The following is a 230686-nucleotide window of genomic DNA, read 5'->3' as shown; positions in this document are numbered from 1 at the left end:
AGGACCGACCGTCCTGCGCTTCGACCTCGAACGCCAGAAGCTGTTCGACGTCGTCGACGGCCGGGAGGCCGAGCGGCCCGTTCCCGGCGATTCGATGCTCACCGGGAAGACGGTGACCCGGGACGCCCCGGCCTACGTCACCGTCGACGTCCGCTCCTGCACCGCGTCGTACACCTGGAACCTGACCGTCGTCTACCTCGTCGGCGGCAAGGAGAAGCGGAAGGAGCTGGGGCCGTTCCGCTCGGCGGGCGGGGTGGCGGGCGTCCCCGTCTACGACATCCGGCCGGACACCACCGGGACGGGCCGCGAACTCGTGGACACCGGGGAGAAGACGAAGAGGACGGAGCGGACGGGGAAGACGGGGAAGACAGGGAAGACGGGGAAGACGGCCGGGACCGCCTGCGCGAAGGGGAAGGGGAACGCGCGATGACCCGGCGTCCGTCCCGTCGGACCGCCGTCGCGCTCGCCGTGAGGCTCGTCGTGGCGCTCGCGCTGATCGCGGCGGGAACGTGGTGGTTCACCGGGCGGGACGACGGCACCCGCCCCGCCACGGTGGCGACGACCTGGTCGTACACCCAGGCGCGGGAGGTGAGGGCCACGGGCGGCGGGTTCCACGCGCAGGCCGTCGCCGAGGGCGACGGGCTCCTGGTCGCGGCGGGCGACGTACCGGCGTCGTTCGACGAAGGGGACGACCCCGACGTCTGGTACGACCTCGACGCCTGGTACTCCACCGACGCCACCACCTGGACCAGGAGCGATCTGCGGTCGGTCAGCCGTGGCGCCGGGTGGTACACCGAGTTCGCCGGGCTGACGTCCTGGAACGGCGGCTTCCTGGTGACGGGCAAGGGCATCGACACCGGGGGCCTCCCCGCCACGATGTCGGCCCCCGCCTTCTTCTCCGCCGACGGCCGCACCTGGCGGCTCCTCGAACCGCCCTTCGAAGCCGGGAGCGGCCACCCCCTCTACCTCACCGACGGCGCGCACGCCTACCTCTCGCGGGACAGGAGGTCCCTGTGGCGCCTGAACGGGAAGGCGACGCGATGGACGCGGACGGACGCACGGGCGCCCAAGGGCTGCCACTTCCGTGGGCCGGGCGCCGCGTCCGGGGCCGGGGACGCCCTGATCGTCGGGTCCTGCGACCCGCACGACTCCGCCCCCGTCGCCCTCTACCGGCTGACCGACGACGGCGAGCGCCTGCGTGACCTGACCGACTCGCTCCCGGACGACCTGTTCACCGTCGAGGGCGTGGCCCTGCGCGGGGACACCCTGCTGTTGAGCACCATGCGCGAGAAGGAACCCGCGACGGAGGGAACATCCCCGTCGGCCGGTGGCGGAACCCCCGGGGGAACCCCCAACGGAGCCCTCGACGGTCCCGAGGGGCCGCTGCCCACCGCGCGGCCGGTGTTCCTCCGGTCCACGGACGGCGGCGAGCACTGGACCGAGGCCACCCTGCCCGTACGGAAGGGCGTCAAGCCGGGGTCCGGTTCCGTGACCGGCCTCTTCCGCTCCGGCGACACCTTCGTGGCCCTGGGCGGCGCGGTCCTCAACGAACTGACGCAACCGGCGGCCTGGGTCTCTCCGGACGGCGAGCGCTGGACCCCGGTGCGGCTGCGGCCCTTCGCCGAGGAGGGGTACCTGGGCCAGGGCGCGGCCCTGGACGGGCGGGTGGTCGTCCCCGCGCTCTCCGGCGGCGGCCCCGTCCGCACGGTGGGCCTCCTCACCTCCGGCCGGAAGACGACCGCCGCCCCGCCCGGGACGACCACGCCCCCGTCCCGAACGGCTCCGGCCCCGTCCGGGACCGGGTCGCCTCCCACGACCCCGGCGGCCCCGTCGTCGGCCCCGGCGCCCCCGTCGTCCGTCCCGGCACTCCCGTCGGCTCCGGCCTCCGCCACCGCCCCGGCGTCCTCTCCCACCGCCCCGGCGTCCTCTCCCGCCGGGCCGACGGGCTGGACCGGGGACGTGTGGGACCTGACGTCGCCCTTCAGCGGGGAGATCTCCGGCGGTTCGGGTCCCGCCGCCCGCTACGAGGTCCTGGTCACGCTCTCACCGGGCCGGGCCGATCCGCCCACCGTGCGGGACCTCGCCGGGCGGCTCCACATCAAGGGGGACAGCGGGTGCACGGCGAGGCTCTCGTACTCCGGGACGCGCGCCGACGGAAAGCTGGTGTTCGGTACGAGCGAGCGGCAGGGGCCGCTGCCCGGCATGGTCCTGGGCGGCTTCTACTGCCCGGACCTCGTGGAACTGCGCCTCAAGAAGCCGGGGGAGCTGGAGTGGAAGAGCGAGGGCGGCTACACGGGCACGCTCACGGCGGGGTCCGTCGACTGACCGTCCGGCCCCGGTGCGCGGCGGGCTCCCGCACATGAAGCGTCTGCGTTGCTGATCAGCGCAGGGCTGCCACTGCGTCCGCGATGAGGGAGCGGGCAGCCGCTCCCCGTACGGCCTGCTGCGAGAGGCGTTCAAAGGCGCGGGTGTACAGCTCGACCTGGCTGGGCCGCGTGAGCGTGGAGGCAGCGTCCAGGGTGTCCGCGTGCACTCTCCGTTCGTCGAAGATCGTGAAGGTCGGCATGGGCCACACGACCCGCTGCTCTGCGAACGGGACGATGCCCACGGCGACGTTCTGAGAGTCCATGACACCGAGCAAGTGACCAAGCTGCGCGGCCATGGTTTCAGCGGTGCACAGTCGATAGCGCAGCACAGACTCTTCCAGCACGAAGGAGAAGCGCCGCCCGCCCTTGTTCAAGACCTCGTTACGCCGTATCCGAGCCGCGACAGCCTCGCTCACATCGTCCGGTGTTCCTCGGAAGTCCGCGATGGAGGACAGCAGGGCGGCGGCATAACCGGCTGTCTGAAGGAAGCCAGGGATCACGTCGGATACGTAGACGCGGAAGGTCTTGGTCTGTTGGTACAGGTCGCCGGTGCTCTCCTGGAGCCTCCGCAGGCCAGTCCGTTGGAGTCGCTTCCACTCCACATGCGCTTCTGCGGACTGCCGGTTGGCCGCGATCAGGTCCGGTGCCTGATCCTCAGCGGCACAGGCCCGGCACCACGCGCGGATATCGGCATCGGACGGAGGCGTCCTGGCGTTCTCGATCCGGGACGACTTCGACTCGGACCAACGGCACCTGACGGCCAGCTCCCGCCCGCTGATCCCCGCGTCCTGCCGGATCTCACGCAGACGGCCGGCCAGGACTTCGCGGGCCTTCTGAACGCGCGAGGAGGAGTGCGAGGGCATGGAGCCGGCTTTCGTCAGACCTTGTACCGGTGGTGCGGGATCGCTCGCTCCCAGACCGCTTCGAATGCGGCGGAGCACAGCTTCACGGCTTCCGGGTCCTCCGTGATCTCGTCTTCCACCACCACTCCATCACCTGAGAAGTGGTGCACCCGGAGCAGGGTGCCATCGAAGAGCCAGAAGTCATTGCCGGGCAGGGCGATACTCGTAGCCCGTGGGCGTGGCAACCACCGTACTTCCTCGCCCGCCGTGACGTTGGCGCGCGTGACGTAGTGCTCCCAACGTACGTAGTCCGATACCGGCTCGGAGACCACCCGCGCCCTTCGGATCACCACGCCCCTGGCCACGGTGTCAGCGATCAACTGGTCATAGGGATGCCACCAGGACTCGCGAGCCTCCCAGTTGATCCGTTCACCGCGCTTCCACGCCTCGAAACGGTCCGTGGCGGCGTACGAGTCGCGCAATTCCAGGTGGACGGCGGATCGCTCGCACCGGCCAAGCAGCTCAGCGAAGCTGGGCACGCTCGACGGCATCGCATGCCTCCCTGATGATCGAAATCATCCGGGCCGGAACCCTGACGATGGCCTCACCGTCGGGCACCGGACCGTTCGCGGGACTGCTTCCCTCACAATCCGCCTGAGTCTCCGGGGTCGGCTTCCACCCCTGGAACAAGATCTCCTGTGCGTCCGTGTCCGCCCAGACAGTAGGGCAGTGGTCCCGGTCGGTGTCGGGGTCGATCCCAACGAACTCTACGGCCATGGCAGGCTCCCTGTTCTAGGTACTTGCTCGGGCTTGCACCAGCATCTTTGAACAGTGCGGAGAGCGTCAATATCGCAATGAGCCATGCAAATTGGTGTGCAAGCTCGTGCAAGTTCGTGGAGCTCGACACCCCTCACTTCCTACGGTCAGGAATCGATCCGGAGGGCGGGCACGGCGACCGGGCAACGGCTTGAAGTGGCCGAGGTGCCCACACGGTAGCCCGAAGTACCCGGACTGCCAGGCCCCACCCATGCGGCCGACCGAAGGACTCGCCGCCAGGGTCGCCGAGGTCAACGAACGGAGCCGTAGGGGTGGGCTGTGGAGTGCCGCAACAGGGAGGAACACCCATGCACGACGTACGCGCGTTACTCACCCCTGCCGCGTTCGGGGGTGTCGTCGCAACCGTCATCGACAACAACCCCGGCATGGAGGAGGCTACGGCCGAGCGGATCGTGGTGGAAGCGCTCAAGTTCATGGATGCCGCCGCGCAGTTCCCCCGCGTCAAGATCACGCCGTCGAACGTGGTCGATGAGGGATGGCACGCACTGATCCTTCACACGAACCTGTACGAGAAGCTGTGTGAGCGTCTGGGGCGGTTCGTGCACCACTGGCCCGAGCGTCCCGACGCCGAGCGGTACCACGAACGCGCGCTCACGCGGACGGTGGCCGTCATCGAGCAGGCAGGGCACACCGTGGACAGTGAACTGTGGACGGGACCGACCAAAGCCCTGGTGTCCGTGGCGGCCAACTGCTCCCACACCCCCAAGCCCGGCGGATGCGGCCCGATCAATCCGGGCAAGTGCGCTTCGCACTGCTCGGGCGGTGGCGGCGGGCTAGGCTGAGTGCGAGCAGGCGGAAGGCGGAAGTGTGGACGCTGAGCGGGCTCGGCAAGTGGACGCTTTGCTGAGGCGGTTGGGCATTCCCGGAGTGGTTGCGCCGGAAGACCCGGAGAACACGGCAGGGCCTTGGCGCGTGTACGACACAGCCGACCCGGCCAACCGCCGGGACGTGACCACTGAGGCACTGGCATCCGTGGCCGCCAAGTTCCCTGAGGAGCCTTCGGGTTCGGGGCCGATGCGAGGATTCGTGATCCCGCCCAAGGTCCAGTAACCGCCTGGGACGCGGGCCAGTGAACGAAGGCCCCCGCCGCGAACGGCAGCCCACGGAGACATCGGAGGCCGCCTGATCCGTGCACGACAACAGTCCCCCGGCGTCAAGCCGGGGGCTGTGTTGTCCGGGCAGGTCGGTGGCTGATTCAACCCGGCATCTCCCAGGATTCCCCAGCGTGACGCCGAGGAACGGCCCTGATCGGGCCGCACCGGGCATAAACCCTGCTAGGGAAGGTTCCGCGCCATCACGATCCGCTGGATCTGGTTCGTGCCCTCGTAGATCTGGGTGATCTTCGCGTCCCGCATCATCCGCTCCAGCGGGTAGTCGCGGGTGTAGCCGTAGCCGCCGAGGAGCTGCACCGCGTCCGTCGTGATCTCCATGGCGGCGTCGGAGGCGTAGCACTTGGCCGCCGCGCCGAAGAAGGTCAGCTGGTCCTCGGTGGCGCCGCCGGAGGCCCGTTCGGACTTGGCGGCGGCCGCGTAGGTGAGCTGACGGGCCGCCTCCAGCTTCATCGCCATGTCGGCCAGCATGAACTGGACGCCCTGGAAGTCGCCGATCGGCTTGCCGAACTGCTTGCGCTCCCTGACGTAACCCTTGGCGTAGTCGAGGGCGCCCTGCGCCACCCCGAGGGCCTGCGCCGCGATCGTGATGCGGGTGTGGTCCAGGGTCTTCATCGCGGTGGCGAAGCCGGTGCCCTCCTCGCCGATCATGCGGTCGGCCGGGACGCGGACCTGGTCCAGATAGACCTCGCGGGTGGGGGAGCCCTTGATGCCGAGCTTCTTCTCGGGGGCGCCGAAGGAGACCCCCTCGTCGGACTTCTCGACGACGAACGCCGAGATGCCGCGCGTCCGCCGCTCCGGGTCGGTCACCGCCATCACCGTGTAGTACTCGGACACGCCCGCGTTGGTGATCCAGCGCTTGACCCCGTTCAGCACCCAGGAGTCGCCGTCGCGCACCGCGCGGGTCTTCATCCCGGCCGCGTCCGAACCGGCGTCCGGCTCCGACAGGCAGTACGAGAACATCGCCTCGCCCCGGGCCAGCGGCGCCAGGTACTTCCGCTTCAGCTCCTCGGAGCCGGAGAGGATCACCGGCAGCGAGCCCAGCTTGTTGACGGCCGGGATCAGCGAGGACGACATGCAGGCGCGGGCCACCTCCTCGATCACGATCACCGTGGCCAGCGCGTCCGCCCCGGCGCCGCCGTACTCCTCCGGGACGTGCACCGCGTGCAGATCGGCGGCGACCAGCGCGTCCAGGGCCTCCTGGGGGAAGCGGGCCTCCTCGTCCACCGCCGCCGCGAACGGGGCGACCTTCGCCTCGGTGAGGGCGCGGACCGACTCCCGGAGCATGTCGTGCTCCTCGGCGGGACGGTAGAGGTCGAATGCCGGGTTGTCTGCCGAGCCAGCCACGGTCCCACGCTCCCAGATAGCTAATTACCGTTAAGTAACCCAATGAGTACCCCGAATCCTAGGGCTCCAGTGATGCCGGGACCAGGTGACCTGGACGACACGTCCCCCGGTGTCGCCCCGCCCCCGCCCGCCGTCCTCCCGGCCCCGCCCGTCGCCCGCCCGGCCCGTCCCTGCGTCCGCCCGCCGCCCCCGGTACCGTCCGCCCGCCGTCCTCCCGGCGGTCGCCACTGCCCGCCCGACTATGCTCGACCGGGCGTGACCAGCACCCCCGGGAGACCTCGGGGACCTCCCGGAAACCCCGGGACCGGCCGCAGACCACGACCTTCGCTACGTACCGGAGCACTCATGGCCCCCCTCAAGATCACCGTGATCGGCACCGGGTACCTCGGCGCCACCCACGCCGCCGCCATGGCGGAGCTGGGCTTCGAGGTGCTGGGGCTGGACGTCGTCCCCGAGAAGATCGCCCTGCTCGGCGAGGGCAAGGTGCCGATGTACGAGCCGGGCCTGGAGGAGCTGCTGCGCAAGCACGTCGCCGGGATCGAGGGGTCCACCGGACGGCTGCGCTTCACCCTGGACTTCGCCGAGGCCGCCGCCTTCGGCGACGTCCACTTCGTCTGCGTCAACACCCCGCAGAAGCACGGCGAGTACGCCTGCGACATGTCCTACGTCGACGCCGCCGTCGAATCGCTCGCCCGCCATCTGGAGCGCCCCTGCCTGGTCGTCGGCAAGTCGACCGTGCCGGTGGGCAGCGCGGAACGGCTCGCCGCCCGCCTGGTGGAGCTGGCGCCCGCCGGGGACGGGGTCGAACTGGCCTGGAACCCCGAGTTCCTGCGCGAGGGCTTCGCCGTCCAGGACACCCTGCGTCCGGACCGGATCGTCGTCGGCGTGAACGGGCCGAGTGCCGAGAAGCTGCTGCGCGAGGTGTACGCGACGCCCGTCGCGCAGGGGGCGCCGTTCGTGGTGACGGACTTCCCCACCGCCGAACTGGTCAAGACGGCCGCCAACTCGTTCCTCGCCACCAAGATCTCGTTCATCAACGCCATGGCCGAGGTCTGCGAGGCCGCCGGGGGCGACGTGGTCCGGCTCGCCGAGGCCATCGGGCACGACGAGCGCATCGGCAACAAGTACCTGCGGGCCGGGGTCGGGTTCGGCGGGGGCTGTCTGCCCAAGGACATCCGGGCGTTCATGGCCCGTGCCGGGGAACTCGGCGCCGACCAGGCGCTCACCTTCCTCCGCGAGATCGACTCCATCAACATGCGCCGCCGGGGCCAGATGGTGGAGATGGCCCGCGAGGCGCTCGGCGGCGGCCCGTTCCTCGGCCGCCGGATCGCGGTGCTGGGCGCCACGTTCAAGCCCGACTCGGACGACGTCCGGGACTCGCCCGCGCTGAACGTCGCCGGGCAGATCCACCTCCAGGGCGGCCAGGTCACCGTCTACGACCCCAAGGGCATGGACAACGCCCGCCGGATGTTCCCCACCCTCGGGTACGCGGACTCCGCGCTGGACGCGGTGCGCGGCGCCGACGTGGTGCTGCACCTCACCGAGTGGCGGGAGTTCCGGGAGCTGGACCCGGCGGAGCTGGGTGCGGTCGCCGGGCGGCGGGTGCTGCTGGACGGCCGCAACGCGCTGGACCCCGCCCGCTGGCGGGACGCCGACTGGAGCTTCCGGGCGATGGGCCGCCCGACCGCCTGACGGCGGCACACCGGTTCCGACGGGACGGAAACGCGCGGCGGGGGCGGGCCTTCGGAAGGCCCGCCCCCGCCGCGTCCGCGTCACGGGACCGGAGGTCACCCGGCGACGGGGCCCTCCAGGTCACCGGACGGCCCGTCCAGGGACTCCAGGGTCGCGTTCGACGGGCCCCGGCGGGACGCGACGTCCCGGGCGACGGCCTCGCCGTCCGCCAGCACCCGCACCGCGTTGGACCAGGTCAGCTTGGCCAGGTCGGCCCTGGACCAGCCCCGCGTCCGCAGCTCGACCAGCAGGTTCGGATAGCCGGAGACGTCCGACAGCCCCTCCGGGGTGAAGGCGGTCCCGTCGTAGTCCCCGCCGATGCCCAGGTGGTCGACGCCCGCGACCTCGCGCATGTGGTCCAGGTGGTCCGCCACGTCGGAGACCGTCGCCACCGGGCGCGGCCGCTCCGCCTCGAAGGCCCGGTGCGCCCGCATCGCCGCCGGGGTGGTGTCCAGCGGGTGGAAGCCGTGCGCCCGCAGGTTCTCGTCGGCCGCCGCCGTCCACGCGACGGCCGCCGGGAGGACGAACTTCGGGACGAAGGTCACCATCGCGACGCCCCCGTTGGCGGGCAGCCGCTCCAGCACGTCGTCGGGGACGTTGCGGGGGTGGTCGCAGACCGCCCGCGCCGAGGAGTGGGAGAAGATCACCGGCGCCTCGCTGGTGTCCAGCGCGTCCCGCATGGTCGTCGCGGCCACGTGCGAGAGGTCCACCAGCATGCCCAGCCGGTTCATCTCCCGGACCACCTCGTGCCCGAACGGGGTGAGGCCGCCCGCCACGGGCGCGTCCGTCGCCGAGTCCGCCCAGGGCACGTTGTCGTTGTGGGTGAGCGTCAGATAGCGCACGCCGAGCGCGTACAGCGCCCGCAGGGTGGCCAGCGAGCTGTTGATCGAGTGCCCGCCCTCCGCCCCCATCAGCGAGGCGATCCGGCCCTCCCGGCGGGCCCGCTCCAGGTCCGCCGCCGACGCCGCCGGGGCCAGGTCGGCCGGGTGGCGGTCCAGCAGCTGGCGCACGCAGTCGATCTGCTCCAGCGTGGCGCTGACCGCCTCGTCACCGGACATCCCGGTGCGGACGTACACCGACCAGTACTGGGCGCCGACCCCGCCCGCGCGCAGCCGGGCGAGGTCGGTGTGCAGCCGTCCGCTCTGGTCCTGGGCGAGGTCCCGCGCGTCGAGGTCGTAGCGGACCTGTTCGCGCAGCGCCCACGGGAGGTCGTTGTGCCCGTCCGCCACCGGGTACTCGGCGAGCAGCGCGCGCACCTCCCGGCGGGCGGCGGCCCGGGCGGCCTCGGGGTCGCTCAGCGGCGCGATCACGCGCCCCCCGCGAACCCGAACCCGCCGGTGGCGCCGCCCTCGACCTTGGCCCGCAGCCGCTTGCCCTTCTCGGTGGCCTGGTCGTTGAGGTCCCGCTGGAACTCCCGCATCCGGGCCAGCAGCTCCGGGTCGTGCGCGGCGAGGATGCGCGCCGCCAGCAGCCCGGCGTTGCGGGCGCCGCCGACGGACACCGTGGCGACCGGCACCCCGGCCGGCATCTGGACGATGGACAGCAGGCTGTCCATGCCGTCCAGGTACTTCAGCGGCACCGGGACGCCGATGACGGGCAGCGGGGTCACGGACGCCAGCATGCCCGGCAGGTGCGCCGCGCCGCCCGCGCCCGCGATGACCGCCTTCAGTCCGCGCTCCGCCGCCTGCTCGCCGTACGCGATCATCTCGTGCGGCATCCGGTGCGCGGAGACCACACCGACCTCGTAGGGGACCTCGAACTCGTCGAGGGCCTGGGCGGCGGCCTCCATGACCGGCCAGTCCGAGTCGGAGCCCATCACGATGCCCACCAGCGGGGGCGCGGACGGACGGCTGAGGGTGGCGGTGGGCGACGGGCTCATTCGGTGATCGTTCCTCTGAGGTAGCCGGCTGCGTGACGGGCGCGCTCCAGGACCTCGTCCAGGTCGTCGCCGTAGGTGTTGACGTGGCCGACCTTGCGTCCGGGCTTCACGTCCTTGCCGTACATGTGGATCTTCAGCCCGGGGTCGCGGGCCATGCAGTGCAGATACGCCGAGTACATGTCCGGGTAGTCGCCGCCGAGGACGTTGCACATGACCGTCCAGGGCGCGCGCGGACGGGGGTCGCCCAGCGGCAGGTCGAGGACCGCGCGGACGTGGTTGGCGAACTGGGAGGTGACCGCGCCGTCCTGGGTCCAGTGCCCGGAGTTGTGCGGACGCATCGCCAGCTCGTTGACGAGGACCCGGCCGTCGGCGGTCTCGAACAGCTCCACCGCGAGGTGCCCGACCACCTCCAGCTCCTTGGCGATCCGCAGCGCCATCTGCTCGGCGCGCAGGGCGAGCGCCGGGTCCAGCCCGGGGGCGGGCGCGATGACCGTGTCGCAGACGCCGTCCACCTGCCGGGACTCCACCACCGGGTAGGCGACGGCCTGGCCGTGCGGGGAGCGGACCACGTTCGCGGCCAGCTCCCGGACGAAGTCGACCTTCTCCTCGGCGAGCACCGGCACCCCGGCGCGGAACGGCTCCGCCGCCCCGGCGGCGTCGCGGACCACCCACACGCCCTTGCCGTCGTAGCCGCCGCGCACCGTCTTGAGGACCACCGGGAACCCGTCGGGGGAGTCCGCGGTGGCGCCCTCGGCGGCGAAGGCGACCACGTCCGCCGGGTCCGTCACCAGGCGGTGCCGGGGGCAGTCCACGCCGATCTCGGTGAGCCTGGCCCGCATCACCCCCTTGTCCTGGGCGTGCACCAGCGCGTCCGGACCGGGGCGCACCGGGACGCCGTCCGCCTCCAGGGCGCGCAGGTGCTCGGTGGGGACGTGCTCGTGGTCGAAGGTGATCACGTCACAGCCGCGTGCGAACTCCCGCAGGGTGTCCAGGTCGCGGTAGTCGCCGATGACGACGTCGCCGACGACCTGGGCCGCGGAGTCCTGCGGGGTGTCGCTGAGGAGTTTGAACCTGATGCCGAGTGGGATGCCCGCCTCGTGCGTCATACGCGCGAGCTGACCCCCGCCGACCATGCCGACTACCGGGAATGTCACGCCCCCAGGGTATCGGCGCGACCGCGACCGCCGTCCAGGGCGGTGCGCGGGCCCGGTCCCGGGCCGTTCCCGGACCCGGCGGCGGGCCCGGGAAACGGCGTCCGGGGGCGGTGCGCGGGGGGCCTGGTTAGCATGGTGGGGTTGACGACTTCCATCGGTTCCGTGGTCCGCCACGGCCCCCATGGCTCCCCGGCCCCGGCCCCTGCGGCCTCGCGGACCGCCGCCCATGGCCATCCGATGCCGACCGACTGAGCGGGGACCGGGCCCACCATGACCAAGGACGCTGGGCGCACCATGACCGAGAACGGCGGTACGCGCGGGTCCCGGACCGGGGCCCTGGGCGCGCTGCGACGGCAGGTGGAGCAGCTGTGGCGGGAGGTGCTGAAGTTCGGCGCGGTGGGCGGCGCGGGCATCGTCGTCAATCTGCTGGTCTTCAACCTGGTGCGCGCGGTGTCCGAGCTGCCCGTGGTGCGCGCGAGCATCATCGCGACGGTCGTCGCCATCGCCTTCAACTACGTCGGGTTCCGGTACTTCACCTACCGTGACCGCGACAAGAGTGGACGCACCCGGGAGATGGGACTGTTCCTGCTGTTCAGCGCGGTGGGACTGGTCATCGAGAACGGGGTGCTGTACACCGCCACCTACGGGTTCGGCTGGGACACCCCGCTGCAGAGCAACGTCTTCAAGTTCGTCGGGATCGGCGTCGCCACCCTGTTCCGCTTCTGGTCGTACCGCACCTGGGTGTTCCGCGCGCTGCCCGCCGGTCCTCCGGTGGACCTGACGGACCCGGTGGCGGTGGCGTCGGGAACCGTCCCCGCCACCCGTGAGACGCCGGGCGTCCGGGGCGCGGGCGCCACCTCGCTCTCCGGCTCCGGCCGCCGGACGCCCTGACCCGAGGTCCCTCGGACGCCGTGTCTCACCGCACCTGCTTGTCGCCGCCCCGGTGGGTGCGCGGCGGCGGGTTGCGGGACAGGAACAGCCCGAACACCGGCGGTCTGAGCTGCAGCATCTCCAGCCGTCCGCCGTCCGCCTCGGCGAGGTCCCGGGCGACCGCCAGCCCGATGCCGGTGGAGTTCCGTCCGCTGATGGTCCGCTCGAAGATCCGCGAACCCAGCTCGGCGGGGACGCCCGGCCCCTCGTCCGTCACCTCGATGACCGCCTGGTTGCCGGTGACCCGGGTGCGCAGGGCGACGGTGCCCTCCCCGTGCACCAGCGAGTTCTCGATCAGCGCGGCGAGCACCTGGGCCACCGCGCCCGGGGTGCCGACCGCCCGCAGATGCCGTTTGCCGGAGCTGACGACCGCCCGCCCCTCGCTCCGGTAGGCGGGCCGCCACTCCGCGAGCTGCTGGGTGATCACCTCGTCCAGGTCGAAGGAGACGGCGGAGCCGGTCCGGGGGTCCCGGGAGTTGGTGAGCAGCCGCTCCACCACGTCGGTCAGCCGTTCCACCTGCGCCAGCGCGATGGACGCCTCCTCCCGCGCGGTGGTCAGGTCGTCGGTGACGGTGATCTCCTCCAGCCGCATCGACAGCGCCGTCAACGGGGTGCGCAACTGATGGGAGGCGTCGGCGGCGAGCCTGCGCTCGGCGGTGAGCATCCGGGCGATGCGCTCCGCGCTGGCGTCCAGCACATCGGCCACCCGGTCCAGCTCGGGGACGCCGTAGCGGCGGTGCCGGGGGCGCGGGTCGCCCGAGCCGAGGCGTTCGGCGGTCTCCGCGAGGTCGGTGAAGGGCGAGGTCAGACGGTTCGCCTGGCGCACCGCGAGCAGCACCGCCGCGACGATCGCGAGCAGCGCCACCAGGGCGATGATCACCAGGGTGCGCCCCACCTCCTCGGTCACCGCGGAACGGGACTCCTCGACGGTGACCGTCTCGCCCTGCTCCCCGTGCGCGGTCGAGTGGATCACCTCCCCGCCGGGCCGCCGTCCGACCTCCACGACCCCCTGACCGGGGATGTCGACCCGGGCGTAGCTGCCCGAGCGGACCTGGGGGGCCAGCGTGGCGCTGGTGATGTTCTGGGCGTCGAGGATGCGGCTGTCCACGATGCTGGCGAGCCGGACCGCCTCCGACTCGACGCGCTCCTGGGCGCCCTCGCTGATGGTGCGGGTCTCCACGATGACCAGGGACACCCCGAACACCGCGATCACCACGAGGACCACCGCGAGGGTGGAGTGGATCAGCCGTCTGCGCATACCCCTAAACGTAGCCCCGCCGCCCCCGCAACCTAGGGCGCGCCCCAAAGGGGCGCGAGGAACAGCGCGAGCAACCCACCACAACAGAGAGCCGAACAAGAAACCAGCGGAAGCGAACGCCCCCGGAACCGAGCAGAACAGCTCACGCCACCCGGAACGCACCCGAAAGGGGCGCGGGGAACGGCGCGAGCAACCCACCGCGACGGAGAGCCGAACAAGAAACCAGCGGAAGCGAACGCCCCCGGAACCGAGCAGAACAACTCACGCCACCCGGAACGCACCCGAAAGGGGCGCGGGGAACGGCGCGAGCAACCCACCGCGACGGAGAGCCGAACAAGGAACAGGCGGAAGCGAACGCCCCCGGGTGCCGCCCGAAGGGAACGGCACCGCCCCCCGCAGGGGCCTCAGCTCTTCTCGAAGCGGAACCCAACCCCCCGAACCGTAGCGATGTACCGCGGGTTGGCCGCGTCATCGCCCAGCTTCTTGCGCAGCCAGGAGATGTGCATGTCCAGCGTCTTGGTGGACGACCACCACGTCGTGTCCCAGACCTCCCGCATCAACTGGTCCCGGGTGACGACCCGCCCCGCGTCCCGGACCAGCACCCGCAGCAGGTCGAACTCCTTGGCCGTGAGCTGGAGCTCCTCCTCGCCCATCCAGGCCCGGTGCGACTCCACGTCGATCCGGACCCCGTGGGTCGCGGGCGGCTGCTGGGGCTCCGCCGCCCCGCGCCGCAGCAGCGCCCGGACCCGGGCGAGCAACTCGGCGAGGCGGAACGGCTTGGTGACGTAGTCGTCGGCGCCCGCGTCCAGCCCGACCACGGTGTCGACCTCGTCGGCGCGGGCGGTGAGGATCAGGATCGGCACGGTGTGGCCCTCGGCCCGCAGCCGTCGGGCGACCTCCAGGCCGTCCATCCCGGGGAGCCCGAGGTCCAGCACCACGAGGTCCACGCCGCCCTGCATGCCCGCGTCCAGCGCGGTCGGGCCGTCCTCGCGCACTTCGACCTCGTACCCTTCGCGGCGCAGGGCGCGGGCCAGCGGCTCAGAGATGGACGCGTCGTCCTCGGCGAGCAGTACACGGGTCATGACCCGATGGTAGTCCGGCGGGGGCCCGCCCAGGGAGACGGCGGGAGCCCCGGACACCCGGTGATTTCGGGCCTGTGGGTATGTGGTGACATCCTGGGTCCGACCTTTGAATGCGTGTCGACAAGGCCAATGAACCTGTGTTCCATCTCTCAGGGTCGGACATACGTTTCCCATCTCCCGCATGTCGTGTCGTATGGTGTGAGAACGCCTGTAGCACGTACCGAGGACCCCGTGGCCGCTCCGGCGCGACCGGGGTCCTCCGTCGTGCGGGCCGACCGCCCGTCGGCCTTGAAAGGAATGACCTGTGGCCGGGCCCCGCCGCGACGACGTGCGCGGGGCGTGGCTCCCGGTGTCCCCCGCCCCTCGTGGCCGCGCGTCCCCGACGCCGGAACGGGTCCCCCCTCAGGCGTAAGGGGTGGGCGGCGCGGCGCCGGTGCCGGCCAGCCCCCCACCGGGCGCGCTCACGTTCCACGCCGCGCGTCCCGAACAACAAGGATCGACCCATGGCGTCCAGCCTGACGAAGGAATCGCCCGGCACCTCCGGCGAGAAGACCTTCTTCGGCCACCCCCGCGGCCTGGCCACCCTCTTCATGACCGAGATGTGGGAGCGCTTCAGCTTCTACGGCATGAGGGCCCTGCTCCCGCTCTACCTGGTGGCCCCCGGCGGTCTGCAGCTCAGCGCGACCACCGCGACCGCGATCTACTCGATCTACCTGGCGATGGTGTACCTCCTCGCCATGCCCGGCGGCTGGTTCGGCGACCGCGTCTGGGGTCCCCGCAAGACCGTCGCCATCGCCGCCACGGTGATCATGGCGGGTCACGTCACCCTGGCGCTGCCGGGGCAGGCCCCGTTCTTCGCGGGCCTCGCGCTCGTCGCGATCGGCTCCGGTCTGCTGAAGGCCAACATCTCGACGATGGTCGGCCATCTGTACCAGGGCCCGGACGACCCGCGCCGGGACGGCGGCTTCACGATCTTCTACATGGGCATCAACCTGGGTGCCTTCGCCGCTCCGCTGATCATCGGCACCGTCGGCGAGAGCGTGAACTGGCACCTGGGCTTCGCGCTCGCGGCGGTCGGCATGGCGCTGGGCCTGATCCAGTTCCTGCTCGGCACCCGTCACCTCAGCGAGCGCTCCAGCGTGGTCCCGACCCCGCTGTCGGACGACGAGCGCCGCTCGACGCTCCGCAAGGGCCTGATCTTCCTGGCCATCGGCGTCGTCTTCTACGGCGTCGTGGGCGGCGCGGGCCTGTTCACCCTGAACTGGGCGCTGGTCCCGATCACCCTCGCCGGTCTGATCATCCCGGTGCTGGTCCTCACCCGGATCAAGCGGGACAAGGACCTGACCGCGACCGAGCAGTCCCGGATGACCGGCTTCATCTGGTTCTTCGCCGCCGCCGCAGTGTTCTGGATGATCTACGACCAGGGCGGTTCGACGCTGGCGCTCTTCGCGAGCGAGTCCACCAACACGGTGGTCTTCGGCTTCGACTTCCCCGTCTCCTGGTTCCAGTCGATCAACCCGGTCCTGGTGATGGCGCTCGCCCCGGTCCTCGCGTGGCTGTGGCTGGCGCTGAACCGGCGGGGCAAGGAGCCGAGCACGGTCGTCAAGTTCTCGTCCGCGCTGCTGCTGATCGGCGCCTCGTTCCTGGTCTTCCTGATCCCGCTGACGATGGCGGGCGACGGGACCCAGGTCGCCGTCTGGTGGATGGTCGCGATCTACTTCGCGCAGACGCTGGGCGAGCTGTGCCTGTCGCCGGTGGGTCTGTCGGTGACGACGAAGATGGCGCCCGAGAAGTACGGCTCCCAGATGATGGGCGTCTGGTTCCTCGCGGTGACGGCGGGCGACTGCACCACCGGTCTGCTCTCCATCGCCGGGGTGAACCTCAACAAGTCCGGCGTCGTCGCCCTGGAGGCGACGCTCGCGATCCTCGCGGGCGTGGGCTTCTTCCTCTACCGCAGGCAGGTCAAGAGCCTGCTGGGCGGAGTGCGCTAGCACGGAGCGAGCGCGCTGACCGCACAGGTCCGCCGCGTCCCCCGGGGGCGCGACCGGGACGGGACCCCTCGGGTTCCCGTCGACGGTCGCGCCCCCGGGGCGTTTCCGGGGGACGCGGTCCGGGGCGGGTCCCGGGGGCGATCGGCGATCGGCGATCGGCTGTCGGTGGCGGGGCGGGCCGGTGGTGTCCCGATGGTCAGGCGGGGGCGGCCAGTTCGGCCCAGACGGTCTTGCCGGGGACGCCGGGGGTGCGGACCACGCCCCAGTCCAGGCAGAGCCGCTGCACGATGAACATCCCGTGGCCGCCGGGGCGTCCGGCGCGGTGCGGGGTGCGCGGCGCGGGCGCCCCGGCGCCCCGGTCGGTGACCTCGACCCGCAGCACCTTGCCCGCGCACCCGATGGTCATCTCCTCGGGGCCCTCGGCGTGCAGACAGGCGTTGGTGACCAGTTCGGAGACGACCAGCAGCACGTCCTCGGCGGCGGCCCGCCGGTCGGCGCCGGACGCGGGCAGCCAGCCCCAGTCGTAGAGGGCCTGCCGGGCGAAGTCCCGGGCGAGCGGCACCACTCCGGGGGCGTCCCGCAGGGACACCCGGCGCGGCGCGGGGGCGGACGCCACCGGTGCCGACGGGGCGACGGGGCCGGGGCCCGCGCTGGACGAGGGTGCCTGGGCGGACGACGGGGCCGCGCCGGTGGGCGGGGCCGGGGCGGGCGAGGGGTCCCGGGCGGTGCCGGGCGCGGGCCCGACGTGCACGGCGTTCCGCGGTTCGGGACCGCGATCGCCCGGCGGACGGGGCCGGGTGGTGCTCATCAGGGCTTCACCTCACCGATTCACCGGTTGACCAGTTGCAGCATGCGTCAAGTTCCCAAGTTCCCACATGATCCGGCACGCGCGGCGGGCTGCCGCGCGATCGCCGGTCCCGGCGGGCGGACCGTGCGGAGCCGGTGCGGGCGGACGCCCCGGTTCCGTTCCGGTCCGCGGGTGCTTCCCGGCGCCGTTCCCGGTGTTCCCCGGTCCCGTCGCGGTTCCCTCCCGGTCCGTTCCCGGCCCCTTCCGGCACCGTGCGGCGCCGGGGGTCTCCTGCCCGGACCATCGGTGGGAACACCCATTCTCGCCGTGACACGGTCATCCCGCATGTGACTCCGGCGACTTCGTCGTCCGGGAGGGGGGCGGAAGTCCGGCCGGGAGCGGCCCGGGGCCAACCGGGTCCGGGGGTCCGGGGGGTGACGCCGGGTCACTCCCGGACGGCGGCCCGATCGCCCGGAGTGCCGTCCGCGGTGCCGTCCGCGCCGGTGCCCGGGTCGTCGCCCGAGACGGTGTCCAGGGCGTCGTCCAGGGTGGCGTGCACCGTGAACACGGCTTCGGCCCCGGTGATCTCGAACACCCGGGCCACCGTGGGGAGCATGCCCGCGAGATGGACCCCGCCCCCTGCGGCCTCGGCCCTCAACCGGGCGCCGAGCAGCACGTTCAGCCCCGTCGAGTCGCAGAACTCCAGCCGGGAGCAGTCCACGACGACCCGGGCCGCGCCCTCGTCGAAGAAGGTGTCCAGGGGTTCCTGGAGCAGTTCGGCGGTGTGGTGGTCCAGCTCACCCGCCGGGGTCACGACGGCGCTGGTCCCGTGGCGCCGCACGTCCACCCGTAGGCGGTCGCGATAGGCGCTGCCGACCGTCCCGCGGTCCATGGCGTCTCTCACTTTCGGGCCCGTCCGCCGTGACGGCCGCGCCCCGGTGGATGGAGGGGATGTGGGGGTGACGCCTTCGAACCCTACGCGGTCCGCGCTCCCCGGGGTACCGAACAACCTCAACAAAGCGGACATTTGACTCTGTGGGGAATTTGCAAGGGATTCAACAAAGCGGGTAGGGGTAGGAGGGACCGCACTCGACACGGCCGGCATTCGGAGGCGCCGCGAACCGCAGGATCGCAAGGCACCGGCAGCCTGATGCCTGGACACGATGGAGGACGACATGTCACCCCGGCTCGACGCATCGCGGACCCTCGAAGCGACGTCGGCATCCCGTCCCGCAGCACCCGACGACACCGCTCCGCCCCGCACCACCGCACCGTCCGGCACCGCCCCCGCCGCCCCGACGGGCACCGTCAGGGAGGCCGTCGCCCCTGCGGCCGCCGCCCGGGGAGCCGCCGTCGCGGAGGCCGAGCGCCCCGCCGACGTCCGGCCCGGGAGCCTGGCGGACCTGCCGGAGATCCCCCCGTTCGACGAGGTCGCCCCGGCCGACGCGCGGGCCCTCTCCAAGGTGCTGTTCGCCCGGCTGGAGATCCTGGAAGAGGGCACCCACGAACACGCCTACGTCCGCAACACCCTGGTCGAGCTGAACCTCGCCCTGGTGAAGTTCGCCGCCTCGCGCTTCCGCACCCGCAGCGAGCCGATGGAGGACATCGTCCAGGTCGGCACCATCGGCCTGATCAAGGCGATCGACCGCTTCGAGCTGAGCCGGGGCGTGGAGTTCCCCACCTTCGCGATGCCGACCATCGTCGGCGAGATCAAGCGGTTCTTCCGTGACACCAGCTGGTCGGTCCGGGTGCCGCGCAGGCTCCAGGAACTCCGCATCGACCTGGCCAAGGCCGGTGACGAGCTGGCGCAGCGCCTCGACCGCGCGCCCACCGTCGCCGAACTGGCCGAGCACCTCGGGCTCTCCCGGGAGGAGGTCGTCGAGGGCATGGCCGCCGCCAACGCCTACACGGCCAGTTCGCTGGACGCCCAGCCCGAGGAGGACGACTCCGAGGGCGCGCTCGCGGACCGCATCGGGTACGAGGACCACGGGCTGGAGGGCATCGAGTACGTCGAGTCCCTGAAGCCGCTGATCGCCGGGCTTCCGGCGCGGGACCGGAGGATCCTGTCGCTGCGGTTCGTGGCGAACATGACCCAGTCCGAGATCGGTGAGGAGCTGGGCATCTCCCAGATGCACGTGTCGCGGTTGCTCTCCCGCACCCTCGGCAGGTTGCGGCGGGGCCTCACCGCGGAGACGTGACCCCCGGCCCCGCCGGGCCCGCGGGCCCGGCGGCCGCCCGCCGTCCCCTGCGGGCGCGCGGTGGTTGTTCGCGCAGTTCCCCGCGCCCCTTGCGGGACCGCTGTCCGTGGTCCCGCGCGGGTGCGTTGTGGGTCACTCGCGCAGTTCCCCGCGCCCCTTGGGCGGGTTGCCGCCCGTGGTCGCCTGCGGGTGCGTGGTGGCTGTTCGCGCAGTTCCCCGCGCCCCCGGCTGGGTTCCTGTCGTCGGTCCGGCGCTGGTCCGTCGTGGCTGTTCGCGCAGTTCCTCGCGCCCCTGAGCGGGGCCCCGACGTGGTTTTCCGGCCTCTGGCGCGGGCCGGGACTTGGCGAACGGACGCTCCAGAGCGCCCCGTCAGGGGGGCGCGGGGAACGGCGCGACGAACCACGACGCACCCGCACCAGAGCACGGCAGCGGCCCGTCAGGGGCGCGGGGAACTGCGCGAATGACCACGACGCACCCGCACGGGGCCACGGCAGTAACCCACCGAGGGGCGCGGGGAACTGCGCGAACGACCACGACGTACCGCACGGGGGCATGGGTGGCGACCCGTCCAGAGGGGGGAACCGTGACGGCTCGGGTCGGGGCACGGGTGGTGGGCCCGGCAGGGGGCGTCCCGTAAGGGCGGGGGGTTCAGGTGCGGACTCCGCGCCGCCACACCGCGGTGACCAGCGGGACCCCGGGCCGGTACGCCAGGTGGACATGGCTCGGCGCGTCCAGGAGCAGCAGATCGGCGTACGCCCCCGGCACGACCCGTCCCACGTCCGCCCGCCGCAGCGCCGCCGCGCCGCCCGCCGTCGCGGACCACACCGCCTCGTCCGGGGTCATCCCCATGTCCCGGACGGCCAGCGCGACGCAGAACGGCACGGAGGTGGTGAACGACGAGCCGGGGTTGCAGTCGGTGGAGAGCGCGACGGTGACCCCCGCGTCCAGCAGCCGCCGCGCGTCGGGCCACGCCGCCCGGGTGGAGAACTCCGCGCCCGGCAGCAGGGTCGCCACCGTGTCCCCGTCCGCGAGGGCTGTCACGTCCTCGTCCGTCAGATGGGTGCAGTGGTCCGCGCTGGCCGCCCCCAGCTCCACCGCCAACCGCACCCCCGGCCCGTACGACAGCTGGTTGGCGTGCACCCGGGGCACCAGCCCCCGGGCCGCGCCCGCCGTCAGCACGGCCCGCGCCTGGTCCCCGTCGAAGGCGCCCGTCTCGCAGAACGCGTCCACCCAACGCGCGTGCGGGGCGCACGCGTCCAGCATCGGACCGGTGACCAGGTCGACGTAGCCCGCCGGATCGTCCGCGAACTCCGGGGCGACGACGTGCGCGCCGAGGTAGGTGACCTCGTCGGTGTGCCGGGCGGCGATCCGCAGCGCCCGTTCCTCGTCGGTGACGGTCAGTCCGTACCCCGACTTGGTCTCGAAGGTGGTGGTGCCCTGGCGCAGCGCCTCGTCCAGGTAGCGGACGAGGTTCGCCTCCAGTTCGTCGTCGGTGGCCGCCCGGGTCGCCGCGACCGTGGTGCGGATGCCCCCGGCCGCGTACGGGCGGCCCGCCATCCGGGCCCCGAACTCGGCGGTGCGGTCCCCGGCGAACACCAGGTGCGCGTGGGAGTCCACGAACCCGGGCAGCGCGGCCCGGCCCCCCGCGTCGACCACCGTGTCGGCGTCCGGCGCCCGTCCGGCCGGACCCACCCAGGCGATCCGTTCGCCCTCGAACACCACGGCCGCGTCCTCGACCAGTCCGAGCGGGGAACCGTCGCCGGTGGCCGGGTCGTTGGTGACCAGGGAGCCGATGCGGGTGACGAGGGTACTGGCGCTGGCGCTCATGGGTCCTGGGTCCTCCGGGGTGCGCTCCGGCCCCGTCCGGGCCGGGCCCGCCGGTCGGACGGACCCGGGCGCGGCCCGGGGGACGCGCGGTGGACCGGGGCGCGCCCCGGGGTGGGGGACGCGTCACCAGACTCCCACGCGCCGGGCTCCCGCCACGGGAACACCTCGCACCCCACCCGGAACACCCGCCCTGGCACGGTCACTCCGTCCGGCCCGCCCGGCGGGCCGGACGGCCCCGTCGTCCGCCCGTCCGGGACGTCCCGCCGGTCAGGCACGTGCCTGACCGGCGGGTGTCCGGCCCGTCCGCGTGGTCAGCGCAGACGGGACGCCAGGTCGGTCAGCCCGGCGGTGCTCCGGTGCAGCAGTCCGGGCCCGAAGGTGATCCGGGTGGCGCCCAGCCGTCCCAGCGTCCGGAAGGAGTCCCGGGGCCGCGCGTCCGCCGGACCGGGGACCGTCGCGATCGCGTTCAACGGCCCCCCGATCCGGGCCCGCAGCACCGGCAGCGCCTCGTGCGGCGCCCCGATCGGATAGACGCAGTCCGCGCCCGCCGCCGTGTACAGCAGCGCCCGTTCGACCGCCGCCGCCGGATCGGACACCCCGCGCACGAAGGTGTCCACCCGGGCGTTGAGGAACAGCAGGCCGCCCGCCGCCGCCCGGACCTCCGCCAGCCGGTCGGCGTGCCGCCGGGGGTCCTCCAGGGTGCCGTCCGGGCCGGTGTCCTCCAGGTTGCAGCCCACCGCCCCGGCCTCCAGCAGCCGTTCCACGAGTTCGGCGGGCGGCAGCCCGTAACCGCCCTCGACGTCGGCGGAGACGGGCGGCGCGCCGAGCGGCTCCACCGCGCGGACGATCCGGGCCACCGCCGCGAACATCTCGGCGGCCGGGGTGCTGCCGTCCCGGTACCCGAGGCTCGCCGCGATCCCGGCGCTGGGGGTGGCCAGCGCCGGGAAGCCCGCCTCCACCAGCGCCCGGGCGCTGGCCGCGTCCCAGGGGCCGGGGAGGACCAGCGGATCGTCGGCGGCGCGGCCGTGGTGCAGCGAGCGGAACCGGTCCACGGGGCGCCGCGTTCCCCCCGCGGCGTCCCGGGCGGATCCGGCGGCCCCGGCCTCTTCGCGGGGCGCGCCCGTGGGTCCCGTCGCTGCCTGACCGGTGGTCACAGGCCCTTGAACTGGCCGGGCGTGTAGTGGCCGGGTGCCAGCCGGACCGCCACGTTCAGCCGGTTCCAGGTGTTGATCACGGCGATGGAGGCGAGGAGCTGGGACAGCTCGGCCTCGTCGAAGTGGGCCGCCGCCCGCGCGAACACCTCGTCGGGGACGAAGCCGTCCTGGAGGTTGGTGACCGCCTCGGTCAGCTCCAGCGCCGCCAGTTCCCGCTCGGTGTAGAAGTGGCGCGACTCCCGCCAGGCGCTGAGCTGGACGATCCGCTCCACGCTCTCCCCGGCGGCCACCGCGTCCTTGGCGTGCATGTCGAGGCAGAAGGCGCACTGGTTGAGCTGCGAGGCCCGGATGCGGACCAGTTCGCCCAGCACCGGGTCGAGTCCCTGCCCGGCGGCGGCGGACACCTTCATCATCGCCTTGAAGAACTCGGGGGCGTGCTTGCTCCACTGGAGCCGGACGGGCTCCTCGGGGGCGTAACCGTCAGTGGTCGTGGTCGGGTTGGCGATGTTCTGGGTCGTCGTCATGTGCACCACCCTAGGAGCGGAACAGCCCGGCGATAGGGTCCATTCACGGCCCCAGATCTTGGGCCACTTGGACTCCCCGGGGGGTTCCGCCGCCCGGTTGCCCGGCCACTCGGCGGTCCGGACGCCGGGGCGGAGGGGAGCGGACGGATGGCGACGGGGGCGACGGGGGCGACGGAGAACGGGAGCGGCCCGGACGACGGGGCCGGTGCGGCGGGTCCGCGCGGCGGACCGGCCGGTCCGCGTCGCGAACGGACGGGTCCGCGCGGCGGGCTCGGCATCGATCTGCACATCGACCCCGCCGGACCGGGCGGACTGCGCAAGGGGCTGACGCACGCCCTGCGGGAGGCCGTCCGGGGCGGACGGCTCGCCCCCGGCACCCGGCTGCCCTCCTCCCGGACCCTCGCCGCCGACCTCGGCGTCGCCCGCAACACCGTCGCCGACGCCTACGGCGACCTCGTCGCCGAGGGCTGGCTCACCGCCCGGCAGGGCTCGGGCACCCGGGTCGCGGCCCGCGCCGTCCCCCGGCCCGCGCCCGTCCGCGCCCCCCGGGTCCCCGGTCCGCCCCAGTACAGCCTCCAGCCCGGCACCCCCGACCTCTCCGCCTTCCCGCGCGCCGAGTGGCTGCGGGCCGCCCGCCGCGCCCTCGCCGCCGCCCCCGACGACGCCCTCGGCTACGGCGACCCGCGGGGCCGCCCCGAACTCCGGCACGCCCTCGCCGGGTACCTCGCCCGGGCCCGGGGGGTGCGCGCCGAACCGGAGAACGTCGTCGTCACCGCCGGGTTCGCGCAGGGGCTGCTGCTCCTCGGCCGCACCCTGGCCCGCCGGGGCGCGCGGAGCGTGGCCGTCGAGTCGTACGGCCTGTACTTCCACCGCGAACTGCTGACCGACTCGGGGTTGCGGACCCCCGCCCTGCCGTGGACCGGCGGCGACACCGGCACCGGGGCGCTGGACGCCCTCGCCCCGGACGCGGTGCTGCTGACCCCCGCCCACCAGTCCCCGCTGGGGTACGCGCTCAGTCCCGCCGGGCGGGCCTCCGCCGTCGACTGGGCGCGCCGCACCGGGGGACTGGTCCTGGAGGACGACTTCGACGGCGAGTTCCGCTACGACCGCCAGCCCGTCGGCGCCCTCCAGGGCCTCGACCCGGACCGGGCCGTCTACCTGGGCACCGCCAGCAAGTCGCTCGCCCCCGGGCTGCGGCTCGGCTGGATGGTGCTGCCCTCCCGGCTGGTCCCGGAGGTCCTCCGGGACAAGGGGCCCGGCTGGGCGTGCGGGGTGCTGGACCAGCTCACCCTCGCCGAGTTCATCGCCTCCGGCGCCTACGACCGGCACATCCGGGCGATGCGGTTGCGCTACCGCCGTCGCCGGGACGAACTGGTGGCCGCCGTCGCCGAGCGGGCGCCCGGGGTCCGGGTCACCGGGATCGCGGCCGGACTGACCGCCGTCCTCCAGCTCCCGCCGGGCACCGAGCGGTCCGTGCTGCGGGCCGCCGCCCGGCAGGGGCTCGTCCTGTCCGGGCTGGCCGAGCACCGCCATCCGGAGGCCGTCACCGACCGGGACCCCGACGCCCTCGTCATCGGCTACGGCATCCCCTCGGACAGCGCCTGGCCCGGCACCCTGGACGCGCTGTGCCGGGTGCTGCCCTGAGCCCCCTGGGCGGGTTGCCGCCCGTGGTCACCTGCGGGTGCGCGGTGGTTGTTCGCGCAGTTCCCCGCGCCCCTGACGGGGCGCTTTGGCAGTCCGCTCGCGAAGGCCCGGCCCGTGCCGGACGCCAGGGGACCATGGCAGGGCCCCGTAGGGGCGCGGGGAACTGCGCGAGCGACCCACGACGGCCCGCACGGGGGCACGGGCAGCGGCCCGGCCCAGGGGCGCGGGGAACTGCGCGAACGGCCACGACGCACCTGCGGCGGACCGACGGCGGCAACTCGCCCAGGGGCGCGGGAACCGCGCCGGGGCCCTACGCCACGACCTCCCGCAGTCGCTCCAGCCCCCAGTCCAGGTCCGCCTCCTCGACGACCAGCGGCGGGGCGATCCGGATCGTCGAGCCGTGGGTGTCCTTGACCAGCACGCCCTTGGCCAGCAGCCGTTCGGAGACCTCCCGCCCGGTGCCCAGCGCCGGATCGACGTCCACCCCCGCCCACAGCCCCCGGCCGCGCACCCGCAGCACCCCGCCGTCCCCCGCGTCCACCAGTTCCCCCAGCGCGCGGTGCAGCCGCTCGCCCAGCTCGGCGGCGCGCGCCTGGTGCTCACCGGTCCGCAGCATCGCGATGACCTCCAGCGCCACCGCGCAGGCCAGCGGGTTCCCCCCGAAGGTGGAGCCGTGTTCGCCCGGCCGGAACACGCCGAGCACCTCCGGGCCGGACACCACCGCCGACACCGGCACCACCCCGCCGCCCAGCGCCTTGCCCAGCACGTACACGTCCGGGACCACGCCCTCGTGCTCACAGGCGAACGTCCGCCCGGTGCGGCCGAGGCCCGACTGGATCTCGTCCGCGATCAGCAGCACGTTCCGCTCCCGGGTCAGCTCCCGCACCGCCGCCAGGTACCCGGCGGGCGGCACCAGCACCCCGGCCTCGCCCTGGATCGGCTCGATCAGCACGGCCACCGCGTTCTCGGTGAGCGCCGCGCGCATCGCCGTCACGTCCCCGTACGGCACGATCTCGAACCCCGGGGTGTAGGGCCCGAAGTCCGCCCGGGCCTCCGGATCGGTGGAGAAGCTGACGATCGTGGTGGTCCGGCCGTGGAAGTTGTCGGCGGCCACCACGATCTTCGCCCGGTTGGCGGGCACCCCCTTCACCCGGTACCCCCACTTGCGGGCCGTCTTCACCGCCGTCTCCACCGCCTCCGCCCCGGTGTTCATCGGCAGCACCGTCTCCATGCCGCACAGCTCCGCCAGCTCCGCGCAGAACCGTCCGAACAGATCGTGGTGGAACGCCCGCGAGGTGAGCGTCACCCGGTCCAGCTGGGCCTTGGCGGCGGCGGTCAGCCGGGGGTTGCGGTGCCCGAAGTTCAACGCCGAGTACCCGGCGAGCAGATCGAGGTAGCGGCGCCCCTCGACGTCGGTGAGCCAGGCGCCCTCGCCGGTGGCGATCACCACGGGCAGCGGGTGGTAGTTGTGCGCGCTGTGCGCGTCGGCGGCCTCGATGAACTCCTGGGTGCGGCGGCTCTCGGTGCTGGACACGGGTTCTCCGTTCATCCTGCGGCGGACGGGCGGGGTGCCGCCCCGGACCGCCGTGATCCTCGTCGACCGGACGTCCTTCTATCGTCGCTCCGATCCCCCGTCCCGAAACCTCCGCCCCGGACGGCCGCCCGCCACCCGTCGCCCGCCACGCCGTCATCCGTCCGCCGCCCGGCACCCGTCGCGCCGCCATCCGCCCGCCTGGCGTCCGGCACCTGGCACCCGGCATCCGGCGCCCGGCCCCGGGTCGCGGTGCCCGCCGTCCGCCACCCGTTACGCTGGCCGTGGGCACGTCGACTGGCGCGCGGGGAACCGACCCCGGGGGAGCCGTGCCCGGCCGGGACGCGGTGACCGCCGTCGTCCCGCCGCACGAGGTGTCGTCCGCCTGGGCACCCCGGGACCACGACCGGATTCCGACCGATCGCCCCGGAGGCCACGATGCCCCTGCCGCTGCCCCATCCCGCCCTCGCCGCCACCGACCCCGAACTCGCCGGGCTGGTCGCCGCCGAGGAACTGCTCCAGGCCGAGACCCTGCGGCTGATCCCCAGTGAGAACTACGTCTCCACCGCCGTCCTGGAGGCGTCCGGGACGGTGCTCCAGAACAAGTACAGCGAGGGCTACCCCGGCCGTCGCTACTACGAGGGCCAGCAGGTCATCGACCAGGTCGAACGGCTGGCGGCCGCCCGGGCCACCGCCCTCTTCGGGATGGACCACGCCAACGTCCAGCCCTACTCCGGGTCCCCCGCCAACCTCGCCGTCTACCTGGCGTTCGCCCGCCCCGGCGACCCGGTGATGGGCATGGCCCTGCCGATGGGCGGCCACCTCACCCACGGCTGGGGCGTCTCCGCCACCGGCACCTGGTTCCGGGGCGTCCAGTACGGGGTGCGCCGGGACACCGGCCGCGTCGACCTCGACGAGGTCCGCGACCTGGCCCTGCGGGAACGGCCCAAGGTGATCTTCTGCGGGGGCACCGCGCTGCCCCGGACCATCGACTTCGCCGCGTTCGCGGAGATCGCCCGGGAGAGCGGCGCCCTGCTCGTCGCCGACATCGCCCACATCGCCGGGCTCGTCGCCGGGGGCGCCCACCCCTCGCCCGCGCCCCACGCGGACGTCGTCTCCACCACCACCCACAAGACCCTGCGCGGACCCCGGGGCGCGATGCTGCTCTCCCGGGCCGAGCACGCCAGGGCCCTGGACCGGGCGGTCTTCCCCGGTCTCCAGGGCGGCCCCCACAACCAGACCACCGCCGCGATCGCCGTCGCCCTGCGCGAGGCCGCCGAACCCGGCTTCCGCGACTACGCCCACGCCGTCGTCGCCAACGCCCGGGCGCTCGCCGACGCCCTGCTGGCCCTCGGCCACGACCTGGTCTCCGGCGGCACCGACAACCATCTGATCCTGATCGACCTCACCGCCCGGGAGGTGCCCGGCAAGGTCGCCGCCAAGGCCCTCGACCGGGCCGGGATCGTCGTCAACCACAACACCGTCCCCTTCGACCCCCGCACCCCCTTCGACCCCTCCGGCATCCGGATCGGCACCCCCGCGCTCACCTCCCGGGGCCTCACCCCCGCGCACATGCCCCGGGTGGCCGGGTGGATCGACCGCGCGGTCACCGCCGCCCGCGCCGCCGACGAACCGGCGCTCACCCGGATCCGCGCCGAGGTGGCGGAGCTGATGGCCGCCCACCCGGCGCCCGGACTGCCCACCGGCGACTGACGGTCCCCACCGGCGACTGACGGTCCCCGCCGGTCCGACGGCCGCCGACAACCACCGACGGCCTGTGACCGGCGCACCGGCGACCGCTGCCCTGGCGACCGGTGACCCAGGGGCCCGGTGACCCAGGGGCCCGGTGACCCGGGGACCCCGACCGACGGCCGCCGGTCGGGGTCCCCGGGTCCGCCGCGCCCGTCCCCGCTCCGCCCGCCTGTGGCGTTCGTCTCACCGGTCGCGGCGCGGGGTCCGGGGCGCGGACCGGCGGGCGGACCCGCGCGGGCGGCGGGGCGGGGGCCCTCGGACGGGGTCCGGTCTCCCGGATCGGTTCCCACGGGGCGCCGGACACCTGAGAGAATGGTGGGCATGGCTTCTGATCGTCCTCGCGTGCTCTCGGGAATCCAGCCCACGGCGGGCTCGTTCCACCTCGGCAACTACCTCGGCGCCGTGCGCCAGTGGGTGGCCCTCCAGGAGTCCCACGACGCGTTCTACATGGTCGTCGACCTGCACGCGATCACGATCCCGCAGGCCCCCGGGGACCTGCGGAACCACACCCGGCTCGCGGTCGCCCAGCTGCTCGCCGCCGGAGTGGACCCGGACCGCTGCACCCTCTTCGTGCAGAGCCACGTGCCGGAGCACGCCCAGCTCGCCTGGGTGATGAACTGCCTCACCGGCTTCGGCGAGGCGTCCCGGATGACCCAGTTCAAGGACAAGTCCGCCAAGCAGGGCGCCGACCGCACCACCGTCGGGCTCTTCACCTACCCGGTGCTCCAGGTCGCGGACATCCTGCTCTACCAGGCGAACGAGGTGCCGGTCGGCGAGGACCAGCGGCAGCACATCGAGCTGACACGTGATCTCGCGGAGCGGTTCAACGGACGCTACGGCGACACCTTCCGGGTCCCGGCGCCGTACATCCTCAAGGAGACCGCGAAGATCTACGACCTCCAGGACCCGGCGGTCAAGATGAGCAAGTCGGCCTCCACGCCCAAGGGCCTCGTCAACCTCCTCGACGACCCGAAGGCCACCGCCAAGAAGATCCGCAGCGCGGTCACCGACACCGACACGGTGATCCGCTACGACCCGGTGGCCAAGCCCGGGGTGAGCAACCTGCTGACGATCCTGTCGACCCTCACCGGTACCGCCGTCGCGGAACTGGAGCAGGGGTACGAGGGCAAGGGGTACGGTGCGCTCAAGACGGACCTCGCGGAGGTCGTGGTCGACTTCGTGACCCCGTTCCGCGAGCGCACCCAGAACTACCTCGACGACCCCGAGACGCTGGACTCGATCCTGGCCAAGGGAGCGGAGAAGGCGCGCGCCGTCGCGGCGGAGACCCTGTCGCGGGCGTACGACAAGGTGGGCTTCCTGCCCGCCAAGCACTGAACGGCACGGTCCGCCCGGGTCCGGCGAGTCCCGGGCCGGGCGGAACGCGCCGTCCGTGCCGGACGCACCAGTGACCAGCCGTGCCCAAGCCACGACGACGACGGGAGACTGACGTGGGGACCGTGACGATCGGTGTGTCGATCGAGGTCCCGGAGCCCCATGGCAGCCTGCTCCAGGAGCGGCGCGCGGGCTTCGGGGACCCCGCGGCGCACGCCATCCCGACCCATGTGACCCTGCTCCCGCCGACCGAGGTCGAGTCCTCGGCGCTGGGCGCGATCCAGGCGCACCTGGGGGGCGTGGCGGCGTCGGCCCGGCCGTTCCCGATGCGGCTGTCGGGGACGGGGACCTTCCGTCCGCTGTCGCCGGTCGTCTTCGTCCAGGTGGTCGAGGGCGCTCCGGCCTGCGCCGCGCTCCAGGAGCGGGTGCGGGACGCCTCGGGGCCGCTCGTCCGCGAGCTGCTGTTCCCGTACCACCCGCACGTCACCGTGGCGCACGGGATCGACGAGGCCGCGATGGACCGGGCCTTCGCGGAGCTCGCCGAGTACGAGGCCGCGTGGCCGGTGACCGGGTTCGCGCTCTACGAGCAGGGTGCGGACCAGGTGTGGCGCAAGCTCCACGACTTCGCCTTCGGCGGACCGACCGTCCCCCACCAGGCCCCCGCCCCCTCGGCCCGGGGCACGCTCCCGGCCCGCTGACCTTCCGGGTCGCGCCGGGCCGGTGCCCTCCCGGGGGCCGCGTCGTCGCCCCCGGGCCGTGGCCGGTCGCTCGCGCAGTTCCCCGCGCCCCTTCGGGGGTGTCTTCCGTGGGTTTTCGTCTGCGGGCACGTGGTGGTTGTTCGCGCAGTTCCCCGCGCCCCTCGGCCGGGTCGCTGCCCGTGGCCCCGTGCGGGCCGTGGCCGGTCGCTCGCGCGGTTCCCCGCGCCCCTTCGGGGGTGTCTTCCGTGGGTTTTCGTCTGCGGGCACGTGGTGGTTGTTCGCGCAGTTCCCCGCGCCCCTCGATCGGGTCGCTGCCCGTGGCCCTGTGCGGGTACGTCGGGGTTCCCGGTGCCTGGCTGCCCGTGACTCCGTGTGGGCACGTCGGGGGTTCCCGGTGCCTGGCTGTTCGTGATCCCGTGCGGGCCGTCGTGGGTCGCTCGCGCCGTTCCCCGCGCCCCTTGTGGGGCCCCATGGCCCTCTGGGCGTCCGGCGCGGGCCGGGCCTACGCGACCGGACCACCACAGTGCCCCGTCAGGGGCGCGGGGAACGGCGCGAGCAACCACAACGCACCCGCAGCCGACCACGGACAGCAACCCGGAGGGGGCGCGGGGAACGGCGCGAACGGCCACGACGGGCCAGCGGCGGACCGACGGCAGTGACCCACCCAGGGGCGCGGGGAACGGCGCGAGCAACCCACGACGTACCCGCACGGGACTATGGACAGCGGCCCTGCCGAGGGGCGCGGGGAACTGCGCGAACGGCCACCGCGTACCGGCGGGTGACGGCGGACGGCAGCCCGAACGAGGGGCCGCGGGGAACCCGTGGGGTCAGAGGGCCAGGCGGCGGAAGACCGTGCGGGGGAGGTGCCGCAGCGCGGACATCACCACCCGCAGGGCCCCCGGCACCCACACCGCCTCCGCGCCCCGCCGCAACCCCGCCTCGATCGCCGTGGCGACGGCCTCCGGAGTGGTCACCGGGAACAGCGGGTGCTCCTCCGGCGCCCGGACGCCCGCGCCCGGCCGGGCGCGGACCGGCCCGGGACGCACCAGCATCACGTGCACGCCCGTCCCGTGGAGGGCGTCGCCCAGCCCCTGGGTGAAGGCGTCCAGCCCGGCCTTGCTGGAGCCGTAGATGAAGTCGGTGCGGCGGGCCCGCTCGGCGGCGACCGAGGAGAGCACCACCAGCGAGCCGTGCCCCTGGTTCTGGAGCCCCTGGGCGCAGACCAGCCCGGCGGAGACCGCGCCGGTGTAGTTGGTCGCCGCGACGGTGGCCGCGGCGACCGGGTCGCTCTCGTCGCGGGCCTGGTCACCGGGGAGCGCGAAGGCGAGCAGCACCATGCCGACGGCGCCCTCCGCGAAGACCTTCCCCAGCGCGGTCTCGTGACCGGCCGGGTCGAGCGCGTCGAAGGCGACGGTCCGGGCGTCGGCGCCGAGCCGCCGCAACTGCTCGGCGGCGTCCTCCAGCGCGGGCGAGGGGCGGCCCGCCAGCCACACGGTCTGCGCGCCACGGGTCACCAGCCGCCGGGCCGTGGCGAGGGCGATCCCGGACGTGCCGCCGAGGATCAACAGGGACTGGGGGATGCCGGGGGCGTCCTTCACGGGACCACGCTCCGATGCTTGGCGGGACGGGACGGTTGCTTGGCGGGGACGGACGGGTTCCACGGCGACCGAAACGGCTCGAACGCCCTTCCGGAACGGCGAACCCGCGCGGCCGGGCGGCACGGTGACGGGGAGGGGTGTTCCGGACGGAGAGAAAAACCCATGGGTGTGACGGACCGTGAAGTGGGGAAGACTCAGAAAGCGCGGGGAGAAGTAGGGGAATTACGGGGAAAAGAGTGGGGAAATGGACGGCCGTCGGCGGTCGTTCGAGGGGTTCGGGGTGCGGAGTCAGGTCGTTGTGGGGGTGCGGGGCCCGGCGGGGGAGCGGTGAACGGCGGTGGCGGGGGCGGGAGAATGGCCGGGCACGAATGGGACCGTACCGGTACGTAATGTGAGTTTTGCGGATCTTTCGAGCGCATCTCACTGGAATGGGCGACTGGTGGAGTGTCTTCCAATAGGGGCGCCCTCTTTGCCTGTTGCGTAGGGGAGTCAGACGTAGGAACAAAGCTGGGGACCCTGTGCAAGAGTTGGATCAGCGGTTGTTGTCGGCACTGCGTGATTGCGGGCAGTTCCCGCCAGTGCTCACGGCCGCGCGGTTGTTGTCCTGGAGTGGCGAGCACGGCGCGCTGTGGCTCGCCGCCGGGCTGGTGGGAGCCGCGGTGGACAAGGAGCGGAAGGGAGCCTGGCTGCGGGGGACCACGGTCACGTTCGCGGCCCACGCGGTGAGCATGGGAATCAAGCTCGTGGTGCGCAGGCCGCGTCCCGGGGAGGCCGCGCCGCTGGTGTGGACCTCCGGACGCCACTCCTTTCCCAGTTCGCACGCGACCGCCGCGGCGGCCGCGGCGGTCGCCTTCGGGGCGTTCTCCCCGACGGGCGCGAGGGTGCTGCCGCCGCTCGCGGCGGCCATGTGCGTGTCCCGGATGGTGGTCGGGGTGCACTATCCGACGGACGTGGTGGCGGGTGCCGCGCTCGGCGCCGTCACGGCCAAGCTGGGCGCGCCCTGGATGTTCCGGGCACTGGTGACGCCCGCGACGGAGGAGGCCGGGGCGCGGCCGTCCGGGACGGTCGCCACGGGGACGCCCGGCGCGTCCGGGAAGCCCGGTGCGCCCGAGGCGCTGGACGCGCTGGAGACGGCCCCGGAGCCGTCCTTCCGGGGCCTTCCCGCCCTGGTCGGCCCGAGGACCGCCCTGCTGACGGAGACCGCCCGGAAACTGGCGCGCGCGGCACGGCTGCTGGAGGCGGCCCGCGAGGTCGCCCAGGCGGTCACGGCGCCGCGCCCGCCCGGCGCCGGGTCCCCGTCGGGGACGCCGTGGACCGCCTCGGGGGTCCCGTCCCCCCGGTCCTGTCCGGGCATCCCGTCCGCCCCCCGCTCCGGCACCGCCTGGACCACCGGTACGGCCGGGCCCGCGCCCACGGCGTCCGGACCGTCCGGGCCGGGCGGGGTCCGGGTCCGGACCGCCGCCACGGGACGGCCCGTGCCCAGGTCCCGGACGACCGGCGCGGCGCCCCGGCGTCGGCGCCCGGTGCGCGGGTCCGCGCCCCGGCTCCTCGCGGGCGCGGTGCTGGGCCCCGTCCTCGGCGCGCTGCTGGGCGCCGTGGCGGGTCCGGTCACCGGGGCGTGCATGGCGCGGACGCGCTGAACCGTTCCGACGGCGGCCCGTGAACCGTTCCGGTCGCCGTCCGCGTCCGGTGCGGCGGGGCTGCTCGCCGTCCGGTGGTGAGGGCCCGGGGCCGGGTGGCTGGGGACATCCGGACCGGCCCGCCGTCCGACCCTTCGGCGAGGGAGGGCACCTCCGCCGGGAAGGGGCCGGACGGGTGTGGAACTCCGGCGATCCGGGGTACGCGACCGACGCGCGGGAACCTGTGTCAGATACCGGGTGGCCGGGTGGCCGGGTGGCCGGGGCACCGGACGGCGGGCGCGCTCCGACGGACGACGGGGAGACGGCGGATGGACTGGCTGACGAGGCTTCCGTGGATCGGGCCGTACGTGCGGCGGTTCATGACCACGCGCCCGTGGCTGGCCTACGAACGGCTCGACGAGGTGAAGTGGACGCGGCTCGCGGCGGCCATGACCTTCCTCAGCTTCCTCGCCCTGTTCCCGCTGATCACCGTCGCGGCGGCGATCGCCGCCGCGACCCTGGACAGCGCGGGGCAGCGCAAGCTGGAGGAGGAGATCGCCGAGCAGGTGCCGGGCATCTCCGGACAGCTCGACATCGCGGGGCTGGTGGCCCACGCGGGCACCGTCGGACTGATCGCGGGAGTCCTGCTGCTGTTCACCGGGGTCGGCTGGGTCGGCTCCATGCGGGAGTGCCTGCGCGCGGTCTGGCGACTGCCCGACCCGGAGGAGAACCCCGTCCTGCGCAAGGCGAAGGACACGGTGGTGCTGGCCGGGCTCGGCGGCGCCGGACTGCTGTCCCTGGCCGCGTCGGGCCTGGCGTCCAGCGCCGTCGGCTGGGGCGCCCGGCTGCTGGGCGTGGACGGGTCCGGGGCGGGCGGGGCGCTGCTGAGGACCGCCGCGTTCGCGGTGGCGGTGCTCGCCGACTTCCTCGTCCTGGCGTACGTCCTGACGCTGCTGCCGGGGGTGCGCCCCGCGCGGCGCGACCTGGTGGTCGCCGGGCTGCTCGGGGCGGCCGGGTTCGAGCTGCTGAAGACGCTGATCGGCAGCTATATGAAGGACGTCGCGGGCCGCAGCATGTACGGGGCGTTCGGGGTGCCCGTGGCGCTGATGCTGTGGATCAACTTCACCGCGAAGCTGCTGCTCTACTGCGCCGCGTGGACGGCGACCCGGCCCGGGTCCGAGGCGGATCCCTCGGAGCCGGATGCCGGTGCGGAGCCGGAGCCGGAGCCGGACGGTCCGGCCCCGGCGCCCGCCGGGCGGTGAACCGGCGCCCCCGGTTCACCGCCCGACGGGCGGTGGGTCAGCGGCCCCGGGCGGGCCAGCGACGGTTGATCAGGAACACGACCACGGCGAGGACCGCCAGCGCGCCGCCCGCGATGGCCAGCGCGACGCCCATCCCCCCGGAGGGGTGCTCGGCGGCGACCTTCGAGGCCGCCCCGTCGTCCCCGTCCGCCGTCCCCGACGCGCCCGCCGCACCCGACGGGTCGGGGGAGCCGGTGCCGGAGCCCGGGTTCCCGGTGTCCGACAGGTCCGCGCCCTTCGGCGGGACCAGCACCCCCACCGGGTCGACCTTGCCGTGGGCGGAGAAGCCCCAGTCGAGCAGCCGGGCGGTCTCCTGGTAGACCGCGTGGGGCTCCTCGGACGACGGGTTCATCACCGTGACCAGCAGCACCCGCCCGTTCCGCTCCGCGACCCCGGTGAAGGTGGAGCCCGCGTTGGTGGTGTTGCCGTTCTTCACCCCGGCGATGCCCTGGTACGGCTTCAGCCCGTTGTCGCCGCTCAGCAGCCGGTTGGTGTTCTGGATCTCGAAGGTGGGGCGCTTCTTGGGCTTCTTGCCCTTCTTGGTCTTCACGGCCTCGCCGGGGAACTGGGCCCGCAGCGTCGCGCTGTACTCGCGGAAGTCCTTCTTCTGGAGCCCGGACCGCGCGAAGAGGGTGAGGTCGTACGCGGAGGACACCTGCCCGGCCGCGTCGTAGCCGTCCGGGGAGACGACCTTGGTGTCCACCGCCTGGAGTTCCTCGGCGTGCTTCTGCATGTCCTCGACCGTGCGCGGGATGCCGCCGTTCATCGCGGCCAGCACCCGTACGGCGTCGTTGCCGGAGCGCAGGAAGACACCGAGCCACAGGTCGTGGACGGTGTACGTCTGCTCCTCCTTGATGCCCACCAGGCTCGATCCCGCGCCGAGGCCCGCCAGGTCGGACGGCTGGACCGTGTGACTGCGGGTCTTGGGGAACTTCGGCATCAGGGCGTCGGCGAAGAGCATCTTCAGGGTGCTGGCGGGCGCCAGCGGCCAGTGCGCGTTGTGCGCGGCCAGGACGTCGCCCGACTCGGCGTCCGCGACGATCCAGGACCGGGCCGACAGCTTCATCGGCAGTACGGGGGCGTCCGCGCCCAGCTCGACCTGCGTGCCCGGCTCGCCGAGCCGCGCCCCGCCGACCTTCGCCATCTCGCTGGGCGGCTTGACTATGTCCTTGTCCTTCTTCTTGCCCTTCTCCCCGTCCTTCGCCTTGCCGCCCTTGTCGCCCTTCTTGTCGTCCTGCTTCTCCCGCTGGTAGCCCGTGGGCTCCTGGCGGGTGCCCTCCGGTCTTCCGGTCGCGTGCGCGGTGGGGACCGTCAGGGCGGTCAGGGACAGGGAGAGGGCGGAGGCGACCAGGAGAGCGGTCACCCGCCTCGTGGGGGAGAGGATGGCGGACACGGACGAGAAGGTACCGGCCCTTCCTGTCAGACCGTCGGGCGAGGTGCCCTCCGGCGGCTCGGCCCCACCCGGGCGAACGGGACGCGGACGCGGTCGCGATACTGAGCCCATGAAGCTCAGCCGCCCGGTGTCCTGGTTCCTGCTCGCCTTCGGGGTGTGGACGTGGGTCATTTGGGTCACTTTCGCCAGGAATCTCTGGAAGGACGGCAGCGGGCTCGCCTTCGACGACGCGGGTGACCCCACCGCGTACTTCTGGGTCCACCTGCTGCTCGCGATCGTCTCCTTTGTTCTGGGGACGGTCGTGGGGGTCATCGGGTTCCGTGGGGTGCGGGCCCTGCGCCGGGAGCACCGGCGGGAGTGACGCGCGCTCCCGGAGGCGGCGGTTCCGGCGCGGTGCGCGGCCCGGTGGACCCCGGCGCGGTCCCCGTACGGCCCCGGGGGCGGTCCCCGGAGCGCCCTGAGCGTGCCGGGCGCCGTGGGCGGCGCGCCGCCCACGCGGGATCTCTTCGCGCTCCGGGGAACTCATCGGTGCGCCGCGACGGTTAGACCTCCGTCATCAGCGCATGGAAAGGGCGGTCGGATGGTCGTCGCGGTTCTGTTCGGCTTGGTCGCCCTGGCGGTGATCGCCACGCTCCAGTGGTACGTGTGGCGGCGGGTGGTGCGCGACACCACGGCCAAGGGCACCCTCGCCCGGAGGACCGGGACGACGGTGTTCGTCCTGGGGCCCCTGCTGATGGTCGGGGCCGTCATGAGCGGCCGGGCCCCCGTTCCGTTCTGGCTGAAGCAGACGCTGGCCTGGCCGGGCTATCTGTGGCTGGCCCTGATGCTGTACCTGGTCCTGTACCTGGCGGTGGGCGAGGCCGTCCGCCCGGTGCTGCGACGCTTCCTCGCCCGCCGGGACCGGTCCGCCACGTCCGGCGCCCCCACCGCTTCCGGTACCCCTGACGCCCCCGGTGTTCCCGGTGCCTCCAGCGCCTCCGGTGTTCCCGAAGCCCCCGGTGCTCCTGACGCCCCTGGTGTCTCCCGCGCCTCCGGGGGTTCCGGTGTTCCGGACGTCCGGGACGGGGCCGGGGCGCGGGACGGGGGCGCCATAGCCGTCGCACCCGCCGAGCCCGCCGTACCCGCAGACCCCGTCGCACCGGCCGAGCCCGTCGCGCCCGCCGGGCCCTCGCGCCGGGTGTTCATCGCGCGCACCGTCGCCGGGACCGCCGTGGCCGCCGCCGCGACGACGGTCGGGGCGGGCGCGTACAGCGTGCTGAACGGGCCCACGGTCAAGCGGGTGACGGTGCCGCTGGCCAAGCTGCCCCGGTCGGCGCACGGCTTCCGGATCGCGGTCGTCAGCGACATCCACCTCAGCCCGATGCTCGGACGGTCCTTCGCCGAGCGGCTGGTGCGGACCATCAACTCCACCCAGCCCGACCTGATCGCCATCGTGGGGGACATGGTGGACGGCAGCGTGGCGGAGCTGGGTCCCGCCGCCGCCCCGCTGGCCCGGCTGGCGGCACGGCACGGCACGTACTTCGTCACCGGCAACCACGAGTACTTCTCCGGTGCCGAGCAGTGGGTGGACGAGGTGCGCGACCTGGGAATGCGTCCGATGGAGAACATCCGCACCGAACTGCCCGCCTTCGACCTCGCCGGGGTGAACGACCCGGCGGGCGAGCCGGACGGGCAGGGGCCCGACTTCGAGCGCGCGCTGGGCGGCCGGGACCCCGCGCGGGCGTCGGTGCTCCTCGCCCACCAGCCCATCGTGATCCACGACGCGGTGCGGCACGGGGTGGACCTCCAGCTCTCCGGCCACACCCACGGCGGCCAGCTCTGGCCCGTCGACTACCTGGCCGGGCTCCAGAACCCCACCCTGGAGGGGCTGGAGCGGTACGGGGACACCCAGCTGTACGTCACCCGGGGGGCCGGAGCGTGGGGACCGCCCGTGCGGGTGGGCGCCGAGTCGGACATCACGGTCGTCCAACTCGCCTCCAAACAAGCCTGACCCCTCCCGGGAAGCCCCGTCAGCCTGCATCATGTGTCGCACCCGTGGGTTCGGTGAGCTTTCCGTGCTCTTTGTGACGGGCGGGGGAAGGAGGGGCCCATGGTGCGACGGGACGCGTTCCGGCTGCCCCGGCACCCCGCGTCGGTGGCGCTGGCCCGGCAGCGGGCCCGCGCCCACCTGCTCGCCTGGGGGTGCGCGGAGGAGGACGGTCCGCTCCACGACACGGTGCTGCTGGTCTCCGAGCTGGTCACCGACGCGGTCCGCCACGGGCCGTTGCTGGAGCGGGAGTTCGAGGTCGCGGTCACCGTGCTGGCGGACGGCGCCTGCTTCGTCGAGGTCACCGACGAGAGCCGCCCGGAGGCCGGTGCGGTGGTCCGTTCGGACGAACACGACGCGGGACGGCGGCTGCTGGAGTGCCTCACCGAGGTGTGGGGGACCTGGCGCGGTGGACGGCGGGGCGCCACGGTGTGGGCCCTGGTGCCCGCCCGCCAGCTCCCGCTCGTCGAGGACGACCCGGACCGCGCCCTCCTTGCCGACTCCGGCCCGGGGGAGGCCGCCTCCGGCGGGGACGGCCCGCCCGGCAGGGACGGCCCGCCCGGCAGGGACGGTTCGTCCGGTGGGGACCGTTCGTCCGGTGGCGGTGATGATCCGTCCGGCGGGGACGGCGACAGCGGTGGCGGTGGCGACGGTTCGTCCGATCGCGGCGGTGGGGCCGACGGCGGTGACGGTCGTGGTGAGGGTGACCGGTCCGGTCCCGGCGGCGGCTGACCCGGGCCCGATCTGACGGCGGCGGGGCGGCGACGGCGGGCCCGTCGGCCCCGGAGGGCGCGGGCGTCGCGGGTCGGGCGCCCGGTCGTCGGTCAGACGGGCGGTCGCGGGGCGGACGGGCGGTGGGCCCCTGCGGGTGGGCCCCGGTGGGTGTGCCCCCGGGGCCCGTCCGCGTTCAGGCCCCCGGCGGCCGTTCCGGGGCGGGCGCGAGGTCCTCGGGGCCGGGCCGGAAGTCCGTGAACAGCTCGTGGACCTCGCGGACCAGGGGCCGCAGCACCCGGAAGCGGGCCAGCGACACCCCGCGCGCGATCAGCCGGGAGCCCCGCTCGGCCAGCCGCCGACTGCGCCGGTGGTCCTCGGACCGGTCGAACACCCAGTACAGGACCAGTCCCATCTGGGCGAGCCACATCAACTCGGGGAGGATGTCGGACAGTTCGTCCGGCACCTTCGTCCGCGATCCGGCGAGCACTTCCCGGTGGGTGTCGATCGCCGCCTCCCGGGAGGGCCCGGACTCCGCCGAGAACGGGCTGAGCGGACTCTGCGGATCGGCCGCGTTCTTGAAGAACTGCGCGGCGAACCCGTGGTACGGCTCCGAGATGTCCACCCAGGCGGTGAGCACCCCGGCCAGCCGCGCCTGGAGGTCCGTCTCCCGGTCCAGGACCGGCCGGACCGCCGCCTTGTGCTCGGCGGAGATCCGGTCGTAGACCCCCTGGATCAGGTGTTCCTTGCCCTCGAAGTAGTAGTACGCGTTGCCGACCGAGACCCCGGCCTCCTTGGCGATGGCCCGCATGGTCGTCTTGTCGTACCCGCGCTCCCGGAACAGCCGGAGCGCGGTCTCCAGGATGAGCGCGCGGGTCTGCTCGCTCTTGGAGGCGGACCGCCCGTCGTTCCCGCCGGCACCCCCGCCGTCGGTGTCGTCGGCGGGGCGGGGCGCGGGCGCGGTGGTCGGCTGCTTCGGCCGTTCCGTCGGGCGGGTCTCGTCTGCGGGCACGGCACCGAGCCTAGTCAGTGGCACAGGAGCCGTCGGCACAGGTGGTGGCCGGTGGGGACGCCCCGCCAGCCCCGGCCCCGGCCCCGGGACCGCTTCCGGTTCGCGGACCGCCTCCGGCTCCCGAACCGTCCTCGACTCGCGGACCCGCTCCGGGACCCGCTCCGGGACCCGCTCCGGTTCCGGGGCCGTCCCCGGTGCCGCGACCGCCCGGGGCGGCCGGTCCCGGCACCGGAGCCGGTGCCGCGACGGCCGGGCGCCCCGTGTGCACCCATCCCACCCGGGGCCGGTACTCCCAGCCGTCCGCGCGTCGCGCGGGCCCGTCCGGCGGGCGGGGGGCGGACGGGCCGCCGACGGGTCCGCTGTACGAACGGGCGCGGGCGTACCCGGGGCGACGGTCCCGCCCCCCGACGGGACCGGCACCCCCCGGTCCGCCGACGGCTCCGGGCGTCCTGGCGCCGCCGCGTGCCAGCAGTGCCTCCCGGTACTTGGAGGCGGCCACCACCACGCCCTTGGCGAGCCGCGCCCCGTGCGGGGTGCTGAGCCGGTGGGCGGTCGGCCGGTACTCGGTGAGCGCCCACAGACAGACCACCCAGGCGTTGGGCCCCCGGTAGACCTGTCCGCCGTCCGCGACCACCGTGATGTCGACGAGCGTGGAGGCGTGGTCCAGCGCGGGGAACCGGCGTCGCGCCGCCTCCGAACCCGCCGGGACGAAGTCGAGGTGGACCAGCCGTGGCTGACGGGCCAGCCAGCCGCGCAGGAAGACGCAGAGCGGGCAGGTGGCGTCGTACAGGACGGTCAGCCCCCGCACGGCGGGCTGCCGGGGCGGCGCGCCGTGCGCGGGCCCGGGCGCCGCCCGTCCGGGCCCGGTCCGCTCCGGTGCCGTCCGCCCGTACGCGGTCCGCTCGGGCGCGGACTCCGCCACCGGGACGGGCTCGGGTACGGGGGAGGGCGCCGTCCCGTCCGTCCCGGTACCGGCGGGTACCTGGGAGGACGCCGTGCTGTCCGTGCCGTCCGTGCCGTCCGTGCCGGCCCCGGCGGGTTCCGGGGCCGTGGGGCCGGTGCCGCTCATCGCGGTCACGCCCGGGCCGCGGGCGGCGCCCACGGACCGCGGTCCTCGGTGTACTCCTGCGGCGGGACGGGGGGCTGCTGCTCCCGCTCCATGACCCCGCGCCGCCGGATCTTGTTGAGCACCCAGACGTTGCCGAGGTGCAGCACCCCGAGCACCAGCAGGACGACGCCGAGCTTGGTCGACAGCGCCTCGAAGACCTCGCGCGCCTCGGTGATCCGCTTCTCCTGGTTCAGATAGAGCGCGACGAACCCGAGGTTGACGAGGTAGAACCCGACCACCAGCAGATGGTTGACGGCGTCCGCCAGCTTCTCGTTGCCGCGCAGGACGTCCGAGAGGAAGATCCGGCCGTTGCGGCTGAGCGTGCGCGCGACCCAGACGGTCAGACCGATGCTCACCACGACGTAGACGAGGTACGCGATCCATGTGAGGTCCTGTGTTCCGTCCACGGCCCCCACCCCCCTTCTCCGGCCGTGCCCGTGCCAGGGCGCGGCACTTGTTGAACACGTTCAAAAGTGCTGACGATGAAGACTGTAGACCTGCTTTTGAACGTGTTCAAGTCCTGGGGCGGGAGGTCCCGTTCCGGCCTGGCCCCCGGGGTCGGGGGAGACCCCCGGAAGCCCGGGGGCCGCCCGCCTGGCTCACCGCCGTCACCGCCGGAGCGGCTCCCCGTCCCGGCCCCCGCTGTCCCGGCCCCCGTCGCCCGGGCCCCCGTCCCCGCCCCGGCTCTGACCCCCGTCCTAGTCCCGTTCTCCGTCCCGGTCCCGGTCCCGGTCCCACTCCCCGAACCAGCGGACGATCGCCGCCGTGGCGGCCACGTTGGACCCCAGATGGCGGGAGCCCCGGTAGTCGACGGCGCCGAGGTCGACGACCGGGGCCGCCACCCCGCCCGCGCGCAGGGCCGTCCGGCAGCGTTCGGTGTTCTCGGTGACCGCCTGCTCGTCCCCGGACGCCATGTACAGCCGGACCGGGGCGCGGGGGGTCCAGTCCACGCACACGGCGTCGGTCTCGCGCAGGGCCGCCGCGAACGCTCCCGTCGGCCGCGCGAGCAGGTTCCGGCCGCGTTCCGTCAGCAGCTCGTCCAGGGTGCCCGGGGTGCCGCGCATCAGCTGTTCGCCCGTGTGGGCGCCGTCGAAGAGGGCCTCCACGGTGCGGTCGTAGGGCGCCCGGAAGACCTCGCCGGGGTCGTCGTACACCCCGTGCAGCCGGTCGAACGCGACCAGGGTGTACGCCGCGTACAGCACGCCGGACTTCGGCTCCAGCCGTCCGGCGAGCAGCGCGGGCAGTTCGGTGCCGCCGAAGTCGTACGCCCCGCTGACCGGGGCCAGCGCGCCCAGCCGGAACCAGCGGTCCTGGCCCGCCTCCAGGGCCCGGCCGAGCCCCAGCGCCGCGGACGCGCCCTGCGAGAAGCCGGTGACCAGGACCTCACGGTCCAGCCGGTGGCCGACGCGGGGCGCGAAGGCGCGGGCGGCGCGCAGCATGTCCAGGGACGCCGTGGTCTCCGACCCGATGTCCATCCAGGGGTGGAGGCCGGGGCCCGTGCCCATCCCCAGGTAGTCGGGCCCGACCCCGGCCGCCCCGGCCGCCGCGTACGCGATCACCGGCGCGGACACGAACGCGCCGCGCCGCATGGACGGTGAGTCGTCGCGGTGGCTGCCGGTGCCGTGCGCGAAGGAGACGGCCCGCAGCCGCTCGCCGCCCCCGATCGGCAGCGCCAGCAGCCCGCTCGCCGTGGTGGGGCGGCCGTGCGGATCGACGGTCCGGTAGACCAGCCGGTACGTCACCACCCCGTACCGGACGCCGGAGGCGTCGAACCCGGCCCCGCCCAGTTCGGCGGCGACGTCCGCCGGGGCGGCCAGCGAGTACAGCCGCTCGGCGGACACCAGCGAGCCCCGCCCCCGCTCCGCGCGCCGTTCCGCCCCCCGCTCCGGAGCGGCGGCGACGGCGGCGGGCCCGGCCTGGGCGGCGACGGCCGGTCCGCCGAGCGGCAGCAGCCCGCAGCAGACGGCCGCCACCGCACCCGCCCGCAGGGCCGCGCGGTACCGGACTCCCCTGGACGCCCGCGACGGGGACGGTGACGGTGACGGGGCGGTGGTGAAGTTCATCGACGTTCTCCAAGTGCGCCTGGGTGATGGCGAGTTCACCCTGACGCGCCCACCCCGCCCAGCACACTGGAGCGATTCCCCCACCCCCTCCTGAGGCCAGCCCCCCTCGACCAACCCGGACCACGGGTACGCATCCCCCGAACGCCGATGGCAGCCGCCCGGACAACGCGACGACCGCCCGGACGGGACGGCGGTCCGGGCGGTCGTCGAACAGGGGGCGGGGGCGTCAGCCCACGGCGATCCGGGTCTTCCAGCGGGTGTGGGCGGTGATGATGGTGCTCCCGCCGCCGACCAGCGCGGTCCGGGAACCGGTGTGGAACCGTACGGAACCGTCGCCCCGCACCGACCAGATGTCCCCGATGCCGTCGTCGTCGGCGTCCGGGGTGCCGACCACGAAGGGCGCTTCCGCCGCGGACCAGCCCGTGGCTCCGTACGTGCTGTCGGCCCCGCCCGCGGAGTTGGCCGCCGCCGCCAGGGAGGACAGGTCCACCCCGCCCCCGGTGGCGGGCTTGCCCTTGCGGAGCATCAGCTTGCCGGTGTCCGAACGGTAGACCAGGTCGGCGACGCCGTCACCGCTCATGTCGTACGCGGAGACGAGGTCCCGCTGAGCCCAAGGGGACGAGGTGAGCCGCGTCGCCTCCCCGACGGTCGCCCCTTGGGCGCCGGTGAGCACCCACAGGGCGTCTCCGACGGTCACGAAGACGTCCGTCAGTCCGTCCCCCGTCACGTCACCGGCCGACACGATCTGGGTGAACGTCGAGGGGGCGGGAGCACCTTCGGGCAGGAGGATCTCCCGCCGCCGGTCGACGTTGACCGCTCCGTACCCGTCACCGGGGTACACCCACAGCTTCCCGCCCACGCGGGCGATCAGGTCCTGGAACCCGTCACCGCCGTAGACGTCGCCGTTGTGGGTGATCAGCGATCCCTTGAAGTGCCCCGAACCGGCGGCCTCGTGCGGTGGTTCGCCGTCGCCCCCGTTGGGATTCCGTTCCTTGTTGTCCTGGTAGGCGCCGGGCATCGAGTAGTCGAGGTCGCCGCTGCCCTTGAGCACGTCGTCGGTGCGGCCCTGGGAGGGGTACAGCGCCAGGTTCCCCCCTTCGGTGACCGCGAACAGGTCCGGCATGGCGTCACCGGTGAAGTCCCCCGGTGAATCCGCCTGGTCGCGGGGCGTCACGTAGAAGAGGTAGGCCGTCGCCGGTGACACATGGCCCACCTGGTCCACCGTCCGGACCATCAGGACGTTGGGTCCCGCCGTCGGGGGTTTGGCGTTGGAGACCGTCGCGCTGACGGTGACGCTTGTCCCGGCGGTGCGGTTGACCGACCCGGGGAAGCTGGACGAGTTGAACCCGTACTCGTAGCGGACCACGTCGCTGTCGAGCGCCCGGAAGGTGAAGGAGCCCGGCGTGCCGAACTTCTTGGCGGACCAGACGCTGTCCTCCCCTCCGGCGCCGAACCCGTTCTCGGACTCGTCGGCGTTCGGGAAGTCGGTGGAGCTGACCCGGGGCGCCTTCGGCACCTTGCGGTCCACGACGAACCGGCAGGGGGTACCGGCCGGGGAGTACGGGGAGGTGTCCTTCGCGGCGTCCACGGCCCGGACGCGCCACGAGAACAGGACGCCGTCCTGGCCCTTCGTGCTGAACGGCCTGCTGGTGCCCTTCCCCTCACGGCGCTGGTCGTCGGACAGATGGACCTTGCCGGATCCGGGAAGCCCGTCGCCCGCGGTGTCCCACTTGCCCGTGGGCCAGAGGTCGAAGTCCAGGAGGTCGAGGTTGCCGTCCTTGTCGGCGGCCTGGGCCGACAGGGTCACCTCGTCCGCTCCGACGCGGACGTAGGGCTCGGCCGTCGTGCACTTGGCCTCGGGTTCGAGGTCAAGGCGGGTGGGGGAACCGGGCCGCCGGTTGTACTCGATCTCAAGGGCAGGGCCGTCTTCCTTGGTCGCCCGGAACTTCTTCCAGGCGTGCTGCGACTTCTCGTCGCGGGCCCGCATGCCGAACGTGATCACACCGTCGTCGTCCCCGTCGACGTGCTTCTGCACGGCGGCGCGCAGATCGAACTCCACGTGCTTGTCCGGGCAGGACGACGCCTTCCACCCGTGCGCGAAACTGCGGGTCGCGTACTTGTTGCCGTCGTGCAGCTTCGGCGCGTTGCGCCAGTTGGTGCGACCGTTGATCTCGCTCGTCAGGTGCACGCTCATCGACCGGGCGCTGCACGACCAGGCGTAGGTCGCCAGGGTGCGCAGCGCGGCGCTCTTGACCCGCACGCCGTCCAGCTGGTCGCCCACCTCGATGTTGAAGAAGGAGCGGGAGGTGCCCCAGGTGTCCGACTCGAAGCCCACCCGCGCCTCGTGCGTACCCGCCTTGTTGAAGCCCCTGCCGTTGTAGAAGGTGGCGTTGGGGTGCCTGCTGTAGGTGGTGGTCCAGTGGGCCGTCTTCTTGCTGAAGGCCGGGTCGACGAAGACGGGGTAGGTGGTCGCCGGGTCCGTCAGGAACTCCTGGTCGGGCGTCAGGCTCCAGATGTTGCCGTTGAGATCGGGCTCGACCAGTTCGCCCCGGGAGTCCGGCGCGGGGCCGTTCAGCGACGGCAGCCCCAGGGTCGCGGCGGCGCCGGTCCGGGAGGGTTCGGGCGCGGGTTCGGGCGGGGCGGCCGGCAGCGGGGGCCGGGTGGGCTCGGTCTGCGGACCGTCGGTGGCGGTCGGCAGCACCTCGTTCTCCGGGTCGGACCGCTCGTCCGACGTGACGGGCGCCTCCGAGGGGCTGGGCGTCGCCTCGGGCGCGGTGGCCGCCGGGTCCGTGGGCTCGGGGGCCTCCGGCTCGGTCGGCTGGGAACCCTCTCCCACTCCGCCGTCGGTGACGGCCTGCTGACCGCTGCTGTCCCACATGAAGGGCGTCGGCGACAGGGCCGCCTCCTCCCCCTCCGAGTCCAGCGCGCTGACCATCCCCGACAGCGGGTCCAGGCGGAAGGAGAGGGTCGAGGAACCGAGGCCGTACTCGATCCGCTGGGCGAGCGGATGGGCCGCCGCCTGCGGCGTCTTGAGGACGAGGACGGGAGCGAAACCGATGTCGTCGGCGGTCAGCACCAGGTCCGCGCCGGGGAACAGCTCCGGGTAGAGGGCGCGGTTGCCCTCGACGATCGGTGCGGGCACGGGGCCCGGCCAGGTCAGGTCGATGGTGTGGGGGCCCACCCGCATGCTGGCGAGCGGTTGGGGGGCGGTGGCGTTCGTGCCTGCCCGGCGCGGGACGCCGGCGGCCAGGGAGCCGCGTGGCGCGGTCCGGGACGCCCGCTCGACCGCGCTGTGCGGCCGGGTACCGGAGGACGACGAGCCCGCCGAGAAGACGATCCTGGTGTTCGAGACGGTCGGCTCCCAGCCCTCGGCCGTGCGGCGCAGATCCAGGTCGATGGGCTTCCACACGCCGTTCGACTTGGCGCGGACGGCCGAGGAGTGCAGCCGGGCGGCCATCCCCCCGTCGGGCTTGGCCCAGGTCGTGGAGGTGGCCGTCCGCAAGGCGGTGACCTCCACCTTCCGCCCGGTGCGGACGGCCCGGGCCACCGCGTCGGCCTCGCTGACCGGAGTGGCGGCGGACTTCCGGTCGACGGCTTCGGGCCTCCGCTCGGGGGTGCGGTCGTCAGGGCGCAGGCCGGTGTAGGCGAGGCCGCCCGCGGCGACCGCGGCCGCGAGGACGACGGCGGTGGTCCGACGGCCCGGTGACCGTCCGCCCGGTGTCCCGCTCCGCCGATCACGGGCGCGGAGCCATGCGCGAGGTGCGCGCGTCGTACGCGTCACGGGTTTCCCTTTCCCCCTGGAATCCGGTGCGCGGGGCAGGGCGCCGCCGGAGCTGTGGGCCGACCGAGCCCCCGGATCTCCTGATCCATGAGAAATGGGCATGGCGAGGCGAGCCGATGATGGCTCAAACCGGAGCCCCCGTCACCCTTCCCCCACTGTCAGGCCGTTGCCTGCGAGGGAACCGGACGGGTGGGACGAGCGTTGGGGAAGCGAGGAAGAGCACCTCGTGCCATGGCACCAGCAGCCCAGTCGAGCCCTGCTAAATACCGCTATTCCAGACGAAAGCTGCAACTGTTTGCGGAACCCTGTGATGCTCTGCGTATAGATCTGCGGATGATCCGTTACCGGTCGTTGTGGTTGCACGTGTCACCTCATGAGTCCTCCAATGGGTGTTTACCCCCTTACTTACCGTAATGATGATCACATAGGTCCGGCATCTCTGGCGTACCCGTCCGCAACGGACACACAATCTGCGCCACCGATATTGCCTTCACGCGTGGTCCGCTCCGGCCCGCTCCAAGTGGTCTGGGGGACCTCGCCGTGTTCGGTCGTCTTTCGCCTGCCCCGTGCACGCGCCGCCGTACGCGGCTCGCCGTCGTCCCGGCGGTCAGCGCCGCGCTGCTCATGGGGCTGTTGCCCGCCACGGCGTTCGCCCTGCCGCCGGTCCCCACCACCGGTGAGGTGCAGGGACGGGACACCCTCACCCTTGAACGCCTCGACAGGGAAACCCCGGTGCGGGGAGCCCGGGCCGACCTTTCCCCGCTGTCGCTGGAGGTCGAGGTGGAGCCCCCACCGCACCGGGCTCCGACGGGGACGGTGACGCCCCCGGCGGCGGGCACCGGAACCGTCAGCTTCGGCTCCTCCGGGCCCGCACCCGCGTCCTTCGGCGCCGCGAGTGCCGTGAGCCCCGCGAGCGCCGAGCCACCGCCGCCCGTCCAGGCCGGGTCCCTGCCCGTGAGCCTCGGTCAGGCGCCGGGCCAGACCGCGCCCACCGGTGTCTGGCAGGTCGCCGTGGAGAGCCCGACGGCCCCGGTGTCGGCGGGCGTCGACGGCACGGTCTTCACGGTCCGGGCGCCGTCCACCGGGTCCGTCCCGGTGCGCGTCAAGCTCGACTACAGCCGCTTCGAGAACCTCTACGGGGCGGGCTGGGCGTCCCGGCTGCGGCTCGTCCAGTTCCCCGAGTGCTACCTGACCACGCCCACCGAGGAGGCGTGCCGGCAGTACGAGCCGCTGGAGACGGCCAACGACTCGCTGTCCCGTTCGCTGACCGCCACCGTGGACACCGCCTCCGACGGCGGTGCCACACCTCCCGCGGGTGCCTCGGCCTCCTCCCCGGCTACCGCGAAGGCCGGGGGAGTGGTGCCCGCCGGATACTCCTCCGCGGTGGCGGGCGGCGACGTGGCCGTCCTCGGAACCGCCGACTCCGGTACCGGGGAGGGCGGTTCCTTCAAGGCCACCCCGCTGAGCGCCGTGGGCGCCTGGGAGGCGGGCGGCTCCTCCGGGGCCTTCAGCTGGTCGTATCCGATCGCCGTCCCCGCGCCGCCCGCGGGGCCGTCCCCGTCCGTCGCCCTCGGGTACAACTCCCAGACCGTCGACGGCCACACCTCGGTGACCTCCCCCCAGGCCTCGTGGATCGGCGACGGCTGGGGCTACGACCCGGGACACATCGAACGCCGTTACCGGAGCTGCGAGGACGACCGCAAGCCCCTCGACCCGGGCGCGGCGAACCCGCGCACCCCCAACAACACGGCCGGCAAGGACAAGACGAGCGACCTCTGCTGGACCTCGTACAACGCCGTGATGTCCCTCGGCGGCAAGACCACCGAGCTGGTGCGCGACGCGCCCGTGGGCAGCGACCCCGAGACGGCCACCGAGACCTACCGTCCGCAGGTCGACGACGGCACCCGCGTCGAGCGACGGGTCGGCGGCGGCAACGGCGACGACAACGGCGAGTACTGGGTCGTCACCACCTCCGACGGTACGGTCCACTACTTCGGCCTGAACAAGGTCGGCGGCGGTCACGCGGACACCGACTCGGTCTCCACGGCCCCCGTCTTCGGCAACCACCCCGGCGAACCGTGCTATGCGGCCTCCTTCGCGGACTCCCGCTGCGGTGCGGGCAAGCAGCAGGCGTGGCGCTGGGGCCTGGACAAGGTCGTCGACGTCCACGGCAACGCCATGGTGATCGACTGGCAGCAGTCCACCAACCACTACGCCGTGCGCGGGAAGACCAAGACCCCCGAGGCGTACGACCGGGCCGCCTACCCGAACCACATCGAGTACGGCATGCGGACATCCGACCTCACCAAGCCCTCCGCCAAGGTGGACTTCGTCGTCGCCGAACGCTGCCTCGACTCGGCCGCCGTCTGCGCCCCCGCCAAGTTCGACCAGACCGACGACCCGGGCGCCTACCGGGCCTGGTGGGACACCCCCGGCAACCTCAACTGCAAGGCCGCCTCCGACTTCTGCGCGTCCTTCCCCTCCTTCTGGAGCCGTCTGCGGCTCTCCGAGATCACCACCTACGGGCACCGCTCCGGCGGGACCACCCTCCAGAAGGTCGACACGTACGCCCTCCAGCAGTCCTTCCCGAAGGACCTGTACAGCGCGGCGCCCGGACTCTGGCTGGACGCGGTCACCCGCCGGGGCTTCGCCCCCGGCGACACGACCGGGACCCTCCAGTCCAGCGGTGGCGTCCGGTTCGTCCCGTACACCGTCGGCTCGCAGTCCTCGCTGAAGTGGCTCAGGGACAAGGGCATGCGCAACCTGGTCGCCAAGTCCGGCCGGGACGAGCGCCCCCCGTACTACCGGCCCCGCGTCGGCACGGTCGTCAGCGAGGGCGGCGGCACGGTGTCCGTCCAGTACACCGGCGGCTGCCGGACCGAACCCGCCACGGACAAGGGCCAGGACAACGGCACCTGCTACCCGGTCCGCTGGTCCCCTGACGGTGACGTGGAACGTCCCGCCAAGGCGTGGTTCAACAAGTACGTGGTCGAATCCGTCACCGAGACGGGTCAGGTGGCGACCCACGGCGCACCCGTCCACACCCGGTACTCCTACCGGGAACCCGCCTGGTCCCGGTCCGACGACGAGTTCCAGTCCACCGCCCTGCGCACCTACCGCGACTGGCGCGGCTACCGCCAGGTCGGCGTCACCAAGGGCAGCAAGGAGTCGCCCTCCCTGATGGGGGACTCCCACTCCCATTCCCTGTCCCTGCGCCGTTTCTACGTCGGCACCGGCGGAGACCTCAAGGACTCCGAGGGGAAGGTGGTCGGCAAGGACGAACAGCAGTACGCGGGGATGACCGCCGAGAGCGTCGCCTATGCCCACTCGGGCGGTGAGGTGGTCCGTCGCGACCGGTTCCACCCGTGGTCCAAGGAGACGGCGTCCCGGGCCCGCGAGGCCAATGGCGGCACCGCGCTGCCCCCGCTCAAGGCGTACCGCACCGGCATCCGGCGCGCCGACTCCGTCCAGTACCTGGAGCAGGGCGCCTGGCAGGCGGTCCGTACCACCACCGAGGTCGACGACCTCTACGGCCTGCCGGTCGAGTCCGAGACCGCCGTGGTCAAGCCGGCCTCCGGCGGCGGCGAGACCCTCTCCGACCGGACCTGCACCAAGACGTCGTACGTCCACAACACGGCCGACTGGCTCATCGGACTGCCCAAGGAGGTCCGGACCACGGCCACCTCCTGCGCGGGGGCCGCGACCGCCGACCCGGCCACCGAACTGGTCTCGTCCGTCCGCACCGGTTACGACGGCCTCGCGTACGGGGCGACCCCCACCAAGGGCGACGCCACGTCGGTCGCGACCGTCGACGGCGCGGGAACCGCCCACTCCGTCACGTCCACCTTCACGTACGACCCCCTCGGCCGTCCCCGCAAGGTGACCGAACCCCTCAAGGGCACCACCGAGACCCAGTACACCCCCGGCGACACGGGCGGTCCGGTGACCTCCACCAAGACCGTCAACGCCAAGGGTCACGCCACGGTGACCACCCTGGACCCGGGCCGGAGCCTCCCGCTGACGGTCACCGACGCCAACGGCCGCGTCACCCGGACCGAGTACGACGCGCTGGGACGGCTCGTGAAGGGCTGGTCCCCCTCCCGCTCCTCGGGCGGGAGGTCCCCGAACGTCGAGATCTCCTACCAGGCCGCCGTCGCCACCCCGACGAAGACCTCACCGGCCGCCGTCACCGTGCGCTCGCTCAAGGACGACGGGGGCTACAGCGAGCAGATCACCCTGCACGACGGTCTGCTGCGTCCGATCCAGACCCAGAGCGAGGCCCATGGACCGGGCCGGATCGTCACCGACACCAAGTACGACGAGCGCGGTCTCGTCCGTGAGCGGACCGGCGGGTACCTCGCCAAGGGAGAGCCGGACACGGACCTCTTCAAGGCCCTGTCCCCGACCCTGATACCCAGCACCACGCGGATCGTCTACGACGGTCTGGACCGGGTGCGCCGGGAGATCGTCCAACAGGGCCGCCACCGGTACCAGACCGTCACCAAGTACACCCCCACCAGCACCTACGTCGACCCGGCGGGCGACTCCGCCCCCACCACCCGCACCCACACCGACGCGCTGGGACGGGTCACCGCCGTCCAGCACTTCACCAAGGACGACCTGACGGCCTGGCGGACCACCGCCTACGCGTACGACGCCCGGGGCAACCGTGACAAGGTCACCGACCCTGACGGCAACGCCTGGACCTTCACCCACGACGCCCGGGGCCGTCTGACCGCCACCACCGACCCCGACACCGGCACCACGCGCACCGAGTACGACGACGCCGACCGGCCCGTCTCGGTCCGCGACGCCGCGAACCGCGCGACCCACACCGAGTACGACGAACTGGGCCGCGTCACCAAGGTCCGCCACGGTTCCCCGACGGCCGAACCCGTCCGCGAGTTCACCTTCGACCCGGCGGGCGCCCTCGGCCACCCCGCCTCCTCCATCCGGCACACCGCGAACGGCGACTACGTCGACCGGGTCACCGGCTACGACACCGAGTACCGGCCCACCGGCCGTCAGACCGTCATCCCGTCGAACCCCATGACCACCGGCCTGTCCGGCACCTACACCTACGGGTACGCCTACACGCCCACCGGCAAGCCCCACTCGGTGACCCTGCCGGCCAAGGGCGGCCTCGCCGCCGAGGAGGTCGTCACCCGCTACAACGCGGACGGCCTGCCCGAATCGACGGCCGGTCTCCACTGGTACACCTCGGACGTCACCTACTCCCCGATGGGGGAGGTGCTGCGGGCGGTCTCCGGCTCCCAGCCGGACCGCCTGTGGACCACCAACTTCGTGGACCGCTACACCGGACGGCTCCAGCGCACGGTCACCGACCGGGAGACCGCGGGCCCGCACCGCGTCTCGGACGGCTACTACTCGTACGACGCCACCGGGGCGGTCACCTCGCACGCCCGGCAGCTCCGGGACGCGGCGGGTTCCAGCTGGGACAACCAGTGCTTCACCCACGACCGGATGCGCCAGGTCGTCCACGCCTGGACCTCCAGCGTCGCGCCGGACGGCACGGGCACGGGCTGCCGGGCCGCGAACGGAGCGAACTGGGGCTACCGCGCGGACGGGGCGCCCTCCAGCGGTCCCGTCGCCGACGCCTCCGCGTCGGGGGGCCAGAGCGACGGCGTCACCGCGTCCCTCGCCACAGCGGCGCCCGCCACGGGCACGGTCTCCACCGGCGCCACCGCCTACCGGCAGTCGTTCACCTTCGACACCATCGGCAACCGCGCCACGATGACCGAGCGCGACCCGGCGAACGCCGCCAACGAGATCACCCGCGCCTACCGCTACGGCAAGCAGGTGCCCGGCAACGGGACGGCCCCCGCGCAGACGGTCCAGCCGCACACCCTCACCTCGGTCACCGCGTCCTCCGGCGGAGCCGGCGCCTACACGTACGACGTCCACGGCAACACCAGGACGCGCACCCTGCCCGACACCACCCAGCAACTGGACTGGACGCAGGAGAACAAGCTCGACACCATCACCGACAGCGGCTCCGGTACGACGACCCGCTACGTCTACGACGCCTCGGGCAACCGCCTCCTGGAGAACTCCTCCACCGGCTCCACCCTCTACCTCGGCGAGACCGAACTCACCACCAACGCGACCGGCACCATCACCCGGGCCTCCCGCACCTACGCCCACCCCGGCGCACCCTCGGTCGTCCGCACCACCAACAACGGCTCCACCACCGCGCACACCCGCAGCGCCCTGATCACCGACCACCTCGGCACCGCCAACACCACCGTCGAACTCACCGGCAACCAGCCCGTCACCCGCCGCGCCGCCAAGCCCTACGGCGAGACCCGCGGCCCCCAGCCCACCACCTGGCCCAACAAGCGCGGCTTCCTCGGCGTCGGCATCGACGACAAGACCACCGGCCTCACCCACATCGGCGCCCGCGAATACGACCAGTCCACCGGCCGTTTCATATCCGCCGACCCGATCATCGACTTCGCCGACCCGCTCCAGATGAACGGCTACGCGTACGCCAACAACACCCCCGTCAGCTCCAGCGACCCCACGGGCCTGTACATCGACGCGGGCAACGGCCAGAGCGAGCCGCACCCCAAGGAGACGGGTAGGAAGCGGGCGAAGGGCACCGTGGGCATCCCTGCCCATGGTGTCAGCAGTGGAGGCTGTTACTACAGCTGTGGAACCAGCGTCCAGCAGGACGGGTACATCGGCGTCGTCCGTGAAGAGGCACGCAGGGCTCGCGTTATGGTTCGTCAATTCGTCGATACCCAGGCGGCATCGCCGCAGCAGGCGAAGGACTGGAACAAGGCCTTCAACGAAGAGCTGCGGAAGGACGTGACGGGGGAATCCACCGCGTCCCAGACCCTCGCAGCTGCTGTGAACGTGTGTTTCGTGTACAGCTACGTCGGCTGTTCGAAGCAGATGCGGAATTCTTTCCAGGGTATTGAGTTCGGGCGCATGTCCGCCTTCGGGCTGTATGAGAACGGCGGCCCCAGGCTGCCAGGCGGCCCATTGCCCCCCAATAAGGTTTCGGGTCGCGGCGCGGGCCCTTCCTGCAAGTGCTTCCTGGCAGGCACCGACGTTCTCATGGCGGACGGCACCACCAAGGACATCGAGGCCATCGAACTCGGTGACAAGGTGCGGGCCAGGGACCCGGAGACCGGCGAAGCCGGATCGCGCACGGTGACCCGCCTCATCAGGACCGAGGACGACAAGCACTTCAACGAACTGTCCATCGGGACCGAGGACGGCGTGGAAAGGCTCATCGCCACCCACGAGCACCCGTTCTGGTCCCCCTCGCAGGACGAGTGGATCACCGCCCGTGACCTCGGCGCGGGAATGACCCTCCTCACCGACGAGGGCGACACGGTCATCGTCACGGACAACCGCCCGTTCACCCGGCACGCGAAGACGTACAACCTGACGGTTGACGACTTGCATACGTACTATGTGCTGGCGGGCGAGACTCCCGTGCTCGTGCATAACTCCGGAGGCTGTCCTGATCTGGACGCGCTTTCGCAGAGTGCAATGCGTCCAGCCAAGGGGAAGACGACCCATGCAGGGCGCGAATATCAGAAGCATATGAACCGCGGCGATCTTCCTGTGGTTCCCGGCAAAGAATTGAAGAATGCCGGGCAGGATTTGGTGGACGACATTCTAACCAATCCGCAAACTGCTATGGCTGCCGTTAATTCCGGAAATTTCGCGGGTGGAACGCGATACATCATGCCGGACCCTGCTGGTGGGCGCGGGATCGGCGCGACCTTTGACGCAAACGGGCAGTTTCAATACTTCGGGCGGTACTAGAGATGTTGGTAATCAAGCCGTGGGATGCAAAGGTGCACGGCGACGCCAGTCTCGCTGGCCTTCGGGGTGCGATCGCAGGGGTGCCTGTGAGCGCGGTCCGCTACGCAGCGCTGCAGGGGGAAACCTGGCCCGAAGGGCACAGGGAGGATCGTGCTCATGAAGTCGACATGGCTGTTGATCTGGTCATGGCCAACGGGGCTGTTCTGTCCCTGTCCTGGGCGATGGATGGCCTCAGTGAAGGGATGGCGATCGAACTCAGGGAACCTGGAGAGTCGGACGTCGATTTGCCTGGGGACGCTATCGACGTGAGTGGCCATGTTGATTGGGGAAGGTTCCTTGGGGTAGATGTTACAGAAATCAGCCCTGCCTGGCACGTGCCCAATGAAGGTTGTCCAGAAATGCCGTGGGCTTACCGCCTTGCATTCTCCAACAGGTCAAGTTTGGTTGTTGCTCTAGGTGCGGCCGAGGGGGAGGGGTTCGTGTATATGCCCAACGAGTTGATCGTGTTCTTCGATGAGAGTCTCGCTGCCTCCTATACGATTCCAGCGAGCGATACTTCCTCACGCGGATAGATTGAATCGAGTGAGGGGTTCGGTAAGTTCCTGGTGTGGGACGCTCAATGGCCGGGCGTCTCGATTGTTCGGGGAAATAGATCAATAGACCCCGCTGGGTCGGCCGGGACCCGCGCCATGAGCGGCTCGAAGACGTCCCTGAGTCTGTTCACGGGTACCTCGGCCATCGGTGAGCTTCCCGCTGAGCGCTTGGTGCGTCGGCGTGCTGGAAGTGAGGGAACCGCAGGCCGGGACCGGCCCGGTCGCTCCGGCCCCCGCCCCACGAGACGCCCGCCGCCCCCCCCCGACCACGAAAGGGCCGCCGCACCCGGTCAGGTGCGGCGGCCCTCAGGAACTGCGGGAACCGGTGGACCGGGCGGCGGCGGGCCGCCCGGTCGGGGGGTGGGTCAGAAGCGGCGCGTGATCAGCGCTCGCTTGACCTCCTGGATCGCCTTGGTGACCTCGATGCCCCGAGGGCAGGCGTCCGTGCAGTTGAACGTGGTGCGGCAGCGCCACACGCCGTCCTTGTCGTTGAGGATCTCCAGCCGCTGCTCCCCGGCCTCGTCGCGCGAGTCGAAGATGAAGCGGTGGGCGTTGACGATGGCCGCCGGGCCGAAGTACTGGCCGTCGTTCCAGAACACCGGGCAGGACGAGGTGCACGCCGCGCACAGGATGCACTTGGTGGTGTCGTCGAACCGCTCGCGGTCCTCGGCCGACTGGCGGCGCTCACGGGTCGGCTCGTTGCCGGTGGTGACCAGGAACGGCATGACGTCCCGGTACGCCTGGAAGAACGGCTCCATGTCGACGACCAGGTCCTTGAGGACCGTCAGGCCCTTGATGGGCTCGACCGTGATCGGCTTCTCGGGGTTCAGGTCCTTGATCAGCGTCTTGCACGCCAGCCGGTTGCGCCCGTTGATGCGCATCGCGTCCGAGCCGCAGATGCCGTGCGCGCAGGAGCGGCGGAACGTGAGGGTGCCGTCCAGGTCCCACTTGATCTTGTGGAGGCCGTCGAGGACCCGCTCCTTGGGGTCGATCTCGAACTGGAAGTCCTCCCACGTCGCCTCGGCCGACACCTCGGGGTTGAAGCGGCGGACGCGGAACGTGACGGTGATCAGGTGCGAGGCGGCGGCCTCGGCCTCCACCTTGTCGAGTACGGGGGTTGCCATCAGTACTTACGCTCCATCGGCTGGTAGCGGGTCTGGACGACCGGCTTGTAGTCGAGACGGATCGAGTCCGTGCCGTCGGCCGCGACCTCGCGGTACGCCATGGTGTGGCGCATGAAGTTGACGTCGTCGCGGTTCGGGTAGTCCTCGCGGTAGTGACCGCCGCGGGACTCCTTGCGGGCCAGCGCGGAGACGGCCATGACCTCGGCCAGGTCGAGCAGGTTGCCCAGCTCGACGGCCTCCAGCAGGTCCGTGTTGAACCGCTTGCCCTTGTCCTGCACGGAGACGTTCTTGTACCGGTCGCGCAGTTCGGCGATCTTCTCGACGGCCGTCTTGATGGTCTGCTCCGTGCGGAACACCATCACGTTGGCGTCCATCGTCTCCTGCAGCTCCTTGCGGATCTGGGCGACCCGCTCGGTGCCGGTGGAGGCGCGCAGCCGCTCGACCTGGTCGACGACGAGCCGCGCCGGGTCCTCCGGCAGCTCCACGTAGTCGGCGGTGGCCGAGTACTCGGCGGCGGCGATGCCCGCGCGGCGCCCGAAGACGTTGATGTCCAGGAGCGAGTTGGTGCCCAGCCGGTTGGCGCCGTGCACGGAGACGCAGGCGACCTCGCCGGCGGCGTACAGGCCCGGGACGACGGTGGTGTTGTCCGAGAGCACCTCGCCCTCGACGTTGGTCGGGATGCCGCCCATGGCGTAGTGCGCGGTCGGCTGGATCGGGATCGGGTCTGTGTAGGGCTCGATGCCGAGGTAGGTCCGCGCGAACTCCGTGATGTCCGGGAGCTTGGCGTCCAGCTGCTCCGGCGGGAGGTGCGTGAGGTCCAGGTAGACGTGGTCGCCCTCGGGACCGCAGCCCCGGCCCTCGCGGATCTCCGTGTAGATGGAGCGGGAGACGACGTCACGGGACGCGAGGTCCTTCATGACCGGCGCGTACTTCTCCATGAAGCGCTCGCCGTCCTTGTTGCGGAGGATGCCGCCCTCACCACGGGCGCCCTCCGTCAGCAGGATGCCCATCCGCCAGATGCCGGTCGGGTGGAACTGGAAGAACTCCATGTCCTCCAGCGGCAGCCCGCGCCGGTAGCAGGCCGCCTGGCCGTCGCCGGTGAGGGTGTGCGCGTTGGAGGTGACCTTGAAGAACTTGCCGGTGCCGCCGGAGGCGTAGATCACGGCCTTCGCCTGGAAGACGTGGATCTCGCCGGTGGCCAGCTCGTACGCGACGACGCCCGCCGAGTGCTTGACGCCGTCGACCTCGGTGATGAGCTGGTCGAGGACGTAGAACTCGTTGAAGAACTCGACGCCCTCCTTGACGCAGTTCTGGTACAGCGTCTGGAGGATCATGTGGCCGGTGCGGTCCGCCGCGTAGCAGGACCGGCGGACCGGGGCCTCGCCGTGGTTGCGGGAGTGCCCGCCGAACCGGCGCTGGTCGATGGTGCCGTCCGGGGTCCGGTTGAACGGCAGGCCCATCTTCTCCAGGTCGAGGACGGCGTCGATGGCCTCCTTCGCCAGGATCTCGGCGGCGTCCTGGTCGACCAGGTAGTCACCGCCCTTGACCGTGTCGAAGGTGTGCCATTCCCAGTTGTCCTCCTCCACGTTGGCGAGCGCGGCGGCCATGCCGCCCTGCGCGGCGCCCGTGTGGGAGCGGGTGGGGTACAGCTTGGTCAGCACGGCGGTGCGGCTGCGCTTCGTCGCCTCGATGGCGGCGCGCATTCCGGCGCCACCGGCGCCGACGATGACGGTGTCGTACTTGTGGATCTTCATGGTGGTTGCCTCAGCCCCGTGCCTAGCGGATGTTCGGGTCGAAGGTGAAGATCACCAGCGTGCCCAGCAGGATCGTGAACACCGTGGCGGTGTAGAGCAGGCCCTTCAGCCACAGTCGGGTGTTCGGGCGCTCGGCGTAGTCGTTGATGACGGTACGCAGCCCGTTGCCGCCGTGCAGCATCGCCAGCCACAGCATCACCAGGTCCCAGGTCTGCCACCACGGCGAGGCCCAGCGGCCCGCCACGAAGGCGAAGCCGATCTTGGAGACGCCGCCGTCCAGCACCAGCTGGATCAGCAGGTGCCCGAGGACGAGCACGACCAGCACGATGCCGGACAGGCGCATGAAGAGCCACCCGTACAGCTCGAAGTTCCCGCGCGTCGACTTCGGCGTCTTGCCGGTGCGCTTGCGGGGGGCCTCGATGACGGGGGCGGGGTTCTCGGCGCTGTAGGGCGCGGGGCCTTCCACGGCGCCGACGCCGGACGGGCCGGACTGTGCGGAGAGATCGGTCGACATGTGCGTCAGCTCCCGAAGACTTCACGAACGGCGTGGCCGAGCACCGGGTACAGCGCCCCGGCCATCAGCACGACCCAGATGCCGACGACGGTCCACAGCATCTGCTTCTGGTAGCGGGGACCCTTCGACCAGAAGTCGACGGCGATGACCCGCAGACCGTTCAGCGCGTGGAAGAGCACGGCGGCGACGAGGCCGTACTCCAGCAGCGCGACGAGGGGCGTCTTGTAGGTGGCGACGACCTTGTCGTACGCCTCGGGGGAGACACGGACGAGAGCGGTGTCCAGCACATGGACGAACAGGAAGAAGAAGATGAGGACGCCGGTGACTCGATGAGCCACCCAGGACCACATTCCTTCCCGGCCGCGGTACAGCGTTCCAGCCGGCACGGAAGAACCCTCCGGGAGCGGGGATCAGGGCCTGCCGGCTTGGGGTGTCGGTCTGGCCCGGCCGGGTACGGTCCACCGGCCCCGGCCATCGTAGCGACGAGTTGTCGGAACGTTCACGCGGGGCCCGGCGGTGTGATCAAACAGGCAATCAAACTGGTACGTACGGGCTATCGGGTCGGCTTTCGGGTGGCTTTCCGGACGCCTTCCGCTCGTTCCGGGCGGGTGATCCGATGAGCGGGTGGGGTGTTTGGGTGGGTTTTGGGGTTATGTGGGGTGGTTGGTTCGGATGAGGGGTGTCCCCGGTGCCGCGCTGCCCTTCCGTGTCCCTTCTGTGTCCTGTCCGTGTTCGCCGTCGGTTGTTTCCCGTCGCCGTTCACCGTTGCCTGCTTCCCGTTCCCGTTCCCGTTCCCGTTCCCGTTGCCCTTGCCCGTTCTCTCTTGCCTGCCGCCTGTTTTCCACTTCCGTCTTCCCGGCACCCGACCGGTCGGTTCCGGTCCGTGCCGGTCCGGCGGTGGGCCGTCCACCCGTCCGCCCGTCCGGCTGTCCGCCGTCGGCCGCGCGGCTGTCCGGGCCGGCTGTCCTGTCCGGCTGTCCGGTCCGGCACCGCGGTCCGGTCCGTGCCGGTCAGCGCGGGCGGGGGCCCAGGGGCGGGGCGGGGGCCAGCCGGGTGAGCCTGCCCCGGGCGATGCGGCGCAGCTCGTCGGCGGTCAGCGCCCGCTCGTCCTCCCGGTCGTTGCCGAGCCGGGCGCGGATCGCGGTGAGCACCCGGTCGAGGGCCTCGTCGGGCGGGCAGCCGTCGAGACAGAGCAGGAAGGCGTGGCCGAACCGGCTCTCGTAGGCGGCGTGCGCGGCGCTCAGCGCGGTCCGCGCGGCCGAGTACCCCGGGCGGCCGGATCCCGTCGGTTCGGTGGGGGTCTCCCGGGCGAGCGCCTCGGCGAGGTCGGCGGGCGTCAGGTCGAACGCGGCCTCGTCGGCGGCGGCGAGCAGGGCGCCCAGGTCCGGGTAGGGGCGGTGGGCGGCGAGCCGGGCGGCCCAGCGGTGGCTGCCGCAGCAGCCCAGGAGGGCGGCGAGGGCGGCGTCCGGGGCGGCGGCGTTCAACCAGCCGAGGGCGGACGGGAGGGCGGCGGGTCCGGCCGTGGCGGGCGTGCGCTGCCGAGGGGGCAGGGCGGCGCGGCCGGGCGGTCGGAGTGACCCGTACGAGGGCAGCGTGGCTCCCTGGTGAGCAGGCGGCGTGTGGACGGCGGGGCCGGTGGGACGGTGACGTCCGGGGTCGGCGACTGTGCCGGGTGATGCGGTCGGCACGGGTGAGGTCTGTGCGGCCACGCTAGCGATCCGTCGTCCGGGGGCGTCCGACGGATGCGCGAATTTCACCCGGACGGAAGAGTTTGGTGACGCCGGGGTGACGTGGGCACCGTCGGCGGCACGTCCGGGGCGCGTGTCGCCGCGCGCCGCCGGTCGTCGCTGACCGCGTGGTCACGGGCCTGATGACAAGGACGCGCCCGGAGGTGCGGTTCACCCGGGGGCGGGAGAGGGTCGTACGCATGGACGAGGCGTGCTCCGGGACTGGTGCTGGGTTCGGGGACCGGGTTCGGGCCGGGTCCGGTGCCCGGGTCTCCTGGCTGCCGCCCGGGCCCGGGCCTGGTGATCGTGGTGCGGCTGGTGAGCGTGCTCGGGCTCCTCGGCCGTGGTCCGGGGTCGGGGTCGGGGACTGGGACGGGGACGGGGTCGGTGCTCGGGCCGGGGCCGGGCCCCGGCCCCGGTGGGTGAGGCGGATCCCGTCGGCCGGACGCGTTCCGTCGGGCCGTCCCGTTCCACCGGCCGGGACCTCGCGCGTGAGGGTCCCGACGGTGAGGAGGGGTCCGTCAACGCGGTGGGTTCCACCGGCGGGGTGGGTTCTCGTCACAGGGCCGGTTCCGTCGGCGCGGTCCGCCCCACCGGCACGGGGGGCGTCACGGGCGGGCGCGGCCTCACCGGGCGCCCGGGTCACGCGATGAGCGGCGGACCCGATGGCGGCGCGGACGGTGGTAGGACGGACGGCGGCGGTACGGACGGCGACGGTCCGGGCGGCGGTACCGGCGGCGGTGCGGCCGAAGGCACCGGCGGCGGTCCGGGCGGTGGCCCGGGTGGCGGTACCGGCGTTGGCGCGACCGGCGCTCCGGGCGGCGGCCCGGGCGGGAGAGCGGGGGACGGCGTGGACGGGAACCCGGGTTCCGGTGGCGGTGGCGGTGGCGGTGGCGACGGTACGGGCAACGGGCCCCGGCAGCACCGACGACCGCCCCGCTGGAGCGGCCGGCGAGGCCAGCGCGGCCAGCGAGGACGGAGCCGCCGGAGCCGTGGGGGCGCCCGGCGCGGTGCCGTCCTCGCGTGGGTGGCCGCGCTCGCCGTCCTCGGGACGGCCGCCGCGCTCCTCGTCACCCTGTGGCCGCGCGGCGACGGCGACGGCCGGGGTGGTGCCACCCCCGCCGCCGACTCCCCGGCGGCGTCCCCCGCCACGTCCGCCCCGGACCGCCCGCGCCCCAGCGCGACCCATCCGTTCTCCGAGGCTCCGCGCGCCATCCCCGCCGTGCGGGAACACACCGCCGCCCGGGGTCCCGGTTGGCGGCCCGCGCCGGGGCGGGCCCTCGTCGTCACCGCCGGGGCGCTCGCCGACGAGGGGCGGCTGACGGCGGACGAACTGGGGCTCCGCTACGGGGGCCGGGCGGCGGCCGGACCCGGTGACGTGGAGCTGGCGCTCGGCGGGACGGGCGGCCCGGAGGCGTACGTCCTGACCGTCCGGGACGACCGGGTGCGGATCGAGGGGCGTACCGAGCGCGGGGTGTTCTACGGCACCCGCACCCTCATACAGACGGTCCGCGACACGGGCGCCGCCCCGGAGGGCGTGGTCCGGGACGAGCCCGCCAAGCCCCGGCGCGGCTTCATGCTGGACGTCGCCCGCAAGCCGTTCCCGGCGCGCTGGATCGAGGACCGGGTGCGGGAGCTGGGCGACCTCAAGTTCAACGAGCTGGGGCTGCACTTCTCGGACGACCAGGGCTTCCGGATCGCCTCCGACCGCCATCCGGAGGTGGTGTCCCGGGAGCACCTGACCAAGGCGGAGGTCCGCCGGATCGTCGCGCTCGCCCGGTCCCGGCACATCGAGGTGGTCCCCGAGATCGACTCGCCCGGCCACCTGGGGGCGGTGATCGCGGCCCATCCCGGGCTCCAGCTGCGCGGCACGGACGGCGGCGGCCCCCGGGGCGCCGTGGACATCTCGCTGCCGGGGGCCGCGCGGATGGTGGACGAGCTGCTGCGCGAGTACGCGGAGCTGTTCCCCGGCCCGTACTGGAACCTCGGGGGCGACGAGTACCCGGCCCTCTTCAGCCGCGACCCGGCCGCCCGCTACCCCCAGCTCGCGGCGGCGGCCCGCGAGCGGTACGGGCCGGACGCCACCGTGCGGGACCTCGCCACCGGCTGGGTGGACGACCGCGCGGAGACCGTGCGCCGTCTGGGGCGTCAGCCGCGCGCCTGGAACGACGGGTTCTTCCGGGGCGGACGGCAGCCCGCCGCCGACATCGAGACCGCGTACTGGACGGGCACCGAGATCGGCGCCCGGGAGCCCGTCGAGTACCTGGAGACCGGCCGGGACCTGGTCAACTACAACGACGAGTACCTCTACTACGTCCTCGGCGAGCCCAACCAGTTCAGCTATCCGACCGGGCGGCGGATCTACGAGGAGTGGACGCCGCTGGTGGTGCGCGGCACCCGGCCCGTCGACCGCCGCTACGACCGGCAGATCCTCGGCGGCTCCTTCGCGCTCTGGGGCGATCTGCCCGGGGCCCAGACCCGGGAGCAGATCGCGGCCGGGCTCCGGATGCCGCTGCGGGCGACCGCGCAGAAGCTGTGGGACCCGGACCGTCCGCCGCTGACGTGGGACGACTTCGTACGGCTCGCGGACCGGATCGACTGAACCGTCTCCCCGGCGCCTTGCCCTAGCCCCTGGCCCTTTGCCCAGGCCCAGGCCCCTGGCCCTTGCCCAGGCCCAGGCCGCTGGCCCTCGCCCCGGCTCCCGTCCTCCGGCCGGGCGGCGTCCTCCGGCCGGGCGGCGGCCGGAATCTGGCGCGTACACGTTCGTCTCGCGCGGATGCGGTACCCGGCCGTCGGCACAACGGCGTTCCTTCTAAACGATCATCGCCGTACGGGCGGCGCACCCCGTCACGCGGAGCGTAAGGGGAGGAAGCGGGGCGAAACGGTGCGGTCGGCGGAGGCGTGACCCGGGCCGGAGGCCGGGTCGGTCCGGTCGACTTTCAACAAACCGCGCTTTTGGTGGCGCGCGGGCCCGGGGGTGTGGTGATCTGGTCAACGCCCGTGATTGGCGGGAAACGCTCGGGGACGGGGGGACGGCCGGATGGGCCACTGGGGCTACTACGTCGTGGGCCGGGGGTCGACACCCCTGGACGGCGCGGAGGCGCTCGCCGGGGTCCGGGGCGAGCTGAGCCTGCTGGTGCGGCGCCCGGACGGCTGGCAGGTCTGGGAGTGCCGGGGCGGCGCCGACGGCACGGCGATGGGCAGCATGAACGCCCTCGCGCGGGAGACCGGTTCACCGGCCCTCTTCGGATACGTCATGGACAGCGCCTGCGCGGTGGTGGACGCGGCCGCCCCGGAGAGCGGCGGCTGGACCACCTGCCTGGACCGGGCCGCGACGGCCGGACGCCTCGGCGCGGACGAACGCGCCCTGGAGGACTACTTCCTGGCGCCCGCCGACGCGGCGGCCCGCGCCGTGGTCTGGGCCGCCGAAGCGGGGGTGACGGTGACCGCCGGACCCCTCGCCGAGGTGCTCGCCGCGCCCGCCGACCCGTCGGCCGAACAACTCTTCTTCCGCTTCCTGGAAAGGCTCGGGGTGGTGCGGCTGTGACGCCGACGGCGCTATGTACGCAGAAAGGACAAGTGCGGACGCCACGGAAGGGCGCCACGCGGGTGGTGACGGGAGGCGTCATGGGCTTGGTCGAACTGATAGCCGGGGCGGACGAGCGGGGGCTGGCCGTGAGCGGCCTCGCCTGCCTCGACCGCTGTGTGCCGCTGCTCGGCGGCGACGACGAACTGCTGCGCCCGCTGTGGGCGGTGCTGGGCGTGGGCGGCGACGCGGGGGAGTGGGGGGAGCGGGTCGACCGGGTCCGCGAGGCGCTGACCGAGGGGGCCGCCGGTGGGGACGGGGGCGTGTGCGCCACCGAGGACGAGGCGGGACGGCTGGCCCTCGGGATGCTGGCCGCCGCGCCCGCCGCGCTCCCCGACAAGCTCCAGGGCGGCACCCCGTCCGACGGGGCGCTGCGGGACTGGGCCGACGACTGCTCGGCGGCCGCCCTCCGGATCCATCTGCTGCTCGACCCGGCCGCCAGGCCGGGCACCGGGGTGACCGGTTCCGACGGTTCCGACGGCTCCGGGCGTTCTGAAGGCTCCGGTGGCTCCGAGGGCTCCGAGACCTCCGGCTCCGGCGACTCCGGCGGCGCGGACGGTACCGGGGCCGGTGACGGCGGCGGAACGCCGGAGAGCGGCGACGCCGACAGCGGTGACCCGGGCGGTGACGACTCGGTGAACGGGAGCGGCGGGGCGGACGGGCCGGACGGGGCGGACGGCGCCGAGTCGGGCCCCGACGGTGAGCTGCCCCCGCTGGCCGCCGCCGAACTGCGCCGTCAGGCCGCGGTCCTGGAGGTCCTCGCCGCGCGGGGTACCGGGGGGCTGCGTCAGGCCCACGCGGTGACCACCGAGGGGCGACGGGTGCTGAGGGCCGTGGTGTCCCGGCGGGCCCGTGGCCGGAACTGAGGGGTCGGACGGCTTGCGGACGGGTTCGGCCGCCCCGCCGGAGAATGGCCGGTTCACGACCGTCGTTCCCGGGGGTGTCCGAGGAGGCGTCCGGCACCGGGCGTCGACGTCCGGCGCCGGGGGCCGCTCGCGGACGCCGGGGCGGCCGGGTCGGCGGGGGTGCGCTCCGGGGCGTCCGGGTGCGGGTCCGACCGGTCGGGCCGGGGCGTGGAACGGGTCCGGAGCGGGACGGGGAAGAGCGGGGGAACCGCGAGGTGGCGGGGCCGGTGAGGGGACGGAATCCCGTCCGCGTCCCGTCCGGCGCGGATGCCCTAAGGCAACGACCGGGGCCGCCACCCCCCACAGGAGAGGCCCCGGTCGCCGCACGGCACGGGCCGCGCGGCGGCCCGTACCTAGTACTGCGCCGGAGGCTCGTTTTGTGTCACACCCCACTCTTCCGGGCGGTAGTTGCGCCTTGTACAAACATGGACGTGGACGCATTTCAGGCCGTAGCGTGCTTTTCGCGCCGAGTGCGGGCCATCGATGTCCGCGGCCGTTCAGGGGCCGCAACCATTTGACGGGAAGACCACGACGGTGACCTGCCGACTCCGCGGAAGCGGCGTCGGTCCAGGCGCGAAGAGGGAGTGCGTTGAGTGCTGGGGGACGACGCGGAGTTGACCGCCGCGGTGCTTGCGGCTCAGCACGGGGATGACGAGGCGTTCCGGACGGTGTACCGCTCGGTGCATCCACGGCTGCTGGGATACGTCCGGACGCTGGTCGGCGACCCGGACGCCGAGGACGTGGCCTCCGAGGCGTGGCTCCAGATCGCGCGCGACCTCGACCGGTTCAGCGGGGACGCCGACCGGTTCCGGGGCTGGGCGGCGCGCATAGCCCGCAACCGCGCGCTGGACCACATACGCATGCGGGGCCGCCGCCCCGCGATAGGCGCGGACGAGAGCGAGCTGACCGGCAAGCCCGCCGAGTCGGACACCGCCGACGAGGCGATGGAGGCGCTGGCCACCAGCCGCACCCTGTCGCTGATCGCGCGGCTGCCGCAGGACCAGGCCGAGGCGGTGGTGCTGCGGGTCGTCGTCGGGCTCGACGCGAAGACCGCCGCGCGGACCCTCGGCAAACGCCCCGGCGCCGTGCGCACCGCCGCGCACCGGGGGCTCAAGCGCCTCGCCGAACTGCTCGGCGACGAGCCCGAAGAGGATGACCCGGCCCCTTCCGGACGCCTCGACGCGGTGCCCCGCCCCCGCCGCCCCCGGGCGCGCGCGGGCCTGTCCGCCGGTGTGACGCATTCGCGAACGCGGACGCAGAAGGACATGTGATGCCCGACGAGCAGGAACGGTGGCTTGACCGCGAGGTGGCGGAGCGCCTGCTGCGGGGAGAGCCGCTGAAGGACGTCGACGATCGCTTTCGCGACCGCGCGGAGCGGCTGGCCGGGCTCCTGGACGAACTGGCGGACGACACCCGGCGCCCACCCGGCACGCTTCCCGGAACCTTTCCCTCCGCTTCCGGCTCGGGCCCGTCCACCGGCTTCGCTTCCGGCCCGTCCACCGGCTCAGGCCCGTCCACCGGCTCTGGTTCCGTCTTCGGTTCCGGTTCAGACCCGTCCACCGGCTCTGGTCCCGGCTCAGGCTCAGGCCCGTCCACCGGGGGCTCCGGCGCCCCCACCCGCCCCGGTTCCATCGACCCGTTCCGCCGGGCGGGTTCCTCGGACCCGTTCGGTCCCTTCGGCGCACCCGGCGCGCCCGGCGTACCCGGCGCATTGGGCGGGCCCGGTGTGTCGGGCGAGGTCGTTCCGGGAGTCGGCTTCGCCTCGCCCGCCCGCCCGGACGGCGTGGCGGCCCGGTCCGCCGTGGAGCCGCTCGGCGAGGAGGCCGCGCTGGCCGCGTACCGTGCCTCCCGCTCCTTCCGGGGCGCGGACGCCGCCGCCCCGGTGGACACGGACGCGCGGGTGCTCGGCACGGTGCGCATCGGAGTCCCCGGGCGGGTGCCGGGGCGGCGTCCGGCGCGTTGGGCCCACCCGGCGCGGTTCGCGATCGCGGCGGTGCTCGCCGCGGGCATGATCGGCGGGGTCGCGGTCGCCACCGGCACCGGAGTGCTGCCGACGCCCTTCGACGACCGTCGCGATCCCCCCTCCGCCGTGGCGGAGCCTCCCGGCGGGGCCGCCCCCTCCATCTCCGCGCCGCCCGGCTCCGTCCGCACCCCGTCGCCCGCCCGGTCCAGTGGTGGCGGGGAGGCGACGGCGGGCACGGAGTCCGGGTCGCCGCCCCCGTCCTCCCGTCCGCCGACCGTGGGCGGGGAGCGGGTGCCCTCGGAGGAGGGCACCTCGGAACCGGCCCGGGAGCCGGACACGGCCCGTACGGTCGACGCCTGCCGGGAGCACCGGGCGGGCACTCTGGACGCCGAGGAGACCCGCTGGCTGGAACGGGCGGCCCGGGGCGCCGACCGGGTGTCCCGGTTCTGCGCGCGGGTCCTGGCCCGGCACGACGCCGAGGACGACCTGGATGACGACGGGTCCGACGCCGTCGACGGGGACGGCGACCCGGACGAGGACGGCGAGGGCGGCGCCCAGGGCGGTCCCGACGACGGGGACGGGCACGGCCATGAGGACGACGACCACGGCAAGACCGGCAAGGGCGACAAGGGCAACAAAGACGGCAAGGACGGCAAAGACGATAAGGGCGACCGGGGCGCGGGGACGGGGCGCGGCGAGGACCGGGGCGGTGGCGGGAACGGCGCCGGTACCGGCACCGGGAACGGGAACGGCCAGGGCGACGGCCAGGGCCAGGGGAACGGCACGGGAGCCGGGAACGGGAACGGTGGTGGGCCCCCGGGAAAAGGCCCTCGCCGGGGCGGTGACGGGAACGGGAGCGGTGGCGGGGCGGGGGCGGGTCGCCCCGCCGGAACCGCTCCGTCTCCCCGTCCCGTACCCCCGGCGGACGCCGCCCCGGCCGGATCGGTCGAACCGGCCGGGCCGACCGCGCCGAGCGGACCGACGGCGTCCGCGCCGGGTCCCGGTGCGGCGGCCCCCTGGTGGGTGGCCTTCCCCTGAACCATGCGGCCCGGAGGTCCCGGAAACCCCGTGAGAGGGGTGGGCGGGACGGGTGAACGCATGACTATCGGCCACGCCGAACCGGGACTTTAGTCCTGAATGTCCGGTCGAGGCCCTTTCTGACCTGCACGGTTCTCGTCAAGGTGGAGAAATTTTCCGCCAGGTGTGACGTTTTGCCGAGAGATGGCGCAGTATCAAGTGAGCCGACTGGTCATCGGCCCTGCGCGAGCCGGGGTTCCCCCCGTACCTACGGCTCGGCGCCACCGGCGCGGGCGGGACATGTTCCCCCGGTCCCGCCCGCGCCTACGTGCACCTTCCGTACACCGGCCTCCGCGCCCGTCTCCCGGGTCCTCTTCTCCCCCTCGAAGCCGGTGCCCGCCGCCGTCCGGACGTCTTCCGCCCCTCATGTCTCGCGCCGGGGTTCGTGCGGTTCCGTCCCGGGTCGTCCCCCTTCGCCCCCGGAAACAGGGTCCATTCACTCAGTGTAGGAACACCGTGACCGTCGCGCCCGCGCTTTTTCCCCGGGCGGGAGGGCGCCCGTACCGCCCCGGTGTCCCCGCCGGGTGGCCGTGACCGTCGCGCGGATTCCGGGGGTGCCGCGCATGCTGGCAGCAGCAGACGGAGGGGCGGACGGTCCTCGTGGAAGGTGCGGATGCGGTGGTGCGTGAGTCGGAGTCCGGGTTGCCCATCGAACCGGTGTACGGGCCGGACGCGCTCACGGGCTGGGACCCGGAGGTACGGCTCGGGGCGCCCGGCGCGTACCCCTACACCCGGGGCGTCCACCCCACGATGTACACCGGACGGCCCTGGACCATGCGCCAGTACGCGGGCTTCGGCACCGCCGAGGAGTCCAACGCCCGCTACCGGCGGCTCATCGAGCACGGCACCACCGGGCTGTCCGTCGCCTTCGACCTCCCCACCCAGATGGGGTACGACAGCGACGCGCCGATCGCCGCCGGGGAGGTCGGCAAGGTCGGCGTCGCCGTCGACTCGGTCGACGACATGCGGACCCTCTTCGACGGCATCCCGCTCGACCGGGTCTCCACCTCCATGACGATCAACGCCCCCGCCGCCCCGCTGCTGCTCCTCTACCAACTGGTCGCCGAGGAGCGGGGCGTCGCGGGGGACCGGCTGACGGGAACCGTCCAGAACGACGTCCTCAAGGAGTACATCGCCCGGGGCACCTACATCTTCCCGCCCGCCCCCTCCCTCCGGCTGACCTCGGACGTCTTCCGCTACTGCCGGGCGGAGCTGCCCCGCTGGAACACCATCTCCATCTCCGGCTACCACATGGCCGAGGCCGGGGCCTCGCCCGCGCAGGAGATCGCGTTCACCCTCGCGGACGGGCTCGCCTACGTCCGCGCCGCCCTCGCCGCCGGGATGGCCGTGGACGACTTCGCGCCCCGGCTGTCGTTCTTCTTCGTCGCCCGCACCACCCTGCTCGAAGAGGTCGCGAAGTTCCGCGCCGCCCGGCGGGTGTGGGCCCGGCTGATGCGGGTCGGGTTCGGGGCCCGGGAGCCCAAGTCCCTGATGCTGCGCTTCCACACCCAGACGGCGGGCGTCCAGCTCACCGCGCAGCAGCCCGAGGTCAATCTGGCGCGGGTCACCGTCCAGGCCCTCGCCGCCGTGTTCGGCGGCACCCAGTCCCTGCACACCAACGCGTTCGACGAGGCCATCGCCCTGCCCACCGAGAAGGCCGCCCGGCTCGCCCTGCGCACCCAGCAGGTCCTCGCCCACGAGACGGACGTGCCCGCCACCGTCGACCCCTTCGCCGGGTCGTACGCGGTGGAGCGGATGACCGACGACCTGGAGGAAGAGATCACCGCCCTGATGCGACGGGTCGAGGACCTGGGGGGCGCCGTCGCCGCCATCGAACGGGGCTTCCAGAAGGGGGAGATCGAACGCGTCGCCTACCGAGTCGCCCGGGAGACCGACTCCGGCGAACGGGTCGTCGTCGGGGTCAACCGCTTCGTCCTCGACGAGGAGGAGCCCTACGAGCCGCTCCGGGTCGACCCGGCGATCGGGGCCCGCCAGGCGGAACGCCTCGCCGCCCTGCGCGCCGGACGCGACGGGACCGCCGTCGACCGCGCCCTCGCCGAACTGCGGGACGCCGCCCGGTCCACCACCGCCAACACCCTCTACCCGATGCGCACCGCGCTGCGCGCCCGCGCGACCGTCGGCGAGGTCTGCGGGGCGCTGCGCGAGGTCTGGGGCACCTACGAACCCGCCGAACGGTTCTGACCCCTCGTCGGGGATGGCCCTCATCGGTCGGTCCGTGACGTCATCGGTCGGCCCGTGATGTCACTGGCTGGTCCGTGGCGTCATCGGCCCGGCCGGGGCGGTGCCACCGCTCCGGGGAGGGGGGAGCGGGACGGCGGGCGGTCCCGGGGACGGTGACGTCGGGACGGCCCGGGAGCCCTGGTCGTAGGTGCGGGCGTGGGCCGCGCAGAGCCAGTACGTGGGGCCCTCCGGGGTGGTCACCTTGTTCAGCCCGCCCCACTCCTCCGCCGGGTCGAGTTCCTTGAGCAGCGCGTGCATCCGGCGGTAGGCCGCGTGGTCCTCGGCGTGCGTCATCGACTGCGCCCCCGTCTCGTCCAGACCCCGCCGCAGTTCCTCCGGCACCCCGTCCAGCAGCGCCTTCATCAGGTCCGCGTCGTCCTTCATCGCCTTGCCCAGGTCCTCGGAGGCGGCGCTGATGCCCGCGCCGAAGACGGGCGCCACGTACCGCAGCGCCCGCAGGGTGCGGTGGGCGTACGGCAGCACCGTCTTGGTGAACTCGCCGCGCGCCGGGAGCGCGTACGGTTCCACGCCCTCCAGCAGATGCCACTCGCCGGGCGCCTCGCAGCACAGGTGCAGCTGGAACACCTCGCCGGGACGCAGCGCCTGTCCCGCCTCCCGGCGGGAGGCCCGTCGCACCCACACCAGGCTCGGGCACAGCACCTCGTTGCGGGACCGTTCGCGGCGCAGCGAGTGCAGGAACTCCCGCTGCTGCTGGGCGAGTACGGCGCCGAGCGCGGCGTTCTGTTCCTGCTGGAGGCCGATGAGCTGGTGGAGCATGCGCTGGGTCTCGTCGCCGCCGGACGGTTCGATGCCCTGGAGCAGGACGGAGACCCGCACGTCGTCCAGGTGCTCCGGGCACTCGATCCGCTCGCGGGGCGGGTCCATCGCCAGCCGGGCCAGCAGTTGTTCGTGCCGGAACTCATGGGCGCAGGGGCGGCCGTCCCGGTCGGCATGCGGGCAGGGCACCAGCCGGGTGATGTCCAGACCGGGGTAGCGCTGGAGGGTCTGTTCGAACCCGTCCTTCAGCACCGCGAAGAAGTCCTGCGGGTACGGGCCGCGCACCCGTAGCTCCGCCGTCTTGGCGTGCCGGTCCACGGTGATCAGCGCCGCGTGCTCCCCGTCCTGGTGCCGCAGCAGCGCTCCCGACCGCCAGCGCACCGGCGTCGAGAAGCGGTGCTCCCGGGCGATGAACCAGGTCGGGATGCCGGGCGGGACGGTGTGCAGCCGGTAGCGGAGCCGTAGTTCGCGCCGCCCGGGGCCGCCGCCGTACGCGTCCCACTCCCGCTGGTGCCCGGCGGGCGGTTCCCAGGGCAGCAGCTCCACCACCAGGCTCGCGGTCCGGTCCTCCGTCCGGTACGAGAGGTCGAAGTTCTCCATCATCCGGACGAAGTGGCGGCGCAGTCGGCGTTCGACGTCCTGCCACAGGGTCTCCCCGTACGTGTGCTGGAACAGCCCGCCCGCGTTCAGGACCTCCTCGGAGTCCAGTACCCGGCTGATGTAGGCGGTGAGCCACTGGGGCCGCAGTACCACCAGGTCGGCGAGTTCCTCGTCGTCCGGGTAGTGCAGCAGATCGCCCAGGCTGTGCAGGGCGGCGGTCAGCGAGGACTGGTGCGCGGGCTCCCGGACGCCCGCCCCGGCCAGCAGCTCGGCCAGCCGCTCCGGTGTGACGTGCTGCTCGGGGTGGGCCCGCACCGCGTCCGCCGCGCGCAGCCAGGTGCGGGGCCAGGCGGCGCCCATCAGTGGCAGCTTCGCCACCTCCTGGCGGATTCGCTCGCGGACCTCGTCCACGCCCTGTCCGCTCGCGCTGTCCGCGCTCAGGCTGCCGATGACCAGCTCCGGGTAGGTCTCCCGCAGTTCGCTCAGCGGCAGGTCCGGCGGGCGCGGGCCCAGATGCGTGGCCACCAGCAGCACCGGGGCGTGCGGGGCCCGTGCCTTGATCATGTCCAGCCAGTAGTGCAGCTTGCTGGCCTCCCACCCGATCTGCGCGTCCCACAGCAACAGGAACAGCGACCGGTCGGTGAGGAAGAACTGGTGCGTGGCGTGGTAGATCTCCTGGCCACCGAAGTCCCAGGTCGCCAGTCGCATGATGACCGGTTCGTCCGGGGACGGCGGCGGACCGGGGTACGGCAGGCACAGCTCGCTGACGGTCAGCCCGTGCGTGCTGTCCTCCTGCGGGTCGTGCACCTCGCCGCGCAGCGCCTTCAGCAACGAGGTCTTCCCGACCCGGCCCTCTCCGACCACCACGACCTTGGACGACCACTGGCGGACGGGGTCCTCGTCCAGGTCGCGGAGGAAGGTGAGGATGGCCGGTGTGCCCGCCGCTACGATCTCGGGCGGTGGGGTGGTGAGGGGGTTCCCCCATACAGCCACAGCTTCGAGGAAGCGGAGCCGACTGAGTGACGCAGGGAGGGAGCGGAGGTTGTTCCTATCGAGGTAGAGGTGCGACAGGCTGCTGAGTTTGGTCAACGAAGCAGGAAATGACGTGAGCTGGTTGCCATCTAGGTCTAGAAGTCTGAGCCGGTCAAGACGGTCAAAGCTTTCAGGGAGACCGGATAGCTTGTTGTCCTGAAGGCGCAGAATAGTCAGCCGTCGTAACCGGCCGAACCTCTCCGGCAGGGAACGCAGTCCGCAGGCTAGGAGATGCAGCTCTTGCAAGCTGGTCATCTCGCACAGCCACTCTGGTAGCTCGTGGAGATTCGCTCTGGTCACCCTCAGCCGCCGGAGGCCCGTCAACTCCCCGAGTGACTCAGGCAGCCTGGTCAGACCAAGACCAGCCAGCGCCAAGACGGTGCTCCCCGAATCCCGGCACTCCCGCACCAGCTGCTCAGCCCGCGCGAACCCTTCCTCCGCGTTCCGAACCGGTCCCCCATACCCCATCCGCAACCAGCCCCCGCCCGTCCCGTAGACAGCCACGGCGGCCCGCACGCCACCGTCCCCGCCAATCTACGGGCCGCCACTGACAGTGGGGGGTCGGTCACCGGAACGCGAGGGCGGCGGGCGGGTGGACGGAGGGGATAGATGCCCCTATCACGTAGTGCTGGTTTCGTGCGACACTCCGGCTCATGCTCGGTGTCACAGACCTCTCCACCTACCTCGTGGGCCTCATCCTGATCGTTCTGCTGCCGGGGCCGAACTCCCTGTACGTGCTGTCGGTCGCGGCGCGGCGCGGGGTGCGCAGCGGGTACGCGGCGGCGGCCGGGGTGTGGGCCGGTGACCTGGTGCTGATGGTGCTCGCGGCGGCGGGCGCGGCCTCGCTGTTGCAGAGCAACCCGGTGCTGTTCGGCATCGTGAAGTTCGTCGGTGCCGGTTATCTGGCCTGGCTGGCCATCGGGCTGCTGAGGGCCGCCTGGGCGATGTGGCGGGGGCGGGACTCCGGTGCTGAGGAGGCGCCCGGCGGGGACGCGGTCGCCGCCCCGGCAGGGGAGCGGCCGTTCCGGCGGGCCCTGGTGATCAGTTTGCTGAACCCGAAGGCGATCCTCTTCCTGATCTCCTTCTTCGTGCAGTTCGTCGACCCCTCGTACGCGTACCCGGCCGTGACGTTCCTGGTGCTCGGCACCTGCCTCCAGCTCGCCAGCGGGCTCTATCTGACCGCGCTGATCTTCGGCGGTTCGCGGCTCGCGCAGCTCTTCCGCAGTCGCCGTCGGCTCTCGGCCGGGGCGACCACGGCGGCGGGCGCGCTGTTCCTCGGATTCGCGGCGAAGCTGTCCACGGCGGGCGTCTGACCCCACGGGGCCGGCCCACGGGGCCGGTCCGCAGGGCAGCGGCACTCCCGCGCGGCAGCCGGTCAGTGGTGCCAGAAGCGGCCGCCCGTGTTGTGGATCATCCGTTGCAGCACCTTCAGGGCCGCCACGTACTCCTCGTCCGTGACGCCGTCGTGGATGACGGCGAGTCGTTCCCGCTGGAACTCCGCCGCCTCCTGCCACAGCGTCCGCCCCGGTCCGGTGATCCGCACGCGGTCGGTGTCGTCCGTCTCCACCAGTCCCCGCCGCGCCAGCTCGGCGGTGGCGCTCTCGATGCCCGGTGCCCCGGTGTCCAGGTAGCCGCTGAGGAACGCGGCCAGCTCTGGCAGTTCGCGGCCGTCGGGCGAGGTCGCCAGCTGGCTGAGGATCCACCACTGGGGCTGGGTCAGGCCCAGCCCCGCGAGGCCCTCCCGGATGAATGGCACCACGGCCTTGTAGGTGGCCCAGCTCCAGTAGCCGATGGGCTGGCGGAGGAGTCCCTCGTCGTCGTGTGAGTACGCGATGTCGTTGGTCATGGGCACGAACGTAGGACCTTGAGTAAGGTTCAGGTCAAGGGTGCCCGGAGCCCGTCAGCCGAACGTGGCCCGTTTCGCCGCCCGGGCCCGTCGCGCCACCCTGCGGACGGCGGCGTCGCGGGGGAGGAACGCGAACCGCCGGGGCGTTCCGCCGGGCAGCTCCAGCGCGGTCAGCCGCCGCTTCTTGAAGTACCGCCGGGTGTCCTCGTCCAGGTGCCGTTCCAGATAGGCGTGCGCGGCGGCCCGGCGCTCCGGGTCGACCCGGGGTCCCATCGCGTAGCCGACGGCGGTGACCAGCCCGGTCAGTTCCTCCCCCGGGACGAACGCCGCCTCCCGTCCCGACTCCAGATCGGGCAGCAGCGCGTCGGCCAGGGTCACCGGCACCCGGTTGCCGTTCTGGTACGGGGCGAGCCGTTCCAGGAGCAGTCCGGTGCCCACCCGGGCGACCGGCAGCCCGTGGAAGGCGGCGGCCGTGAACAGCGCCGTCGAGAAGCAGCCGACGACGAGCGCGGGCCGCTCCCACCGGTACAGCGTCTCCGCGAGGACCGGGCGCTCCTCGACGGTCAGCTCGGCGCCCAGTTCGCGGGCCGCCGCCACGAGCCGTCGCACGGAGTCCACCGGGCTGGTGGGGTGCGGCTTGAAGACGATCCTGCGGTGGCCCCGGGCCACCGCGCCGCGCAGCATCCGCGCGTGCAGCTCGTCCTCCTCGTCGGGGGTGAGGATGCCCAGTTCGGCCAGGTACTGGCCGAGCAGCAGGGCGGGGGCCGGGGACGGGGCGACCGTGTTCCCCGGGTCCGCGCTCCGGACGTCCGCGCCGGGCCCGGGAGCGTCCGTACCCGTACCCGTACCCATGGCGGTACCCGTACCCGTGGTGGTACCCGCGCCCGCATCCGCTCCGGTACCGGTATCCGCCCCCGGCCCGTCCAGGGCGAGTTCGTCCAGCACCTTCAGGAAGGCGTCCGTCGGCACCGTCCGGGCCGGGACGCCGAACTCGGTCAGCAGCAGCGGGCGCAGTCCCGGCACCAGGTCCAGGTGCAGCAGCTCCCGCACCCGGGTGCCGATCAGCGGGTCGAGGCGGTCGCGGGTGGGGCCGTAGCTCATCAGCCCGTCGGCGTAGACCCGCAGGGGCGCGTCGGGGAAGATCCTGGCGATCGCCATCGCCGGGTTGACGTGGAGGGACTCCACGACGAGCGTGACGTCGTCGTCGCCCAGGCGCCAGGCCAGCCGCAGGTACCGTTCCCACAGCGGGACGTCGTCGGTGCGGGGGGACCAGCCGCCCGGATGGAACGGGGCGATCGTCCCGTTCCAGGACCGGACCTCGTCGAAGCGGGCGCGCAGCCGGGCGAAGCCGGGGGCCTCCTCCGGCGCGGGGGCGGTCTCGGGGACGGCGGAGTTCCGGGAGAGGAGCAGGACCGTCCGGTCCGCCGGGGGCAGCAGGCCCGCGTCGAGCGCGGCGGCGAGGGTGGCGACCCCGTACGGGGTGGACGCCAGCAGGACGCGGACGGTCACGCGGCGGCCCCCCGCGTGGTGGAGCGGCGGAGCCCGCGCAGCAGGGTGGCGCGCCGGGCGTCCAGTCCGTCGAGGACCCCGTCCAGGACCCCGGAGGGCATGCGGCGCAGCGCGTCAGCGCTCCGCGCCTTCAGTTCGCGTGCCACGGGCGGTTCGAACCTCTCGATCGTGCCGAGGTGATGGGAAATGATCGCGCAGTAGGTGCGCACCGCTTTCGGGAGGAATTCCGCTGCGTCGCGGTCGGCGGCGGTTTCCAGGAGGACCCGGTCGAAAGCGCGAATGAAGTCGAGTTGCCGGACATCCCCGATCTGGGTGAGTGACGACGGAATTCCGCGCCGATAGAAAACGCCCAGCAGTCCGACGATCGCCATGGACCCGGCCTCCCGGTGCAGCCGCCAGATCCACGGGCGGTCCTCGGCGGTGCGCAGCCCGTCGTCGAAGCGGAGCGTCCCCCGGTCGAGCAGCCGCCGGTGGTAGACGCCCGCCCAGGCGTACGGGTAGTCCACGGAGGTGGTGCGGTCGGCGGGCAGGATCAGGGTGCGGGGGTCCAGCGCCTCGCCCCGCCGTCCGTGCGGGACCCGGTGCGGCGAGCGGGTGCGGCCGGTGCTGCGCACATGGTCGGTGCGGACCACGTCGCAGTCCAACTCCTCGATGGTGGAGAGCAGTTCGGCGTAGTAGCCGGGGGCCGCCCAGTCGTCGCCGTCGAGGAAGGTGAGATAGGTGCCCCGGGCCGCGTCGAGCCCGGTGTTGCGGGCGGTCGCCAGCCCCGCGTTGTGCTCGTGCCGCAGCAGCACCGCCCCCGGCAGCTCCCGCGCGGCACGGTCGAGGAGTTCCCCGGTGCCGTCCCGGGAACAGTCGTCGACCAGCAGGAACTCGATGTCGTCCCGGGCGTTCGCCCGCAGACTCCGCAGGGTGTCGGGCGCGTATTGCCGTACGTCGAAGAACGGCACGATGACGGAGAGCTTGACCACCTGGTCGACGTTATGCGGGCAGTCGGCATTCGTCGTGGACCGATGACGGACACCTGGTGAACGAAGCGTGGCAGAACGGTTAACCGGGCGCTTCCGGACCCCCTCTCCGGCCATTCCCCGGCTCAATTGGGGAATTCGCGATGTGCTGTTCACCGTTTGTTGTACTCGGGTTGGGCCGCGCCTCCGCGTCGCTTCCTAGCGTCCTCGGTGTGGCAGCGAACAACACGAAGTCCCTCCGGGTCGCCGTCCTCGCGGACTCCGACACCCGGTGGAAGTGGGGCGCCCTCACCGCGCACCGGCTCGTCCCCGGCGGACGGGTCGACGGACACCTCCTGCGCGGCCGGTCGACCCCGACCGCCCGTCAACTCGGCGAGACGGACGGGTCCGGCGCCCGCGCCGACTCCCTCACCGAGGTCACCACGGCCGGGTTCCTCGACGCGATGGCCCGCACCCGGTACGACGTGGTCGTCCTCGCCCTCGTCGGCGGCGGCGTCCAGGCGGTGCTGCACGGCCTCACCCACGCCTGGCGGGGCCGTGAACGGCGGCCCGTGGTCGTCACCGGCTACGTCGGCGTGGTCTACGAGAAGCTCACCGACGGACTGCTGCTGCGGCACGGCGCGGACCTCGTCCTCGCCAACTGCCGCGCGGACGCCGAGCGCTTCCGCGCGGTGTACGAGGGGGTGGGCGCGGACCCGTCCGCCGTGGTGGAGGTCGCGCTGCCGTTCCTGGACGGCGCCCCGCACCGCCCCGCCGACCCGTACACCGTGGTCTTCGCCGCCCAGCCCTCCGTCCCGGCCGGGCGCGCCGAACGGGCCTATCTGCTGGACCGGCTGGTGCGGCACGCGCTGCGGCACCCCGCCCGGGAGGTCGTCCTCAAGCTCCGCTCCCGCCCCGGCGAACACACCACCCACATCGAGGAACTCCCGTACCAGCGGCTCGTCCGGGGACGACGGCTCCCCGACAACCTCCGGCTGGTCTACGGGCCCATGGGCGAGGTGCTCGACCGCGCCGACCTGCTCGTCACCGTCAGCTCCACCGCCGCGCTGGAGGCCCTGCACCGGGGGGTGCCCACCGGGGTCCTCACCGACCTCGGGGTCCGCGAGGCCCTCGGCAACCACCACTTCGTCGGCTCCGGGTGCCTCACCTCCTGGGACGAACTCGACGCGGGCCGTACCCCGGTGTCCGACCGGGAGTGGACCGCCCGGCAGGGCGTCGCCCCCGACGCCTACCCCCACGCCTACGACACCGCCCGCGCCCGGGTCGCCGAACTGCTCGCCGGACCCGGCCCCGGGGTGATCTCCCCCTACTACACGGCCCGTTCGGCGCCCGGCTATCTGCCCGGCCTCCTCGCCCGCCACCGTCTCGGCCCGGACGGCGCCCCGCTGGACGGCTCCGCCTCCGGCCCGGGGGCCACCGGACCGGTCCGGCGGGTGGTGCGGCGCGCGGCGCGCGGCGCCTACCGGCACGGGGTGCAGCGGGTCGCGCCCGCCGTACGACGCCTGGGGGAGCTGTGAACGGCTCCCTGTCCGCATCCGCATCCGTACCTGGAGGAACGGCGCACATGACCCCGACCGCGCACCCCGACGGACCCCTCCGGCACCCCGCCGGGTCCCCCGGGCGCACTGACGGACCCCTCCGGCAGGCCGACGGGCCCCTCCGGCAGACCGGTGGCCCCCTCCGGCAGGTCCGGCCCGGCCCGTCGGTCCGGTCTCCCCGGCCCGTCCGGGTCCTGGCGGTGATACCCGCCCGTGGGGGCTCCAAGGGGGTCCCCGGCAAGAACCTCGCCGAGGTCGGCGGCGTTCCGCTGGTCGTCCGCGCGGTCCGGGCCTGTCTGGCCGCCCCGCACGTCACGGACGTGGTCGTCTCCACCGACGATCCCGCCATCGCCGGGACGGCGCGCCGCGCGGGCGCCGAGGTCGTGATCCGTCCGGCCCCGCTCGCCGACGACACCGCCACCAGCGAGGCGGCCGTCCTGCACGCCCTGGACGCCGACGAGGCCCGCCACGGGCGGCCCGCCGACGTCGTCCTCCTCGTCCAGTGCACCAGTCCCTTCCTGACCGCCGCCGACGTGGACGCGACCGCCGCCGCCGTGGTCGCCGGGGGCGCCGACACCGCCGTCACCGCCGCCCCCTTCCACGGCTTCGTCTGGCGCGAGCGGCCCACGGCGCCCGGTGACCGCGTGGCACCCGGGAACCCCACGGGCTTGGACGGTCCCACTGCCCCCGGCGCCCCCACTGGCCTCACCGCCCCCGGCGACCCCGCGACCCCCGGCGGCGCCCCTGCACCCGTTCGGACCGTCCAGACCCTCCAGGCCCCGGGCGACGCCCCCGCCTCCGACGGCCTCGGCGTCAACCACGACAAGGCGGTCCGCCCCCGCCGCCAGGACCGCCCCCGGGAACTGCTGGAGACCGGCGCCGCCTACGCGATGGCCGTCCCCGGCTTCCGGGCCGCCCGGCACCGCTTCTTCGGCCGCACCGCCCTGGTGCCCACCGAGGCGGCCCGCGTCCTGGAGATCGACGACCCCCACGACCTCGACCGCGCCCGGGCCCTCGCGCCCCTCCTCGACCCGGCGGCACGCCCCGGCGCCCTGCCGCGCCGCGCCGACGTGGACGCGGTCGTCCTCGACTTCGACGGCACCCAGACCGACGACCGGGTGCTGATCGACTCCGACGGACGGGAGACCGTCTCCGTGCACCGCGGGGACGGACTCGGCGTCGCGGCCCTGCGGGAAGCGGGCCTCGCGCTGCTGATCCTGTCCACGGAACGCAATCCCGTGGTCGCCGCCCGGGCCCGGAAGCTCCGCGTCCCGGTCCTGCACGGCGTCGACCGCAAGGACCTCGCACTCAAACAGTGGTGCGGGGAACGGGGCATCGCGCCCGAGCGCGTGCTCTACGCGGGCAACGACGTCAACGACCTGCCCTGCTTCGCCCTCGCGGGCTGGCCGGTCGCGGTCGCGGACGCCCACGACGTGGTCCGCGACGCCGCACGTGCCGTCACCACCCGACGCGGTGGCGACGGCGCGGTCCGGGAGATCGCCTCCTGGCTCCTCGGCCCTTCACTCGACAGCTAGCTAAGGAACCACCCATGTCCCTGTACCCCTCCCGACCGCGCGCCCTCGGCTCCCAGCACGTCGGACCCGGTCTGCCCGTCTACGTCACCGGCGAGATCGGCATCAACCACAACGGCGACCTGGAGAAGGCGTTCGCCCTCATCGACGCCGCCGCCGACGCGGGCTGCGACGCCGTCAAGTTCCAGAAGCGCACCCCCGAGATCTGCACCCCGCGCGACCAGTGGGACATCGAACGCGACACCCCCTGGGGCCGGATGACCTACATCGACTACCGGCACCGCGTGGAGTTCGGCCTGGACGAGTACCGCGCCATAGACCAGTACTGCGCCAAGCGCGGCATCGACTGGTTCGCCTCCCCCTGGGACACCGAGGCCGTCGCCTTCCTGGAGCGGTTCGACGTCCCCGCCCACAAGGTCGCCTCCGCCTCGCTCACCGACGACGAGCTGCTGCGCGCCCTGCGCGCCACCGGCCGCACCGTGATCCTGTCCACGGGCATGTCCACGCCCCGCCAGATCCGGCACGCCGTCGAGGTGCTCGGCTCCGACAACATCCTGCTCTGCCACGCCACCTCCACCTACCCGGCGAAGGCCGAGGAGCTGAACCTGAGGGTCATCCACACCCTCCAGCGGGAGTACCCCAACGTCCCCATCGGCTACTCCGGCCACGAGACGGGCCTGCAGACCACCCTGGCCGCCGTCGCCCTCGGCGCGGTCTTCGTCGAGCGGCACATCACCCTCGACCGGGCCATGTGGGGCTCCGACCAGGCCGCGTCCGTCGAGCCGCAGGGCCTCAGCCGGCTGGTGCGCGACATCCGCACCGTGGAGGCGTCCCTCGGCGACGGGGTCAAGCGGGTCTACGACTCGGAGCTGGGCCCCATGCGCAAGCTGCGCCGGGTGCCCGGGGCGGTCGCCCAGGAGGAGCTGGCCGCCGCGGCGGGCGAACCGGTCACCGTCTGAACCCGGCCCGCGTTCGTCCGCACTCGTACCCGTATCGGTACGCGCACCCGTATCCGGTGACCGGTCCGGGGCCGGGCTCCCACCCGGACCCGGACCGGTCGCCCACCAGGCTCCCGTCCCCGTCCCCGCCCTGTCCCATGCCCCGCACCACGTGCGCCCTACGGACCCCGTCCACCCCGTCCACACCCGCCCACACCACCTGGAACACCCCACTCACCCGGAGCGGCCAGTGAGTCCCCGAGTCGGGCCTGAGGCCCCCACCCCGACGCTCGCGTTCGTCGAGAGCCCCGTCCAACTGCTCAACGTGCTGGAGTGGGCCCACGGCGCCGGGGCGCGTCCGCCGGGCGGCAGCCCCGCAGGGCCCACGGGCCCCATAGGCACTGCGGGCCCCGAGAGTCCCGTGGGGCGCACCGCCACGGACCCCCCGGGCGCGGTCGCCCCCGGAGAGCTGACCGTGGTGGTCCTCTCCCCGGGCGACCCCATGTCCCGGGGCCAGCTCCGCCGGATGGCCGAGCTGGCCCGGGACGAGGGCCACCGGGTCCGCTGGGAGGAGGCCCGGGGCGGCACCACGGCCCCCTTCCGGACGGTCGGCGGCCTCGCGCCGCTGCTGCGCGGAGCCGCCCGGATCGTCATCGGCGACCCGTTCTCCCGCTACGTCCAGCTGCTGCTGACCCTGACCCGGGCCCCCGAGCTGGTCGTGGTGGACGACGGCACCGCCACCATGGAGTTCGTCAGCCAGCTCGCGGGCGGCGAACGCCTGGTCCGCTGGCACCGCAGGGGCGGCCGTCCCGCCCCCCGCGACCTGCTGTTCGCCCCGGTCTCGGGGTCCGCGCGGCGCCGGTTGACCCCGGCCCACGGGCGCGCCGTCGAGGTCTTCTCGGCGATGCCGATCGCGGCGGCCCCGGACGGCGTCCGGATCACCCCCCACACCTTCGCGTGGACCCGCGCCCGCTTCGGCCCGCCCCGGGTCGGGGACGGCGCCGACCTCGTCGGCACCTCCCTGGTGGAGACCGGGGTGGTGGACCCCGACCGCTATCTGGACGCCGTCCGCTCGCTGGCCCGCGCCCACGGGGCCACCCGCTACTTCGCGCACCGCCGGGAACGGCCGGAGAAGCTGCACCGGCTGGCCACCGCGACCGGGCTGGAGATCTGCCGCCCCGACCTGCCGTTGGAGCTGATCGCCCGCCGGGGCCCGATCGGCCGGACGGTGCTCAGCTTCCCGTCCACGGTCGTGCACACCCTGCCCCTCGCGCTCGCCGGGACGGGGGCCCGGGTCACGGTCTGCGACATCGACCCCGACTGGCTCACCGAGCGTGCCTCCCCCCGGGCCCGGAGCTTCCTCGAAGGGGTCACCGGCACCGCGCGCGACGTGCGCCGACTGCGGTCCGTGTGCGCGGGTTAACCCCGGTTCCTACCCACTCAGGGTGACGTCCATGCGGGTCCGGGCCCGAACCGTTACGCCAATACGGCTGAACTTTCCTAGATCACGGCCCAGTTGACCCTTCCGGCGCCTTACCCTTCAGAGGGTGAACCAACTGATGTCCGCTGACACAGACTCCACGCCCGAAGCCGACCGCCCCGGCGGGACCCCCCTGCCCGGGACGCTCCCCGGCACGCTGCCCGAAGAACTCCGCGCCGAGCTGATCGCGTTCCGCCGCGACATGCACATGCACCCCGAGCTGGGCAACCAGGAGTTCCGCACCACGGCCGCGATCAAGACCCGGCTGGAACGCGCGGGACTCGCGCCCCGGGTCCTGAAATCCGGCACCGGACTCCTCTGTGACATCGGCACCCGGGACGGCGACGACCGTCCCGTCCTCGCGCTGCGCGCGGACATCGACGCCCTGCCCATCCCGGACACCAAGACCGGCTGCGCCTACCGCTCCACCGTCCCCGACCGGGCCCACGCCTGCGGCCACGACGTGCACACCACCGTGGTCCTCGGCGCGGGGCTGGTCCTCGCCGCGCTGCACCGCGAGGGGCGGCTGCCGCACCCCGTCCGGCTGATCTTCCAGCCCGCCGAGGAGGTGCTGCCCGGCGGGGCCACCGACGCCATCGGGTCCGGCGCCCTGGACGGCGTCGGCCGGATCGTGGCCGTCCACTGCGACCCCCGGGTGGACGCCGGACGCGTCGGGCTGCGCCCCGGCCCCATCACCTCCGCCTGCGACCGGCTGGAGGTCTCCCTGAACGGCCCCGGCGGCCACACCGCCCGTCCGCACCTCACCACCGACCTGGTCGCCGCCGCGGCCCGGGTCGCCACCGACGTCCCCTCGCTGGTCGCCCGGCGGATGGACGCGCGGTCCGGGGTCTCCGTGACCTGGGGGCGGATCGAGTCCGGCCACGCCTGCAACGTCATCCCGCAGCGCGCCGAGCTGTCCGGCACGGTCCGCTGCCTGGACCTCACGGCGTGGCGGCAGGCCCCCGACGCGGTGCACGCGGCGGTCGACGAGGTCGCCGCGCTGTACCGGGCCAAGACGGAGATCACCTACATCCGGGGCGTCCCCCCGGTCGTCAACGACCCCGTGGTCACCGAGCTGCTGCGGTCCGCGATGACCGCCCGGCGGGGCGCCGACTCGGTGGAGGACACCGAGCAGAGCCTCGGCGGCGAGGACTTCTCCTGGTACCTGGAGCACGTGCCCGGGGCGATGGCCCGCCTCGGCGTCCGCAGCCCCGGTGAGCGCGGGGTGCGCGACCTCCACCAGGGCGACTTCGACGTGGACGAGGCCGCGATCACGGTCGGCGTCGAACTCTTCACGGCCACCGCCCTCCTGGACGCCGAAACCCGCCCCTGACCCACCCCGTCCCCGGCCCCGGACGGCCCCCGACCCGTCCCGTCCCCGTGCTGCCCCCCCGGCCGTCCCCGTCCCGTCCCGCCTCCGCGCCCCGGACGGCGGCGGCCCCGGGCGCCCGGGGGACGGCGCCCAACGCGCTGGGCCCCACCCCGCCCGGGGCGGCACCCGCCGCGCTGGGGCCCACCCGCCCGGGGCGGTGCCTGACGCGCCGAGGGCCCTCCGCTCCGTGCATTCCCTCCGGCCGGTGGAGGCCCGCTCGCGCAGTTCCCCGCGCCCCTGACGGGGCACCCCAGAAGCGCCCCCACCGGACCCCGCAGAGACGCACCGGAAAGGCGCCCCTTCGGGGCGCACCCGAAGGGGCGCGGGGAACGGCGCGAGCAACCACGACGCGCCCGCGGCCGAAGACCAGACCCGCCCGTACGGCCCCGGACCCCGAACCCCGACCAGGGCGCACCCGAAGGGGCGCGGGGAACGGCGCGAGCAACCACGACGCGCCCGCGGCCGAAGACCAGACGCACCCGGGCGGCCCCGGACCCCGAACCCCAACCAGGGCGCACCCGAAGGGGCGCGGGGAACGGCGCGAGCAACCACAGCGGCCCCGCGGAGACCCACCACCCCGCCCCTCCGCCACGACACGCCCGGCGGGGCCCCGAGGGCCCCGCCGCCCCGCCCCGGTGGCACCCTGGAGGCACCCCGGGCCCCAGGAGCCACCCCCCACCCGCACGGGCTGTGCGTCGATCCGATAACAGCTCCGCAAGAGCCCTTTATCTGACATCTACGCGCGTTACGATCGCGGCAAAACCAGCGCCGCAAGTGGCGCTTCGGTCAGGTTGAAGGAGCCCCCCTTGCGCCGGGTAGCCAAACTCTCCGCCGCGGTCGCCGCGACCGCCGCACTCGCACTCACCGCCACGGCCTGTGGCAGCACGTCGTCCGAGAAGAAGGAGTCCGGTTCGGACTCGTCGTCCAGCGGGGGCAAGGACGGCGTCAAGATCGGCCTCGCGTACGACGTCGGCGGCCGTGGCGACTACTCCTTCAACGACTCGGCCGCCCGTGGCGCCGACAAGGCGAAGAAGGAGTTCGACGGCGAGCTCAAGGAGCTCACCGCGAAGGTCACCGACACCGAGGCGGACCGCGAGCAGCGGCTGTCCTCCCTCGCCGACGCGGGCTACAACCCGATCATCGGCGTCGGCTTCGCCTACTCCGCGTCGATGACCAAGGTCGCCGCGAAGTACCCGAAGACCACCTTCGGCATCGTGGACTCGGTCGTCGACGCCCCGAACGTCGACAGCATCACCTTCACCGAGGAGCAGGGCTCCTACCTGGCCGGCGTCGCCGCCGCGCTCAAGACGAAGAAGGACCACGTCGGCTTCATCGGCGGCGCGGACATCCCGCTGATCAAGAAGTTCGAGGCGGGCTTCGTCCAGGGCGTCAAGGAGACCAACCCCAAGATCGAGGTCGACACCCAGTACCTGAGCCGCGGCTCGGACACCTCCGGCTTCGCCAGCCCCGACAAGGGCAAGGAAGCCGCGCAGGGCATGCTGGACGGCGGCGCCGACGTGATCTACACGGCGGCCGGTTCCTCCGGCACGGGCGCCATCGAGGCCGTCGCGGGCGTCAAGGGCGCCTGGGGCATCGGCGTCGACTCGGACCAGTACAACGTCCCGGGTCTGGCGAAGTACAAGGAGTCGGTGCTGACCTCCATGGTCAAGAACGTCGACATCGGCGTCTACGACCTGGTCAAGTCGGTCAAGGACGGCAAGCCGCTGACCGGCGTCAACACCTACCCGCTGAAGGACGGCGGCGTCTCCCTCTCCGAGAGCGGCGGCTTCCTGAAGGACATCCAGGGCAAGCTGGACGAGGCCCGGCAGAAGATCATCGACGGCACGGTCAAGGTCAAGACGACCCCGTGACCACGAGGTCCGGGTGAGCCGGACCTGGGCTCGGCGGGGAGCGGCGCGTGACGCCTTCCCCGCCGAGCCATAACAATGTGTCAACTCTACGCGTGTAGCGTTCAGTTGGCGCGTGACGTCCCCCCGGTGCCCCGGCGACAGTTGCTCCCGTCGCCGCCGTGCCGGCGACACAGGGAAACCCGCGTCCCCGACGCCCGCCCTCCCACGCCTCGCCTGCCCCTTTTCCCCGAGGAGTGCGCCATCAACGCGTCCAGCCCGTCACCGCCGCCGGCCGCCGCCGTCGAACTGCGCGGCATCACCAAGCGGTTCCCCGGCGTCGTCGCCAACCGCGACATCGACATCACCGTCCGCAAGGGCACCGTCCACGCCCTGTGCGGGGAGAACGGCGCCGGCAAGTCGACCCTGATGAAGATCCTCTACGGCATGCAGAAGCCGGACGAGGGCACGATCACCGTCGACGGCGAACAGGTCTCGTTCCACAGCCCCTCCGACGCCATCGGGCGCGGCATCGGCATGGTCCACCAGCACTTCATGCTGGCCGACAACCTGACCGTGCTGGAGAACGTGGTCCTCGGCGCCGAGAAGCTGCACGGCATCGGCGGCAAGGCGCGCAAGCGGATCAAGGAGATCTCCGACGCCTACGGGCTCGGCGTCCGTCCCGACGTCCTCGTCGAGGTACTGGGCGTCGCGGACCGCCAGCGGGTGGAGATCCTCAAGGTCCTCTACCGGGGCGCGCGCACCCTCATCCTCGACGAGCCCACCGCGGTCCTCGTCCCCCAGGAGGTCGAGGCGCTCTTCGACAACCTGCGGGAGCTGAAGTCCGAGGGCCTCACCGTCATCTTCATCTCGCACAAGCTCGGCGAGGTGCTGTCGGTGGCCGACGACATCACCGTCATCCGGCGCGGCACCACCGTCGGCACCGCCGACCCCCGCACCACCACCTCCAAGCAGCTCGCGGAGCTGATGGTCGGCAGCGAGCTGCCCTCCCCGGAGACCTCCGAGTCCACCGTCACCGACGTCCCGACCCTCGTGGTGGACACGGTCCGGCTGACCCAGACCGACCTGGACGGCGTCGAGCGGATCATCCTCGACGACATCACCTTCACCATCCACCGGGGCGAGGTCCTCGGGATCGCGGGCGTCGAGGGCAACGGCCAGTCCGAACTGGTCGAGGCCATCATGGGCCTGCGCGACCCGGACAGCGGCGTCATCACCCTCGCCGACGCGGACATCACCCACGCCACCACCCGGCACCGCCGGGAACAGGGCATCGGCTACGTCCCCGAGGACCGCCACCGCCACGGACTGCTCCTGGAAGCCCCCCTGTGGGAGAACCGGATGCTCGGCCACATCACCGAGCGCCCCAACTCCCGCGGCGGACTCCTCGACATCAAGGCGGCCCGCGCCGACACCGAGCGGATCGTCAGCGAGTACGACGTCCGCACCCCCGGCATCGACGTCACCGCGGCCTCGCTCTCCGGCGGCAACCAGCAGAAGCTGATCGTCGGCCGCGAGATGAGCCACGCCCCCAAGCTGCTGATCGCCGCGCACCCCACCCGGGGCGTCGACGTCGGCGCGCAGGCCCAGATCTGGGACCAGATCCGCGAGGCCCGCCGCGAGGGCCTCGCCGTGCTGCTGATCTCCGCCGACCTGGACGAGCTGATCGGCCTCTCCGACAGCCTGCGGGTGATGTACCGGGGCCGTCTGGTCGCGGACGCCGACCCGCGCTCCATCACCCCCGAGGAGCTGGGCTCCGCCATGACGGGCGCGGCCAGCGGCCACCTGGAACACACCGAGGACGCCGAGGACACCTCCGGCGCCGCCCCCGCGGCCCCCGAGGCGGACGGCACGGAGTCGGAGGACGACGCCCGATGAAGAAACTGACCGCCCGCTTCGACCGGGAGCGCGTGCTCCTCGCGGTCGCGGCGCCCGCCCTCGCGCTGGTCGCCGCACTGATCATCACCGCCCTGGTCCTCCTGGCCACCGGCAAGGACCCGTTCGCCGCCTTCTCCGACATGGCGACCTACGGCACCGCCAGCGACAGCCAGGTCTACATCCTCAACAAGGCGACCACCTACTACCTCGCGGGCATCGCGGTCGCCATCGGCTTCCGGATGAACCTGTTCAACATCGGCGTGGACGGCCAGTACCGGCTCGCCGCGTTCGTCGCCGCCCTGCTCGGCGGGGCGCTCACCGCGCCCGGCTGGCTGGCGATCCCGCTGATCATCCTGTGCGCGATGGCCGTGGGCGCGCTGTGGGCGTCCATCGCGGGCATCCTCAAGGTCACCCGGGGCGTCAGCGAGGTCATCTCGACCATCATGCTGAACGCCATCGCCACCGCCGTGATCGGCTACCTCATCCAGCCCGAGCAGCTCGGCCAGCTCGACAAGGCGGGCACCCTGGTGTCCACCAAGCCGCTGCCGGAGGGCTCCTGGTTCTTCGCCTTCGACGCCGGACCCGCCGGTGAGGTGTGGGGCTTCGTCCTCGTCGCGATCCTGGTCGGCGTCCTCTACTGGTTCGTCCTCGGCCGCACCCGCTTCGGCTTCGACCTGCGGGCCGTCGGCCAGTCCGAGACGGCCGCCGCCGCCAGCGGCGTCAGCGTCAAGCGGATGGTCGCCACCAGCATGATCCTGTCCGGCGCCGTCGCCGGTCTGATCGGCATGCCGACCCTGCTGAACGACAGCCACCACTACGCCAACGACTTCCCGCTGGGCATCGGCTTCACCGGCATCGCCATCGCGCTGCTCGGCCGCAACCACCCGATCGGCATCGCCCTCGGCGCACTGCTCTGGGGCTTCCTGGAGCGCACCACCAGCCATCTGGAACTCCAGGGCTACGACAAGGAGATCCTCGGCGTCATCCAGGGCGTCATCGTCCTGTGCGTCGTCATCGCCTACGAGGTCGTCCGCCGCTTCGGCCTCAAGCGCCAGCAGCAGCGCGTCGGCGCCGAACTCGCCGCCCAGGCCGCCGCCGCCCGTACCGAGAAGCAGGAGGTGGCCCGATGACCGCCACGATGACCGACACGCCGCCGCCCGGCGCGCCCCCGGCGGAGAAGGGCGCCCAGCGCCGCAGCCGCTGGACGCTCTCGCGCATCCTGCTCGTCATCGCGGGCGCCCTCGTCCTGGTCTCCGCCGTCCGGGTGATCACCGGCGCCGACCAGCTCACCTCCGAGGGCCAGATCAGCGCCGCCCTGCGGCTCGCCGTCCCGATCGGACTCGCCGGACTCGCCGGACTGTGGTCCGAGCGCGCGGGCGTCGTCAACATCGGCCTCGAAGGCATGATGATCCTCGGCACCTTCGGCGCCGGCTGGATCGGCTGGCAGACCAGCCCCTGGCTGGGCCTCGCCTGCGGCGTCGGCTTCGGCGTGATCGGCGGCCTCATCCACGCCGTCGCCACCGTCACCTTCGGCGTCGACCACATCGTGTCCGGTGTGGCGGTCAACCTGCTGGCGCTGGGCGCCACCCAGTACCTCGCCAAGATCTTCTTCGCCAGCGGCGACGCGTCCACCGCGGGCGGCAACCCCAAGCAGTCCCCGCCCGCCGAATCGCTGCCCGAGGTCACCCTCCCCTGGCTCTCCGAGGCCCTGCTGAAGGTCCAGGACCTGCACTGGTTCCTGATCTCCGACGTGGCGGGCATCCTCGGCGGCCTGGTCACCGACGTCTCCGTGGTGACGATCCTCGCCGTGCTGCTCTTCTTCGCGAGCTGGTGGATCCTGTGGCGCACCCCGTTCGGGCTGCGGCTGCGCTCCTGCGGCGAGAACCCCGTCGCCGCCGAGTCGCTCGGCGTCAACGTCTACACCCACAAGTACCTGGCGGTCGCCATCTCCGGCGGCCTCGCGGGCCTCGGCGGCGCCTTCCTGGCGCTGGTCACCTCGCACATCTACCTGGAGGGCCAGACCGGCGGCCGCGGCTACATCGGCCTCGCGGCGATGATCTTCGGCAACTGGCGGCCCGGCGGGCTGGCGATGGGCGCGGGCCTGTTCGGCTTCTCCGACGCGCTCCAGCTGCGCAACGGCGGCGAGGTCGTCCACGCGATGCTGCTGCTCCTGGTGGTGCTGCTGGTGCTGCTCGCGGGCTGGAAGCTGTACCGCAAGGCGATGGTCCAGGGCGTCATCAGCCTGGCGGTCGCGGCGGTCGTCCTGGTCTGGTTCCTGCTCACCGACGAGGTCCCCGGCGAGTTCGTCGGCGCCACCCCGTACGTGGTCACCCTGCTGGTGCTGTCGCTGGCCGCCCAGCGGTTGAGGATGCCCAAGGCGGACGGCATGCGCTACCGCAAGGGCCAAGGGAAATGACGCCTCCGGGACGGGAGCCGGGGTCGGCCGGCCCCGGGCCGTCGGACACCGGATCGGCTGACCCCGTGGCGCGGCCCGCCGACCGGTCGGACACCGGCCCGTCGGACGCCGTGCCGGGGGACGTCACCCTGCGGGACGTCGACTGGGGCGCCCTGCGGGAGGCCGCCCGGGACGCCATGTCCCGGGCGTACGCCCCCTACTCGGGCTACCCGGTCGGCGCCGCCGCCCTGGTGGACGACGGCCGCACCGTCACCGGCTGCAACGTCGAGAACGCCTCGTACGGTCTCGGCCTGTGCGCGGAGTGCGGGCTGGTGTCCGCGCTGGTGAACTCGGGCGGCGGCCGGCTCACCCACTTCACCTGCGTGGACGGCCGGGGCGAGGTCCTGGTCCCGTGCGGACGCTGCCGCCAGCTGCTCTACGAGTTCGGGGGCCCGGACCTCGTCCTGGAGACCCCGGCGGGTCTGCTCCCGCTGTCCGGGATGCTTCCCCAGGCGTTCGGCCCGGAGCACCTCGCGTAGTCCGCAGCCGTTCTGTTTCGTCGCGGCCACAGGCCCGGCGCGTGCCCTTCCTGCCGGGGCCCGCGCCGGGCCTGTTCCGTATCCGCCGGAGGGGCCCCGGTACCGGACCCCGGTCCCAGACCTCGACCCCCGACCCCGCGCCCCGGATGTCAGATGAAGTTCTTGTTGATCAGCAGGTCCAGGATGTCGGTGCGGTAGTTGGGGAAGTCCATCGGCACGACGCCGAAGCGGGCGCGCTGGTGCCTGCGGGGGTCCAGGTACGCGTAGACGCTCGGGAAGATCTTCTGAGCCCCGATGGAGGGGTTGGGGATGGGGCCCTTGGCGGTGCTGGTGAAGTTGATGAACATCTTGGACGTGCCCTGGTCGTAGAAGGCCCGGTCGAACTGCTCGACGATCGCCCTCCGCTTCGTGTCGTCCGGGACGTTGTACTGGTCCTGGATGTCGCAGTGGTCGCCGCCCCACCTGAGGGTCGCCCAGTCGTGGGTGAAGTTGGTGAGGAGCACGACCTTCCCCCGGGCCTGCCCCAGGGTGGGCCACGACGGGTTGGTCCAGAAGAGCGACCGGAAGCCCATGGACGGGTCGTCCAGGTGCCAGTTGAAGCGGCGCTTGAACTCCTCCGTGCCGAGTTTGTTGCCGCCGCTGTACTCGTTCCTGACCCGCATGACGATCACTTCGCGCGGGCTGCTCCGGAGGAAGTCCTGGCAGTCGCGGAGGACGTCCTGGTAGCGCTTGTACATGTAGACGGGGCCGTGGTACAGGCCCATCTCGTTGGCGGTCCCCGCCAGGCCGTTCAGCCGGATGTCGAGGAAGCGGATGCCGTTGCCGAGCTGTGTCGGCAGGTCCCAGTCCTGGCACTTGGGGACGGAACCCCCGCGGGTGGAGCAGGTGTTGTGGGTGCCGGGGATCGTCAGGGAGGTGATCGGCAGGCTGCTGGAGAGCGAGCTCATCCAGGACCGGTAGGCCCACCCCGCGGCGGCGGCGGTGTGGGGCACGCCGAGCACCGAGGCGGCGGCGAGGCCACCGGCACCGGCGCCCCACTTCAGGACGTCACGACGGGTAGGGGACATGCGCGCACTCCAGTTCGATCCCAGGTTTCGCCCCCGTCTCTCCTCGGAGGCGATGCGGCGGTCCGGTTCACCCGTCGGAGCGTCCGCCGGGTGAACCTTCCGGCAGAGGAGAGGGATCGGCGGAGCCGGAGGTTGCCTCGCCCCCTCCGCGATCCGGCCCGCGCCCGCCGGGGGAGACCGGCGACTGGTGGCCGGTGGTTGGTGGTTGGCGACCGGTGACCGGCCACCGGGTCGGCGCGCCACCGGTACGGGACCGTCGCGCGTCCGGCCCCGGCCGGGCCGGATCGGATCGTAGGCGTTTCGGTCACCCGGCGCTGTGATCCGGACAAGCTGGGGGCGGTGGGACGGAGGGCGCCCGCTGGGGGAACCGGGTACGGGCGAAGCGCGTTCTTCCTGATGGCGACCGCTCATGGACAGGTCGGCCAACACAGTTGCTGACACGGCCAGTCGGGGCGGAAACCCCATGACGGCGGACGGCCGGATCGAGCACGATGACGTCACGAGCCCGATGACGTCATCGGACATGAAGACGCCGTCGGGCACGAAGGCACCGTCATGAAGCCGTCATCGGGTGCGGAGGCAACGGGGCGATCGCGGCGAGGTCCGGCGCACGCGCGGGGCCGGTGCCGCACACGACTGTTCGGGGGTGGGTGCGTGAAGTTCGACATGGGCAGTACGACGCTGGGCGACCTCGGCAAGGCCACGACGGGGTCGAGCGACGACCTGGGCACGCTGATCCGGCAACTCATCGCGGCGGCCGATCCGTTGGAGGGCAAGTTCAACGGGGCGGGCAAGGTGGCCTTCGACTCCTTCAAGGCCCGCGCGGACGAGATCACCGCCGCGCTGAACGGTTCGCTCCAGGCGATCCTCGGCGGCCAGAGCGGCATGGACACCGCGTTCGGCACGGGGGACCAGGAGCAGGAGGCCAACGCCCACCAGAGCATGGGCTCGGCGAACTTCGACGCCGCCCGCTTCGGCGCGCGCTGACCGGAAGGAACCCACGATGGGACAGAACCTCGACCGCCGGTCCTACGACACCGGTGCGTCCGCCGAGGTGCAGGGCGGACTCCAGGGGGTCATCGCGCAGTTGGAGCGGGTGCTGGGCGACCGGGACGCCGCCGTCAAGGCCGCCATGGCCGAGTTCCAGGCCGACGGCGTCTCGGACGAGTACCACGGCAAGGAAGTCCGGTGGAACAAGGCGGCGAACGAGGTGCGGGAGATCATCCGCCTCGTCCGGAACACCCTGGAACAGAACGACGGCACCGCGCAGTCGACGCTGGCCAAGGCCAAGGCGGCGGTCGACGCCATCGGCTGACCACGTCCGACTGCGCCTGAACACAGCTGACTACGTCTGACCACGGGGGAACGGGGGCCGACGCATGACCGGATGGGACATCTCTCCGCTCGGGGTCAAGGGCGTGCTGGAGAAGACGGGCACGGCCGCCGAGGGGCTCGCCAAGGTGGGCACCACCCTCCAGACGGCGGTTCCGGCCGCGGCGACGGCGGCCGGTGGCCTCAGCGCGGGCGGTGAGGGCGAGGGGCAGGGCCTGGTCGCCGTCGCCCTCAGCCAGTTCGTCACGGCGCACACCGAACGGCTCCAGAAGATCGGCGCCCGCGCCTCCGCCTCCCTGAACGGCGCGGCCGACGCCACCAACGCCTATGTGACCGGCGATCTGGAGCAGGCGGCCAACGCCCAGCGGGAGGCCCTCAAGGAACCCGTGGTCGACCTACCGGGTCAGGGCGGTCCCCCGCCCGGTCATCCGGCGGCCACGCGGGCTGCGGGCTGACGGTCGGGCCGCTGGGTGACGGTCGGGCCGCTGGGTGACGGGACGCGGGGCCGTGACCGGAACGGGTCGGGTCGACACGGGTACGGGGGTCTGTGGTGAGTGGTGGGGCGATCGATCCGGGGGCGATTCCGCAGTTCACGGGGGATCTGGAGGAGTTGGAGACGCAGCGGGGGGTGCTGCGTGCCGCCGCGGGCCGGTTCCGTGACGCGGGTGCGGACGTGCATGCCCGTTTCCAGGGGCTGTCGGCGTTCTACACGGCTCCGGAGGCGGAGCGGCTGTTCGCGTCGACGGGTCCGGTGAAGTCGGAGACGGACGTGTTCGCGGACCAGTTGGAGGCGGTGACGACGGCGCTGTCGGAGTACGCGGCGGAGGTCCGTCCGATCGACGCGCGGCTCAGGCAGCTCCGGCTGGACGCGACCCGGTTCGTCAGCGGCATCAGCGGCGACGAGCACTGGAAGGACGACGGGGACAAGGTCGGGGAGAACAACGACCTGGTGAAGGACGTGAACGCGGCGGTGGCGGCGTTCTGGGCGGCGGAGCGGACCTGCGCCAACAAGATCACGGCGTTGGTGTGCGGGACGCACTTCGTCGCGGACGACGGTTCGGGCGCGTCGGACATGTACGGGTTCGCCGGGGGCGACCTGGACAAGGTCCAGGAGCTGCCGTGGGGTTCCCGGGTGGAGGAGTCCCATCGGTGGTGGGAGGTCCACCACCATGCGGGGTCCTTCCTGAAGGGCGTCTTCGTCGACGGGTTGTGGGGGACGGTCCGTGGCCTGGGCACCCTGGTGGGGGTCGACGGCTGGGACGCGGCGGGCCAGGCGTGGACGGGGCTGGCGAAGGTCGTGACGGGCCTGGCGGTCTCGGCGGTGCCGGTGGTGGGGGTGGCGTACTGGACGGTGCCGGAGGACGGGCTTCCGGCGTGGTTGCGGGACTCGCGGACGGCGGTGAAGGAGACAGGCAAGGCGCTGGTGGCCTGGGACCAGTGGGGGACGAACCCGTCGCGGGCGGCGGGTGCGGCCACGTTCAACGTGCTGACGACGGTGTTCACCGGCGGCGCGGGCGCCGTGGCGAAGACGGGTTCGGTGGCGCGGGTGATCGGGGCGCTCGGCAGGACCGGCCGCCTCCTCGATCCGGTGACCCACATCGCCAGGGGCGGCAAGGTCGTCACGGTGAAGGTCGGCGATCTGCTGGCCGGTTTACGACAGACGGACGCGGGCGCACGGATCGAGGTCCCCGCGTCCGCCACCCCAGCGGCGGCTACGGCCGCCCCAGCCGCCCCGGCCGCCCCGGCGGTGGGCGCGGGGGCCCCGGTGGCGGGCGCGGGAACCGCCCCCGATCCGGCGCACACCGTGCGACTGCCGGACGACGCCACCGGCGCCCCCCAGTACCTGGACACCCGCACCGGCCAGATCCTCGACACCACCGGCACCCCGAAGCCCGACACGATGCCCCGCGACATCACCAACCCCGACCCCCACCCCACCACCAGCCCACAGACCCCACCGGTGCGCGCCGAGACTCCGGCCCAGATCGGGGCCCGCGAACCGGCGATGGCGGGCGGCGCGCCGGGGGCGAGCGCCGGTGCCGGCGCTGGCGTTGGTGCGGGGGGTGCCGTCGGGGCGGGGGGTGGCGGGGTTCCGCCGGGCGGTGCGGTTCCGGGGGGCGGTGCCGCACCCGGTGGTGGTCCGGTGACCGGCGGCGGCGCGGCTCCTGGTGGCGGTGCGCTGCCGGGTGGAACGGCGCCGGGCGGGGGCGCTCCCGGCGGGGGCGATCTGCCCAGGGGCGGAGCGGACGGAATGGATACGGCGGCAGGCGGCCGCCACAACGATGAGCCACCAGTTGGCGTTACGCGTGACCCCGCGCCAACCCCGACTGCGGATGGCCCGTCTGGTGGGGGACGTACGGACGACCGTGTTCTGCGCGGTGACGGAGACACAACGGATGGGTACGGCGACGACGCCTCGAAGCCGCCAGCCGGGCACCAACCAGGTACAGGCAGGCCCGGAGCGGACGACGCTTCAGTGGGAGGCCCTGGTGACGTGGGCGGCATTGGCACGGGCAACCCTCTCGCCCATCTACCGGGTGCGAACGAAGGGCGCTTCACCATCGGAGAGGCGACTGTAAGGCCACTGCCCGGGGTGATGCGGGCAGACCAGGAAGCCGGATTCACCGCAGTACTTGACCGTCTGAAGGTGAAGCCGCAGGACCAGCAGAAGATTCTGGTGCAACTCAGGAAATCGGATTACGGCCAAGGAGTGGCAGAACTCATCGCTAGTGGAAAGTTCACAGAAAGTCCTGGAATCTCGCAAGTGCTCTCTGACTGTAAACAGAAAACAATGATTCCGGCCGCCTATCAGGCGCTTTCCCATGCAGATGATTTGCTCAGGGGTGGCGCCACGGGGCTGGGGTTTGAGCTCAAGCTCCCCAAGAGGGATCTCGACTTGGACGTATTTTTGGAAAATGGCGGGAAGGTTGATGCGGGATGGCAGCTTAAAAATGTGAAATCGATTGCTGGAGTCAAGTCGGCAGTGGATGGAATTGCTGACAAGCAGTTGAAGGGTGAAGTGGACAGGAAGGTTGCAATTCTGGAGGTCAACGATGAAATGGCGTCGCTGACTGATCGGATCCTTAGGAGTGTGGAGCGTTCGGCAAAAGAAACGGGTGCAGTATTTGAGCTGCGATTCCGCGATGGCTCTGTTACAGTTCACCCTGGTCAGCCTCTAATGAATCAGTAAGGATCTACCGTGTCTCTTCTGCTTCGCGCGCCCGAGCAGGTAGCTTCGTGGGTGTGGGACCTTGATGACGTTATTCCTGCCGGACTCCAGCCTGCTTTGGAGAATGCTGGTCGAATGTCGGATGTCTTGCTGCAGCACGGCCTTCTTGAGCCAGCCGGGATGGAGTGGAGTTGGTTTGTTTCAGGTCGAGGTGGGATTGGTGTTTGGACGGAATTGGTCCTCCCCGCAGGTCTAGCTGACAGCGCCGACCTGGCTCAGAGAGTTCTTCGGTGTAGGCCAGTTGGATTCGATTCGGTTGAGCCTTCGAACATCCTCGTCACGGGGGACGGTGACTGGTACGACGAAGAGGGCTACCCGCATAGGCAGCGGCGGCTGGTGGAATTGTCCGTGAGGCCCGGCCGCCTGGGTCCGTTGGCTGAAGTTTCTGTCTTCCATGACATCTGGGGTGAGTGTGACTTCCGGGGTCGACCGCACCCAGAAGTGTGGCGGCGCAACGCACCTCGCTTGGCTGCTGCCCTCAAAGCGCTCGATGAGCTGCTTGGAGTCCCCTGTGGGGAAGGTGAGCCGACCTACTTCGGTTCTGCCGAGGGGTATGGGGTCGCGCCGCCAGACCTTATTGACGGATTGGGTCCAGACCTTACGGATCGCTTGTGAGTGGCAAAACTTCTCGGGATTTCCTGAACAAGCTTCGCGCGGAGAGCTTTCATCAAGGATGGCTGAGATTCCTATGCGCGTCGCTGGTTCGATTATGAGTGATCTGATGTCGAATTAATTTTCATCCCACCGTGGCCCTGGAGGCGATGGCTCATGGAGGTGGAGGCTTCTTGAAGGCTATGCCGGAGATCATCGAAATTGATGATCCTGATGTGGATATCGACGATGGCTTGCGTCTCCACTACAAGGGTGAACTCTATACGGGTGAAGTGACGGAACATCTTGGTGATGCGCTGGTCAGCCAGGAGACCTATGTTGCGGGACGGCCCAACGGTCCCGCTCGGCAGTGGTATGAAGACGGGACGCTCCGGTTCGAAGGAACCCACATCGGAGGTCGACTGAAAGGGGAGTTCAAGGAGTGGCATCCTCACGGGGTTCTGAAGTCCCGGAAGGTCATGAGTGACAATGGGATGTCGCTCTTGGAAGAGGCTCACTGGGACGAGGACGGACGGCGGATGATCCAGTCCGACCGTCATCCGTCTCCTAGGTGATCCCGCGGATGTCGCTTTTGATGCGTGCGCCGGAAGAGGTTGCCTCGTGGGAATGGGACCTCGAAGGGGTCTCTGCTGTCGGTCTGCTGCCTGCTCTTGAGACGGCGGCCCGTATGGCGGTGGTTCTGGCTGAGTGCGACCTTCTCGAACCCAGCGCCCTTGAGTGGGATTGGTTCGTTCCGGAGAAGGGCAGCATCGGCGTGTGGACCAGGCTGGCCCTGCCGTCCGGAGCGTTGGACGCTGTCGGTCTCGCGCAGTCTGTCTCCCAGTGCCGACCCTCCGGTTTCGCTACCGCCGAGGCCGTCGACATTCTTGTCGCGGGGTACGGAAACTGGTTCGACGAGGAGGGGCGCGCCCATCGGGAGCGAGGTCTGGTCGAGCTGTTGGTGATGCCCGATGAGCTTGGTCCTTCCGCCCAGTTGGCTGTGCATCATGACATCTGGTCCGAGTACGACTTCCGTGGGCGTCCCCATCCGGAGGTGCATCGTCGTAACGCGCCTCGGCTGGCAGCCGCGTTGAGTGCTCTGGACGACCTGTTGGGTGTGTCCTGCGACCCCGGTCCGCCCACGTACTTCGGTTCTGCCGAGGGGCACGGTGTCGCGGGTCCGGATCTCCTCATCGATGGTCTCGCGCTGGACAGGACGGACCGGCTGTGAGGCGGGCTCGGCCGCGCGTCGGTGCCGTGGTGCCGGCCCGTCACGAGGGCGTGCCGGATGCGCTCCTTGTGAGAGGAGAGGTGGTCCCCAGTCGTTCCTGGGCGCGGTCCCCATGACGAGTGCTTCCGAGGGGTCGACGCCGTCGGGCGTGACCTCACCGGGGCGGACCTCTCCGGGGGTGACTTCAGCGAGTCGTGGTTCACCGACGCCGTGATGCGTGATGTCAGGCTCGTCGGCGCGGAGTTGTACCGGTCGGACATGCAGGGGGCTGATCTCACCGGAGCGGATCTGACGTCCGCCTCGCTGGTCCGGGTGAACCTCGACGACGCGGTGCTGGCGGGTGCCGTTCTCGACGGCGCGGACCTCGTGAAGGCGTCCCTCTACGGGGTGGACGCGAGGGGCGCGCGCTGCCGGGGCACACGGTTCCGGGGAGCCTCCCTGCTGGACGTGGACCTGCGGGGCGCGGACCTGACGGGGGCGGTCGTCGACCAGAACTCCTTCAAGGCCCGGGTGGACGCCCGTACGGTGTGGAACGGCTTCACCGGTTCGCTGTTCGGGCCGGTCGAGTTCGTCGACGGGGAAAGCGTCCGGACGATCGCCGGTGCGGAGCTCGCGCGGTGGATCGCCGGGCGCGGGGGAGCGGTGCGCGTTCTACGCTGAGGGGGACGGAGGCGGTACCGGGCTCCCAACACGGCTCGGGGGAAGGCAGGTTGCTCCGGGCCGGGAACGGGTCGCTTCGAGCGGGGCGGGTCGGGGCGGGGCGGGTACGGGGATCGCGGGGACGACGGGGGAGCGGAGCGCGTGGCGGCACAGGATTACGACAGTCAGTTGCTGGAGTCCGTGGTGATCCGGCGGCGGCGCATGCGGGACGCCCTGCTGTTCGGGCCGGAGCGCTACCGGCGGGCCGCCGACGAGCGGATGGGCAAGCTGGTGGCCGGACTGGTCATCGCCGCCGTGCTCTGCGCGGGCTGCGTCGGCTGGTCGTTCGTCGCGAACCGGCTGATGAAGGACGACGGTGCCAAGTCCTCCGGCCCCGTGGTGGTTTCCCCGGTGGCCGGGACCCCGTACGACGGTCCCCCCGGCCTCCGTCCCGGTCTCACCAGCGGGGCTTCCGGGACCCCTGGTGAGGGAGTCGCCCGATGATAGGTTCGAACGCGTGGTGAGCGGGGGAACGACGAGCCGTACGGCCCTGAGCAGGATCACCCTGGTCGGTGAACGACGGCGCATGGACCTGGTGTTGCCGTCCAGGGAACCCATCGGACGGTTACTGCCCGAGATCATCGGACTGCTCGACGACCGGGTGGCCACGCAGCCGCGACTGCGGCACCTGGTGACCGCCGACGGTTCCGTCCTCGCCCAGGACAGCACCCTGGAGGACGCGGGCGTGTCCGACGGCGCGGTGCTGCGCCTGGTGCGCGTCCAGGACGCGCCCTCCGCCCCGGTCGTCCACGACGTCACCGACGAGGTCGCCGAGGACCTGGACGTCCGGGCCTGGCGCTGGCGTCCCGCCGCGCGACGGGTCACCGCCGGAGCCGGACTGGTCGGCTGGGCGCTGGCCGCCGGGCTCTTCGCCCGGGGCGCCCTCGACACCCGCACGGTCGCCGCCGCGCTGCTCGGCACGGCCTTCGTCGCCGGTGGCGGCGGGGCGTTCGCCGGCCGCCGGGGGAGGACGGGTCTGGCCACCGCGCTGCTCGCCGTCGCGGGAGCCGTCGCCGTGCTCGGCGCCTGGACCCTCGCGGACGCCCGGGGCTGGGACGCCACCGTCCGGCTCGGTGCGGTCGCCGTGGCCGTCGTCGTCTCCCTGGCGCTGCTCGGGACGTTCACCCCGTTGGGGCGCGGCGGGCTCGTCGGCGCCGCCGCGACCCTGGTGACGGGGACGGTGTGGGCGGCGGTCGCCGTCACCCAGGACGGCGCGCTGACCCCGGCCCAGCAGGCCCGGACCGGGGCCGTCCTCGCGGTGGTCTCGGTGGTGCTCCTCGGACTGCTGCCCCGGCTCGCCCTGTCCGCCGCCGGACTGACCGGCCTGGACGACCGCCGTTCCCGTGGTGCCTCCGTCAGCCGCTACCAGGTGTCCACCGCGCTCGGCGCCACCCACCGGGGCCTGGTGCTGGCGACCGTCGTGGTGGCGGTGTCCGGGGCCGCCGCCGCGGTCCTGGCGCTGAGCGACCCCGATGTGTGGACGGTCCTGCTGGCCGTGGACACCGCGCTGGTGCTGTGGCTGCGGGCCCGGGCCTTCCCGCTGGTGGCCGAGGTCGTGGTGCTGCTGCTCGCCGGGGCGGCCGTGGCGCTGCGCCTGGTGCTGGTGTGGAGCGGGACGTCCGGACCCGGGGGACCGCTCGCGGTACTGGTGGCGCTCGCGGTGCTGCCGTTGCTGGCCCTGGCCGTCCAGCCGCCCGAGGACGTCCGGGTCAGATTGCGCAGGACCGGTGACGCCCTCGAATCCCTCGGGGTGATCGCCCTGGTGCCGCTGCTCATCGGGGCGTTCGGGGTCTACGGGGACCTGCTCGACACCTTCGCGTGAGGGGAAGGGCGGGCACGGGCACGGGTGTGGCGGCGGGCGGCCGGGGCGAGCGGGGCCGCCCGGTGCCGGACGGATCGGATCGGACAGTTCTCGCGGATGCGTGACTCGCCCCAGGGGGTGCGGTGTGGTGGAACGGAACGACTGGCAGGCAGGCGTACTGGGGGAGTTGGGCGCCCTGACCCCGTCGGCGAAGGGGCAGCCGCCGGGAGCGCGGCCCACCGGGAACGGCGCCCCCAGCGGCGTCCCCCCGGAGCCCAAGGCCGCGCCCGCGCCCGCGCCCGCGTCCACAACCGCGTCCGCGCCCGGGCCCGCGCCCACAACCGCGCCCATAACCGCGCCCACGGCTGAGCCCGTACCCGTGCGCGCCCCCGAGGACGTCCGCCCGGCGGGACGGACGCACAGCCCCCCGCCGGGACGTACGGACAACTCCCCGCACAGCCCCCCGCCCGGACGGACGGACAGCCCCCCGGACGCCCGCCCGGCCCAGGCCGGCCCCCCCACCCCGCGCACCGCCTCCGCCCCGTCCCCCGACAGGCTCCCGTCCCCCGACACCGTCCCCGTACTGGGCGCCGGGGCGGGGAAGGCCCGGCTCCGGCACGGCGACCCGTTGCCGCGCCGGGTGCTGCGCACGGCCCGGTACGCCTTCGGCGGTTCCGCCGCGAAGGCCGTCGCGGAGAGCACGGAACTCGTCGCCCGGGTGCAGCAACCCGTCACCACCGGGCGGCAGATCGTCGTCACCAGCATCCGGGGCGGCGCCGGGAAGACCACGGTCACGGCACTGCTCAGCCGGACCTTCAACCACTTCCGGCACGATCCGGTGCTCACCCTGGAGGCCGACGCCGCGCTCGGCACCCTCCCCGCCCGGCTCGGGGTCGACCGGCTGCGCTGGACGTGCGCCGACCTGGCCCCGGTCCTGCGGCCGTCCATGGGGCTCACCGACGTCACCGGGTACCTGGTGCCGCTCGACGACGGCGGCTGGCTGCTGCCCGGCAGCCAGGGCCGGATCGGCGCCCGGATCGACGTCGCCGCCTACCGCGCGGTGACGGTCGCCCTGCGCAGGTACTTCGGGGTGACCCTGGTGGACTGCGACACCCTGCCCGGCGAGGTCGCCCGTACCGCCCTGGACACCGCGCAGGCCCGGGTCCTGGTCGCCCCCGCGACCGCCGAGGGCGTCGCCTCCACCGGCGCGGTCCTGGACTGGCTGGACTCCCTGCCGGTCGCCGTCCTGCCGCGCACCGTCGTCGTGCTGACGTCCCCGAGCCCCGACGCCGCCCCGGACGCCGACGCCGCCGCCGGGGAACTGGCCCGGGGCGGGGCGGGCGTGGTCGTCCTGCCCTACGACCGCCATCTGGCCTCCGGCGGGGTCATCCGCGCCGACCACCTCGGCGCGGCCACCCGGCGGGCGGCGACCCGGCTCGCGGCCGAGGCGATGCGGCGGGCGGTCGGCGCGCGGTGACCCAGCGACTCGTCCACCGCCCGGCCCGTGGCTCCCGGCCGCTGCCGCCGCCCGCCACCCGGGTCGTCGAGGCTCCGCCGAACCTTCCCGAGGGCAAGATCGGCGGTGCCGCCACCACGCTGCTGCCGATGGCCGGGGTGATGGGTTCGGTCGTGATGATGACCGTCATCCGCGACAGCCGGTTCGCCGCCATCGGCGCGATCGTGCTGGTCTTCGCGCTGCTCGGCGCGGTCGCCCTGTTCTGGTCGCAGCGCGGCAGGGCGCAGCGCACCCGCCGCGACCAGCGCGAGCGCTATCTGGAGTACCTGGAGGAGCAGCGCGAGGAACTGGGCGTCGTGGAGCGCAAGTTGCGCGAGCGGGCCCGGCGCCTCAACCCCGCGCCGGGCGCCCTGTACGACGTCGTACGCGATCCGGCCCGGCTGTGGGAGCGGCGCCGCGCCGACCCGGACTTCCTCCGGGTGCGCCTGGGCACCGGTGAGGTCGCCCTCCAGGACCTGGCGCTGGGCCAGAACCCGGGCGGGGTCCTCGCCCCGCCCGACCGGTTCATGGTGAACGAGGCGGGGGCCCTGCTGTCCCGCTTCGCCCGGGCCCGGGACTTCCCGCTGACCGTGCCGCTGGACCGGGCCGGGAACGTCAGCGTCGTCGGCGACCGCGAGGGAGTCCTGCGGGTGGCCCGGGCGCTGCTGACGCACACCGCCGTGCTGCACGCCCCCGACGACGTCTCGCTGGCCCTCGCCGTGCCGGGGGACCGTCTCATCTGGGACGCCGGGCCCCCGGGGGACGCCGAGGAGGCCGGCACCACCACCGTCACCGCCACTGCTGGGGCGACCACCACCGCCGGGGCGACCGGGACGGCCGGGGCGACCGGGACGGCCGGGGCGACCGGGACGGCCGGAGTACCCGGGATAGCCGGAGCGACCAGGACCGCCGAGGCGACTGGGACCGCCAAGCCGACCGGGACCGACGAGGGCTGGGAGTGGGCCAAGTGGCTTCCGCACGTCCTCGACCCCCAGGAGCGGGACGGCCCGGTGGCCGTCCGCCGGATCGCGCCCAGCATGCCGCAGCTCGCCGCCGTGCTCGGCGCCGACCTGCGCCGTCGCGCCTCCTACGCCGCCGAGGTCCGCCGGGGCCTGTCCGACCGGGGCGCGCTGCGGATGGCGAGCCGACTGCTGGTCGTCAGCGACGAGTACGGCGCCAACGCCGTCGAACTGCCCCTCCCCGACTCGGCGGTGGGCCTCGCCGACATGAACGTCACCGTGCTGCACCTGCTCGCCGAACGGGTCCACGAACCCGACGAGGTGTCCGTACGGATCACCGTCACCGGGGACCACGTCACCGTGGAGGACCTGCGGGTCGCCCCCGACCCCACCTCCGCGGCCCCCGAGGCGCGGCCCGACGAGGGGACCCCGGACGCGCTGGGGGTGTCCGGCGCGGAGGGCCTGGCCCGGATGCTGGCGCCCCTGCGGCTGTCCGCCGAGTCCGTCGCCGACGGCACCCCCGTCTCCGGGCCCGTCGACTTCCCCGCCCTGATCGGGGTCACCGACCCCGCCGCCCTCGACCTCGACCGGCTGTGGGCGCCGCGCGGGGAACGCGACTTCCTGCGGGTGCCGATCGGGCTGGACGACCGGCACGGGCCCGTCCTGCTCGACCTCAAGGAGTCCTCCCAACTGGGCATGGGCCCGCACGGGCTGTGCGTCGGCGCGACCGGCTCCGGCAAGAGCGAACTCCTGCGCACCCTGGTCCTCGCGCTGGTCGCCACCCACCCCCCGGAGCAACTGGCGCTGGTCCTCGTGGACTACAAGGGCGGCGCCACCTTCGCGCCCTTCGCCGCACTGCCCCACGTCGCGGGGGTCATCACCAACCTGGAGAACCAGGCGGGACTCGTCGAACGCGTCCACACCTCCCTCGCGGGCGAGGTCAAACGCCGCCAGCAGGTCCTGAAGGACGCGGGCGACGTCGCCGACATCGGCCACTACGCCGCGCTGCGCGCCGAACGCCGCCCCGATCTGGAACCGTTGCCGCACCTGTTCGTCGTCATCGACGAGTTCGGCGAACTGCTCACCGCCAAGCCGGAGTTCATCGACCTGTTCCTGTCGATCGGCCGGATCGGGCGCTCCATCGGGGTCCATCTGCTGCTGTCCAGCCAGCGTATCGAGGGCGGCAAGCTCAAGGGCCTCGACACCTATCTGTCGTACCGGCTCGGGCTGCGGACGTTCTCCCCCGACGAGTCACGCACCGTCCTCGACACCACCGACGCCTTCCATCTGCCGCCGCTGCCCGGCTTCGGCTATCTGAAGGTCGACACCTCCGCCTACACCCGCTTCAAGGCCGGTTACGTCTCCGGGCGCCACCGGGGTCCGCTCCCCGATGAGGCGGAGCAGGCGGGGAAGGCGGGCCCGTCGGTCCTCGCCTACCCGGCGTACAACACCCTGGCCGCCGCGCCGACGGAGGCCGGGGACCCGGGGCCCGCCGCCGTGGTCCGGGAGACCGGCCCGACCCTGCTGTCCGTGATGGTCGGTCAACTCGCCGCCGCCGCGCCGCCGGTGCGCCGCATCTGGCTGCCGCCGCTGCCCGACGCGCTGTCCCTGGACGCCGCCGCCGGTCCGCTCGGCGCCGACGAGCACGGGATGCGGCTCGGCCAGCGGCGGCCCGACCCGATGAGGGTCCCGCTGGGCGTCCTGGACGCCCCCGCCCGGCAGTGGCGCGGCCCCTGGGAACTGGACCTGACCGTGGCGGGCGGACACGCCGCGGTGATCGGCGGCCCGCAGTCCGGCAAGACGACCCTGCTGCGCACCCTCGCCCTGTCCCTGGCGCTCACCCACACCCCCCGCGACGTCGCGCTCTACGGTCTGGACCTGGCCGGTGGCGGACTCGCCGCGCTCGCCGGACTGCCGCACATGGGCGGGGTCGCCGGACGCGCGGACCCGGAGCGGGTGGCCCGGACGGTCGCCGAGGTGCGCGGCGCGCTCGACGCCCGCGAGCGGCTCTTCCGCGACCACGGCATCGACTCGGTCGTCCAGCTCCGCGCGTTGCGCGCCCGGGGACGGCTCGGGGAACTCCCCGCGACCGACGTGGTGCTCCTGATCGACGGGTACGGCGCCCTGCGCGAGGAGTTCTCCGCCATCGACGACGCCGTGGGCGAGGTCCTGCGGCGCGGCGGCGGCTACGGCGTCCACGTGGTGGCGGGCATGCTGCGCTGGAACGACGTCCGGATCGCCGGTCAGTCGATGTTCGGCACCCGGATCGAGCTGCGGCTCAACGACCCCTCCGACTCGGGCATCGACCGCAAGCTCTCCGCGACGATCCCGGCGGACACCCCGGGCCGGGCGCTCACCGACGGCAAGCTCTTCGCACAGGTGGCCCTGCCCCGGATCGACGGCCGCACCGGCCCCACGGCCGGTGGTTCCGGCACCACGACGGCCGGGCCCGCCGGGCCGGGCGGGAACGCCACCACGGGCGGGAACGCCGCCACGGCCGCCGGGCCCGCCGGAACGCCTGGGACGCCCAGGACGCCCGGGGCGACTGGGATGCCCGGGGCGACCGGGGCGCCCGGGGCGACGACCGGTACCGAGGCGGGCGACCCCGGAGCCGCGCTGGAAGACGCGGTCGCCGCGATCCGCGCCACCTGGCACGGGGACCTGGCGCCGCCCGTCCGGGTGCTGCCCACCCGGCTGTCGCCCGCGAAGCTCCCCACCGCGCTCGCCGAGCCCCGCCGCACCCCGATCGGGGTCGACCAGGACGGGCTCGCCCCCGTCCTGCTGGACCTGTTCGCCGAGGACCAGCACCTGCTGGTGCTCGGCGACGACGAGTGCGGCAAGAGCAACCTGCTGAAGCTGGTCGCCGCCGGGCTGATCGCCCGCCACGGGGACGAGGAGCTGGTGTTCGCCGTCTTCGACCCCCGGCGCGGGCTGCGCGCGGTGGTCCCCGAGCCGTACCGGGGCGGCTACGCGCACAACGCCCGGATCTCCGCCGCACTGGCCTCGGGCATCGCCAAGGAACTGGACAAGCGGCTGCCCGACGAGGCCGTCGACCCCGACGCGCCCGTCGACGGCCCGGCCTTCACCGGCCCCAGGATCGTGGTCCTCGTCGACGACTACGACGTCCTCACCGCCGCCGGACAGCAGCCCCTGGCGCCCTTCCTGCCGTACGTCTCCTCGGCCCGGGACATCGGACTGCACTTCGTGGTCGCCCGCCGGGTCGCCGGATGTTCCCGGGCCCTGTACGAGCCGTTCCTGACGGCCCTGCGGGAATCCGGGACGACCGCCCTGGTGATGACCGGGGAGCGCGCCGAGGGACAGCTCTTCCCGGGCCTCCACGCCAGCGCCCAGCCGCCCGGCCGGGGCACCCTGGTCCGGCGCGGGCGCCCCCACCGACTGATCCAGACCGCCCTGGCCACCGACGACGAGACGGACGACGCATGACCGACACCCACCCGGTGACCCCCGTACCGTTCGCGGACCGGGACGCCGTACGCCCGGCAGGCACCCGGTGAGCCCCCGCGCCTTCCGAGGCCCGGGGCACCGCACCACCGACGCGCACCCGGCGACTTCCGCCCCCGCCCCCGCCGGACGGGGTGGCGCCGCGTGACCAAGGACCTCATCGCGCTCACCCCGAAGATGCCCGACCCGCTCTCCCTCCTGGTGGGGCTGCACGCGGGCGGTCCCGGTACGGAGGCGAGGGCCACCGCCGACGGCGCCGTGGTCCAGCTCCTCGGCCCCGGCGGCCGTCCGCTGGTCTCCGTGGAGTCACCGGTCCTGGTCCAGGTGCCCGGCGAGGTCGAACGGCTGCTGGGCCCGGAACAGGCCGCGGCGGCCCCGATGCCGGTGTGGTGGACGGAGGCCCGTGCCTCCGGCGCGGTGCCCGCGGCGGAACCGCTGGCCGGATCGGTCGTGGGACGGCTCGTCCATCTGCTCGGCGGCACGGTGTGGCCGCCCGGCGCGGGCGGCATCGGGGTGGTCCCGGTGGCGGGCGGGCCCGGCGACGACCCCACGGCCGGGACGACCGCGATCGTCGCCGAGGACGCGTTGCCCGCGGTGGACGTGGTCACCGGGTCGACGGTGGTGGTCCTCGCCGACCGTCCCGTGGTCCCGCTGACCGCCTGGCTCTCGGAGGTGCTGCGCACCACCGCCGCCCAGGGCTCCGCGCTCCAGATCGTCACCCCCGCGCACTGCCGCCTCAGCCACCCCCTGCGGACCGCCCTGACCGGCCCGCCCAACCGCTGGGTCGTCCAGCACCCCGACCACGGCTACTACGACGGACTGACGGGGGCGGTGCTGAGTTGGCGGGACGGCACCTTCGCGGCCGTCGCCGACGCCTCCGGCCAGGGCACCCTCGCCGAGGCGTTCCGGCCCGACGGCCCCACCGGGGAACGCCAGCTCGCCGTCACCTTCCGCACCGCCTACCCGCCGGAGGAGGAACTCCTCCTCGGACGTTCCCTGGAACTGGCCTGGCGGACCCTCACCGGCGCGCCCCCGGCGGGCTGGGGAACGGCGGAACCCGTCAACCTGCCGTGGTCGCCCCGCCAGCTCACCGAGACGGCCCGCCGCCGGATGCCGGAGCCGACCCTGATCACGGCGGTCGGCGCCCCCGACCGTCCCGCCCTGGCGACCGTACGGATCACCCGCACCACGGCGGGCGTCGAGGAGGAGGTCAGTCTCGCCGTCGGCTACGGCGACGGCGAACGGGTCCCCCTGGACGCCGTGCGGACGCTCGCCGCCGCCCTGGCGGACGGGGAACACGGCCTGGTCTCCCTGCTGGCCACCCTCCGCCCGGCCCGCCGCGACCTCACCGCGCCCCCGGTCTTCGAGGCGCCGCCCGTCCCGCTGGCGTTCACCCTCGGCCCCGCCGGGGTCCTGGAGACCACCCTGACCCACGCCCGCCGCCCCCCGCTCGCCCTGCGCCCGGTGGAACTGGGCCCGGCGGCCCGGCCGTCGCTGCACTACCCGCTCGGCGACGGCGACCACGCCGAGGCGTGGCACACCCTGGACGTACTGCTGACCCATCTGCGACGCAGGGCGGCGGTCTGACCGGGGCGGTGGCGAACACGCGGCGGCGCAGGGCGTCCAGGGCTTCGTTCGCGTACTGGACGCGGTAACCGCTCATCCGTCCCACTCCTCGGCGGGGGTGAACCCGGAGAAGTCCCCGCGCTCCAGCCGGGCGAAGGTCGCCCGGTCGGCGTCCCTGAGGTCGGGCCGGGCCTCCAGGGCCCAGTACCCGATGAACTCGGCCAGCGCGGTCTCGAACTCCGCGCGGCGGTCCTCGGGAAGAGCCGCGCGGATGTCGTCGACCGTGCTGGGCAACTCGGTCTGTTCCCCCTGGAAATACGTGGCCAGGGGCCTGCTTCCCGTCTCGCGCGGGACTTCCGGGATGCCCATGTCCTGCCTCCTCGATGGCATCGGCGATGAGCCGACGTGGATGTGACGCGAGGAGGTTACGGCGGTGGGAAGGGTTCGATCCGGCGGGACCCGGGGGCGCGTGGGGTGGTACGGAGGCGCTCGGGGGACTGTTGGAGCGCGGGTGACGCGGCTCGTGCGGGTGTGGGACGCGTGGTTCGATGGAGGGCCAGTTCCATAGGGTGCCCAGGGAGGTACAGGTGATCGATCCATCGGACGCACGACCGCCGTTCCGGCAGGTCGCGGACGGGCTGAGAGCCGCGATCACCTCGGGCGAGTACCGGTCCGGCGACCGGCTGCCGTCGGCGCGGGAGCTGGCGGGCACGTACGGCATCACCCATGTGACCGCTTCGCAGGCGGTGGCGGCCCTCAAGGCCGAGGGGCTGGTCGAGTCCCATGTCGGCCGGGGCGTCTTCGTCCGCGCTCCGGCGGTCCGGCGCCGCATCGACCGTGGCCGGGGCGTGCTGCGCGATGAACGCGGTTACTACTTCGACGCTCAGGCCCAGGACTGGGTGGCCCTGGGCCCACCCGCGCTGCACTGGGGAACGGCCCCGGGCGACGTGGAGGCGTTGCTCGGGGTCGAGGCCGACGCCCCGGTCTTCCTGCGCGACCGGAGCATGGGGCCGCCGGGAAGTGAGGTCCCTCTCCAACTGGCCACCTCGTACCTGCCCGAACCGGTCGCGAGGGGCACCCGCCTCGAAGAGCGGGACACCGGCCCGACGGGCATCTACGGCCTGATGGAGGAGGCGGGGCACGTCCTCCACTGGACCGAGGTCTGCAACGCGCGGATGCCGACTCCCCGGGAGCGCGAACTGCTGCGTCTCGGGGACGGGGTTCCCGTCCTGAGACTGCTGCGGATCACGCGCAACCAGGACGGCGTGTGCCTGGAGGTCAATGACACCCGGATGTCGGCGGAACGGTTCGAGGTGTCCTACCGCATGGACACGAGTGCGATTGTGAGCTAGCTACCTAGGTGTCATAGTGAGGTTGTGGTCACGCAGGGCCACGGGCCTCACAGCCCCCGCGCTGGAGCGGCGCCCTACCGCCAAGCAGAAACGCCGCTCCGTCCCTCGCAGGGAGGTTCCATCATGCCCTTTCCCCGTCCCGCCGGTTCGACGGCCCGTCGGCGTCGTCACCCGAAACCGGGTGCCGACGGCAGTGCGCCCCACGTCGCCGCCCCGCCTCCGCTCGTATGGGGTTCCCGGAACACGCCCGTCCCCTATGTCGCCCTGTGGAGTGAGGAGCGGGTGGCGGTGCGGACCCTCGGGGTGCGCCCGGACGGGGAGGGGCTGGGATACCGCGACGAGACCGCGTCGGACCGGGACGCCCGTCATGTGCTGTGGAGCCGGGTCACGCAGGCACCCGGGCGGGGCCGTCCGGACTTCGGATCGGTGCATCCGTTGCGCCAGCGTGACGCGATGACGCGGTTCGCGTGCCAGGTGTGCGGAGGTGAGGCGAGCCGCACGGCGAAGGGCTGGCTCTTCCTCCTGCCCGCTGCCACCGGGTCGTGCGGGCCGGAATGGCCCGAGGGGGTGCTCCACACGAAACCCCCGCTCTGCCTGCCCTGCGCCGGGACCGCTCTCAAGTACTGCCCGCACTTGCGCGAGCCGATCGCGGTGAGGGCGCGGAAGGCGCGTCCCAGCGGCGTCCTCGGAGCCTTCTACGTCCAGGGGAACGCCGACGGAACCCTCTCGTCCTCCCGGGACTGTTACCTCCCGCACGGGCACCCCCGAAGCCGGTGGTTCCTGGCCTCCCAGCAGGTGGCGGAGCTGCGCCGGTGCACACGGGTCGACCTGCGGACCGAACTGTCCCGCCCGGCTCGCGGAGCTTGATCCCGGCCGTTCCTCCCCGGTGGTCCCGCCGGGGAGGAACGGTGCGGGGCCACCGGCGCGCTCGCCGGTGGCCCCGCAACCCACCGTGACGCCCCCGCCGCCGCCGGGGGTACCGGCGCACCGGCCGGACCCGGCACGACGTGGCCCGTCCCACCCGCCCGGTACGCCCGCAGCCGTACCCATCTCTCCTCTATGCGCGTAGAGTCGAACCCCGTGCCCCGGGCGGGTGCACGGGTGTTCGCGAACCCTCGGAAGGACAGACCATGGACGTCATCTCCGTCATCCGCGCCAAGCGGGACCGCGGTGAACTCAGCGACGAGCAGATCGACTGGGTCATCGACGCCTACACCCGCGGCACGGTCGCTGACTACCAGATGTCCTCCCTGGCCATGGCCATCCTGCTGAACGGCATGAACCGTCGCGAGATCGCCCGCTGGACCGCCGCGATGATCGCCTCCGGCGAGCGCATGGACTTCTCCTCGCTGGCGCGCCCCACCGCCGACAAGCACTCCACCGGTGGCGTCGGCGACAAGATCACCCTGCCGCTCGCCCCGCTGGTCGCCGCCTGCGGCGCCGCCGTTCCGCAGCTGTCCGGACGCGGCCTCGGCCACACCGGCGGCACCCTCGACAAGCTGGAGTCCGTCCCGGGCTGGCGCGCGCTGCTCTCCAACGAGGAGATGCTGTCGGTGCTGGACGGCACCGGCGCGGTGATCTGCGCGGCGGGCGACGGCCTCGCCCCCGCCGACAAGAAGCTGTACGCCCTGCGCGACGTCACCGGCACCGTCGAGGCCATCCCGCTGATCGCGTCCTCGATCATGTCGAAGAAGATCGCCGAGGGCACCGGCTCCCTCGTCCTGGACGTCAAGGTCGGCACCGGCGCGTTCATGAAGACCCTGGAGGACGCCCGCGAGCTGGCCTCCACCATGGTCGGCCTCGGCACCGACAGCGGGGTCCGCACGGTCGCCCTGCTCACCGACATGTCCACCCCCCTCGGCCTCACCGCGGGCAACGCGCTGGAGGTCCGGGAGTCGGTCGAGGTCCTCGCCGGTGGCGGCCCCGCCGACGTCGTGGAACTGACCCTCGCGCTCGCCCGGGAGATGCTGGACGCGGCGGGCCTGCGGGACGCCGACCCGGCGAAGGCCCTCGCGGACGGTTCCGCCATGGACGTCTGGCGCCGCATGATCGCCGCGCAGGGCGGCGACCCGGACGCGGAGCTGCCGGTCGCCCGTGAGCGCCACGTGGTCACCGCGCCCGCCTCCGGCACCCTCACCCGGCTCGACGCGTACGACGTCGGCATCGCGGCCTGGCGGCTCGGCGCGGGCCGCGCCCGCAAGGAGGACCCGGTGCAGGCGGGCGCGGGCGTCGAACTCCACGCCAAGCCCGGCGACACGGTCACCGAGGGCCAGCCCCTGCTGACCCTCCACACCGACACCCCCGAGCGGTTCGCCTACGCCCTCCAGGCCCTGGACGGCGCGTTCGACGTCGCCGCCGCCCCGGTGGACTTCACCCCGACCCCGATCGTCCTGGAGCGGGTGGCCTGACAGCCCCGCCCGACCCCGAAGGGGACGGGCCACGGGCCGGACTCAGGAGGGGCGGCGCGCCACGAACAGCACATGGCCGCCGTCCCCTTCGGGCACGAACCGTTCCTCCTCCACCGTCAGCCCCGCCCCGGTGAGCCACCCCCGGCTGGTGTCCGCGTCGGGGTGGCTCCACCACATGGGGACGCCGCCGCCCAGCCAGTCCTCGTCCACTCCCGTCCAGGCGTCCCGGCCGACGGTGACGAGGAACCGGCCGCCGGGCCGCAGCCAGCCCGCGATCCTCCGCAGCAGGGGCGGCTGCTCCTCCAGCGGGATGTGGATCAGCGAGTACAGGGCGACCACCGCGTCGAAGGACTCCCCGGCGAACGAGGCCGCCGTGGCGTCCCCGACGACGAACTCCGCCCCGGGGACGAGCCGTCCGGCCCGCGCCACCTGGACCGGGCTGATGTCCACCCCGGTCACCCGGTGCCCGGCCGCCGCCAGGTCCCGGGCCACCGGCACCCCGCTGCCGCACCCCAGGTCGAGCACCCGGCTGCCCGGGGCCAGCCGGGCGAGCAGGGCGCCGATCCACTCCCGGTACTTGGTGTCGGAGTCGAACGCCTCCTCGTACCGCAGGGACAGCGCGTCGTAACCGCGCCGGACGATGTCCTTGGGACCTCCGGGACCTCCGGGACCTCCAGGACCTCCAGGACCTCCGGGGCCTCCGGGGCTTCCAGGACCTCCTGGGCCTCCGGGGTCAGCAGCGTCTCCCGGGCCACCGGGGCCACTGGTTCTCCCCGGCTCCTCCAGGTCCCCGGCCCCGCCGGGCGTCTCGTTCCGCATGCCGCCGCACGCTAGTCCGACGACCCTCGCCCCGCGACCGGGTTTCGCCCCCGCCCGCCCACCTTCGGCCACCGCCCGGTTGGTCCGGACACCTACTGGACCCTCCCGGCCCCACCCGGACACCGCCCGGATGGTCCGGACGCCCGGCCCTGCCTGGACGGTTCCGGCCCCTCCGGGCCCCTCCCGGACGGTCCCGGAGATCTCCGGCCCCTCCCGGACGGTCCGGGCACCCCGCCCGCCCGGCGGGCGTCAGCCCGTGCGCTCCGGCGACTCCGGGAACGCCGAGAAGTCGGCGGCCCGCGCGTACGCGCGGAACTCCCTCGCCTCCCGCCCCAGCACCGTCCGCACCCCGTCCGCGACCGTGGCGCTCCCGTCCGTCCGGATGTGCCCGAAGAGCTGGACGAGCAGCTCCACGATCTCCCCGGGGATCCCGGCGGCCAACTGCTCGGCGCGGTACTGGTCGTCGTCCAGCGGGACGTACCGCAGGGGCCGTCCGGTGGCCCGGGCGAGTTCCCCGACGGCCTCCTCCAGGGTCAGCGCCCGGGGGCCCGACAACTCGTAGATCCGGCCCGTGTGTCCGTCCTCGGTCAGGGTGACGGCGGCCACCTCGGCCACGTCCGCCAGGTCGACGAACGGCTCCCGCCCGCCGCCGGTGGGGACGCGCAGCTCGCCGTGGGTCAGCACGGAGGAGAGGAACCACTCCTCGGTGAAGTTCTGGGCGAACCAGGTGGGCCGCAGGATCGTCCAGTCGACCCCGGAGGCGCGCACGGCGGCCTCGGTGGCGAGCGACTCCGCGTCACCGAACTCGCCCCAGGTCCGGGCGGAGAGCAGCACCAGCCGCCGGACGCCCCGCTCGGCGGCGAGCCGGGCGAAGGCGCCGACCTCGGCGGGGGCGTCGGGACCCTGGGAGTCCACGACGTAGACGGCCCGCGTCCCGTCGAGGGCGGGACCCCAGGTGTCGGGCTCGGACCAGTCGAAGCGGGTCGCGCCCTTGCGGGAGGCGGCCCGGACGGTGTGTCCCCGCAGGGTCAGGGCGGCGGCGACCCGCCGTCCGGTCTTGCCGGTGGCGCCGAGCACCAGTACGGGAGTGGGAGAGGGGGCCGTGGAGGACTGTTCTTCGTTCATGCCTCCAGTGAAGTGCCGGACGGCCGCCGGGGCGATGTCCGTCCGACCGGGGTGGATGCGTGATCGTCCGGGGCCGGGCGGTGGGCGGTGGACGTGGACGGGGCCGGGCTCCGGGCCCGGGGTCACGAACGGCCCGCGCCCGTCCCCCGAGGGAGGGACGGGCGCGGGTGCCTGAGGAGGAGGCGGGTGGTGCCGGCACCACCCGCCACGCGCCGGACGGACGGGCGCGCGGCGGACAGTGGGTCGGACGACGTGCGGTGGTCAGACGACGTGCGGACGGGTCCGGGGACCGGTCAGAACTGGACGTCCGAGCAGGAGTAGAAGGCGTTCTCGGTGTCGTGGACGGTCCACACGCCGAGGATCAGGTGCTTGCCGGACTTCTGCGGCAGGACGCCGGAGTGGGAGACGGTCCCGCCGGGCTGACGGCCCCCGAAGGGAACGGTCAGGAACGGCACGGGCTCCAGGTCCGACCTGGTGAGCCGCTTGTTGGGGTTCCAGCCGTCCTTGGTGATGTAGTAGCGGAAGTCGGTGGTGGCGTGCCGGGCGACGATCCGCCAGTTGAAGGTGTAGCTCTGGCCCGAGCGCACCTGGGTGGCGGGCCAGTTGCCGCCGCGCGGGTCGTCCAGCTCGGAGAACCGGCCGTTGCCACCCGCGCAGATGGTGCCGTCGACGGGACCGCGGGCCGGGAAGCCCTTGTAGCCCTCGACGCTCCACGCCTCCCATTCGATCTGGCCGCAGTCCTGGACGGTGCCGTTGCCACAGAGGGCCGAACGGCTGGCGGGGGAGTCCACGTAACCGTGGCCCTGGGCGCTGCCGGTGGTGGCGAAGAGCGCGGCGAAGGCGAGGCCCGCGCCGACCAGGGTCGTGCTGAGCTTCTTGCGCATGTTCACTCCTGAGGTGGGGGTGCCTCGTGGTGCGTGGGGGAGAGGCGGGAGTCATCAGCAGGTCCGACGACGGCCTGGGTCCACCGGCAGGTTCACCGGTCCGGTCACCCAGGCGTGGTCTAGACCAGAACCCAGGGTATTTTGGCCAGTCACCCCCCTCCAACGCTGCTTTCGGCCACTCCGGAACACGGTCGAAGTACCGCGATCCCGCCCGATCCCTCGTTGAGCGTGAAACCATCCGGAGCGGTCAAGTCCGGGGCGCGGCACCGGGATCACCGCAGCCGGGGCCACCGCCGGGGGTGCCCCACCCCCGGCGCGGCGACGGCTCCGACGGCCCAGGAAGGCCCTCCCCGCCCACCGCGCCCACCTTGGCCGGACTCCACACTTGCCCTCCGGCCGGGGCGGGACGCGACCGGGGCCGGACGGCCGGGGCGCGCGCCATCGGATACGGGCGGCCGGGGCGCGCGATCAGGCGCGAACGGTCAGGTCGCGTCCGGCTGAACGTGAACGGTCAGGGCGCCGCGCGATCGGACGCGAACGGTCAGGACGCGCCCGGGGTCGCGCCCGGGACGGTGGCCGCGAACAACGTGTGGACGGTGGCGCGCACCCGCTCCGCGACGGCCTCCGGGGCGGACGCGTCGAGCTTGCCGTCCAGGTGCAGGAACGCCAGTCCGTGGACGAGCGCCCACACCGTGGTCGAGAGCGCGTCGGGGTCGCCGTGCGGAAAGGCGGCGCGGGCGGCGGTGCGCACGTACTCCCGGACGGCGGCGGTCGCGGCGGCCCGCTCCTCGTCGGCCGGGTCGCAGGGCCCGGCGAACATCACCCGGAACAGGGCGGGATGACGGAGCGCGAACCGTACGTAGGCGGTGGCGACGTCGGAGAGTTCGCCGGGGGTCGACGGCGACGGATGCGCGGCCGTGAGCACTCCGGCGAGTTCGCGGTACCCCTCGGCGGCCAGCGCGGACAGCAGCGCCTCCCGGTCCGCGTAGTGGCGGTAGGGGGCGCCGGGCGACACCCCGGCCCGCCGGGCCACCGCCCGCAGCGACAACGCGCCGCCGCCGTCCTCCTCCAGCAGCTCCCGCGCGGCCCGCAGACAGGCCGTGCGCAGATCGCCGTGGTGGTACGGACCGCTCGCCTGCGGCATGGTGGATCGCACTCCCTCGTGTATGCACTGCTTACATCAATGCTCCGATGCTCTAATGTGAGCAGTGCATACATCTTACGGGGTTCGGGAACGGGATCGAGAGGAGGACGCGGATGACCAGCGAGGTGTTCTCGCCGCTGACCCTGCGTTCCGGACGGGTACTGGGCAACCGGATCGCGAAGGCGGCCATGGAGGAGGCCATGGCGGCCCCGGGCCAGCTCCCCGGCGACGAACTGCTCACGCTGTACCGGCGCTGGGCCGGGGGCGGAGCGGGGCTGCTGATCACCGGCAACGTGATGGTCCACGCCGAGGCGCTGACCGGCGCCGGGGGCGTGGTGCTCGACGCGGCCTCGCCGCTGGAGCCGTTCACCCGCTGGTCGGAGGCGGCCAGGTCCGGCGGCGGGGCGGTCTGGATGCAGATCAGCCACCCCGGCCGCCAGGTCGCGGCCGGGATGCCCGGCGTGGTGTGGGGCCCGTCCGACATCGCCGTCGACCTGGGAGGGCGCGGCGCGCGCTTCGGCCGTCCCACCGCGATGACGCCCGAGCGGATCGCGGCCACCGTCACCCGCTTCGCGACCACCGCCCGCCGGGCCGAGGAGGCGGGCTTCGACGGTGTGCAGATCCACGCGGCGCACGGATATCTGCTGTCGCAGTTCCTCTCCCCGCTGGTCAACCGGCGCACCGACGAGTGGGGCGGACCGCTGGAGAACCGGGCCAGGCTCCTGCTGGACGTCGTCCGGGCCGTCCGCGCGGCGGTCCCGCCGTCGTTCGCGGTCGCCGTGAAGCTGAACTCCGCCGACTTCCAGCGCGGCGGTTTCGACGCGGACGACGCCCGCCGCGTGATCACGATGCTGGCACCGCTCGACGTCGACCTGGTCGAACTGTCCGGCGGCAGCTACGAGAGCCCCGCGATGACCGGCCGCCCCGCCGACGGACGCACCCGCGCCCGCGAGGCGTACTTCCTGGACCTGGCCAGGGAACTCGTCACCACCAGCCCCCTCCCGCTGATGCTCACCGGGGGCATCACCCGGCGCGACACCGCCGAACGGGTCCTCGACAGCGGCGTGGCGCTGGTCGGGATGGCCACCGCCCTGGCCGTCACCCCGGACCTGCCCCGGCACTGGCGGGACGGACAGGAGGCCGACCGGTCGCTACGGCCGGTGACCTGGTCCGACAAGACCCTGGCCTCGGCCGCGAGCATGGCGCAGGCCCGCCACCAGATGCGCCGCCTCGCCCGGGGCGCCGCCCCCCGCCCCGGAGTCCACCCGGCGCGCGCCCTGCTCACCGAACTCGTCCAGCAACGCAAGGCACTGCGCCGCTACCGCGCCTGGCTGCCCACCGCCCGGACCGCCGCCGAGGCCCTGGAGACGGCACCCGGGACGGACCCGGGAGCCGCACCGGGCACGGAGCCGGGCTCCCGGACCCCGACGGGCCGGGACGACGACCACGGCGGACGGTGACCGCGCCGGACGACGACCAGTCGCCCGGAGCCATCCCCCGACGGATGATGGTGGCCGGAGGCACCCCGGCTCGGCGCGACCGGTGCGACCGTGGGAAGCCGGAAGGAACCGGAAGAACCGAGGAAGAAGAACAGACATGACCAAGGTGCTCTTCGTGGTGTCCGCGGCGGACCGCTGGACGCTCCGGGACGGAGTGGTGCACCCCTCCGGCTACTGGGGCGAGGAGCTGGCGGTGCCGCACCGGATCTTCACCAAGGCCGGGTGGGAGATCACGATCGCCACCCCGGGCGGGAAGCCGCCCACACTGGACCGGCTCAGCATGGCGTGGACCGCCGGCCGCCCCGCCAGACTCCGCGAGGTCGCCCGCTACCTGGACGCCATCGCCGACGAACTGGCCGCCCCCCGCTCCCTGGACGACGTCGACCCGGACGCGTTCGACGTGGTGTTCTACCCCGGTGGCCACGGCCCGATGGAGGACCTGGCGGTCGACCCCGTCTCCGGCGCGCTGCTCACCCGCGTGCTGGCCTCCGGCAAGCCCCTCGCGCTGCTGTGCCACGCGCCCGCCGCCGCGTTCGCGGCCCGGAACCCCGACGGGTCGTGGCCGTTCGCCGGGTACCGGATGACCGGGCTGTCCAACGTCGAGGAGAAGTTCAACAGCTTCGGCCGCAAGGCCGTGTGGCTGCTGGAGGACCGGCTGCGCGAGAGCGGCGCCCGCTACGTCAAGTCCCGGCTGCCGCTGCGCCCCTTCGTCGTCGTGGACCGTGGCCTCTACACCGGCCAGAACCCGGCCTCGTCCGAACGCCTCGCCCGCCGCCTCGTCGCCGACGCGGGCTGACCCACGGCCCCGTGCCGACCCACGGCCCCGGTACCGACCCACGGCCCCGGTGCCAGGGACCGTCCCGGACCAGCACCCCGACCGGCCCCCGTCCCGCCCCGCCCCCGCCTCAGTCCGCCAGCAGATGCCCCCGTCGCGACAGCAGGAACCGTTTGAACGCGGCCACCGGCGGGGTGTCCGGACCGCCGCCCGCCAGCCAGGCGACGCCGATCTCCCGCACCGCGCGCGGCGCCGTCACCGACAGCTCGGCCACCCCCGGCCGGGCCACGGCGGGCGGCGGCAGCAGCGCCACCCCCAGCCCCGCCTGCACCAGCCCGCGCAGCGTCTCGGCCTCCTCGCCCTCGAACGCGACCTTGGGCCGGAACCCGGCCGCCGCGCACAGGTCGTCGGTGATCCGGCGCAGCCCGTACCCGGGCTCCAGGGTCACGAACGTCTCCTCGGCGGCCTCCGCGAGCCGGATCCGGCGGCGCCCCGCCAGCCGGTGGTCCTCCGGGACGACGAGCCGCAGCCGCTGCTCGTCCAGCCGCCGCGCCACCAGGTCCGGCGCGTCCGGCACCGGCGAGGTCAGACACATGTCCAGTTCGCCCGCCCGCAGCCGTTCCAGCATCGCCTCGCCGTAGATCTGCACCAGGCTGAACCGCACCCGGGGGTGGTCGGCGCGGAAGGCGCGGATCAGCCCGGGGACGGTCTCCGGGCCCAGGGTGTGCAGGAAGCCGAAGGCGACCTTGCCGCTCGCCGGGTCGACGTCGGCCCGCACCTCCTCGGCGGCCCGCCCGATGCCGTCCAGCGCCCGTTCCACCGAGGCGAGGAACGTCCGCCCGGCCGGTGTCAGCGCCACGGTGCGGCCCCGGCGCGCGAACAGGTCGACGCCCAGGTCCTGTTCCAGCCGGGCCATCGCCCGCGACAGCGTGGACTGCGGCACCCCGATCTCCCGCGCCGCCCGCGACACGTGCTCGGTACGGGCCACCCCGGCGAAGTACGCCAGCCGGGGCGCCAGCAGTGTGACGATGTCTTCTATGTCACCACTGGGTGACACGCGCGCCCGTGAGCTGTCCTTATGCACCATGGGAACGATTATGGACGTTCCATGCATTGGACGCATGAGAATGGCGGCCGTAGGTTCGGGTACATGCCAGCCGCCAGTACCGGGGCGGTCACCGAGTCCACCGGGCGTGCCCCGGGCCGGACAGTCGTGACCGCCGCCCCGCCCGCCGCCCCGCCCCCGATCCCCACCGCCCCCTCCTCTCCCGCCCCCCGGACCACCGTCACCACCACCACCGCCATGAACGGCGGAGGCGCGGGTGACACGGGGGACACCACGGACACGCGCCTGACGCCCGGCGGCCCCGGCTACCGCAAGATGAGCTTCGCCCTGTTCCTGGTGGGCCTCGCGACCTTCGCCCTGCTGTACTCGACGCAGTCGCTGCTGCCGCTGATCTCCACGGAGTTCGCGGTCGGCGCCGCCGACGCCAGCTGGACGGTGTCCATCGCGACCGGCGCCCTCGCCCTGTTCGTGCTGCCGCTGAGCGCGCTGTCCGACCGGTTCGGCCGCCGCACCCTGATGACCGTCTCGCTGACGATCGCCGTCGCGGTGTCGCTGCTGATCCCGTTCGCCCCCTCGCTCGGCGCGCTGATCGCCCTGCGCGCCGTCCAGGGCGCCGCCCTCGCGGGCGTCCCCGCCTCGGCCATGGCCTACCTCGCCGAGGAGGTGCGCCCCCGAGCGCTGATCGCGGCGGTCGGACTGTTCGTCGCGGGCAACAGCGTCGGGGGCATGAGCGGCCGGGTCGTCACCGGCTGGGTCGCCCAGGAGTGGGGCTGGCGGGTCGCGCTCGGCGTGCTCGGCGCACTCGCGGTGCTGACCGTCCTGGCCTTCCGCGCCCTGATCCCCGCGCCCCGGCACTTCACCCCCGCCCCGCTGGGCTTCCGTCACCTCGGCCGCACCGTCCGCGGCCACCTGGGCAACCCGCTGCTGCGACGGCTGTACCTGATCGGCGCGCTGTTCATGACGGTGTTCGGCGCGGTCTACACGGTGATCGGCTACCGGCTCACCGAGGCCCCGTTCTCCCTGCCACAGGGCGTCATCGGCTCGGTCTTCCTGGTCTTCCTGGTCGGCACGCTGTCGTCCGCCGCCGCCGGACGACTGGTCGGCAGGTTCGGCCGCCGGGGCGCCCTCTACCTGGCGGGCGGCCTCACCACGGCCGGACTGCTGCTCACCCTCACCACCTCGCTGACCGCCGTGGTCGCCGGACTGGTGCTGATCACCGGCGGGTTCTTCGCGGGCCACGCCGTCGCCTCCTCGGCGGTCAGCCGCACCGCCACCAGCGGCCGGGCCCAGGCGTCGGCGCTCTACCAGTCCGCGTACTACGGGGGCGCCAGCGTCGGCAGCACCCTCGGCGCGCTGGCCTTCCACGCCGGGGGCTGGAACGCCACCGTCCTGCTGGGCATGCTCGCGGTCGCCGGGGTCGTGGCGATCACCCTGCTGGGCACCCGCGCCGCCCGCGCCGAGGCCCGCGCGACGGCCTCCGTCACCGTCCGGGTGGCGCCCCGCCCGGTCGCGGGTCAGTATCGAGGAGTGGCCCGCCCGGCCCGCTGACCGGACGCCTTGGGGGACGGCCCCCGACGGACGCCGTCCCCAACGGGACGCCCCCTCACGCACGACGGCCCGGCCCACGCGGAAACGGACGGACGCCCGGACGGACGCCCGAACGGGACGCCCGGACGGACGCCCGGACCGAGCACCACCGGGCGGACGACCGGGCTCAACGGACCGACGGGCGACCGGGCTCAACGGACGAACCCGCAGGTCGGGCCGGACTGTCAGTGGCCTCCACTAGGTTCGTACCCGCTGGCGCCGGACCGGGCGGAGCGAACCACGCAGGGGTGGGCAGGGATCATGACGGACACGACGACGACCACGGCGACGGAGACCACGACCACCACGGCGGAAGCCCCCACGGCGGCCGTCACGGAGCCGACTGCCCCAGGGACGGACGCCCCGGGGACGGGTGCCGCGCCGACCGACCTGGACGCCCAACTGGACCGCTACCGCGTGGAGCTGACGGGCTACTGCTACCGCATGCTCGGCTCCTCCTTCGAGGCGGAGGACGCCGTCCAGGACACGATGGTCCGGGCGTGGCGGGCCTACGACAAGTTCGAGGGCCGCTCGTCGGTCCGCTCCTGGCTGTACCGCATCGCGACGAACGTCTGCCTGGACGCGCTGAACGCGGGCAACCGCCGCGCCCGCCCCATGGACCTCACCGAACCGCAGCACCACTCACGGGCCGTCCTCAAGGAACACCCCGAGCCCACCTGGCTGGAGCCCGTCCCCGACGGCCGGGTGCTGACCGGCTCGGCCGGACCCGAACAGACGGCGGTGGCCCGGGAGTCGGTGCGGCTGGCGTTCCTCGCCGCGCTCCAGCACCTGCCGCCCAAGCAGCGCTCGGTGCTGATCCTGCGCGAGGTGCTGGCCTGGCGCGCCCAGGAGGTCGCCGACCTCCTGGACACCACGGTCGCCTCGGTGAACAGCGCCCTCCAGCGCGCCCGCGCCACCCTCGCGGCGGCGGACATCCAGGACTCGGACCCGTTCGAACCCGCCGACGAGGAACAGCGCGAGCTGCTGCGCCGCTACGTCGAGGCGTTCGAGGGCTACGACATGGACAAGCTGACGGCCCTGCTCCACGAGGACGCGGTGCTGTCCATGCCGCCGTACGACCTCTGGCTGCGCGGGCAGGACGAGGTCACCGGCTGGATGCTGGGCACGGGTGCGGGCTGCCGGGGCTCGCTGCTGCTGGCGACGGTCGCCAACGGCACCCCGGCCTTCGCCCAGTACCGCCCCACCGAGACGCGGGGCCGCTACGAACCGTGGGCGCTCCAGGTCCTGGAGATCTCAGACGGCCGGATCACCGCGATCACCGCCTTCCTCGACACGGACCGCTGGTTCCCCCTCTTCGACCTCCCCCTCCACCTGGAGCGGTAGCCCGGTCAGGGCGATCAGCGACCGCAGGGCGGGGGCCGGATCACGGATGACGATCCGCCCCCCGGCCCGCCGCGCCGCGAGCTGCAACCTGGCCAGCAGCTCCACCGCCGCCAGCCCCCGCACGGCGAGCGCCCCGGCGTCGCACACGATCCGACGGTTCCCCGCCGCCGCCCCGGCCAGCCGCTCCCGCACGCCCTCGCACAGGTCGACGACGTCCCGGGGCCCCACCAGGGCGGGCAGTATCAGCACACCATCCGATTCCACGTTCACACCGGGTAGACCCGCACCCCCGACGGAACTCATCGCCCCCCGCCTCAGCCGCTGCCCACCCCACCGAGCCTCCCGCCCTTGACCCCCGCCACGAACGAGACGAAGACGGGCACGGGGACCCGGAGCGCGGGGCGCCCGGGGTCCTTGGAGTCGCGGACGGGGACGGTGCCGTGGGAGGCGGCGAAGCTGGCGGCGACCTCGACACAGGCGCCCCCGTTGCTGCTGTAGGACGACTTGAGCCACTGTGCGTCGGTTAGATCGGTGTTCATCGTGGACCCCTTCCGGGCTGTGGTGGGCTCTGGCTGGCGACGAAGGCTAAAGCGAGCTGAACCCGTCCGCCTGGACACCGGTCACGAACGCGGCGAAGGCGTGAGCGCGGAGGCTCAGAGCGGGCCCGTCAGGGTTCTTGGAGTCGCGGATGGGCACGATGCCGTGCGAAGCGATGAGGTCGGCGGCGACCTCGACGCACTGGCCGCCGTTCGAGCTGTACGAGGACTTGAGCCACTGGGCGTTGGCGAGTTCAGCGTTCATCGGGGAGTCCCTTCTGGGCTGTGGTGGGGCGCTGGGGGCTACAGCGTGCTGAACCCATCCGCTTTGACCCCGGCCATGAACGAGGTGAAGACGGGCGCGGGGACCCTGAGGCCGGGGCGGCCAGGGTCCTTGGAGTCCCGGACGGGGACGGTGCCGGTCGCGGAGGCGTACGCGGGCGCCCACTCGACGCAGTTGCCGCCTTGCTGACTGTAGGAGGACTTGAGCCACTCGATGTCATTGAGGTCGACGCTCATCGTGGACTCCTTCCGGGCTGTGGTGGGCTCTGGCTGGCGGCGAAGGCTAAAGCGAGCGGAACCCGTCCGCCTGGACACCGGTCACGAACGCGGCGAAGGCGTGAGCGCGGAGGCTCAGAGCGGGCCCATCAGGGTTCTTGGAGTCACGGACGGGCACGATGCCGTGCGAAGCGATGAGGTTGGCGGCGACCTCGACGCAGGCGCCCCCGTTGTCGCTGTAGGACGACTTGAGCCACTGTGCGTCGGTCAGATCGGTGTTCATCGTGGACCCCTTCCGGGCTGTGGTGGGCTCAGGCTGGTGACGAAGGCTAAAGCGAGCTGAACCCGTCCGCCTTGACTCCCGCCACGAACGAGGCGAAGACGGGCACGGGGACCCGGAGCGCGGGGCGGCCGGGGTCCTTGGAGTCGCGGATGGGGACGGTGCCGGTCGCGGAGGCGCACATGGGCGCCCATTCGACGCAGGTGCCGCCGTTGTCGCTGTAGGAGGACTTGAGCCACTGGGCGTCGATCAGATCGGCGTTCATCGTGGAACCCCTTCCGAGCTGCGGTGACAAGAAGACGAGAGCCCCGCCGCGTTCCGGTACGGGAGGTGCGGCAGGGCTCGTTGTCGTGCGGTGGGACTGTGGCTCCAGATGGCGCCAGGGCTAGCGCGTGCTGAACCCGTCCGTCTTGACGCTGGTCACGAACGAGGTGAAGGCGTGGACGGGGAGGTGCAGGACGGGGCCGCTCTGGTCCTTGGAGTCGCGGACGGGGACGGTGTCGGTCGCGGACGCGGGCGCCCACTCGACACACTGACCGCCGTTGCCGCTGTACGAGGACTTGATCCAGTTGAGGGGTTCGGACGTGGTCATCACGGGGTGCCCTTTCGTGCCTCATTGATCATGGCGACGGAATCCGTCTGGGGGAGCGCGTACTTCTGTAGCTGATAGTAGAACGAGAGCGTGGGTCCCACGAAGCGGCTGTCCCGCTCCAAGTGGCCCCGATGGGCGCTCTCGGCGTAGGACAGCACCGACCGGTCCGGCAGCGTCAGGATCGTTACGGGGAGGTTGAAGGGCCGACGCTCCCCCATGGTGAACGGGGCGACCTGGATCATGGTGTTCGGCTGCTCCGCGAGCGCCAACAGTTGGTCGTACTGGGTCCGCATGATCGCGGGGCTGCCCACCTGTCGGCGGATGCAGCTCTCGTCTACGACCGCATGGATCAGGGGCCTTGGCGCCCGGTCGATCGCGGCTTGCCGGGAGGCGACTATGTCGACCCGTTCCTGGGCTTGCTCGGGCGTGATCGCACCCCGCAGCACGCTGTGCTCTTCGATGGTTGCCGCGTACTCCCTGGTCTGGAACAGGCCAGGGATGACACCCACTTCGTACAGCCGGATCTCAACGGCCCGTGCCTCGTAGCTGATGAGCCCCGGGAAACCTTCCAGAAGCGCGCCGTACTTCATGCTCAGCCACTCACGTTCGAACGCCTTTTCAGTTCCCGTGAGCCCCAACACCGAATCCGCCGAGCGGCAGAACGGCAAAGTCGCAATCTTTAGTCCAGTTTCCACGTGTGAAACCTGTGTCGGCGAGTACCCCATCAGCTCACCCAGCTCTCGCTGCTTCCAGCCGCGCTGCTCCCGCGCCCGGCGTAAACGCGCTCCTAGGGCTGCCTGAGGGCTTGCGTCCGGATTTAGTTCCTTCTGGTTACCCATGCGCTAGCGCTCCCAATTTGTTTGCGGGATCTCCTAGTTGAACCGAGTCGCACTCTAGGCCAACCTGAGTTGCCCCTGGTAGCGCTTCAGCTACAGAGAGGAGCGGCTGTGTCGGGTCGATGCTCTGGTGACCTGGGGAAAGATCCCCCTCAACTCACAGTCGGTGAACTTGCGTTCGACACTCAAAAGAAGGTCATGGGGGTGGTCATGGATATCACCTGGGGTCCGGTTTACCTCCGCCCGCTGCGGGGCGGGGTCGAGTGGACGGCGCGTCGCGAGGACGTGCGCCCGGCGACGATCTTGGACCAAATCCGACCCGCGCTCAACGAGTTGAACCTTCGTAGCAGTCGGGGAGGTGTGTAGGGATGGGCGGGAGGTTTCGTCGTATCGAGTGGAGCCTGAGTCGGTTGGAGTCCTGGGGGGTGAGTGCGTATGCGCAGTGCGTTTCCGGTTCGCCCCCGTGCGACGCGATCCCGCCGCCCGGCCCGGAGTTCCGTACGGCCGAGGGGGCGACGCGGTGGATGGAGGTCCATTTCCGCGAGACGGGACACCGTCGCTACGACCGGGCGTTGTTCGAGACGGTGCAGTGGGACCCTCCGGAAGGCGTCGACGTCGACCCGCGTACCGTCCCGGGGGCCACGACGTGAGCGCACCCGATGAACAGCCGTACCGTTACCGGGCGCAGGTGGTGGCGGAGTGGTCGTCGGTGTACGGGGACTGGGACACCCGGATGAGTCTCGGAACGTTCACGAGCCCGTACCCCGGAAGGGCCCTGCGCTGGCTGCGCAAACAGGCGGTCCGCATCGCCGACGGACTCGACCCGGACCCGGACACCGGCCCCATCCACCCCACGGCCCTCAACGCCATCGAGTTCCCGGACCACGAGTCCCCCGGCGACGCCCCCACCCGCCTCCGCGCCTGGGCCCTCCACGAAGACCACGCCCCCGCGATACACCGCCTACGGGCCGGGGGAACCGTCCGGATCATCGCGGCGGAGCACGGCGAACGGTACGTCCTCACCGTCCGGACCGACACCGGCACCGACACCGCAACCGGGACCGGGACCGGGACCGAGCACTGAGCCGGAGCGCCGCGCGTCGCGTCCGAGCCGCTGACCTCCCCCTGCCCCGCTGACCTGCCGCCCGGCAGGGGGAGCACCACTCATCATCACCACCGCACCCCCCAACCTTGACACAGTGACAAGGAACCACCATGCCGCCGGACAATGAACCACCCCCGCCACGAAGGCCGTTCCCCGGAATCACCGTGCTGGAACTGGAGATCGCGGGAAGCTGCACCCGCCACTGCGCGCACTGCCTCTCCGAACCGGAACCCTGGGCCGTCCCCGGCACAATGACCCCCGACGACTGGCACCGTGCCATCACCGACGCCGCCACCCTCCACATCCCCCACCTCCGGCTCATCGGCGGCGAACCGACCCTCCACCCCCACTGGACCGACTTCGCCGGACGGGCCCTCTCCCAGGGCCTGACGGTGGAGCTGTACACCGACCTGGTCCACGTCCACGACAAGTGGTGGGACCTGCTCACCCGCCCCGGAATCGGCGTGACGACGGGCTACCACAGCGACAGCTCCACACAGCACGACCACCTCACCGGACACCTCGACAGCCACAGCCGGACCCGCCGCAACATCCGCGAAGCGGTCCAGCGGGGCGTCCGGCTCCGGGCCCGCGTCACGGACACCTTCCCGGGCCAACGCATCCGCTGGGCCAGGTCCGACCTGAAGTCGATGGGCGTCACCCGCGTCACGGTCGACCGCTACCAGACCGGAGGACGCACCCGACTCCCCGGCCCGGAACTGGACGAGACCTACGCCCACCACGCCCGGGGCCGCGCCACGATCCACCCCAACGGCAACCTCATCGGCTGCCCGCTCACCCGCGACTTCCCGCCGGGCAACGTCCAGCAGACCCCGCTCGCCACCCTCCTCGGCACCCCCCACCGAGCACTTCCCTGACCCGGAAACACAAACGCCTCAGGTGGACCGCGCGAACGGTCCACCTGAGGCTCCGCCAACCAGCTTCACAGGAGCTGACCGACGTATGCACGATCGTATCGCCCGCACCCTCGTACGGCTGCTGGCCCACCTCCCCCTGACCCGCCGCCCCCACCCCGGCCGCCACACAGCCAAACACCTCACCACCCCCGCCCCATCCACCTCTGCCTCCGCCCCCACCCCCGAACCGGACCCGGACCCATGGCGCCGCCCCTGGACGGGCCCCAGCTCGGCCGAAGCCCTGGCGATCTTCCGATCCGAAGAAGCCCAAGCCCTCCCTCTGGAACACCGCGAACGCTTCTACGCCACGGCCTTCGCGGAACGCGGCTACGACTACCTCCCGCGAAGCACCCGCCTCTGCCCCCACCCAGCGACCCCGACTCCGGGAAGGGCCGCATGATCCGCGACGCCCTCCTCAACGACCCACCCACCGAAACGGGCGCCCACTGCTACGTCTGTGGCCGCTGGACCACAGCCCCCGTCATCCTCGGCCACACCACTCACCACGACCCCACCAACACCACCACCGAATCCACCACCCACCACACCTGCCCCCACCACATCACCACCCCCACAACCCCCCACCAAGCCCCCCACCCCACCAACTAACCTCCGCCCCACCCCTTCTCCCACTGCAACGACGACCGCCCCACCCCCCCCACCGGACACCACCCCACCACTCGCACGGTTCACCTCCCGCTCCCGAACCGCCTGTACCACCGGCCACCCTGACCGAGCGCGGCCTGTGAGGTGGCGAGGTTGTTGCGGCTGGTGAGGGTGTCGGGGTGGTCGGGTCCAAGGGTGAGGGTGCGGTCGTCGAGGGTCTGCCGGTGGAGGTCGACGGCTTCCTGGTGTCGGCCGAGTCCGTTGAGGGCGAAGGCGAGGTTGTTGCGGCTGGTGAGGGTGTCGGGGTGGTCGGGTCCAAGGGTGAGGGTGCGGTCGTCGAGGGTCTGCCGGTGGAGGTCGACGGCTTCCTGGTACCGCCCGAGTCCGTTGAGAGCGGCGGCGAGGTTGCTACGGCTGATGAGGGTGCTGGGGTGGTCGGGTCCGAGGACGCGGGTGCGGTCGTCGAGGGTCTGCCGGTGGAGGTCGACGGCTTCCTGGTCTCGACCGAGATGGCTGAGGGCGGCGGCGAGGTTGCTACGGCTGATGAGGGTGCTGGGGTGGTCGGGTCCGAGGACGCGGAGGCAGTCGTCGAGGCCCTGCCGGAGGAGGTCGGCGGCTTCCTGGTACCGGCCGAGGTTGTTGAGGGCGGCGGCGAGGTTGTTGCGGCTGCTGAGGGTGCTGGGGTGGTCGGGTCCGAGGACGCGGAGGCAGTCGTCGAGGGCCTGCTGATGGGGGTCGGCGGCTTCCTGGTACCGGCCGAGGTTGTTGAGGGCGGCGGCGAGGTTGCTACGGCTGGTGAGGGTGCTGGGGTGGTCGGGTCCGAGGACGCGGAGGTAGTCGTCGAGGTTCTGCCGGAGGAGGTCGGCGGCTTCCTGGTACCGGCCGAGGTGCCACAGCGTGGCGGCGAGGTTGTTGCGGCTGGCGAGGGAATCGAGGTGATCGGGTCCGAGGAACCGGGGAAAGGCCGAGGCCGTGTACTGGCTGAGGACCAGGGCTTCGGCGTCGACCCGTCGCTCGCTGAGCACCCCCTGCAGTGCCAGCAACTGGCGCAGAAGGCCGATGTCGTTGCTGTTGCCGGAAAGCGCGGCGACGGCGGCGCTGTGACGGGCGAGGTACCGGACGGTGGGGTCATCGCTCAGCTCACCGCCGACGATGGCGTCGATCGTCCAGCTGATGCGGCTGGCGAGGGCGTGGTGCCAGACGGCGGAGGCGTTCTCGTCCTGGGGAACGGTGAGGGCGGTGACCTCGCGGACGAGGGGGTGGAGGACGACGAGCCCCGGCACCGGCTGCCCATCGGCACCGACAGCCACTTCGAGCAGCCCGTAGGTGTGCAGCCCGTTGATCGCGGCCTCGACTGCCACGGGCGTGGCGGGAAGCCCCGTCGCCTCGGTGACGAGTTCCGGAGTGACACAGGACAGGAAGGGCACGGGAGCCGGGGCGAGCAGGGAGAGCAGCCGCAGGACAGGGCGGGCGAGGGCGTTGCCGTCGGCTTCGAGCTGGTCGAGGGAACGTTCCCAGGTGCGCCCCACGATGGTGCGCGCGACCTCGGGATCGTTCGCACGGGGATGCTCGGTTCCCAGGAGCGCGCCGAGTTCCTCGTCGAGAGCGGCCTGGTAGGCGGCGAAGGTCCGGTAGCGACTGCCAGGAGCGGAGAGGTACCGGGCGGCGGCTTGCAGGGCGAGCGGGAGACCGCCGAGCCGTTCCGACAGCGACCGGGCCTCCGTCAGGTCCCCCGCCTTGGGTACACGGTCGTGAAGGACCAGCCCGCCGTCCTGTTCGGGTAGCGGGTCCAGCCGGATCAGGTGGGCGCCGCCGCCCCAGACAACCGGATCGGTGACCCGGCTGGTGACCAGGAGCAGACCGGTCGGGCTGGGACGGAGCCAGCCACGGTACTCGTGCACCGGACCCGAACCACGGGTGAGGGCGTCGGGATCGTCGAGGTTGTCCAGGACGATCAACCACCGCCCCGCCCGGGTGAGATGCGCCCAGACGGTGTCCGCGAGGCTGACCCGCCCCGCCCGCGCGGCTTCGAGATCCTCCTCCGGAAGCCCGCAGGCGACGGCGACCTGGACCATCCGTTCGGCGAGCTCGTCCACGGTGCGCCAGCTGATCCAGAACACCGGTGTGCCCCGGTCCGCCATGCGCTGGGCGAGCGCGGTCGCGACGGTGGTCTTGCCCATGCCACCGGCCCCGGTGACGACCGCGAACCGCTCTGCCGCCGGACCGGCCCCCCGCGACAGCCGCCACCACCCCGCACGGGGTCCGTCGAGCAGCCGTTCGAGGTCTGCGACCACGGCGTCACGTCCCCGCACCGCCCGCCGAGGTACCGGCGCGGCCAGCGAATCGGTGGCCCCCGCGACGATCCGGCCCACCGCCACGGGCCGGCCCACCGGGCCACCCGAGTTCGCGTCCAGCCGCCGCCCCCACACCTGGAGCACCAACGTCGCCACCGCGAGCGTCCCGAAGACGCTCCAGAGGATCAGCGGTTCCTCCGCCCACTTCGGTACCGAGGCGGTCACGTAGTTCGTCACCACCGCCAGGGCCACCATCACCCCCGCCCCGCTACCCGTGATGTACGACCCCCGACGCGCACTGCTGCCCCGCACGGCTCCCCCTCCAGACACTCGCGCACCCCAGCATGCAGCGCCCCGCACCCCGTCGCCACCCACTCGGGCGGAAGTGGATAGCGGCGACTCGCCACTGAACGAAAGCTGTTCGCCCGCACCCGGACCGACCTCGTGTCCAACACCCACCAAGACACCGCCGACTAAGGTGACACGGACGAAAGAAGACGAGCCATGGACCCGCGCATACCCAGCCTGCGCCGCAAACTGGCAGCGATTCCGTTCCGACCTCTGCGCAGCCACTCCTTCGGGGAGGAACAGCACCGGTTCCGCCTCGGCCCGAAGCTGGCGGAGGCACGCGTCGCCCTGTTCGAGGCCGAACACGGCATCGTCCTGCCCGACGCCCATCGGCGGTTCCTCACGCACGTCGGAGGCTCGGGCGCCGCACCGTTCTACGGCCTCATGCCGCTGGAAAGGTGTTCCCTGCTGGTCATAGATCCGCCCGGCGAGGACGGAGAACCAGGGGCGCTCCGAGGCTTCACCGGCGCGCGGCCAAGGGCACGTGACCGTGATCTCTTCCTCCACGTCATCGAGATGGGCTGCGCCGATGTGTGCCTCATCGCGGTGACGGGCCCACTCACCGGGCGCGTCCTCACCGGCAACGGCGACGGGTTCTGGGGCCCACGTCCCGTCCGCCGCCGACTTCCTCGACTGGTACGAACGCTGGCTCGACCACATGGGCGCCGGGCTCGACGACCGGGCCCTGGAGCTCACCTCTCCGGGGCTTCGCGCCCATCGGAACCGTCACCGAACGGACCCGAAGCCCTCACCTCACGAGGAGCGGACGCGCGGAGGTGCGATGATCCGTCCGTGTTGACGGACGCCGAGTGGGACCTGGTCCGGAAGGGCCTGCGCTTCGGGCAGGTCTTCGAGGGCACGGTGGTGAGCGTGCTCCCGCCCGGCACGGCCGGGGTCTTCGTGGACATCGACGGCTTGGCGGTCGGCGGCTTCGTCGACAACGTGCTGCTGCCGGAGGACGCGGGGGACTGGCCGACGGAGGGCACGGTCACCGACTTCGAACTCTGGTGGGCCGACCACCGTCAGCAGATCCGGCTGAAGCCGTCCGACCCCCGGTACCTCCGCGGTGACTTCACGGCGTACCTGGAACGCTGGCGCCCCGGTTGGCCGTCCGAGGTCGGTCTACCCGTCGACTGACCGTCCCCCTCGCGTACGCGCAAGGCTCACGCCCCCCGCCCCCGCCCGAACCCCGAGGCCAACGGCATCCGCAACCCCAGCGGCGGGGGAGCCGCCAACGCGTCGGCGACCGGGCGGGCCAGCCGGGTGCCGAAGAGCGAGCCGAGGACGAAGTTCACGGACAGCGCCCGGACCTCGTCCCGGTACTGCCGCAGCCCGTGCCCGTCCCCGTGGACCTCGAAGCGGCACACGTCCCGGTTGGCCTTCTTCGCCCGGGAGGCCAGCAGGAACGACAGCTCCGGATCGGTCCGCTGGTCCCGTGTCCCGTGGACGATCATCACCCGCCGCCCGACGAGCTGCTTCACCGGCTCAGGCGCCCCCGCACCCCCCGGTCCTCCCAAGCCGCCCACACTCCCGGGTCCCCCCAGTCCGCCCACACCCCCGGGCCCTTCCGCACTCCCCGGTCCACCCGCACCCCCCAGATCTCCCGCACCCCCCGGTCCACTCACGCCCCCCGCATCAGTACCCCCCACCCCGGAGCCCCCGGCCCCCGCACGCCCCACACCAGGACCTTCCGCACCCACCCACCCCGCACCCGTACCCCCCACCCCGGAGCCCCCGGCCCCCACCCACCCCGCACCAGGGCTCCCCACACCCGTACCCCCCACACCCGTACCTCCCACCCCCGCCCCCTCCACACCAGCGCCCCCGAAGCCAAGGCCCCCGACCCCCGCGCGGAAACCCCCCGCCCCCTCCTCCGGAAGCCACGGCGCCAGCGCCAGTACGCACACCGCGGCCGGGTGACCGGCCGCCCGCAGCGCCGCCCGGCCGCCCATTCCCAGTCCCGTGAGGCACACGGGCACGTCCCCGTACCGGCGCACCGCCTCGTCCACGGCCCACTCGGCGTCCGAGGCGAGCGCGGCCCGCTCCCCGTTCCAGCCGCGCGCGCCGTACCGCACCACGTGGACGGCCAGGCCGTGCTCGCGTCCGCGCCGGGCCAGATGCCGTCCGAAGCCCCGGGCGGCACCGACCGCGAGCCGGGAAGGCCGCCGGTCGGAGACCTCCTGGCCCTCCGGCAGCACCAGCACCACCCCGCTCACCGCCGTCCCCACGGGCCCCAGCGCTCTCTCCAGCCGCGCCCCGCGCACCTCCGCCGCTCCCAGTCCCATGACAGAACATTCGCAGAAACGACGGCGCGTCCGACCCCCTTGGGATCACCTTTACGTATCGGAGGATCGGCCTCCCTCGGTGTCTACGCGCGTAGGAGGTACAGTGCGAAGATGACGAGCCAGACCAGTCAGCACCCCGAGACGCCCAGCGCCGACCAGATCCGCCGCGCTCCCAAGGTCCTCCTCCACGACCACCTCGACGGCGGGCTGCGCCCCGGCACCGTGGTCGACCTCGCCCGTGAGATCGGGTACGACGCCCTCCCCGAGACCGACCCCGACAAGCTCGGCGTCTGGTTCCGCGAGGCCGCCGACTCGGGTTCGCTGGAGCGCTACCTGGAGACGTTCGCGCACACCTGCGCCGTCATGCAGACCAAGGAGGCCCTGTTCCGGGTCGCCGCCGAGTGCGCCGAGGACCTCGCCGAGGACGGCGTCGTCTACGCCGAGGTGCGCTACGCCCCCGAGCAGCACCTGGAGAAGGGCCTCACCCTCGAAGAGGTCGTCGAGGCCGTCAACGAGGGCTTCCGCGAGGGCGAGCGCCGGGCCAAGGCGAACGGCCACCGCATCCGGGTGGGCGCCCTGCTCACCGCGATGCGCCACGCGGCCCGCGCCCTGGAGATCGCGGAACTGGCCAACCGCTACCGCGACACGGGCGTCGCGGGCTTCGACATCGCGGGCGCGGAGGCGGGCTTCCCTCCCACCCGTCACCTCGACGCCTTCGAGTACCTGAAGCGCGAGAACAACCACTTCACCATCCACGCCGGTGAGGCGTTCGGCCTCCCGTCGATCTGGCAGGCGCTCCAGTGGTGCGGCGCCGACCGGCTCGGCCACGGGGTGCGGATCATCGACGACATCGAGGTCGCGGAGGACGGCACGGTCACCCTCGGCCGTCTCGCCTCCTACGTCCGCGACAAGCGGATCCCGTTGGAGATGTGTCCCACCTCCAACCTCCAGACCGGTGCCGCCGACTCCTACGCGGAGCACCCCATCGGACTGCTGCGCCGACTGCACTTCCGGGCCACGGTGAACACCGACAACCGCCTGATGTCCGGCACCAGCATGAGCCGCGAGTTCGAGCACCTGGTCGGGGCCTTCGGATACACGCTCGACGACATGCAGTGGTTCACCGTCAACGCGATGAAGTCCGCGTTCATCCCTTTCGACGAACGACTCGCCATGATCAACGACGTGATCAAGCCCGGTTACGCCGAGCTGAAGTCCGCGTGGCTCTTCGAGCAGACCGCTTCCACCAGGGGTTCCGTCACCGCTGGAAGCTGAAACACCCCCTCGCGGGCGGTCGGGTGAACCAACACTCCGGCCGCCCGCGCGTGTTTGCGGCGACCGCGCGCCGTGGCTACGTTCCCTAGGCCCTGTCGTCACACCACCGTCCCCGCCACCCTTCCCGGTGGCGACGGGCCGATGTGACGGACGAACCGGGGCCTGGACCGCTCGTCCCGGAACAGCCCGCCCTCGCGCCCGCAACAGCGCGCGTTCAACAGCAAGGACGCAACTCCCCATGAAGCAGTCTGCCGCCAGGACCCTCGGTGTCGCCGCGCTCGGCGCCGCCTTCGCCGCCGCGGGCGCCGGTGCCGCGAACGCCGCGCCCGCGCTGCCCGACGCCACCTCCGCGCTGAGCGGGGTCACCAGCGCCCTGCCGCTCGCCGACACCGCCCGGACCCTGCCGGTCGCGGACGCGGTCCGCACCCTCCCGATCGCGGACGCCGCGAAGATCCTGCCCGGCGCGGACGTCGCCAAGGCCGTCCCCGACACCCACTCCGTGGAGGCCGCGCGGACCGCCGTCGGTACCGCCGCCACCACCGCCAAGCCGACCGTCACCCAGGCCGTGACCGGCGCGCTGCCCACCAAGGGCCTGCCCCTGATCGGCCAGCTCCTCGGCGGGCTGCCGATCAACGGCATTCCGCTCGGCTGACACGTCCGACGCTCCGTCCGCCCGGAGCGCCGTCCCGCACGCGCGGGGCGCCCCGGGCGGACGCGGACGGACGACACCCCGCACAGCGAGGACGGGCCCGCCGACCACCGTCGGCGGGCCCGTCCTCGTGCGTTCCCGTGCCGCGCCCGGGGCGGGCGGGGCGGCTACCAGGAGGTGCGCGTGGCGGCCCGCTCGTTGGGGAGGAAGAACCACAGGGCCAGGTAGAGCAGGAACTGCGGGCCGGGCAGCAGACACGAGGCCACGAACAGGACGCGCATCGTCGTCGCGGAGGTGCCGAAGCGCCTGGCCAGCGCCGCGCACACTCCGCCGATCATCCGTCCGTTGCTGGGGCGGGCCAGGGCGGTCATGGGGGCTCCTTCACGAGTGGTCGAAACCGGTGGTCGAACCGGTGGTCGGTGCCGTCGGAGGGCGTTCCACCGTGGCGTCCGATGGGTTCCACCCTACGGACGGGATGCGGGCAAAGCGTCACTCTGCGGGGCGAGACCGACCCTGGGAATCGTCGGGGTCGGCCCTGGTATCCCCTCCTTCCGGCGGCGGACGGGCGCCCGCCGGGGAGGGCGGAGCGCGCGGCGGCGCATCCGGGCCCGTACGACGGGGACCACCGCGAGGTGCGTGAGGGCCACCCCCGTGGTGTTCAGCAGCAGCGAGTCGACGTCCACGACCTGGCCCGGCACCCCGGTCTGGAACAGTTCGATGCCCAGCGACAGCAGCCCCGCGGCGGTCACCGTGCGGAGCAGGGACGCCCAAAGCGAAACGTTCAGCCTGCCGTCCACGGCGGGGAGCAGCACCCCCAGCGGGGCCAGCAGGACCAGGGCCTCCCCGATCCGGCGGACGGCCTGTCCGGGGCCCAGCGCCAGGTCCGCCCTGATTCCCGCGAAGGGACGCAGGTTCGGCGCGCTGACCCAGGGGACGTCCAGGGGGCGCAGCGTCACCCACCCCACGAGAAGGAGGTGGGCCAGCAGGAGGACCCCTCCTGCCGCGCGGATGCGGAAGCCTTGGCGCTGCACGCAACAGAGGACGACGGCCGCCCGGCCCGTGGTTCCCCGGGGTACGGCGTCGGCGCCGTGGCCCCCGTCACCCCGTGCCGCCCCGCACGTCGGCGGCCCGTCGGGTCAATGTGACGCCATGGGCTTCCATCGCGCGGGGGACGGGGCTTTCGGCCAGTCGGGTGCCCACCGGTGTCCGGCCGCCCCCGGTGGGGCGGGGGGAGGCGGCGTCAAACGTCGATTTCCGGATGATCGTGCCGTCCTACCGCCGTCACCCGCCGGTTTGGTGCCGCGCGGGGTGGCCGAGAACCCCGGGAGCGCCCCCCGGACCCGTCCGGCGAACGGCCGTCGCCGACGGCCCGGGGGAGCGCGAGGCGGGTACGACGCGCGGACCGGACGGTGCGGACCGGGGCCCAGGGCTCCGAGGGGTCCCCCGGTGCCGGACCGCGCGACCCGCGCGGACCGTTACCGACGAAGGGTGGCACGGCATGTCGTGGAAACAGGTCTCGGGTGGGCTGACGGCGATCTCGGCGGGGTCGCGGACGAGCGTCTGGGGGGTGAACGCGAACGGCGGGATCTACCGTTACACCGGGGACGACGCCAACCCCTGGGTCAACATCCCCGGCTCGCTGAGCGACATCGGCGCGGCGGCGGACGGCACGGTGTGGGGCGTCAACGCCTCCGGCGGCATCTACCGTTACGCGGGCGACCTCGGCTCCACCCACTGGATCAAGATCCCGGGCAGCCTCAGCCGGATCTCCGCCGGATCCCGGACCAACGTCTGGGGCGTCAACTCCAGCGGCGGCATCTACCGCTACACCGGGGACGACGCCAACCCCTGGGTCAACATCCCCGGCGCCCTCACCGACATCGGCGCGGCGGCCGACGGCACGGTCTGGGGCGTCAACGCCTCGGGCAGCATCTACCGCTACGCGGGCGACCTCGGTCCCACCCACTGGATCAAGGTGACGGGCGGACTGAGCCGGATCTCCGCCGGGTCGCGGACGAACGTGTGGGGCGTCAACTCCGGCGGCGGTATCTACCGTTACACCAACAACGACGCGGCCCCCTGGGTGAACGTCGCGGGCGCCCTCACCGACATCGGCGCGGGCGTCGACGGCACGGTCTGGGGCGTCAACGCCGCCGGGAACATCTACCGCTACACGGGGGACCAGCCCGGATAGGCCGTTCCGGACGGCCTCGGACAAGCCCCGGGCGGCGGCCTCCGGCAAGCCCGGACGGCAGCCCCGGACGGTTGGGGCGGCAGCCCCGGACCCGGGTCGGGCACCCTCCGGGGCGGCCGGGACGGCAGTCCCGAACGGAGGCGCGCAAGAAGGCCGGACCACGCGAAGTGGCCCGGTCTTCTTGATGCCTGACGAGGCGTCAGACATCAAGTCCGCGCGGTGTTCGCCCGCGTCGAACCCGACCGGGGCCCCGGTGCGGAGATCAACGGAGCCACCGGCCCTCCCCTAGGGCCCGCGTCAGCCCGGAGGCGTACCGGGCGCCCGTGCCGACCTCAGACCGTGGAGCGACACCGTCCACTCCGGAGACGGATTCGCCGCCTCGCCACCGGCGGACAGACTCACAGGGACCTGATCACCGAGGGGAAGGACCCTGACACCATGGAGTCGCGACGCATGAGACGGGGTGTGGTCCCGCTGCTCGCGGTGGGCGCGTTGGGGGCGCTCGTCCCGGCGAGCGCCACCGCTTCGACGGCCGCCACCGCTTCGGTAAGCGCCAACGCTTCGACGAGCGCCACCGCCTCGGCGAACACCGCCACCGCGACGGCCGCCACCGCGCCCGGGGCCTCCGCCGCTTCCCTGGCCCGCTTCACCGGGCAGCGCGCCGACTGGAAGCCGTGCGGCCACCGGGACATCCCGGACACGGCCCGGTGCGCCACGCTCAAGGTGCCGCTCGACTACCGCGACCCCACCGGGCGGACCATCGACATCGAGGTGTCCCGGTCCAAGGCGACCGGCCCCGACGACCAGCGGATCGGGGCGCTCTTCTTCAACAGCGGCGGCCCCGGGGGCGCGGCCATCGACTTCCCGTACAACCGGGATCTCACCCTGCCGAAGGAGGTCGGACAGCGGTACGACTTCATCGGCATCGACCCCCGGGGCGTGGGCCGCAGCTCACCCGTCTCCTGCGGGCTCAAGCCCGGCGAGCGTCAGACCCACACCCCGTACAAGCCCTCGACCTTCGGCAACGACGTCGCCACGGCCAAGCGGGTGGCGGACAAGTGCCGGGCCAAGTACGGCGACGCCCTGGGCCAGTTCACCACGCGCAACACCGCGCGGGACATGGACGTGGTCCGCGCGGTCCTGAAGGAGCCGAAGGTCCATTACCTGGGCTACTCGTACGGGACCTACCTCGGCGCCGTATACACGCAGCTCTTCCCCCAGCGCAGCGGGCGCGTGGTCCTGGACAGCGCGATCGACCCCGCTCTGACGTGGCGGAAGGACCACCTGCTGTACGGCTCGGAGGGCGAGCGGGCGTTCGACCGCTGGACGGAGTGGACCGCCCGGCACTCGGCCACGTACCGGCTGGGCGACACCCCGCGGAAGGTCGCCGACACGTTCTGGCGGATCGTGCGGGAGGCGGACCGGACCCCGGTCGTCACCGGCGGCTTCCCGATGACGGGGGACGAGATCCGCCTCACGATGCGGGGCTACTTCTTCTTCAAGAAGCAGGCGGCCGAGAACGTCGCGATGCTGAGGGACGCCGCGGCGGGCAAGCCCACCAAGGGCTTCGAGGAGAACAAGGCCGAGACGGGCGACGAGGAGATGTCGCAGTTCTGGATGATCCACTGCGGTGACGCGAACTGGCCCCGGAACCCGGAGACCTACCGCAAGGACGCGATCCGCGACACGTCCCGCCAGCCGCTGTACGGGGACCACTCCGCCAACATCACCCCCTGCGCCTTCTGGGACCGGGCCGAGGAGGACGCCACCCGGGTGCGCAACGACGTCCCGGCGCTGATCCTCCAGAACGAGTGGGATTACGCGACCCCCCTCGTCGGGGCCCGGGAACTGCGGAAGGACCTGCGCGACTCCCGGCTGGTGGTCGTCGACGAGGGCGAAGGCCACGGCGTCTACGGCATGGCCAAGAACCCGTGCGTGGACCGCGTCACCACCGAGTACCTCCTCGAAGGCCGCTCTCCCACCGCCGACGTGACCTGCGCCGCCGCCCGGACCGCCAAGGGACCGGAGGCCGAGCGGGCCCCCGGTGCGCCCCTTCCCCGGCTGCGCTGACCCCGCACGCGCCCGACGGCGCGCCGAAAGCGGCGCGCCCAAACCAAGCGGTGAACGCGGCCGAGGCGATCGACGCCGTGCCCGCGCGCACCCGCAACGACCGAAAGAAGTGATCACATGCTCCGCGCCTACCAGCGTGCCGCCGCGTTACACCCCTACCGGCACCACGAGTTGATCTTCCGCGACCAGATCGACCCGGTCTGGGAGGGCGACTCCTTCTGGTACCGGGTCAGCACCCCGGACGGCCCGGAGTTCGTCCGGGTCCATCCGGAGCGGGGAGAGCGCGAGGTCATCGCGGACCCCGGTGTCCCGAAGGACCCCTCTCCGCGTCCGACCGGGGAGAACCGCTCTCCCGACCGCCGCTACACCCTCACCTTCGACGGGGACGACCTGGCGGTCAACGGCAAGGCCGTCACCACCGACGGCGTCCCGGGACACGACTACGCCAAGTCGAGCGACATAGCCAGGACCGCCCGCGCCGACAGCCGCGACGGCAAGACGCGGGCACCGCTGGCCGCCTGGTCGCCGGACGGCCGGAACTTCGTCACCTGCCGGGTCGACCAGCGCCATGTGCCCCTCCTGACCATGACCGAGTCCTGCCCGCCGGACGGGCGGGCCCGCCCCGACGCGTACACGCTGCACTACGAGATGCCCGGCGGCCCCCTGCCCACGGTCACCCATCTGATCGTCGACGCCGAGACCGGCGGGCGCACCGACGTGAGGCTGCCGCCGCTGCCCTTCTCCCACGAAGCGCCCCTGGGGACCGACCGGGTCTGGTGGAGCGACGAGAACACGATCTGGTTCCTGTACGAAACCCGTGGAGCCAAGGCGGCCCGTCTCTACCGCGTCGACGCCGGGACCGGCACCGCCACCCTCGTCCTGGAGGAGACGGCGGACACCATCATGGAGTCCGCGCCCTCCCGGATGGACCCGTTGATGGTGCGCGTGCACGGCGAAGAGGTCCTCTGGTACTCCACGCGCGACGGCTGGGGACACCTCTACCTCTACCGTGACGGCGAACTGGTCACCCAGGTGACCGGGGGCGACTGGCTCGTCAGGGAGATCGTCCACCTGGACTGGACCGAACGGCAGGTCACCTTCCTCGCCTCCGGCCTGGGCGACGACCCCTACCAGCGGACCCTGTGCCGCGTCGGACTCGACGGAAGCGGTCTGACCCGTCTCACCCCGAGCGACACCGACCACATCGTCCGGGCGTCGCCCGACGGCCGCTGGTTCGTCGACACCCACGCGGGGCCCCAGGACCCACCCGTCACCGTGCTCCTCGACCACGACGGCCGGCCGAAGCTGGAACTGGAACGCGCCGACGTATCCCGGCTGGTCCGGGCGGGATGGCGGGCCCCCGAACCCTTCACGGCCCTGGCCGCCGACGGCACCACGGAACTGCACGGCCTCCTCTACCTGCCGGGCGACTTCGACCCCACGGCCAGCTACCCGATCCTCGACTCGGTGTACAACGGCCCCCAGGTCACCCGGCAGGTCAGGATTCCCGACAAGGGGCTCGACCCCTATCTGCTGGACCCGGTGCGGGGCGCGCCGTCGCTGGCCGCGCTCGGCTTCGCCGTCGTCATCGTGGACGGCAGGGGCACGCCGTACCGCTCCAAGGCGTTCCACGACGCCGGTCACGGTGACCCCGGCCTGGCCGTCGGGCTCGCGGACCACGTCGCGGTCATCGGGCAACTCGCGGCGGAGCGACCGTACCTGGACGCCGGACGGGTCGGCATCACCGGCCACTCCGGCGGCGGCGCGGCCACCGCCGGAGCCATGCTGCGCCACCCCGACGTGTTCAGCGTCGGCGTCGCCTCCGCGGGCAACTACGAGAACGCCGGCTACTACGCGATCTGGGCGGAGACGTACGGGGGCGCGCCCCCGTACGACTACGACCAGTGGTCCCTGCGCCCGCTGGCGGACCGGCTCCGCGGCAAGCTTCTGATGATCTTCGGCGAGATGGACGAGAACACCCACCCCGCCCTGTCCCTCCAACTCGCGGACGCCCTCATCCGCGCCGACCGGGACGTCGACATGCTCGTGGTGCCGGGAGCCACCCACTCCTACCGCCACGCCGAGGCGCACGTCGAGCGCCGCACCTGGGACTACCTGGTACGGCACCTGCTCGGCGAGGAGCCGCCGCCCGGCTTCAGGCTCGAACTCCCGCAGCCGCCCCGGTGAAGCCGCGGCCCCCGGCCGGGCGACTGGCCGGGGGCCGCTGCCGCCGGACCGTCGGCGGCGGGGTCCGTGTCCCGCGACGCGGGCCCCGGCCGACACCTACCGGCCGGACCGGACCGACCCGGCGTCCGGGGCCGGGGTCAGCGAGGGACGGCGAGGACGGCGCTCGGCGGCTCGTGGGTGCCGGGGCGGGAGCGGGCCTCGGGGGTGCACTCGTAGGCGCGCAGCCGGTCGGTGCCCGGCCCGCCGAGGATGACGCGTCCGTCCCGGGAGGCGGCGGCCGAGTTGGCGAGCGTGCACACCAGTTGCGCCAGCGCGAACGACGACAGCTCGTCGGCGGGCGTGCCCAGCCGCAGCGCGTCGTCCGGGTCGCCCGGCCGGGGCCCCGACACCGTCAGCCAGGACGGCACGTCGGTGGAGTAGCCGGCCTGCCGCTCCGCCCGGGACACCGGCCGCGCCAGCTGACCGAGGAGGGCCCGGGCCACCCGGCCCCGGTCCTTCTCGTAGGCCCCTTGGGCGGGCATCTCCACCCGCCGGTCCACGAGCGCCAGTTCCGCCGCGCACACCAGGAACACCCGCACCGGGACGCCGTCCGCGGGCTGGGCGTCCGCCACCGGGCCGGAGGCCGCGCAGGGCGTCCGGGACGGGGCGGGGCCGAAGTCGGTCGGCACCTCGGTGGGACGGATGCCGCACCCGGCGGTCACCAGCGCCGCCAGCGTCAGCGCCGCGCCCGCCCGCCGCCGGGCCGTCGCCCTCACCGGGCACCGTCCGGCCGTCCGCCGCCCGTCGCGGAGCGGTCGCGGGCGTCCACCGCCGGGAGCACGGCCTCGTCGGCGCCCTCGGAGACGTCCCGGGGCAGCCGCAGGGTGAACACCGCGCCGCCCTCCTCCGAGTTGGCGGCGGTGATCTCCCCGCCGTGGATGTGCGCGTTCTCCAGGGCGATCGACAGCCCCAGCCCGCTGCCCTCGGAACGGGGCCGGGACGCGCTCGCCTTGTAGAAGCGGTCGAAGACGTGCGGCAGCACCTCGGCGGGGATGCCGGGTCCGTGGTCGCGCACCTCGATCAGCACGTCCCCGTCGCGGGCGTCGCCGTCCGCGCGGACCGCGACCCGCACCGGGGAGCCGCCGTGCTTGAGGGCGTTGCCGATGAGGTTGGCGAGGATCACGTCGAGCCGCCGGGGGTCGACCCGGGCCATGATGCCGCGCTCGGCGTCCAGGTCCACCGCGTCCAGCCAGGCGCGGGCGTCGACGCAGTGGGTGATCTGGTCGGCGATGTCCACGTCGTCGAGGACCAGCCGGGCGGTGCCCGCGTCGAAGCGGGTGACCTCCATCAGATTCTCGACCAGGTCGTTCAGCCGCCGGGTCTCGCTCACCACCAGACGCACCGCGGGCTCGATCATCGGGTCCACGCTGCCGGTCTCCGCGTCCAGCTCCTCCTCCAGGACCTCGGTGACCGCCGTGATCGCGGTCAGCGGGGTCCGCAGCTCGTGCGACATGTCCGCCACGAACCGGCGGGACGCCTCGTCCCGGGCGCTCATCTCCGCGACCCGCTTCTCCAGCGCCTGCGCCGCCCGGTTGAACGTCCGTGACAACTCGGCGAGTTCATCGGTGCCGGACACCCGCAGCCGGGTGTCGAGCTTGCCCTCGCCGAGTCGTTTCGCCGCCGCCCCCAGCCGGTGCACGGGTTTGAGGACGGTGGTCGCCGCGGCCTGGGCGATCAGCGCGGCGCCGATCAGCGCCAGCCCGGTGGCGATCCCCAGCGACCAGGCCAGCGAGTTGAGGTCCTTGGCCTCCGGCTCCAGCGACTTCAGCATGTAGCCGGTCGGCCCGCCCCCGATCAGCCGGGTGCCCGCCACCAGGTACGGGGTGTCGCCGAGGGTGATCCGCTGCCAGTACAGGTGGTACGGGGAGCGGTTGGTGGAGGTCAGCGGCTGCTTCTTGTCTACGGCCTTCTGGAGGGAACGGGGCACGTCGGCGAGGGTGAACGCGTCCAGGTCGGAGTTGCCCACCACGGTGGCGCCGTTCACGTCCCGGGCGATCAGCAGCACGTTGAAGCGCTGACTGCTGGTCGCCATCTGCCCGGCGGCGCGCTGGAGTTCGTCCTGGGTGGGACGGCTCGGCAGCTCGTCCGCCCCGGTGCGCATCTCCTGCTGGAAGTCGTTGAGCGCCGCGTCCTGGGCCCGGGTGAGCACCGCCTCCCGGTTCAGCCAGTACGCGATTCCGGAGGCCGCGACCGCCGCCGTCAGCGCGACCAGCCCGAAGACGAGGACCAGCCGCAGCCGCAGACTGGTGAACCGCATCGCGGAGGACACCCCCCGGCGGCACCGCGCCCAGCCGCCGACGGCCGGGCCGTCGTCCTCGCGGCCGTCACCGTCCTCCCGGCACCCGCCGTCCTTCCGGCCGCCGTCGCCCGCGCGCTCGCGGCGCCCGCCGGCCTCGTGGCCGTGGGCGCGCTGTCCGGCCGTCCCCTCCCGGTCGTCGTGCGGCTCGGTCACTGAGGGGTGTCCAGCCGGTAGCCCACCCCGCGCACCGTGCGGATCAGCGTCGGCGAGGACGGCACGTCCTCCACCTTCGCCCGCAGCCGCTGCACGCACGCGTCGACCAGCCGGGAGTCCCCCAGGTAGTCGTGCTCCCACACCAGCCGCAGCAACTGCTGCCGGGACAGCGCCTGGCCGGGCCTGCGGCTCAGCTCCAGCAGCAGCCGCAGCTCGGTGGGCGTCAGCTGGAGGTCCTCGCCGTTCTTGGTGACGGTCATCGCCGCCCGGTCGATGACCAGGCTGCCGAAGGTCGCGGAATCGGTGGACTCCCGTTCCCCGCGCCGCAGCACCGCCCGGATGCGGGCGTCCAGCACCCGCCCCTGGACGGGTTTCACGACGTAGTCGTCGGCGCCCGACTCCAGCCCGACGACCACGTCGATGTCGTCGCTGCGCGCGGTCAGCAGGATGATCGGCAACTGGTCGGTGCGGCGGATGCGACGGCACACCTCGAAGCCGTCGATGCCCGGCAGCATCACGTCCAGCACGATCAGGTCGGGCCGCTGTTCGCGCAGCAGTTTCAGGCCGTCCTCGCCGGTGGCAGCGGTGGCCACACGGTGCCCCTGGCGCGTCAGCGACAGCTCCAGGGCCGTACGGATGGCGTCGTCGTCCTCGATCAGCAACAGGGAAGGCACGGCGCCATTCTGTCCCATGGCCCGCGAGGACACGACTGGCGGCGCCCTCCCGGGCCGTCCCCGGGGCCCCGGGGGGCCTGTGACAGTGCTGTGACAGTCGGCGGACACCGCCGAGAAGTGCCCCCGGCAGGATTCTCGTCATCGCAGGAACACGGAGCATCACCGACGGGGGGCGCGAGATGAACAAGCCGCAGGGCATCACCGCGAGCGCGGTCGTCACGCGTCGTCACGACGGTGGACGGGGGAACGTTTCCAGCGACAGGTCCGGTGCCGTGAGCGGGCGGGGGTGCGCTCGCGGCACCGGGCGCCATCAGCACACCGCGTACATGACGGTGGTCGACGCGCCGCACGGGGGCGGCGTGCGCGGGGAGGCCCAGGGGGAGCGGCGGCCCAGGCCGCAGGCGGGCGCCGAAGCGGCGTTCACCGCCTACGTCCAGGAGCGCCGCGCCTCCCTGTACGCCACCGCGTACCACCTGACCGGGGACCGGTTCGAGGCGGAGGACCTGCTCCAGAGCGCCCTCTTCTCGACCTACCGGGCCTGGGACCGGATCAGCGACAAGGCCGCCGTCGGCGGCTATCTGCGCCGCACGATGACGAACCTGCACATCAGCGCCTGGCGGCGGCGCAAGCTCAACGAGTACCCGACCGAGGAGCTTCCGGAGACGGCCGGCGACACGGACGCCATGCGCGGCACGGAGCTGCGCGCGGTGCTGTGGCAGGCCCTGGCCCGGCTCCCGGAACTCCAGCGGACGATGCTGGTCCTGCGCTACTACGAGGGCCGCACCGATCCGGAGATCGCGGACATACTCGGCATCAGTGTCGGCACGGTGAAGTCCAGCATCTGGCGCTCGCTGCGCCGGCTGCGCGAGGACGAGGTCCTCAGCTTCGGCCGTGACGAGGAGGAGTCCTTCGGGGAACTGGTCGCCTAGCCACGACCGGGCACACGGATCCGCCGCCGCCGTGGGGGCGGCGGCGGACCGTCAGTCGGAGGAGACCCGGAGGGGCCACGGGGGAGTGGGCCGGTCCGGGAGAACGGGGGGAACGGGGGAGCGGCGAACCGGGGCCATGGGGGACATGGGCCACCGGGGAACCACGGGGGGAACACGGGGGAAAGGACCCACCGGGGGGTGGGAACGGGGGAACGGCCCTACGGGAGAGCGGCGACCACTGGGGGGTGGGAACCGCGGGGCCGTGTGAGCAGGACCGGAGGCCGGGGGGTCTGTCCGGTCCTGCTCTTTTCCGTTGCCGGTACCCGTTCTCGTCGCCCGTTCACAGCCGTCTGCCGTCTGCCGCCTATTGCGTGCCGTCTGTCGCTTGTCGCCCGTCGCCCGTCGCCCGTCGCCCGTCGCCCGTCGCCCGCTGTCCGGCGGCGGGCGCTGTCGTGCGGCGGGGGTTCGGACGTGGTCGTGCGCGGGGGTGGGCGGGACCGGGCGGCGGCGGGGGTCCGGGGGTGGTGGCCGTCGTCCGGAGGGGGTGCGACGGGAGCGGTGGCCGTCGTTCAGGGGGTGGTGGCGCCGACCGGCCGGGGGGTGTGCGACGCCGTCGCCGGGCCGGGGACGGCCGCGGTGAGGGAAGCGGGGTCGGCAACGGGGTCGGGCGGGCCGTCCACCAGACGGCGCTGGTGGATCAGGAAGCCCGCGTGCAGCCGGGTGCGGGCGCCCAGCTCCTGCATCAGCTCGGAGATCCGCCGCTGGCAGGTGCGGGGCGAGATGCCCAGCCGTCTCGCGATCGCCTTGTCGTCGTGGCCGTTGGCGAGCATCCGCAGCAGCGACCGGTTCAGGGTGTCGGAGGCCGAACGGATCTCCTCGCGGTCGTACCGGGGGAGGAACGGGTCGGCGGTGTCCCAGGCCCGCTCGAAAGCCTCGGCGATGAAATGCACGATATCCGGATCGTGGATCAGCAGGGCGCCTTCCGCCTGGTCCGCGAGGGAAATCACAGCGGCGCTCCGGTCGTAAACAATCGCCCGCTGGAAACCGCTTGTCGTGGTCCGCACCTCGGCGCCCGAATCCGTAATGCGTTCCACGTATTCACGGGTGGGCTGGTCGAAGCGCGCGGAATGCTGGTAGAGGGTACGCAGACGGACTCCCCGGTCGAGCACCTCGCGGTCGCGGCGGGCCGCCTCGCGCAGCACCCCGGCGTCCCGGGCGCCGCCCGGCTGGGAGGTGATGACCTCCTCGCGGCACTCGCCCGCGAGCTGCCCGAGGACCCCGCGCACGGTGTCGAGGCCCTGGATCCGCTGGATGGCGGGGCCCGGCTGCTTCTCGGGGAGGTTGGCCCGGTAGAGCGGCAGCAGACTGTGCATCTGCTGCCGGATCTTCTCCAATTCGTGCTGCCGCGCGCGCAGTTGCTCGTCATAGGGGGCGAGGAGCTGTAGTGAGGCGGAGAGCGGGCTGACCGTCACGTAGGTGGCGCTGCAACCGTGCGCCGCCAGCAGGAGCCGTAGGTCGACCAGGTCGCGCACGGCCCGTTCGGCCTCCTCGGCGGTGATGCCCAGCGCCCGCACGCAGCGCTCGGTGTCGACGAAGTCGCTGTGCAGGGCCAGCTCGTAGACGCGGTTCGCGAGCGTGCCGGCCTGAGGGACCTCAGGGAGGTCCGTTATGTCGGTGTTTCCCATGTCCTGTCACCCCTCCACTTTTCGCCTGGCATTACTTGGAGGCTATCCGAGAAATCCCAACGGGCGCTTTCTGTGGTGACGTTGTGGGAGGCACCACCCGCACACTCAGCACATCGCCATGGAGACGTAAAGAACTCGACATACGGGGGTTACAAATGAACCGCCACGATCAGGGCTGGGGTTGACGGAAACATGAGTGAGACGACGCGCCCGACCAGCGGAGTCCCCCGGGGACTCGAGTGCCTTTTCGTGCGGTCGGCCTGCCACGGGCGGGCCGATGTGGTCGGCCGGGGCGTCCTCGGCCGGGTCGCCTACGCCCGGGGCGGCGAACCGCCCACCCTCCACGAGGGCGCCCCCCGCCTCACGGTCCACATGGCCGGACGGGAGACCGACCCGTTCACCGAGGTGTGGGTGACCGACCGGCCGGTGCGCTCCGGGGTCGAGGGCAGCCTGGTCTACGCCGAGGACGGCGAACACATCTTCTGCGCCATCCGCATCGACGGGCGCGGGGTCTACGAGGACGCCGTCCACGCCGCCTACGCCCAGTCGTTCGCCCTGCTCAAACGGCTCGGCTACACCGAACTCTTCCGGATGTGGAACCTCGTCGGCGGCATCACCGACGACAACGCCCAGGGCCTGGAGAACTACCGCGACTTCTGCGTCGGCCGGGCCCGCGCCTTCGACGACTGGCCGGGCCGCATCCCCGCCGCCACCGGCATCGGCAGCCTCAGCCCCGGCATCGACCTCTACTTCCTCGCCACCCGCGCGGGCGTCCCCCGGCACCTGGAGAACCCCCACCAGACGCCCGCCTACCGCTACCCCCAGGAGTACGGGCCCAAGTCCCCGAGCTTCGCCCGCGCCACCCATCTGCCCGGCCCCCAGGGCGCCCCCGGCACCGTCTACGTCTCCGGGACCGCCAGCATCATCGGGGACGACACCGTCCACCACGACGACATCGCCGCCCAGCTCGACGTCACCCTCTCCAACATCGAGGCCCTCATCAGCACCGCCAACCTGCGTGAACACGGCGTGGACGGCGGCTTCGCGCTGAAGGACCTCGACCAGATCAAGGTGTACGTCCGCGACGAGCACGACCTGCCGCTGGTGCGCGCCCGCTGCGGGGACGTCTTCCCCACCGAGGACATCGCCTACCTCAACGTGGACGTCTGCCGCCGTGACCTGCTGGTGGAGATCGAGGGGATAGCCCGGTGAGCGTCGCCTCCGTGCGCGCGGGCGCCCGGCCCGCCGCCCCCGCGCTCCCCGCCGCCCCCAGCGGCAACCTCGCCGAACTCCTCGCCGGCGCCGCCCGCGCCCATGACTGGCTCGACCGCCGCGCCTACCTCGTCGACGGCCGCTCCTACCTCTTCTCCGAGGTGTACGAGGGCGCCGGGCGGGCCGCCGCCGCGTACGCCGCCCGGGGCGTCGGCCCCGGCGACCGGGTGCTCCTCGCCCTCCCCGACGGCATCGACTTCGTCCGGGCGTTCCTCGGCGCGCTGCGCCTGGGCGCCGTCGCCGTCCCCGTCAACTCCCTGCTGCACCAGGCCGAACTCACCCGGGCCGCGAAGATCGCCGAACCCGCGCTGATCGTCGCCGCGCCCGACCTCGCCGGACACTTCCCGGCCCGGCTGGTGCTCACCGTCGGCGAACTGCGCGCCCCCACCCCCACCCCGCCCCCCTACGCCCCGGTCACCCCGGACACCCCGGCGTTCGCGGCCTTCACCTCCGGCACCACCAGCGACCCCCGCCTCTGCTTCCACACCCACGGCGACCCCGCCGTCTTCAGCGCCGCCGCCGGGGAGGCCATCGGCGTCGGCCCCGACGACACCGGTTTCTCCGTCTCCCGGCTGTACTTCTCCTACGGCCTCGGCAACGCGCTGTTCTTCCCGCTGCTGCGGGGCGCCACCACCGTCCTCAGCCCCCGGCGGGCCACCGAGGACGACGCCCTGCGGATCATCCGCGAGCACGGGGTGAGCGTCTTCTACGGACAGCCGACCTTCTACGCCCGGCTCCTCGACCACCCCGACCACCCGGTCCTCGCCACCCTGCGCACCGCCGTCGTCGCCGGGGAGGTGCTCCCCGAGAGCCTGGAGGCCCGGCTGCGGACCCTCCTCGGCGACCGGCTCCTCAACATCTTCGGCACCACCGAGATCGGCCACGCCCTGCTCGCCAACGGCCCCACCGCCGTCCGCGACGGCACCCTCGGCCGGGTGCTGCCGCCCTACCGGCTGCGGATCGTGGACGGGACGGGCACCCCGGTGCCGCCCGGCACCGAGGGCAGCCTCCAGGTCGCCGGACCCACCATCGGCCCCGGCGTCCAGCGCGGCGGTGCCGCCCCACTGCGGCTCACCCCCGAGGAGTGGTACACCACCGGCGACGCGGCCACCGCCGACGCCGAGGGGTACGTCCGGGTGCACGGCCGCCTCGACGACATCGAGATCGTCGGCGGGCAGAACGTCCACCCCACCGAGACCGAGGACCTGCTCGCCGCGCACCCCGACGTGGTGGAGGTCGCCGTCGTCTCGGTCCGCCGCCCCGGCGGCGCCACCTCGCTGCGCGCGTACGCGGTGCTGCGCCCGGGCAGTGATCCGGAGACCGTCACCGCCGGACTCCTCGCCACCGCACGGGCCGAACTCACCTGGTACAAGGTGCCCGAGGACGTCGTCCGGGTCACCGCGCTGCCGCGCAACCCCACCGGAAAGCTACTGCGCCGCGCGGTCCGCGCGCTCGCACGGGAAGGCGACTCCTCCTCATGACCACACCACCACGCTCCCCGGACGCCAAGGCGCTCGCCGCGGTCAGCGTCACCCTGCTGCTGTGGGCCTCCGCGTTCGTCGCCATCCGCTACGCCGTCGAGGACTTCCACCCCGGCTCGATGGCGCTCGGACGGCTGCTCGTGGGCGGCCTGGCGCTGGCGGCGCTGCTCGCGGCCCGTGGCGAGGGACTGCCCAAGCGGGAGGCGTGGCCCGGCATCCTCGGCGCCGGGATCTTCTGGTTCGGCGTCTACATGGTCGCCCTCAACTGGGGCGAACGGCACACGGACGCGGGGACCGCCGCCCTGGTCGTCGGCATCGGCCCGATCCTGGTCGCCCTCGTCGGCGGCCGGGTCCTCGGCGAGGGCTACCCCAAGCCGCTGCTGGTGGGCCTCGGGATCTCCTTCGCGGGCACGGCCGTCGCCGGGGTCCTCGGCGGCGGGGGGAGCAGCTCCTTCTGGGGCGTGCTGCTCTGCCTGGTCGCCGCCGTCGGCTACGCGATCGGCGTGGTGGCGCAGAAGTCGTCCCTCGGGCACGCCTCCGCGCTCCAGGTCACCACCTTCGCCTGCCTGGTCGCCGCGGTCGCCTGCCTCCCGTTCGCCGGGCAGCTGGTCTCGGACGTCCGCACCGCGCCCCTGAACGTCACCCTCGCGGTGGTCTACCTGGGGCTGCTGCCGACCGCCCTGGCGTTCTGGACCTGGGCCTACGCCCTGTCCCGGACCACCGCCGGGAAGCTGGGCGCCACCACCTACGTGGTCCCCGCCCTGGTGGTGGCCCTCTCCTGGGCCTTCCTGGACGAGGTCCCCACCCCGCTGGCGCTGGCGGGCGGCGCGCTGTGCCTGCTGGGGGTGGCGGTCTCCCGCCGCGCCCCGGCGGCCCCCAAACCCCAGCCGTCCCCCACCACCACCTGACCCCACCCCGGTACGAGGCCCCGTCCCACACCCCCCGGCGGGACGGGGCCTCCCCACGTCCCCGGGCCCGGCGCCGACCGGGCCCGGTCCAAGGGCGGGTCGGCCTGCCGTCCGGTCCGAGGGCTGCCCGCCGTCCGGTCCGAAGGTGTCCGGGGCCGGAGTCGGGGTCCGGGGCCGGAGTCAGGCCCCGTCCGGCTTCAGGTTCCGTCCGGCGTCAGGCCCGGACCGCGTCCGTCCCGAGGATGCCCGCCACCCGGCCCGCCGCCTCGCCGTGCCCGCACGGGTGCGCCCCCAGGCCCACCTGTCGCGCCACGATGTCCCGTTCGGCCCGCATCAGCCGCCAGCCGCGCCGCAGCAGCACCCCGACCGGCTTGCGGGCCTCCCGCAGATCGCGGGCCAGCCGCCGCCGGAACGTGGTCCCGGGCCGCCCCCGCAGACAGAGCGCGTCCGCGAGCAGCCCCAGCTCGCGGCAGCGCGCCACGACCTCCGCCGCGAAGATCCCCTCCGCGATGAACAGCGGCGCGCCCCCGAGCGACAGTTCCGTGACGCCGGTGCGGGAGCTGGTGGAGATGTCGTACACCGGGACCCCGGTCCGCCCGGTTGCGCACAGTTCGGCCACCGCCGCCACCGCCGCGTCCGCGTCCCACGACAGGGGCGAGTCCCAGTCCGCCTCGGACGTTCCCGGGAGGAGGGGCAGGGTCGGGTCGCCGATCTCCTTGTAGAAGTCGTCGAGACAGAGCACGGGCAGTCCGCTGCGCTCGGCGAACGAGGACTTTCCGGAGCCGGACGGCCCGGTGAGCAGCACCACACGGGCCGGTGACGGGGGTATGTCGGGAAGAGGACTCACGAGAGTCCAGTGTGCGGCATCCCGGGCGCCGGTCGGCCCCCGGTGGGTCGGCTTTGCGGCCCGCCCGCCCCCTCAACTACGCTTCGTGAGTCCTCGATTACGCATCTCGTATCCCAGGCGGCACCCATGGCACGTCACCAGGACCACTCCCTCCGTTCCCTCCGTCCGACCCCCTCGGCCCGGGGCGCCCTGCTGCGCGCGGGCCTCGCGCTCGGCGTCGCGGGCGTCGCCCTCGGCGCGGGCGCGGCCACCGCCGGGGCGGCCGCCCCCGAGCCCGCGCCCGGCCCCCTGCCGTCCACGGTCGGCGACCTGGACGCGCGGGCGGCGGGTCACGCCCTCGGCGGCGCGGTCGGCTACGTCACCGGCCCGCTCACCGCCCTCCAGCTCAACCCGCTCGCGGGCACCGGGGTCGACCCGCTCGCCAACGGCGTGGGCACCCAGATCGCGGACTTCAAGCCGCTCTCCACCACCGCGCTCACCGCCCCGCTCGCCCGGGGCGACTCGCTCGGCGAACTGCCGCTGGTGGGCCCGGTGACGGGGCTGCTCGCCCGCTGACCGCGCGGGGCGGAGGGGCGGTCGGCCCCGTCCCGGGGAAACCGGTGTGCGCGTCCGGGATGTGTACAGCGTCCACGGGGGCGTACGCTGCGCGTTGCCGGTGACGACCGGCGACGACGGCCGCGCCGACGCGACCGCCGGGGTGACGGGAAGGAGCCGGGATGGCCGAGCGGGACAGGGGCACGGAGCGGGGCGGCGCCCCCGGGGAGCGCCCCGGGGCGACACCGAGGGCGCGGGGGCGCGCCGGAGACCGGGCGGCGACCAGGGGAGGTCGCCCCAAGGTCCCCGACGGGACGCTGTGGGAACGGGTCGACCGGCCCGCGCCCGCGCCCCGGGCCACCCTCTCGCCCCGCCGGATCGCGGAGGCCGCGGTGCGGATCGCCGACGCGGAGGGGTTCCAGGCGGTGACGATGCGCAGGCTGGCCACCGAACTCGGGGTCGCCCCCATGGCCGCCTACCGCCACGTCTCCGGCAAGGACGACCTGTGGGCCCTGATGGTCGACCAGGTCTCCGCCTCCCTCGACGTCCCCGCCGAGGTCGCCGACTGGCGCGGGGTGATCCGCGAGATGGCGCTGCGGACCCGCGCCATGACGCTCGCCCACCCCTGGCTCGCCAGCCTGCCCGCCCCGCTGGTCGTCCTCACCCCGAACCGGGTGGCCGCCGCCGAACGCCAGCTCGCCGCCCTCGACGGGCACGGGCTGGACGCCGACACGCTGATGGCCGCGTTCAAAACGGTCGTCGCCTTCGTCCACGGCTCCGCCCAGTCGGAGGTGACCCTCCACGCGTACATGGCGGAGCAGGGCTGGCAGGACGGCGCCGCGGTCCGGACGGGCCTCGCCCCCGCGATGGGACGGCTGCTGGCCAGCGGACGGTACCCGACCTACGAGCGCGCCCTGCTGGACGCCCGCCGCAAGGACGACTCGGCCTGGGAGTTCGAGGTCGGCCTGGACTGCGTCCTCGACGGCCTCGCGGCCCGGCTGGGACTCCCGTAGACGTCCCCCGGAACGCGCCGGGCCCCGGCACCTCCCCGCGAGGGAGGCGCCGGGGCCCGGAGGTCCGATGACGCGGTGACTCAGTAGGACGACCCCGACGCCCCGAGGGAACCCGTCGGGTGCCACACGGTCTTGGTCTCCAGGAACGCCGTCAGACGACGGGTGCCCGGGTCGGCGGACCAGTCCTCGTCCCGGGGGCGCAGCACCCGCTTGAGGTTGTCGGCCGCCGCCGCCTCCAGCTCGGTGGCCAGCGCGGCGTCCGCGCCCGTCAGATCGATCGCGTTGACGTCGGCGTGCGCGGCGAGCGGGGCCGCCAGCTCCTTCGTCCGGCCGGAGAGCACGTTGACCGTGCCGCCGGGCACGTCGGAGGTGGCCAGCACCTCGCCGAGGGAGAGCGCGGGCAGCGGGGCCCGCTCACTGGCGACGACCACGGCCGTGTTGCCGCCCGCGAGCACCGGGGCGAGCACCGACACCAGGCCCAGCAGCGAGGAGTCCTGGGGGGCCACCACCGCGACCACGCCCGTCGGCTCGGGCGAGGACAGGTTGAAGTACGGGCCCGCGACCGGGTTGCCGCCGCCCGCCACCTGGGCGATCTTGTCGGTCCAGCCCGCGTACCAGACCCAGCGGTCCACGGCGGCGTCCACCCGGGCGCCCGCCTTCGACTTGGAGAGCCCCTCCGCCTCGGCGACCTCCCGGACGAACTGGTCCCGGCGGCCCTCCAGCATCTCCGCGACGCGGTAGAGGACCTGGCCCCGGTTGTAGGCGGTCGCCCCGGACCAGGCGCCGAACGCCTTGCGGGCGGCGACCACCGCGTCCCGGGCGTCCTTGCGGGACGCCAGCGGCGCGTTCGCCAGCCAGGCGCCGCCCTTGGAGTCGGTCACCTCGTACACCCGTCCGCTCTCGCTGCGGGGGAACTTGCCGCCCACGAACAGCTTGTAGGTCTTGAAGACGCCCAGCCGGCCGTTGTCAGACATCGAGGTACGCCTCCAGACCGTGACGGCCGCCCTCGCGGCCGTGGCCCGACTCCTTGTACCCGCCGAACGGCGAGGTGGGGTCGAACTTGTTGAACGTGTTGGACCAGACCACCCCGGCGCGCAGCTTGTTCGCCACCGCGAGGATCCGGGAGCCCTTCTCGGTCCAGACGCCCGCCGACAGCCCGTACGGGGTGTTGTTGGCCTTGGCGACGGCCTCCTCCGGGGTGCGGAACGTCAGCACCGACAGCACCGGGCCGAAGATCTCGTCCCGGGCCACCGTGTGGGCCTGGGAGACCCCGGTGAACACGGTCGGCGCGAACCAGTAACCGGCGGACGGCAGCGCGCACGGCGCGCTCCAGCGCTCCGCGCCCTCGGCCTCGCCGCGCTCGGTCAGCGCGGTGATCCGGGCGAGCTGCTCGGGGGAGTTGATCGCGCCGATGTCGGTGTTCTTGTCCAGCGGGTCGCCGAGCCGCAGCGTGCCCAGCCGCCGCTTCAGCGCGTCCACCACCTCGTCGTGCGCCGACTCCTGCACCAGTAGCCGGGAGCCCGCGCAGCACACCTGGCCCTGGTTGAAGAAGACGCCGTTGACGATGCCCTCGACCGCCTGGTCCAGCGGGGCGTCGTCGAAGACGATGTTGGCGCCCTTGCCGCCCAGCTCCAGGGTGAGCTTCTTACCGGTCCCGGCGACCGTCCGCGCGATCTCCTTGCCGACCGCCGTGGACCCGGTGAACGCGACCTTGTTCACGTCCGGGTGCCCCACCAGCGCGGCGCCCGCGTCCCCGTAGCCGGGCAGGATGTTGACGACGCCCCGGGGCAGTCCGGCCTGACGGCAGACGTCCGCGAAGAACAGCGCGGACAGCGGGGTGGTCTCGGCGGGCTTCAGCACCACCGTGTTGCCGGTGGCGAGCGCCGGGGCGATCTTCCACGCCAGCATCAGCAGCGGGAAGTTCCACGGGATGACCTGACCGGCGACGCCCAGCGGCTTCGGGTCGGACCCGTAGCCCGCGTGGCCCAGCTTGTCGGCCCAGCCCGCGTAGTAGAAGAAGTGCGCGGCGACCAGCGGCAGGTCCGCGTCCCGGGTCTCCCGGATCGGCTTGCCGTTGTCGAGGGTCTCCAGGACGGCCAGCTCACGGCTGCGCTCCTGGATGATCCGGGCGATCCGGAACAGGTACTTGGCGCGCTCGGCGCCCGGCAGCGCCGACCAGGTGCCGAAGGCCCGGCGGGCGGCCCGCACGGCCCGCTCCACATCGGCCTCACCGGCCCGCGCGACCTCCGACAGCACCTCCTCGGTGGACGGGGAGACGGTCTTGAAGACCCGTCCGTCCGCCGCCTCGGTGAACTCGCCGTCGATGAACAGTCCGTAGGAGGGCGCGATGTCGACGACCGCGCGCGACTCGGGCGCGGGCGCGTACGCGAAGACGTTTGTCATGGTGATCAGTCCACCGTCACGTAGTCGGGGCCGGAGTAGCGGCCGGTCGCCAGCTTCTGGCGCTGCATCAGCAGATCGTTCAGCAGGGACGAGGCGCCGAACCGGAACCAGTCGTTGTCCAGCCAGTCCCCGCCCGCCGTCTCGTTCACCAGCACCAGGAACTTCACCGCGTCCTTGGAGGTGCGGATGCCCCCGGCGGGCTTCACCCCGACCTGGACGCCGGTGCGGGCGCGGAAGTCGCGGACCGCCTCCAGCATCAGCAGGGTGTTGGCGGGGGTGGCGTTGACGGCGACCTTGCCGGTCGAGGTCTTGATGAAGTCGGCGCCCGCGAGCATCCCCAGCCAGGAGGCACGGCGGATGTTGTCGTAGGTGGACAGTTCGCCGGTCTCGAAGATGACCTTCAGCCGGGCGGCGCCGCACGCCTCCTTCACGGCGCGGATCTCGTCGTGGACCTTGAGGTAGTGCCCCGCGAGGAACGCGCCCCGGTCGATGACCATGTCGATCTCGTCGGCCCCGGCGGCGACGGCGTCCCGCACGTCGGCCAGCTTCACGGCCAGGGCGGCGCGGCCCGCCGGGAAGGCGGTGGCCACCGAGGCGACCCGCACCCCGGTCCCGGCGACGGCCGCCTTCGCGGTCTCCACCATGTCGGGGTAGACGCAGACCGCCGCGACCCGGGGGGTGTCCGGGGCGCCCGGGTCGGGGTGGGCGGCCTTGGCGCCGAGGGCCCGGACCTTGCCGGGGGTGTCGGCGCCCTCCAGCGTCGTCAGGTCGATCATCGAGATCGCCAGGTCGATGGCGTACGCCTTCGCCGTCGTCTTGATCGAACGCGTGCCGAGGGAGGCGGCGCGGGCTTCGAGGCCGACCGCGTCCACGCCCGGCAGTCCGTGCAGGAAGCCGCGCAGCGCCGTCTCCGATGCGGTGACGTGCGCGAGCGGGTGGTCGTCCGGGGTACGCGCGGCGGGGCCGTGGGGACCGGGCGCCGTCGGCTCTGGGGGCGGAATCGTGGGCATGGTCACGAGCTGAGCATATCTACGCGCGTAGCGGCTGTACAGGGCGGGCGGCCCGGACCCGGGGTGCTCACGGAGGCCCCGGCCCGGGTGCTCGCGGTGGCCCGGGCCCGGGAGGCCCGAGGCGCCGGGGCTCAGGGCCGGTACACGCGCAGGGCGGCGACCTCGAAGGACAGTTCGGAGGCGCCGGGCTCCGGGGGCGGGTGGTAGCGGCCCGCGCAGACGGAGAGGTTGACGATGAGGTAGGCGTACCAGCGCCAGCCCACCCCGCGCCGGTCCGCGTACACCCGGACCCCGTTCAGCCACCACACCACCGACCACATCCCGAACTCCACCCGCAGGTCGACCCAGCGGTCGGGCCCCACCGAGGGGTCGCGGAGGTAGCGGTGGGCGCTCCGGACCCGGTTGGAGAGCTCCAGCAGGTCGGGGTTGTCGGGGTGGTACTCGAAGACGTCGATCTCCTGGTCCCCGTCGCGCCAGGTCCAGATCGCGGGCCAGGCGCCCGTCCCGGTCGGCAGCCGCACCCGGGCCTCCAGGACGTCCCCGGACCGCACCGTGAACCCCTCGGCGCTGCCCTCGGTGGTCAGCAGCCCGGTGTTCCACAGGCCGTCCGGGCGGGCGGTGGCCCGGAAGGTGCCCGCGCGGCTGTACGAGGGGTCGGCCACCAGATGGTCCAGCTTGTCGTCCCCGGGGTTGGTGGGCCCGCCCCCGGGATACGCCCAGGAACGGCCCGCCACCCACTGCGTGGTGGAGGTGAAGTCCGCGGTGAAGACGAGGGTGGCCGCCGTGAGCGGGACGCGGGGCGCGCCCGTGCGGCGGGCGGGCAGGAGACGGGCGCGCAGACGCGCGAACAGGTCGGTGAGCACGTCACTCCTCTCGGAACGGGCGCTTCCGGAGGGTTCTGCCCGGTGACCGGTCACCCATGCGCGCATACGTGACGTTCCGCCCTCTTTTCATCACATGGAGTGATGATCGAAGGGAGGGCGTGGTGCCCGGGGAGCCGTCCCGGAGGCGTCAGGTGACCGCGAGGAGGACGGCGAGCAGCACCGCGCCCGCCGCCGAGGGAGCGAGGATCTCGTACGCCCAGCGCACCGACGGCCGCCCCTGGGCCGACTCCGCGCCGCCGCGCCGCTCCGCCAGCTCCCGCAGGTCCTCCACGATCTGGTCCGAGGTCGACCGGACGGGGGCCGCCGTCAGGGAGGTGCGGCCCGAGGGGTCGTCCATCGCGGCCCGGCTCTGCTGCCGGGCGGCCTTCTTGCGGGCCCGCAGCGACACCGGCACCGCCCAGAGCTGGTACTTGGCCCCGGTGTCGTCGAAGACCTCGTTGGAGTAGCCCGCCCGGAGGTCGCCGACGCTGCCCCACGGCAGGGTGACCGTCCGGAACGGGTTGCGCACCCGCAGCCGGTCCTCGTTGACGAAGACCGCGGGACGGACCGTGTACGCCACCACCAGCGGCGCCAGGAACAGCAGCGCCGCCAGCGCCAGCCAGGGCGCGCTGCCCGCGCCCCGGACCAGGGCGTCCACCCCGAGCCAGGCACCCAGCGCGAGCAGCAGCGCACCGCCCGCGATGCCCGCGGAGGACCGGAAGACCCGGTCCCGGTACGGGGGCTCCGCCGGGCTCTCCGCGGAGGACGACGCGGGTGTGGGGCGATCGGAACTCGTCATACGAACGATTCTGCCCCACCTGGCCGGAACGGGTCCCCGCCCCCACCCCGGACGGCGCCCTCCCGACCGCCTCCGCTCACCCGTAGTCCCCCCTGAGGCGAAACGGCTCCACCCGGGACTCCAGCCACCACAGGCACCCCCACGACAGCACCGACAGCGCGGCGAGGGCCACCGCGAGGGCCGCGACCAGGGCCACCGCGGGGGGAAGCCGGAAGGTCCGCCCGCGCAGCGCCCGCCGGGCGCACCCCTAGACCGCCAGCGTCAGCGCGGGCACGCCGAACAGCATCAGCGGCAGCTCCGCGTAGACCAGGCTCAGGTCCCGTTCGCCCTCGAAGCTCCCGCTGACGCCCGGGCCCGCGCCCTCCAGCCACACCGCCAGCCCCGAGGCCACCGCGACCAGGGCCAGCAGACAGCCGGTGAGGGTCACCGACCGGCCGTGCCGACGCGGCGCGTCCCGTCCGTCCTCCCGTCCGCCCCCTTGCCGGGGCAGCCACCGGCCGCTCCCCCCGCCGCCCCGTTCGTCCTCCTCGCCGTCGGTGCCGTCAGCGAGGCCGACGTCCTTGGTGCCGTCGACTCCTCCGCCCCCGGCGAAGTGTTCTTTCTGCTCGTTCTGATCGCCCTGCCGCATGCTCCCGATGACGCCTGACCGCGCCGGGGAGTTCCTGAGCCGTGGATTCCGTACGCACCCCGGGGTCCGCAACCCACTTCGAAGTGCCTTCTTGTCCCCGGTCGGGGACCCGGGCGAGGGTGGTGGCGGCCCCGCCGGCCCCGGCGACGCCCCGGACCAGGGGATACGGGGATGCCCGCGCGCCGGGCCCAGGGGAACGCCGGGGACGCGGGAACGCCAGACCCACGGGGACACCGGGACACCGGAGGGACCGGGGGCTTCTGGAATGCCAGAGGCACTGGGGGCTTCTGGCCCACCAGAGGCACCAGGGGCATCGAAGACACCGAAGACAGCGAAGACAGCGAAGACAGCGGAGACACCGGGGAACGGAGTGTGCGGGATGACGGGACGGACGACGCCCTTACGGGGCGACGTGAGCGTGCTGGGGCTCGGGACCATGGGACGGGCGCTGGCGGACGCGTTCCTGGGCGCCGGTCGCCGGACCGTGGTCTGGAACCGGACGGCGGCCCGGGCTCGGGCGCTCGTCGCCCGGGGCGCGGTCGCGCCCGGGGACCTCGGGGCGGCCGTGGAGGCCAGCCCGCTGGTGGTGGTCTGCCTGCTCGACTACGCGGCCGTCCGGGAGACCCTGGAACCGGTCGTGGACGGGCTGCGCGGCCGTACCGTCGTCAACCTCACCAACGGGACGCCCGCCGAGGCCGCCGGGCTCGCCGGATGGCTCCGGGAACGCGGCGTCGCGTACCTGGACGGCGGGGTGATGGCGATCCCGGCGACGATCGCGACCCCGGGGGCGTTCGTGCTCTACAGCGGACCCGTGGAGGTGTTCGCCGGGTGGCGCGCCGAACTGGAGACGCTCGGCACCGCCCACCACCTCGGCACCGACCCGGGGCTGGCACCGCTCTACGACCTGGCGCTGCTCAGCGGCGCCCAGCTGATGTTCGAGGGCTTCTACCTGGCGGTGGCCATGGCGACCGCGCACCCCGAGGGCGACGCCACCGGGTTCACCGAACTGCTGGTGCCGTGGCTGACCGGCATGTCCGCGCTGCTGCCCTTCCTCGCGAAGGAGGTCGACGCGGAGGCCGCCGACGGCACCCCGCCCGCGATCGTCCAGGACCTCGACGTCCAGGCCGCCGGGTTGCGCAACATGATCCGGGCGGCCCGGGGCGCCGGAGTGGACCCCACCGACCTGGAGAACTCCCTCGCCCGGCTGCGGAGGATCGCCGCCGGGGGACACGACGAGTGGAACGCGCCGCTCTCCGTCCACGGGTTCAGGACCGGCCCCGACCCGGCCCGGGGCGGAACCGGCACCGCCCGGACCTGAGACAGGACCGGACGGGCCCCACCCGGGACGGGACCGGCCGGAGGCCCGCTACCCGAGGCGGGACCGGCCGGAGGGCTGCCCGGGACGGACACCAGGCCCCACCGGCCTACCGGCCCCGGACAGCCCCACTGGCCCCACCGGCCCGACGGAGCCCGCCCGGCCCCGACGGAGCCCGCCCGACCCCGACAGAGCCCACCGGCCCCGAACGGAGCCCGCCCGGCGCCCGGGTGCGGCCGGGTGCCGGGCGGTGGGGACGAGCCGGTGCCGGGGCCGCCCGGGGGCGGGCGGGACCCCGGGAGGGCCGGGGATCAGATCCCGGCGGCCTTCGCCAGGTCCCGCTTCAGCTCCGCCAGGACGGCGGCGGCCTCGGCGCGGGCCCGGGGCAGATCCGCGTGGGAGGCGACCGGGACGACGGCCTCCAGGTAGCACTTCAGCTTCGGCTCGGTGCCGCTGGGGCGCACGATCACCCGGGCGCCGTCCAGGGCGTAGCGCAGCCCGTCGGTGGGCGGCAGGGCGTCCGTCCCGTGGGTGAGGTCCTCGGCGCGGAGCACCGCGCGGCCCGCCAGCTCGGCCGGGGGACGCGCGCGCAGCGCGGCCATCGCGTCGGCGATCACCGACAGGTCGGCGACCCGCACCGAGAGCTGGTCGGTGGCGTGCAGCCCGTGTTCCACGGCGAGGTCGTCCAGCAGGTCCAGCAGGGTCCGGCCGTCCGCCTTCAGCTCCGAGGCCAGCTCGGTGACGAGCAGCGCGGCGGTGATGCCGTCCTTGTCACGGACGCCCTCCGGGTCGACGCAGTAGCCCAGCGCCTCCTCGTAGCCGTACCGCAGCCCGTCCACCCGGGCGATCCACTTGAAGCCGGTCAGGGTCTCCTCGTGGCCGAGGCCCGCCGCCCGGGCGATCCGCCCCAGCAGCGAGGACGAGACGATCGACTCGGCGAACACCCCGCTCACCCCGCGCCGCACCAGGTGCGCGGCGAGCAGCGCGCCGACCTCGTCGCCGCGCAGCATCCGCCACTCCTCGCCGTCCGGGACGGCGACCGCGCAGCGGTCCGCGTCCGGGTCGTTGGCGATGACCAGGTCGGGACGGACCTCGCGGGCCGTCGCGAACGCGAGGTCCATCGCGCCCGGCTCCTCCGGGTTGGGGAAGGCGACGGTCGGGAAGTCGGGGTCCGGTTCGGCCTGCTCGGCCACGAGGACCGGGGCGGGGAAGCCCGCGCGGGCGAACGCGGCCAGCGCCACGTCCTTGCCCACGCCGTGCATCGCCGTGTAGACGGTGCGCGCCCCGCGCGCCGAGCCGGGCGCGAGGACGGCGTCGGTACGGGCCAGGTAGGCGTCCACGACCTCGTCGCCGAGGACGGTCCAGCCGTCCTCGGGGCGGGGCACGTCCGCGAGCGCGCCCACCGCGGCGATGCGCCCGGCGATGCCGGTGTCGGCCGGGGGCACGATCTGGGAGCCGTCGCCCAGGTAGACCTTGTAGCCGTTGTCCCGGGGCGGGTTGTGGCTCGCGGTCACCTCGACGCCCGCGACCGCGCCGAGGTGGCGGATCGCGTACGCGAGGACCGGGGTGGGCAGCGGGCGCGGCAGCAGCGCGGCCCGCAGTCCGGCGCCGGTCAGCACGGCGGCGGTGTCCCGGGCGAAGTCCGCGGACATGTACCGGGCGTCGTACCCGACCACCACGAGCCCGCCGTCGTGGCCCTCGTCCCGGAGGTAGGCGGCGAGTCCGGCGGCGGCGCGGATGACCACCGCGCGGTTCATCCGCATCGGGCCCGCGCCCAGTTCGCCGCGGAGTCCGGCGGTGCCGAACTGGAGGGTGCCGCCGAAGCGGTCGGCCAGTTCGGCGGCGGCCGACGGGTCCGGGTCACCGGGTCCGTCCAGCCGGGCCAGCAGCGCGGCCAGCTCGTCCCGGGTGCCGGGGTCCGGGTCCTCGGCCAGCCAGGCGCGGGCACGGGTGGTCAGCTCGTCGTCCTGCACGGTTCCGCCTCTCGGGGTGGTGTCCGGGTGGGGGTTCCCACGCTGTCAGATGCTGCCCAGCACCCGGGTCAGCAGGGCGCCCATCCGGGCGGCCGAGTCGCGGCCCGCCTGGAGCACCTCCTCGTGGTTGAGGGGCTCGCCCGTCATCCCGGCGGCGAGGTTGGTCACCAGGGAGATCCCGAGCACCTCGGCGCCCGCCTCACGGGCGGCGATGGCCTCCAGCACGGTGGACATGCCGACCAGGTCCGCGCCGAGGGTGCGGGCCATCCGGATCTCGGCCGGGGTCTCGTAGTGCGGGCCGGTGACCTGGAGGTAGACGCCCTCCTCCAGGGTGGGGTCGATCTCCTTGCACAGCGCGCGCAGCCGCGGCGAGTACAGGTCCGTGAGGTCGACGAAGTTCGCGCCGACGATCGGGGAGGTGGCGGTGAGGTTGATGTGGTCGCCGATCAGCACCGGCTGACCGGGCCGCATGCCCTCGCGCAGACCGCCGCAGCCGTTGGTGAGGACGATCGTCCGGCAGCCCGCGGCGGCGGCGGTGCGGACCGCGTGCGCGACGGGGGCCACGCCGCGGCCCTCGTAGTAGTGGGTGCGGCCCAGGAAGACCAGGGCGCGCTTGTCGCCCACGCGGTACGAACGGACGCGCCCGCCGTGGCCCGCCACGGCGGGGGCCGGGAAGCCGGGGAGGTCCGTCACCGGGAACTCGTACTCGGGGGCGCCCAGCTCGTCGGCGGCCGGGGCCCAGCCGGAGCCCATCACCAGGGCGACGTCGTGGTCGCCCGAGGTGAGCTCGCGCAGCCGGGCGGCGGCGGTCTCGGCGGCGGCGTACGGGTCGCCCTGGATGTCGTCCGGAAGAAGAGATGCGTTCACGCGGACGAGCGTAGCCCGAATTCGCCTACGCGCGTAGATGCATCTTCGGGCCGACCCTGATCGTTGCCTTGTTGTTTCCGGGACCGACGGCGCGCCGTGGTTCCTCGCACAGTTCCCCGCGCCCCCTCGGTCGGGTTGCCGTCCGTTGTCCCGTGCGGGTGCGTCGTGGGTCGCCCGCCCCTCCGGTCGGATTGCCGTCCGTTGTCGCTGCGGGCGCGGGGTGGCTGTTCGCGCAGTTCCCCGCGTCCCTGGGTGGGCCGCTGTCGTGCCTCCGTGCGGGTGCGTCGTGGTTCCTCGCGCAGTTCCTCGCGCCCCTTGGTCGGGCCGCTGCCCGTGTCCCGGTGCGGGTGGGGCGTGGGTTGTCCGTGCCTCTGGTCGGGGCCTTGTCGTGGTCCTTCCGGTACGGGTCGGGCTTCCGCGAGCGAGCCGTCCAGAGCGCCCCGTCAGGGGCGCGGGCAACGCACGACGCACCCGCAGGCGACCACGGACAGCAATCCGATCAAGGGGCGCGGGGAACTGCGCGAGGTACCACGGCGGACCAGCGGCGGACCGACGACGGCAACCCGACCAGGGGCGCGGGGAACGGCGCGGACGCCGTCCGCGCAGGGCCTCAGCAGGGCCGCTTGCGCAGCTCCATGACGTAGTCGTGGGGCGCCCCCGCCGACTCGGCCGCGTCCGCGATCTCCCCGAGGTAGCGGGCGGACGGCAGCCCGCCCTCGTAGCCGTTGAGGACGTACACCCAGGCGGGCTCCTCCGCGTCGAGGGTGTGCACCCGCACCCGCATCCGGCGGTAGATGTCGAGCCCGACCCCCTCCCAGCGGTCCATGGAGTCCTCGTCCATGGGCGCGATGTCGTAGAGGGCGACGAAGACCTGCGAACGGGGGGCCTCCACGATCGTCGCGAGGGCGCCCTCCCAGCCCATGTGCTCGCCCCCGAAGGTCAGCCGCCAGCCGTTGAGCCATCCGGTGGCGCGCAGCGGCGAGTGCGGTGCGCGGCGCGTCATGAGCCGCGCGTCGAGATTGCCGGCGTACGCGGCGTAGAGCGACATGGAGTCGAGGGTACGACAGCCGCGCCCGCTGCCCCTCCCGTACCGGAAGTGCCCCTCTGAAGAGGGAGGGTGTCCGAACCCCGGCCCCCGGAGGCGCGGGTTTTGAAGCGTGCGGGACAATGGGAGGCGTGACTCGGATCGTGATCATCGGTGGTGGGCCCGGCGGGTACGAGGCGGCGTTGGTCGCCGCCCAGCTGGGCGCGGAGGTGACCGTCGTGGACTGCGACGGTCTGGGCGGAGCGTCGGTGCTGACCGACTGCGTGCCGTCGAAGACGTTGATCGCGACCGCCGAGGTGATGACCACCTTCGACTCGTCGTACGAGGAACTGGGGATCATCGTCGCCGATGACACCCCCCATGTGGACACCCCCGCCCGGGTGGTCGGCGTGGACCTCGGCAAGGTCAACCGACGGGTGAAGCGTCTCGCCCTGGCGCAGTCGCACGACATCACGGCCTCCGTCACCCGGGCGGGCGCCCGGGTGCTGCGCGGCCGGGGACGGCTGGAGGGCCAGCAGGACACCGACGGCAGCCGCACCGTGGTGGTGACGGCCGCCGACGGCACCGAGGAGCGGCTGACCGCCGACGCCGTGCTGATCGCCACCGGCGGGCACCCCCGCGAGCTGGCCGACGCCCAGCCGGACGGGGAGCGCATCCTCAACTGGACGCAGGTCTACGACCTCGCCGAGCTGCCCGCCGAGCTGATCGTGGTGGGCTCCGGCGTCACCGGCGCCGAGTTCGCGGGCGCCTACCAGGCCCTGGGTTCCCGGGTCACCCTGGTCTCCAGCCGGGACCGGGTGCTGCCCGGCGAGGACCCCGACGCGGCGGCCGTCCTGGAGGACGTGTTCCGGCGCCGGGGCATGAACGTCATGGCCCGCTCCCGCGCCGAGTCCGCCAAGCGGGTGGGCGACCGGGTCGAGGTCACCCTCTCGGACGGCCGGGTCATCAGCGGGACGCACTGTCTGATGGCCGTCGGCGCCATCCCCAACTCCAGCGGCATGGGTCTGGAGGAGGCGGGCGTCCGGGTGAAGGACTCCGGCCACATCTGGACGGACCGGGTCTCCCGGACCTCGGCGCCCGGCGTCTACGCGGCCGGTGACGTCACCGGGGTGTTCGCGCTGGCCTCGGTCGCGGCGATGCAGGGCCGGATCGCGATGTACCACTTCCTGGGCGACTCGGTGGGCCCGCTGAACCTGAAGACGGTCTCGTCCAACGTGTTCACCGACCCCGAGATCGCGACCGTCGGCTACACCCAGGCCGACGTGGACGCGGGCAAGATCGACGCCCGGGTCGTCAAGCTGCCGCTGCTGCGCAACGCCCGCGCGAAGATGCAGGGCATCCGGGACGGCTTCGTGAAGATCTTCTGCCGTCCGGGCACCGGGATCGTCGTCGGCGGCGTCGTGGTGGCGCCCCGCGCCTCGGAGCTGATCCACCCGATCTCGCTCGCCGTGGACAACAACCTCACGGTGGAGCAGATCGCCAACGCGTTCACGGTCTACCCCTCGCTGTCCGGGTCGATCGCCGAGGTGGCCCGTCAGCTCCACACCCGCAAGTCCGAGGGCGAGATCTGACCCGACCCCGGAGCGGGCGCGCGGACGCGCGGCGGGCCGTGGCCACCCGGCCACGGCCCGCCGCGCGTCCGTACGGTCCGGGCCCTCGTGAACGGCCCGGACCGCCCCGTCATCCCCTCCCCGGCACGTCACTTTGGGTAGTCGAACGGGGACGGACGGGGTTTATACCACTGAGCGCGGTACTTCGCGAACAACTTCGGCTCTTCGGCGCAAACTGCTGAAAGTAGATGGTCGTTGGGGTTACTGTCAGTTTCGTGTTCGCTGCAGAACGTCGTCAGTTGATTCTCGAAATGGTGCGCGCCAACGGGGCCGTGTCGCTCCGTGAGCTCGCCCGCGTCGTCCAGACCTCCGAAGTGACCGTACGGCGGGACGTACGCGCGCTGGAGGCAGAAGGACTCCTCGACCGCCGTCACGGCGGCGCCGTACTCCCGGGGGGCTTCACCCGGGAGTCCGGTTTCCCCCAGAAGTCCCATCTCGCCACCGCCGAGAAGACGGCGATCGCCGATCTCGCGGCGGGCCTCGTGGAGGAGGGCGAGGCCATCGTGGTGGGCGCGGGCACCACCACCCAGGAACTCGCCCGCCGTCTCGCCCGGGTGCCCGGGCTGACCGTGGTGACCAACTCGCTGCTGGTGGCCCAGGCGCTCGCGCACGCCAACCGGGTCGAGGTCGTCATGACCGGGGGTACCCTGCGCGGCTCCAACTACGCCCTGGTGGGCAGCGGAGCCGAACAGTCCCTCCAGGGGCTGCGGGTCTCCCGGGCCTTCCTGTCCGGGAGCGGACTGACCGCCGAACGCGGTCTGTCCACCTCCAACATGCTGTCGGCCAGTGTCGACCGGGCCCTGGTGCAGGCCGCCGCGGAGGTGGTCGTCCTCGCCGACCACACCAAGCTCGGCTCCGACACCATGTTCCAGACGGTGCCGACCGACCTGATGACCCGGCTGGTCACCGACGAACCCCCCGCGCACGCCGACCGGGCGGGCACCGAACTCCAGGCGCTCGCGGACCGGGGCGTCCAGATCACCGTCACCGGGTCCGCCGGGGGCCCGGGGGCGGAGGCCGCCCCGGCCGGACGTCCGCGCCGGGACGTGTCGCTGCCCGGACCACGGCGGGGCCCGCAACTGCGCGGCGGTGCCCCGGCGCTCGGCGAGGGCGGTGCCGCCCGCGTCGCCGACCTACGGCGCCGCTGAGCCGCCCGTCGGGGCGCGGACCGGTGAGCCGCCCGGGTCCGCGCCGGGCTCCACGGGTCCGCGCCGGGGCCACCGGCCCGGTCCCGGGGTCCGCGCTGGGTTCCCCCGGCCCGGTCCGGGGGTCCGCGCCGGGCTCCACGGGTCCGGGCCGGGGGTCTCCGCCGGGCTCCGCCGGACCGCCGCGTTCCGGCGGCCCCGTCGTGTCGTGTCCGCCGCGACCCGACAGGTCCTCCGAGGCCCGTGGTGTCTCCCTGGGCCCGCCGCGTTCTCCTGGGTCCGCCGGGAGAGCCCGCCAGGTCTCCGGGAGCCGCCGACCGGCGGGCCCCGGAGGGCCCGTCAGGCGCGGATGCCGCGCAGGGTCAGGTTCAGCAGCCGGTCCGCCAGAAGCGGGTCGCCGGGGGTCTCCTCGGCGGCCAGCGCGATGGCGTTCGTCAACTGCATCAGATCGCCGACCGACACGTCGGCGCGGACCGAGCCGGAGCGCTGCGCCCGGGTCAGCAGGGCGGCGCCCGCCTCCCGCATGGGCGTGCTGCACCGGGCCAGCGCCGAGGTCTCGTCCCGGGACGCCGTCATCAGGGCCCGGGACAGCCCCCGGTACTCACCCGCGTGGGTGATGATCGCCCGCAGCCAGTCGACCAGCGCCGTACAGGGCTGCGGATCGTCCAGCAGGGCCCGGGAGCGGGCCAGCAGATCGTCGCGGGCGTCCTCGAACACCGCGCTCATCAGGGCGTGCCGGTTGGGGAAGTGGCGGTACAGGGTGCCGATGCCGACCCCGGCGCGGCGGGCCACGTCCTCCAGCGAGGCGCCCGTGCCGTGCTCCGCGAAGGCCGTGCGCGCGGCGCCGAGCAGCCGTTCGTAGTTGCGCCGGGCGTCCGAGCGCATGGGTCTCGGCTCCGGCCCCGGTCCCGGCTCCGGCCGTCCGGCCACGGCCACCGGGCCGTGGAGGGTCCCGACCGCCTCCGTGTCCACCGCCGTCCGGTGCGTCCCGGTCTCCGGGCGCTGGTCCCCACCGTCCACCGGTCCTCCTCCCTGAGACTCCCTGACTCCCTGCCCCACCGCGCCCCCAGCATGCCACTCGTACGAGCCGTCCGGTACGGGCCCGGTCGGACCGGATGGAGACGGGGACGGCCCGGGGTCGGCCCGGGTCCGGCCCCGAACCCGGGGCCGTCCGTCCGTTCCCGGAACGGCCGGGCGCACGACGGCGGGCCGCCCCCTGGGGGACGGCCCGCCACCGGTCGGCGCCCGTGCGGGCGCGTCGGGTCAGTCCTTGATCTCGCAGATGACGGCGCCGGAGGTGAGGGCGGCGCCGACTTCGGCGGTGAGGCCCTTGACGGTGCCGGAGCGGTGGGCGTTGAGGGGCTGTTCCATCTTCATGGCCTCCAGGACGACGACCAGGTCGCCTTCCCTGACCTCCTGGCCCTCCTCGACGGCGACCTTGACGATGGTGCCCTGCATGGGGGAGGCGAGGGTGTCGCCGGAGGCGGCGGGGCCGGACTTCTTCACCGCGCGCCGCTTGGGCCTGGCACCGGCGGCGAGGCCGGTGCGGGCCAGGGACATGCCGAGCGAGACGGGCAGGGAGACTTCCAGGCGCTTCCCGCCGACCTCGACGACCACCGTCTCCCGCCCGCTCTCGTCGACGTCCGCGTCCGTGTCGGCCGGGGTGGCCGAGAACGGGGGGATGTCGTTGACGAAGCCGGTCTCGATCCACCGGGTGTGGACCTGGAACGGCGACGAGGTGAACGCCTCGTCGGTGACGACCTTCCGGTGGAACGGGATCGCGGTCGCCATGCCCTCCACCCGGAACTCGTCCAGCGCGCGGGCGGCGCGCTGGAGCGCCTGCTCACGGGTGGCGCCGGTGACGACCAGCTTGGCCAGCAGCGAGTCCCAGGCCGGGCCGATGACGCTGCCCGACTCCACCCCGGCGTCCAGCCGCACGCCCGGACCGGTCGGCGGCGCGAACACCGTCACCGTTCCCGGCGCGGGCAGGAACCCGCGGCCCGGGTCCTCGCCGTTGATACGGAACTCGAAGGAGTGACCGCGCACCGGCGGGTCGTCGTAGCCGAGCTCCTCGCCGTCCGCGATGCGGAACATCTCCCGCACCAGGTCGATGCCCGTGACCTCCTCGGTCACCGGGTGCTCCACCTGGAGGCGGGTGTTGACCTCCAGGAACGAGATCGTCCCGTCCGCCCCCACCAGGAACTCCACCGTCCCCGCGCCGACGTACCCGGCCTCCTTCAGGATGGCCTTCGACGCCGAGTACAGCTGCGCGTTCTGCGCGTCGGACAGGAACGGGGCCGGGGCCTCCTCCACCAGCTTCTGGTGACGGCGCTGCAGCGAGCAGTCCCGCGTCGACACGACCACGACATTGCCGTGCCGGTCCGCCAGACACTGCGTCTCCACGTGCCGGGGCCGGTCCAGGTAGCGCTCGACGAAGCACTCGCCGCGCCCGAACGCCGCCACCGCCTCCCGCACCGCCGACTCGTACAGCTCCGGGACCTCCTCCAGCGTCCGCGCCACCTTCAGCCCGCGGCCACCGCCACCGAACGCGGCCTTGATCGCGATCGGCAGACCGTTCTCCCGCGCGAACTCCACCACCTCGTCCGCACCCGACACCGGGTCGGGGGTGCCCGCGACCAGGGGGGCACCCGCGCGCTGGGCGATGTGCCGGGCCGCGACCTTGTCGCCCAGATCCCGGATCGCCTGCGGCGGCGGACCGATCCACGTCAGCCCCGCGTCGATCACCGCCTGCGCGAACTCCGCGTTCTCCGACAGGAACCCGTACCCCGGATGCACCGCGTCCGCACCGGAATCCCCAGCCGCCTTCAGCACCTTCGCGATGTCGAGGTAACTCGCCGCCGGGGTGTCCCCACCCAGCGCGAACGCCTCGTCCGCGACCCGCACATGCACCGCGTCCCGGTCCGGCTCCGCATAGACCGCCACACTCCCGATCCCCGCGTCCCGGCACGCCCGGGCCACTCGAACCGCGATCTCGCCCCGATTGGCGATGAGCACCTTCCGCACGATGGCTCCCTCCTTGCAGTTTTCGCCGGGGGCCGAACCCCGGCCCACCGAACCGGTACCCATGCCCGGTACCCACGGCTCGTGACGGTCACGTGCGCGCGTGCCGATCTCTTCGCATGACTTCCCCGGAACACGCCGAGTTTAGGGACTGCCGACACGCCCGTACGACCCGTCCTCCCTGGTGAGCTTGCCCACACAGAGCGTGAGAACGGGTCTCGTGCGCAGTGAAATCCCAAGTCACGGACGGTGCGCGGAAATCCTCTTCCGAACCCTAGCCCGGTCGCCCGGTCAGGGTCTCTATGAGAGGGCACTGCGGCGGATCGTGAATCTTTGTGGAATCCCTACGAATGGCCCAACGCCACGGCGGCGCGCCGGGCGCCCCTCGTCCGTTTTCGTCCGGCACCCCTTACGGGCCCGTAAGGGGTGCCGGGAGCGCCTCACGCCCGGGGGGCCGCCCACAGATCGGTGATCCCGACGCCCAGATCGGCCAGCAGCCGGCGCAGCAGCGGCAGCGAGATCCCGATGACGTTGCCGTGGTCGCCGTCGATGCCGTCGACGAACGGGGCCGACCGGCCGTCCAGGGTGAAGGCGCCCGCCACGTGCAGGGGCTCCCCGGAGGCCACGTACGCGGCGATCTCGGCGTCGGTCGGCTCGCCGAAGCGGACCACGGTGGACGCGGTCGCGGAGGCGTACCGGCCGGTGCGGGTGTCGTACACGCAGTGCCCGGTCTGGAGGGTGCCGGCCCGGCCCCGCATCGACTTCCAGCGGGCGGTGGCCTCCTCGGCGTCGGCGGGCTTGCCGAGCGCCCGTCCGTCCAGGTCCAGCACCGAGTCACAGCCGACGACCAGCGCCTGGGAGCGGATCACCTCGGGACGGGCGGCCACCACCGACGCCTTCGCCTCGGCCAGCGCCAGGGCCAGCTCGGCGGGGGTCGGGGCGCTCACGGCGTCCTCGTCGACCCCGCTCACCACCACCTCGGGGTCGAGCCCCGCCTGCCGCAGCAGACCGAGACGGGCGGGGGACTGGGAGGCCAGGACGAGGTGACGGGCTGCGCTCATGGGCCCAGCGTAGATGCAGCCCCCCGGCGCGCCGCGCGGACGGTCCACCGGCCCCGGGGCGGCCCGGCACCGCGCGCGGACGGCGGGCCGGGGCTCACCGCAGCCCGAGCGCCAGCATCGCCAGCACCATGGTGAGCGCCAGCAGCCACCCGGCTCTGCGCAGCATGCCCTGCGTGGCGCGCATCTCTTCGGGCGGTTCGTCGTGGGGGTCGGACCACAGCATGCTCCGATCCTGCCCGGCCGGGCCCGCCGCCCGCCTGAGTACGGATACCTAAACCGGGCTCACCCCGGCCAGTAGGTGCGGGCCCAGGCGGACGGTCCGGGCGCGGGCGTCCGGGCGCGGGCCAGCCGGGCCGGGTCGGACCAGGCGGAACGGGGGCCCGGGCCGCCGAGGGCGGTCACCGGCGCGGCGGCCCGGGCCCGGACCACCGCCAGGGCGGCGGCCAGCTCCTCCGGGGTCGGATCGCCCTTCACTACCTTGATCACTTCGGCTCCTCGTACAAGAGGGGGCGGGGCTAGAGGGGGATGTTGCCGTGCTTCTTCGGGGGCAGGGTCTCCCGCTTGGTGCGCAGCTGGCGCAGGGCCCGCACCAGCTGGCGGCGGGTCTCGGAGGGGGCGATCACCGCGTCGACGTAGCCGCGCTCGGCGGCCGTGTACGGGTTCAGCAGGGTGTCCTCGTACTCCTGGACGAGCCGGGCGCGGACCGCCTCGCGCTCCTCCTCGGGCGCCTCGGCGATGGCCCTGCGGTGCAGGACGTTGACCGCGCCCTGGGCGCCCATCACGGCGATCTGCGCGGTCGGCCAGGCCAGGTTGAGGTCGGCCCCCAGGTGCTTGGAGCCCATCACGTCGTACGCGCCGCCGAACGCCTTGCGGGTGATCACCGTGATCAGCGGGACCGTCGCCTCCGCGTAGGCGTAGATCAGCTTGGCGCCCCGGCGGATGATCCCCTCGTGCTCCTGGCCCACGCCGGGCAGGAACCCCGGCACGTCCACGAAGGTGAGGACGGGCACGTTGAACGCGTCGCAGGTGCGGACGAACCGGGCGGCCTTCTCGGAGGCGTCGATGTCCAGACAGCCCGCGAACCGCATCGGCTGGTTGGCGACCACGCCCACCGGGTGCCCCTCGATCCGGCCGAAGCCGGTGAGGACGTTCGGCGCGAACAGGGCCTGGGTCTCCAGGAACTCCCCGTCGTCGAGGACGTGCTCCACGATCCGGTGCATGTCGTACGGCTGGTTGGCGCTGTCCGGGATCAGCACGTCCAGCTCGCGGTCCCCGTCCGTCAGCCGCAGGTCCGCCTCCTCCGGGAAGGCGGGCGGTTCGCTGAGGTTGTTCGACGGCAGGTACGACAGCAGCGACTTCACGTACTCGACGGCGTCCTTCTCGTCGCCCGCCATGTGGTGCGCGACCCCGGAGACCGCGTTGTGGGTGCGGGCCCCGCCCAGCTCCTCGAAGCCGACGTCCTCGCCGGTCACCGTGCGGATCACGTCCGGGCCGGTGATGAACATGTGCGAGGTCCGGTCGACCATCACCGTGAAGTCGGTGATCGCCGGGGAGTACACCGCGCCGCCCGCGCACGGCCCCAGCACCAGCGAGATCTGCGGGATCACCCCGGAGGCGTGGGTGTTGCGGCGGAAGATCTCCCCGTACATCCCGAGCGCCATCACGCCCTCCTGGATGCGGGCGCCGCCCGAGTCGTTGATGCCGACCACCGGACAGCCGGTGCGCAGCGCGAAGTCCATCACCTTGACGATCTTCTGCCCGTAGACCTCGCCGAGCGCCCCGCCGAACACCGTGAAGTCCTGCGAGAACACCGCCACCGGGCGGCCGTCGACGGTGCCGTACCCGGTGACCACACCGTCCCCGTACGGGCGGTCCCGGTCCAGCCCGAAGGCGGTCGAACGGTGCCGGGCGAACTCGTCCAGCTCCACGAACGAGCCCTCGTCCAGGAGCAGCGCGATCCGTTCGCGGGCCGTCAGCTTCCCCTTGGCGTGCTGCTTCTCCACCGCGCGCGCCGAGCCCGCGTGGGTGGCCTCCTCGACGCGCCGCCGCAGATCGGCGATCTTCCCCGCCGTGGTGTGGACGTCGATCGGGGACTCGGTCGTGCGGGGCTCTTCCGGAGTGGACATCGCGTGCGGCTCTCCCTGCGGGAAGGACCGGTGGCGCCACGGGCCGTCGGCGCGTGGGGACCGCCTCGGCGCGGGGCCGCCGGACGGGTGACCGGGGCTACTGCCCCGTAGCGTAGTGGGGCGGATACCGTTCGGCGGTGCGGTGTTCACCACACCTAGGGTGGGTCGCATGACGCCCCCGGACGCCGAAGCCAACCGCTGGTCCGACCTCGACCGGCCGCCCCTGAACCCGACCGCCCTGCGCCGCGCCCTGGTCCGTCCCGGCGGTCTGTGGACCTCCCTGGACGTGGTCCCCGAGACCGGCTCCACCAACACCGACCTGGCGGCCCGCGCCGACTCCCTCCAGGAGGGAGCCGTCCTGGTCGCGGAGGCGCAGCACGCGGCGCGCGGCAGGCTCGACCGCCGGTGGAGCGCGCCCCCGCGCTCCGGCCTCTTCGTGTCGGTGTTCCTCTCCCCCGGTGACGGGCCGGACGCGGTGCCCCAGGAGCGCTGGGGGTGGCTGCCGCTGCTCGCCGGGGTGGCCGTGGCGACCGCGCTGTCCCGGGCCGCCGGGGTGGACACCGCCCTCAAGTGGCCCAACGACCTCCTGGTGACCGTCGACGGGGAGGAACGCAAGACGGGCGGCCTCCTCGCGGAGCGCGCGGGCCGGGGCGTGGTCCTCGGGATCGGCCTCAACGTCACGCTGCGCGCCGGGGAACTCCCCGTGCCCGGTGCCGGTTCGCTGGCCCTGGCGGGCGCCGTCACCCATGACCGCGACCCCCTGCTGCGGGCCGTGCTGCGCTCCCTGGAGCGGTGGTACGGGGACTGGCGGGCGGCGGGTGGCGACCCGGAGGCGTCCGGGCTCCAGGAGACCTACGCCGCCGGGTGCGCCACCCTCGGCCGCCGGGTGCGCGCCCTGTTGCCGGGCGAGCGGGAGGTGACCGGCGAGGCCGTCGCCCTGGACGGGGACGGACGGCTGGTCATCGCCACCGACGACGGGGGACTCCAGTCCGTGGGGGCGGGCGACATCGTCCATCTGCGCCCGGCGGCCTCCGGCTGAGACGTCCCGGCCGGGACCCCGCGCCGGTGGGTCGGCGGGCGGGCGGCGGAGGGGGTTCGGGTGGTTCCCCGGAACGGACCGTCCGGTCGGGAGTGAGCCACGGCACAGCTGTCGTACTGTGTCTGTTCGGGCGCTCCCTCGGCGCCCTGACCGCCCGGCGGATCGGGCGGCGGAACCGGAAGGCAGCAGGTGTGACCGTCGATGACACGGGTCCGGGAGCGGGGCGGGGCAGCGCCCGTCCCCCGGGCTCCGACGCCCCGGGCGCCGGTTCCGCCGGTCCGGCCCGGCCCGCCGGTTCCCACCCCGGGCCCGCGCCCGACGGCGGTGACGGGAGCGACGGAGGGGACGGCAGTGGTGACGACCCCCTCGCCCTCCGGCTGGAACAGCTGATCCTCGGCGCGGAGCGCCGGTACACCCCCTTCCAGGCGGCCCGCAGCGCCGGGGTCTCGATGGAACTCGCCTCCCGGTTCTGGCGGGCGATGGGCTTCGCCGACATCGGCCAGGCCAAGGCGCTGACCGAGGCCGACGTGCTGGCCCTGCGGCGGCTCGCCGGTCTCGTCGAGGCGGGACTGCTGAGCGAGCCGATGGCCGTCCAGGTGGCGCGGTCCACCGGCCAGACCACCGCCCGGCTCGCGGAGTGGCAGATCGACTCCTTCCTGGAGGGCCTCACCGAGCCCCCCGAGCCGGGGATGACCCGTACCGAGGTCACCTATCCGCTGATGGAACTCCTCCTGCCGGAACTGGAGGAGTTCCTCGTGTACGTGTGGCGCCGTCAGCTGGCCGCCGCCACCGGACGGGTGGTCCAGGCCGCCGACGACGAGGAGATGGTGGACCGCAGACTGGCCGTCGGCTTCGCCGACCTGGTCGGTTTCACCCGGCTCACCCGGCGGATGGAGGAGGAGGAACTCGGCGAGCTGGTCGAGGCGTTCGAGACCACCGCCGCCGATCTGGTGGCCGCGCGCGGCGGACGGCTCATCAAGACCCTCGGCGACGAGGTCCTGTACGCCACCGACGACGCGGGGATCGCCGCCGAGATCGCGCTGCGGCTCATCGAGACCATGGCCCACGACGAGACCATGCCGGAGCTGCGGGTCGGCATCGCCTTCGGCACCGTCACCACCCGGATGGGCGACGTCTTCGGCACCACCGTCAATCTGGCGAGCCGTCTCACCTCGATAGCGCCGAGGGACGCCGTCCTGGTGGACGGGGCGTTCGCCGAGGAGCTGACCCGGACCGGGGACGCCCCCGCCGCCGACGGGACTCCGGCCGGGGAGGACGCCCCGGAACCCCGCTTCGCGCTCCAGCCGATGTGGCAGCGCCCGGTGCGCGGGCTGGGCGTCGTCGAACCCTGGCTGCTGACCCGGCGGACCTGAGCCGCCGCGTCCGGCCCACCGTCGTCCCTGTCCGTCCGTCCGCCTGCCCGTGTGGGCGGGTGGGCGTGTGGGAGCGCGGGCGGGTACGGGGACGGGAACGGGGACGGCCCCGCCCGGTACCGTCCCGGCCGCCGGCCTGGAATGATCCGCTCGGGTAACGACCGTTAACGAGCAGGGAGGTCCGCCGTGGGCGCCGACGTGGACGAGGCCGTGGGGGAACGGCGGTTCGGGGAGTCCGTGGCGGTGCTGCGGCACGGGCCGGTCGCCGAACTGCGGCTGGACCGGCCCGCCGCCATGAACGCCGTCTCCACCGCGCTGGCCCGCTCGCTGACCGCCGCCTGCGAGGCCCTCGGCGCCGACCGGGGGGTGCGCGCGGTGGTCGTCACCTCCACCCATCCCCGGGCCTTCTGCGTCGGCGCCGACCTGCGGGAACGGGCCTCCTTCAGTGATCGGGACCTGCTGCGCCAGCGACCGGTGACCCGGGCCGCGTACACGGCGGTGCTGGACCTCCCGGTGCCCGCCATTGCGGCCGTGCACGGCTTCGCGCTCGGCGGCGGCTTCGAGATCGCCCTCTCCTGCGATCTGATCGTGGCCGACCCCACGGCGGTCGTCGGGCTTCCCGAGGTGTCGGTGGGAGTGATCCCGGGCGGCGGCGGCACCCAGCTGCTGCCGCGCCGGGTCGGTGCCGCCCGCGCCGCCGAACTGGTCTTCACCGCCCGCCGGGTCCCCGCCGTGGAGGCGCGGGAGCTGGGGCTGGTGGACCTGCTGGTGGCGAAGGGCGAGGACCGGACGGAGGCGCTGGCCCTCGCCGCGCGGATCGCCGCCCACTCGCCGGTCGGACTGCGGGCCGCGAAGCGCGCGCTGCGGCTCGGGCAGGGGCTCGACCTGCGGGCCGGGCTGGAGGTGGAGGACGCGGCCTGGCGGACGGTGGCGTTCTCCGCCGACCGGGCGGAGGGCGTGGCCGCGTTCAACGAGAAGCGGACACCGGAGTGGCCCGGGGAGTAGACCCTCCCCGGTGGCCCGGTGGCCCGGTGGCCCGGTGGCCCGGTGGCCCGGTGGCCCGGTGGCCGGGCCGTAGTCGGTCGGTCGGGCCGCCGGGCGGGGCGCGGCGGCGCGGTGTGGTGCGGTGGGGCGGTCGGTCTGCCGGGGCGTCGGGTGGGCGCGTGCGGGGGCGGGGGCGGGGCGCGTCGGACGGGACGGGCGCGGCCGGACACCTCCGCGAACCCCCGGTGAAGCGACCCAATGCCTCAAAATATGCCAAACATCCTTAACCTGGTGTGATGGGTGGTGAGGAAGTGCGGCTACGAGGCGTGGTGGACCTGGCGCAGGGCATGGCGGCGGCCCGCACCCCACGGGACTCCTGGCGGGCCGCGGCGGAGGGCGCCCGCCGGGCCCTCGCGGGGGACTTCGCCGCGCTGTCGGTGTGGGAACGCGATCTGGGCCGGCTGCGGGTCCTCGTCAACGCGGGCGAGCGGACCCCGGACGAGGAGGAGTTCCCGGAGCACGAGGCGTACCCCGTGCACGAGTTCCCCGAGATCACCGAGTTCCTGCACGGCCGCTGGGCCGGCGGCGGCGAGCCGCACGCCTGGGTGGAGACCGCCGACGGGCCGGTGTCGGAGGGCGCGGGCTACCACCACCAGCGGGTCGCCGCGCTGCGCCGCCGGGGCCGGGGCTGCTGCGTCGTCGCCCCGCTCGTCCTGCACGGCCGGGCCTGGGGCGAGCTGTACGTGGCGCGGACGGCGGGCGCCCCGCTCCTCGGGCAGCCGGACGCGGACTTCGCCACCGTGCTGGCGGCCGTGGTCTCGGCGGGCCTCGCGCAGACCGAACGGCTGGAGGAGGCCCGTCGGCTGGCGTTCACCGACTCCCTCACCGGACTCGCCAACCGCCGCGCGGTGGACGCGGGGCTGGACGACGCCCTCGACCGGCACCGGGGCGAGGGGGCGGTGGTCAGCCTGGTGGTGTGCGATCTGAACGGGCTGAAGCGGGTCAACGACACCCAGGGGCACGCGGTCGGGGACCGGCTGCTGGAGCGGTTCGGCTCGGTGCTCTCCCTGTGCGGGGCGATGCTGCCCGGCACCGGCACCCTCGCGGCGCGGCTCGGGGGCGACGAGTTCTGTCTGCTGGCGGTCGGCCCTCCGGCGGACGAGGTGGTGCGGGTCGCCGACGAGTTGTGCCGCCGGGCCGCCGCGCTGGGCCTCGGGGACGGGGTCGCCTGCGGGGTGGCGTCCACCGGTGACCCCATCGGGGAGGTGCGTTCGGCCCGGCGGCTGTTCCGGCTGGCCGACGCGGCCCAGTACCGGGCCAAGGCGGCCCGTTCGCCCGGGCCCGTGGTGGCGGGCCGCGCCGGTCCCGACGACCCGGTCGTCCGGCTCGCCGACGCCACCGCCCCGCCGCCCGGGGAACCGGCCCCACCGGTCGGCGAGCGCCGCCGCTTCCGGCGCTGGCGGGAGCGGTAGGCGCGGACGGGCCCCGGGGCGGCGGGCCCGTCAGCGCAGGGCGACCAGCACGCTGTCGTCCCCGCACTGCCAGACTGTGGTGACGGTGGAGAACCCCGCCGCCAGCAGCAGTTCGGCCTGCTCGCCGGTGGTCAGGTCGAGCGGCGGGGCGAACGCCCGCCGGGAGATGGGCCGCCGTTCACGGGCCCGGGCCAGGTCCGCGAGTTCCGGCGCGGCGAGGAACGCCTTCCACCAGGAGTCCCAGTCCTCGCGGTCGGCCTTGCCCTCCCGCGCGGCCCGGGCGTCCCGCACCCGGCGGGCCAGCGACCGCGCCGCCGCCGACCCCTCGGGGGCCCGGTTGTTGGCGTCCACGAAGATCCCGCCCGGCCGGATCCTTTCCGCCAGCACCCCGTACAGGGCCACCAGGTCGTCCCGTTCCAGCCAGTGCAGGGCGGTGGAGGAGACGGCGGCGTGCCAGGGGTCGCCGGGGGCGACCCGGTCCGCCCAGCCGGGCGTGTCGATGTCGTCGAGGACCAGCCGGGCCCCGGTCCCGGCGACGGCCTCCTCCCCGAGGCCCAGCATCATCGGGTCGGCGTCGACGCCCACCACCTCGGCCTCCGGCAGGGCTCCGGCCAGCCGGACCGTCAGCGATCCGGTCCCGCATCCCAGGTCGACGATCCGGGGGCGTCCGGGGGAGTCCCCCTCCAACGACCACCGGGCCACGTCGAGGATGACCCGGAACCGCTCCTCGCGGTCGGGGCTGTACCGCTCCTGCTGTTCGTCCCACCGTCGCAGCCATGCGCGCGCCGTCTCGCCGAGCATCGTGGTCCCTTCCCGTTCGTCGTGCGCCGGGGAACCGGCGCGTCGATCAGGTGGTGCCGGTGCGTCCGGCGCCGTTCTCCGAGGTGACGGGGCCGGCCACCACCGCACCCTCCCCACGCGGCACCCCCGGCACACCCCGGCGCGCCGCCACGGCCGGAACGCGTACCCCGGCGCCGACGGTTTCCGGGCGGGTGACGGGGGTCACGTCCGGACGGCGATGAGGTACCGTCCCGGCGGCGGTCCACCCTCCGACGGGCCGCCCCCGGGCGCCCGCCGCCCACCCCGCGCGAAAGGCAGGACCACCGTGACCGCACCCGCCAAGGGCCCCGCGAGCTACTTCCCGTCCATCGAACGGACGTACGGGCGTCCCGTCGCCGAGTGGCTGGAACTGATCCGCTCCTCTCCGCTGACCGGGCACATGGAGCTGGTCGGCTGGCTCAAGACCGAGCACGGGCTGGGCCACGGCCACGCCAACGCGCTCGTCGCGTACGTCCGCGCCGGGTCCGACGGCGCCTGACCGTCCCGCCCCGGTCCGGGTCCGGCACCGCCCGGAACCGGTGCGGGAACGGCCCGGACGGCCTCGTGACAAGCTTCAATTCACTGCGTACGCTCCTGAATATGGATATGCACACCGTGGTGCTGGGGGCGTCCGGGACCACCGCGGCGGATGTGCTCGCCGTGGCCCGGGACGACGCCCGTGTCCAGCTGTCCGAGGAGGCCGTACGGGCGCTCGCCGCCGCCCGCCGCACCGTCGAGGCGCTCGCCGCCCGGCCCGAGCCGGTGTACGGGGTCTCCACCGGGTTCGGCGCCCTGGCGACCCGTCACATCGGCCCCCATCTGCGCGCCCGGCTCCAGCGCAACATCGTCCGCTCGCACGCCGCCGGACTCGGCCCCCGGGTCGAACGGGAGGTCGTCCGGGCGCTGATGTTCCTCCGGCTGAAGACCCTGTGCTCCGGGTACACCGGCGTCCGCCCCGAGGTGGCCCTGGCCCTGGCCGGTCTGCTGAACGCGGGCGTCACCCCCGTCGTCCACGAACACGGCTCGCTCGGCTGCTCCGGCGACCTCGCCCCGCTGAGCCACTGCGCGCTGGTCCTGATGGGCGAGGGGGAGGCGGAGGGCCCCGACGGGACGGTCCGGCCCGCCGCCGAACTCCTCGCCGCGCACGGACTGGAGCCCGTCGAACTGCGCGAGAAGGAGGGGCTCGCCCTCCTCAACGGCACCGACGGGATGCTCGGGATGCTGTTCATGGCGCTCGCGGACCTCGACCGCCTCTACACCGGCGCCGACATCACCGCCGCGCTCACCCTGGAGGCCCTGCTCGGCAGCGCCGCCGTGCTCGCCCCCGAACTGCACGCCATCCGCCCCCACCCCGGCCAGGCCGCCTCGGCCGCCAACATGCGGGCCGTGCTGGAGGGTTCGGAGCTCACCGGGCACCACCAGGACGAGGCGCCCCGGGTCCAGGACGCCTACTCGGTGCGCTGCGCGCCCCAGGTCGCGGGCGCCGGACGGGACACCCTGACGCACGCCCGGCTGGTCGCGGAGCGGGAACTCGCCGCCGCTGTCGACAACCCGGTGGTGCTGCCCGACGGCCGGGTCGAGTCCAACGGCAACTTCCACGGCGCGCCGGTCGGTTACGTCCTCGACTTCCTCGCGGTCGCCGCCGCCGATCTGGCCTCCATCGCGGAGCGCCGCACCGACCGGCTGCTCGACCGCGCCCGTTCGCACGGGCTGCCCGCGTTCCTCGCCGAGGACCCCGGGGTGGACTCCGGGCTGATGATCGCCCAGTACACCCAGGCCGCGCTGGTCGCCGAGCTGAAGCGGCTGGCGGTCCCGGCCTCGGCCGACTCGATCCCGTCCTCCGCGATGCAGGAGGACCACGTCTCGATGGGCTGGTCCGCCGCCCGCAAGCTCCGCACCGCCGTCGCCCACCTCACCCGGGTGCTCGCCGTCGAGCTGTACGCGGCCACCCGGGCGCTGGAACTGCGCGCCGGGCTGACCCCGGCGCCCGCCTCCCGGGCGGTGATCGACGCGGCCCGGGCGGCCGGGGTCGGCGGCCCCGGGCCGGACCGGTTCCTCGCCCCCGACCTGGCCGCCGCCGACGCCTTCGTCCGCGACGGAGGGCTGGTCGCCGCCGCCGAGTCGGTGACGGGCCCGCTGGCCTGACGGACCGTTCCCCGGACGGGGCTCCCGTCCGGGGTGCGCGTCGCCCCTCCGCCGGGGCGGAGCGGCCGGGGCCGGACGGTGCGTTCCGGCCCGGCGCGCGGCACCGGGCCCGGCGGACGCGCGGGCGTTCACGGGGGCGTGGCGACGGCTCGACGAGCCCGCAGACGACGGGCTCGGAGCTGACGGCCCGGGGAACCGGCGGCCTGGAGCTGACGGCCCGGGGAGTCGGCGGCCCGGAGGTGACGGCCCGGGGGAACCGGCGGCCCGGAGGTGACGGGTTCGGAGCTGACGGCCCGGACACGACGCCCCGGACGCGACGGCCCGGCCCTGAGCGTGTGCGGCGCCGGGAGGCGTCAGCGGGTGCCGGGGCCCGCGCGGGGCGCCCAGCGGGGCTCAGCGCTCCGCGTACTCCGCGCGGCCACGCCGGATCGAGTAGGCGACGAAGCCCGCGCCCACGCAGAGGAAGGCCGCGCCGCCGTAGACGTAGGGCGTGGTGTCGAAGTCGCTGCCGGTGTCCGCCAGACGGGCGCCGTCGTCGGTGGCCCCCGAGGGCACCGCGCCGACGCTCACCGGGGCGAGCGGAACGCTCTCGGAGACGGTGACGGTGTGGGTGCCCGACCGGGGCGCGGCGAGCGCGTCGACGCTGGTCGCGTTGGCGGAGGGGACGAACCACAGGGCACCGAGGAGGGTTCCGGCGGCGGCTGCGGTCAGCAACGAGCGGCGGGCGGCGGACACGGAAAATCGATCCCCTTGTGACGCTGGCGAATTGGCCGGGTGAACCGATGCTAGTGAACGTCGCGGGTCGCGGGAAAGTCGCGGCCCCCGCGGCCGTACGCTCCGCACCATGACCATCTCCGAAACATCCCGTGACACCCGTTATGTGCGCCTGCGCGCCGATCTGCTGCTGGAGGTGCGCGACGGCGAGGCGCTGACCGGCGGCGCGCTGCGGCGGATCGCCCGCGACGACCACGCCGACCCCGTGGAGCGGGCCCAGTCCGAACTGGCTGTGAGGCAGGACACAGCCGAGGCGCTCGCCTATCTCGTCGATCCGTTCGACCTGGTCAGGGAGGTGCCCGGGGTCGATCTGGCCCGTGCCTCCTGGAGCAGCGAGGCGTTCGCGGGGGCCCGGGGGCAGGAGGACGCGTACCTCGCGGACGACGAGGACGACCCCGATGGACCCGACTGGTTCGGCGCCGACGATGATGAGGGGAGTGAGGGCGCGGGCGGCGGCCTCCGGAGCTAGGTCACGCCGTCACCCCCCGTCCGCCCTTCCGGGCGTCGGCGGCGGGGTGACGGCGGTACCGGACGCGGGTGTTCCGACGCGTCCGTCCCCTCCCGGGGCGCGGACGCGGACGGACGGGGTCCCGGCGGGCGTCGTCGCCGCCGGGGCCCCGCGCGTTTTCCGGGGAGCCGCCCCGGGGCGTGCGGCCCCCCTCGTGCCACGTGTCGCGGGTCCGGGGGGACACCCTCCGGCCGGTGCGTGCCGTTGGGCGTGGTGCGTCCCACACCTGTGCCGGTGCTGGAACCAGACGACGCGGTCAGCGCGTTGTACCGGCGGCAGGGCAGCCGTGTGTGCGGGGAAGTCGGAAACGATGGAGAGGCGTGTGATGACGGAGAAAAGGCGGCGCAGGGGACTCATGGCCGCGGCCGCGCTGCTGAGCGGGGCGATGGTGCTCTCCGCGTGCAGCGACGGGGGTTCGGGCGGCGACGGCGCGGGCGGGGGCCCGGGCGCCTCCGGCAAGCCGCAGGAACAGGTGGACAAGGCCGCCGCCGAGAAGACCTCCGAGGCCAGGATCTCCATCTCGCCGAAGGACGGCTCGGACGGCGCCAGCATCAACAACGCCGCCAAGGTCTCGGTGGCCGACGGTACCCTCACCAAGGTCACCATGACGACCAAGGCGGGCCAGCCCGTCGCGGGCCGGATATCGGCGGACAAGAAGAGCTGGAAGCCCGACGCGCAGCTGGAGCGGGCCACCGGCTACAAGGTCGCCGTCACGGCCACCGACAAGGACGGCCGGGCGGCCCACGAGAACGCCTCGTTCACCACGGTCTCCCCGGCGAACAGCTTCATCGGCACCTTCACCCCGGAGGACGGTTCGACGGTCGGCGTCGGCATGCCCGTCTCGCTGAACTTCGACAAGCCGATCACCGACCGGAAGGCCGTCCAGGAGGCGGTCACGGTCACCTCCAGCAGCGGTGAGGAGGTCGTCGGCCACTGGTTCAACCCCAAGCGGCTCGACTTCCGCCCGGAGAAGTACTGGACGGAGAACTCCCAGGTCACCCTGAAGCTCGCGCTCGACGGGGTGGAGGGCGCCGACGGGGTCTACGGCGTCCAGCAGAAGACGGTCTCGTTCAAGGTCGGCCGCAACCAGGTCTCCGTGGTGGACGCCAAGACCAAGCAGATGAAGGTCACCCGGGACGGCAAGGTCGTGCGGACCATCCCCATCTCCGCCGGGGCGCCCACCACCAAGACGTACGAGGGCCAGATGGTGATCTCCGAGAAGTTCAAGGAGACCCGGATGAACGGCGCGACCGTCGGCTTCACCGACGACGACGGCAAGGGCGAGTACGACATCAAGGACGTCCCGCACGCCATGCGGCTGTCCACCTCCGGCACCTTCATCCACGGCAACTACTGGGGCGCCAAGTCCATCTTCGGCAGCGCCAACACCAGCCACGGCTGCGTCGGCCTCTCCGACACCAAGGGCGCGAAGGACTCCAGCACCCCCGGCGCCTGGTTCTTCGACAACTCGCTCCTCGGTGACGTGGTGGTCGTCAAGAACACCGGTGACACCACCATCAAGCCCGACAACGGCCTCAACGGCTGGAACATGGACTGGGCCCAGTGGAAGGCCGGTTCCGCGGTCTGACCCACGGCACGTCCCACGGGGCCGTCGCACCCCCTCCGCCGGGGGGTGCGACGGCCCCGTCGCGTACCCGGCCCTCCCCCGGAATCCGTCCGGGACCCGCCGAACGGCCGTTCCCCCCGGCCGGGTCGGGGCCGTCCCGGCCCGGGCATACTGATCCGCCACCGAAGGAACCCGTACGCGCGTGCGGGTGTCTTCCGTGCGGGCGGACTGCCGTCCGTCCGGTCATGGATCTCCAGGGGGAGACAAGTGAACCGACGAGAGAAGAGAGCGCGGGCGGTCCCGGTCGCCACGGCCGCGGCCGTGGTCCTGACCCTCACGGCGGGGCTGACCACCCCGGCCGCGGCCGGTCCGCACACCGACGACGGAACCACCACACCGACCGCCACCACCCAGGCCGCCACCGGCTCGGCCACCGCCGCTGCCACTGCCACTGCCACTGCCATTGACGCGGCCAGCGCCACTGCCACCGCCATCGACGCGGCCAGTGCCACCGCCACGGCCGCCGACGCGGCCAGCGGCTCCGACGCGGCCACCGGCTCCGGCAGGGCCACCGCCCGGGGCGGGGACGGGACCCCGGCCACCCGGCGCGTCACCCTCGTCACCGGGGACCGGGTCGTCGTCGGCGCCGACGGCCGGGTGAAGCGCTTCGAACCCGCCGAGGGCCGCGCCCGGATACCCGTGTCCACCAGGACCACCGGCGGCCGGACGACCGTCGTCCCGGCCGACGCCCAGCCACTGCTGGCCGACGGCACCCTCGACCGGCGGCTGTTCGACCTCGACGCGCTCGTCGAGGCCGCCGACGCCGCCGACCGCGCGGACCGCCTCCAGGTGATCGTCGGCTACCGGGGCGCCGCCCGGCAGGCCCGCGCCGAGGTCCGCGCGGCGGACGGCACCGCCCTGCGGCGCTCCCTGCGCACGGCCAACGCCGACGCGCTCACCGCCCCGGACGGCGACCCGGGCCTGTGGAACGCCCTCACCGACGGACGGGACACCGGACGGAGCGCCGCCGCCGGGATCGCCCGGGTCTGGCTCGACGGCGTCCGCCGGACCAGCCTGGACCGCAGCACCGCGCAGATCGGCGCCCCCGGGGCCTGGTCCACCGGGCTCACCGGCAAGGGCGTCACGGTCGCCGTCCTCGACACCGGGGTGCACGCCACCCACCCCGACCTCAAGGACCGGCTCGTCGCCGAGAAGAACTTCTCCACCTCCCCGGTGGTCGCCGACCGCAACGGCCACGGCACCCATGTCGCGTCCACCGCGGTGGGCACCGGCGGACGACCGGTGTCCGGCCGGGTCTTCAAGGGCGTCGCCCCCGGCGCCGACCTGCTCAGCGGCAAGGTCCTCGACGACCGGGGCCAGGGCACCGACTCCGGCATCCTGGCCGGGATCGACTGGGCCGTCGAACAGGGCGCCGACGTCGTCAACCTCAGCCTCGGCGGCGGGGACACCCCCGGGACCGACCCGCTCGAAGCCCAGATCGACCGGCTGAGCGAGGAGCGGAACGTCCTCTTCGTCGTCGCGGCGGGCAACGGCGGGACCAGCGGGGTCGACTCCCCGGGCAGCGCCCGGGCCGCCCTCACCGTCGGCGCCGTGGACCGCCAGGACCGGATCGCCGATTTCTCCGGCGTCAACAAGGTGCCCGACGCGGTCAAGCCGGACGTCACCGCGCCCGGCGTCGGCATCGTCGCCGCGGCCGTGCCCGGCGCCGCCGGACAGCAGCCCACCGGGTACGTCGGCAACAGCGGCACGTCGATGGCCACACCCCATGTCGCGGGACTCGCCGCGCTGCTGAGGGAACGTCACCCCGACTGGACCGCGGCCCGGATCAAGGCCGTCGTGACGGCGTCCGCCGAGGGCACCGCCCACTCCCCGTTCGAGCAGGGCGCCGGACGGGTCCGCGCCGACCGGGCCGTCACCCAGACGGTGATCACCGAACCGGGTTCCCTCGCCTTCCCCCCGGCCGCCTGGCCGCACACCGACGACGCCTCCGCCACCCGGCGGATCACCTACCGCAACCTCGGCGGCCAGGACGTCACCCTCGACCTCGCCCTGGCCACCCGCGACCCGCGCGGACGGACCGCCCCCGCCGGGTTCTTCGCGCTGGACGCCCGCCAGGTGACCGTCCCCGCGAACGGCACCGCCTCCGTCCGGCTCACCGCCGACACCCGGCCCGGCGGGACCGTTCACGGGGTGTACGGCGCGTACGTCACCGCCACCGGCGGCGGACAGACCGTGCGCACCGCCGCCGCCGTGGAACGCGAGGCCGAGGCGTACGACGTCACCGTCAGGACCATCGGCCGACCGGGCTCCCCGGCGCCCCTGCACTACGGCACCTTCGAGGAGGTCGGCGGCTCCGACGGGGAGTCCCGCACCGTCGAATTCCAGAACCCGACCGGCACCACCACCGTTCGGCTGCCCAAGGGCCGCTACAGCCTGCGGAACCTCCTGATCACCCAGAGCGGACCCGGCGCGGGCACGGACGTGATCGTCCAGCCGCAGCTCGACCTCGACCGGACGACCACCCTCACCGTCGACGCCCGTACGGCCAAGCCGGTGGACATCACGGTGCCCGACCGGGGTGCCAAGCAGTTCTCCGCGGGACTGAGCGTGGCCTTCGGTGACTCCGGGGCGCCGGGCACCGAACTGGACTGGCTCCTCGGCTGGGGCTGGGAGGACTTCCGCACCGCCCACATGGGCCCCGCGGCCACCGCCTACCCGGTGCGCCACCAGTGGGACACCTGGTGGGAGAAGGGCGCGCGCACCCGGTACGCGGCCGTGGACGTCGGCGAGCCCGGGACCCGGTTCGCCACCGGCCGCACCAAGCGGTACCGCGCCGGTGACTTCTCCACGGTGAAGGTGGCCGTGGGCTCCCCGGTCCCCGGCAAGCAGGCGCATCTCCTCACCGAGCACTCCTCCCCGGAGACGCTCTCCGACATCGCCGTCGGCGAGGACCTCAAGCCGCCGACCACCCGCACCTTCCTGCTCTCCACCCCGCACCGCCTCCGCTGGACCTTCCAGGTGGGCCAGTTCGAGAAGCGGGACGAGGACGGCTTCCCCATCGAGGAGGCGACCCAGAGCCTCGGCGAGCCCCAGCGGTTCGTGGGCGGACGGGTCTACTCCAAGAAGTTCAACGTCGGGGTCTTCGGCCCCCGGCTCCGGGGCACGGAGGGCATCCAGCGCTACCAGGACCGGATCTACACCGAGGTCCCGCTCTTCGCCGACGGACCGGGCCACCGGGGCTACTCCCGGCTGACCTCGGCCCGGACCACCCTGTACCGGGGCTCCACCAAGGTCGCCGAGACCCCGGACTCGCTGGAGAGCGCCACCCTGAAGGTGCCGTCCGGGCCCGCCGCCGACTACCGGCTCACCTCCTCGGCGGTCCGCTCCGGCCGGGTCTCGGGCGTCTCCACCCGGATCGACACGTCCTTCACCTTCCGTGGCGGACGCTCCTCCGACCTGGTCGAGCTGCCGTTCTCCACGGCCCGCTTCGGCGCCAGGCTCGGCCCGGACAGCACCGCGCCCGCCGGACGCGTCCAGTCCGTCCCGGTCACCGTGCAGGGCGCGGCGGCGGGCCGTCAGCTGAAGTCGCTGAAGGTGTCCGCCTCGTACGACCAGGGCCGGACCTGGAAGAAGCTGACCGTGCGCGGGGGCGAGGTGTCCGTGCGCAACCCGGCGGCGGGCAAGGGCGTCGCGCTGCGCGCCGTGATCACCGACCGCGCGGGCAACACGTCCACCCTCACCATCCGGAACGCGTACCTCGGCAAGTAGGACGACCCGCACGCCCCCTCCCCACCCCGGGGAGGGGGCGTGCCCATGTTCCGTCCTGGGCAGATGTCCTATCGTTCGAGTTCGTTCAATTTCGTTTCAGTTCGTTTTGGGGCTGTTCGGGGTCATCGGGGGCATGGGGCTCGTCGGGGGGGCGTCGAGAGTCGCTGAGGGAGCCGTACCGGCTTCGCACCCGCCCCGCACGACCCCGCACCCGCCCCGCACGACCCCGCACCCGCCCCGCACGACCCCGCACCCGCCCCGCACGACCCCGTGCCGCCCCCGCACGACCCCCGAGCGCGCCCGCACCCGGCGGCGCGCCCACCGCACCACCGCGCGGGCCACCGGAACCTCCGGCGGTCCGCGCCGGACCGAGGAGCCACCCGTATGACCAGCACCGTCCCCGCGTACGCGGCACCCGCCGCCAAGGCCCCCCTGGAACGCGTCACCGTCCCCCTGCGCGCCCTCGGTGACCACGACGTCCTCATCGACATCCACTACGCGGGCATCTGCCACTCCGACATCCACCAGGCCACCGACGGCTGGGGCAAGGGCATCTACCCCATGGTCCCCGGCCACGAGATAGCCGGGACCGTCGCCGCCACCGGCCCCGGCGTCACCCGCTTCGCCGTCGGCGACCGGGTCGGCGTGGGATGCATGGTCGACTCCTGCCGCACCTGCGACAACTGCCGCGACGGCCTCGAACAGCACTGCTCCGAGGGCCCCGTCGGCACCTACAACGCCCTCGACCGCAACGGCGACCCCACCTACGGCGGCTACGCCCGGCGGATCGTCGTCGACGAGAACTACACCGTCCGCATCCCCGACGCGCTGCCCCTCGACACCGCCGCGCCCCTGCTCTGCGCGGGCATCACCACCTACTCCCCGCTGCGCCGCTGGAACGCCGGACCCGGCAGCCGGGTCGCCGTCATCGGCCTGGGCGGCCTCGGCCACATGGCCGTCCGCATCGCCCACGCCCTCGGCGCCGAGGTCACCGTCCTCAGCCAGAGCCTCGCCAAGGAGGAGGACGGACGGCGGCTCGGCGCCACCGACTACCACGCCACCTCCGACCCGGAGACCTTCGAGAAGCTGCGCGACCGCTTCGACCTGATCGTCTCCACGGTCTCCGCCCCGCTCGACTTCGGGAAGTACCTGGCGCTGCTGCGCACCGGCGGCACCCTGGTGAACGTGGGCGCCCCCGAGGAGCCCGTCACCCTGGACCTCGGCTCCCTCATCGTCGGCAACCGGTCCCTCGCCGGATCCAACATCGGCGGCATCCGGGAGACCCAGGAGATGCTGGACTTCTGCGCGGAGCACGGCATCGGCTCCGAGATCGAGGTCATCGCGGCCGACCGGATCAACGAGGCGTACGAGCGGGTGCTGCGCAGCGACGTGCGCTACCGGTTCGTGATCGACACCTCGACGATCTGACCCACCGGGACGCGGTGGACGAGGCGGACGGGACGCGGCCCGATACGGTCGTTTACCTCCCGGGTAATCGACCGGGCCGCGCCCCCGTACCAGGATCGGTACCGAAGCAGCCGCTCCTCCCGGCCGCCGCACCGCGCGGCCGGGACGGGCGGCCCGACCGAGGGACGGGCCCATGACCGCGTACGCCATCTGCCACCTCCAGCCCCGCGCCGACCGGGCGCCGGACATGCACGAGGTGGCCGACTACATCGAGCTGATCCAGGCCACCATGGACCCCTTCGAGGGACGGTTCCTGGTGCACGGCGTCGACCCCGAGGTCCTCGAAGGCCCCTGGCCCGGCGGGGTCGTGATGATCGGCTTCCCCGACCGGGACACCGCCCGCGAGTGGTACGCCTCGCCCGCCTACCAGGAGATCCTCCCGATCCGCGAGCGCAACTTCGTCTCCCGCACGGTCCTGGTGGACGGCGTCCCGCCCGGGTACGACGCCGCGACCACGGCCCGCAGGCTCCGCCCGGCCACCGCCTGACCCGCCGCCCTCCCCGCACAGGACGACGCACCCCGGCCAAGACGCACCCGATAGGGGCGCGGGGAACCGCGCGACCAGCCCCCACCGACCCGCTGCCCGACTCAGGCCCCCGCCCCCGGCCCTGACCGGAGAGCCGCCCGCCCCCGCCCCCGACCGGAGAGCCGCCCGGGCCCGCCCCCGCCCAGGTCGGCTGACCCGGAGCGGCCCCCGTCCGGTTCAGCCGACCGGTGTCTGCACCAGCACCCCGTGCCCGCCACCGCCGTCCCCCGCCGGGACGACCATCGCGAACTCCAGCTCCACCGGGGCCCGTCCGCCCCCGGGCGTCAGCCGTACCGTCCGGGGCGTGAAGCTCCCCACCGAACGGCAGCTCCACCAGTGCCCCAGATCGGGCCGCAGCGCCTCCAGCCGCCGCGCCGCCTCCGCCACCCGCCCGTCCGACGGGGCGCCGTCGGCGTACGCCCGGAAGTGGCGGTGCAGATCCCGGGCCAGGTCCTCCCACCCGGGCACCAGCCGCTGGTGGGCCGGGTCGCCGAGGAGCAGCGCCAGCAGGTTCCGCTCCTCCCCGGCCAGTCCGCCCGGGTCCGGCCACAGCCGGGTGTACGCGACGTTCCACGCCTGGACGCCCAGCACCGGATCGAGGACCAGCGCGGGGGAGTCGGGCCAGGCGTCGATCATCCGCCGTAGCGCGGCGGGCGCCCCGGCCGGTGCCGTCCGGTCCGCGACGGGGGCGTAACCGCCGAGCCGCAGGACGTGGTCGCGCTGCTCGACGTCGAACAACAGCGCCCGGGAGACGGCCTCCAGCACCTCCCGGGAGGTCTCCACCCGCCCCTGTTCCAGCCAGGTGTACCAGGCCACGCCGACCCCGGAGAGCGCCGCGACCTCCTCCCGCCGCAGCCCCGGCGTCCGTCGGCGCGACCCGCTCGGCAGCCCGACCGCGCGGGGCGCGAGCCGTTCGCGGTGGGCCCGCAGGAACGCGCCCAGTTGACGGCGGCGCAGGGCGGCGGGACCGCTGGCCCCCGGACCGTGGGACGTCATCCTCCGAGCCTAGGCCGTAAAAGAGCGGGCCCGAGCCGCCGTGCGCCCAGCCTATGACCAGCGGTCACCGTATGGACCGGCCACTGGTCGGTCCCCGACGGCCCGGCCAGGCTGGGGACATGACCCAGCGACCGACGGCGGAGCCCGTCCTGTGGCGCCGTTCCCACGACTCGTCCCGGCTCACCGAACCCCGCGCGTTCCTGAGGGTGTTCACCGGGCCCGGCACCCTGGAGGCGCTCACCGCCTCCTACGAACGTCTGCTCGGCACCGAGCGCGACATGTGGTTCACCTACCCCGAGAAGGGCCTGGCGCTGGCGGCGGTCGGCGGCTTCCTGCTCGTCGAGGGACCGGAGGAGGTGGTGGCGCCCTTTCGCGCGACCCATGGAACCCTCCTGGTCGACGCGGTGTCCCCGTACCTCGACCGGCTGGCCGGGGAGGGCGCGGAGATCCTCGTCGCCCCGCACCGGGTGCCCACCGGCACCGGCTTCACGGCACGCCACGCGGACGGGCTGACCGTCGAGTACGTGGAACACCGCCCGGACGAACGGGGCCGCTGAACGCCCGACCGCCCCGCCGGATCGTCCGGCGGGGCGGTCGGAGGGACGTCGGGGACACCGTCCGGCGGGAACGGACCGGACGGCCGACGGCGTCGGCTACTCGCCCGTGGACGACGGCGCCTTCGCGACGCCGACCGGGCAGCTCACGCCCGTCCCGCCGATGCCGCAGTAGCCGTTCGGGTTCTTCTCCAAGTACTGCTGGTGGTACCCCTCGGCGGGATAGAAGACGCGGCCCTCGGCCGGGAGGACCTCGGTGGTGACCGGGCCGTGACCGGCGGCCGTCAGGACCCGCTGGTAGGCGTCCCGGGAGCGCTCGGCCACGGCGGCCTGCGCCTCGTCGTGGGTGTAGACCGCCGACCGGTACTGCGTCCCCACGTCGTTGCCCTGGCGGAAGCCCTGCGTGGGGTCGTGCGCCTCCCAGAACACCCGCAGCAGCTCCTCGTACGACACCTTCGCCGGGTCGTACACCACCCGGACCGCCTCGGTGTGACCCGTCAGACCCGAGCACACCTCCTCGTAGGTGGGGTGCTCGGTGTGGCCGCCCTGGTAACCGACGAGGGTCGTCCAGACACCCTCCGTCCACCAGAAGACGCGCTCCGCGCCCCAGAAGCACCCGAGGCCGAAGTCCGCGACCGCCAGCCCCTCGGGGTAGGGGCCGAGCAGCGCGGTGCCGAGGACCGCGTGCCGCTCGGGCACGCCGTAGGCCGGTTCCGGGCGACCCCTCAGGGCCTGCTCCGGCGTGGGCAGCTGCGGGGTCGTGCGGTGCAGGAACATCGTTCTCCCTCGGTTCTCCCTCGGCGGCGCGTTCCGGTGCGCGAGCGGGTGGAAGCGGGCGGAAGCCACCTCCCCAGGTCCAACGAGCGGGCCCGCCGGAGCATTCCCGGGCGGGGCGGTAGCGCCCCCGGCGCCCGCCCGGCCGGTCAGCCGCTCAGCGTCGCCGGGGTGCCGCCGTTCGCCTCGAAGCCCGCGACCGCCATCGCCCGGTACACCGTGTAGTCCTCCGCCGGGTCCGCCGACAGCGTCCAGGGCACGGCACCCACATGACCGTCCACGTGGACCAGCTGGAGCATGGCCTCGCGCCACCGGTCCGAGCGGACCAGGAAGAACACCAGCAGATGCCGTACGTGGGCCAGCGTCGGATCGTCCGGACGGGCCGAGTGGGCCGCGAACAGGGCGCCCTCGACGGCCTTGCGGACGACCTCCGTGCCGTAGAAGTCGCGCACCAGGGTGACCTCGCCGAGGTGCTCGTACACCGCGAACAGCGGCAGCGCCGACAGCGGCGAGCCCTGCGGGGCGCGGGCGGCGGCGGCCTCCGCGAAGGCGTACGCCAGCTCGCGCGAGCCGTGCCACTTCTCGCACCAGTAGTGCAGCGCGGCCAGGTGCGCCCCCATGTGCGCCGGAGCACGGTCGAGGATCTTCAGCCACAGCTGCTCGAACTCCGACCGCTGGTAGCCGAGGCCCCGCGCGATCGACAGCTCGACGACGTACGGCACCGGATCGCCGGGGGCCAGCAGCGCGGCCTGCCCGCACGCCGCCCGGGCCTCCTCCAGGATGATCCGGAACTCGTCGGTCCCCGGCGCGGCGGTGCGGTACGCCTGCTGCACCAGGAACTCGGCCTGCACCGCCGCGCCGCCCGCGTCCTTGGGCGCCTCGGTGCGCCACGACCGCAGCCAGCGGGCGCCCGCGCCCTCGCCGCCGGTGCCCCCGGGCAGCGCCCGCAGCTCCAGCGAGGCCGCCCCGGCGAACGCCTGCACCCGCTGCCAGCGCCGCTCGTCCGTGGCGTCGGTGCCCGCGAGCAGCTGGGACGCGGCCCGCCAGTTCTGGGTGGCGCGGACCACGTCCAGCACGTCCACCAGATCGGGGTCGGGGCCGGGCAGCCGGACGTCGAGCTGCTCCTGACGCAGGAACCCGTACGCCGCGGGGTCCGCGGCGTCGGGCGCGTCGGGGCTCACCAGCCGCACCCCCTCCCCCCTGCGGCGCAGGAACGGCAGGGCCACCGCCGTCAACATGACCAGCGCCACCAGGAACCAGAGAATCTCCATACCCCCAAGCGAACCAGACCGGTCGGACAATTGGCGAACCTGTCACACGGGGAGGGCCTTCCCGGCACTGAGCCCGGCCCGGTCCGCACTACGCTCGGGGCCCATGAACGACTCGCACCCCACGCACTCCTTCGAAACCGTCGCGATCCACGCGGGCAACACCGCCGACCCGCTGACCGGGGCCGTGGTCCCGCCGATCCACCAGGTGTCCACGTTCAAACAGGACGGGGTGGGCGGGCTGCGGGGCGGCTACGAGTACAGCCGCAGCGCCAACCCGACCCGGACCGCGCTGGAGGAGAACCTCGCCGCGCTGGAGGGCGGGACGCGCGGCCTCGCGTTCGCCTCGGGGCTCGCCGCCGAGGACTGCCTGCTGCGCACCCTGCTCGTCCCCGGTGACCACGTGGTGATCCCGGACGACGCCTACGGCGGCACGTTCCGGCTGTTCGCCAAGGTCGCCGCCCGCTGGGGCGTGGAGTTCTCGGTGGCGAACACCTCCGACCCGGAGGCGGTGCGGGCCGCGCTCACCGACCGGACCCGCGCGATCTGGGTGGAGACCCCGTCCAACCCGCTCCTCGGCATCTCCGACATCCCGGCCCTGGCTCAGCTCGCCCGGGACGCCGGGACGCGGCTCGTGGTGGACAACACCTTCGCGACCCCGTACCTCCAGCAGCCGCTGGGGCTCGGCGCGGACGTGGTCGTGCACTCGCTGACCAAGTACATGGGCGGGCACTCGGACGTCGTCGGCGGCGCCCTGGTCACCGGGGACGCCGCCCTCGCCGAGGAGCTGGCCTACCACCAGAACGCGATGGGCGCGGTCGCCGGGCCCTTCGACTCCTGGCTGGTGCTGCGGGGCATCAAGACGCTTCCCGTGCGGATGGACCGGCACAGCGAGAACGCGGCCCGCGTGGTGGACGCGCTGACCCGGCACCCCCGGGTGACCAAGGTCCTCTACCCGGGGCTGCCCGAGCACCCGGGCCACGAGGTCGCCGCCAAGCAGATGCGGCGGTTCGGCGGGATGGTCTCCTTCCAGGTGGCGGGGGGCGAGGAGGCGGCCGTCGCGGTCTGCGACCGGGCGCGGCTGTTCACCCTCGGCGAGTCGCTGGGCGGGGTGGAGTCCCTGATCGAGCACCCGGGCCGGATGACGCACGCCTCGGCCGCCGGGTCGGAGCTGGAGGTCCCGGCCGACCTGGTGCGGCTGTCGGTCGGCATCGAGAACGCCGACGACCTGGTCGCCGACCTCCAGCAGGCGCTGGGCTGATCCCGCCCCCGGGCCGTTCGCGCCGCTCGGGCCTTTCGCACCGCTCGTGCCGGGCGAACCGGGCGAGCGGGTCGGGCCGGGTGAACCGGTCGGGCCGGGCGGATCGAGCGGGCCGGACGAACGAGCGGGTGCGCCGCCGGGTCCCGGACCTGGCGGCGCACCCGTTTCCGGTCCGGCCCGCGGGCGTCACCGGCCGGTGTGCGGCGGGGTGGCGTCCGGGGTCCGGGACCGTGGTCGAGCGGGGTCAAGAGGGCGGACGGACGGGGGCCCGGGTTCCTTCGTCGGACCTCCGGGTCCAGTCGGCGTCGGCTCCGGAGGGGGTGGCGGGGAACCCGGGTCGGGTGAGATCGGATCAGCCGGATCGGAGTGGATCGGTCAGATCTGATCGATTAGATCGGACGCGGTCCGGTCTGGTCCGGTCCGGTCATGGCGGTCAGGACGGGTCGGGGACGTCGGCCGCCGTGGAGGGGGCGCCCATCCGGTCGGACAGGGCGGTGTTGAACCGGGTCAGGAGCGCGCAGAAGTTCTCGCGCTCGGCGGGGTCCCAGTCCTCGGTGAGCTGGGCCATGAGTTCCCGGCGGGAGGACCGCACCTCGCAGAGCCGGGACTGGCCGCGCGGGGAGAGCTGGAGGACCACCGCCCGTCCGTCCTCCGGGTGGGACGTGCGTTTGACCAGTCCGGTGTCCACGAGCGGGGCGACCTGACGGGTGACCGTGGAGGAGTCGATGCCCATGCTCGCCGCGAGGGCCTTGACGCCCATCGGGCCCTCCTTGTCGAGGCGGTTGAGGAGCAGGTACGCGGCGCGGTCCATGGAGTTGCGCACTTGCCCGACGCCGCCTAGGCGGGTCTGTTCCGCACGGCGGGCGAAGAGTGCCACTTCGTGCTGGAGGGCGTCGAGAAGACCGGTGTCGCCGGAGGTCATCATGTCCATCGACATTTCTGGTGTTGTGGGCATGGCCGAAGGCTCACTTCATGCGTGCGGAAAGAATTGGGGGACAGAGTACGCGGCGCGGGGGTCCCCCGTACGGGTGCTGGAGAAACCCGACGCGCCCACCGCCACGTACGGTGTGAGCTGCGAGACTTGCGTCATGAACCACCCCACCGCTGACTCCTTCTTCCCCGTGGACCCGCCCGTCACCCTGGACGATGTGCGCGGCGCCCGGAAGATGCTCCAGGGGATCGCGCGGATGACCCCCATAGAGGGCAGCCGTCATCTGTCGTCGCTGGTCGGCGCTCCGGTCCACCTCAAGTGCGAGAACCTTCAGCGCACGGGGTCGTTCAAACTGCGCGGCGCGTACGTGCGGATCGCGGGACTGCTGCCGGAGGAGCGCGCGGCGGGCGTCGTCGCGGCGAGCGCCGGGAACCACGCGCAGGGCGTCGCGCACGCCTCCGCGCTGCTGGGGGTCCGTTCCACGGTGTTCATGCCGGTGGGCGCACCGCTGCCTAAGATCGCGGCGACACGCGAGTACGGCGCTGAGGTGAGGCTGCACGGTCAGGTCGTCGACGAGACGCTGGCCGCCGCCGAGGAGTACGCCCGGCGGACGGGTGCGGTGTTCATCCATCCCTTCGACCACCGGGACGTCATCGCCGGTCAGGGCACGGTGGGCCTGGAGATCCTCGAACAGTGCCCCGAGGTGGGGACGATCGTGGTCGGGATGGGCGGCGGGGGGCTCGCGGCGGGCGTCGCGGTCGCGGTGAAGGCGCTCCGTCCGGACGTGCGGATCGTCGGGGTGCAGGCGGCGGGCGCGGCGGCGTACCCGCCCTCGCTGGCGGCGGGCCGCCCGGTGACCACCGCCCCGCTGGCGACCATGGCGGACGGGATCAAGGTGGGGCGTCCGGGCGAGGTGCCGTTCCGGATCGTGGCGTCCCTGGTGGACGAGGTGCGGACGGTCTCCGAGGACGAGCTGTCCGGCGCGCTGCTGCTGTGCCTGGAGCGGGCCAAGCAGGTGGTGGAACCGGCGGGGGCCTCGCCGGTGGCCGCGCTGCTCGGCGACCCGGGGTCCTTCGAGGGGCCGGTGGTGGCGCTGCTGTCGGGCGGCAACGTCGACCCGGTGCTGTTGCAGCGCATCCTGCGGCACGGGATGGCGGCGGCCGGACGGTACCTGGCGGTGCGGCTGCGGCTCACGGACCGGCCGGGGGCGCTGGCCACGCTGCTGGGGGTGCTCTCCGGGGCGGACGCGAACGTGCTGGACGTCAGCCATGTGCGGACGGACCCCCGGCTGGGCCTGACGGAGGCGGAGGTCGAGCTGCATCTGGAGACCAAGGGCGGCGACCACTGCGACGAGGTGCGCGGGGCGCTGCGCGCGGCGGGGTACACGGTCATCGAGTGAGGCGGGCGGGCGACGACGGGGCGGGACCTGGTGGAACGGGTCCCGCCCCGTCGTCGTTCCCGGCTCCGGAGTCCGGAGCCGGGAGCCCGGAGGCCCCCGCTCCCGCTGCCGGAAAACCCCTTGAGCAAACGCGATACATCGCGTTATAGTGTGTGTCCTGGGTCACGCGCGACGAGTCCGCAGATTAGGGGAGCGGACCGCTGTGTCGCAGCCGGTTTTTCCGTGCCGGGAAGCCCTTTCGGTAAAAACGGGCGACCTGGATCAAGAACGACAAATTATGCTTTTCGTTTGAACGTGTCGTCCGGACGCGCCGTCCCCCGGTGCCGTGCGCGACGGCGACCGACAGAACCAGGGAGTCATCACATGCCAGGCGCCATCTACGCCGAAGGTCTGGTCAAGACCTTCGGCGACGTCAGGGCGCTGGACGGTGTCGATCTCGACGTCCCCGAAGGCACCGTCCTCGGCCTGCTCGGCCCGAACGGCGCGGGGAAGACCACCACCGTCCGCTGTCTGACCACACTGCTCCGCCCCGACAGCGGCCGCGCGGTCGTCGCGGGCATCGACGTCCTCCAGCGGCCCAACGACGTCCGGCGGTCGATCGGCCTCTCCGGCCAGTTCGCCGCCGTGGACGAGTACCTGACCGGCCGCGAGAACCTCCAGATGGTCGGACAGCTCTACCAGCTCAAGTCGCGGCAGGCCAAGGCCCGCGCCGCCGAACTGCTCGACCGGTTCGGACTCGCGGACGCCGCCGACCGCCCCGCGAAGACCTACTCCGGGGGCATGCGCCGCCGCCTCGACCTCGCCGCCGCGCTGGTGGTCTCCCCGCCGGTGATGTTCATGGACGAGCCGACGACGGGCCTCGACCCCCGCAACCGCCAGGCCCTGTGGGAGGTCATCCAGGAACTCGTCGCGGGCGGCACCACCCTGCTGCTCACCACCCAGTACCTGGAGGAGGCCGACCACCTCGCGCACGACATCGCGGTGGTCGACCACGGCCGGGTCATCGCGCGCGGCACCTCCGACCAGCTCAAGGCCCGCACCGGCGGCGAGCGCGTCGAGGTCGTGGTGCACGACCGCGAGCGGATAGCCGACGCCGTCGGGGTCCTCACCGCCCTCGGCAAGGGCGAGGTGACCACCGACCAGCACACCCGCAAGCTCACCGTGCCGGTGACCGGCGGCGCCAAGCTGCTCGCGGAGGTCATCCGCGAGCTGGACGCGCGCGGTGTCGAGATCGACGACATCGGACTGCGCCGCCCCACCCTCGACGACGTGTTCCTCTCGCTGACCGGCCATCTCGCCGAGGCCCCGCAGGGCGAGGGCGAGGACGCGGAGAAGACCCCGCACGACCGGGCCGGCCGGGGGAAGACCAAGGCGAGAGCCGCCAGCGCGACCGGCGAGGAGGCCGACCAGTGAGCGCCGTGACCGAAGCGGTGAAGATCACCGCCCCCAAGGGCACCGGGGGGATCGGCCAGTCCGTCCGCGACTCCCTGGTGATCGCCCGCCGCAATCTGATCCGGATGACCCGCATCCCCGAGATGATCATCTTCGGGCTGCTCCAGCCGGTCATGTTCGTGGTGCTGTTCTCGTACGTGTTCGGCGGCTCGATGAACATCGGCGGCTCGACCAGTCCAGGGGTCTACCGCGAGTTCCTGATGGCGGGCATCTTCGCCCAGACCGTCACCTTCGCCACGGCGGGGGCGGGTGCGGGCATCGCCGACGACATGCACCGGGGCCTCGTCGACCGCTTCCGCTCGCTGCCCATGGCGCACGGCGCGGTCCTCACCGGCCGGACCCTGGCCGACCTCGTCCAGACCGCGCTGACGCTGCTCGTCCTCGCGATCGTGGGACTGCTCGTCGGCTGGCGCACCCACACCAGCTTCCTGGAGGTGGCCGCCGGCTTCGGTCTGCTGCTCCTGCTCGGGTACGCGTTCACCTGGGTCGGCGCGCTGATCGGCCTCTCCGTGCGCACCCCCGAGGCGGCGACCTCCGGCGGACTGATCTGGCTCTTCCCGGTCACGTTCATCTCGGTCGCCTTCGTGGACAGCAGCCGGATGACCCCGTGGCTCCAGCACATCGCGGACTGGAACCCGTTCAGCGCGACGGTCCAGGCCGTCCGCGAACTGTTCGGCAACCCGGGCGTGGTCGACTCCTCGGCCTGGCCCATGCAGCACGCCCCCCTGGCCTCGCTGCTCTGGTCCGTACTGATCATCGTGGTCTTCCGCACCCTGGCGGTCCGCAAGTACCGCAACGCGGCGGGCTGACCACGCCCACGGCCCCGTCAGGGGTGACCCGTCCCCGCGCCCGCCCCTCCGGCTCACCCCCGGGAGGGCGGGCGCGAACGCGTGGGACGCGCGAGGATGGTGCACCGTTCCAGGCCCCGGCGGAGTCCCGGTCGAACGGCGTCTCGTCGAGGTAGCCGATACCCGCGTCCGAACGCGTCACGACAGGTGCCCTCGTGACGCGTTTCTGAACTCCAGACGGTGATGTACGGGATGAAGTGGTCGGGACGAACCTGGATGTTCTCAGTCATTATGGGCGCGCTCCGTTCATCGCTTACTAGCTCGCTTAGAGGTGTGAGCTAGTTGACACTCGTAAAGTGATGGTCCGGGTACGCTCGGTCATGAGCTAGTACGCGTATTCGGGAGGCAGGGATGGCACCACGAGTGCGGCGGGAGCTGCCGCCGTTCATGCAGATCGCGAACCACTTCCGGCAGCGGATCGTCGACGGGGAGCTGGCCGAGGGCGCCAGGCTGCCGTCGATCGCGGAGATCTCCGAGCAGTGGGGCGTCGCCACGGCGACGGCCGCGAAGGCGGTCGGGCAGTTGCGGACGGAGGGATACGTCCGGTCCTCCACCCAGGGCACCGTCGTGGACCTCGGTCGGCGGCAGACCACCGGGCCCGACCGGCTGCTGATGCTCCGCGCCGGAGCGGGCGGACTGCGTCCCGGGGAACGGGTCGAGATCCTGGGCGCCGGACTCGAACCCGCCTCCGAGGAGGTCGCGGCGGCGCTCGGGACGGAACCGGGCGGGCCGGTCGTCCGGCGCTGGCGCAGATACGTGGACGACGCCGGAGTGGTCGCGGTGTCGGTCTCGTGGCTGCCCGGGACGTTCGCCGAGAGCGCCCCCGAACTCCTCTCCCCGGGACCGCTGCCGACGATGACCTTCGGTCTGGTGGAGGAACGCACCGGGCGGCGCGCGGTCCGGCGGCGGGACGCCCTCGCCGTGCGGCCGTTGCCGTCCGGGATGGCCGAGGCGCTGGACACCCCGGCCGGTACCCCGGTCCTCACCTGGACCAACCACTACTGGGACCAGCACGGCGACGTGACCGAGTACGCCACGGACTTCCTCGGCGGTGACCGCGTGCTCACGGTCGAAGCGGACATGCCGTGACGTCCGGCCCGGGCGGCCCGGGCGGTCCCGGGGGCGGGGAGGTCCGCCGACGGGGCATCGCCCGGCTCGCCCATGACGGCTGGGCGTCCGGGCGTTCCGTGTGGGAGACGGACACCGAAGGCCGGGACCTGACCGTCGACGGCGTCACCGTCACCGAGGAGCCCGCGCCGGACGACGTGGCCCGGGTGCTGGACCTTCCCGAGGGCGCGGCCGTGTGCGTACGGTCCCGCCGTTACGTCCTCGACGGGAAGCCCGTGCTGCTCGCCGTCTCCCGCCTTCCGGCGGACCTGGTGCGCGGCAGCGCGATCACCCGCGCCGACACCGGCCCCGGCGGGATCTACGCCCGCCTCGCGGACCTCGGTGCCGAACCGGTGCGGTTCCGGGAGGAGGTGCGGTCGCGGATGCCCACCCGGGACGAGGCCGGACGGCTGGGCCTCGGCGCCGGAACCCCGGTGGTCCTCGTCCGGCGCACCGCGTTCACCGCCGCCGGGCAGGCCGTCGAGGTGAACGACATGGTCCTGGACTCCGCCGCGTACGTCCTGGAGTACGACTTCGGGGCGTGACAGCGCGCGGGCCCGCCCCGCGCTCCCCGGGGTGCGCGTACGCGCCGCGCCGCCCTCGGGGCGGTGCGGCCCCCGCGTCCGTACGCTGACGCGGTGGAGGGCCCGTACCCCGGAAGGGAACGGGTCCGGACGACGCCTCGCACGCCAGTCGGTTCGGAGGGGTGATGACGCGGACACTGACCCTGTACATGATCGGCGGGCCCGTAGAGGTGCCCGCGACGATCCGGGACCTGCGCGCGGCGCTGCCCGAGGCGCTCCGCGCGGGGTTCACGGCGGAGGCCGAGGCCGCCGACGTCGGGGACCTGCCGATGCTGCTGGCCCGCTGGGTGATGCGGGTGCCCACCGGTCACGAGACCGAGGAGGAGGCGCTGGTGGCCCGGCTGAGGAGGGGCGACTTCACCGGGGTGACCTTCCCGGACGACCTCACCGACGAGTACCGGAGCGTCCGGTGAGCCCGCTGCGGGTGGCCTTCACCGACGCGGCGGCCGCCGGGCGGGGCGCCCTGGCGCCGGGGGTCCGCAAGGAGTTCGACGCGGGGATCATCGCCATCGCGCGGGACCCGTACGGCTGCGGCTCCACCACCATCCGGGGCGCCCGGGACCGGCGGGAGGCGACCGTCAACGCCGTCGCCTTCGTCCGCTACGAGGTCAGTGCCCGGGTCGTCACCGTCACCGTGCTCCGGGTCGTCCCCTCACCCTGAGGCCCGAAGCCCCGGCTCCGGTACCGGGGGCCGCCCGCCGGAACGACGAGGGCCCCGGGAGCGAGTCCCGGGGCCCTCGTGCGAAAGGTGGGGTCAGCTGGAGTACGGCTTCGCGGCGAGGATCTTGACCGACGCCAGCTTGCCGTTGGGCAGCTCGTAGGTGGCCTCGTCACCGACCTTCTTGCCGTTCACACCGACACCCAGCGGGGACTGGGGGGAGTACGTCTCGACGTCGGAGGACGCGTACTCGCGGGAGGCCATCAGGAAGGTGAGCGTGTCGTCCTCGTCGCCGTCGAAGGCGATCGTCACGACCATGCCCGGCTCCACGACGCCGTCGTCCGGCGGGATCTCGCCGATCTTCGCGTTCTCCAGCAGCTGGGTGAGCTGGCGGACCCGGAGCTCCTGCTTGCCCTGCTCCTCCTTGGCCGCGTGGTACCCGCCGTTCTCGCGCAGGTCGCCCTCCTCGCGCGCCGCCTCGATCTTCTTGGCGATCTCGGTGCGGGCGGGACCAGACAGGTACTCCAGCTCGGCCTTGAGCTGGTTGTACGCCTCCTGCGTAAGCCAGGTGACGCTCTCACTGGTCTGGGTCACTGGTGCTCCTCGTCGGTACTGGAATACAAAGCATCGCCCTCCCGGAACAGGACGCGTCCACGGGCGGGCGAAATCACGAGCCTAACAATTCAGGCGGCGCAGGGGGAGGACATATCGCATCAGAGTTACGTCAGTGCAGGCCAGGGCCTTGTGATTCTTGTGCGGCCCTGAATAAAGCATGCGCGGCCGTCCGCGTCGGCAAACGTCGTCGGACGGGGAGTCCGGGTCCGGTCACCGCCGGTGCGGGCCGCAACCGGAACGGAGGTCAGCCGTCGGTCTCGCAGCCGACGAGCTCGGCGGCGGTCGCCCGGGCCGTGGTCCGCAGGGTGACGACCTCGTCCACGCGGCCGGCGTCCTGGTCGAAGCGGAAGTCCGCCCGGCCGACCTCGGCGCCGTCCTCGGACTGGGCGCGCAGGGTGCAGTAGCCCCGGACCGAGGTGTCCTTGCGGACCTCCAGATGCGCCTGGACCTCACGGTCCGAGACCACCTTGAACTTGATCATCTCGCCGCTGACGGCCTTGCCGGTGATGTAACCGTGGCCGATCCAGGCGATCAGGAGCAGCCCGCAGACGCCGAGCACCGAGCCGAGGACCTTGAGGCGGCGGTCGGTGCGTTCCTCGGCGGAACGGCCGTACCGGGCCCGTACCGGCTCTTCGCGGACCGCACTCATGATCGCCCTCCTCCGGGGGGTGACGGGACGGGGTCCCGGAATTATTCGCTCCCCGATTCGGTCACTATAGAAGCCGCCCATCGCGCCCCCTCATCCGGGCGCCGTATTCGACGAGGATCGAGTCTTGACTGAGCAGCTGCGACTCATGGCCGTGCACGCCCATCCGGACGACGAGTCGTCCAAGGGCGCGGCCACCATGGCGAAGTACGTGTCGGAGGGGGTGGACGTGCTGGTGGTGACCTGCACGGGCGGCGAGCGCGGCTCAGTCCTCAACCCGAAGCTCCAGGGCGACGCGTACATCGAGGCGAACATCCACGAGGTGCGCCGCAAGGAGATGGACGAGGCCCGGGAGATCCTCGGCGTGCGGCAGGAGTGGCTCGGCTTCGTCGACTCCGGGCTGCCCGAGGGCGATCCGCTGCCCCCGCTGCCGGAGGGCTGCTTCGCGCTGGAGGACGAGACGGTGGCGGCGGGGCGGCTGGTGCGCAAGATCCGCGAGTTCCGTCCCCAGGTGATCACCACCTATGACGAGAACGGCGGCTATCCGCACCCCGACCACATCATGACCCACCGGATCTCGATGATCGCGTTCGACGGCGCGGCCGACCCGGAGGGCTTCCCCGAGGACGAGTTCGGCCCCGTCCACCAGCCGCGCAAGCTCTACTACAACCAGGGCTTCAACCGGCCCCGCACCGAGGCGCTGCACCGGGCGATGCTGGACCGCGGCCTGGAGTCGCCCTACGGGGACTGGCTGAAGCGGTGGGACGAGTTCGAGCGGGTCGAGCGCACCCTGACGACCCATGTGCCCTGCGCGGACTTCTACGAGATCCGGGACAAGGCGCTGATCGCGCACGCCACCCAGATCGACCCCGACGGGGGCTGGTTCCGGGTGCCGATGGAGCTCCAGAAGGAGGTCTGGCCGACCGAGGAGTACGAGCTGGCGAAGTCGCTCGTCGATACCTCCCTCCCCGAGGACGACCTCTTCGCGGGCATCCGCGAGAATGCCTGACATGAGTGTGAGCGCAAGCGGCGTCCAGCTGGTGTCGAACCTCGTGCCCCTGGCGGCCGAGGTCGACAAGAACAAGGTCACGCCCGGGGTGCTGGGGTTCATCGTCTTCGCGGTGATGGCACTCGCCGTGTGGGGCCTGATGAAGTCCATGAACAAGCACATGGGCCGGGTCGACTTCAAGGAGGCCCCGCTGCCGGGCGCCCCCGAGGAGTCCGGCCGGTCCGCGGGCGTCAGCAAGTCCTGACCCCCGGCGACCCCCGCCCCCGGCCGAGCCATGACGGCGCCCGGGGGCACTTCGCCGTACCCGGTGACAGGTGACCGGTGACGGGCCGGGCCGGTCACCGGTTCCGGTTCCGTTCCAGGGGGGGCGGAGTGCGGAAGGTCAGGGGCGGACCGTCGCGCCCGCCCGCCCGGCCGACCGGCCGGGACCAGGACCGGGACTAGGACCGGGACCGGGACCGGGACCGTCAGTCTTCGCCGGGGGAGCCGGACGGTGACCGGTGCCGGAAGCCGCCGGGGCCCGCGAGCGCGACGAGCGCGGCGACCCCCAGGGCGACCGCCGACACGGTGAACGCGGTGGTGTAGCCGGACTCGGCGGGCAACCCGGTGCCGGGGACCGTCCGGGCGGCCACCACCGACGCCGCGACCTGGGTGCCGAGCGAGCCGCCGACGGTGCGCATCACGGTGTTGACGCCGGTCGCCTCGCCGGTCCGGCTCCGGTCGACGGCGCTGACCACCAGATTGGCCAGGGCGGCGAAGGCGAGCCCGACGCCGACGCCGAGCACCGCCGACCCGGTGTAGAGCGCCGCCGGGCTCCGGTGCCCCCACGCGTAGACGGCGAACCCGGTCACCCCGACCAGGCAGGCCAGCACCAGCGGCGGCTTCCAGCCCAGGGCGGCCCCGATCCGTCCGGCGAGCGGGCTGGCGATCAGCATGGTCACCGCCATCGGCGCCAGGAACAGCCCGGCCCCGGTGACGGAGGCCCCGAAACCGTAGCCCGCCTCCTCCGGCGGGGTCCGGGCGAGCATCGGCACCAGGGTGAAGGCGCCGTACATCCCGAAGCCGATGACGAACGCGGCGACATGGCTGGTCAGCACGGCCCGGCGGCGGAGCAGCGCGAGGTCGATCAGCGGTTCGCGCACCCGTCCCTCGACCCGGTGGAACACCACCAGCAGCGCGGCGGCGGTCAGGAACAGCCCGATGACCCAGCCCGACGCCCAGCCCCGCGCGGCGCCCTCGCCGATGGCGAGCAGCAGCGCGACCAGGCCGGCGCTCAGCAGGGCGGCCCCGGCCCAGTCGACGCGGCCGGGGGCGGTGGCCGGGGACTCCCGGACGAACGCGGTGACGGCGGCGAGGCCCAGCAGGATCACGACCAGGCCGAGCCAGAAGATCCAGCGCCAGCCGAGGATGTCGACGACCGGACCCGGGACGACGAGCCCGACCCCGAAGCCGACCCCGAACGTCGAGGAGACCAGCCCGATCGCCACCGGCACCCGTTCCCGGGGGAACCGGTCGCGGACGATGCCGAACGCCAGGGGGAACGCGGCCGATCCCACGCCCTGCACCGCGCGGGCGGCGATCAGCACCGGGAGCGCGTGGGCCAGGGCGGCCAGCAGGGTGCCCACGGCGAAGACGCCGAGGCTGGCGATCAGCACCCGGCGCTTGCCGAACATGTCCCCGACCCGTCCCAGCAGCGCGGTGGCCACCGAGGCGGTGATCAGGAAGGAACCGAGCACCCAGGAGACCCCGGTCGGGGAGGCGCCGAACTCCCGCTGGAGGTCGGGCAACGCGGGGACGACCATCGTCTGCATCAGGGAGAACGACAGAACGGCGAGGAGCAGCGCGGCGAAGGGAGCGGCGGTGCCGGTCGGCCCGCCGGGGGACGGCCCGGTGCCGGTGCCGGTGCCGTTCCTGGTCCGGGGGCCGTCGGTGGCGTCGGTGGCGTCGGTGGCGTCGGTGGCGTCGGTTCGCGGGGCGGGCGGGGTGGGCGGACCAGGCGGAGTAGGCAGGTCAGACGGGCCGGGCGGGACAGGTAGGCCAGGTGAGCTGTGCGGGACATGCGGGACGGACGGATCGGTCAGGGGGCGGTCGCTCATGGGCGGTCCTCCGGACGGGGGCGCCACGGTCCGCGGCGCTGGAGCGCGGGGTCGGCGCCCGTTCGGTGTCGTCGGCACCGTTCAGTGTCACCATGGAATGATTCCGTGACGTCACCATTACGTCCAGCCATTGAGTCCGCTACCGTGGGGGCATGAGCGGTGACACGGACGGTGGCCCGGGCGGCGCGAGCGGCCCCCCTGGACTCCGGGACCTCCCCGGACCGGACGGAACCGGCGATCCCGGCGGTCCCGGCGACGGAACCGGCGGTCCGGGCGGCGGGGACGACGAGGGGCGCGCGACCCGTCCGGGGGCGCCGGACGGCCCGACTGCCCCGGCGGAGGCGACGGGCGGGGCGGGTGCGACGGGGGTGACGGTCCGGCCGCCGACCCTGCTGGCGCTGCCGTCGTACCTCGCCGGGCACGCGGCCCGCATCGGCCACGACGCCCTGGTGGACGCGGTCGGCGGGTACGGGCTGAGGCTCCCGCACTTCGCGGTGCTGACCGCGCTCGCGGACTTCGGCCCGCTGCCGCAGCACGTCCTGGCCGACCGGCTGGGCTTCCAGCGCAGCCATCTGGGCGGCTATCTGGACGCGGTCGAGGAACGGGGCTGGGTCCACCGCACCCGCGACCCGGCGGACCGGCGCCGCCAGGTCGCCGGGCTGACCGACGAGGGGCGGGCGGCCCAGGACCGTCTGCGGCGGGTGGCCGAGCGGTCCCAGGAGACCTTCCTCGACGGCTTCACCCCGGAGGAACGGGAGACGCTGACCCGGCTGCTGCGACGACTGCTGGACGCGGACGACCGGGCGCGTGCGGGGGGAGGGGGCGTCGGTCCGGTCGGCGGCTGAGCCGCTGCGGGTCGCCGAGCGGCCGTTGCCACCCGCCCCGGGACCGAACCGCGGAGTCCCCGCCGGGGTCGCGGAGGCATGGCATCGGGGGCCGAAGCGGCCGGGCCCGCCGTCCGTCGTGCGGTCGCCCGTGCGCCGGGCTCTCCGTGTCTACTCGCCCGCGAGGGAGGACGGGATTCCCTCTGACAGCCACGGCATCCCGTACCGAACGATTCCGTAGGAAAGTTCGTATCCCCGGGGCGGGAACCGAGGTGCTCGGCGGGAATGTTCCCAGGAACCGTCCACTCGTTCGGGGGCTTTCATGCCAGACGACGTCCCGTCGACACCCGGCCCGCCGGAGCCCCGCCCGGACGGTTCCCCTCCGGGCCCGGTGGCCGGGCGGCCGACGGATCCGGCGCCGGGCTCCGGACGAGCGGCCGCGCCGGACCGGGAACCCCCGCCGGATTCGGGGACCGGGACCGGCGGCCGGGACGGTCGGGGGCGGTATCTGCCCCTGAGGGACCGGGACTTCACCTCCACCTACATCGTCGCGCCGGTTGTCGTCCTGGTCCTCGGGATCGGGATCGTCGCCGCCTTCTCGTGGATCGGCGAACGGTTCGATGACGAGAAGCCGCCCCTGTACGTGTCCGGGAGCCACTCCCCGAGGAACGCGGTCACCACCCGGCCGGGTACGCCGCAGCCGTCCGCGTCCCGGGAGACCCCCGCCGCGCCGGACGCGCCGTCCCGGTCCGCGAGCGCCGAACGAGTGGATCAGTCCGAGGCCGCGGAGGAGGGCGTCCAGCAGTTCCGCGGTGTCTATCTGTGCCCGTGGGCGGCGTGGGTGGTGGCACGGCCACCGGAGGACTTCTCCGGGGCCCCCGGGCTGGAGGACGGCTCGCCCGACCCCGAGGTGATCAACGCCGACACGGCGGGCGATCCCGGCGTCACGCACTTCGTCATCGATGTCCAGCCCGTCGACGACAGGCCCGTGCAGATCAAGGGACTGCGCATCAAGGTCCTCGAACGGAATCCGGCCCCGGCCGCCGACGAGGCCACGCTGGTGGGACTCCAGACCGGTGGCTGCGGAGCGCCCGAGAAGGCGGACGCCCGTGCCGACCTCGACGGCGGAGCCGACTTCGCGACGGTGAGGTTCGAGGGGGAGGGGCTGCCGAGGGAACTCACCGGGGGGAAGTCCCTCAGCATCGGTGTCACGGTGGAGACCCGCACGTGCGACTGCCGCTGGGTCCCGGAGATCGTGTGGGCCAAGGACGGCGAGGTGAAGGAGACGGAGTTCCGGATCGACGGAGAGGACTTCCGCACCATCGCGACCGACGGGCTCCCGCGCCGCGCCTGGAAACAGGACCTGAACACGAGGGTGTGGACGGGGACCGCGTTCGACGAGTCGGTGCTCGGCCGACGGGAGCCGTGAGACACGCCGGGCTTCCCACCGGGCGGACGGGCTGACCGAGGGGCGGACGCGTGTCCGCGCTGACGCTCCGCCCCCGTGAAAAGTCCGTCAGCCGTCGGTGCCCGGTTCGCGGCGCATGCACCACACCGGGGGGCCGCCGTCGACGCCCGGCAGCTCCGCGGTGGTCCGGAAGCCGAGCCGTTCGTACAGGCGGACGTTGCGGTCGGTGGCGGTCTCCAGGTAGCAGGGGAGTCCGGCCAGGTCGGCGGCGGCGAGGCCGGGGCGGATGACGGCGGCGCCCAGCCCCCGGCCCTGTGCTCCGGGGTCCACCGCGACGGCGCCGAGCATCCAGACCGGCTCCTGGGGGCGGTACGGCTCCACCGCGCTCTCCGCCGCCGCGTAGGCCGCCGCCCGGTCGCCCGCCAGCTCGGCGATCAGCGGTCCCACCTCGACGAATCCGGGGGACGGGTCCTTCTCGGGGGTGGTCCACACGGCGACGGCGCGGCCCTCCCCGCCGACCCACACCCGGCCGTACGGCAGTCCGATCCGGGTCAGGAACAGCTCCTGGAGCCGTCGCACCCGCTCCTGGTGGTCGTCGGCGGCCACCACATGGCGGGTGTACGGGTAGTCCGCGAACGCGTTCGCCAGGGTGCGGACGGCGGCGGGGACGTCGGCGGCGGTCGCGGGACGGACGGGGCCGGGCGTGCCGGGAGGGGTCATGGAGGCGTGTTCCTCGGGTCGGTGGGGCCGGTCGGTGCGGCCGGTGGCGGCCGGGCTGGTCAGCGGGCCGTTCCGGAGAACGGTCCGCAAATGACGATCAAGGACCAACCCGGTTCCCGCAACCGGGTTTTCCGGTGGTCAGGACACGCCGGTGGGGAAGGTCTCTGCCAAGCGGATCGTCCTCGAACCCCCTTGCGATTGGTGTGTACCAATGTGATGCTCAATGGAGATCACCGGGCCAACGCCCCACGTCCGGACCGGTGTTCAGCGAGACCTCCCTACGGCCCTACACGTACGAGAGTGAGCCACCATGTCTGTCTCCCGCCGCGTCGCGGCAGCGTCCGCGATCGCGTCCGCCGCGACCTTCGTCTCCCTGATGCCGACCCCCGCGGCTGCCCACGGCTCCGTCTTCGGCCCCGTCAGCCGGGTCAGCGCCTGTTACGCCGAAGGCCCCGAGACCCCCAAGTCCCAGGTCTGCAAGGACCTCATCGCCGACTCCGGTTCCCAGCCGCTGTACGACTGGAACGAGGTGAACATCGCCAACGCCAACGGCAAGCACAAGGAGATCATCCCCGACGGGAAGCTCTGCTCCGCCAACCGCGTGAAGTACCGCGCCCTGGACTGGGCCCGCACCGACTGGCCCGCCACCGCGGTCTCCCAGGGCCCCTACGACTTCAACGTCCGGGTCACCGCGGCGCACCTGGGCACCATGACGATGTACATCACCAAGCAGGGCTTCGACCCGACCAAGCCTCTGAAGTGGTCGGACCTGGACCCGACCCCGGTGGCCACGTACTCCACGCCGCGCGCCAGCGACAACGGCCGCTACCGGTTCACCGGTGACCTCCCGGCCCGCACCGGCCGTCACATCGTCTACAAGGTGTGGCAGCGCCACGACAGCCCCGAGGCGTTCTACGGCTGCTCGGACGTCGTCTTCGGTTCGGGCTCCGCCGCCGCGGCCAAGGCCCCGGCGGCCAAGGCCCCGACCGAGGCGAAGATCGAGGCGGGCGCGGAGCGCTCGACCGTCAGCCACGCGGGCCACGGCGGCGACGAGCACGCCCCCGCGCCGGTCTCCGCCGAGGCGCGCCCCGAGGGCTCCCCGCTCGCCGGTGCCGTGACCTGGGCGGGCGCCGCCGCGGTGTTCGCCGCGGGCGCCCTGTTCCTCGGCCGCGGTCGCCGCCGGACGAACTGAGACCGTCTTCCCGACCGTCTCCGGACCGGGCCGGACCGACCCGGTCCAGCCCGGCCCGTGACACCACCGTGAACGCCGTCCTCCGTCCGCCGGGCGTCCTGACGGGTTGACCAGTCGACTGGTCACCACCCATCGGACCCACCGGACCCGGTGGACCCTGTGGACGCGTTCCCCTCACGGCCCCCGTGCCGCTTCCGTGCCTCCTCGTCGAGGTGCGGGAGCGGACGGGGGCCGTGTCGCGTTTCCGGGCGGGCGCGCTTCCTGGGCGGCGCCGGGAATGGTCCGGCAGAAGTAGCGCGCACCCTTACTTCTGCCACCTGTCTTTCCTGGTGGGGGCGGTGTCCCCGGTGCTGGAATCGGCGCTGGCTCCGGCGGACCGCTCGCGGCGGAGCCCTCCGCGCCGGGTCCGCAGGGACCGCGCGGAGGGCGACGGCACGCACCGGTCGGCCGTCTCCCCACCGACGCGAAACGAGGAACGGACAGGCATGAGAACCAGAACAGCGGTGACCGGGCTCGTGACCGCCGCTTGCGCGGGTGTCCTCCTGGCTCCGGCCCCGGTCGCGGCGGCCCCCAAGGCGGGCGCCCACTGCGTCGTCCAGGTGGCCTCCGGGAAGTCCGCCTGCTACGACACCTTCCCCGAGGCGGTCGCCGCCGCGACCGGCGGCCGGATCACCGACGCCCCCGCGACCCCGCGCAAGGCGGCCCGGGACAAGGAGTTCCTGGCCCGCCTCGACGCGCCCGCCGCGAGTTCCACCACCGCCAGGCGCGCCACCCGCGCCGCCGCGGCGAACATCGGCGGCTGGCTCTACGAGCACGGCTGGTACGGGGGCCGCTCCCTGACTCTCTCCCTCTCCACCTCCGGCTGCCGGAGCGACGGGCGCTGGGACGCCCAGGTCGGCTGGCTCGGCGACTACAACTTCAACGACATCACCAGCTCGGTGGTGACCGCAGGCAACTGCCACGTCGAACTGAGCGAGCACGGCGGTTTCCAGGGGGCGCGCGCCTTCTACGACTACGCGGAGTGGGTCGGCAACTCGATGAACGACCAGGCCAGCGCCGTCCGGCTGAAGTCGGCCGGCGAAAACGCCAGCTGACCCGGCTGACCGGCCCCCGGGTCCCGGACACGCGTCCCGGACGAGGCCCGTCCCGTACGCCCGGGCGTTCCGTACGCCTGCGAGTCCCGTACGCCGGAGCGTTCCGTACCTCCCGTACGTCCGCGCGGGTGTCCGGCGGCCGTCCCGGACGAGGACGGGCCGTCACCGTCACCGATCACCCGGTTTCCGCCCCCTTCTCCCCCTCTCCCTGGAACGAGGAAGCGTTGAGAGCACGAAGTGTGTCCGTCCTGCTGGCCGCCGCCTGCGCGGGCGTCCTGCTGACCCCGTCCACCGGCGCGGCGGCTCCGGAACCGACGGGCGGGTCCGGCGACCGGGCCGCCGCGACCGGCGACCCCGGGGCCGCGTTCTGGGCCAAGCACGAGCGGGTCGGCGAGGTGGCCGACGCGCTGGTCGCCGAGGCGGGGCGGCTCCCCCGGCAGGGCGGCTACGCCGGTCTGATCACCAAGCCGGAGAAGTCCCGCCTCACCCTGTACTGGAAGGGCACCGTCCCCGAGCGGATCCGCCGGGTCATGAGGAGCGACCGGCGGGTCACCGTCAAGGCCGTTCAGGCGCCGTACACCCGGCACCAGCTCGACGCCGCCCGGGACCGGCTCTTCGCCCAGCGCGCCGAACTCCCCGGCAAGTTGACCACGGCCGGACCGAGCCCGGACGGCAAGGGGCTCCTCATCGGCATGGCCCCGAGCCGTTCCGGATCGTCCGCCGCCCGCGAGGCCGGTGACGCCGCCGTCGCCCGGGAGGCCACCGGTCTCGCCGACGGGGTCGCGGTCGTCAAGGTGGAGACCGCCTCCCCCAAGGCCACGACGGGCGGGCCGATATCCGCGCTGGCGGCCGGCCGGAACGCCCAGCAGGCGTACGGCGGCGCGCGGTGGCTGTACCACAAGAACGGCGGGCGGTACGTCTGTTCCACCGCGTTCGCCGTGCGCTACCCGGGAACCTCGGTGAACCGGATGACCAGCGCCGCGCACTGCGGCACGGACAACGGCGCGGCGCACAGCCCCGAGTACCCCACCAGCCGTCCCTTCGGCCGGATGTACTGGCTCCGCTACGACCGGGACATCAGCATCATGAACGCCGAGCAGAGCGGCGCCAACGGCTTCTTCCGGCCCGCCGTCTGGTGGGGCCCCTGGGTCGGCGACCAGTCCGGTCAGTACACCCGGTCGGTCAAGGGCCTCAGCAACAACCACGTGGGACAGCGCGTCTGCTCCTCGGGTGCCTCCTCGGGCACCATCTGCAACAACCAGATCACCGCGACCGGACACACCGTCTCGTACGCGGGGCAGCCCAACATCCGGAACATCGTCGTCGTCCGGAACTACGACGGCAACTCGGTGTGGGGCCCGGGTGACAGCGGCGGGCCCATCGTCCAGCCCGTCAGCGGCGGTGGTGTCCACGCCAACGGGGTCGTCTCCGGTTCGGACAAGTCGTACTCGGCCCCGTGCCAGGGCGAAACCAACCGCCAGTGCTCCAGCCTGGGTTACTACGGCGCGCTGGACAGCTTCCTCTCGGAGACGGGCCTTCAGCTGATCACCCAGTAACACCCTCCGGAACCCCGCCCGGTGCCCCCGCTTCCCCCCCCTGCGGAGCGGCGCCGGGCGGACCGGTGTCCGGGCACCGGACGAACCCGTGGACCCGTGAACCCCGCTGACCCCGGCGAACGGGCCACCGGGCGGATGCCGCGCGGGTCACCGGGAGACGCGGTCCAGGGCGTCGAGCGCGGCGGCGGCCTCGGCCCGCAAGGGGTGGTGGTGCGCGGTGAGGACGCGCAGGGCGGAGGTCAGCGCCTCGCGGGCCTGTTCCGGTCGGTCGAGACGGTGCAGGACCCGTCCCAGTCCCAGGTGGATGGGCCCGCTCCAGGCGGGCAGGTCCAGTTCCTCGAAGGTGTCCAACGCCTCGCGCAGGGCGGGCTCCGCCTCCTGCCACCGGGCGAGGGCCGCGTAGTCGTCACCGAGGTGCTGCAGGGTGACGGCCCGGTAGAGGGCGACGAGTTCGGGGGACCGGCCGGGTATCCCCGCGCCGCAGAGCGCGTGGCTCCGGCGGTGGATCTCCAGCGCCTGGTCGGGACGGCCGTGCTCGCGCAGGATCACCCCGAGGCTGTTGAGGGCGGACAGCGAGGCGAGGACGCTCTCCGGGGAGGAACCGTCCCGGTGGTGGTCCACGGCCGAGCGGAACCGGGCGATCGCCTCCTCCGCCCGGCCGAGCGCCCGCAGCGCCACGGCGCCGTAGTACAGGGCCCAGCCCGTCTGGAGCGGGTCGTCGCAGACCCGGGCCGCCAGGAGCGCGACGTCGGCGGTTTCGAGGGCCGCCCGGTGGTCGTGGCCGCAGGTGCTGTGGGCCCAGGCGAGGTAGTTGAGGTGGGTCGCCTCCTCACGTCGTTCCCCGAGGGCGCGGGCCGCGTCCACCGCGTGCCGGAAGACGTCGACCCAGTCGGGCCAGTGCTTGGTCAGATCGGAGAACCAGTGCATCGCCTCGGCGGCGTCCAGCACCTGACGGTGCCGTCCGGCGGTGCGGGCGTGCCGCAGGGCGGCGAGCCACTGGGCCCGCTCCGCCGTGAGCCAGGCGCGGGCCTCGTCCCGGTCGCGCGGGGCGGTGCCGGGGTCGGGATCACCGGCCGTGAGACCGCCGCGCGGGACGGCGTCGAAGTGGAGCGCGGCCGTGGTGGCGCGGGCCAGCGTCCAGCGGGCCGCGCGGTCCAGGGCGGCGTTCCGGGCCTCGGGCGGGTCCTCGGCCGCCACCCGCTCGACGGCGAACAGCCGCAGCAGATCGTGGAACCGGTAGCGCTCGGCCGTCGGATCGCTCTGCAACAGCCCCTGGTCGCAGAGCTCCTCCAGACGGAGCCGGACGTCGCGGAGCGCGGCCCCGGCGAGGAGCGCGGCGGTCCCGGGGCTGACGTCGGGCCCCGCCGCCAGCGCGCCGCGCCGCAGGACCAGCCGGGAGAGCGGGTCCAGCCGCCGGTAGGAGAGGGCGAAGGCGGCCCGGACGCGCAGATCACCGGTCTGGAGGCCGTCGAGCCGCAGTTCCTCCCGGTCGAGCAGGGCGACGAGTTTGGCGAGGGTCTCCTCCGGCCGGGCGGCGAGCCGCTGTCCGGCGATCCGCAGGGCCAGGGGCAGCCGCCCGCACAGATCGGCGAGGGCCCGGGCGGCGGCGGGCTCCCGGGCGACGCGCTCGGGACCGATGATGCGGGTGAGGAGGGTGACCGCTTCCTCGCGGCGCAGCAGGGGGAGGGCGACGCGGTGCACGGATTCCAGACCGCTGAGGGCGTCACGGCTGGTGACGAGGGTGAGCGAGGACCCGGAAGCGGGTAACAGGGGACGCACCTGGTCCGCCCCGGCCGCGTTGTCCAGCACCAGCAGCAGCCGGCGTTCCGCGACGAGGGTGCGCCACAGCGCCGCCCGGTCCTCCTGCCCCCGGGGCAGCGAGCGTTCGGGCACTCCCAGGGCGCGCAGCAGCCGGGCGAGCGCCTCGTCCGTCCGGACGGGTTCCGCGTCCATGGCCCGCAGGTCCAGCCAGAACCGCCCGTCGGGGAAACCGGGGGCGAGACGGTGCGCCGCGTGGACGGCGAGCGCGGTCTTCCCCAGTCCGGGCGTCCCGGCGACCACCACCACGGGCGGAGAGGTGGTCCGCGCGGTCGCGGCCCACTCCCGGAGCGCCGCCAGCGCGGTGCCCCGCGCGGTGAAGTCGCCGATGTCCCGGGGCAGCGAGAGGAGTCCGGACGCGGCGGCCGGGTCGGGGACCGAGTCGGTGGCCGGGGCGGCGGGCCCGGCGCTCGGTCCGGCGGCGGGCCCGGTGGTCGGGCCGGTGGTCGGTCCAGCCGCAGGTCCAGCGGCCGGTCCGGTGGCCGGTCGGGTGGTCGCGCGTGGGCGTTGGCGGCCGGGGGCGGCCGATGCCTCCAGGGACCGGGCCGCGTCGGCGGTCAGTCCCAGCGCCCGGGCCAGGGCCTGGACGGTACGGCGCTGCGGTCCCCGGGTACGGCCGCACTCCATGTAGGTCAGCGCGCGCACGCTCACCCCGGCGGCTTGGGAGAGCTGTTCCCTGCTGAGTCCCGCCGCCTCGCGCAGACCGCGCAGACGCTGGCCGAAACCGTCGGACGTCGTGGTCATTTCCCGGTTCTCCTGGACGTGTACGAGGGGTACGAGGGGTACGAGGTGGACGAGGGAGTGGCGTGGTCGGTCGGGTCAGCCGGTCGTGTCCGGTCTCGTGAAGGACGTCCTTCCGCCGTCGGTCCGCCCGGTCCGCCGTCTCTGTCCGTCTCCGTCCGCCCGGTCCGCCGTCTCCGTCCGTCTCCGTCCGTCGGGGAGACGCCCAGCACGGGCCCTCACCGGACAGGAAGAGGCCGTGGACGACCCTGTCGTTGCCTCATCTTCCAGCGCTTCCGCCGGGTGTCCAGGTGGCCAAAGGGGGTACGGAGCGCGTCTGAGGGCGGATCGGACGGAACGCGCCGGGTGACGTCCGTCCCCGCCCGCCCCCGGGAGCCCGTCCAGTGACGCGTCCGTACCGGGGCGGGCCTCGCGGCGGACGGCGTCGGCCGGACGACGAGGGCGACGGGCCGCCCGGGCCGGAGCGCGTCGACCGTGTGCGACACGTTCGGGCACGGACCCACCCGGGACGCCGACCGGCGTCCCGGGAACCTCATTGGACGACCGACCCGGTCGGATCAGGCCGGACCGGGTGCCGTCCTAGCGGATGAGGTCAGATCCGATGAAGTCAGGTCAAGTAAGGTCAAGTCGGTTCAGTCTAGGCCAGATCAGTCCAGGTCAGATCAGGTCAAGGAAGCTCCACCGGGCGTCCGGCCGGGCGCCGCTCAGCCAGGCGCCGCAGTTCTGGAGGACGACCGGGCTCGACGTAATGTGCTGCGCGCCCGTGCCGAGGTCGCGCAGGAAACGGTCGAGCGGGCCACGGCGGATCGCCGCCGACCCCGCCCAGCGGTGCACGGTGCGGCCCACCCCGGACGCGGTCGAGGTCGCGTGGTTGAGCGAGAGACGGATCAGGGTGTCCTGCTCGGTGCTGGGCAACTCACCCGCGTCCAAGGTGCGTTCGACGCCGCGCCACACCTCGTACGCCCAGGCCCGGGCGGCCCGCAGCCCGGCCTCGGCGGTCGCGTACTCGGCGTGGAACTGGGAGGTGTCGACCGCCGCGCCCCGCGAACCGGTCCGCTGCGCGGCGACCCGCCGCATCTCGTCCAGGAGCCGTCGGCCGACGCCGAGGGCCCATCCGGTGTGGCCGATCGCGGACAGGTTGACCAGACCGAGGCGGTAGAGGGCGCCGCCGTTGACGGGGGTGTCCGTGGTCGCGGCGTAGGTGTACTCGCGCGGGACGAACACGTCGGCGCAGTGGTAGTCGACGCTGTGCGTGGCGCGCAGTCCGAGCACCTCCCAGTTGCCGTCCAGGGTGACCCGGGACTTCGGCATCGTGAGCACCAGCGCCTCGTCGGTGCCCTCGACCTGGATCGCGCTGTGGACGTGGGTGGCGTGCGCCATGCCGGAGGCGAACTGCCACTGACCGCTGACCCGGTAGCCGCCCGCCACGGGCACGGCCCGGCCGGGGCGGGTGCCGTGTCCGGAGAGCAACGCGTGCTTCCCGTTCGGCACGTCCGGGAACAGCTCGGCCACCGCGTCCCCGCCGAGGTACGCGGCGGTGGTCCCGGTCATCATCTGCAGCGCGCTCATGGTCCACGCGGCCGAGGCGTCGTGGTAGCTCAGCCGCTCCACCGCCTCGATCAGCTGCCGGGGCGCGAACTCGTACCCGCCGAGGCTCCTCGGCAGTTCGGCCCGCACGATCCCGGTGTCGAGCAGTGCCCGGGCGGTCTCCTCCGGTAGCCTCCCCGACTCCTCGGCGGCGTCGGCCCGTTCGTCGAGCGTTCCGCCGATCGCGTCGATCCGCTCCAGCACCCCGGCCAGTTCCGCGCTGACGTGCAGTCGGCCCTCGTCCCCCATGGGACCCCCTCCTCGCGGTCGGTGCCCGATTGTCGCACGCGTGTTCCGTGGCCCTCGGCCCGTGACGACCCCGTCGAGGATGGGAGCGGCCGCCGTGACGCGCGTCGGTCAGTCGACGGTCCCGAGGTCGAACTCCTCGTAGAGGACGTCAAGGGTGGCCCTGTTGCGGAGTTTGCACGCTGTGTTCTGGTTCGCGAACAGGCCGGGTTTCTTGAACGCGTCGTCGCGGGGGCGAGTGCGTAGCCATCTGATGGGGACGACGTATTCCATGGCGGCCGGGTCGGTGTCGTCGTCGGAATGGCGATAGGTGCCCTTGAGATCCATTCCGGAGAGCGGCTGATCGGTTCCATCGACCGTCACGCGCGCATCCGTGAAGGGAACCCCGCGGCCGGTGACTTCGCCGACACCGACGTACCCTTCACCCGGGATGTACGCGAATATCCGGCCTCCTACCGGAAGTCCGCGCAAGGTGCGGGTGAACCACTCCTTACCTCCGGCGGAGGTGAAACCGTATTTCTTCGCGTCGTCCCACGAACGGACGTCGCTGGCGCCGAACGAGACGTACCAGTCGCGCCCGTTCCACGGCTCACGGGAGACCGCCTTCCTCGCGGCCGCCGAGGCGGTGCGGGCTTCGTCGAGGAGCCAGCTGCGTGCCAGGTACCGAGCGCCGCCGTCGGCGTAGTACCGGAAGAGAACGGCGTTCGCGGGTACGCCGAGGCCATTGATGTATTCGATGATCCGCTCTGTCGCGGCATCGAGTTCCGCCGCGACGATCGTGAGTCGGTGGCCTGTGTTCAAAGCCTCGGGAGCAGGTATGCCGAACCGGTCCTCGAACGCCGCCTCGAAGCCGAGGCTGCCCCGGTCGGATTGGTAGTCGGCGTAGAGGTCGAGGATTTCGGTGTGAGAGAGCGTCTGAACCCAGGACCCGTAGTCAAGGGCTTGGGCGAGGACTTCGCGTGGGGTGCGGTCCTTCTTCAGCTCCAGGACGCGTATGACCCCCTCGGCATCGATGGCGAGCAGATCGATCCTGCCGCCGTGCGCGGTGTGCACTTGGCGGCCGATGACGAGCAGTGTCTCACCGAGGATGTCAGGGTCTGACTCGATCATGTCCTCAAGGCTGCTTTCGGACGGCATCACGGCCGTCTGAAGAGGCTGGGCCTTCCCGTTCTCGATCCGCCACAGGGCGACCTCCGTGGGCATTCGTCCTCCCCTGGCCGACTGGGTCATCGCGTAGCAGACCATAGCAACGGGAAGAGCCGGGCTTCGTGGCAAGGTGCGGCCTCTCGTGGTTCCCGGTTTGTCCGGGCGCGGCTGCGCGACGCCAGCGTCGAATTCCGCGTCGGCGTTCCAGCCCGGGCCTGCGGCGGCGTCCAGGGCGTCGGCCGGGACGCGGGCCGGCCGGTTGCGCCGCTTCGAGCCGCACGGGCTCACGACGACCATTCCGGCGATCTACGCGGGCGCCACCATCTCGATGGTCATCGTGTACCTCCTTCCAGGAGCCTCGGCAGTCCGGCGCTGCTGCGCCCATCCTGCTTTCCGAGGCGAGGGTCGACCGAACCCGGAAGGGGGGAGGAGCCCCCGCCACGTGATGGCGCACCAGTACGGTTCGGCCAAGCGAGGCGGGCTCGTCAGTGCTTCACCGGTCGCGGCAGGCGCTGTGAGAGGCTGGCTCATATGAACCGGCTCGCTGGTGTGACCTCGCCTTATCTGCTTCAGCACGCTGACAATCCGGTCGACTGGTGGCCGTGGGGACCTGAGGCGTTCGAAGAAGCGAGGCGGCGCGATGTGCCCGTTCTGCTGTCGGTCGGTTACTCCGCGTGCCACTGGTGCCAATGACTTAACGCAACCAGGTAGTCCTGACCTGGGGTGTTGTCAGGGGGTAGTCGCGTGGACACGTACGATGAGGAACTGGGCAAGAACATAGAGGCTTGGGTGGACGCCGAACTGGCCGCCTCACCCGAGTGGGGGCCTGAGAAGTACGACATCATCCGTCAGCGCTTGGAGGACGCCGCGCCCGCTGTCGCCGCCGAGGAGTAGGGGGCGGAGCCGCAGACTGCGGCATACGCGGTAGCGCCGTGCGAGGCGACGGATCTGTCCCCTCGCACGGCACCACATGGCAGCAGGTTGACGTTGCCCAGCCGTCGCCGCCGGTGGTGGAGCAGGGCGAGCCGGTGCTGAGAGTGATCACCTGGCTGTTCGGTCAGCCTGGGCTCGTGGTCGGAAGGGTGAGCTTGACCAGGACCGGCGTGGGCTTCTGGGTGTTGCCGGAGGCGTCGGCGAGCAGCCAGCCCTCGGCCCGAGCGGCGCTGATGCGCGTCACCGTGAGGTCGGTGGCCCGGTTGGCGGTGAAGGTCAGGAGTTCTGTCCAGGTCGGCGCGTTCCGGAGGTCTAGGCGTTGCAGGCTTCCGTCGAGGGAGCTGCGGGTGCTGGCCGCGAGGATGGTGTGTTCGTCCGGGCCGGTGGCCGCGCGAGGGTCGGGGAGGGAGGAGGTGATCCAGTCCTCTTTGTCGGCGGACGGGTTCTTGCTGACGTCGACAGGGGTGCTGTGCCCGGTGCCGCTGAGGAAGTGCCGCTCGTCGGCGAGGTGGACGGCCCGTATGCCGTTGGGGAAAGGGACGTCGTACCGGGTCTCGTCGCCGGGCCGTTCGCCGATACGGCTGATGGTGACCGATCCGCCGAACAATCCCCCGACCTGGTTGTAGACCCACAGGGTGCCGTCCCGCCCGGCTTCCAGGGTTGCGTAGCCGCCGAAGCCGCCGGCCACGAGCTGAAGGTCGCGGGTCTTGGGGTGCCAGCGTACGAGCGCGCCGCGGCACAGCACGGTCACTGAGCCGTCGATGCCGCGGACGGCCCGGTCTTCGGTGCCGGGCAGAGCCAGGGCCCATTTGGTCTTGCTGGTCGTGGTGTGGAGTTCAACGACGCCAGCGTTGGTCGTGATCAGGAGCCGGTTGCCGGGAGCGGCACTGATTCCGCTCGGGTGCTGATCGGACTGCCAGACTCCGGTGAACTCCACGCTGGCGTCGACACCTTCGGCGCTGGTCTTGACGATCGGCCAGGGCGGCGGCGTCTCGGATGTCCGCGTAAGCATGGGAACGTCCGGTTCGGCGTGCTGGGGGGTGACGATGTCGGCCAGGGGGACCAGCCGGTTGCCGGAAGCGGCGGTCTCGCCGTACAGCCGGTGCAGCAGTTCCTCCGGGTCGAGTAGCCCGCACAGGGCGGCTTCGATGTGGGAGCTGTCCATCAGGAGCAGCTCGTTGTGGCGGTTGATCCACTCCAGCGCGTTCGAGTTGAAGCCGGTGGCGGACAGGACGATGGCGCGGGTACCCGGAGGGCGGGTGGAGAGCCGCTCGGAGAGCTTGGTCAGAGGGTCCGCGCTGAGGGGGTTGGCCTCCCACTTCGCCTCAAGGATGTAGTTGTGGCCGATTGTGAAGAAGACGTCCGTCTCGTCCCTGCCGCCGACTCCGATCACGCTGGGCCGGGCCTCGTGTCCCCACGCCTTGAGGACGTTGGCGATCAGTGTGTTGAACGCCTGCCCCCGCTTCTGGGGGGTCAGGCCAGGGTCGTCGCGCAGACCTTTGTAGGTGGCGAGGAGGTCACGAAGCCGCAGAGTGAGGGTCAAGTCCACCGCGTCATCCTTGCACCTGGCCCGGCCCGTGGTGGTGCCACGGGCCGGGCCAGGTGGTTGGGTCAGATGCCGGTCTTGGCGGTGATCCAGGTGCGGTGGGCGGCGATGTTGGTGTAGACGGCGGGGAATCGGCTGTTGCACACGGAGTGGCCCCAGCTGACGATGCCGAGCAGCCGGCCGTTCTGGGCGAGCGGGCTGCCGCTGTCGCCTTCGCAGGGGGCCAGGCCGGTGGCTTTGTCGAAGGTGCAGACGTGGCCGGTAGTGATGTTCTGGCCCAGCCAGCGCAGTTGGCACTCGGCCAGGGGCAGGATCGTGACGGTGGCCTGCTGGAGGGCGTTCGGCCACGGGCCGTCGCTGCTGAGCCGTCCCCAGCCGGTCACCGTCGCGCTCCCGCCGGGGTACGCGGGCGGGTTCGGGAGAGCGACCGGCTGGACCAGCGGCGTGTAGACGACCGGCGTGCTCAGCTTCAGCAGCCCGATGTCGTTCGGGACGCCGGCGGCGTTGCCCTTGTAGTTCTCGTGCCGGATCACCTCCTGCACCCCGTAGGCCGTGCCCGCCGGGTCGATGGTGTTCGACCCGACCACCACCCGCATCCGTTCGGCCCTGGCATTCTCCAGGCAGTGGGCCGCGGTCAGCACCCATCGCTCGCCGATGACCGACCCGCCGCACCCGGGCTGCCAGCCGCCGGAAACCCGGGACTGGAGCAACACCTGATACGGATACGCACCCGCCGCCGCGTCCGACCCGCCCACGATCGCGGACGCCGGCCCCGCACCGCCGCCGACCAGCCCGGCCGTCACCAGCACCGCTCCCAGCGCCGACGCCACCACCCGCCCGAACCGGCCGCTCCCGCGCACCCTCATGCCGCCACCCCTCGCCCGACGCTGCACCCCCTTCTGCAGGGGGTGCGATCGTTTCGGAGCGTGGCGGTCAGGTGCACGGGCCGGCAAGCGGTGAACCGGCCGTTCCCGGACGGCGGGTACGGCCGGGTCACCGCAAGGCGCGGCCGACCCGGCAGGGCGCCGGTTCAGGCGCCGACGCCGAGGGTGAGGCTGAAGATCTCGCGTACGGAGGTCCCGAACGTCAGCAGGGTCACGGAGCCGAGCAGGGCGAACGCGGACGCGGAGAGCGTGGCGGCGCGGCGGAAGGTGTTCACGGGCTGGTCCTTGTCACAAGGCTTGGTGGGCGGCTGGTCAGAGTGGGGTGATCACGGGGCCGAGGGCGTAGATCAGGGCGATGATGGCGTCGGTCAGGGTCATGGAGTCCTCTTTCCGGGTTCGGGTTCGGTGGTGTGGGCGCAGCGGCAGGGTGGTGGTGCGGCCTGCTGCTCTTCGAGGTGGCGCAGGCGGCGGGAGAGTTCCTGGACGGCGGCGATCAGCACGCCCTGGCCGTCGACGACGTCGATGGTCGTTTCCCGGCGGCCGTAGCCGAAGGCGGCCCGCCAGTCCTGGGCCATGGGGCCGATGTGCAGGGTGTCGGGGTCCCAGTCGTAGCGCCACTCGCTGACGGGCAGCTCGTCCAGGAGCGCGAGGATCTGTGTACGGGTGAGGGGTTCGGCCCTCTCGGTCCTCGGGGGCCTGGGCCTCAGGAACGTCGAGGCGAACCCCCGGACCAGGGCGGCGATACGCATGGAGACTCCGGCCGGCGACGGTGCTGGGCCCGCTCGCCGGTGTGCTGGATCGTCGGGACGGGTCAGCCGAGGGGCTTGATGTCGTGCTTCACATCGCGGTTGCTCGTGATCAGGGGCACGATGATCGGCTCAAGGGCATCGACAATCCGCCGGACTGCTTCGAGCACGTTCATGAGAACTCCACGGTGGCACAGAGGTGATCGGTCGATCGTCATTCCATCAGCCCGGCCCGGCCGTTCGCGGGGAAAGATCACAAGTGATCGCCGGTGGCCTGATTCGATCATGCCCTGGTGGGCGAGAAGGCCCATCCCCGTCCCGCACCAGGTGCATGCCCCCACCACGCCGGCCACCCGTCGCACCGGCGGGAGCCGTGTCCGTCAGCCGGGGCCGGACTGCGGACCGCCCGCAGGGCGCGGCCGAAACCACCCGGCCGCCGACGGGACGCGCCACGGACCCCGCCTCGCATCCCGCGCCGTCGGACACGGCACCCCGTCCGCACCCGGCCTGAGCCGGGCTGCGGCAGGTGCATCCCGTCCGCAGCAGCCCGTCGACGCACGGGGGGAGACCCGCCGTCGCCCCGGGCCCGCAGCCCGGCGACGCTGGTCACGCCGTCGGCCGCCCGTCGGCGGAGCCTGCCGGTTCGGCCGTGTCCGCCGCAGGCGTTGGGGCAGGTGCGGCTCAGGCCGGGTGGAAGTGGAAGGTGTCGTTGCGCATCCCCTGGCCGAGCTCGTTGCACTTGAAGGGGATGACGGGCGAACCGTCCCCCATCGAGGCGTCCTTCACGTGCCAGCAGTGTGTGCTGAGAGAGATCACGTTGGTGCCGTTGTAGACCCTGACCTGCTCACCCGGCCACCAGTGAAACCTGGTGACGAATGCCGAGTCGGTCGTCGAATTCCTGCACCGGAACTGGGCCACCGGAATGTAGTCGTGGGGAACCATGAAGAGGCACTTCCCGTAGGACGTGCGGAACTGGTACATGCTCGGGAGGTCCTCGGCGACGGCCAGGGTGAACCGCTGTTGGGCACTGCCGTCACAGGTCGCCGTGACCAGCCGCACCCAGTCGTCCCCGGAGTCCCGCTCCAGCCCCAGGCATTTGCCGGAGTTGTCGACGGTGATCGTGTGCGGGCCCGTCCCCGGCTGGGCCTGAGCAGGAGCGGCCGGTAACAGCAGCACCAGACCGGCAGCGGCGGACAACGCCGCGAGGAAACGCCTGTACATCAAGGAAAACCTCCTGAGAGACACGGTGACCGACAGCCGCCCGACCCCGTGGTCGAGCCGATCAACGCTAGCCACCCGTCCTCGCCCGCGCCATCACCCCCACGGGTGACGCCCCCGGCGCGCACCGCTCGCCGCCCCCGCTCATTCGATCCGCTCCACGACGGAGCGAGGTGTCCGGTCGACATCCTGCGGTGCCCCAGGATCAGACGGCGTCAAAGGCCACCCAGTGCCGATCATGGGCGACTCAGCGGGTGGGCCGGCACGGAGCCGTCCACAGAGCAGACGCGGCCTGAGTCCATCCGTGATCGGTCCTGCTGTCGTCGTGCGCCTCGCCCGCGACCACGAAGCCGTGCTTCTCCAGTTGCCGCACCGCGTTCTCCCGGGGGAGCACGGGCACCTCGCCGTCGATGGCGATCAGGTATCGGCCGGGGTCGTCGGGGTGCGCCTCAACGAGGGTGTCCGCCGGGCCGAGGTCGTCCGGGCCAGCGACGGCGACGAGGTCCGGGCCGATGACGTACATGGCCCACCGTTCGCCGAAGACCGAGACCTCGGCGCTGTACAGCGCAGGCAGGTCGCTGTGGTCGGGGTGAGTGGCGGGCACGGGGGACTCCTCTGACAGGTTCAGAACTGCTTCCTGACCGTAACGCACGGCTGTGACATCGCCCGGCCGGTGCGCGAGACGGGCCCGGTCGTCACCAGAGGCTCAGCGGGCGGCCTTCCGCGATCGTGGCCTGCACCCGTGCCGCGATCTCATCTTCGGTCTCGTCCCGGGCCAGGCCGGCGCGGATGGCGGCGCCGATCGCGCGAGAGCGCCCAGCGGGGCCGCGGAGGTCCGCCAGGGGACTACCCGGGTCGCGCCGCCGGGCCACCCACTCGGCCCGGTTCTCCGCCGCCGTCCCCAGCCGCAGGTGCGCCGGCTGCTGACAGGAGTGGGAGTCGCAGGTGTGGCAGACGGTCAGGTCGGTGCCCCACCCCAGCCGCGGGATGACGCCGTGCGCGAGCTGGTACCCGTACAGATGTCCCGGCACCGTTCCCCGTCGCGTCCGGCCGGGCCGTGAGGTCGCCCGGAAGGTCGCGTGCCCGGTGCTGGAGATCCCGCCGATGAAGAACCAGCACCCGGTGAACGGGTTCCGGTGCACCTTCGCCCAGTACCGGGCCCGGACCGACTCGTCGGCCAACCACGCCGCCCACTCAGTCGCAGCTATCCGTACGGGTGTCGGTTCGCCGAGCAGCGAGAGCTGCTCGTCAACGGGAGGGGGCCCGGACCCCTCCACCGCAGCAAGCGGGAAGAGCCCGGGCCCGGAGCCGTTCTCAGCCGGCATCGGCCAGGCCGCCGTCCGGCGCAGCGGTCGGGGCAGAAGCAGACGGTGCGGCGGCAGCGGTGCCGGCCTTCCTGGCGCGGCGGACCGGGCGGGGGCGCTCGGCGCGGGCACGCAGTTCCTCGATCACCTCCTTCGCGCGAGCGGCGGTAACAGGCTTCGCCTCGCGTTCCAGCTCCTCCGCCGTGACGCCGAGCAGCTGCGCGACCAACTCGGCGTCGTTGTTGAACAGCCGGAGGACCGCCGCAGCGGCTTCTCGCGCCGCGACCTCGGCGTCCTCCTTCGCCTTCGCCGCCGCCACCGCGGCCTCCCGCGTGGCCAGGGCGCCGGCCGCCGCCAACTCCCGTGTCCGCGACTGGATCTCCTCGATCGCGCGAACCCGCCGCCGCAGTTCCGCCGCGCTCACCGATGCCGTCGAAGTGCTCACCCGTTCTCCATCCCAACCGAATACGTGCTCATCGCCCGCACCGTAAGCACGACTCCGCGGACACCTCAAACTGCGATCGCAGGGTGGTTTGTGGAGCGATGTCAGTGAGGCCGGACAGAATGGAGCGATGGACGCAGAGCGTGAAACGGCGAACGCGGACGGTCGGGTCTGGCCGAGGCCGACCGGCCTCCCAGGGCCTCTCGAAGCGGCCCTCGACCTTCTCAAGGCCGAGGGATGCGCGCTCAGCCACCTCGACCTGACGAGCCCTGAACTGATTGCCGACCTGAGCGACCTGGCGACTCCCGAGGTCGTCGAAACGCTGGTCTGGCTCCACGAGCACCACCAGGTCCTGAGCCGGGCGCCGAAAGCCATGGCCCGCGGACTTCTCGAACAAGCTCACATCAGCCCGTGGCCGGCCAAACGGAGCGGCCAGGACACCAAGGCCGAGGCCGAGCGGGTGTTCAACGACTGGACCAACATCCTCCTGCTGTGTCAGTTCTGCCACCCAATCTTCGACAACCACGGCCTCATCCCGCGCGTGCTGGTCGAGCGGGCCCGCACCGAGGTGCTGCGGACTCCGACCGGCTACGAGGCGCTTCGGCTCTTCATCACGCGCTCCCTGGCCTACCGAGGTAACCAGCCCGACGCGACCCAGCCGTTCCGTACGGACATCGAGCGCGCCCACTTCGAGCTCGCGACCCTCCACGGCCACGGCGACCCGATCACGGTGGCACCCTTCTACAAGGCCGACCGCTACTTCCAGTCCACCGCGGACCCGGTCAGCGGGCTGATCCGACAGGGCCCGTACGGCGGGAACCCCGACGAGTACTACTTCGCCCGCGGCATCACCAACGTTCCCCCGCCCGCGCCCGGCCTGTACAACGTGGTCAAGACGTCCAGCGGCTTCGGCTTCGAACCCGCCTCGACGCCCGGGGCAGAGGATGCAGTCGCGCCGGACAACGGCGGTGGTGGCTGACGACGGACGCCGCTATCCGTTCCGGTTACAGACTTTGTGCCTCCGGCGGGTCCTCTCTCGGAGGGGGTGGGGGCGGGTTGGTTGGGTGCGGCGTCGTTGTGGTTGGGGTGGTGGGGGCGGGGTTCCCTCCTCGGCCGGACACCCGGAGGGCGTGCCAGGGCCCCGGGTGGGGTGTCCAGGCCGGGCCGCTTCGCGGTCGCTGCGCGAGCCTGGACACCCCACCCGGAACCCTGAAACGGCGGAGCTGTCCGACCGAGGAGGGAACCCCGCCCGGGGTGCGTTGTGGCCGGGCCCGGCGGGGCGGGTGCGGGTCGACAGGGTGGGGAAATGTGCAGGTCAGGTGGGTTGTCTGGGTTGACCCGACCCCTGGAACATGGTTTAATTAAACATGTCGGAGGGGGAGGGCAACGCCCCAGCCGGCCACCGGAAGGCCGACCGGCCCCCGGCATCACCTCTCACCAGGAGAAGAACTGTGACCACCAAGGCGGACGTGAATCCCAAGCTGTCGACCATCAGGGCGCTGCTGGCCAAGGCCGAGGACCCCGCGACGCCGGAGGCCGAGGCGGAGCTGGCCCGCTCGCGGGCGATGGAGATGATGGCGAAGTACGGCGTCGAGCAGGCCATGCTCGGCGACGGGCAGCCGTCGCGGGACGGGGTTACGAGTAAGAGCTTCGACCTCCCCAACCCCTGGTCGATGTCCCGCGCCCGCCTCATCTACGCCGTCGCGGAGGCTGTCGGCTGCGAGGCCATCCACATGGGCCCGGCCGCGAACGGCGGTCGCCGCGTACATGTGGTCGGCTACGAGTCCGACGTCCAGCGCGCGGAGATCCTTTACACCTCGCTCGTGCTCCAGATGCTCAACGGCCTCAACCGGCAGGCCGTGCCGTACGGCGTGCGAAGCGCGCGGGCGTGGCGCAACTCCTGGCAGCTCGGATTCATCGTGCGCGTCACCGAGCGGCTCAAGGCAATCGAGGAGGCCGCCCGAGCCGCAGCCAGCGGGGAGGCGTCCGCCACCGGCCGCAGCGGCGAACTCGTGCTGGCCAACCGAGCCGCCACGGTTCGGGCCGCGTTCCAGCAGGCTCACCCCAGGGTTCGGAAGCAGAGCAGCTCTACCAGCGGCAGCGGGTACGGCGACGGAGTCGCCGCAGGCAACCGCGCCGACATCGGCGGAACCCGACGCATCGGAGCCCGGTCCGCCGGATCGCTCGCCGCCTGATCCGCGAACCCCGCCGGGGCGGCGGCCCGCCGCCCCGGCCCCACCTCCGCGCGCCCCGAGGAGCCCCGCGTGTTCATGGACTGGATCAGGTTTCACAAGGCCGATGAGAACGGCCGCCACTACTTCCAGGTCTACAGCGTCCCCCAGGCGTGGAACGCCGCCGCCCCGAAGGTCCCCGGCACCGGCCGGATGAGCGAAGCCGCCGCCCGCACCTTCGCCACCACCAGTCCGGCCGGACAGCAGTGGCGCACCCCCTGCTACTGCACCGACTGCACCATTGCCGCCAAGTCCGTTGGCAACGCGACATCTTGACCACCGCGACCGCCCAGGAGAACGCCATGCCCCCGAAGCCCCGCGCCACCCCCGCCCGCATCCTCACCGCCGCCGCCGACCACGTCGAACGCGTCGGGCTGTACCGAGGTGACCACCTCTGGCAGCCCGGCCGGATGGGCAACACCGCCCCGTGCAACCTCCTGCACGCATGGGGGCGCGGTGTCCGCGCCGCCCGGCCCCGCTGGACCGAGCGCGGCGAAGCGTGGGACGTCTTTCAGCGAGCCCTGTTCGACTCCCTCGTGGTGCTCAGCAACCAGGCCAACGGCCGCCCCGTGTCGCCCGCCCGATGGCGGACGCTAGGGCTTGCCGAAGACGCCTACCGCCGCACCATGCTGTGGTGCTGGACCGACACCCCCGGACGCACCACAGCCGAGGCCGCCGCCCTGATCCGCGCCGCCGCAGCCCCCTATCCGAGTGACGCCGATCACATCGCCCCCGGTTGCCCCACTCTCCAGAACATGGTTTAATTAATGATGTCGGAAGGGGGAGGGCAACGCCCCCGACCGACACCCCCCCGCCGGGGCCAACCGGCCCCGGCGGAACCTCTCACCAGAAAGCAGCACGACGATGACCACCAAGACCCAGGCCGGCGTCCAGACTGCCCCCGCCCCGTGGCCGACCATCGCCACCGCCGAACTCCTCGCGCACTCCGGCAACGTCCGCTCCGTCGAGGTCCCGGCCGAGCTGCTGGCCGACGTGACGGCCAACGGCATCCAGGAGCCGCTGTACATCGTGAGCACCCACGGCGGGGTGCCCCAGATCATCGACGGGTTCCAGCGTCTGGCCGCCGCCGTTGACGCCGGACTGGAGTCCCTGCCGTTCACGCCCCGGCCGGTGATCCGGATCGACGCGCTCACCCCGCACCCCGAGAACGCCCGCGAGGATCTCGACGTCAACACACAATTCGTGGAGAGCTTCCGCAGTGAGGGCTGCCGCATCCCCGTCAAGGTCCAGCGGCTTGAGGGCGGGATCATCCAGGTCAACGACGGGCACCGTCGGTTCTGGGGTGCCCGGGAAGCGGGCCTCACCCACCTGCCGTACGAGTGGGACGACGAGGACCGCGACGCCGCCGGGCAGTTCCTCGACATGATCACCACTTCCCAGCAGCGCAAGGGCTTGACGACGCGCGAGATGAACCAGGCCATGTTCAGCGCCGCCGAGGCGGGCGCGCAGGTCGGCCGGATCGCCAAGGCGGCGGGGGTGCGACAGAAGGACGTGCGCACGCTCGTCAAGGTCCGGAACGACGAGAAGCTCAGCGCCGCCATCAGTGCCGCGAGCGGCTACGTGTGGACGTTCGAGCACATGGCCGCCCTCTCGGAGTTCGCCGACAACCCCGAGGCGCTCGCCGCGATCACCGAGGCCGCAGCCGCCAAGGGGGCGAACGAGTCGAAGGTTCAGTGGGCGATCGAGGTCGAGCGGGTCAAGCGGGACAAGGCGGCGAAGGCGGCGGCCCACCGCGCGGAGCTGGAGGCCGCCGGGCAGAAGATCCGTGACATCGAGGAGCTGTCCGAGCGGGCCGTAAGGGTGTGGAGGCTGAGCGGCGTCACCGAGGAGGAGCACGCCGGGTGCAAGGGGCAGGTATGGGTGTTCGACGACCGGCGGGGCGACCGGTACGAGCCCTACTGCTCGGCCCCCGGACTGTACGGCCACACCGCGCCGGAGGGCGCGAAGGGCAGCGGGACCGGCGGCACCAGGACCGCCGCCGAGGTCGAGGCCGAGCGCGCCGCCCGCGCCGCCGTCAAGGCCGGAAACATCGACTGGGACGCTGCGGAGGTGATCCGCCGGAAGTGGCTCGCGGACCTGATCAAGTCCCGCAGCCTCCCGAAGGCGAGCACCAACGCTTTGATCCGCCACGTCAACGAAGCACTTCTCAGCGGCACATGGGGGATCAGCGACGGCCTGAACAAGGGGCCCACCACCGAAATTCTTTCCGCCTTCCTGGGCCTGAACATCCAGCAGGCCAAGGACCGCAGCACCTTCGCCCAGCACGCCGCCAAGGACCCCCGCCGGGCCCCGCAGCTCCAGTTCGCGGCCATCGCCGCCGTCCGCGAGAAGTGCGCGAACCGATCGGCGTGGCGGACCGACGAGCAGCACGCCCCGTGGACCCGGAAGCCCACGGCCGCATGGTTTCGCGTGCTGGAGTCCCTCGGGTACCAGCTGACGCCCATTGAGCGCTCCGTGGCGGACGAGACGCCGTACGACCCCGCGAACAAGGAGCCCCGCACATCCCTTCTCGGCAGCGAGCCGGAGGCCGAGCCGGACGCGGAGCAGGGCGACCAGGAGCCGGACGCCGAGCCCGGCGAGGACGAGGACGAGGGCGACGCCCACGACGCCCGAACGCAGCAGGCCGACGAGGCCCCGGAAGGTGAGGCCGAGCCGCAGGCCGGACAGGTCGAGGGCGAGGACGAGCAGCCCGACGCCGAACCGGAGGACGAGGAGCCGGAGCCCCAGACCGCCCCGGACGCCGAGCAGCCGACGACCGACACCGCCTGATCCTCCCCACCGAACCGACGCCGGGGGCGGGAACCCCGCCCGCCCCCGGTCACCCCAGGAGCCCCACCGTGACCCGTGCAGTCCTCACCGAGACCACCGCCGACGACTACTGCTGCGGCTACGCCGCCGCCCCGGCCGAGCCCAATCCGGGCATCGCCGCCGACCTCATGCAGGCCCGTGCCATCGCGGGAGGTCTCGGAGAGTTCGGCATCGGGGCCGCCCGCTGGTCGGCCGCCTACGACCCGGAGGCCGCCGCCGCCGTCCTGCGCGTGGACACCCCGCGCGGACTGTACTCGCTCGCCATCCCCGCACCCGGCCAGGCGTTCCCGGTCCGCCACCACGGCGAGCGCATCGGTGCCCTGGACTGCCGCCGCACCTACGGCACCGCCGACAGCTACGTTGCGGCCTTGTTCGCCGCCTTCCTGCGCGACCGCGCCGCACTCGACTTCCCGGGCCGCGACGTTTGCCCCACCCGTAAAAACATGGTTTAATTAATGGTGTCGGAGGGGGAGGGCAACGCCCCCTCCGGCCCACGGGCCGCCAAGCCGGCCCCGACCCGACCCCGGCCGCGCGCGGAGGGCAACCCGCCCGGCCGAGGGGCTCGATTCCTCTCACCAGCAGGAGCACCCACGATGACCAGCGCAGCCATGCGGTTTTCCGTCCCCGCGACCGCCGAGTCCCGTGTCCGTCAGCTTGTCGAGGCGACGAACGCCCGCGCCGCCGTCCACCGCCTCAACCCGTACGCGCTCGACATCACCGCCCCGTTTCTGGCCGACTACCGCGACGTGGACGGCCGTGTGATCGGCAAGCGGCCCACGGTCACCGTGACGATCAGCGGCGACCTTCCCCGCCACCGGGGCTGGACCGTCATCGCCCGGCTGGACCACGACGAGGAGGGCGAGACGATCACGAGCCTGTTCCCGGGCCTGCCGGAGCAGGAAGCCGAGGCAGCGCGCCAGCACCAGGCCGCCGAGAACCTGTGCCAGGGGTGCGCCGTCGCCCGGCACCGCACCGCCACCTATCTGGCCCGCCACGAGAACGGCGATCTCAAGCAGTTGGGCACCACGTGCGTCGAGCCGTACACCGGCCTGCCGATCAAGGGCCTTGAGGCGCTGTGGCGTCTCGGGACGATCAAGGACTCCGACTGGGACGGCGACGAGGGCGGAGTCCCGGCCGACTTGCGGGTGCCGGTGGACGAGGTGCTCCGGGTGGCCGCCGCCGTCGTCGCCCAGGACGGCCGGTTCTACAGCCGCTCCGAGGAGTGGAAGAACCGCGTGCCGACCGCCGATTCGGTGGACGCCTACTTCTTCAACCGCAAGGCGTCGCCGGAGTGGCGGGCCGGAATCGACGCCGAGCCGGACGCGGCGAGCACCGCCGCCGCCGTCCGCGCGTGGGCCCTCCAGGGGTACGGCAGCCTCTCCGAGTACCGCCACAAGGTGGGCCAGCTGGCCAAGGGCGAGACCGTCGCCCCCCGTCACCTGCCGACGCTGGTGTCCGCCATCGCCGGATGGCACCGCGACCAGGAGAAGGAAGCCATCGAGCGGGCCGCCCGGAACAGCAAGCCGCAGGGCACCAAGGGGGAGCGGCTCACGGTCCCCGCCACCGTGACCACCGTGATCGAGCTGGAGGAGCGGCACTACGGCTACCA

The 230686-nt window shown here is 73.2% G+C and carries 196 protein-coding genes and 8 pseudogenes (2 of these 204 running past the window's edge); 111 read left to right on the top strand and 93 right to left on the bottom strand.

All coding sequences use genetic code 11. The features are described 5' to 3' along the window. Both ACVWNX_RS12580 and ACVWNX_RS12575 read left to right on the top strand, forming a co-directional pair. Positions 1-430, top strand: partial view of a hypothetical protein gene (locus ACVWNX_RS12580; RefSeq protein ID WP_454414002.1) — the 3' portion only. It extends 401 nt beyond the left edge of the window; the window shows 430 of its 831 coding nt (coding positions 402-831); its start codon lies beyond the left edge, outside the window; its stop codon occupies positions 428-430. Then, positions 427-2325, top strand: a complete 1899-nt coding sequence (locus tag ACVWNX_RS12575; protein WP_454414001.1) for a hypothetical protein — start codon at positions 427-429, stop codon at positions 2323-2325. Before ACVWNX_RS12580 ends, ACVWNX_RS12575 begins: the two co-directional genes overlap by 4 nt. 55 nt (positions 2326-2380) lie before the next feature. Here ACVWNX_RS12575 and ACVWNX_RS12570 read toward each other — a convergent pair whose 3' ends face one another. The 3 genes from ACVWNX_RS12570 to ACVWNX_RS12560 are packed head-to-tail and all read right to left on the bottom strand — an operon-like array spanning position 2381 to position 3985. Continuing rightward, the gene (locus ACVWNX_RS12570) at positions 2381-3229 is read right to left on the bottom strand and encodes a helix-turn-helix domain-containing protein (protein ID WP_454414000.1); all 849 of its coding nucleotides are present in this window, start codon (positions 3227-3229) and stop codon (positions 2381-2383) included. Between the two features lie 14 nt (positions 3230-3243). Then, on the bottom strand, positions 3244-3759 hold the full coding sequence (locus ACVWNX_RS12565; protein WP_454413999.1) for a DUF6879 family protein: 516 nt from the start codon (positions 3757-3759) through the stop codon (positions 3244-3246). Next, positions 3731-3985 carry a hypothetical protein gene (locus ACVWNX_RS12560; protein ID WP_454413998.1) on the bottom strand — a complete coding sequence of 85 codons (255 nt, stop codon included), beginning with the start codon at positions 3983-3985 and terminating at the stop codon, positions 3731-3733. Before ACVWNX_RS12560 ends, ACVWNX_RS12565 begins: the two co-directional genes overlap by 29 nt. Before the next feature lie 347 nt (positions 3986-4332). On the opposite strand from ACVWNX_RS12560, the gene ACVWNX_RS12555 reads away from it, so the two are divergent. Then, complete coding sequence (locus ACVWNX_RS12555; RefSeq protein WP_454413997.1) at positions 4333-4827, top strand: glycine-rich domain-containing protein; 495 nt, start codon at positions 4333-4335, stop codon at positions 4825-4827. Between the two features lie 492 nt (positions 4828-5319). Here the strand turns inward: ACVWNX_RS12555 and ACVWNX_RS12550 are convergent, their stop codons facing one another. Continuing rightward, complete coding sequence (locus ACVWNX_RS12550) at positions 5320-6441, bottom strand: acyl-CoA dehydrogenase family protein (RefSeq protein WP_454414737.1); 1122 nt, start codon at positions 6439-6441, stop codon at positions 5320-5322. Positions 6442-6846: 405 nt separating this feature from the next. Here ACVWNX_RS12550 and ACVWNX_RS12545 point away from each other — a divergent pair, with 405 nt between their 5' ends. Next, a complete protein-coding gene (locus ACVWNX_RS12545) occupies positions 6847-8193 on the top strand; it encodes a UDP-glucose dehydrogenase family protein (RefSeq protein WP_454413996.1) in 1347 nt (448 codons plus the stop codon). A 95-nt stretch (positions 8194-8288) separates the two neighbouring features. Here the strand turns inward: ACVWNX_RS12545 and ACVWNX_RS12540 are convergent, their stop codons facing one another. The 3 genes from ACVWNX_RS12540 to ACVWNX_RS12530 are packed head-to-tail and all read right to left on the bottom strand — an operon-like array spanning position 8289 to position 11265. Further along, positions 8289-9542, bottom strand: a complete 1254-nt coding sequence (locus tag ACVWNX_RS12540) for a dipeptidase (protein ID WP_454413995.1) — start codon at positions 9540-9542, stop codon at positions 8289-8291. Further along, positions 9539-10111, bottom strand: coding sequence for a 5-(carboxyamino)imidazole ribonucleotide mutase (gene purE, locus ACVWNX_RS12535; RefSeq protein ID WP_454413994.1), 573 nt, complete (start codon positions 10109-10111; stop codon positions 9539-9541). Before purE ends, ACVWNX_RS12540 begins: the two co-directional genes overlap by 4 nt. Continuing rightward, positions 10108-11265, bottom strand: coding sequence for a 5-(carboxyamino)imidazole ribonucleotide synthase (locus tag ACVWNX_RS12530; RefSeq protein WP_454413993.1), 1158 nt, complete (start codon positions 11263-11265; stop codon positions 10108-10110). Before ACVWNX_RS12530 ends, purE begins: the two co-directional genes overlap by 4 nt. 294 nt (positions 11266-11559) lie before the next feature. On the opposite strand from ACVWNX_RS12530, the gene ACVWNX_RS12525 reads away from it, so the two are divergent. Further along, the gene (locus ACVWNX_RS12525; protein ID WP_454414736.1) at positions 11560-12156 is read left to right on the top strand and encodes a GtrA family protein; all 597 of its coding nucleotides are present in this window, start codon (positions 11560-11562) and stop codon (positions 12154-12156) included. Between the two features lie 25 nt (positions 12157-12181). Here ACVWNX_RS12525 and ACVWNX_RS12520 read toward each other — a convergent pair whose 3' ends face one another. Continuing rightward, positions 12182-13453, bottom strand: a complete 1272-nt coding sequence (locus tag ACVWNX_RS12520; protein WP_454413992.1) for an ATP-binding protein — start codon at positions 13451-13453, stop codon at positions 12182-12184. Positions 13454-13857: 404 nt separating this feature from the next. Next, positions 13858-14535, bottom strand: coding sequence for a response regulator transcription factor (locus ACVWNX_RS12515; protein WP_235457590.1), 678 nt, complete (start codon positions 14533-14535; stop codon positions 13858-13860). A 503-nt stretch (positions 14536-15038) separates the two neighbouring features. Between ACVWNX_RS12515 and ACVWNX_RS12510 the strand changes: the two genes are divergently transcribed. Then, positions 15039-16526 carry a peptide MFS transporter gene (locus ACVWNX_RS12510; RefSeq protein ID WP_454413991.1) on the top strand — a complete coding sequence of 496 codons (1488 nt, stop codon included), beginning with the start codon at positions 15039-15041 and terminating at the stop codon, positions 16524-16526. Positions 16527-16722: 196 nt separating this feature from the next. Here the strand turns inward: ACVWNX_RS12510 and ACVWNX_RS12505 are convergent, their stop codons facing one another. Further along, a complete protein-coding gene (locus tag ACVWNX_RS12505; RefSeq protein ID WP_454413990.1) occupies positions 16723-17334 on the bottom strand; it encodes an ATP-binding protein in 612 nt (203 codons plus the stop codon). A gap of 424 nt (positions 17335-17758) precedes the next feature. Next, entirely contained in the window at positions 17759-18205 is a 447-nt protein-coding gene (locus ACVWNX_RS12500) for an STAS domain-containing protein (protein WP_454413989.1), read from the bottom strand. Between the two features lie 271 nt (positions 18206-18476). On the opposite strand from ACVWNX_RS12500, the gene ACVWNX_RS12495 reads away from it, so the two are divergent. Next, a complete protein-coding gene (locus ACVWNX_RS12495; RefSeq protein WP_454413988.1) occupies positions 18477-19511 on the top strand; it encodes an RNA polymerase sigma factor SigF in 1035 nt (344 codons plus the stop codon). A 648-nt stretch (positions 19512-20159) separates the two neighbouring features. Here ACVWNX_RS12495 and hutI read toward each other — a convergent pair. The 3 genes from hutI to ACVWNX_RS12480 form a co-directional block, all read right to left on the bottom strand. After that, positions 20160-21338, bottom strand: coding sequence for an imidazolonepropionase (gene hutI / locus ACVWNX_RS12490; RefSeq protein WP_454413987.1), 1179 nt, complete (start codon positions 21336-21338; stop codon positions 20160-20162). Positions 21339-21649: 311 nt separating this feature from the next. Then, complete coding sequence (locus ACVWNX_RS12485) at positions 21650-22390, bottom strand: isocitrate lyase/PEP mutase family protein (RefSeq protein WP_454413986.1); 741 nt, start codon at positions 22388-22390, stop codon at positions 21650-21652. Between the two features lie 98 nt (positions 22391-22488). Continuing rightward, complete coding sequence (locus ACVWNX_RS12480; RefSeq protein ID WP_454413985.1) at positions 22489-23016, bottom strand: carboxymuconolactone decarboxylase family protein; 528 nt, start codon at positions 23014-23016, stop codon at positions 22489-22491. Between the two features lie 147 nt (positions 23017-23163). On the opposite strand from ACVWNX_RS12480, the gene pdxR reads away from it, so the two are divergent. Continuing rightward, complete coding sequence (gene pdxR, locus ACVWNX_RS12475) at positions 23164-24660, top strand: MocR-like pyridoxine biosynthesis transcription factor PdxR (protein ID WP_454413984.1); 1497 nt, start codon at positions 23164-23166, stop codon at positions 24658-24660. Between the two features lie 310 nt (positions 24661-24970). Here the strand turns inward: pdxR and rocD are convergent, their stop codons facing one another. Further along, complete coding sequence (gene rocD, locus ACVWNX_RS12470; RefSeq protein ID WP_454413983.1) at positions 24971-26209, bottom strand: ornithine--oxo-acid transaminase; 1239 nt, start codon at positions 26207-26209, stop codon at positions 24971-24973. Between the two features lie 420 nt (positions 26210-26629). Here rocD and ACVWNX_RS12465 point away from each other — a divergent pair, with 420 nt between their 5' ends. From ACVWNX_RS12465 to ACVWNX_RS12455, 3 genes are all read left to right on the top strand, one after another. Continuing rightward, positions 26630-27904 carry a serine hydroxymethyltransferase gene (locus tag ACVWNX_RS12465; RefSeq protein ID WP_454413982.1) on the top strand — a complete coding sequence of 425 codons (1275 nt, stop codon included), beginning with the start codon at positions 26630-26632 and terminating at the stop codon, positions 27902-27904. 360 nt (positions 27905-28264) lie between these two features. Further along, complete coding sequence (gene trpS / locus ACVWNX_RS12460) at positions 28265-29278, top strand: tryptophan--tRNA ligase (protein ID WP_454413981.1); 1014 nt, start codon at positions 28265-28267, stop codon at positions 29276-29278. Positions 29279-29391: 113 nt separating this feature from the next. Beyond that, positions 29392-29973 carry a 2'-5' RNA ligase family protein gene (locus ACVWNX_RS12455; RefSeq protein ID WP_454413980.1) on the top strand — a complete coding sequence of 194 codons (582 nt, stop codon included), beginning with the start codon at positions 29392-29394 and terminating at the stop codon, positions 29971-29973. Between the two features lie 827 nt (positions 29974-30800). Here the strand turns inward: ACVWNX_RS12455 and ACVWNX_RS12450 are convergent. Next, positions 30801-31571, bottom strand: a complete 771-nt coding sequence (locus ACVWNX_RS12450) for an SDR family NAD(P)-dependent oxidoreductase (RefSeq protein WP_454413979.1) — start codon at positions 31569-31571, stop codon at positions 30801-30803. Between the two features lie 518 nt (positions 31572-32089). On the opposite strand from ACVWNX_RS12450, the pseudogene ACVWNX_RS12445 reads away from it, so the two are divergent. Together ACVWNX_RS12445 and ACVWNX_RS12440 are read left to right on the top strand one after the other, a co-directional pair. Beyond that, positions 32090-32578: pseudogene (locus ACVWNX_RS12445) on the top strand (phosphatase PAP2 family protein); the annotation flags it as partial. A 941-nt stretch (positions 32579-33519) separates the two neighbouring features. Next, positions 33520-34452, top strand: a complete 933-nt coding sequence (locus ACVWNX_RS12440; protein ID WP_454413978.1) for a YihY/virulence factor BrkB family protein — start codon at positions 33520-33522, stop codon at positions 34450-34452. Between the two features lie 37 nt (positions 34453-34489). Here ACVWNX_RS12440 and ACVWNX_RS12435 read toward each other — a convergent pair whose 3' ends face one another. After that, the gene (locus ACVWNX_RS12435) at positions 34490-35884 is read right to left on the bottom strand and encodes a D-alanyl-D-alanine carboxypeptidase family protein (protein WP_454413977.1); all 1395 of its coding nucleotides are present in this window, start codon (positions 35882-35884) and stop codon (positions 34490-34492) included. A 109-nt stretch (positions 35885-35993) separates the two neighbouring features. On the opposite strand from ACVWNX_RS12435, the gene ACVWNX_RS12430 reads away from it, so the two are divergent. From ACVWNX_RS12430 to ACVWNX_RS12420, 3 genes are all read left to right on the top strand, one after another. After that, positions 35994-36245, top strand: coding sequence for an SCO4848 family membrane protein (locus ACVWNX_RS12430; RefSeq protein ID WP_454413976.1), 252 nt, complete (start codon positions 35994-35996; stop codon positions 36243-36245). Positions 36246-36464: 219 nt separating this feature from the next. Continuing rightward, on the top strand, positions 36465-37874 hold the full coding sequence (locus ACVWNX_RS12425) for a metallophosphoesterase (protein ID WP_454413975.1): 1410 nt from the start codon (positions 36465-36467) through the stop codon (positions 37872-37874). A 99-nt stretch (positions 37875-37973) separates the two neighbouring features. Next, positions 37974-38642: an ATP-binding protein gene (locus ACVWNX_RS12420; protein WP_454413974.1), complete on the top strand. Its 669-nt coding sequence runs from the start codon at positions 37974-37976 to the stop codon at positions 38640-38642. Between the two features lie 175 nt (positions 38643-38817). Here ACVWNX_RS12420 and ACVWNX_RS12415 read toward each other — a convergent pair whose 3' ends face one another. The 5 genes and pseudogenes from ACVWNX_RS12415 to ACVWNX_RS12395 form a co-directional block, all read right to left on the bottom strand. Further along, positions 38818-39486, bottom strand: coding sequence for a TetR/AcrR family transcriptional regulator (locus ACVWNX_RS12415; RefSeq protein WP_454414735.1), 669 nt, complete (start codon positions 39484-39486; stop codon positions 38818-38820). A gap of 403 nt (positions 39487-39889) precedes the next feature. Next, a pseudogene (locus tag ACVWNX_RS12410) lies at positions 39890-40441 on the bottom strand (thiol-disulfide oxidoreductase DCC family protein); the annotation flags it as partial. A 266-nt stretch (positions 40442-40707) separates the two neighbouring features. Then, complete coding sequence (locus ACVWNX_RS12405; protein WP_454413973.1) at positions 40708-41148, bottom strand: hypothetical protein; 441 nt, start codon at positions 41146-41148, stop codon at positions 40708-40710. 291 nt (positions 41149-41439) lie between these two features. Then, positions 41440-42804: a lipase gene (locus ACVWNX_RS12400; RefSeq protein WP_454413972.1), complete on the bottom strand. Its 1365-nt coding sequence runs from the start codon at positions 42802-42804 to the stop codon at positions 41440-41442. Between the two features lie 226 nt (positions 42805-43030). Next, complete coding sequence (locus tag ACVWNX_RS12395) at positions 43031-46585, bottom strand: DNRLRE domain-containing protein (RefSeq protein ID WP_454413971.1); 3555 nt, start codon at positions 46583-46585, stop codon at positions 43031-43033. A gap of 624 nt (positions 46586-47209) precedes the next feature. On the opposite strand from ACVWNX_RS12395, the gene ACVWNX_RS12390 reads away from it, so the two are divergent. Both ACVWNX_RS12390 and ACVWNX_RS12385 read left to right on the top strand, forming a co-directional pair. After that, positions 47210-54388, top strand: coding sequence for a polymorphic toxin-type HINT domain-containing protein (locus ACVWNX_RS12390; RefSeq protein WP_454414734.1), 7179 nt, complete (start codon positions 47210-47212; stop codon positions 54386-54388). A gap of 167 nt (positions 54389-54555) precedes the next feature. Then, positions 54556-54960: a hypothetical protein gene (locus ACVWNX_RS12385; protein WP_454413970.1), complete on the top strand. Its 405-nt coding sequence runs from the start codon at positions 54556-54558 to the stop codon at positions 54958-54960. Between the two features lie 386 nt (positions 54961-55346). Here the strand turns inward: ACVWNX_RS12385 and ACVWNX_RS12380 are convergent, their stop codons facing one another. From ACVWNX_RS12380 to ACVWNX_RS12360, 5 genes are all read right to left on the bottom strand, one after another. Then, positions 55347-56105, bottom strand: a complete 759-nt coding sequence (locus tag ACVWNX_RS12380; protein WP_454413969.1) for a succinate dehydrogenase iron-sulfur subunit — start codon at positions 56103-56105, stop codon at positions 55347-55349. After that, positions 56105-57859 (bottom strand): succinate dehydrogenase flavoprotein subunit, encoded by a 1755-nt coding sequence (sdhA, locus tag ACVWNX_RS12375; protein WP_454413968.1) that lies wholly within the window; start codon positions 57857-57859, stop codon positions 56105-56107. Before sdhA ends, ACVWNX_RS12380 begins: the two co-directional genes overlap by 1 nt. Before the next feature lie 22 nt (positions 57860-57881). After that, positions 57882-58373, bottom strand: coding sequence for a succinate dehydrogenase hydrophobic membrane anchor subunit (locus ACVWNX_RS12370; protein WP_454413967.1), 492 nt, complete (start codon positions 58371-58373; stop codon positions 57882-57884). A 5-nt stretch (positions 58374-58378) separates the two neighbouring features. Then, positions 58379-58759, bottom strand: a complete 381-nt coding sequence (gene sdhC / locus ACVWNX_RS12365) for a succinate dehydrogenase, cytochrome b556 subunit (RefSeq protein ID WP_454413966.1) — start codon at positions 58757-58759, stop codon at positions 58379-58381. 624 nt (positions 58760-59383) lie between these two features. Beyond that, entirely contained in the window at positions 59384-60061 is a 678-nt protein-coding gene (locus ACVWNX_RS12360; RefSeq protein WP_454413965.1) for a 2-oxo-4-hydroxy-4-carboxy-5-ureidoimidazoline decarboxylase, read from the bottom strand. Positions 60062-61127: 1066 nt separating this feature from the next. On the opposite strand from ACVWNX_RS12360, the gene ACVWNX_RS12355 reads away from it, so the two are divergent. The 6 genes from ACVWNX_RS12355 (at position 61128) to ACVWNX_RS12330 (ending at position 69833) form a co-directional block, all read left to right on the top strand. Continuing rightward, positions 61128-62702 carry a beta-N-acetylhexosaminidase gene (locus ACVWNX_RS12355; RefSeq protein WP_454413964.1) on the top strand — a complete coding sequence of 525 codons (1575 nt, stop codon included), beginning with the start codon at positions 61128-61130 and terminating at the stop codon, positions 62700-62702. 438 nt (positions 62703-63140) lie between these two features. Then, the gene (locus ACVWNX_RS12350; RefSeq protein ID WP_454413963.1) at positions 63141-63647 is read left to right on the top strand and encodes a hypothetical protein; all 507 of its coding nucleotides are present in this window, start codon (positions 63141-63143) and stop codon (positions 63645-63647) included. Positions 63648-63727: 80 nt separating this feature from the next. Then, positions 63728-64552: a hypothetical protein gene (locus ACVWNX_RS12345; protein ID WP_454413962.1), complete on the top strand. Its 825-nt coding sequence runs from the start codon at positions 63728-63730 to the stop codon at positions 64550-64552. Between the two features lie 632 nt (positions 64553-65184). Further along, the gene (locus tag ACVWNX_RS12340) at positions 65185-65862 is read left to right on the top strand and encodes an RNA polymerase sigma factor (RefSeq protein ID WP_454413961.1); all 678 of its coding nucleotides are present in this window, start codon (positions 65185-65187) and stop codon (positions 65860-65862) included. Then, positions 65862-67592, top strand: coding sequence for a serine/threonine-protein kinase (locus tag ACVWNX_RS12335; protein WP_454413960.1), 1731 nt, complete (start codon positions 65862-65864; stop codon positions 67590-67592). Before ACVWNX_RS12340 ends, ACVWNX_RS12335 begins: the two co-directional genes overlap by 1 nt. Before the next feature lie 657 nt (positions 67593-68249). Next, positions 68250-69833 carry an acyl-CoA mutase large subunit family protein gene (locus ACVWNX_RS12330; RefSeq protein ID WP_454413959.1) on the top strand — a complete coding sequence of 528 codons (1584 nt, stop codon included), beginning with the start codon at positions 68250-68252 and terminating at the stop codon, positions 69831-69833. 60 nt (positions 69834-69893) lie between these two features. Here ACVWNX_RS12330 and ACVWNX_RS12325 read toward each other — a convergent pair whose 3' ends face one another. Both ACVWNX_RS12325 and ACVWNX_RS12320 read right to left on the bottom strand, forming a co-directional pair. After that, positions 69894-72242, bottom strand: coding sequence for a COR domain-containing protein (locus ACVWNX_RS12325; RefSeq protein WP_454414733.1), 2349 nt, complete (start codon positions 72240-72242; stop codon positions 69894-69896). A gap of 126 nt (positions 72243-72368) precedes the next feature. Beyond that, positions 72369-72536: pseudogene (locus ACVWNX_RS12320) on the bottom strand (leucine-rich repeat domain-containing protein); the annotation flags it as partial. Positions 72537-72934: 398 nt separating this feature from the next. Between ACVWNX_RS12320 and leuE the strand changes: the two are divergent. Continuing rightward, positions 72935-73594 (top strand): leucine efflux protein LeuE, encoded by a 660-nt coding sequence (leuE, locus tag ACVWNX_RS12315; protein ID WP_454413958.1) that lies wholly within the window; start codon positions 72935-72937, stop codon positions 73592-73594. Positions 73595-73656: 62 nt separating this feature from the next. On the opposite strand, the gene ACVWNX_RS12310 is transcribed toward leuE, so the two are convergent. The 3 genes from ACVWNX_RS12310 to ACVWNX_RS12300 all read right to left on the bottom strand — a co-directional run bounded on the left by ACVWNX_RS12310 (position 73657) and on the right by ACVWNX_RS12300 (position 76607). Next, complete coding sequence (locus ACVWNX_RS12310) at positions 73657-74115, bottom strand: MarR family winged helix-turn-helix transcriptional regulator (RefSeq protein ID WP_454414732.1); 459 nt, start codon at positions 74113-74115, stop codon at positions 73657-73659. Positions 74116-74181: 66 nt separating this feature from the next. Next, the gene (locus tag ACVWNX_RS12305; protein WP_454413957.1) at positions 74182-75636 is read right to left on the bottom strand and encodes a polysialyltransferase family glycosyltransferase; all 1455 of its coding nucleotides are present in this window, start codon (positions 75634-75636) and stop codon (positions 74182-74184) included. Further along, positions 75633-76607, bottom strand: coding sequence for a glycosyltransferase family 2 protein (locus ACVWNX_RS12300; protein WP_454413956.1), 975 nt, complete (start codon positions 76605-76607; stop codon positions 75633-75635). Before ACVWNX_RS12300 ends, ACVWNX_RS12305 begins: the two co-directional genes overlap by 4 nt. A gap of 209 nt (positions 76608-76816) precedes the next feature. Here ACVWNX_RS12300 and ACVWNX_RS12295 point away from each other — a divergent pair, with 209 nt between their 5' ends. The 10 genes from ACVWNX_RS12295 to ACVWNX_RS12250 all read left to right on the top strand — a co-directional run bounded on the left by ACVWNX_RS12295 (position 76817) and on the right by ACVWNX_RS12250 (position 90144). Continuing rightward, positions 76817-78121, top strand: coding sequence for a DUF6716 putative glycosyltransferase (locus ACVWNX_RS12295; protein ID WP_454413955.1), 1305 nt, complete (start codon positions 76817-76819; stop codon positions 78119-78121). 221 nt (positions 78122-78342) lie between these two features. Next, complete coding sequence (locus tag ACVWNX_RS12290; RefSeq protein WP_454413954.1) at positions 78343-79677, top strand: cytidylyltransferase domain-containing protein; 1335 nt, start codon at positions 78343-78345, stop codon at positions 79675-79677. 14 nt (positions 79678-79691) lie between these two features. Next, positions 79692-80633, top strand: a complete 942-nt coding sequence (locus tag ACVWNX_RS12285; RefSeq protein WP_454413953.1) for an N-acetylneuraminate synthase family protein — start codon at positions 79692-79694, stop codon at positions 80631-80633. A 229-nt stretch (positions 80634-80862) separates the two neighbouring features. Further along, a complete protein-coding gene (locus tag ACVWNX_RS12280) occupies positions 80863-82035 on the top strand; it encodes a hypothetical protein (protein ID WP_454413952.1) in 1173 nt (390 codons plus the stop codon). A gap of 136 nt (positions 82036-82171) precedes the next feature. After that, a complete protein-coding gene (locus tag ACVWNX_RS12275; protein ID WP_454413951.1) occupies positions 82172-83425 on the top strand; it encodes an amidohydrolase in 1254 nt (417 codons plus the stop codon). A gap of 845 nt (positions 83426-84270) precedes the next feature. After that, a complete protein-coding gene (locus tag ACVWNX_RS12270) occupies positions 84271-85335 on the top strand; it encodes a BMP family lipoprotein (protein WP_454413950.1) in 1065 nt (354 codons plus the stop codon). A 213-nt stretch (positions 85336-85548) separates the two neighbouring features. Beyond that, positions 85549-87210 carry an ABC transporter ATP-binding protein gene (locus ACVWNX_RS12265; protein WP_454414731.1) on the top strand — a complete coding sequence of 554 codons (1662 nt, stop codon included), beginning with the start codon at positions 85549-85551 and terminating at the stop codon, positions 87208-87210. Next, entirely contained in the window at positions 87207-88340 is a 1134-nt protein-coding gene (locus tag ACVWNX_RS12260) for an ABC transporter permease (protein ID WP_454413949.1), read from the top strand. Before ACVWNX_RS12265 ends, ACVWNX_RS12260 begins: the two co-directional genes overlap by 4 nt. Continuing rightward, positions 88337-89626, top strand: a complete 1290-nt coding sequence (locus ACVWNX_RS12255; protein ID WP_454413948.1) for an ABC transporter permease — start codon at positions 88337-88339, stop codon at positions 89624-89626. Before ACVWNX_RS12260 ends, ACVWNX_RS12255 begins: the two co-directional genes overlap by 4 nt. Positions 89627-89754: 128 nt before the next feature. Continuing rightward, positions 89755-90144, top strand: coding sequence for a cytidine deaminase (locus tag ACVWNX_RS12250; RefSeq protein ID WP_454414730.1), 390 nt, complete (start codon positions 89755-89757; stop codon positions 90142-90144). A gap of 149 nt (positions 90145-90293) precedes the next feature. Here the strand turns inward: ACVWNX_RS12250 and ACVWNX_RS12245 are convergent, their stop codons facing one another. Next, positions 90294-91211: a phosphatidylinositol-specific phospholipase C gene (locus tag ACVWNX_RS12245; RefSeq protein WP_454413947.1), complete on the bottom strand. Its 918-nt coding sequence runs from the start codon at positions 91209-91211 to the stop codon at positions 90294-90296. 654 nt (positions 91212-91865) lie between these two features. Here ACVWNX_RS12245 and ACVWNX_RS12240 point away from each other — a divergent pair. The 13 genes and pseudogenes from ACVWNX_RS12240 (at position 91866) to ACVWNX_RS12180 (ending at position 107597) form a co-directional block, all read left to right on the top strand. Next, entirely contained in the window at positions 91866-92198 is a 333-nt protein-coding gene (locus ACVWNX_RS12240) for a hypothetical protein (RefSeq protein WP_454413946.1), read from the top strand. A gap of 16 nt (positions 92199-92214) precedes the next feature. Beyond that, on the top strand, positions 92215-92526 hold the full coding sequence (locus tag ACVWNX_RS12235) for a pore-forming ESAT-6 family protein (RefSeq protein WP_454413945.1): 312 nt from the start codon (positions 92215-92217) through the stop codon (positions 92524-92526). 64 nt (positions 92527-92590) lie between these two features. Next, a complete protein-coding gene (locus ACVWNX_RS12230; protein ID WP_454413944.1) occupies positions 92591-92998 on the top strand; it encodes a DUF6507 family protein in 408 nt (135 codons plus the stop codon). 95 nt (positions 92999-93093) lie between these two features. Beyond that, entirely contained in the window at positions 93094-95733 is a 2640-nt protein-coding gene (locus ACVWNX_RS12225; protein ID WP_454413943.1) for a hypothetical protein, read from the top strand. A gap of 785 nt (positions 95734-96518) precedes the next feature. Beyond that, positions 96519-96938 carry a toxin-antitoxin system YwqK family antitoxin gene (locus ACVWNX_RS12220; protein ID WP_454413942.1) on the top strand — a complete coding sequence of 140 codons (420 nt, stop codon included), beginning with the start codon at positions 96519-96521 and terminating at the stop codon, positions 96936-96938. A gap of 8 nt (positions 96939-96946) precedes the next feature. Further along, positions 96947-97594 (top strand): hypothetical protein, encoded by a 648-nt coding sequence (locus ACVWNX_RS12215; RefSeq protein WP_454413941.1) that lies wholly within the window; start codon positions 96947-96949, stop codon positions 97592-97594. A gap of 135 nt (positions 97595-97729) precedes the next feature. Further along, positions 97730-97804, top strand: a pseudogene (locus ACVWNX_RS12210) (hypothetical protein); the annotation flags it as partial. Next, positions 97805-98254: a pentapeptide repeat-containing protein gene (locus tag ACVWNX_RS12205; protein ID WP_454413940.1), complete on the top strand. Its 450-nt coding sequence runs from the start codon at positions 97805-97807 to the stop codon at positions 98252-98254. It begins immediately after the preceding pseudogene. Between the two features lie 201 nt (positions 98255-98455). Then, a complete protein-coding gene (locus tag ACVWNX_RS12200; protein WP_454414729.1) occupies positions 98456-98737 on the top strand; it encodes a hypothetical protein in 282 nt (93 codons plus the stop codon). A gap of 13 nt (positions 98738-98750) precedes the next feature. After that, entirely contained in the window at positions 98751-100115 is a 1365-nt protein-coding gene (eccD, locus tag ACVWNX_RS12195; RefSeq protein WP_454413939.1) for a type VII secretion integral membrane protein EccD, read from the top strand. Positions 100116-100473: 358 nt separating this feature from the next. After that, complete coding sequence (locus ACVWNX_RS12190) at positions 100474-101571, top strand: MinD/ParA family ATP-binding protein (protein ID WP_454413938.1); 1098 nt, start codon at positions 100474-100476, stop codon at positions 101569-101571. Next, positions 101568-105992, top strand: a complete 4425-nt coding sequence (eccCa, locus tag ACVWNX_RS12185; protein ID WP_454413937.1) for a type VII secretion protein EccCa — start codon at positions 101568-101570, stop codon at positions 105990-105992. The genes ACVWNX_RS12190 and eccCa overlap by 4 nt, the downstream gene beginning before the upstream one ends. A gap of 162 nt (positions 105993-106154) precedes the next feature. Then, positions 106155-107597, top strand: coding sequence for a DUF6177 family protein (locus ACVWNX_RS12180; protein WP_454413936.1), 1443 nt, complete (start codon positions 106155-106157; stop codon positions 107595-107597). Positions 107598-107669: 72 nt separating this feature from the next. Here the strand turns inward: ACVWNX_RS12180 and ACVWNX_RS12175 are convergent, their stop codons facing one another. Further along, positions 107670-107945, bottom strand: coding sequence for a hypothetical protein (locus tag ACVWNX_RS12175; protein ID WP_454413935.1), 276 nt, complete (start codon positions 107943-107945; stop codon positions 107670-107672). Between the two features lie 218 nt (positions 107946-108163). On the opposite strand from ACVWNX_RS12175, the gene ACVWNX_RS12170 reads away from it, so the two are divergent. The 3 genes from ACVWNX_RS12170 to ACVWNX_RS12160 all read left to right on the top strand — a co-directional run bounded on the left by ACVWNX_RS12170 (position 108164) and on the right by ACVWNX_RS12160 (position 111336). Further along, complete coding sequence (locus tag ACVWNX_RS12170; protein WP_454413934.1) at positions 108164-108928, top strand: GntR family transcriptional regulator; 765 nt, start codon at positions 108164-108166, stop codon at positions 108926-108928. A 282-nt stretch (positions 108929-109210) separates the two neighbouring features. Beyond that, on the top strand, positions 109211-109795 hold the full coding sequence (locus ACVWNX_RS12165) for a hypothetical protein (protein WP_454413933.1): 585 nt from the start codon (positions 109211-109213) through the stop codon (positions 109793-109795). 263 nt (positions 109796-110058) lie between these two features. Beyond that, positions 110059-111336, top strand: a complete 1278-nt coding sequence (locus ACVWNX_RS12160; RefSeq protein WP_454413932.1) for a thymidine phosphorylase — start codon at positions 110059-110061, stop codon at positions 111334-111336. A 42-nt stretch (positions 111337-111378) separates the two neighbouring features. On the opposite strand, the gene ACVWNX_RS12155 is transcribed toward ACVWNX_RS12160, so the two are convergent. The 4 genes from ACVWNX_RS12155 to ACVWNX_RS12140 form a co-directional block, all read right to left on the bottom strand. Next, positions 111379-112155 (bottom strand): class I SAM-dependent methyltransferase, encoded by a 777-nt coding sequence (locus ACVWNX_RS12155; RefSeq protein ID WP_454413931.1) that lies wholly within the window; start codon positions 112153-112155, stop codon positions 111379-111381. Between the two features lie 249 nt (positions 112156-112404). Further along, on the bottom strand, positions 112405-113280 hold the full coding sequence (locus ACVWNX_RS12150) for an NAD(P)H-binding protein (RefSeq protein ID WP_454413930.1): 876 nt from the start codon (positions 113278-113280) through the stop codon (positions 112405-112407). 293 nt (positions 113281-113573) lie between these two features. After that, positions 113574-114164, bottom strand: a complete 591-nt coding sequence (locus ACVWNX_RS12145; RefSeq protein ID WP_454413929.1) for a lytic polysaccharide monooxygenase auxiliary activity family 9 protein — start codon at positions 114162-114164, stop codon at positions 113574-113576. Between the two features lie 541 nt (positions 114165-114705). Continuing rightward, on the bottom strand, positions 114706-115308 hold the full coding sequence (locus ACVWNX_RS12140; RefSeq protein ID WP_454413928.1) for a TetR/AcrR family transcriptional regulator: 603 nt from the start codon (positions 115306-115308) through the stop codon (positions 114706-114708). Positions 115309-115421: 113 nt separating this feature from the next. On the opposite strand from ACVWNX_RS12140, the gene ACVWNX_RS12135 reads away from it, so the two are divergent. After that, entirely contained in the window at positions 115422-116768 is a 1347-nt protein-coding gene (locus tag ACVWNX_RS12135) for an NADH:flavin oxidoreductase/NADH oxidase family protein (RefSeq protein WP_454413927.1), read from the top strand. 136 nt (positions 116769-116904) lie between these two features. Then, complete coding sequence (locus ACVWNX_RS12130; RefSeq protein ID WP_454413926.1) at positions 116905-117603, top strand: type 1 glutamine amidotransferase domain-containing protein; 699 nt, start codon at positions 116905-116907, stop codon at positions 117601-117603. 109 nt (positions 117604-117712) lie between these two features. Here the strand turns inward: ACVWNX_RS12130 and ACVWNX_RS12125 are convergent, their stop codons facing one another. Continuing rightward, the gene (locus tag ACVWNX_RS12125) at positions 117713-118669 is read right to left on the bottom strand and encodes a LysR family transcriptional regulator (RefSeq protein ID WP_454413925.1); all 957 of its coding nucleotides are present in this window, start codon (positions 118667-118669) and stop codon (positions 117713-117715) included. A 63-nt stretch (positions 118670-118732) separates the two neighbouring features. Here ACVWNX_RS12125 and ACVWNX_RS12120 point away from each other — a divergent pair, with 63 nt between their 5' ends. Both ACVWNX_RS12120 and ACVWNX_RS12115 read left to right on the top strand, forming a co-directional pair. Beyond that, positions 118733-120196, top strand: a complete 1464-nt coding sequence (locus ACVWNX_RS12120) for an MFS transporter (RefSeq protein WP_454413924.1) — start codon at positions 118733-118735, stop codon at positions 120194-120196. A 300-nt stretch (positions 120197-120496) separates the two neighbouring features. Continuing rightward, complete coding sequence (locus tag ACVWNX_RS12115; protein ID WP_454413923.1) at positions 120497-121579, top strand: sigma-70 family RNA polymerase sigma factor; 1083 nt, start codon at positions 120497-120499, stop codon at positions 121577-121579. Here ACVWNX_RS12115 and ACVWNX_RS12110 read toward each other — a convergent pair. From ACVWNX_RS12110 to ACVWNX_RS12075, 8 genes are all read right to left on the bottom strand, one after another. Beyond that, positions 121490-121828 carry an STAS domain-containing protein gene (locus tag ACVWNX_RS12110; protein WP_454413922.1) on the bottom strand — a complete coding sequence of 113 codons (339 nt, stop codon included), beginning with the start codon at positions 121826-121828 and terminating at the stop codon, positions 121490-121492. The genes ACVWNX_RS12115 and ACVWNX_RS12110 overlap by 90 nt on opposite strands. A 65-nt stretch (positions 121829-121893) precedes the next feature. Then, a complete protein-coding gene (locus ACVWNX_RS12105; protein ID WP_454413921.1) occupies positions 121894-122118 on the bottom strand; it encodes a DUF397 domain-containing protein in 225 nt (74 codons plus the stop codon). Between the two features lie 46 nt (positions 122119-122164). After that, complete coding sequence (locus ACVWNX_RS12100) at positions 122165-122380, bottom strand: DUF397 domain-containing protein (protein WP_454413920.1); 216 nt, start codon at positions 122378-122380, stop codon at positions 122165-122167. A gap of 38 nt (positions 122381-122418) precedes the next feature. Beyond that, complete coding sequence (locus ACVWNX_RS12095) at positions 122419-122634, bottom strand: DUF397 domain-containing protein (RefSeq protein WP_454413919.1); 216 nt, start codon at positions 122632-122634, stop codon at positions 122419-122421. 46 nt (positions 122635-122680) lie between these two features. Beyond that, positions 122681-122896: a DUF397 domain-containing protein gene (locus tag ACVWNX_RS12090; RefSeq protein WP_454413918.1), complete on the bottom strand. Its 216-nt coding sequence runs from the start codon at positions 122894-122896 to the stop codon at positions 122681-122683. A gap of 46 nt (positions 122897-122942) precedes the next feature. Then, positions 122943-123158 (bottom strand): DUF397 domain-containing protein, encoded by a 216-nt coding sequence (locus ACVWNX_RS12085; protein ID WP_454413917.1) that lies wholly within the window; start codon positions 123156-123158, stop codon positions 122943-122945. A 120-nt stretch (positions 123159-123278) separates the two neighbouring features. Further along, entirely contained in the window at positions 123279-123485 is a 207-nt protein-coding gene (locus tag ACVWNX_RS12080; RefSeq protein ID WP_454413916.1) for a DUF397 domain-containing protein, read from the bottom strand. Then, entirely contained in the window at positions 123485-124324 is an 840-nt protein-coding gene (locus ACVWNX_RS12075) for a helix-turn-helix domain-containing protein (RefSeq protein WP_454413915.1), read from the bottom strand. The genes ACVWNX_RS12080 and ACVWNX_RS12075 overlap by 1 nt, the downstream gene beginning before the upstream one ends. 643 nt (positions 124325-124967) lie before the next feature. Here ACVWNX_RS12075 and ACVWNX_RS12070 point away from each other — a divergent pair. The 4 genes from ACVWNX_RS12070 to ACVWNX_RS12055 all read left to right on the top strand — a co-directional run bounded on the left by ACVWNX_RS12070 (position 124968) and on the right by ACVWNX_RS12055 (position 126952). Then, on the top strand, positions 124968-125405 hold the full coding sequence (locus tag ACVWNX_RS12070) for a hypothetical protein (RefSeq protein WP_454413914.1): 438 nt from the start codon (positions 124968-124970) through the stop codon (positions 125403-125405). A gap of 131 nt (positions 125406-125536) precedes the next feature. Continuing rightward, the gene (locus tag ACVWNX_RS12065; RefSeq protein ID WP_454413913.1) at positions 125537-126304 is read left to right on the top strand and encodes a radical SAM protein; all 768 of its coding nucleotides are present in this window, start codon (positions 125537-125539) and stop codon (positions 126302-126304) included. Positions 126305-126389: 85 nt separating this feature from the next. Next, the gene (locus ACVWNX_RS12060) at positions 126390-126743 is read left to right on the top strand and encodes a hypothetical protein (RefSeq protein WP_454413912.1); all 354 of its coding nucleotides are present in this window, start codon (positions 126390-126392) and stop codon (positions 126741-126743) included. Continuing rightward, complete coding sequence (locus ACVWNX_RS12055) at positions 126740-126952, top strand: hypothetical protein (RefSeq protein ID WP_454413911.1); 213 nt, start codon at positions 126740-126742, stop codon at positions 126950-126952. Before ACVWNX_RS12060 ends, ACVWNX_RS12055 begins: the two co-directional genes overlap by 4 nt. A gap of 80 nt (positions 126953-127032) precedes the next feature. On the opposite strand, the gene ACVWNX_RS12050 is transcribed toward ACVWNX_RS12055, so the two are convergent. Further along, positions 127033-129555: a tetratricopeptide repeat protein gene (locus ACVWNX_RS12050; RefSeq protein ID WP_454413910.1), complete on the bottom strand. Its 2523-nt coding sequence runs from the start codon at positions 129553-129555 to the stop codon at positions 127033-127035. Positions 129556-129747: 192 nt separating this feature from the next. Here ACVWNX_RS12050 and ACVWNX_RS12045 point away from each other — a divergent pair. Together ACVWNX_RS12045 and ACVWNX_RS12040 are read left to right on the top strand one after the other, a co-directional pair. After that, positions 129748-130390: pseudogene (locus ACVWNX_RS12045) on the top strand (SMI1/KNR4 family protein). Next, the gene (locus ACVWNX_RS12040) at positions 130384-130728 is read left to right on the top strand and encodes a hypothetical protein (RefSeq protein WP_454413909.1); all 345 of its coding nucleotides are present in this window, start codon (positions 130384-130386) and stop codon (positions 130726-130728) included. The pseudogene ACVWNX_RS12045 and the gene ACVWNX_RS12040 overlap by 7 nt, the downstream one beginning before the upstream one ends. A 26-nt stretch (positions 130729-130754) precedes the next feature. On the opposite strand, the gene ACVWNX_RS12035 is transcribed toward ACVWNX_RS12040, so the two are convergent. Both ACVWNX_RS12035 and ACVWNX_RS12030 read right to left on the bottom strand, forming a co-directional pair. Then, positions 130755-131375, bottom strand: coding sequence for an alpha/beta hydrolase (locus ACVWNX_RS12035; RefSeq protein ID WP_454414727.1), 621 nt, complete (start codon positions 131373-131375; stop codon positions 130755-130757). Positions 131376-131459: 84 nt separating this feature from the next. Further along, a pseudogene (locus ACVWNX_RS12030) lies at positions 131460-131876 on the bottom strand (alpha/beta hydrolase); the annotation flags it as partial. Between the two features lie 111 nt (positions 131877-131987). Here ACVWNX_RS12030 and ACVWNX_RS12025 point away from each other — a divergent pair. Both ACVWNX_RS12025 and ACVWNX_RS12020 read left to right on the top strand, forming a co-directional pair. Beyond that, positions 131988-133151, top strand: coding sequence for an adenosine deaminase (locus tag ACVWNX_RS12025; RefSeq protein ID WP_454413908.1), 1164 nt, complete (start codon positions 131988-131990; stop codon positions 133149-133151). Positions 133152-133389: 238 nt separating this feature from the next. Continuing rightward, positions 133390-133803, top strand: a complete 414-nt coding sequence (locus ACVWNX_RS12020; RefSeq protein WP_454413907.1) for an ATP-binding protein — start codon at positions 133390-133392, stop codon at positions 133801-133803. A gap of 164 nt (positions 133804-133967) precedes the next feature. Here ACVWNX_RS12020 and ACVWNX_RS12015 read toward each other — a convergent pair whose 3' ends face one another. After that, a complete protein-coding gene (locus ACVWNX_RS12015) occupies positions 133968-134171 on the bottom strand; it encodes a PspC domain-containing protein (RefSeq protein WP_454413906.1) in 204 nt (67 codons plus the stop codon). Between the two features lie 93 nt (positions 134172-134264). Next, a complete protein-coding gene (locus ACVWNX_RS12010) occupies positions 134265-134831 on the bottom strand; it encodes a VanZ family protein (RefSeq protein ID WP_454413905.1) in 567 nt (188 codons plus the stop codon). A 467-nt stretch (positions 134832-135298) separates the two neighbouring features. Between ACVWNX_RS12010 and ACVWNX_RS12005 the strand changes: the two genes are divergently transcribed. The 3 genes from ACVWNX_RS12005 to ACVWNX_RS11995 all read left to right on the top strand — a co-directional run bounded on the left by ACVWNX_RS12005 (position 135299) and on the right by ACVWNX_RS11995 (position 140251). Continuing rightward, positions 135299-135994 carry a tectonin domain-containing protein gene (locus ACVWNX_RS12005; RefSeq protein ID WP_454413904.1) on the top strand — a complete coding sequence of 232 codons (696 nt, stop codon included), beginning with the start codon at positions 135299-135301 and terminating at the stop codon, positions 135992-135994. A gap of 453 nt (positions 135995-136447) precedes the next feature. Further along, complete coding sequence (locus ACVWNX_RS12000) at positions 136448-138064, top strand: alpha/beta hydrolase (RefSeq protein ID WP_454413903.1); 1617 nt, start codon at positions 136448-136450, stop codon at positions 138062-138064. A gap of 117 nt (positions 138065-138181) precedes the next feature. After that, positions 138182-140251 carry a S9 family peptidase gene (locus ACVWNX_RS11995; RefSeq protein WP_454413902.1) on the top strand — a complete coding sequence of 690 codons (2070 nt, stop codon included), beginning with the start codon at positions 138182-138184 and terminating at the stop codon, positions 140249-140251. A gap of 137 nt (positions 140252-140388) precedes the next feature. Here ACVWNX_RS11995 and ACVWNX_RS11990 read toward each other — a convergent pair whose 3' ends face one another. Genes ACVWNX_RS11990 through afsQ1 form a run of 3 tightly spaced genes read right to left on the bottom strand, consistent with a single transcriptional unit; the run spans position 140389 to position 143416 of the window. After that, entirely contained in the window at positions 140389-141006 is a 618-nt protein-coding gene (locus ACVWNX_RS11990; protein ID WP_454413901.1) for a hypothetical protein, read from the bottom strand. Further along, positions 141003-142841, bottom strand: coding sequence for an ATP-binding protein (locus ACVWNX_RS11985; protein WP_454413900.1), 1839 nt, complete (start codon positions 142839-142841; stop codon positions 141003-141005). Before ACVWNX_RS11985 ends, ACVWNX_RS11990 begins: the two co-directional genes overlap by 4 nt. Continuing rightward, on the bottom strand, positions 142739-143416 hold the full coding sequence (gene afsQ1, locus ACVWNX_RS11980; RefSeq protein WP_454413898.1) for a two-component system response regulator AfsQ1: 678 nt from the start codon (positions 143414-143416) through the stop codon (positions 142739-142741). The genes ACVWNX_RS11985 and afsQ1 overlap by 103 nt, the downstream gene beginning before the upstream one ends. A 179-nt stretch (positions 143417-143595) precedes the next feature. Here afsQ1 and ACVWNX_RS11975 point away from each other — a divergent pair, with 179 nt between their 5' ends. Further along, positions 143596-144345 carry a SigE family RNA polymerase sigma factor gene (locus tag ACVWNX_RS11975; protein ID WP_454413897.1) on the top strand — a complete coding sequence of 250 codons (750 nt, stop codon included), beginning with the start codon at positions 143596-143598 and terminating at the stop codon, positions 144343-144345. 569 nt (positions 144346-144914) lie between these two features. On the opposite strand, the gene ACVWNX_RS11970 is transcribed toward ACVWNX_RS11975, so the two are convergent. Beyond that, complete coding sequence (locus tag ACVWNX_RS11970; RefSeq protein ID WP_454413896.1) at positions 144915-146030, bottom strand: LuxR C-terminal-related transcriptional regulator; 1116 nt, start codon at positions 146028-146030, stop codon at positions 144915-144917. 192 nt (positions 146031-146222) lie between these two features. Between ACVWNX_RS11970 and ACVWNX_RS11965 the strand changes: the two genes are divergently transcribed. Genes ACVWNX_RS11965 through ACVWNX_RS11955 form a run of 3 tightly spaced genes read left to right on the top strand, consistent with a single transcriptional unit; the run spans position 146223 to position 149691 of the window. After that, positions 146223-147242, top strand: coding sequence for an FkbO/Hyg5 family chorismatase (locus ACVWNX_RS11965; protein ID WP_454413895.1), 1020 nt, complete (start codon positions 146223-146225; stop codon positions 147240-147242). Beyond that, positions 147239-148783, top strand: coding sequence for a class I adenylate-forming enzyme family protein (locus ACVWNX_RS11960; RefSeq protein WP_454413894.1), 1545 nt, complete (start codon positions 147239-147241; stop codon positions 148781-148783). The genes ACVWNX_RS11965 and ACVWNX_RS11960 overlap by 4 nt, the downstream gene beginning before the upstream one ends. Then, positions 148780-149691, top strand: a complete 912-nt coding sequence (locus tag ACVWNX_RS11955; RefSeq protein ID WP_454413893.1) for a DMT family transporter — start codon at positions 148780-148782, stop codon at positions 149689-149691. Before ACVWNX_RS11960 ends, ACVWNX_RS11955 begins: the two co-directional genes overlap by 4 nt. 214 nt (positions 149692-149905) lie before the next feature. On the opposite strand, the gene ACVWNX_RS11950 is transcribed toward ACVWNX_RS11955, so the two are convergent. Continuing rightward, on the bottom strand, positions 149906-150538 hold the full coding sequence (locus ACVWNX_RS11950) for a uridine kinase family protein (protein WP_454413892.1): 633 nt from the start codon (positions 150536-150538) through the stop codon (positions 149906-149908). Positions 150539-150664: 126 nt separating this feature from the next. Here ACVWNX_RS11950 and ACVWNX_RS11945 point away from each other — a divergent pair, with 126 nt between their 5' ends. Then, positions 150665-151093 (top strand): hypothetical protein, encoded by a 429-nt coding sequence (locus ACVWNX_RS11945; RefSeq protein ID WP_454413891.1) that lies wholly within the window; start codon positions 150665-150667, stop codon positions 151091-151093. Between the two features lie 161 nt (positions 151094-151254). Next, the gene (locus ACVWNX_RS11940) at positions 151255-152085 is read left to right on the top strand and encodes a TetR/AcrR family transcriptional regulator (protein WP_454413890.1); all 831 of its coding nucleotides are present in this window, start codon (positions 151255-151257) and stop codon (positions 152083-152085) included. A gap of 80 nt (positions 152086-152165) precedes the next feature. On the opposite strand, the gene ACVWNX_RS11935 is transcribed toward ACVWNX_RS11940, so the two are convergent. The 6 genes from ACVWNX_RS11935 to ACVWNX_RS11910 form a co-directional block, all read right to left on the bottom strand. Then, positions 152166-153059: an aldehyde dehydrogenase family protein gene (locus ACVWNX_RS11935; protein WP_454413889.1), complete on the bottom strand. Its 894-nt coding sequence runs from the start codon at positions 153057-153059 to the stop codon at positions 152166-152168. Beyond that, the gene (locus tag ACVWNX_RS11930) at positions 153052-154488 is read right to left on the bottom strand and encodes an aldehyde dehydrogenase family protein (protein WP_454413888.1); all 1437 of its coding nucleotides are present in this window, start codon (positions 154486-154488) and stop codon (positions 153052-153054) included. The genes ACVWNX_RS11935 and ACVWNX_RS11930 overlap by 8 nt, the downstream gene beginning before the upstream one ends. A 5-nt stretch (positions 154489-154493) precedes the next feature. Next, positions 154494-155498 (bottom strand): deoxyribose-phosphate aldolase, encoded by a 1005-nt coding sequence (gene deoC, locus ACVWNX_RS11925; protein ID WP_454414726.1) that lies wholly within the window; start codon positions 155496-155498, stop codon positions 154494-154496. 131 nt (positions 155499-155629) lie between these two features. Continuing rightward, positions 155630-156322, bottom strand: coding sequence for a LamG domain-containing protein (locus ACVWNX_RS11920; protein WP_454414725.1), 693 nt, complete (start codon positions 156320-156322; stop codon positions 155630-155632). Between the two features lie 187 nt (positions 156323-156509). Then, a complete protein-coding gene (locus ACVWNX_RS11915; protein ID WP_454413887.1) occupies positions 156510-157160 on the bottom strand; it encodes a PH domain-containing protein in 651 nt (216 codons plus the stop codon). Between the two features lie 247 nt (positions 157161-157407). Next, the gene (locus ACVWNX_RS11910) at positions 157408-157788 is read right to left on the bottom strand and encodes a hypothetical protein (protein WP_454413886.1); all 381 of its coding nucleotides are present in this window, start codon (positions 157786-157788) and stop codon (positions 157408-157410) included. Between the two features lie 412 nt (positions 157789-158200). Here ACVWNX_RS11910 and ACVWNX_RS11905 point away from each other — a divergent pair, with 412 nt between their 5' ends. Continuing rightward, a complete protein-coding gene (locus tag ACVWNX_RS11905) occupies positions 158201-159106 on the top strand; it encodes an NAD(P)-binding domain-containing protein (protein ID WP_454413885.1) in 906 nt (301 codons plus the stop codon). A gap of 308 nt (positions 159107-159414) precedes the next feature. Here ACVWNX_RS11905 and ACVWNX_RS11900 read toward each other — a convergent pair whose 3' ends face one another. The 3 genes from ACVWNX_RS11900 to ACVWNX_RS11890 all read right to left on the bottom strand — a co-directional run bounded on the left by ACVWNX_RS11900 (position 159415) and on the right by ACVWNX_RS11890 (position 162991). Next, positions 159415-161076 (bottom strand): phospho-sugar mutase, encoded by a 1662-nt coding sequence (locus ACVWNX_RS11900; RefSeq protein WP_454413884.1) that lies wholly within the window; start codon positions 161074-161076, stop codon positions 159415-159417. A gap of 45 nt (positions 161077-161121) precedes the next feature. Further along, positions 161122-161943, bottom strand: coding sequence for a purine-nucleoside phosphorylase (locus ACVWNX_RS11895; protein WP_454413883.1), 822 nt, complete (start codon positions 161941-161943; stop codon positions 161122-161124). 610 nt (positions 161944-162553) lie between these two features. Next, positions 162554-162991 (bottom strand): gamma-glutamylcyclotransferase, encoded by a 438-nt coding sequence (locus ACVWNX_RS11890; protein ID WP_454413882.1) that lies wholly within the window; start codon positions 162989-162991, stop codon positions 162554-162556. 119 nt (positions 162992-163110) lie between these two features. On the opposite strand from ACVWNX_RS11890, the gene ACVWNX_RS11885 reads away from it, so the two are divergent. Both ACVWNX_RS11885 and ACVWNX_RS11880 read left to right on the top strand, forming a co-directional pair. Then, on the top strand, positions 163111-164559 hold the full coding sequence (locus tag ACVWNX_RS11885) for an NAD(P)H-quinone dehydrogenase (RefSeq protein WP_454413881.1): 1449 nt from the start codon (positions 163111-163113) through the stop codon (positions 164557-164559). A gap of 254 nt (positions 164560-164813) precedes the next feature. Continuing rightward, the gene (locus ACVWNX_RS11880; RefSeq protein ID WP_454413880.1) at positions 164814-165746 is read left to right on the top strand and encodes a DeoR/GlpR family DNA-binding transcription regulator; all 933 of its coding nucleotides are present in this window, start codon (positions 164814-164816) and stop codon (positions 165744-165746) included. 336 nt (positions 165747-166082) lie between these two features. Here the strand turns inward: ACVWNX_RS11880 and ACVWNX_RS11875 are convergent, their stop codons facing one another. The 6 genes from ACVWNX_RS11875 to ACVWNX_RS11850 all read right to left on the bottom strand — a co-directional run bounded on the left by ACVWNX_RS11875 (position 166083) and on the right by ACVWNX_RS11850 (position 171951). After that, positions 166083-166628 (bottom strand): TetR/AcrR family transcriptional regulator, encoded by a 546-nt coding sequence (locus ACVWNX_RS11875; RefSeq protein ID WP_454414724.1) that lies wholly within the window; start codon positions 166626-166628, stop codon positions 166083-166085. Between the two features lie 378 nt (positions 166629-167006). Continuing rightward, complete coding sequence (locus ACVWNX_RS11870; protein WP_454413879.1) at positions 167007-168767, bottom strand: acetyl/propionyl/methylcrotonyl-CoA carboxylase subunit alpha; 1761 nt, start codon at positions 168765-168767, stop codon at positions 167007-167009. A gap of 437 nt (positions 168768-169204) precedes the next feature. After that, complete coding sequence (locus ACVWNX_RS11865; RefSeq protein WP_454413878.1) at positions 169205-169825, bottom strand: Maf family protein; 621 nt, start codon at positions 169823-169825, stop codon at positions 169205-169207. A 94-nt stretch (positions 169826-169919) separates the two neighbouring features. Continuing rightward, entirely contained in the window at positions 169920-170048 is a 129-nt protein-coding gene (mmpB, locus tag ACVWNX_RS11860) for a morphogenic membrane protein MmpB (protein ID WP_454413877.1), read from the bottom strand. A 59-nt stretch (positions 170049-170107) separates the two neighbouring features. Further along, entirely contained in the window at positions 170108-170311 is a 204-nt protein-coding gene (locus ACVWNX_RS11855; RefSeq protein ID WP_454413876.1) for an acyl-CoA carboxylase subunit epsilon, read from the bottom strand. 29 nt (positions 170312-170340) lie between these two features. Next, a complete protein-coding gene (locus tag ACVWNX_RS11850; protein ID WP_454413875.1) occupies positions 170341-171951 on the bottom strand; it encodes an acyl-CoA carboxylase subunit beta in 1611 nt (536 codons plus the stop codon). 169 nt (positions 171952-172120) lie between these two features. Here ACVWNX_RS11850 and ACVWNX_RS11845 point away from each other — a divergent pair, with 169 nt between their 5' ends. From ACVWNX_RS11845 to ACVWNX_RS11830, 4 genes are all read left to right on the top strand, one after another. After that, positions 172121-172990, top strand: coding sequence for a biotin--[acetyl-CoA-carboxylase] ligase (locus ACVWNX_RS11845; RefSeq protein ID WP_454413874.1), 870 nt, complete (start codon positions 172121-172123; stop codon positions 172988-172990). 191 nt (positions 172991-173181) lie between these two features. Then, positions 173182-174363 (top strand): adenylate/guanylate cyclase domain-containing protein, encoded by a 1182-nt coding sequence (locus ACVWNX_RS11840; protein WP_454413873.1) that lies wholly within the window; start codon positions 173182-173184, stop codon positions 174361-174363. Positions 174364-174573: 210 nt separating this feature from the next. Continuing rightward, complete coding sequence (locus tag ACVWNX_RS11835) at positions 174574-175368, top strand: enoyl-CoA hydratase/isomerase family protein (RefSeq protein WP_454414723.1); 795 nt, start codon at positions 174574-174576, stop codon at positions 175366-175368. Positions 175369-175643: 275 nt separating this feature from the next. Continuing rightward, entirely contained in the window at positions 175644-176819 is a 1176-nt protein-coding gene (locus tag ACVWNX_RS11830) for a GGDEF domain-containing protein (protein WP_454413872.1), read from the top strand. Between the two features lie 30 nt (positions 176820-176849). On the opposite strand, the gene ACVWNX_RS11825 is transcribed toward ACVWNX_RS11830, so the two are convergent. Continuing rightward, complete coding sequence (locus ACVWNX_RS11825; RefSeq protein WP_454413871.1) at positions 176850-177620, bottom strand: class I SAM-dependent methyltransferase; 771 nt, start codon at positions 177618-177620, stop codon at positions 176850-176852. A gap of 304 nt (positions 177621-177924) precedes the next feature. Between ACVWNX_RS11825 and ACVWNX_RS11820 the strand changes: the two genes are divergently transcribed. Further along, positions 177925-178137, top strand: a complete 213-nt coding sequence (locus ACVWNX_RS11820) for a DUF4287 domain-containing protein (RefSeq protein ID WP_454413870.1) — start codon at positions 177925-177927, stop codon at positions 178135-178137. A 107-nt stretch (positions 178138-178244) separates the two neighbouring features. Next, on the top strand, positions 178245-179783 hold the full coding sequence (hutH, locus tag ACVWNX_RS11815) for a histidine ammonia-lyase (RefSeq protein WP_454414722.1): 1539 nt from the start codon (positions 178245-178247) through the stop codon (positions 179781-179783). Between the two features lie 393 nt (positions 179784-180176). Here the strand turns inward: hutH and ACVWNX_RS11810 are convergent, their stop codons facing one another. Beyond that, positions 180177-180518, bottom strand: coding sequence for a hypothetical protein (locus ACVWNX_RS11810; protein WP_454413869.1), 342 nt, complete (start codon positions 180516-180518; stop codon positions 180177-180179). Between the two features lie 109 nt (positions 180519-180627). Here ACVWNX_RS11810 and ACVWNX_RS11805 point away from each other — a divergent pair, with 109 nt between their 5' ends. The 5 genes from ACVWNX_RS11805 (at position 180628) to ACVWNX_RS11785 (ending at position 188375) form a co-directional block, all read left to right on the top strand. Then, complete coding sequence (locus ACVWNX_RS11805) at positions 180628-181026, top strand: hypothetical protein (protein ID WP_454413867.1); 399 nt, start codon at positions 180628-180630, stop codon at positions 181024-181026. 349 nt (positions 181027-181375) lie between these two features. Further along, complete coding sequence (locus ACVWNX_RS11800) at positions 181376-182653, top strand: L,D-transpeptidase (RefSeq protein ID WP_454413866.1); 1278 nt, start codon at positions 181376-181378, stop codon at positions 182651-182653. A gap of 246 nt (positions 182654-182899) precedes the next feature. After that, entirely contained in the window at positions 182900-186421 is a 3522-nt protein-coding gene (locus ACVWNX_RS11795) for a S8 family peptidase (RefSeq protein WP_454413865.1), read from the top strand. A gap of 384 nt (positions 186422-186805) precedes the next feature. Continuing rightward, positions 186806-187849 carry an NAD(P)-dependent alcohol dehydrogenase gene (locus ACVWNX_RS11790; RefSeq protein ID WP_454413864.1) on the top strand — a complete coding sequence of 348 codons (1044 nt, stop codon included), beginning with the start codon at positions 186806-186808 and terminating at the stop codon, positions 187847-187849. A gap of 172 nt (positions 187850-188021) precedes the next feature. After that, positions 188022-188375, top strand: coding sequence for a DUF1330 domain-containing protein (locus ACVWNX_RS11785; RefSeq protein ID WP_454413863.1), 354 nt, complete (start codon positions 188022-188024; stop codon positions 188373-188375). Positions 188376-188591: 216 nt separating this feature from the next. On the opposite strand, the gene ACVWNX_RS11780 is transcribed toward ACVWNX_RS11785, so the two are convergent. Beyond that, a complete protein-coding gene (locus ACVWNX_RS11780) occupies positions 188592-189410 on the bottom strand; it encodes a helix-turn-helix domain-containing protein (protein ID WP_454413862.1) in 819 nt (272 codons plus the stop codon). Positions 189411-189529: 119 nt separating this feature from the next. Between ACVWNX_RS11780 and ACVWNX_RS11775 the strand changes: the two genes are divergently transcribed. Continuing rightward, complete coding sequence (locus tag ACVWNX_RS11775; protein ID WP_454413861.1) at positions 189530-189967, top strand: hypothetical protein; 438 nt, start codon at positions 189530-189532, stop codon at positions 189965-189967. A gap of 96 nt (positions 189968-190063) precedes the next feature. Here the strand turns inward: ACVWNX_RS11775 and msrA are convergent, their stop codons facing one another. Together msrA and ACVWNX_RS11765 are read right to left on the bottom strand one after the other, a co-directional pair. Further along, positions 190064-190741 carry a peptide-methionine (S)-S-oxide reductase MsrA gene (gene msrA, locus ACVWNX_RS11770; RefSeq protein ID WP_454413860.1) on the bottom strand — a complete coding sequence of 226 codons (678 nt, stop codon included), beginning with the start codon at positions 190739-190741 and terminating at the stop codon, positions 190064-190066. Between the two features lie 146 nt (positions 190742-190887). Then, positions 190888-192009, bottom strand: a complete 1122-nt coding sequence (locus tag ACVWNX_RS11765) for a hypothetical protein (RefSeq protein ID WP_454413859.1) — start codon at positions 192007-192009, stop codon at positions 190888-190890. A 103-nt stretch (positions 192010-192112) separates the two neighbouring features. Here ACVWNX_RS11765 and ACVWNX_RS11760 point away from each other — a divergent pair, with 103 nt between their 5' ends. Further along, entirely contained in the window at positions 192113-193267 is a 1155-nt protein-coding gene (locus ACVWNX_RS11760) for a cystathionine gamma-synthase (RefSeq protein WP_454413858.1), read from the top strand. A gap of 433 nt (positions 193268-193700) precedes the next feature. Here ACVWNX_RS11760 and ACVWNX_RS11755 read toward each other — a convergent pair whose 3' ends face one another. Beyond that, positions 193701-194204, bottom strand: coding sequence for a MarR family winged helix-turn-helix transcriptional regulator (locus tag ACVWNX_RS11755; RefSeq protein WP_454414721.1), 504 nt, complete (start codon positions 194202-194204; stop codon positions 193701-193703). Positions 194205-194355: 151 nt separating this feature from the next. On the opposite strand from ACVWNX_RS11755, the gene ilvA reads away from it, so the two are divergent. The 7 genes and pseudogenes from ilvA (at position 194356) to ACVWNX_RS11720 (ending at position 200249) form a co-directional block, all read left to right on the top strand. Beyond that, positions 194356-195597 carry a threonine ammonia-lyase gene (ilvA, locus tag ACVWNX_RS11750; RefSeq protein WP_454413857.1) on the top strand — a complete coding sequence of 414 codons (1242 nt, stop codon included), beginning with the start codon at positions 194356-194358 and terminating at the stop codon, positions 195595-195597. Between the two features lie 363 nt (positions 195598-195960). After that, on the top strand, positions 195961-197010 hold the full coding sequence (locus tag ACVWNX_RS11745) for an ATP-binding cassette domain-containing protein (RefSeq protein WP_454413856.1): 1050 nt from the start codon (positions 195961-195963) through the stop codon (positions 197008-197010). Then, positions 197007-197858: an ABC transporter permease gene (locus ACVWNX_RS11740; protein ID WP_454413855.1), complete on the top strand. Its 852-nt coding sequence runs from the start codon at positions 197007-197009 to the stop codon at positions 197856-197858. The genes ACVWNX_RS11745 and ACVWNX_RS11740 overlap by 4 nt, the downstream gene beginning before the upstream one ends. A gap of 390 nt (positions 197859-198248) precedes the next feature. Then, positions 198249-198986 (top strand): GntR family transcriptional regulator, encoded by a 738-nt coding sequence (locus ACVWNX_RS11735; protein ID WP_454413854.1) that lies wholly within the window; start codon positions 198249-198251, stop codon positions 198984-198986. A gap of 41 nt (positions 198987-199027) precedes the next feature. Then, positions 199028-199549: pseudogene (locus tag ACVWNX_RS11730) on the top strand (GntR family transcriptional regulator); the annotation flags it as partial. Between the two features lie 164 nt (positions 199550-199713). Next, complete coding sequence (locus ACVWNX_RS11725; RefSeq protein ID WP_454413853.1) at positions 199714-200001, top strand: hypothetical protein; 288 nt, start codon at positions 199714-199716, stop codon at positions 199999-200001. After that, entirely contained in the window at positions 199998-200249 is a 252-nt protein-coding gene (locus ACVWNX_RS11720; protein WP_454413852.1) for a hypothetical protein, read from the top strand. Before ACVWNX_RS11725 ends, ACVWNX_RS11720 begins: the two co-directional genes overlap by 4 nt. 93 nt (positions 200250-200342) lie before the next feature. Here the strand turns inward: ACVWNX_RS11720 and greA are convergent, their stop codons facing one another. Together greA and ACVWNX_RS11710 are read right to left on the bottom strand one after the other, a co-directional pair. After that, positions 200343-200840 (bottom strand): transcription elongation factor GreA, encoded by a 498-nt coding sequence (gene greA / locus ACVWNX_RS11715; protein ID WP_454413851.1) that lies wholly within the window; start codon positions 200838-200840, stop codon positions 200343-200345. Positions 200841-201105: 265 nt separating this feature from the next. Further along, complete coding sequence (locus ACVWNX_RS11710) at positions 201106-201510, bottom strand: DUF4307 domain-containing protein (RefSeq protein ID WP_454413850.1); 405 nt, start codon at positions 201508-201510, stop codon at positions 201106-201108. A 124-nt stretch (positions 201511-201634) separates the two neighbouring features. On the opposite strand from ACVWNX_RS11710, the gene mca reads away from it, so the two are divergent. Continuing rightward, positions 201635-202516 (top strand): mycothiol conjugate amidase Mca, encoded by an 882-nt coding sequence (gene mca / locus ACVWNX_RS11705; protein ID WP_454413849.1) that lies wholly within the window; start codon positions 201635-201637, stop codon positions 202514-202516. 1 nt (position 202517) lies between these two features. Beyond that, positions 202518-202760: a hypothetical protein gene (locus ACVWNX_RS11700; protein ID WP_454413848.1), complete on the top strand. Its 243-nt coding sequence runs from the start codon at positions 202518-202520 to the stop codon at positions 202758-202760. A gap of 223 nt (positions 202761-202983) precedes the next feature. Here the strand turns inward: ACVWNX_RS11700 and ACVWNX_RS11695 are convergent, their stop codons facing one another. Then, positions 202984-204612, bottom strand: a complete 1629-nt coding sequence (locus ACVWNX_RS11695) for an MFS transporter (RefSeq protein WP_454413847.1) — start codon at positions 204610-204612, stop codon at positions 202984-202986. Between the two features lie 152 nt (positions 204613-204764). On the opposite strand from ACVWNX_RS11695, the gene ACVWNX_RS11690 reads away from it, so the two are divergent. Both ACVWNX_RS11690 and ACVWNX_RS11685 read left to right on the top strand, forming a co-directional pair. Further along, positions 204765-205457, top strand: a complete 693-nt coding sequence (locus ACVWNX_RS11690; protein ID WP_454413846.1) for a MarR family winged helix-turn-helix transcriptional regulator — start codon at positions 204765-204767, stop codon at positions 205455-205457. Positions 205458-205758: 301 nt separating this feature from the next. Beyond that, positions 205759-206865, top strand: a complete 1107-nt coding sequence (locus ACVWNX_RS11685; RefSeq protein ID WP_454413845.1) for a hypothetical protein — start codon at positions 205759-205761, stop codon at positions 206863-206865. An 87-nt stretch (positions 206866-206952) separates the two neighbouring features. Here ACVWNX_RS11685 and ACVWNX_RS11680 read toward each other — a convergent pair whose 3' ends face one another. Beyond that, complete coding sequence (locus ACVWNX_RS11680; RefSeq protein WP_454413844.1) at positions 206953-207564, bottom strand: GNAT family N-acetyltransferase; 612 nt, start codon at positions 207562-207564, stop codon at positions 206953-206955. A gap of 310 nt (positions 207565-207874) precedes the next feature. Between ACVWNX_RS11680 and ACVWNX_RS11675 the strand changes: the two genes are divergently transcribed. From ACVWNX_RS11675 to ACVWNX_RS11665, 3 genes are all read left to right on the top strand, one after another. Beyond that, the gene (locus ACVWNX_RS11675) at positions 207875-208756 is read left to right on the top strand and encodes a lytic polysaccharide monooxygenase auxiliary activity family 9 protein (protein WP_454413843.1); all 882 of its coding nucleotides are present in this window, start codon (positions 207875-207877) and stop codon (positions 208754-208756) included. A gap of 485 nt (positions 208757-209241) precedes the next feature. Then, positions 209242-209850 (top strand): hypothetical protein, encoded by a 609-nt coding sequence (locus ACVWNX_RS11670; RefSeq protein ID WP_454413842.1) that lies wholly within the window; start codon positions 209242-209244, stop codon positions 209848-209850. Between the two features lie 224 nt (positions 209851-210074). Then, entirely contained in the window at positions 210075-211406 is a 1332-nt protein-coding gene (locus tag ACVWNX_RS11665) for a chymotrypsin family serine protease (RefSeq protein ID WP_454413841.1), read from the top strand. A 147-nt stretch (positions 211407-211553) separates the two neighbouring features. Here the strand turns inward: ACVWNX_RS11665 and ACVWNX_RS11660 are convergent, their stop codons facing one another. The 3 genes from ACVWNX_RS11660 to ACVWNX_RS11650 form a co-directional block, all read right to left on the bottom strand. Continuing rightward, positions 211554-213968 carry an ATP-binding protein gene (locus tag ACVWNX_RS11660; RefSeq protein WP_454413840.1) on the bottom strand — a complete coding sequence of 805 codons (2415 nt, stop codon included), beginning with the start codon at positions 213966-213968 and terminating at the stop codon, positions 211554-211556. A 654-nt stretch (positions 213969-214622) separates the two neighbouring features. Continuing rightward, positions 214623-215801, bottom strand: coding sequence for an acyl-CoA dehydrogenase family protein (locus tag ACVWNX_RS11655; RefSeq protein WP_454413839.1), 1179 nt, complete (start codon positions 215799-215801; stop codon positions 214623-214625). Between the two features lie 108 nt (positions 215802-215909). After that, the gene (locus tag ACVWNX_RS11650) at positions 215910-217001 is read right to left on the bottom strand and encodes a hypothetical protein (RefSeq protein WP_454413838.1); all 1092 of its coding nucleotides are present in this window, start codon (positions 216999-217001) and stop codon (positions 215910-215912) included. Between the two features lie 474 nt (positions 217002-217475). Here ACVWNX_RS11650 and ACVWNX_RS11645 point away from each other — a divergent pair. Beyond that, positions 217476-217631 (top strand): annotated as a pseudogene (locus ACVWNX_RS11645) (DUF255 domain-containing protein); the annotation flags it as partial. 57 nt (positions 217632-217688) lie between these two features. Then, positions 217689-217838: a hypothetical protein gene (locus tag ACVWNX_RS11640; RefSeq protein ID WP_454413837.1), complete on the top strand. Its 150-nt coding sequence runs from the start codon at positions 217689-217691 to the stop codon at positions 217836-217838. A 163-nt stretch (positions 217839-218001) separates the two neighbouring features. Here ACVWNX_RS11640 and ACVWNX_RS11635 read toward each other — a convergent pair whose 3' ends face one another. The 8 genes from ACVWNX_RS11635 to ACVWNX_RS11600 all read right to left on the bottom strand — a co-directional run bounded on the left by ACVWNX_RS11635 (position 218002) and on the right by ACVWNX_RS11600 (position 224020). Continuing rightward, positions 218002-219426 (bottom strand): restriction endonuclease, encoded by a 1425-nt coding sequence (locus ACVWNX_RS11635; protein ID WP_454413836.1) that lies wholly within the window; start codon positions 219424-219426, stop codon positions 218002-218004. 62 nt (positions 219427-219488) lie between these two features. Continuing rightward, positions 219489-220289: a serine protease gene (locus ACVWNX_RS11630; protein WP_454413835.1), complete on the bottom strand. Its 801-nt coding sequence runs from the start codon at positions 220287-220289 to the stop codon at positions 219489-219491. 164 nt (positions 220290-220453) lie between these two features. After that, positions 220454-220582, bottom strand: coding sequence for a hypothetical protein (locus ACVWNX_RS11625; RefSeq protein ID WP_454413834.1), 129 nt, complete (start codon positions 220580-220582; stop codon positions 220454-220456). A 99-nt stretch (positions 220583-220681) separates the two neighbouring features. After that, a complete protein-coding gene (locus ACVWNX_RS11620; RefSeq protein ID WP_392022860.1) occupies positions 220682-221056 on the bottom strand; it encodes a tail fiber domain-containing protein in 375 nt (124 codons plus the stop codon). Between the two features lie 678 nt (positions 221057-221734). Further along, positions 221735-222274, bottom strand: a complete 540-nt coding sequence (locus tag ACVWNX_RS11615) for an RICIN domain-containing protein (protein ID WP_454413833.1) — start codon at positions 222272-222274, stop codon at positions 221735-221737. Between the two features lie 244 nt (positions 222275-222518). Continuing rightward, entirely contained in the window at positions 222519-222875 is a 357-nt protein-coding gene (locus tag ACVWNX_RS11610) for a hypothetical protein (protein ID WP_454413832.1), read from the bottom strand. Between the two features lie 91 nt (positions 222876-222966). Next, positions 222967-223596 carry a hypothetical protein gene (locus ACVWNX_RS11605; protein ID WP_454413831.1) on the bottom strand — a complete coding sequence of 210 codons (630 nt, stop codon included), beginning with the start codon at positions 223594-223596 and terminating at the stop codon, positions 222967-222969. After that, positions 223586-224020 (bottom strand): hypothetical protein, encoded by a 435-nt coding sequence (locus tag ACVWNX_RS11600; RefSeq protein ID WP_454413830.1) that lies wholly within the window; start codon positions 224018-224020, stop codon positions 223586-223588. The genes ACVWNX_RS11605 and ACVWNX_RS11600 overlap by 11 nt, the downstream gene beginning before the upstream one ends. A gap of 127 nt (positions 224021-224147) precedes the next feature. Here ACVWNX_RS11600 and ACVWNX_RS11595 point away from each other — a divergent pair, with 127 nt between their 5' ends. From ACVWNX_RS11595 to ACVWNX_RS11565, 7 genes are all read left to right on the top strand, one after another. Next, positions 224148-224996 (top strand): HNH endonuclease, encoded by an 849-nt coding sequence (locus tag ACVWNX_RS11595; RefSeq protein WP_454413829.1) that lies wholly within the window; start codon positions 224148-224150, stop codon positions 224994-224996. 490 nt (positions 224997-225486) lie between these two features. Then, positions 225487-226212 (top strand): DUF2786 domain-containing protein, encoded by a 726-nt coding sequence (locus ACVWNX_RS11590; RefSeq protein WP_454413828.1) that lies wholly within the window; start codon positions 225487-225489, stop codon positions 226210-226212. 69 nt (positions 226213-226281) lie between these two features. Next, complete coding sequence (locus ACVWNX_RS11585; protein WP_454413827.1) at positions 226282-226524, top strand: hypothetical protein; 243 nt, start codon at positions 226282-226284, stop codon at positions 226522-226524. Between the two features lie 26 nt (positions 226525-226550). Beyond that, positions 226551-227012 carry a DUF6197 family protein gene (locus ACVWNX_RS11580; RefSeq protein ID WP_454413826.1) on the top strand — a complete coding sequence of 154 codons (462 nt, stop codon included), beginning with the start codon at positions 226551-226553 and terminating at the stop codon, positions 227010-227012. A 100-nt stretch (positions 227013-227112) separates the two neighbouring features. Then, positions 227113-229038, top strand: a complete 1926-nt coding sequence (locus ACVWNX_RS11575) for a ParB N-terminal domain-containing protein (RefSeq protein WP_454413825.1) — start codon at positions 227113-227115, stop codon at positions 229036-229038. Positions 229039-229106: 68 nt separating this feature from the next. Continuing rightward, positions 229107-229529 (top strand): hypothetical protein, encoded by a 423-nt coding sequence (locus ACVWNX_RS11570; RefSeq protein WP_454413824.1) that lies wholly within the window; start codon positions 229107-229109, stop codon positions 229527-229529. Positions 229530-229670: 141 nt separating this feature from the next. Further along, positions 229671-230686: the 5' portion of a single stranded DNA-binding domain-containing protein gene (locus ACVWNX_RS11565; protein WP_454413823.1), read on the top strand. It continues 202 nt past the right edge of the window; only the first 1016 of its 1218 coding nucleotides appear in the window; the start codon lies at positions 229671-229673; the stop codon falls past the right edge of the window.

The organism is Streptomyces sp. JNUCC 64 (assembly GCF_054484115.1).
This window is presented reverse-complemented; position numbering and strand designations above follow the sequence as displayed.

Bases quoted from the DNA above. Each gene is read 5' to 3' on its own strand.
- ACVWNX_RS12575 (WP_454414001.1), top strand. From the start codon at position 427: ATGACCCGGCGTCCGTCCCGTCGGACCGCCGTCGCGCTCGCCGTGAGG.
- ACVWNX_RS12570 (WP_454414000.1), bottom strand. From the start codon at position 3,229: ATGCCCTCGCACTCCTCCTCGCGCGTTCAGAAGGCCCGCGAAGTCCTG.
- ACVWNX_RS12565 (WP_454413999.1), bottom strand. From the start codon at position 3,759: ATGCCGTCGAGCGTGCCCAGCTTCGCTGAGCTGCTTGGCCGGTGCGAG.
- ACVWNX_RS12560 (WP_454413998.1), bottom strand. From the start codon at position 3,985: ATGGCCGTAGAGTTCGTTGGGATCGACCCCGACACCGACCGGGACCAC.
- ACVWNX_RS12555 (WP_454413997.1), top strand. From the start codon at position 4,333: ATGCACGACGTACGCGCGTTACTCACCCCTGCCGCGTTCGGGGGTGTC.
- ACVWNX_RS12550 (WP_454414737.1), bottom strand. From the start codon at position 6,441: ATGCTCCGGGAGTCGGTCCGCGCCCTCACCGAGGCGAAGGTCGCCCCG.
- ACVWNX_RS12545 (WP_454413996.1), top strand. From the start codon at position 6,847: ATGGCCCCCCTCAAGATCACCGTGATCGGCACCGGGTACCTCGGCGCC.
- purE (WP_454413994.1), bottom strand. From the start codon at position 10,111: ATGAGCCCGTCGCCCACCGCCACCCTCAGCCGTCCGTCCGCGCCCCCG.
- ACVWNX_RS12525 (WP_454414736.1), top strand. From the start codon at position 11,560: ATGACCGAGAACGGCGGTACGCGCGGGTCCCGGACCGGGGCCCTGGGC.
- ACVWNX_RS12520 (WP_454413992.1), bottom strand. From the start codon at position 13,453: ATGCGCAGACGGCTGATCCACTCCACCCTCGCGGTGGTCCTCGTGGTG.
- ACVWNX_RS12515 (WP_235457590.1), bottom strand. From the start codon at position 14,535: ATGACCCGTGTACTGCTCGCCGAGGACGACGCGTCCATCTCTGAGCCG.
- ACVWNX_RS12510 (WP_454413991.1), top strand. From the start codon at position 15,039: ATGGCGTCCAGCCTGACGAAGGAATCGCCCGGCACCTCCGGCGAGAAG.
- ACVWNX_RS12505 (WP_454413990.1), bottom strand. From the start codon at position 17,334: ATGAGCACCACCCGGCCCCGTCCGCCGGGCGATCGCGGTCCCGAACCG.
- ACVWNX_RS12500 (WP_454413989.1), bottom strand. From the start codon at position 18,205: ATGGACCGCGGGACGGTCGGCAGCGCCTATCGCGACCGCCTACGGGTG.
- ACVWNX_RS12495 (WP_454413988.1), top strand. From the start codon at position 18,477: ATGGAGGACGACATGTCACCCCGGCTCGACGCATCGCGGACCCTCGAA.
- hutI (WP_454413987.1), bottom strand. From the start codon at position 21,338: ATGAGCGCCAGCGCCAGTACCCTCGTCACCCGCATCGGCTCCCTGGTC.
- ACVWNX_RS12480 (WP_454413985.1), bottom strand. From the start codon at position 23,016: ATGACGACGACCCAGAACATCGCCAACCCGACCACGACCACTGACGGT.
- pdxR (WP_454413984.1), top strand. From the start codon at position 23,164: ATGGCGACGGGGGCGACGGGGGCGACGGAGAACGGGAGCGGCCCGGAC.
- rocD (WP_454413983.1), bottom strand. From the start codon at position 26,209: ATGAACGGAGAACCCGTGTCCAGCACCGAGAGCCGCCGCACCCAGGAG.
- ACVWNX_RS12465 (WP_454413982.1), top strand. From the start codon at position 26,630: ATGCCCCTGCCGCTGCCCCATCCCGCCCTCGCCGCCACCGACCCCGAA.
- trpS (WP_454413981.1), top strand. From the start codon at position 28,265: ATGGCTTCTGATCGTCCTCGCGTGCTCTCGGGAATCCAGCCCACGGCG.
- ACVWNX_RS12440 (WP_454413978.1), top strand. From the start codon at position 33,520: ATGGACTGGCTGACGAGGCTTCCGTGGATCGGGCCGTACGTGCGGCGG.
- ACVWNX_RS12430 (WP_454413976.1), top strand. From the start codon at position 35,994: ATGAAGCTCAGCCGCCCGGTGTCCTGGTTCCTGCTCGCCTTCGGGGTG.
- ACVWNX_RS12425 (WP_454413975.1), top strand. From the start codon at position 36,465: ATGGTCGTCGCGGTTCTGTTCGGCTTGGTCGCCCTGGCGGTGATCGCC.
- ACVWNX_RS12420 (WP_454413974.1), top strand. From the start codon at position 37,974: ATGGTGCGACGGGACGCGTTCCGGCTGCCCCGGCACCCCGCGTCGGTG.
- ACVWNX_RS12400 (WP_454413972.1), bottom strand. From the start codon at position 42,804: ATGAACTTCACCACCGCCCCGTCACCGTCACCGTCCCCGTCGCGGGCG.
- ACVWNX_RS12390 (WP_454414734.1), top strand. From the start codon at position 47,210: ATGGGGCTGTTGCCCGCCACGGCGTTCGCCCTGCCGCCGGTCCCCACC.
- ACVWNX_RS12385 (WP_454413970.1), top strand. From the start codon at position 54,556: ATGGCTGTTGATCTGGTCATGGCCAACGGGGCTGTTCTGTCCCTGTCC.
- ACVWNX_RS12380 (WP_454413969.1), bottom strand. From the start codon at position 56,105: ATGGCAACCCCCGTACTCGACAAGGTGGAGGCCGAGGCCGCCGCCTCG.
- sdhA (WP_454413968.1), bottom strand. From the start codon at position 57,859: ATGAAGATCCACAAGTACGACACCGTCATCGTCGGCGCCGGTGGCGCC.
- ACVWNX_RS12370 (WP_454413967.1), bottom strand. From the start codon at position 58,373: ATGTCGACCGATCTCTCCGCACAGTCCGGCCCGTCCGGCGTCGGCGCC.
- ACVWNX_RS12350 (WP_454413963.1), top strand. From the start codon at position 63,141: ATGGGCCACTGGGGCTACTACGTCGTGGGCCGGGGGTCGACACCCCTG.
- ACVWNX_RS12345 (WP_454413962.1), top strand. From the start codon at position 63,728: ATGGGCTTGGTCGAACTGATAGCCGGGGCGGACGAGCGGGGGCTGGCC.
- ACVWNX_RS12335 (WP_454413960.1), top strand. From the start codon at position 65,862: ATGCCCGACGAGCAGGAACGGTGGCTTGACCGCGAGGTGGCGGAGCGC.
- leuE (WP_454413958.1), top strand. From the start codon at position 72,935: ATGCTCGGTGTCACAGACCTCTCCACCTACCTCGTGGGCCTCATCCTG.
- ACVWNX_RS12285 (WP_454413953.1), top strand. From the start codon at position 79,692: ATGTCCCTGTACCCCTCCCGACCGCGCGCCCTCGGCTCCCAGCACGTC.
- ACVWNX_RS12275 (WP_454413951.1), top strand. From the start codon at position 82,172: ATGTCCGCTGACACAGACTCCACGCCCGAAGCCGACCGCCCCGGCGGG.
- ACVWNX_RS12260 (WP_454413949.1), top strand. From the start codon at position 87,207: ATGAAGAAACTGACCGCCCGCTTCGACCGGGAGCGCGTGCTCCTCGCG.
- ACVWNX_RS12255 (WP_454413948.1), top strand. From the start codon at position 88,337: ATGACCGCCACGATGACCGACACGCCGCCGCCCGGCGCGCCCCCGGCG.
- ACVWNX_RS12245 (WP_454413947.1), bottom strand. From the start codon at position 91,211: ATGTCCCCTACCCGTCGTGACGTCCTGAAGTGGGGCGCCGGTGCCGGT.
- ACVWNX_RS12235 (WP_454413945.1), top strand. From the start codon at position 92,215: ATGGGACAGAACCTCGACCGCCGGTCCTACGACACCGGTGCGTCCGCC.
- ACVWNX_RS12230 (WP_454413944.1), top strand. From the start codon at position 92,591: ATGACCGGATGGGACATCTCTCCGCTCGGGGTCAAGGGCGTGCTGGAG.
- ACVWNX_RS12215 (WP_454413941.1), top strand. From the start codon at position 96,947: ATGTCGCTTTTGATGCGTGCGCCGGAAGAGGTTGCCTCGTGGGAATGG.
- ACVWNX_RS12200 (WP_454414729.1), top strand. From the start codon at position 98,456: ATGCGGGACGCCCTGCTGTTCGGGCCGGAGCGCTACCGGCGGGCCGCC.
- ACVWNX_RS12175 (WP_454413935.1), bottom strand. From the start codon at position 107,945: ATGGGCATCCCGGAAGTCCCGCGCGAGACGGGAAGCAGGCCCCTGGCC.
- ACVWNX_RS12160 (WP_454413932.1), top strand. From the start codon at position 110,059: ATGGACGTCATCTCCGTCATCCGCGCCAAGCGGGACCGCGGTGAACTC.
- ACVWNX_RS12155 (WP_454413931.1), bottom strand. From the start codon at position 112,155: ATGCGGAACGAGACGCCCGGCGGGGCCGGGGACCTGGAGGAGCCGGGG.
- ACVWNX_RS12150 (WP_454413930.1), bottom strand. From the start codon at position 113,280: ATGAACGAAGAACAGTCCTCCACGGCCCCCTCTCCCACTCCCGTACTG.
- ACVWNX_RS12145 (WP_454413929.1), bottom strand. From the start codon at position 114,164: ATGCGCAAGAAGCTCAGCACGACCCTGGTCGGCGCGGGCCTCGCCTTC.
- ACVWNX_RS12140 (WP_454413928.1), bottom strand. From the start codon at position 115,308: ATGCCGCAGGCGAGCGGTCCGTACCACCACGGCGATCTGCGCACGGCC.
- ACVWNX_RS12135 (WP_454413927.1), top strand. From the start codon at position 115,422: ATGACCAGCGAGGTGTTCTCGCCGCTGACCCTGCGTTCCGGACGGGTA.
- ACVWNX_RS12130 (WP_454413926.1), top strand. From the start codon at position 116,905: ATGACCAAGGTGCTCTTCGTGGTGTCCGCGGCGGACCGCTGGACGCTC.
- ACVWNX_RS12125 (WP_454413925.1), bottom strand. From the start codon at position 118,669: ATGGTGCATAAGGACAGCTCACGGGCGCGCGTGTCACCCAGTGGTGAC.
- ACVWNX_RS12120 (WP_454413924.1), top strand. From the start codon at position 118,733: ATGCCAGCCGCCAGTACCGGGGCGGTCACCGAGTCCACCGGGCGTGCC.
- ACVWNX_RS12115 (WP_454413923.1), top strand. From the start codon at position 120,497: ATGACGGACACGACGACGACCACGGCGACGGAGACCACGACCACCACG.
- ACVWNX_RS12105 (WP_454413921.1), bottom strand. From the start codon at position 122,118: ATGAACACCGATCTAACCGACGCACAGTGGCTCAAGTCGTCCTACAGC.
- ACVWNX_RS12100 (WP_454413920.1), bottom strand. From the start codon at position 122,380: ATGAACGCTGAACTCGCCAACGCCCAGTGGCTCAAGTCCTCGTACAGC.
- ACVWNX_RS12095 (WP_454413919.1), bottom strand. From the start codon at position 122,634: ATGAGCGTCGACCTCAATGACATCGAGTGGCTCAAGTCCTCCTACAGT.
- ACVWNX_RS12090 (WP_454413918.1), bottom strand. From the start codon at position 122,896: ATGAACACCGATCTGACCGACGCACAGTGGCTCAAGTCGTCCTACAGC.
- ACVWNX_RS12085 (WP_454413917.1), bottom strand. From the start codon at position 123,158: ATGAACGCCGATCTGATCGACGCCCAGTGGCTCAAGTCCTCCTACAGC.
- ACVWNX_RS12080 (WP_454413916.1), bottom strand. From the start codon at position 123,485: ATGACCACGTCCGAACCCCTCAACTGGATCAAGTCCTCGTACAGCGGC.
- ACVWNX_RS12075 (WP_454413915.1), bottom strand. From the start codon at position 124,324: ATGGGTAACCAGAAGGAACTAAATCCGGACGCAAGCCCTCAGGCAGCC.
- ACVWNX_RS12065 (WP_454413913.1), top strand. From the start codon at position 125,537: ATGCCGCCGGACAATGAACCACCCCCGCCACGAAGGCCGTTCCCCGGA.
- ACVWNX_RS12060 (WP_454413912.1), top strand. From the start codon at position 126,390: ATGCACGATCGTATCGCCCGCACCCTCGTACGGCTGCTGGCCCACCTC.
- ACVWNX_RS12055 (WP_454413911.1), top strand. From the start codon at position 126,740: ATGATCCGCGACGCCCTCCTCAACGACCCACCCACCGAAACGGGCGCC.
- ACVWNX_RS12025 (WP_454413908.1), top strand. From the start codon at position 131,988: ATGACGAGCCAGACCAGTCAGCACCCCGAGACGCCCAGCGCCGACCAG.
- ACVWNX_RS12020 (WP_454413907.1), top strand. From the start codon at position 133,390: ATGAAGCAGTCTGCCGCCAGGACCCTCGGTGTCGCCGCGCTCGGCGCC.
- ACVWNX_RS12015 (WP_454413906.1), bottom strand. From the start codon at position 134,171: ATGACCGCCCTGGCCCGCCCCAGCAACGGACGGATGATCGGCGGAGTG.
- ACVWNX_RS12005 (WP_454413904.1), top strand. From the start codon at position 135,299: ATGTCGTGGAAACAGGTCTCGGGTGGGCTGACGGCGATCTCGGCGGGG.
- ACVWNX_RS12000 (WP_454413903.1), top strand. From the start codon at position 136,448: ATGAGACGGGGTGTGGTCCCGCTGCTCGCGGTGGGCGCGTTGGGGGCG.
- ACVWNX_RS11995 (WP_454413902.1), top strand. From the start codon at position 138,182: ATGCTCCGCGCCTACCAGCGTGCCGCCGCGTTACACCCCTACCGGCAC.
- ACVWNX_RS11975 (WP_454413897.1), top strand. From the start codon at position 143,596: ATGAACAAGCCGCAGGGCATCACCGCGAGCGCGGTCGTCACGCGTCGT.
- ACVWNX_RS11970 (WP_454413896.1), bottom strand. From the start codon at position 146,030: ATGGGAAACACCGACATAACGGACCTCCCTGAGGTCCCTCAGGCCGGC.
- ACVWNX_RS11965 (WP_454413895.1), top strand. From the start codon at position 146,223: ATGAGTGAGACGACGCGCCCGACCAGCGGAGTCCCCCGGGGACTCGAG.
- ACVWNX_RS11955 (WP_454413893.1), top strand. From the start codon at position 148,780: ATGACCACACCACCACGCTCCCCGGACGCCAAGGCGCTCGCCGCGGTC.
- ACVWNX_RS11945 (WP_454413891.1), top strand. From the start codon at position 150,665: ATGGCACGTCACCAGGACCACTCCCTCCGTTCCCTCCGTCCGACCCCC.
- ACVWNX_RS11940 (WP_454413890.1), top strand. From the start codon at position 151,255: ATGGCCGAGCGGGACAGGGGCACGGAGCGGGGCGGCGCCCCCGGGGAG.
- ACVWNX_RS11935 (WP_454413889.1), bottom strand. From the start codon at position 153,059: ATGTCTGACAACGGCCGGCTGGGCGTCTTCAAGACCTACAAGCTGTTC.
- ACVWNX_RS11930 (WP_454413888.1), bottom strand. From the start codon at position 154,488: ATGACAAACGTCTTCGCGTACGCGCCCGCGCCCGAGTCGCGCGCGGTC.
- deoC (WP_454414726.1), bottom strand. From the start codon at position 155,498: ATGCCCACGATTCCGCCCCCAGAGCCGACGGCGCCCGGTCCCCACGGC.
- ACVWNX_RS11915 (WP_454413887.1), bottom strand. From the start codon at position 157,160: ATGACGAGTTCCGATCGCCCCACACCCGCGTCGTCCTCCGCGGAGAGC.
- ACVWNX_RS11910 (WP_454413886.1), bottom strand. From the start codon at position 157,788: ATGCGGCAGGGCGATCAGAACGAGCAGAAAGAACACTTCGCCGGGGGC.
- ACVWNX_RS11890 (WP_454413882.1), bottom strand. From the start codon at position 162,991: ATGTCGCTCTACGCCGCGTACGCCGGCAATCTCGACGCGCGGCTCATG.
- ACVWNX_RS11885 (WP_454413881.1), top strand. From the start codon at position 163,111: ATGGGAGGCGTGACTCGGATCGTGATCATCGGTGGTGGGCCCGGCGGG.
- ACVWNX_RS11875 (WP_454414724.1), bottom strand. From the start codon at position 166,628: ATGCGCTCGGACGCCCGGCGCAACTACGAACGGCTGCTCGGCGCCGCG.
- ACVWNX_RS11865 (WP_454413878.1), bottom strand. From the start codon at position 169,825: ATGAGCGCAGCCCGTCACCTCGTCCTGGCCTCCCAGTCCCCCGCCCGT.
- mmpB (WP_454413877.1), bottom strand. From the start codon at position 170,048: ATGCTGTGGTCCGACCCCCACGACGAACCGCCCGAAGAGATGCGCGCC.
- ACVWNX_RS11850 (WP_454413875.1), bottom strand. From the start codon at position 171,951: ATGTCCACTCCGGAAGAGCCCCGCACGACCGAGTCCCCGATCGACGTC.
- ACVWNX_RS11845 (WP_454413874.1), top strand. From the start codon at position 172,121: ATGACGCCCCCGGACGCCGAAGCCAACCGCTGGTCCGACCTCGACCGG.
- ACVWNX_RS11830 (WP_454413872.1), top strand. From the start codon at position 175,644: ATGGGTGGTGAGGAAGTGCGGCTACGAGGCGTGGTGGACCTGGCGCAG.
- ACVWNX_RS11825 (WP_454413871.1), bottom strand. From the start codon at position 177,620: ATGCTCGGCGAGACGGCGCGCGCATGGCTGCGACGGTGGGACGAACAG.
- hutH (WP_454414722.1), top strand. From the start codon at position 178,245: ATGCACACCGTGGTGCTGGGGGCGTCCGGGACCACCGCGGCGGATGTG.
- ACVWNX_RS11805 (WP_454413867.1), top strand. From the start codon at position 180,628: ATGACCATCTCCGAAACATCCCGTGACACCCGTTATGTGCGCCTGCGC.
- ACVWNX_RS11800 (WP_454413866.1), top strand. From the start codon at position 181,376: ATGGAGAGGCGTGTGATGACGGAGAAAAGGCGGCGCAGGGGACTCATG.
- ACVWNX_RS11790 (WP_454413864.1), top strand. From the start codon at position 186,806: ATGACCAGCACCGTCCCCGCGTACGCGGCACCCGCCGCCAAGGCCCCC.
- ACVWNX_RS11785 (WP_454413863.1), top strand. From the start codon at position 188,022: ATGACCGCGTACGCCATCTGCCACCTCCAGCCCCGCGCCGACCGGGCG.
- ACVWNX_RS11780 (WP_454413862.1), bottom strand. From the start codon at position 189,410: ATGACGTCCCACGGTCCGGGGGCCAGCGGTCCCGCCGCCCTGCGCCGC.
- ACVWNX_RS11775 (WP_454413861.1), top strand. From the start codon at position 189,530: ATGACCCAGCGACCGACGGCGGAGCCCGTCCTGTGGCGCCGTTCCCAC.
- msrA (WP_454413860.1), bottom strand. From the start codon at position 190,741: ATGTTCCTGCACCGCACGACCCCGCAGCTGCCCACGCCGGAGCAGGCC.
- ACVWNX_RS11765 (WP_454413859.1), bottom strand. From the start codon at position 192,009: ATGGAGATTCTCTGGTTCCTGGTGGCGCTGGTCATGTTGACGGCGGTG.
- ACVWNX_RS11760 (WP_454413858.1), top strand. From the start codon at position 192,113: ATGAACGACTCGCACCCCACGCACTCCTTCGAAACCGTCGCGATCCAC.
- ACVWNX_RS11755 (WP_454414721.1), bottom strand. From the start codon at position 194,204: ATGTCGATGGACATGATGACCTCCGGCGACACCGGTCTTCTCGACGCC.
- ilvA (WP_454413857.1), top strand. From the start codon at position 194,356: ATGAACCACCCCACCGCTGACTCCTTCTTCCCCGTGGACCCGCCCGTC.
- ACVWNX_RS11745 (WP_454413856.1), top strand. From the start codon at position 195,961: ATGCCAGGCGCCATCTACGCCGAAGGTCTGGTCAAGACCTTCGGCGAC.
- ACVWNX_RS11735 (WP_454413854.1), top strand. From the start codon at position 198,249: ATGGCACCACGAGTGCGGCGGGAGCTGCCGCCGTTCATGCAGATCGCG.
- ACVWNX_RS11725 (WP_454413853.1), top strand. From the start codon at position 199,714: ATGACGCGGACACTGACCCTGTACATGATCGGCGGGCCCGTAGAGGTG.
- ACVWNX_RS11710 (WP_454413850.1), bottom strand. From the start codon at position 201,510: ATGAGTGCGGTCCGCGAAGAGCCGGTACGGGCCCGGTACGGCCGTTCC.
- ACVWNX_RS11700 (WP_454413848.1), top strand. From the start codon at position 202,518: ATGAGTGTGAGCGCAAGCGGCGTCCAGCTGGTGTCGAACCTCGTGCCC.
- ACVWNX_RS11695 (WP_454413847.1), bottom strand. From the start codon at position 204,612: ATGAGCGACCGCCCCCTGACCGATCCGTCCGTCCCGCATGTCCCGCAC.
- ACVWNX_RS11690 (WP_454413846.1), top strand. From the start codon at position 204,765: ATGAGCGGTGACACGGACGGTGGCCCGGGCGGCGCGAGCGGCCCCCCT.
- ACVWNX_RS11685 (WP_454413845.1), top strand. From the start codon at position 205,759: ATGCCAGACGACGTCCCGTCGACACCCGGCCCGCCGGAGCCCCGCCCG.
- ACVWNX_RS11680 (WP_454413844.1), bottom strand. From the start codon at position 207,564: ATGACCCCTCCCGGCACGCCCGGCCCCGTCCGTCCCGCGACCGCCGCC.
- ACVWNX_RS11675 (WP_454413843.1), top strand. From the start codon at position 207,875: ATGTCTGTCTCCCGCCGCGTCGCGGCAGCGTCCGCGATCGCGTCCGCC.
- ACVWNX_RS11670 (WP_454413842.1), top strand. From the start codon at position 209,242: ATGAGAACCAGAACAGCGGTGACCGGGCTCGTGACCGCCGCTTGCGCG.
- ACVWNX_RS11660 (WP_454413840.1), bottom strand. From the start codon at position 213,968: ATGACCACGACGTCCGACGGTTTCGGCCAGCGTCTGCGCGGTCTGCGC.
- ACVWNX_RS11655 (WP_454413839.1), bottom strand. From the start codon at position 215,801: ATGGGGGACGAGGGCCGACTGCACGTCAGCGCGGAACTGGCCGGGGTG.
- ACVWNX_RS11650 (WP_454413838.1), bottom strand. From the start codon at position 217,001: ATGCCCACGGAGGTCGCCCTGTGGCGGATCGAGAACGGGAAGGCCCAG.
- ACVWNX_RS11630 (WP_454413835.1), bottom strand. From the start codon at position 220,289: ATGAGGGTGCGCGGGAGCGGCCGGTTCGGGCGGGTGGTGGCGTCGGCG.
- ACVWNX_RS11620 (WP_392022860.1), bottom strand. From the start codon at position 221,056: ATGCGTATCGCCGCCCTGGTCCGGGGGTTCGCCTCGACGTTCCTGAGG.
- ACVWNX_RS11615 (WP_454413833.1), bottom strand. From the start codon at position 222,274: ATGTACAGGCGTTTCCTCGCGGCGTTGTCCGCCGCTGCCGGTCTGGTG.
- ACVWNX_RS11605 (WP_454413831.1), bottom strand. From the start codon at position 223,596: ATGCCGGCTGAGAACGGCTCCGGGCCCGGGCTCTTCCCGCTTGCTGCG.
- ACVWNX_RS11595 (WP_454413829.1), top strand. From the start codon at position 224,148: ATGGACGCAGAGCGTGAAACGGCGAACGCGGACGGTCGGGTCTGGCCG.
- ACVWNX_RS11580 (WP_454413826.1), top strand. From the start codon at position 226,551: ATGCCCCCGAAGCCCCGCGCCACCCCCGCCCGCATCCTCACCGCCGCC.
- ACVWNX_RS11575 (WP_454413825.1), top strand. From the start codon at position 227,113: ATGACCACCAAGACCCAGGCCGGCGTCCAGACTGCCCCCGCCCCGTGG.